215 protein-coding genes, 6 tRNA genes, 3 rRNA genes and 1 riboswitch (2 of these 225 running past the window's edge) are annotated in these 230,686 nt (G+C 41.5%); of the genes, 198 read left to right on the top strand and 26 right to left on the bottom strand.

Going from position 1 to position 230,686, the window contains the following annotated elements; all coding sequences use genetic code 11:
- A protein-coding gene (gene metF, locus M0R36_07395; GenBank protein ID MCK9555622.1) for a methylenetetrahydrofolate reductase [NAD(P)H] crosses the window boundary here: on the bottom strand, positions 1-516 show its 5' portion. The gene continues 351 nt to the left of window position 1, outside the view; 516 of the gene's 867 nt are visible here — the first part of the coding sequence; the start codon lies at positions 514-516; its stop codon lies off the left edge, out of view.
- A gap of 153 nt (positions 517-669) precedes the next feature.
- Between metF and M0R36_07400 the strand changes: the two genes are divergently transcribed.
- From M0R36_07400 to M0R36_07440, 9 genes are all read left to right on the top strand, one after another.
- A complete protein-coding gene (locus M0R36_07400; GenBank protein MCK9555623.1) occupies positions 670-1,812 on the top strand; it encodes a Na/Pi symporter in 1,143 nt (380 codons plus the stop codon).
- Between the two features lie 26 nt (positions 1,813-1,838).
- Positions 1,839-2,531 (top strand): hypothetical protein, encoded by a 693-nt coding sequence (locus M0R36_07405; GenBank protein ID MCK9555624.1) that lies wholly within the window; start codon positions 1,839-1,841, stop codon positions 2,529-2,531.
- Positions 2,532-2,539: 8 nt separating this feature from the next.
- A complete protein-coding gene (locus tag M0R36_07410; protein ID MCK9555625.1) occupies positions 2,540-3,172 on the top strand; it encodes a phosphatidylserine decarboxylase in 633 nt (210 codons plus the stop codon).
- Positions 3,169-3,933 (top strand): CDP-diacylglycerol--serine O-phosphatidyltransferase, encoded by a 765-nt coding sequence (pssA, locus tag M0R36_07415; GenBank protein MCK9555626.1) that lies wholly within the window; start codon positions 3,169-3,171, stop codon positions 3,931-3,933. The genes M0R36_07410 and pssA overlap by 4 nt, the downstream gene beginning before the upstream one ends.
- Positions 3,926-4,192, top strand: coding sequence for a hypothetical protein (locus tag M0R36_07420; GenBank protein ID MCK9555627.1), 267 nt, complete (start codon positions 3,926-3,928; stop codon positions 4,190-4,192). The genes pssA and M0R36_07420 overlap by 8 nt, the downstream gene beginning before the upstream one ends.
- Positions 4,193-5,005, top strand: a complete 813-nt coding sequence (locus M0R36_07425) for a serine/threonine protein kinase (GenBank protein MCK9555628.1) — start codon at positions 4,193-4,195, stop codon at positions 5,003-5,005.
- 76 nt (positions 5,006-5,081) lie between these two features.
- On the top strand, positions 5,082-6,191 hold the full coding sequence (locus M0R36_07430) for a L,D-transpeptidase family protein (protein ID MCK9555629.1): 1,110 nt from the start codon (positions 5,082-5,084) through the stop codon (positions 6,189-6,191).
- Between the two features lie 19 nt (positions 6,192-6,210).
- Positions 6,211-7,206 (top strand): acetyl-CoA carboxylase carboxyltransferase subunit alpha, encoded by a 996-nt coding sequence (locus M0R36_07435; protein MCK9555630.1) that lies wholly within the window; start codon positions 6,211-6,213, stop codon positions 7,204-7,206.
- Positions 7,172-7,630, top strand: a complete 459-nt coding sequence (locus M0R36_07440) for an N-acetyltransferase (protein MCK9555631.1) — start codon at positions 7,172-7,174, stop codon at positions 7,628-7,630. Before M0R36_07435 ends, M0R36_07440 begins: the two co-directional genes overlap by 35 nt.
- Here the strand turns inward: M0R36_07440 and M0R36_07445 are convergent.
- Positions 7,625-8,155: an NUDIX hydrolase gene (locus M0R36_07445; GenBank protein MCK9555632.1), complete on the bottom strand. Its 531-nt coding sequence runs from the start codon at positions 8,153-8,155 to the stop codon at positions 7,625-7,627. The two genes, M0R36_07440 and M0R36_07445, sit on opposite strands and share 6 nt — an antisense overlap.
- Positions 8,156-8,273: 118 nt before the next feature.
- On the opposite strand from M0R36_07445, the gene leuC reads away from it, so the two are divergent.
- The 5 genes from leuC to truA all read left to right on the top strand — a co-directional run bounded on the left by leuC (position 8,274) and on the right by truA (position 13,081).
- Complete coding sequence (gene leuC, locus M0R36_07450) at positions 8,274-9,539, top strand: 3-isopropylmalate dehydratase large subunit (protein ID MCK9555633.1); 1,266 nt, start codon at positions 8,274-8,276, stop codon at positions 9,537-9,539.
- Between the two features lie 14 nt (positions 9,540-9,553).
- Positions 9,554-10,069 (top strand): 3-isopropylmalate dehydratase small subunit, encoded by a 516-nt coding sequence (locus tag M0R36_07455; protein MCK9555634.1) that lies wholly within the window; start codon positions 9,554-9,556, stop codon positions 10,067-10,069.
- A complete protein-coding gene (locus tag M0R36_07460; GenBank protein ID MCK9555635.1) occupies positions 10,069-11,127 on the top strand; it encodes a 3-isopropylmalate dehydrogenase in 1,059 nt (352 codons plus the stop codon). Before M0R36_07455 ends, M0R36_07460 begins: the two co-directional genes overlap by 1 nt.
- 29 nt (positions 11,128-11,156) lie before the next feature.
- Positions 11,157-12,170, top strand: a complete 1,014-nt coding sequence (locus M0R36_07465; GenBank protein ID MCK9555636.1) for an aspartate-semialdehyde dehydrogenase — start codon at positions 11,157-11,159, stop codon at positions 12,168-12,170.
- A 119-nt stretch (positions 12,171-12,289) separates the two neighbouring features.
- Positions 12,290-13,081, top strand: coding sequence for a tRNA pseudouridine(38-40) synthase TruA (gene truA / locus M0R36_07470; protein MCK9555637.1), 792 nt, complete (start codon positions 12,290-12,292; stop codon positions 13,079-13,081).
- A gap of 8 nt (positions 13,082-13,089) precedes the next feature.
- On the opposite strand, the gene M0R36_07475 is transcribed toward truA, so the two are convergent.
- The 5 genes from M0R36_07475 to M0R36_07495 form a co-directional block, all read right to left on the bottom strand.
- On the bottom strand, positions 13,090-15,051 hold the full coding sequence (locus tag M0R36_07475) for a hypothetical protein (protein ID MCK9555638.1): 1,962 nt from the start codon (positions 15,049-15,051) through the stop codon (positions 13,090-13,092).
- A gap of 1 nt (position 15,052) precedes the next feature.
- Positions 15,053-16,387, bottom strand: coding sequence for a hypothetical protein (locus tag M0R36_07480; GenBank protein ID MCK9555639.1), 1,335 nt, complete (start codon positions 16,385-16,387; stop codon positions 15,053-15,055).
- Between the two features lie 56 nt (positions 16,388-16,443).
- Positions 16,444-17,019 (bottom strand): hypothetical protein, encoded by a 576-nt coding sequence (locus M0R36_07485; protein MCK9555640.1) that lies wholly within the window; start codon positions 17,017-17,019, stop codon positions 16,444-16,446.
- 67 nt (positions 17,020-17,086) lie between these two features.
- On the bottom strand, positions 17,087-18,973 hold the full coding sequence (locus M0R36_07490; GenBank protein ID MCK9555641.1) for a hypothetical protein: 1,887 nt from the start codon (positions 18,971-18,973) through the stop codon (positions 17,087-17,089).
- Positions 18,970-20,043 carry a GntR family transcriptional regulator gene (locus tag M0R36_07495; protein MCK9555642.1) on the bottom strand — a complete coding sequence of 358 codons (1,074 nt, stop codon included), beginning with the start codon at positions 20,041-20,043 and terminating at the stop codon, positions 18,970-18,972. The genes M0R36_07490 and M0R36_07495 overlap by 4 nt, the downstream gene beginning before the upstream one ends.
- Positions 20,044-20,493: 450 nt before the next feature.
- Here M0R36_07495 and trxA point away from each other — a divergent pair, with 450 nt between their 5' ends.
- The 12 genes from trxA (at position 20,494) to M0R36_07555 (ending at position 33,633) form a co-directional block, all read left to right on the top strand.
- Complete coding sequence (gene trxA / locus M0R36_07500; protein ID MCK9555643.1) at positions 20,494-20,811, top strand: thioredoxin; 318 nt, start codon at positions 20,494-20,496, stop codon at positions 20,809-20,811.
- Positions 20,812-20,844: 33 nt separating this feature from the next.
- Positions 20,845-22,650 (top strand): histone-lysine N-methyltransferase, encoded by a 1,806-nt coding sequence (locus M0R36_07505; GenBank protein ID MCK9555644.1) that lies wholly within the window; start codon positions 20,845-20,847, stop codon positions 22,648-22,650.
- Positions 22,651-22,652: 2 nt separating this feature from the next.
- Positions 22,653-23,906, top strand: coding sequence for a 3-isopropylmalate dehydratase large subunit (locus tag M0R36_07510; GenBank protein MCK9555645.1), 1,254 nt, complete (start codon positions 22,653-22,655; stop codon positions 23,904-23,906).
- Positions 23,907-24,017: 111 nt separating this feature from the next.
- Positions 24,018-24,515 carry a 3-isopropylmalate dehydratase small subunit gene (locus tag M0R36_07515; GenBank protein ID MCK9555646.1) on the top strand — a complete coding sequence of 166 codons (498 nt, stop codon included), beginning with the start codon at positions 24,018-24,020 and terminating at the stop codon, positions 24,513-24,515.
- A 205-nt stretch (positions 24,516-24,720) separates the two neighbouring features.
- The gene (icd, locus tag M0R36_07520; GenBank protein MCK9555647.1) at positions 24,721-25,950 is read left to right on the top strand and encodes an isocitrate dehydrogenase (NADP(+)); all 1,230 of its coding nucleotides are present in this window, start codon (positions 24,721-24,723) and stop codon (positions 25,948-25,950) included.
- 52 nt (positions 25,951-26,002) lie between these two features.
- Positions 26,003-26,842, top strand: coding sequence for a fumarate hydratase (locus tag M0R36_07525; protein ID MCK9555648.1), 840 nt, complete (start codon positions 26,003-26,005; stop codon positions 26,840-26,842).
- 1 nt (position 26,843) lies between these two features.
- The gene (locus tag M0R36_07530) at positions 26,844-27,374 is read left to right on the top strand and encodes a FumA C-terminus/TtdB family hydratase beta subunit (GenBank protein MCK9555649.1); all 531 of its coding nucleotides are present in this window, start codon (positions 26,844-26,846) and stop codon (positions 27,372-27,374) included.
- Between the two features lie 23 nt (positions 27,375-27,397).
- On the top strand, positions 27,398-28,234 hold the full coding sequence (locus tag M0R36_07535; GenBank protein MCK9555650.1) for a sulfide/dihydroorotate dehydrogenase-like FAD/NAD-binding protein: 837 nt from the start codon (positions 27,398-27,400) through the stop codon (positions 28,232-28,234).
- Positions 28,234-29,628: an NADPH-dependent glutamate synthase gene (gene gltA, locus M0R36_07540; GenBank protein MCK9555651.1), complete on the top strand. Its 1,395-nt coding sequence runs from the start codon at positions 28,234-28,236 to the stop codon at positions 29,626-29,628. The genes M0R36_07535 and gltA overlap by 1 nt, the downstream gene beginning before the upstream one ends.
- Complete coding sequence (locus M0R36_07545; GenBank protein ID MCK9555652.1) at positions 29,625-30,146, top strand: hypothetical protein; 522 nt, start codon at positions 29,625-29,627, stop codon at positions 30,144-30,146. The genes gltA and M0R36_07545 overlap by 4 nt, the downstream gene beginning before the upstream one ends.
- A 28-nt stretch (positions 30,147-30,174) precedes the next feature.
- Positions 30,175-31,518: a phosphomannomutase/phosphoglucomutase gene (locus M0R36_07550; protein MCK9555653.1), complete on the top strand. Its 1,344-nt coding sequence runs from the start codon at positions 30,175-30,177 to the stop codon at positions 31,516-31,518.
- Positions 31,519-31,590: 72 nt separating this feature from the next.
- Positions 31,591-33,633 (top strand): HEAT repeat domain-containing protein, encoded by a 2,043-nt coding sequence (locus tag M0R36_07555; GenBank protein ID MCK9555654.1) that lies wholly within the window; start codon positions 31,591-31,593, stop codon positions 33,631-33,633.
- A 28-nt stretch (positions 33,634-33,661) separates the two neighbouring features.
- Here the strand turns inward: M0R36_07555 and M0R36_07560 are convergent, their stop codons facing one another.
- The gene (locus M0R36_07560; protein MCK9555655.1) at positions 33,662-34,477 is read right to left on the bottom strand and encodes a hypothetical protein; all 816 of its coding nucleotides are present in this window, start codon (positions 34,475-34,477) and stop codon (positions 33,662-33,664) included.
- Positions 34,478-34,591: 114 nt separating this feature from the next.
- On the opposite strand from M0R36_07560, the gene M0R36_07565 reads away from it, so the two are divergent.
- From M0R36_07565 to M0R36_07635, 15 genes are all read left to right on the top strand, one after another.
- On the top strand, positions 34,592-34,840 hold the full coding sequence (locus M0R36_07565; GenBank protein ID MCK9555656.1) for a hypothetical protein: 249 nt from the start codon (positions 34,592-34,594) through the stop codon (positions 34,838-34,840).
- A gap of 53 nt (positions 34,841-34,893) precedes the next feature.
- Positions 34,894-36,405 carry a DUF1846 domain-containing protein gene (locus M0R36_07570; GenBank protein MCK9555657.1) on the top strand — a complete coding sequence of 504 codons (1,512 nt, stop codon included), beginning with the start codon at positions 34,894-34,896 and terminating at the stop codon, positions 36,403-36,405.
- 114 nt (positions 36,406-36,519) lie between these two features.
- Positions 36,520-38,133, top strand: a complete 1,614-nt coding sequence (locus tag M0R36_07575) for a CTP synthase (protein MCK9555658.1) — start codon at positions 36,520-36,522, stop codon at positions 38,131-38,133.
- On the top strand, positions 38,133-39,236 hold the full coding sequence (gene carA, locus M0R36_07580; GenBank protein ID MCK9555659.1) for a glutamine-hydrolyzing carbamoyl-phosphate synthase small subunit: 1,104 nt from the start codon (positions 38,133-38,135) through the stop codon (positions 39,234-39,236). Before M0R36_07575 ends, carA begins: the two co-directional genes overlap by 1 nt.
- Positions 39,220-42,441, top strand: coding sequence for a carbamoyl-phosphate synthase large subunit (gene carB / locus M0R36_07585; GenBank protein MCK9555660.1), 3,222 nt, complete (start codon positions 39,220-39,222; stop codon positions 42,439-42,441). Before carA ends, carB (M0R36_07585) begins: the two co-directional genes overlap by 17 nt.
- On the top strand, positions 42,438-43,817 hold the full coding sequence (gene purF / locus M0R36_07590) for an amidophosphoribosyltransferase (GenBank protein ID MCK9555661.1): 1,380 nt from the start codon (positions 42,438-42,440) through the stop codon (positions 43,815-43,817). Before carB (M0R36_07585) ends, purF begins: the two co-directional genes overlap by 4 nt.
- 94 nt (positions 43,818-43,911) lie before the next feature.
- Positions 43,912-44,493, top strand: coding sequence for a hypothetical protein (locus tag M0R36_07595; GenBank protein MCK9555662.1), 582 nt, complete (start codon positions 43,912-43,914; stop codon positions 44,491-44,493).
- Positions 44,494-44,538: 45 nt separating this feature from the next.
- On the top strand, positions 44,539-44,739 hold the full coding sequence (locus M0R36_07600; GenBank protein MCK9555663.1) for a hypothetical protein: 201 nt from the start codon (positions 44,539-44,541) through the stop codon (positions 44,737-44,739).
- 52 nt (positions 44,740-44,791) lie between these two features.
- Positions 44,792-46,711, top strand: a complete 1,920-nt coding sequence (locus M0R36_07605; protein ID MCK9555664.1) for a tetratricopeptide repeat protein — start codon at positions 44,792-44,794, stop codon at positions 46,709-46,711.
- Positions 46,712-46,767: 56 nt separating this feature from the next.
- On the top strand, positions 46,768-48,810 hold the full coding sequence (gene lptD / locus M0R36_07610) for an LPS assembly protein LptD (protein ID MCK9555665.1): 2,043 nt from the start codon (positions 46,768-46,770) through the stop codon (positions 48,808-48,810).
- A gap of 230 nt (positions 48,811-49,040) precedes the next feature.
- A complete protein-coding gene (locus M0R36_07615; protein ID MCK9555666.1) occupies positions 49,041-50,333 on the top strand; it encodes a UDP-glucose/GDP-mannose dehydrogenase family protein in 1,293 nt (430 codons plus the stop codon).
- 16 nt (positions 50,334-50,349) lie between these two features.
- Positions 50,350-51,654, top strand: a complete 1,305-nt coding sequence (locus M0R36_07620; protein MCK9555667.1) for a nucleotide sugar dehydrogenase — start codon at positions 50,350-50,352, stop codon at positions 51,652-51,654.
- 11 nt (positions 51,655-51,665) lie between these two features.
- Entirely contained in the window at positions 51,666-52,607 is a 942-nt protein-coding gene (locus tag M0R36_07625) for an SDR family oxidoreductase (GenBank protein ID MCK9555668.1), read from the top strand.
- 8 nt (positions 52,608-52,615) lie between these two features.
- A complete protein-coding gene (locus tag M0R36_07630; protein ID MCK9555669.1) occupies positions 52,616-53,722 on the top strand; it encodes a DegT/DnrJ/EryC1/StrS family aminotransferase in 1,107 nt (368 codons plus the stop codon).
- Between the two features lie 2 nt (positions 53,723-53,724).
- Positions 53,725-54,456 (top strand): uracil-DNA glycosylase, encoded by a 732-nt coding sequence (locus M0R36_07635; GenBank protein ID MCK9555670.1) that lies wholly within the window; start codon positions 53,725-53,727, stop codon positions 54,454-54,456.
- A 7-nt stretch (positions 54,457-54,463) separates the two neighbouring features.
- Here the strand turns inward: M0R36_07635 and M0R36_07640 are convergent, their stop codons facing one another.
- Positions 54,464-56,116: a PilZ domain-containing protein gene (locus tag M0R36_07640; GenBank protein MCK9555671.1), complete on the bottom strand. Its 1,653-nt coding sequence runs from the start codon at positions 56,114-56,116 to the stop codon at positions 54,464-54,466.
- A gap of 13 nt (positions 56,117-56,129) precedes the next feature.
- Positions 56,130-56,504: a RidA family protein gene (locus tag M0R36_07645; GenBank protein ID MCK9555672.1), complete on the bottom strand. Its 375-nt coding sequence runs from the start codon at positions 56,502-56,504 to the stop codon at positions 56,130-56,132.
- Positions 56,505-56,577: 73 nt separating this feature from the next.
- Here M0R36_07645 and M0R36_07650 point away from each other — a divergent pair, with 73 nt between their 5' ends.
- Positions 56,578-57,594, top strand: coding sequence for a hypothetical protein (locus M0R36_07650; GenBank protein ID MCK9555673.1), 1,017 nt, complete (start codon positions 56,578-56,580; stop codon positions 57,592-57,594).
- A gap of 2 nt (positions 57,595-57,596) precedes the next feature.
- On the opposite strand, the gene priA is transcribed toward M0R36_07650, so the two are convergent.
- Positions 57,597-59,807: a primosomal protein N' gene (gene priA / locus M0R36_07655; GenBank protein MCK9555674.1), complete on the bottom strand. Its 2,211-nt coding sequence runs from the start codon at positions 59,805-59,807 to the stop codon at positions 57,597-57,599.
- 84 nt (positions 59,808-59,891) lie between these two features.
- Here priA and thyX point away from each other — a divergent pair, with 84 nt between their 5' ends.
- Positions 59,892-60,647 carry an FAD-dependent thymidylate synthase gene (gene thyX, locus M0R36_07660; GenBank protein MCK9555675.1) on the top strand — a complete coding sequence of 252 codons (756 nt, stop codon included), beginning with the start codon at positions 59,892-59,894 and terminating at the stop codon, positions 60,645-60,647.
- Here thyX and M0R36_07665 read toward each other — a convergent pair whose 3' ends face one another.
- From M0R36_07665 to M0R36_07680, 4 genes are all read right to left on the bottom strand, one after another.
- On the bottom strand, positions 60,648-61,010 hold the full coding sequence (locus M0R36_07665; protein MCK9555676.1) for a hypothetical protein: 363 nt from the start codon (positions 61,008-61,010) through the stop codon (positions 60,648-60,650).
- Between the two features lie 22 nt (positions 61,011-61,032).
- Positions 61,033-61,905 carry an aldose 1-epimerase family protein gene (locus tag M0R36_07670; protein MCK9555677.1) on the bottom strand — a complete coding sequence of 291 codons (873 nt, stop codon included), beginning with the start codon at positions 61,903-61,905 and terminating at the stop codon, positions 61,033-61,035.
- The gene (gene carB, locus M0R36_07675; protein ID MCK9555678.1) at positions 61,906-65,109 is read right to left on the bottom strand and encodes a carbamoyl-phosphate synthase large subunit; all 3,204 of its coding nucleotides are present in this window, start codon (positions 65,107-65,109) and stop codon (positions 61,906-61,908) included.
- 140 nt (positions 65,110-65,249) lie between these two features.
- Positions 65,250-65,909: a PEP-CTERM sorting domain-containing protein gene (locus M0R36_07680; GenBank protein ID MCK9555679.1), complete on the bottom strand. Its 660-nt coding sequence runs from the start codon at positions 65,907-65,909 to the stop codon at positions 65,250-65,252.
- A 304-nt stretch (positions 65,910-66,213) separates the two neighbouring features.
- Here M0R36_07680 and M0R36_07685 point away from each other — a divergent pair, with 304 nt between their 5' ends.
- The 23 genes from M0R36_07685 (at position 66,214) to M0R36_07795 (ending at position 90,689) form a co-directional block, all read left to right on the top strand.
- Complete coding sequence (locus M0R36_07685; protein MCK9555680.1) at positions 66,214-67,923, top strand: secretin and TonB N-terminal domain-containing protein; 1,710 nt, start codon at positions 66,214-66,216, stop codon at positions 67,921-67,923.
- Complete coding sequence (locus M0R36_07690; protein ID MCK9555681.1) at positions 67,924-69,558, top strand: hypothetical protein; 1,635 nt, start codon at positions 67,924-67,926, stop codon at positions 69,556-69,558.
- 16 nt (positions 69,559-69,574) lie between these two features.
- Positions 69,575-70,408 (top strand): CpsD/CapB family tyrosine-protein kinase, encoded by an 834-nt coding sequence (locus M0R36_07695; GenBank protein MCK9555682.1) that lies wholly within the window; start codon positions 69,575-69,577, stop codon positions 70,406-70,408.
- Between the two features lie 35 nt (positions 70,409-70,443).
- Complete coding sequence (locus M0R36_07700; protein MCK9555683.1) at positions 70,444-71,916, top strand: lipopolysaccharide biosynthesis protein; 1,473 nt, start codon at positions 70,444-70,446, stop codon at positions 71,914-71,916.
- A gap of 12 nt (positions 71,917-71,928) precedes the next feature.
- On the top strand, positions 71,929-73,314 hold the full coding sequence (locus M0R36_07705; protein MCK9555684.1) for an O-antigen ligase family protein: 1,386 nt from the start codon (positions 71,929-71,931) through the stop codon (positions 73,312-73,314).
- A 5-nt stretch (positions 73,315-73,319) separates the two neighbouring features.
- Complete coding sequence (locus M0R36_07710) at positions 73,320-74,474, top strand: glycosyltransferase family 4 protein (GenBank protein ID MCK9555685.1); 1,155 nt, start codon at positions 73,320-73,322, stop codon at positions 74,472-74,474.
- Positions 74,471-75,583 (top strand): glycosyltransferase family 9 protein, encoded by a 1,113-nt coding sequence (locus M0R36_07715; protein ID MCK9555686.1) that lies wholly within the window; start codon positions 74,471-74,473, stop codon positions 75,581-75,583. Before M0R36_07710 ends, M0R36_07715 begins: the two co-directional genes overlap by 4 nt.
- Positions 75,576-77,282: a hypothetical protein gene (locus M0R36_07720; GenBank protein ID MCK9555687.1), complete on the top strand. Its 1,707-nt coding sequence runs from the start codon at positions 75,576-75,578 to the stop codon at positions 77,280-77,282. The genes M0R36_07715 and M0R36_07720 overlap by 8 nt, the downstream gene beginning before the upstream one ends.
- A 40-nt stretch (positions 77,283-77,322) precedes the next feature.
- Complete coding sequence (gene gmd / locus M0R36_07725; GenBank protein MCK9555688.1) at positions 77,323-78,366, top strand: GDP-mannose 4,6-dehydratase; 1,044 nt, start codon at positions 77,323-77,325, stop codon at positions 78,364-78,366.
- Between the two features lies 1 nt (position 78,367).
- Positions 78,368-79,309: a GDP-L-fucose synthase gene (locus M0R36_07730; protein ID MCK9555689.1), complete on the top strand. Its 942-nt coding sequence runs from the start codon at positions 78,368-78,370 to the stop codon at positions 79,307-79,309.
- Between the two features lie 10 nt (positions 79,310-79,319).
- On the top strand, positions 79,320-79,952 hold the full coding sequence (locus M0R36_07735; protein ID MCK9555690.1) for a hypothetical protein: 633 nt from the start codon (positions 79,320-79,322) through the stop codon (positions 79,950-79,952).
- Positions 79,953-79,961: 9 nt separating this feature from the next.
- Positions 79,962-80,759 (top strand): hypothetical protein, encoded by a 798-nt coding sequence (locus M0R36_07740; protein MCK9555691.1) that lies wholly within the window; start codon positions 79,962-79,964, stop codon positions 80,757-80,759.
- Positions 80,760-80,790: 31 nt separating this feature from the next.
- Positions 80,791-81,933 (top strand): glycosyltransferase family 2 protein, encoded by a 1,143-nt coding sequence (locus M0R36_07745; GenBank protein MCK9555692.1) that lies wholly within the window; start codon positions 80,791-80,793, stop codon positions 81,931-81,933.
- Positions 81,934-82,025: 92 nt separating this feature from the next.
- Positions 82,026-82,982 carry an undecaprenyl/decaprenyl-phosphate alpha-N-acetylglucosaminyl 1-phosphate transferase gene (locus tag M0R36_07750; GenBank protein MCK9555693.1) on the top strand — a complete coding sequence of 319 codons (957 nt, stop codon included), beginning with the start codon at positions 82,026-82,028 and terminating at the stop codon, positions 82,980-82,982.
- Positions 82,983-83,287: 305 nt separating this feature from the next.
- On the top strand, positions 83,288-84,148 hold the full coding sequence (locus tag M0R36_07755) for a hypothetical protein (GenBank protein ID MCK9555694.1): 861 nt from the start codon (positions 83,288-83,290) through the stop codon (positions 84,146-84,148).
- Positions 84,149-84,195: 47 nt separating this feature from the next.
- Positions 84,196-84,558 carry a four helix bundle protein gene (locus M0R36_07760; GenBank protein MCK9555695.1) on the top strand — a complete coding sequence of 121 codons (363 nt, stop codon included), beginning with the start codon at positions 84,196-84,198 and terminating at the stop codon, positions 84,556-84,558.
- A 77-nt stretch (positions 84,559-84,635) separates the two neighbouring features.
- On the top strand, positions 84,636-85,508 hold the full coding sequence (locus tag M0R36_07765) for a tetratricopeptide repeat protein (protein ID MCK9555696.1): 873 nt from the start codon (positions 84,636-84,638) through the stop codon (positions 85,506-85,508).
- An 85-nt stretch (positions 85,509-85,593) separates the two neighbouring features.
- Positions 85,594-86,334, top strand: coding sequence for an exosortase/archaeosortase family protein (locus M0R36_07770; protein MCK9555697.1), 741 nt, complete (start codon positions 85,594-85,596; stop codon positions 86,332-86,334).
- Positions 86,322-86,954 (top strand): EpsI family protein, encoded by a 633-nt coding sequence (locus M0R36_07775; protein ID MCK9555698.1) that lies wholly within the window; start codon positions 86,322-86,324, stop codon positions 86,952-86,954. Before M0R36_07770 ends, M0R36_07775 begins: the two co-directional genes overlap by 13 nt.
- A 101-nt stretch (positions 86,955-87,055) precedes the next feature.
- Positions 87,056-87,682, top strand: coding sequence for a PEP-CTERM sorting domain-containing protein (locus M0R36_07780; GenBank protein MCK9555699.1), 627 nt, complete (start codon positions 87,056-87,058; stop codon positions 87,680-87,682).
- Positions 87,683-87,967: 285 nt separating this feature from the next.
- Positions 87,968-88,579 carry a PEP-CTERM sorting domain-containing protein gene (locus tag M0R36_07785; GenBank protein MCK9555700.1) on the top strand — a complete coding sequence of 204 codons (612 nt, stop codon included), beginning with the start codon at positions 87,968-87,970 and terminating at the stop codon, positions 88,577-88,579.
- 213 nt (positions 88,580-88,792) lie between these two features.
- The gene (locus M0R36_07790; GenBank protein MCK9555701.1) at positions 88,793-89,830 is read left to right on the top strand and encodes a LacI family transcriptional regulator; all 1,038 of its coding nucleotides are present in this window, start codon (positions 88,793-88,795) and stop codon (positions 89,828-89,830) included.
- 244 nt (positions 89,831-90,074) lie between these two features.
- A complete protein-coding gene (locus M0R36_07795) occupies positions 90,075-90,689 on the top strand; it encodes a PEP-CTERM sorting domain-containing protein (protein MCK9555702.1) in 615 nt (204 codons plus the stop codon).
- Positions 90,690-90,755: 66 nt separating this feature from the next.
- On the opposite strand, the gene M0R36_07800 is transcribed toward M0R36_07795, so the two are convergent.
- A complete protein-coding gene (locus M0R36_07800) occupies positions 90,756-91,427 on the bottom strand; it encodes a PEP-CTERM sorting domain-containing protein (protein MCK9555703.1) in 672 nt (223 codons plus the stop codon).
- 250 nt (positions 91,428-91,677) lie between these two features.
- Here M0R36_07800 and M0R36_07805 point away from each other — a divergent pair, with 250 nt between their 5' ends.
- The 28 genes from M0R36_07805 (at position 91,678) to M0R36_07940 (ending at position 115,012) form a co-directional block, all read left to right on the top strand.
- On the top strand, positions 91,678-92,310 hold the full coding sequence (locus tag M0R36_07805) for a PEP-CTERM sorting domain-containing protein (protein ID MCK9555704.1): 633 nt from the start codon (positions 91,678-91,680) through the stop codon (positions 92,308-92,310).
- A 165-nt stretch (positions 92,311-92,475) separates the two neighbouring features.
- Complete coding sequence (locus M0R36_07810) at positions 92,476-92,874, top strand: hypothetical protein (GenBank protein ID MCK9555705.1); 399 nt, start codon at positions 92,476-92,478, stop codon at positions 92,872-92,874.
- A gap of 86 nt (positions 92,875-92,960) precedes the next feature.
- A complete protein-coding gene (locus M0R36_07815; GenBank protein ID MCK9555706.1) occupies positions 92,961-93,749 on the top strand; it encodes an SAM-dependent chlorinase/fluorinase in 789 nt (262 codons plus the stop codon).
- Positions 93,750-93,770: 21 nt separating this feature from the next.
- Positions 93,771-95,159 carry a glucose-6-phosphate isomerase gene (locus M0R36_07820; GenBank protein ID MCK9555707.1) on the top strand — a complete coding sequence of 463 codons (1,389 nt, stop codon included), beginning with the start codon at positions 93,771-93,773 and terminating at the stop codon, positions 95,157-95,159.
- 138 nt (positions 95,160-95,297) lie between these two features.
- Positions 95,298-95,702, top strand: coding sequence for a hypothetical protein (locus M0R36_07825; GenBank protein ID MCK9555708.1), 405 nt, complete (start codon positions 95,298-95,300; stop codon positions 95,700-95,702).
- Positions 95,703-95,818: 116 nt separating this feature from the next.
- Complete coding sequence (locus M0R36_07830) at positions 95,819-96,361, top strand: RnfABCDGE type electron transport complex subunit G (GenBank protein ID MCK9555709.1); 543 nt, start codon at positions 95,819-95,821, stop codon at positions 96,359-96,361.
- The gene (locus M0R36_07835) at positions 96,362-98,125 is read left to right on the top strand and encodes a TIGR03960 family B12-binding radical SAM protein (protein ID MCK9555710.1); all 1,764 of its coding nucleotides are present in this window, start codon (positions 96,362-96,364) and stop codon (positions 98,123-98,125) included.
- 48 nt (positions 98,126-98,173) lie between these two features.
- A complete protein-coding gene (locus M0R36_07840) occupies positions 98,174-98,374 on the top strand; it encodes a hypothetical protein (protein ID MCK9555711.1) in 201 nt (66 codons plus the stop codon).
- A 78-nt stretch (positions 98,375-98,452) separates the two neighbouring features.
- Positions 98,453-99,127: a TIGR03936 family radical SAM-associated protein gene (locus M0R36_07845; protein ID MCK9555712.1), complete on the top strand. Its 675-nt coding sequence runs from the start codon at positions 98,453-98,455 to the stop codon at positions 99,125-99,127.
- Positions 99,102-100,622 (top strand): Rne/Rng family ribonuclease, encoded by a 1,521-nt coding sequence (locus tag M0R36_07850; protein MCK9555713.1) that lies wholly within the window; start codon positions 99,102-99,104, stop codon positions 100,620-100,622. Before M0R36_07845 ends, M0R36_07850 begins: the two co-directional genes overlap by 26 nt.
- Before the next feature lie 183 nt (positions 100,623-100,805).
- Positions 100,806-101,417, top strand: coding sequence for a PEP-CTERM sorting domain-containing protein (locus tag M0R36_07855; GenBank protein ID MCK9555714.1), 612 nt, complete (start codon positions 100,806-100,808; stop codon positions 101,415-101,417).
- A 259-nt stretch (positions 101,418-101,676) separates the two neighbouring features.
- Positions 101,677-101,991: a 50S ribosomal protein L21 gene (rplU, locus tag M0R36_07860; GenBank protein ID MCK9555715.1), complete on the top strand. Its 315-nt coding sequence runs from the start codon at positions 101,677-101,679 to the stop codon at positions 101,989-101,991.
- Between the two features lie 18 nt (positions 101,992-102,009).
- On the top strand, positions 102,010-102,258 hold the full coding sequence (gene rpmA / locus M0R36_07865) for a 50S ribosomal protein L27 (GenBank protein MCK9555716.1): 249 nt from the start codon (positions 102,010-102,012) through the stop codon (positions 102,256-102,258).
- 83 nt (positions 102,259-102,341) lie between these two features.
- Positions 102,342-103,361 carry a GTPase ObgE gene (gene obgE / locus M0R36_07870; protein ID MCK9555717.1) on the top strand — a complete coding sequence of 340 codons (1,020 nt, stop codon included), beginning with the start codon at positions 102,342-102,344 and terminating at the stop codon, positions 103,359-103,361.
- Positions 103,358-104,494: a glutamate 5-kinase gene (proB, locus tag M0R36_07875; GenBank protein MCK9555718.1), complete on the top strand. Its 1,137-nt coding sequence runs from the start codon at positions 103,358-103,360 to the stop codon at positions 104,492-104,494. The genes obgE and proB overlap by 4 nt, the downstream gene beginning before the upstream one ends.
- 1 nt (position 104,495) lies before the next feature.
- Positions 104,496-105,764 (top strand): glutamate-5-semialdehyde dehydrogenase, encoded by a 1,269-nt coding sequence (locus M0R36_07880; protein ID MCK9555719.1) that lies wholly within the window; start codon positions 104,496-104,498, stop codon positions 105,762-105,764.
- A gap of 5 nt (positions 105,765-105,769) precedes the next feature.
- Positions 105,770-106,390 (top strand): nicotinate-nucleotide adenylyltransferase, encoded by a 621-nt coding sequence (gene nadD / locus M0R36_07885; protein ID MCK9555720.1) that lies wholly within the window; start codon positions 105,770-105,772, stop codon positions 106,388-106,390.
- Positions 106,359-106,733 carry a ribosome silencing factor gene (gene rsfS, locus M0R36_07890; protein ID MCK9555721.1) on the top strand — a complete coding sequence of 125 codons (375 nt, stop codon included), beginning with the start codon at positions 106,359-106,361 and terminating at the stop codon, positions 106,731-106,733. The genes nadD and rsfS overlap by 32 nt, the downstream gene beginning before the upstream one ends.
- Complete coding sequence (argS, locus tag M0R36_07895) at positions 106,730-108,427, top strand: arginine--tRNA ligase (protein MCK9555722.1); 1,698 nt, start codon at positions 106,730-106,732, stop codon at positions 108,425-108,427. Before rsfS ends, argS begins: the two co-directional genes overlap by 4 nt.
- A 9-nt stretch (positions 108,428-108,436) precedes the next feature.
- Positions 108,437-109,078 (top strand): lipoyl(octanoyl) transferase LipB, encoded by a 642-nt coding sequence (gene lipB, locus M0R36_07900; protein MCK9555723.1) that lies wholly within the window; start codon positions 108,437-108,439, stop codon positions 109,076-109,078.
- Positions 109,032-109,919 carry a lipoyl synthase gene (lipA, locus tag M0R36_07905; protein MCK9555724.1) on the top strand — a complete coding sequence of 296 codons (888 nt, stop codon included), beginning with the start codon at positions 109,032-109,034 and terminating at the stop codon, positions 109,917-109,919. The genes lipB and lipA overlap by 47 nt, the downstream gene beginning before the upstream one ends.
- Before the next feature lie 4 nt (positions 109,920-109,923).
- Positions 109,924-110,211, top strand: a complete 288-nt coding sequence (locus tag M0R36_07910; GenBank protein MCK9555725.1) for a biotin/lipoyl-binding protein — start codon at positions 109,924-109,926, stop codon at positions 110,209-110,211.
- A 2-nt stretch (positions 110,212-110,213) separates the two neighbouring features.
- Positions 110,214-110,978, top strand: a complete 765-nt coding sequence (gene lpxA, locus M0R36_07915; GenBank protein ID MCK9555726.1) for an acyl-ACP--UDP-N-acetylglucosamine O-acyltransferase — start codon at positions 110,214-110,216, stop codon at positions 110,976-110,978.
- Positions 110,979-111,074: 96 nt separating this feature from the next.
- Positions 111,075-112,190: a glycosyltransferase gene (locus tag M0R36_07920; GenBank protein MCK9555727.1), complete on the top strand. Its 1,116-nt coding sequence runs from the start codon at positions 111,075-111,077 to the stop codon at positions 112,188-112,190.
- Positions 112,178-113,047 (top strand): lysophospholipid acyltransferase family protein, encoded by an 870-nt coding sequence (locus M0R36_07925; GenBank protein ID MCK9555728.1) that lies wholly within the window; start codon positions 112,178-112,180, stop codon positions 113,045-113,047. Before M0R36_07920 ends, M0R36_07925 begins: the two co-directional genes overlap by 13 nt.
- Before the next feature lie 6 nt (positions 113,048-113,053).
- Complete coding sequence (locus tag M0R36_07930; GenBank protein MCK9555729.1) at positions 113,054-113,740, top strand: glycosyltransferase family 2 protein; 687 nt, start codon at positions 113,054-113,056, stop codon at positions 113,738-113,740.
- Positions 113,718-114,377 (top strand): protein-L-isoaspartate(D-aspartate) O-methyltransferase, encoded by a 660-nt coding sequence (locus tag M0R36_07935; protein MCK9555730.1) that lies wholly within the window; start codon positions 113,718-113,720, stop codon positions 114,375-114,377. The genes M0R36_07930 and M0R36_07935 overlap by 23 nt, the downstream gene beginning before the upstream one ends.
- Positions 114,365-115,012 (top strand): small multi-drug export protein, encoded by a 648-nt coding sequence (locus M0R36_07940; GenBank protein MCK9555731.1) that lies wholly within the window; start codon positions 114,365-114,367, stop codon positions 115,010-115,012. The genes M0R36_07935 and M0R36_07940 overlap by 13 nt, the downstream gene beginning before the upstream one ends.
- Before the next feature lie 10 nt (positions 115,013-115,022).
- Here the strand turns inward: M0R36_07940 and M0R36_07945 are convergent.
- A tRNA-Pro gene (locus tag M0R36_07945) sits at positions 115,023-115,100 on the bottom strand.
- A gap of 95 nt (positions 115,101-115,195) precedes the next feature.
- Between M0R36_07945 and M0R36_07950 the strand changes: the two genes are divergently transcribed.
- The 36 genes from M0R36_07950 (at position 115,196) to M0R36_08125 (ending at position 153,207) form a co-directional block, all read left to right on the top strand.
- A complete protein-coding gene (locus M0R36_07950) occupies positions 115,196-115,696 on the top strand; it encodes an NAD(P)H-dependent oxidoreductase (protein MCK9555732.1) in 501 nt (166 codons plus the stop codon).
- Positions 115,693-117,213 carry a 4-alpha-glucanotransferase gene (gene malQ, locus M0R36_07955; GenBank protein ID MCK9555733.1) on the top strand — a complete coding sequence of 507 codons (1,521 nt, stop codon included), beginning with the start codon at positions 115,693-115,695 and terminating at the stop codon, positions 117,211-117,213. The genes M0R36_07950 and malQ overlap by 4 nt, the downstream gene beginning before the upstream one ends.
- A gap of 39 nt (positions 117,214-117,252) precedes the next feature.
- Positions 117,253-117,531, top strand: a complete 279-nt coding sequence (locus tag M0R36_07960) for an acylphosphatase (GenBank protein ID MCK9555734.1) — start codon at positions 117,253-117,255, stop codon at positions 117,529-117,531.
- A gap of 9 nt (positions 117,532-117,540) precedes the next feature.
- The gene (locus M0R36_07965) at positions 117,541-118,356 is read left to right on the top strand and encodes a hypothetical protein (GenBank protein ID MCK9555735.1); all 816 of its coding nucleotides are present in this window, start codon (positions 117,541-117,543) and stop codon (positions 118,354-118,356) included.
- 1 nt (position 118,357) lies between these two features.
- Positions 118,358-119,215 (top strand): ABC transporter ATP-binding protein, encoded by an 858-nt coding sequence (locus M0R36_07970; protein MCK9555736.1) that lies wholly within the window; start codon positions 118,358-118,360, stop codon positions 119,213-119,215.
- Entirely contained in the window at positions 119,212-120,153 is a 942-nt protein-coding gene (locus M0R36_07975) for an ABC transporter permease (protein ID MCK9555737.1), read from the top strand. Before M0R36_07970 ends, M0R36_07975 begins: the two co-directional genes overlap by 4 nt.
- Positions 120,150-120,890, top strand: a complete 741-nt coding sequence (locus M0R36_07980; protein MCK9555738.1) for a hypothetical protein — start codon at positions 120,150-120,152, stop codon at positions 120,888-120,890. The genes M0R36_07975 and M0R36_07980 overlap by 4 nt, the downstream gene beginning before the upstream one ends.
- A 3-nt stretch (positions 120,891-120,893) precedes the next feature.
- Positions 120,894-121,619, top strand: a complete 726-nt coding sequence (locus M0R36_07985) for a metallophosphatase family protein (protein ID MCK9555739.1) — start codon at positions 120,894-120,896, stop codon at positions 121,617-121,619.
- On the top strand, positions 121,616-122,005 hold the full coding sequence (locus M0R36_07990) for a VanZ family protein (protein ID MCK9555740.1): 390 nt from the start codon (positions 121,616-121,618) through the stop codon (positions 122,003-122,005). Before M0R36_07985 ends, M0R36_07990 begins: the two co-directional genes overlap by 4 nt.
- Entirely contained in the window at positions 121,998-124,061 is a 2,064-nt protein-coding gene (gene ligA, locus M0R36_07995) for an NAD-dependent DNA ligase LigA (GenBank protein MCK9555741.1), read from the top strand. Before M0R36_07990 ends, ligA begins: the two co-directional genes overlap by 8 nt.
- A gap of 17 nt (positions 124,062-124,078) precedes the next feature.
- Positions 124,079-124,702, top strand: a complete 624-nt coding sequence (locus tag M0R36_08000; protein ID MCK9555742.1) for an MBL fold metallo-hydrolase — start codon at positions 124,079-124,081, stop codon at positions 124,700-124,702.
- A 2-nt stretch (positions 124,703-124,704) separates the two neighbouring features.
- Positions 124,705-125,658, top strand: coding sequence for a site-specific tyrosine recombinase XerD (gene xerD / locus M0R36_08005; protein ID MCK9555743.1), 954 nt, complete (start codon positions 124,705-124,707; stop codon positions 125,656-125,658).
- Between the two features lie 2 nt (positions 125,659-125,660).
- Positions 125,661-128,279, top strand: a complete 2,619-nt coding sequence (locus M0R36_08010; protein MCK9555744.1) for a CBS domain-containing protein — start codon at positions 125,661-125,663, stop codon at positions 128,277-128,279.
- Between the two features lie 140 nt (positions 128,280-128,419).
- Entirely contained in the window at positions 128,420-129,088 is a 669-nt protein-coding gene (locus M0R36_08015; protein MCK9555745.1) for a site-2 protease family protein, read from the top strand.
- A gap of 18 nt (positions 129,089-129,106) precedes the next feature.
- Complete coding sequence (trpS, locus tag M0R36_08020; GenBank protein ID MCK9555746.1) at positions 129,107-130,093, top strand: tryptophan--tRNA ligase; 987 nt, start codon at positions 129,107-129,109, stop codon at positions 130,091-130,093.
- A gap of 20 nt (positions 130,094-130,113) precedes the next feature.
- Positions 130,114-130,836, top strand: a complete 723-nt coding sequence (locus M0R36_08025) for a segregation/condensation protein A (protein MCK9555747.1) — start codon at positions 130,114-130,116, stop codon at positions 130,834-130,836.
- A gap of 19 nt (positions 130,837-130,855) precedes the next feature.
- The gene (gene scpB / locus M0R36_08030) at positions 130,856-131,410 is read left to right on the top strand and encodes an SMC-Scp complex subunit ScpB (protein ID MCK9555748.1); all 555 of its coding nucleotides are present in this window, start codon (positions 130,856-130,858) and stop codon (positions 131,408-131,410) included.
- Positions 131,411-131,421: 11 nt separating this feature from the next.
- Positions 131,422-132,486 (top strand): prephenate dehydratase, encoded by a 1,065-nt coding sequence (gene pheA / locus M0R36_08035; GenBank protein MCK9555749.1) that lies wholly within the window; start codon positions 131,422-131,424, stop codon positions 132,484-132,486.
- An 18-nt stretch (positions 132,487-132,504) separates the two neighbouring features.
- Positions 132,505-133,611, top strand: a complete 1,107-nt coding sequence (hisC, locus tag M0R36_08040) for a histidinol-phosphate transaminase (GenBank protein MCK9555750.1) — start codon at positions 132,505-132,507, stop codon at positions 133,609-133,611.
- Complete coding sequence (gene aroF / locus M0R36_08045; GenBank protein MCK9555751.1) at positions 133,608-134,621, top strand: 3-deoxy-7-phosphoheptulonate synthase; 1,014 nt, start codon at positions 133,608-133,610, stop codon at positions 134,619-134,621. Before hisC ends, aroF begins: the two co-directional genes overlap by 4 nt.
- Before the next feature lie 192 nt (positions 134,622-134,813).
- Positions 134,814-135,683: a prephenate dehydrogenase gene (locus M0R36_08050; GenBank protein ID MCK9555752.1), complete on the top strand. Its 870-nt coding sequence runs from the start codon at positions 134,814-134,816 to the stop codon at positions 135,681-135,683.
- The gene (aroA, locus tag M0R36_08055; GenBank protein MCK9555753.1) at positions 135,680-136,981 is read left to right on the top strand and encodes a 3-phosphoshikimate 1-carboxyvinyltransferase; all 1,302 of its coding nucleotides are present in this window, start codon (positions 135,680-135,682) and stop codon (positions 136,979-136,981) included. The genes M0R36_08050 and aroA overlap by 4 nt, the downstream gene beginning before the upstream one ends.
- A gap of 143 nt (positions 136,982-137,124) precedes the next feature.
- A complete protein-coding gene (gene cmk / locus M0R36_08060; protein ID MCK9555754.1) occupies positions 137,125-137,808 on the top strand; it encodes a (d)CMP kinase in 684 nt (227 codons plus the stop codon).
- Entirely contained in the window at positions 137,805-138,416 is a 612-nt protein-coding gene (locus M0R36_08065; GenBank protein ID MCK9555755.1) for a 1-acyl-sn-glycerol-3-phosphate acyltransferase, read from the top strand. The genes cmk and M0R36_08065 overlap by 4 nt, the downstream gene beginning before the upstream one ends.
- A 40-nt stretch (positions 138,417-138,456) precedes the next feature.
- A complete protein-coding gene (locus tag M0R36_08070) occupies positions 138,457-139,056 on the top strand; it encodes a LemA family protein (GenBank protein ID MCK9555756.1) in 600 nt (199 codons plus the stop codon).
- Positions 139,053-141,368: a DUF1266 domain-containing protein gene (locus M0R36_08075; protein MCK9555757.1), complete on the top strand. Its 2,316-nt coding sequence runs from the start codon at positions 139,053-139,055 to the stop codon at positions 141,366-141,368. Before M0R36_08070 ends, M0R36_08075 begins: the two co-directional genes overlap by 4 nt.
- Positions 141,332-141,517 (top strand): hypothetical protein, encoded by a 186-nt coding sequence (locus M0R36_08080; GenBank protein MCK9555758.1) that lies wholly within the window; start codon positions 141,332-141,334, stop codon positions 141,515-141,517. Before M0R36_08075 ends, M0R36_08080 begins: the two co-directional genes overlap by 37 nt.
- Positions 141,518-141,600: 83 nt before the next feature.
- Positions 141,601-141,921: an ArsR family transcriptional regulator gene (locus tag M0R36_08085; GenBank protein ID MCK9555759.1), complete on the top strand. Its 321-nt coding sequence runs from the start codon at positions 141,601-141,603 to the stop codon at positions 141,919-141,921.
- Between the two features lie 150 nt (positions 141,922-142,071).
- Positions 142,072-143,793, top strand: coding sequence for a 30S ribosomal protein S1 (locus tag M0R36_08090; GenBank protein ID MCK9555760.1), 1,722 nt, complete (start codon positions 142,072-142,074; stop codon positions 143,791-143,793).
- Between the two features lie 64 nt (positions 143,794-143,857).
- Positions 143,858-145,078 carry a tyrosine--tRNA ligase gene (tyrS, locus tag M0R36_08095; protein MCK9555761.1) on the top strand — a complete coding sequence of 407 codons (1,221 nt, stop codon included), beginning with the start codon at positions 143,858-143,860 and terminating at the stop codon, positions 145,076-145,078.
- Positions 145,079-145,426: 348 nt separating this feature from the next.
- Positions 145,427-146,988, top strand: a 16S ribosomal RNA gene (locus tag M0R36_08100).
- Between the two features lie 210 nt (positions 146,989-147,198).
- A tRNA-Ile gene (locus tag M0R36_08105) sits at positions 147,199-147,275 on the top strand.
- A gap of 195 nt (positions 147,276-147,470) precedes the next feature.
- Positions 147,471-147,546 (top strand) — tRNA-Ala (locus M0R36_08110).
- Positions 147,547-147,746: 200 nt separating this feature from the next.
- Positions 147,747-151,514: ribosomal RNA gene (locus M0R36_08115) — 23S ribosomal RNA — on the top strand.
- Positions 151,515-151,627: 113 nt separating this feature from the next.
- Positions 151,628-151,744 (top strand): 5S ribosomal RNA (rrf, locus tag M0R36_08120).
- The 16S, 23S and 5S rRNA genes sit together here with 2 tRNA genes alongside, the layout of an rRNA operon.
- 80 nt (positions 151,745-151,824) lie before the next feature.
- Positions 151,825-153,207 (top strand): family 16 glycosylhydrolase, encoded by a 1,383-nt coding sequence (locus M0R36_08125; GenBank protein ID MCK9555762.1) that lies wholly within the window; start codon positions 151,825-151,827, stop codon positions 153,205-153,207.
- Positions 153,208-153,212: 5 nt separating this feature from the next.
- Here M0R36_08125 and M0R36_08130 read toward each other — a convergent pair whose 3' ends face one another.
- Genes M0R36_08130 through M0R36_08140 form a run of 3 tightly spaced genes read right to left on the bottom strand, consistent with a single transcriptional unit; the run spans position 153,213 to position 156,242 of the window.
- Positions 153,213-153,827 carry a thioredoxin domain-containing protein gene (locus M0R36_08130; GenBank protein MCK9555763.1) on the bottom strand — a complete coding sequence of 205 codons (615 nt, stop codon included), beginning with the start codon at positions 153,825-153,827 and terminating at the stop codon, positions 153,213-153,215.
- Positions 153,828-153,842: 15 nt separating this feature from the next.
- Positions 153,843-155,750 carry a PQQ-like beta-propeller repeat protein gene (locus M0R36_08135; GenBank protein MCK9555764.1) on the bottom strand — a complete coding sequence of 636 codons (1,908 nt, stop codon included), beginning with the start codon at positions 155,748-155,750 and terminating at the stop codon, positions 153,843-153,845.
- Complete coding sequence (locus tag M0R36_08140) at positions 155,751-156,242, bottom strand: hypothetical protein (GenBank protein ID MCK9555765.1); 492 nt, start codon at positions 156,240-156,242, stop codon at positions 155,751-155,753.
- A 126-nt stretch (positions 156,243-156,368) separates the two neighbouring features.
- Positions 156,369-156,473: riboswitch (TPP riboswitch) on the top strand.
- 143 nt (positions 156,474-156,616) lie between these two features.
- On the opposite strand from M0R36_08140, the gene M0R36_08145 reads away from it, so the two are divergent.
- From M0R36_08145 to M0R36_08200, 12 genes are all read left to right on the top strand, one after another.
- Complete coding sequence (locus tag M0R36_08145) at positions 156,617-157,399, top strand: sulfide-dependent adenosine diphosphate thiazole synthase (protein ID MCK9555766.1); 783 nt, start codon at positions 156,617-156,619, stop codon at positions 157,397-157,399.
- A gap of 38 nt (positions 157,400-157,437) precedes the next feature.
- Positions 157,438-157,608, top strand: a complete 171-nt coding sequence (locus M0R36_08150) for a hypothetical protein (GenBank protein ID MCK9555767.1) — start codon at positions 157,438-157,440, stop codon at positions 157,606-157,608.
- The gene (locus tag M0R36_08155; protein MCK9555768.1) at positions 157,556-158,011 is read left to right on the top strand and encodes a nucleotidyltransferase family protein; all 456 of its coding nucleotides are present in this window, start codon (positions 157,556-157,558) and stop codon (positions 158,009-158,011) included. The genes M0R36_08150 and M0R36_08155 overlap by 53 nt, the downstream gene beginning before the upstream one ends.
- A 123-nt stretch (positions 158,012-158,134) precedes the next feature.
- Positions 158,135-159,109 carry an alpha/beta hydrolase gene (locus M0R36_08160; GenBank protein ID MCK9555769.1) on the top strand — a complete coding sequence of 325 codons (975 nt, stop codon included), beginning with the start codon at positions 158,135-158,137 and terminating at the stop codon, positions 159,107-159,109.
- 147 nt (positions 159,110-159,256) lie between these two features.
- On the top strand, positions 159,257-159,991 hold the full coding sequence (locus M0R36_08165) for a class I SAM-dependent methyltransferase (protein ID MCK9555770.1): 735 nt from the start codon (positions 159,257-159,259) through the stop codon (positions 159,989-159,991).
- Positions 159,992-160,117: 126 nt separating this feature from the next.
- The gene (locus M0R36_08170) at positions 160,118-160,423 is read left to right on the top strand and encodes a rubrerythrin (protein MCK9555771.1); all 306 of its coding nucleotides are present in this window, start codon (positions 160,118-160,120) and stop codon (positions 160,421-160,423) included.
- A 43-nt stretch (positions 160,424-160,466) separates the two neighbouring features.
- Positions 160,467-160,724: a hypothetical protein gene (locus M0R36_08175; GenBank protein ID MCK9555772.1), complete on the top strand. Its 258-nt coding sequence runs from the start codon at positions 160,467-160,469 to the stop codon at positions 160,722-160,724.
- A gap of 31 nt (positions 160,725-160,755) precedes the next feature.
- Positions 160,756-161,442, top strand: a complete 687-nt coding sequence (locus M0R36_08180) for a hypothetical protein (protein ID MCK9555773.1) — start codon at positions 160,756-160,758, stop codon at positions 161,440-161,442.
- A 20-nt stretch (positions 161,443-161,462) separates the two neighbouring features.
- Positions 161,463-162,737, top strand: coding sequence for a 50S ribosome-binding GTPase (locus M0R36_08185; protein MCK9555774.1), 1,275 nt, complete (start codon positions 161,463-161,465; stop codon positions 162,735-162,737).
- Between the two features lie 195 nt (positions 162,738-162,932).
- Positions 162,933-164,042, top strand: a complete 1,110-nt coding sequence (locus tag M0R36_08190) for a nitronate monooxygenase family protein (protein MCK9555775.1) — start codon at positions 162,933-162,935, stop codon at positions 164,040-164,042.
- A gap of 85 nt (positions 164,043-164,127) precedes the next feature.
- On the top strand, positions 164,128-165,219 hold the full coding sequence (locus tag M0R36_08195) for a GntR family transcriptional regulator (GenBank protein MCK9555776.1): 1,092 nt from the start codon (positions 164,128-164,130) through the stop codon (positions 165,217-165,219).
- Positions 165,220-165,233: 14 nt separating this feature from the next.
- Positions 165,234-165,809, top strand: coding sequence for a hypothetical protein (locus M0R36_08200; protein ID MCK9555777.1), 576 nt, complete (start codon positions 165,234-165,236; stop codon positions 165,807-165,809).
- 40 nt (positions 165,810-165,849) lie between these two features.
- On the opposite strand, the gene M0R36_08205 is transcribed toward M0R36_08200, so the two are convergent.
- On the bottom strand, positions 165,850-167,511 hold the full coding sequence (locus tag M0R36_08205; GenBank protein ID MCK9555778.1) for a nucleoside kinase: 1,662 nt from the start codon (positions 167,509-167,511) through the stop codon (positions 165,850-165,852).
- A gap of 129 nt (positions 167,512-167,640) precedes the next feature.
- Between M0R36_08205 and M0R36_08210 the strand changes: the two genes are divergently transcribed.
- The 3 genes from M0R36_08210 to M0R36_08220 all read left to right on the top strand — a co-directional run bounded on the left by M0R36_08210 (position 167,641) and on the right by M0R36_08220 (position 170,103).
- Complete coding sequence (locus tag M0R36_08210; GenBank protein ID MCK9555779.1) at positions 167,641-168,534, top strand: PD-(D/E)XK nuclease family protein; 894 nt, start codon at positions 167,641-167,643, stop codon at positions 168,532-168,534.
- A gap of 202 nt (positions 168,535-168,736) precedes the next feature.
- Positions 168,737-169,768 (top strand): aldo/keto reductase, encoded by a 1,032-nt coding sequence (locus M0R36_08215; protein MCK9555780.1) that lies wholly within the window; start codon positions 168,737-168,739, stop codon positions 169,766-169,768.
- On the top strand, positions 169,768-170,103 hold the full coding sequence (locus M0R36_08220) for a hypothetical protein (protein MCK9555781.1): 336 nt from the start codon (positions 169,768-169,770) through the stop codon (positions 170,101-170,103). The genes M0R36_08215 and M0R36_08220 overlap by 1 nt, the downstream gene beginning before the upstream one ends.
- A 3-nt stretch (positions 170,104-170,106) precedes the next feature.
- Here the strand turns inward: M0R36_08220 and M0R36_08225 are convergent, their stop codons facing one another.
- On the bottom strand, positions 170,107-170,469 hold the full coding sequence (locus M0R36_08225) for a BON domain-containing protein (GenBank protein MCK9555782.1): 363 nt from the start codon (positions 170,467-170,469) through the stop codon (positions 170,107-170,109).
- Between the two features lie 100 nt (positions 170,470-170,569).
- Here M0R36_08225 and M0R36_08230 point away from each other — a divergent pair, with 100 nt between their 5' ends.
- A complete protein-coding gene (locus tag M0R36_08230) occupies positions 170,570-172,000 on the top strand; it encodes a hypothetical protein (GenBank protein MCK9555783.1) in 1,431 nt (476 codons plus the stop codon).
- Positions 171,997-172,926, top strand: coding sequence for a tetratricopeptide repeat protein (locus M0R36_08235; GenBank protein MCK9555784.1), 930 nt, complete (start codon positions 171,997-171,999; stop codon positions 172,924-172,926). Before M0R36_08230 ends, M0R36_08235 begins: the two co-directional genes overlap by 4 nt.
- Here the strand turns inward: M0R36_08235 and M0R36_08240 are convergent.
- Positions 172,921-173,799, bottom strand: coding sequence for a DUF72 domain-containing protein (locus M0R36_08240; GenBank protein ID MCK9555785.1), 879 nt, complete (start codon positions 173,797-173,799; stop codon positions 172,921-172,923). The genes M0R36_08235 and M0R36_08240 overlap by 6 nt on opposite strands.
- A gap of 80 nt (positions 173,800-173,879) precedes the next feature.
- On the opposite strand from M0R36_08240, the gene M0R36_08245 reads away from it, so the two are divergent.
- The 5 genes from M0R36_08245 (at position 173,880) to metW (ending at position 178,577) form a co-directional block, all read left to right on the top strand.
- Entirely contained in the window at positions 173,880-174,578 is a 699-nt protein-coding gene (locus tag M0R36_08245; protein ID MCK9555786.1) for a hypothetical protein, read from the top strand.
- On the top strand, positions 174,575-175,114 hold the full coding sequence (locus M0R36_08250) for a hypothetical protein (GenBank protein MCK9555787.1): 540 nt from the start codon (positions 174,575-174,577) through the stop codon (positions 175,112-175,114). The genes M0R36_08245 and M0R36_08250 overlap by 4 nt, the downstream gene beginning before the upstream one ends.
- Positions 175,111-176,646: a long-chain fatty acid--CoA ligase gene (locus M0R36_08255; protein ID MCK9555788.1), complete on the top strand. Its 1,536-nt coding sequence runs from the start codon at positions 175,111-175,113 to the stop codon at positions 176,644-176,646. The genes M0R36_08250 and M0R36_08255 overlap by 4 nt, the downstream gene beginning before the upstream one ends.
- Positions 176,647-176,796: 150 nt before the next feature.
- Positions 176,797-177,984 (top strand): homoserine O-acetyltransferase, encoded by a 1,188-nt coding sequence (locus tag M0R36_08260; GenBank protein MCK9555789.1) that lies wholly within the window; start codon positions 176,797-176,799, stop codon positions 177,982-177,984.
- Positions 177,984-178,577 carry a methionine biosynthesis protein MetW gene (metW, locus tag M0R36_08265; protein MCK9555790.1) on the top strand — a complete coding sequence of 198 codons (594 nt, stop codon included), beginning with the start codon at positions 177,984-177,986 and terminating at the stop codon, positions 178,575-178,577. Before M0R36_08260 ends, metW begins: the two co-directional genes overlap by 1 nt.
- Positions 178,578-178,757: 180 nt before the next feature.
- On the opposite strand, the gene M0R36_08270 is transcribed toward metW, so the two are convergent.
- Positions 178,758-179,351 carry a hypothetical protein gene (locus M0R36_08270; protein MCK9555791.1) on the bottom strand — a complete coding sequence of 198 codons (594 nt, stop codon included), beginning with the start codon at positions 179,349-179,351 and terminating at the stop codon, positions 178,758-178,760.
- Between the two features lie 386 nt (positions 179,352-179,737).
- Here M0R36_08270 and M0R36_08275 point away from each other — a divergent pair, with 386 nt between their 5' ends.
- The 3 genes from M0R36_08275 to M0R36_08285 all read left to right on the top strand — a co-directional run bounded on the left by M0R36_08275 (position 179,738) and on the right by M0R36_08285 (position 182,151).
- Positions 179,738-180,370: an SH3 domain-containing protein gene (locus M0R36_08275; GenBank protein ID MCK9555792.1), complete on the top strand. Its 633-nt coding sequence runs from the start codon at positions 179,738-179,740 to the stop codon at positions 180,368-180,370.
- A gap of 61 nt (positions 180,371-180,431) precedes the next feature.
- Entirely contained in the window at positions 180,432-181,853 is a 1,422-nt protein-coding gene (locus tag M0R36_08280; GenBank protein MCK9555793.1) for a hypothetical protein, read from the top strand.
- A 222-nt stretch (positions 181,854-182,075) separates the two neighbouring features.
- A tRNA-Lys gene (locus tag M0R36_08285) sits at positions 182,076-182,151 on the top strand.
- A gap of 175 nt (positions 182,152-182,326) precedes the next feature.
- Here the strand turns inward: M0R36_08285 and rlmD are convergent.
- On the bottom strand, positions 182,327-183,652 hold the full coding sequence (gene rlmD / locus M0R36_08290) for a 23S rRNA (uracil(1939)-C(5))-methyltransferase RlmD (protein ID MCK9555794.1): 1,326 nt from the start codon (positions 183,650-183,652) through the stop codon (positions 182,327-182,329).
- A gap of 57 nt (positions 183,653-183,709) precedes the next feature.
- On the opposite strand from rlmD, the gene M0R36_08295 reads away from it, so the two are divergent.
- Genes M0R36_08295 through M0R36_08305 form a run of 3 tightly spaced genes read left to right on the top strand, consistent with a single transcriptional unit; the run spans position 183,710 to position 184,768 of the window.
- Positions 183,710-184,123: a peptide chain release factor-like protein gene (locus tag M0R36_08295; protein ID MCK9555795.1), complete on the top strand. Its 414-nt coding sequence runs from the start codon at positions 183,710-183,712 to the stop codon at positions 184,121-184,123.
- Positions 184,116-184,505, top strand: a complete 390-nt coding sequence (locus M0R36_08300; GenBank protein MCK9555796.1) for a hypothetical protein — start codon at positions 184,116-184,118, stop codon at positions 184,503-184,505. The genes M0R36_08295 and M0R36_08300 overlap by 8 nt, the downstream gene beginning before the upstream one ends.
- A gap of 17 nt (positions 184,506-184,522) precedes the next feature.
- A complete protein-coding gene (locus tag M0R36_08305; protein MCK9555797.1) occupies positions 184,523-184,768 on the top strand; it encodes a hypothetical protein in 246 nt (81 codons plus the stop codon).
- 179 nt (positions 184,769-184,947) lie between these two features.
- On the opposite strand, the gene M0R36_08310 is transcribed toward M0R36_08305, so the two are convergent.
- Positions 184,948-185,032 (bottom strand) — tRNA-Leu (locus M0R36_08310).
- Positions 185,033-185,148: 116 nt separating this feature from the next.
- Between M0R36_08310 and M0R36_08315 the strand changes: the two genes are divergently transcribed.
- The 40 genes from M0R36_08315 to M0R36_08510 all read left to right on the top strand — a co-directional run.
- The gene (locus M0R36_08315) at positions 185,149-186,414 is read left to right on the top strand and encodes a glycosyltransferase family 4 protein (GenBank protein ID MCK9555798.1); all 1,266 of its coding nucleotides are present in this window, start codon (positions 185,149-185,151) and stop codon (positions 186,412-186,414) included.
- A gap of 374 nt (positions 186,415-186,788) precedes the next feature.
- Positions 186,789-186,864, top strand: a tRNA-Gly gene (locus M0R36_08320).
- Between the two features lie 202 nt (positions 186,865-187,066).
- Positions 187,067-188,368 (top strand): trigger factor, encoded by a 1,302-nt coding sequence (gene tig / locus M0R36_08325; GenBank protein ID MCK9555799.1) that lies wholly within the window; start codon positions 187,067-187,069, stop codon positions 188,366-188,368.
- A gap of 9 nt (positions 188,369-188,377) precedes the next feature.
- The gene (locus M0R36_08330; protein ID MCK9555800.1) at positions 188,378-188,989 is read left to right on the top strand and encodes an ATP-dependent Clp protease proteolytic subunit; all 612 of its coding nucleotides are present in this window, start codon (positions 188,378-188,380) and stop codon (positions 188,987-188,989) included.
- 4 nt (positions 188,990-188,993) lie between these two features.
- On the top strand, positions 188,994-190,253 hold the full coding sequence (clpX, locus tag M0R36_08335) for an ATP-dependent Clp protease ATP-binding subunit ClpX (protein MCK9555801.1): 1,260 nt from the start codon (positions 188,994-188,996) through the stop codon (positions 190,251-190,253).
- 5 nt (positions 190,254-190,258) lie between these two features.
- Complete coding sequence (gene lon, locus M0R36_08340; GenBank protein ID MCK9555802.1) at positions 190,259-192,625, top strand: endopeptidase La; 2,367 nt, start codon at positions 190,259-190,261, stop codon at positions 192,623-192,625.
- Between the two features lie 28 nt (positions 192,626-192,653).
- Positions 192,654-193,799, top strand: a complete 1,146-nt coding sequence (locus M0R36_08345) for an alanine--glyoxylate aminotransferase family protein (protein MCK9555803.1) — start codon at positions 192,654-192,656, stop codon at positions 193,797-193,799.
- Position 193,800: 1 nt separating this feature from the next.
- The gene (serA, locus tag M0R36_08350; GenBank protein MCK9555804.1) at positions 193,801-195,378 is read left to right on the top strand and encodes a phosphoglycerate dehydrogenase; all 1,578 of its coding nucleotides are present in this window, start codon (positions 193,801-193,803) and stop codon (positions 195,376-195,378) included.
- A 202-nt stretch (positions 195,379-195,580) separates the two neighbouring features.
- Positions 195,581-196,858, top strand: coding sequence for an adenylosuccinate synthase (locus tag M0R36_08355; GenBank protein ID MCK9555805.1), 1,278 nt, complete (start codon positions 195,581-195,583; stop codon positions 196,856-196,858).
- 95 nt (positions 196,859-196,953) lie between these two features.
- Positions 196,954-197,802 (top strand): hypothetical protein, encoded by an 849-nt coding sequence (locus M0R36_08360; protein MCK9555806.1) that lies wholly within the window; start codon positions 196,954-196,956, stop codon positions 197,800-197,802.
- Positions 197,803-197,961: 159 nt separating this feature from the next.
- A complete protein-coding gene (locus M0R36_08365; GenBank protein ID MCK9555807.1) occupies positions 197,962-199,020 on the top strand; it encodes a substrate-binding domain-containing protein in 1,059 nt (352 codons plus the stop codon).
- A gap of 18 nt (positions 199,021-199,038) precedes the next feature.
- Positions 199,039-199,872 (top strand): type II secretion system GspH family protein, encoded by an 834-nt coding sequence (locus M0R36_08370; GenBank protein ID MCK9555808.1) that lies wholly within the window; start codon positions 199,039-199,041, stop codon positions 199,870-199,872.
- A complete protein-coding gene (locus M0R36_08375) occupies positions 199,857-201,422 on the top strand; it encodes a discoidin domain-containing protein (GenBank protein MCK9555809.1) in 1,566 nt (521 codons plus the stop codon). Before M0R36_08370 ends, M0R36_08375 begins: the two co-directional genes overlap by 16 nt.
- Before the next feature lie 13 nt (positions 201,423-201,435).
- On the top strand, positions 201,436-202,029 hold the full coding sequence (locus tag M0R36_08380) for a glycan-binding surface protein (GenBank protein ID MCK9555810.1): 594 nt from the start codon (positions 201,436-201,438) through the stop codon (positions 202,027-202,029).
- A 13-nt stretch (positions 202,030-202,042) separates the two neighbouring features.
- Positions 202,043-203,110 carry a hypothetical protein gene (locus M0R36_08385; protein ID MCK9555811.1) on the top strand — a complete coding sequence of 356 codons (1,068 nt, stop codon included), beginning with the start codon at positions 202,043-202,045 and terminating at the stop codon, positions 203,108-203,110.
- Between the two features lie 35 nt (positions 203,111-203,145).
- Positions 203,146-204,429, top strand: coding sequence for a sugar ABC transporter substrate-binding protein (locus M0R36_08390; GenBank protein ID MCK9555812.1), 1,284 nt, complete (start codon positions 203,146-203,148; stop codon positions 204,427-204,429).
- Positions 204,426-205,361 (top strand): glycoside hydrolase family 130 protein, encoded by a 936-nt coding sequence (locus M0R36_08395; GenBank protein ID MCK9555813.1) that lies wholly within the window; start codon positions 204,426-204,428, stop codon positions 205,359-205,361. Before M0R36_08390 ends, M0R36_08395 begins: the two co-directional genes overlap by 4 nt.
- Before the next feature lie 295 nt (positions 205,362-205,656).
- Complete coding sequence (locus M0R36_08400; protein ID MCK9555814.1) at positions 205,657-206,577, top strand: glycoside hydrolase family 130 protein; 921 nt, start codon at positions 205,657-205,659, stop codon at positions 206,575-206,577.
- A gap of 118 nt (positions 206,578-206,695) precedes the next feature.
- A complete protein-coding gene (locus M0R36_08405) occupies positions 206,696-207,898 on the top strand; it encodes a sugar ABC transporter substrate-binding protein (GenBank protein MCK9555815.1) in 1,203 nt (400 codons plus the stop codon).
- Positions 207,899-208,040: 142 nt separating this feature from the next.
- The gene (locus M0R36_08410; GenBank protein ID MCK9555816.1) at positions 208,041-208,754 is read left to right on the top strand and encodes an isoprenyl transferase; all 714 of its coding nucleotides are present in this window, start codon (positions 208,041-208,043) and stop codon (positions 208,752-208,754) included.
- Between the two features lie 5 nt (positions 208,755-208,759).
- Entirely contained in the window at positions 208,760-209,593 is an 834-nt protein-coding gene (locus M0R36_08415) for a phosphatidate cytidylyltransferase (protein ID MCK9555817.1), read from the top strand.
- Between the two features lie 275 nt (positions 209,594-209,868).
- On the top strand, positions 209,869-211,032 hold the full coding sequence (locus M0R36_08420) for a 1-deoxy-D-xylulose-5-phosphate reductoisomerase (protein ID MCK9555818.1): 1,164 nt from the start codon (positions 209,869-209,871) through the stop codon (positions 211,030-211,032).
- Positions 211,032-212,609, top strand: coding sequence for an RIP metalloprotease RseP (rseP, locus tag M0R36_08425; protein MCK9555819.1), 1,578 nt, complete (start codon positions 211,032-211,034; stop codon positions 212,607-212,609). Before M0R36_08420 ends, rseP begins: the two co-directional genes overlap by 1 nt.
- On the top strand, positions 212,606-213,658 hold the full coding sequence (gene ispG, locus M0R36_08430; GenBank protein MCK9555820.1) for a flavodoxin-dependent (E)-4-hydroxy-3-methylbut-2-enyl-diphosphate synthase: 1,053 nt from the start codon (positions 212,606-212,608) through the stop codon (positions 213,656-213,658). The genes rseP and ispG overlap by 4 nt, the downstream gene beginning before the upstream one ends.
- 273 nt (positions 213,659-213,931) lie before the next feature.
- Positions 213,932-215,653, top strand: a complete 1,722-nt coding sequence (locus tag M0R36_08435) for a proline--tRNA ligase (GenBank protein MCK9555821.1) — start codon at positions 213,932-213,934, stop codon at positions 215,651-215,653.
- 158 nt (positions 215,654-215,811) lie between these two features.
- A complete protein-coding gene (gene nusA / locus M0R36_08440; GenBank protein MCK9555822.1) occupies positions 215,812-217,059 on the top strand; it encodes a transcription termination factor NusA in 1,248 nt (415 codons plus the stop codon).
- Positions 217,056-219,167, top strand: coding sequence for a translation initiation factor IF-2 (infB, locus tag M0R36_08445; GenBank protein MCK9555823.1), 2,112 nt, complete (start codon positions 217,056-217,058; stop codon positions 219,165-219,167). Before nusA ends, infB begins: the two co-directional genes overlap by 4 nt.
- Before the next feature lie 38 nt (positions 219,168-219,205).
- Positions 219,206-219,487 (top strand): DUF503 domain-containing protein, encoded by a 282-nt coding sequence (locus tag M0R36_08450; GenBank protein MCK9555824.1) that lies wholly within the window; start codon positions 219,206-219,208, stop codon positions 219,485-219,487.
- 17 nt (positions 219,488-219,504) lie between these two features.
- Positions 219,505-219,852: a 30S ribosome-binding factor RbfA gene (gene rbfA / locus M0R36_08455; GenBank protein MCK9555825.1), complete on the top strand. Its 348-nt coding sequence runs from the start codon at positions 219,505-219,507 to the stop codon at positions 219,850-219,852.
- Positions 219,852-220,841: a bifunctional oligoribonuclease/PAP phosphatase NrnA gene (locus tag M0R36_08460; GenBank protein MCK9555826.1), complete on the top strand. Its 990-nt coding sequence runs from the start codon at positions 219,852-219,854 to the stop codon at positions 220,839-220,841. Before rbfA ends, M0R36_08460 begins: the two co-directional genes overlap by 1 nt.
- On the top strand, positions 220,842-221,558 hold the full coding sequence (gene truB, locus M0R36_08465; GenBank protein ID MCK9555827.1) for a tRNA pseudouridine(55) synthase TruB: 717 nt from the start codon (positions 220,842-220,844) through the stop codon (positions 221,556-221,558). It begins immediately after the preceding gene.
- Complete coding sequence (locus M0R36_08470) at positions 221,527-222,456, top strand: bifunctional riboflavin kinase/FAD synthetase (GenBank protein ID MCK9555828.1); 930 nt, start codon at positions 221,527-221,529, stop codon at positions 222,454-222,456. The genes truB and M0R36_08470 overlap by 32 nt, the downstream gene beginning before the upstream one ends.
- A 149-nt stretch (positions 222,457-222,605) precedes the next feature.
- Entirely contained in the window at positions 222,606-222,875 is a 270-nt protein-coding gene (rpsO, locus tag M0R36_08475; GenBank protein ID MCK9555829.1) for a 30S ribosomal protein S15, read from the top strand.
- Between the two features lie 22 nt (positions 222,876-222,897).
- The gene (pnp, locus tag M0R36_08480) at positions 222,898-224,997 is read left to right on the top strand and encodes a polyribonucleotide nucleotidyltransferase (protein MCK9555830.1); all 2,100 of its coding nucleotides are present in this window, start codon (positions 222,898-222,900) and stop codon (positions 224,995-224,997) included.
- A 20-nt stretch (positions 224,998-225,017) separates the two neighbouring features.
- The gene (dut, locus tag M0R36_08485; GenBank protein MCK9555831.1) at positions 225,018-225,467 is read left to right on the top strand and encodes a dUTP diphosphatase; all 450 of its coding nucleotides are present in this window, start codon (positions 225,018-225,020) and stop codon (positions 225,465-225,467) included.
- Between the two features lie 41 nt (positions 225,468-225,508).
- Positions 225,509-227,911, top strand: a complete 2,403-nt coding sequence (locus tag M0R36_08490) for a DNA translocase FtsK (protein MCK9555832.1) — start codon at positions 225,509-225,511, stop codon at positions 227,909-227,911.
- Complete coding sequence (locus M0R36_08495; protein ID MCK9555833.1) at positions 227,912-228,667, top strand: DUF4115 domain-containing protein; 756 nt, start codon at positions 227,912-227,914, stop codon at positions 228,665-228,667.
- Between the two features lie 30 nt (positions 228,668-228,697).
- Positions 228,698-230,023 carry a 30S ribosomal protein S12 methylthiotransferase RimO gene (rimO, locus tag M0R36_08500; protein MCK9555834.1) on the top strand — a complete coding sequence of 442 codons (1,326 nt, stop codon included), beginning with the start codon at positions 228,698-228,700 and terminating at the stop codon, positions 230,021-230,023.
- Entirely contained in the window at positions 230,020-230,604 is a 585-nt protein-coding gene (pgsA, locus tag M0R36_08505; protein MCK9555835.1) for a CDP-diacylglycerol--glycerol-3-phosphate 3-phosphatidyltransferase, read from the top strand. Before rimO ends, pgsA begins: the two co-directional genes overlap by 4 nt.
- Positions 230,597-230,686, top strand: the 5' end (the start) of a protein-coding gene (locus M0R36_08510) for a phosphatidylglycerophosphatase A (GenBank protein MCK9555836.1). 411 nt of this gene lie beyond the right edge of the window; 90 of the gene's 501 nt are visible here — the first part of the coding sequence; its start codon is at positions 230,597-230,599; the stop codon falls past the right edge of the window. Before pgsA ends, M0R36_08510 begins: the two co-directional genes overlap by 8 nt.

Below are 230,686 nucleotides of genomic sequence, written 5' to 3' on the forward strand. Positions count from 1 at the left end.
CGCCCCGGCATTGATTTTTTCTTTAAGATGGTTGATGTCAGTATCTATGTCCCGGCAATCTTTATGGCATTCCGGATAACCGGCTACTCCGATACAGAAGCCGTCAAGCTTCTTTATAAAGCTTACAAGGTCGGCGGCATACAGGAAATCATTTTTTACTTTGCTCATTTCGGGATAATCTTCCGGGATATCGCCCCGCAGAGCCAGAATATTTGAAATATTGAGTTTTTTCAGTTTTGACACGATTGAAGAAATCTCTTCGGCGCCGGAACCTATGCATGTCAGGTGGGCCATTATTTCGCATTTCAGGCTTTTCTTGATTTTTTCTATCAATTCAAGGGTCTTTTTTCTTGTGCTTCCCATTGCGCCGTAGGTTATGGAGATAAAAGCCGGGCCGATTTTTTCAAGCTCGGATATTGTCTTGTAAAGAGATATCAATCCCTCCCCGGTTTTGGGCGGGAAGAATTCAAAGGAAAATGATGGGTTCGTCTTTTTTAATATTTCCGTGATTTTCATAGCGTGCCTTATACAGCTTTAAGTTTCATATATATTATTAAAGTGTATAAAATTTTACAAAGCAAAATATGAAAAAATTATAGCATTGAAAACTTTTGTGATAGTATGATATAAATTCGGCAATTTAAACCGGAAATCGAAAGGGATTAAAGGATGAACCGCATCATCGGGAAATTATTCAGATCTGAATCAAACGCGCATAGTTTTATTAAAGCCGTAATCGCTGTTTTTCTGGTTTACTTGTTTCTGGTCAGTATAAAAATGATGGGTTCGTCATTTAAAATGTTCGGCAGAAATTTTGCCGAAATGCTGATAAATTCGACATCCAACAGGTTTATAGGCCTTTTTATAGGTATACTTGCAACCAGTATCATACAGTCTTCCTCTACCGTTACGTCTATTGTGGTGGGCCTGGTCGGAGGAGGGATGCTTACCGTCACAAATGCAATACCGATAGTGATGGGAGCCAATATAGGGACAAGCGTTACAAACACACTCGTCTCGCTAGGGCATATTACAAGGAAAGAGGAATTTGAAAGGGCATTCCACGGGGCAATCCTGCACGATCATTTCAATGTCCTTACCGTGATGATACTTTTTCCCCTTGAGATGGCTACGGGTTTCCTGCAGAAATCGGCAGGTTTCTGCGCGAAGTATGTTATGGACATAAAATTCATAAGCGGAGAAGGCTTGTTTTCGAAGGTAATAGGAGCGCCCGTAAATATCCTGAAGGAATATATTACGAACGGCTTGTGCGTTAGTGATGTGGCGGCGGGCATAATAATGATTTCGATATCGTTTGTTATTTTATTTATTTCTTTGACTCTTATAGTGAAAGTAATGAGATCCATGATGCTTTCCAGAGTGGAAGCTTTTTTCGACAGGTATGTTTTCCGGCACGGGATGTTAAGCTTGCTTCTGGGGCTGGTCCTTACATCTTTTGTTCAGAGCAGTTCAGTTACCACGTCGCTTGTAGTGCCTATAATGGGCGCGGGTATACTGACGCCTGCGCAGGTATTCCCGTATATGATGGGGGCTAATATAGGGACGACGGTAACGGCTATGCTTGCCGCTTTGGCAACTGCAAGCCAGCCGGCCATTGTCGTCGCGTTTGTCCATCTGATGTTCAACTCATTTGGCGTGATGATATGGTATCCTCTTAAAAAAGTCCCTTTGAAGATTTCTGATTGGGTATCGACATATTGTATAACCAAAAGAAGGAATGCGGTAATTTACATTTTAACGGTGTTTTTTGTCCTGCCCGCGCTTCTTATATTTTTAAGCAGGCTTTTTTGATATAATAAGAGAAAGGAGCTGGAAGAATGTTTAAAAGGATAATAAATATATGGAGGAATAAAAGGCCTCTTCAAAGTATGATGTCTGAATTTGAATCTATGCTTGTAGATGCGGAATGGATGTTTGTCAACGCGAAAGACGTATTTACCGCGAGATTACAGCCCGAAATAATCAGGGATGAATTGTATATGAGGGATATAAAGATTAACAAAAATGAGCGTTTGATAAGAAGGCAGATAGTAACGCACCTGTCGGTTAACCCCGAAATGGATATTCCTTCCTGCCTTGTGCTTATGAGTATAGTAAAGGATGCCGAGAGGATAGGCGACTATTGCAAAAACATATTCCAGGTTGCCGAAAAATTTAAATTCGGTAAACAGGTTTTTAAGGATAAATACTTTGAAGAGATTAATGCCATAGGAGAAGAGATTAAGGTCAATTTCCAAAGGACGAAAGAGGCCTTTGCCGAGGAAAATGAAGAAAAAGCGCTTAAATCCATAGGCGCTTCGATTCAGATAGGCAAGAAATGCGATGCTATAATAAATTCTATTCTGGATGACAGGCTAAATTGCAATAAAGGGGTGGTATATGCTCTGATAGCGAGGTATTTCAAAAGAGTGGACGGGCATTTATCCAATATTTCGACTTCCGTTGTAAGCCCGATCGAGAACCTTGATTTTTCGAGGAAAATCCAGAATAAGATATCAGAAGAGAATTAATTCATAAAATGAAAATTCCTTTGGCTAGAGAAGGCTATTTCCATATTTTAATTTCACTGTTCGCTTTTGTATTATTCGTAACCCTGCGGTATTATACGGCGGGTTTTATCCTTCTTTTTGCTTCTTTGTTTCTGGTATGTTTTTTCAGGCAGCCCCAAAGGCGGATTGTTTATAAGAGAGGAATGGTGCTATCTCCCGCCGACGGCAGGGTTGTTCAGATAAAACGTGTTGTCCCCGGCGCGTTCTTTGATAAGGAAGTTACAAGAGTCAGTATTTTTATGTCGGTGTTTAATGTGCATGTGAACCTTGCCCCCATAGGAGGCAAAATCGTTTTTATGGAGCATTCGAAAGGGAAGTATTTAAATGCCGTTAACCCGAAAGCCTCGGAACTGAATGAAGCATGCGCCATAGGCTTTGAGTCTGAAGGAGAGCGTGTTTTAATTAAGCAGCTGGCCGGTTTGATAGCAAGACGCATAAAAAATCGCGTAAAAGTTTCCGAAATTGTGAATGCCGGTGATAAAATAGGAATAATAATGTTCGGTTCAAGAGTTGATGTTTTTATGGATGAGAGTTTCAGTTTGAAAGTCGATCTGGGCCAGAAGGTTAAGGCAGGGCTGACGCTGATAGGGGAGAAAACTTGAAAAGGATTTATATATTACCCAACCTGGTTACAACCGCCAATTTCCTGTGCGGCATTATAGCTCTCATGTGTATTTACAACGGGAATCTCAAACAGGCCGCTATGCTTGTTTTTCTTGCTATGGTATTTGATTTTTTTGACGGTTCCATTGCCAGAATCCAGGGATCCTACAGTAACTTCGGCATGGAATACGATTCGCTCGCCGATCTTGTATCATTCGGGATAGCGCCTGTATTCATAGTCTATGCGATGGCCTTGTCTAGAATGGGAAGGACGGGTATGGGCATATCCTTCCTTTATTGTACTTGCGCCGCGCTGCGTCTTGCCCGTTTTAACACTCAGATTTCATCAAGCCTTTCCGAGAAAAAGTCGTTTCGCGGTCTGCCTACACCGGCCGCCGCGGGCCTTATAGCAATGATGTTTATAACGGTTGAAAAGTATAGAATCCCATATGATTCATGGATGGTCATTTTTACTTTTCCCCCGGTTCTGGTTCTTCTTTCTTACCTGATGGTGAGCAATATCAGGTATCCCACCCTTTATGATTTTAACGTTTTCAGGCAGAAAAACTTTCTATATCTCGTCCTGATAGTAATCTGTATCGGGGTTGTATTATTGAATATAGAAATTTCTCTTCTGTTCCTGTTCATGTTTTATGCGCTGGCCGGGCCTTTGAGCAATGCGAAACCGGCGCGCAAATGGTTTTATGGTGTTAAAGATAAGAATTTACCTGCCGGTAAGGAAAGGGTAAAAGATGATTGATAAAAAATGGGTTCGGGAACTGGATGGCATGGTTGCGAGAATACGCGGACATGCGCATAACATCAATAACCTGATGACAGTTGTATTCGGAAGAGTTGAATTGCTTCTTTACAGAAGCGACCTGGAAAAAAAGGCAAGGGATGATTTGAAGTCCGTGCAGGAAAACGCGCAGAAGGCTATGCAGATGCTGAAGGAGATATCAAGAGAGTCGAAAGACATGCAGTTAAAATTGAAAAGTGATTCGGAAGACACCAAATAAATGGAATTCAGGAAATACCATATAGTAAAAAAAATCGGACACGGAACATTTTCTGAAGTTTATGAGGTTAAAGAGCGTGAAACGGGGGAACATTTTGCGTTAAAGCTGTTCAGCCCGATGTCGAATTCAGGCGCTAATGCAAAGAACAAATTTCTTTACGGGGCGAAAGTAGCGCAAAAGATTAAAGGCGAAAATATTGTCAAAGTCCTTGATATATGCTCAGAGGGCGATTCTGTTTTTTATGTCATGGAACTTATTGACGGCGGCCGGTTAAGAGATGCTATTGCGGACAAGTCTTTAAAAAATATTAAATTGCTGCTGGATATCATGGTGTCCGTCGCCTATGGTGTTAATGCGATTCACAAAGCTGGTTTTATTCACCGGGATATGAAACCGGAGAATATCCTTCTGACACAGGAAAAGAAGGTGAAGATAATTGATTTCGGGTTGGCTGTTCCCAAAAAGAATTTTTTTTGGAATAATTTCAATGTATCAGGCAGCCCGTCTTACATTTCTCCCGACCAGATCCTGAACAAAAGAGTTGATGAGAGGTGTGACATATATTCTATCGGCATTATTTTTTATGAAATGGTTGCGGGTAATGTGCCTTTTACGGGCAGTTCAAAGGAAGAAGTTTACAGGCTTCACCTTAATCCCAGGTCTTTGCCTAAACCATTATCCCGGCCAAACGGCAGGAATATTGATAAGCTTGAAAATATAATTTTAAAATGTCTTGATAAAGATAAAAGTAAAAGGTATCCCAGCGCGGGGTTTGTGATAAGGGATTTGAACTACGTTAAAAGTTTGTATTAAGGGTCTAAAACAGGATGAGCTGTTTTAAGCTGGTAAATTGGTTATCTGATAATTTATTATATGCGGAGGAATTAAAATGAAAGCCAAACATTTCTTAATGCTTATTCTTATAGGTTTATTGATAGCGGGTGTTGTAATTGCGCATAAAGCTGTTTCCATGAAGATGGCAAACACCTCTTTTGAAGCAGGCCGGGAAATGTATTCGGCCGGTGATTATATCGCTGCTTCGGAGAAATTCCAGAGGGCCTACTCATCGCAGAAGGAAACCAATTTAGGCCGTGACAGCCTTATATATTATGCAAGGTGCCTGACAAAACTTAATAAACCCGAAGCCTTTGACGCATGGGAAAAAGTGGGACAATTAGGAAATATAGAGGACAGGAAAGCCGAAGTTCTTTATAACCTCGGTCTTTTTGCGTTTGAGAGCGGGGACCTTAATGCGGCGGAAAATTATTTTTCCGAAGTTCTGCGGAAATACAGTTCGGATGTTTTTGCCGGGTCAAGCAGTTATTTTATGGGGCTTATAGAACTCAAACAGGGCTATCCTGCCGCCGCGAAGGAAAGATTTGTCGATGTTGTAAGAAATTACCCGAATTCGGATTTTGCCGAAAGCGCCCAGGAAAAATTCGGGGATGCCAATATACTGATTCTCTTTTCCGAAAAGGAGAATCCTTTCGCTGAAAATTATATTGTCGAGAATGGCGATTCCCTTTCCAGGATAGCGAACAGGTATAATACAACGATTGATTTGATAAAGAATATTAACAAACTGGACACCGGACTTATAAGGGCAGGACAAAGCTTAAAGGTCCCCAAAGTTACATTTTCAATTTCGATTGATAAATCCCAGAACAAGCTTATGTTGTTGGCGGACAGCAAAATGTTTAAGATTTATACGGTAGGTACAGGCGTGGAAAATTCGACTCCGACGGGCAAGTTTAATATAATCAATAAAATTGAAAATCCGCCGTGGAAAGGCATCCCTCCCGAAGACCCGAGAAATATTTTGGGGAGCAGGTGGATGGGGTTTAATGAACCTTATAAAAGTTACGGGATACACGGGACAACAGAACCCGAGACCATAGGATATCAGAGCAGCGCGGGTTGTGTCAGGATGTATAATCACGATGTTGAAGAGATATTTAAAATAATACCTGTAGGGACAGAAGTAACGATTGTCGATTAAATGGACCAGTGGAGATACTATGAACGGCGGCGGGTTAGATTTTGAAAAACCGATATTGGAATTGGAAAGAAAAATTTCGGATTTGAGAAAATTCTCTGCCGAAGAGGGGATAGATGTTTCGGAAGAGATTAAAGGTCTTCAGGTCAAGCTGAAGAAGATAAAAGATGAAGTCTTTTCCGGGCTTTCGGCGTCACAGCGAGTGCAGATAGCCCGCCATCCGAAGAGACCTTATTTCCTTGATTACGCTGAAAGGATATTCAGCTCATTCCTTGAATTGCGCGGGGACAGGAGATTTTCGGATGACAGGGCTTTAATCGGGGGGCTTGCGGAAATAGATGACATTAAAATAATGGCGATAGGACATCAGAAAGGACGAGATACAAAAGAAAACCTGATGAGGAATTTTGGCTGCGCTCACCCCGAAGGATACAGAAAAGCGCTTCGCCTGATGAAAATCGCGGAAAAAACAGGAATCCCGGTGGTCTCTTTTATCGATACTCCCGGGGCTTATCCCGGAATAGGGGCGGAAGAAAGAGGGCAAGCCGAAGCGATAGCTGTAAATTTGAGAGAGATGTCTTTAATAAAAGTTCCTATAATATGCGTAATAATAGGAGAAGGCGGTTCCGGCGGAGCTCTTGGGATAGGAGTCGGCGACAGGATATTAATATTGCAGAATGCATATTATTCTGTTATCTCACCGGAAGGCTGCGCCGCGATATTATGGAAAGACAGGTCAAAAGCGAAAGTCGCCGCCGACGCGTTAAAACTCACGGCCGATGACCTGATAAAACTCGGAATAGTTGATGAGATTGTTAAGGAACCTTCGGGCGGGGCGCACAGGGATTCCGATGAAGTCGCCGGCAGTTTGAAAAAAGTTTTAGTAAGAAACTTAAAAGAACTGCAGAAAGTTCCTGTTTCAGAACTTACGCAAAGCAGGTATAATAAATTCAGGAAAATGGGTGTCTACGAAGGGAAGAAAAATGGAAGTAAAAATAAGAAAAGCAAAAATCAGTGACGCAAAACAAATCCACAGCTTGATCAAGTTTTACGCGGAAAAAGGAGACATGCTTGCCAGGCCTTTAAGCCTGATATATGAGAATATACGGGATTTCTGGGTGGCTACTGAGGAAGGGCTTCCTATCGGATGTTGCGCCCTTCATGTTGTATGGGGGGATCTGGCCGAAATAAAATCTCTGGCGGTCCATGAATCTTTTATGAGGCAGGGGATAGGCACAAAATTGGTGCAGTCGTGTTTGAAAGAAGCGGTTGAAATGGAAATGAAAAAGGTTTTTGCTTTGACGTATAAACCCCATTATTTCGAGAAACTCGGATTTGAAAAGGTATCAAAAGAAATTTTACCGCATAAAGTCTGGAGCGAATGCATAAACTGCCCGAAATTTCCGGATTGCGATGAAGTAGCGGTTTTGATGAATTTATAACTTTATGAGGGTTTTTAAAGCGAGAATGGCTATTATCGTTTTGCTGTCTTTTATTTTACCTTTTCGCACCATTTCCAGCGCTTTCGGGAGTTTTACCCTGCTGATTCTGATATTTTCATCGGATTCGGGCCTTGGTTTCCCTCTTTTTCCCGTTTCGGCTTTGTAAATGTGAATTACCTCATCACTGTAGCCGACACAGGGGTATAAATCCAAAAGTTTGGTTATGTTCTTTAATTTATATCCTGTTTCTTCCGCCATTTCACGCTTTATACAATCCAGTGGGGACTCATTTTTATCAATCCTGCCAGCCGGTATTTCGAAAAGGGTTTTTCCGACAGGATATCTGAATTGCCTGATAAGGATAATGCTATCCGGCTTTTCTACGGCTATTACGGCTGACGCTCCATTGTGCCTTATGACTTCGCGCTCGGCTTTTTCTCCATTAACAAGCTTGACAAGAGCCTTTTCAAGGTCTAATATCTTGCCTTTATAAATTATTTTTTTGGAAAGAGTTTTTTCTTTCATAACCGGATTAAATATTAAAAAATTACGTAAAATTGGGTTGCACTGAATTTGGTAAGATTATATAATTATCACTCTTAAATCGCAAAATATAAATATTGGGAAATTATAGGTTTATTATATGGGAATGACTATAACTGAAAAAATTTTAGCCGCTCATGCGCTTAGGGATAAAGTGTATCCCGGGGAATTGATTATTGCCGATGTGGATATTGCATTAGGTAATGATGTTACTGCTCCGATAGCAATAAGAGAATTCGAAAAAACGGGAGTAAAAAATGTATTCGATAAGGACAAGATTGTGCTTGTGCCGGACCATTTTACCCCGAATAAAGATATTGCCAGCGCGGAACACTGTAAAATTCTAAGGGATTTTGCGAAGAAATACGGGATAACCCATTATTTTGAAATAGGAGAAGTCGGGATAGAACATGTGCTTCTTCCCGAGCAGGGCATAGTTTTACCCGGGGAGATTGTAATAGGAGCTGACAGCCATACCTGCACTTACGGCGCTCTCGGAGCTTTTTCAACCGGTGTTGGAAGCACTGATCTGGCTGCGGCCATGGTTGAAGGCAAGGCATGGTTTAAGGTTCCGGAAACAATCAAGTTTGTGTATACCGGGAAGCTTAAAAAGTGGGTTTCCGGCAAAGACCTTATACTTTATACAATAGGCAGGATAGGAGTTGACGGCGCATTGTATAAGGCGATGGAATTTACGGGGCCTGCCTTGAAATATGTGGATATGGCGGGTCGTTTTTCGATGGCCAATATGGCGATTGAAGCCGGGGCTAAAAACGGTATTTTCATACCGGACAGCATAACTGAAGAATATGTGAGCCGGAGAGCGAAAAAGAAATACACTTTCTACGATAGCGATCCCGATGCTTCGTATTCGGATGTTATTAAAATAAATACGGACAGTATCGAGTTGCAGGTCGCATGTCCGAATCTTCCGGAAAATGTGAAGCCTGTTTCGGACCTCAGAGATGTTGAACTGGACCAGGTCGTTATAGGTTCCTGTACCAACGGAAGAATTGAAGATTTAAGAATAGCCGCCCGGATAATGAAAGGTCAGAAGGTTGCAAAATATTTGAGATGCATTATAATACCCGGTTCGCAGAAAGTCTATCTTGAAGCTTTGAACGAAGGGCTGATTGAAATATTTATCAAAGCCGGAGCGGTGGTTTCCACTCCCACGTGCGGGCCGTGTCTCGGGGGGCATATGGGAATACTTGCCGCCGGGGAAAAAGCTCTTGCCACGACAAACAGGAATTTTGTAGGCAGGATGGGACATCCGAAAAGCAAGGTTTATCTTTCGGGGCCGGCCGTGGCTGCCGCGTCTGCCGTAAAGGGCAAAATAGTTTCACCTGAAGAGATATTGAAGTAGTATGTCAGGAGCATATGATTATGTTTAAAGGCAAAGCGTGGAAATTCGGAAATGATATAAATACTGACGAGATAATTCCGGCCAGGTACCTTAACAGCTCTGACCCGGCTGAGTTGGCGAAGCATTGCATGGAAGACGCCGACCCTGATTTCATCAGAAAAATCTCGAAAGGGGATATCATAATAGGCGGTAAAAATTTCGGCTGCGGTTCTTCGAGAGAACATGCGCCTATATCCATAAAAGCGGCGGGAATCAGCTGTATTATAGCTGTTTCATTCGCGAGGATATTTTTTCGCAATGCTTTTAACATGGGGCTTCCGATTTTTAATTGTCCGGAAGCCGCTGAAAACATAAAAGAGGGGGATGAAATTCAGGTTAGCCCCGAAACCGGATTGATAAAGGATCTGACTACCGGGAAGGAATACGAAGCCAACCCCATACCGGAATTTATGAGAAATTTGATTAAATCCGGCGGGTTGATGAAATATGTTACGGCTCAAAGTGAAAAAAAATCTGAAAGGAATAAGTAATGAAAAAATCATATAAAATCGCGGTAATTCCGGGCGATGGGACAGGCCCCGAAGTAATAAATGAGGGTATTAAGGTTTTAAAGGCTGTTTCCCAGAAATTCGGGTTCAAACTTGATTTTGAAAATTATGATTTTGGAGGGGAACGTTATAAAAAAACAGGAGAAACCCTTCCTGAATCGGCCGTGAAAGAGCTCAGGAAAGTCGACGCGATTTATCTTGGCGCCATAGGGCATCCTGACGTAAAACCGGGAGTCCTTGAGAAAGGCATATTGCTGAATCTCCGTTTTTCTCTTGACCAGTATATTAATTTGAGGCCTGTCAAACTCTATCCGGGTGTTTGGACGCCCATCAAGGACAAGGAACCGGAGGATATAGATTTTGTGGTTGTGAGAGAAAATACGGAAGGCCTGTATGTGGGAACAGGCGGTTATCTGAAAAAAGGCACAAAAGATGAAGTGGCGGTTCAGGAATCCATTAATACGAGAAAAGGCGTTGAAAGATGCCTGAGATACGCGTTTGAAGTTACAAGAAAGAGGAATAAAACCAAAAAACTTACACTTTGCGGTAAAACCAACGTTTTAACATACGCTTTTGATTTGTGGGAGAGGGCATTCCATGAAATCGGCGAAAAAGATTATAAAGATATACAACGGGATTATGCCCATGTTGACGCAACATGTATGTGGATGGTTAAGAATCCCGAGTGGTTTGATGTTATCGTAACGGATAACATGTTCGGCGATATCATTACGGACCTTGGAGCGATGATCCAGGGCGGTATGGGTATAGCCGCAGGCGGAAATATCAACCCGGAAGGTGTTTCGATGTTTGAGCCTATAGGAGGTTCTGCTCCTAAGTATACGGGTAAAAATGTCATTAATCCTCTGGCTGCCATCTGCGCCGGGGGTATGATGCTGGAGGTTATAGGAGAGGAAAATGCCGGAAAAACGATAGAAAAAACCGTTATGGGCATAACACCTAAATTAAAGAGCCTTTCAGCCGGCAAGATGGGTTACAGCACGACTCAAGTAGGAGACCTTGTAGTCAGCGCTTTATAAAAAGAGGAATTAATTCAAAACGGAGAAATATGAAAAAGTATAATATTGCCATAGCCGGAATAACGGGCGCTGTAGGACAGGAAATTATTTCTATCCTGCAGGAAAAGAAATTCCCCGTGAATAACATTAAAGGGCTTGCGTCTGAACGGTCCGGGGGAAAGGAATTTGTATTTGGAGCTTCCTCAAAAAAGATAGAAATCCTTTCAGAAGATTCGTTTAAAAATATTGATATTGCTTTTTTCAGCGCAGGCGGGTCTGTCAGCAAAAGATTTGTTCCCTCCGCGGTAAAAGCGGGCGCTGTCGTTATAGATAATACAAGCGCTTTCCGGATGGAACCTGATATTCCCCTTGTTGTGCCGGAAATCAATGCCCATGAAGTGAAAAATTACAGAAAAAAGGGTATAATTGCAAACCCGAACTGCACTACCGCCGTAGCCCTGATGGGCATTGCGCCGATTCATAAGTTTTCACGTGTCAAAAGAATTGTTGCCTCGAGTTACCAGTCTGTTTCGGGGGCGGGCGCTAAGGCCATAAAAGAGCTTGAAGACCAGATATTGGATTGGGCAAACAAAAAAGAACTGAAAAGCGCTATTTTCCCTTATCAGATAGCATTTAATGTCATACCCCATATTGATGCTTTTGCCGGGAACGGTTTTACCAATGAAGAAATGAAACTTCATAATGAATCCAGGAAAATTCTGGGGGATAATAAACTGGTTGCGGTTTGCACTACTGTGAGGGTTCCTGTTTTCAGGGCGCATTCGGTTGCCGTAAATATTGAAACCGAGTCAAAAGTGACCGTTGAAAAAGCAAGGGAACTCATAAAAGGTTTTCCGGGTGTGCAGTTATATGATGACACTTCCCGAAATGTATATCCTATGCCTCTTTACTGGAGCGGCAAAGATGATTGCGCCGTGGGCAGGCTGCGCGAGGATTACAGCGTGCCCAACGGTTTGTCATTTTTTGTAGTAGGTGACCAGATCAGGAAAGGCGCCGCTCTTAATGCGGTGCAGATCGCGGAAGAACTGCTGAAGTATTTATAACGGCCCTGTATTTGTATAAGCCTGAAAAAATGAAATACAGGGTTGTGCTCTTATGTTAACCACTCCGTTTAGTGCCGTCTGAAGGATGCGGGTATCGGGAAGGATATCCCGGGTGCCGAATGAAACTGCCGCCGGCGGGAAAAATAATGGCTGCTGAAAGCGAAACTAAATTATCCCGAAACATAATACTGGTAATTGAGTATGACGGTTTGCTTTTCAGCGGCTGGCAAACCCAGAATAACGCTCCGACCGTACAGCATGCAATCGAGAAAACACTTGAAAAGATATTGTCCCATAGAGTCCGGGTTTCCGGTTCCGGCAGGACTGATGCCGGTGTTCATGCCAAAGCGCAAACAGCAAATTTTTTTACCGACAACGGTCTATCATGCCGGAAAATGCAGAAAGCTTTGAATGCATGGCTTCCCGAAGGAATATCCGTAAAAAAAGTGTCGGAAACGAATATTAATTTTCATTCCAGATATTCGGCAAAACTTAAACATTACAGATATATTATTTTCAACGGCAGAACACCGCCGGCACTTGAAAGAAACAGGGTCTGGTTTATCCCGTACCGTCTGGAAACAGGAAAAATGAAAAAGGCGGCTAAGCATCTTTTGGGCAGACATGACTTTTCTTCTTTTGGAGTTAACACTAAAGGGAAAACGGGTAACCCCGTAAAAACGATTTACAGTATAGATATAAAAAAGACCGGATCAAAAATACAGATTGATATTACAGGCGACGGTTTTCTCTATAAAATGGTGAGGAGTATTGTGGGAACGCTTGTGGATGCGGGCAGGGGAAAAAAGAAAACGGAGGAGATTAAAAAAATCTTGTCCAGCAGGAGCAGGTCAGGCGCCTCGCCGATAGCCCCGCCGCAGGGTTTGTATTTATACAGGGTTGTTTATTAGGATTAAACCTATTTCAGTTCAGGGTATATATCAAGATATTCGGTCTGCGCCGCGCTTGCGGGCGGCCAGAACCAGCCGTTTGGATCCCATGTTTGCGCAAGATAAAACTTTTCGACCAATGTTTTGAAGCACAGTAAAGACTCTTTGTATTTGCGCTGGTCAAAGTAGATTTTTCCCAGTATAAAAAGCGCGGTTCCCACATCATTCAATTTGTCGTATTTGAATATTTTTGCTTTTGATTTGTAATCCCCTTCTTCCCAGTAGATTAAATCCTTCTCGTTTTTCAGTTTTTCCTCCTGCTGTTTTACTGCTTCGGCTTTATATTTATCCGCGACTATGAGTGAGTATTCCTCCGCTAACAGGATATTGCCGTTGTTCAAATTGTCAAAAGCGCCTTTTAAAAGCCCTGACGAATTAAGGGCGGGAGGGAGCGACATGATATCGAAATCAAAATCTGCGCTGGGTATATCAATGGTTTTTATTTTCGGTAGTTTTGTCCTGCCGAACCTGCCCAGCGGTTTAAACGGGTTTATATAGGCGCAGATTATTCTCCAGCTTGTGGCGCTCGCGGCAGTCGGGTCGGTATTTGTGCTTTTTTCATGAGGAGTCAGCCAGCCGTCGGCAAAGGTGTAAATATAGGGTCTGGAGGAGTAAGGGATACCGGCTGTTTCGACTGTTTCTGCTTCGGATATTTTTTTAGCGAGATTATCCATGAGTTTGGCATAGTGTTCGGCCCTGCCTTTGCTGAAAAGATTGCCTTTATTCGCTTTTTGAGAATGGTAAGAACAGAGAAAATCCAGGACTTCAAGTGTTTGAGTGACTGAAGGGTCAATTAGATATTTTTTTTCTTCCACTTTCAGTTTGTCCATTTCGCCGAGGAAAAAAGTCGCGTTGTAAACGTAATAATCGGCTTTTTCAGCCATTTTAGCCGCGGCTTTCGGATATGTATCTTTTAGTTCCTTGAATTTTTCGATGTTATACTCGTGGAGAGCCATATATGTGTTGACCATCTGTCCGGTGCCTTCAAGCCATATGACCCTGTTCCTTCCGGTCTTTTCGGTGTTTGTTTTGTCGGTAAAATCGAACCCCTCAATCCCTTTGTCTTTGATCATAAATTCTTTTTCCGCGAATTCGACAAGAAAATCGGGGGCTATGCCGAAATTTTCATTTGTGAATTCCGGTGATAATGCGGTTATCATCCATGATATTGTGTCAAGCGCGAGTGTCCGGTCTAATCCGTTATCGTTAAAACCCCTGTAAACAACACCTGTTTGCTGGTCAAAAACTACGTTTTTAAGCCAGTCGGCGACGCCCCTTTTTTCTTTATGGAAAAAAGCCTTTTCGATTTCAGAATCCGCATTTTCTTCCAGGATTTTTGTAAGGGCATAATAATCTATATTGTTTTCGGTCGAGTAAACCTCTCTCCATGGCACCGTATCATTAAGGTAACTCATGGCTATGCCTCCGTCTTTATGCGGCATAGTGTCTCCCACCCACCTTACGATTTTTCTTGCGAGAGGTGAGTATCTTTCTGTGTTGGTGAATTTGTCATATTGCAGGGCGAGCAGGGCAATCCAGAGATTGGGGCCCGTGTGGATACGCGTTTCAATCCCGAAGTCTCCGGTTATGGTATTATAAAAATTTATGTAGCCCCTGTCATTCCAGCGGTTGTCGAAAAAAAGCAGTATTTTATCTGCGGATTCATAATCACCCATAAGGAGGAAGCATATTCCTGCTACAGCCTGATCATATGTGGATGCCTGCGCGGAAAGCTCGACATCTCCTGTTTCACTGAAGCTTTCCACAAGCCCAGTGGTTTGAGATTGTTGTAGTTTCAGCCAGAAATAGATTTTTTGCAGGTATTCGGCCGAAAACGATGAAATTTCAGCGCTTTCGGAACCGCAAAAAGAAACGGGTAAACCGGCAAAACAGATAATAAGCAGACAAAAAACAAATCTCTTAACAGGCATTTTATTCCTGAAGATTCTCTTCTTTTACATTTTTAGGAAGTAAATCCTGAGTGTAGAGCGCCTTAAGTTCATAATATGTTTTTCTCGGTATGCGTTTTTCAACGCCGAGTTCATTTTTGTCGGACAGGGAATTGATGCCCCACCATTCTTCATTCATGTTCATGTTACCGGGAGCTTCTATGTCTTTATAATATTCCCCTTTGGACCAGCTGCCTGTTTCATCCTGTGTGTCGTAACCGCCGTCATTGTATTTCCACCATTCGTCGTTCCATTCAAAAACACATCCTCCGAGACAGTTCCCAATACCTGTTCCGTAATAACTGTTTTCGATGAGGTCTTTTACCTGGGAAGAGATGAATACTGCCTGTGTGTCCTGGTCTTCCCTTGCTTTATGGGCATCATAGGCGTCACAGCCGAATTCGACAACAGCAACCGGTTTGCCGTATTTGCGCTGGACCTGCCTGAAGAAGTTTCCGAATGTTTTGCCCCTGTATACGTTGGATGCGACAAGATCTATATCAGGTGTAACTTCTTTTGCTATCTCCAGAAAAGTCGCGTCGGAATTTCCTAAAGCTACCGGATGGTTCGGATCTATTTCCTTTATTGCTTTTGCGATATCGTTGACAAAGGAATAAAATAATTTTGCTTTCGCGATTCTTCTTTCATAAGGATTTTTGATTTCATCTATTTCAGGCGTTGACCACGGGTTTATTTCTTCGTATCCGAAACTTATGTTTGTTTCATTTCCGAGCAGCCAGAAAAGTATTCCGGGCTCATCCTTGTATTCTTTTACCATGGCTATGACATCTGTTTTTATGGCGTCAGTGAATTCCTTATCGCCGTAATTCGGGGAATTCCAGAGCCCGAGGTAGTGCCCCATAATGGACATAATGCCGTGTTTCTTGTAAAAATACCTTATAACCTGTTTTGTGGCTTCGGGGAACGGACTGGGTTTGTATAGCCTGATTGTATTGACACCCATATTTTCCATCATAGGACCGTCTATGGTCCATGGCCTGTTCGGGTCTCTGTAAAAATCATAAGAGCCGTCCTGTCCGACCGAAATAGGGGAATAGCATACTCCTTTTATAAAAAAGGGATTGTTGTTTACCACCATTTGGGATTTTTCGTTTTCCGTTTCTATGAATACGTTTTGAGGAACGGCGTTGATCTCATCGAAAAAATAATTAGCCTTGGATAGCATGTATGACGCCAGAGATATTTTTTTGGGCGTTACGCCGAAATCTTCCTTGAAAGGGGAAACCCTGATGGAAAAAAGCAATACCAGGATAATTATCGAAAGGGAACAGATAATATAAAAAAACCGTTTTTTCATGAGATCTCCTTAAAGGCGCCGGAAAAGCATGTCCGCTTTTCCGGCGCTGTGAGAATTTACTGCACGTATTGAATGTCGTCTAAATAAAATACGGCTCCGTCCGGATTGTCAAGTTGCGAAGCCGCGAAGCAGAATCCGCCGCTGATATAGCTGAGGTCGGCGCCTGAAAGATCTATTGAATATTTTTTCCATTCGTTTGTAAGGGTTGTAGGGCCGCCGGAAACTGTATCGGTATCGGAAAATTCCCCGGTGATTCCTCCCATTTTAAATTCTACGGTTTCTCCGCCTTTTTCGCCGCGAGCCCAGAATTCAAGAGCTTTTGCGCCGGTAAGGTTATAACCGCCTTTGGAACTTCCCCAGTTGTTGGCAGGGTTTTGCCAGTATATTCCTATCCAACCCTGGCTATTTGTTGTTTTTCCCGTATAAGTTATTTTTATACATGTTTTTCCGGTGTAAGGGGTTTCTGTGCAGTTTTGATTTGCCTGAATTGCGCCTACGTCTCCCATCCAGCCCGAAGGCACGTAATGGTTTCCTTTTGCCATATTATCTGTGTAGACATTGAAAGGAAAATCAACGCCTACCGCAAAGCTTGTGACAAGAATGGCGAAAGTAAATAATATACATTTCTTCATCGTTCATTCCTCCTTATGATAGCTCATTTTTCAGATTTTAAAAGATTAACAGACAGAAATTTTGTAGTCAATCCTTATTCCAGACTTCTTTATAATAAAAATAGGCCGGCCTCAAACGCCTGTAGAAGGGGCTGTTTTTGCCGTCACCCTGTGATGTTATTCCCAGCCATTCCTCATGACTCCATCCGTCGGGCATAGGCGCTCCGAAACTGGGAATGGTATCCTGTACGGCGGCATCCGTCAGGTCCATCCTTTTCCACCATTCATCAGCCCACTCATAGACAACACCGCCTATCGCGTTACCCTCGCCGCTCTCTCCCGCCGCGTTAAAAGCTATATCTTCCCAGTTGCCTTTATGATAAAGCATCTGTTTTTCTTCTCCGTATTCAAGGCTCTGGTTGTTAAAGTAAGCGGAGCACCCGTATTCCGTTATCAGGACCGGCCTGTCATAAATATTTTTTATATCCGACCACAGGTGGTTTCCGAATCCGAAGGTGCCTCTGTAACAGTTAGAACCATACACATCTATATCCGGCGCGAATTCGGCGCATTTGTCGATAAGAAATACATCGCCGTTGCAGATTGCGACGGGCCTTTTCATCGGGTCTAATTCGTGAATTAATTTTGCCGCCTCATTTGCGAAGGAATAGTAAGCGTCCGGATGAGACTGGGAATTATTTGCGTTTCCGTAATTATTCTCATTGCCGAGCACCCACATTATTATGAAGTCTTCATCTTTCAGGTCTTCGACCATGTCGCGTACGCTTTTAAGCATGTTTTTTTTCTGTTCCGAGTTTGTGTAATCAGTCCCTTCCAGCCATGTAGCTCCGGAATCAACAGCATAAACGCCTATATAATTACCGACTATTGCGTAAATGCCGTAATCCTCTTTCAATTTTCTGAAAAGTTCCTTATTATATATTCCGTGATAACATCTTATTACATTGCAGCCCATTTCCCTGAGCAGGGTTCCGTCTCCGACAACAGGTTCATCGGCGTCCTGGATGTTGTTTGCGTTTTTATCAATCCATGAATCAAAAAAACCGTCAATTCTGCCATTTTTGTTCAGATCGTCAAACTGCCAGTCTTTATGCACGGTAAGGGTGCCGAATTCCGGGCTTCTGCCTACAACGTTGGGGGAATATGCCATTGCTTTCATGATGAAGGGTTTTCCGTCGACAAACATCTGCCAGTGGCCGTTTTCATATTTTACGAGTTTTACATAGTCTCCCCCTCTTGTTTCGATTGATTCCATTTTTGAAAGATCCGGCCTGGGGGGAATTACTTCATCCGGATCGCATTCCACGATATAACCGGGATCTATTAAGAACTTGTCGTTTTTAAGATCATTGTCAAATCCGTTGATTATGTCGACTTTTGTGTTTTTCATTTTCATACCCAGTTCGGGGTGTTTTCTTAAAAGCATGTCTATTCTGTCGTAGGCGAGTTTTGACATATATAAAGGTGTGTGCCAGTATGTCCATCCGACAGCTCTGGGAAACATTACGATAACCGCATAATAAGCTTTTAACGCGTGTTCATATTCTCCCGCTTTTTCCAGGGCAAGAGCGGTATAATACAGTTTTACCCCCGGGTCTTCATTTATAGTCGCCCATTTGTAAAAGTTTGTCATATGATCGTCGGTATTTATGAAATCCCATTGCTTTCCCTCGAGTTTACGTGTTCTCAGAGCTTTCAGATATTCGGGGTCTTTAAAAACAGATGTTGTATCAGGGAATATGCCTTCGCCGATTGCCGCCGCCAGGCCGGGCTGGTCCATTATTTTATATTTGTACTTTAATGTGCCGGGGTTTTCAAAACGCCCGTATTTTTCATATTCGACTATTTTTTCTGAGCCCGGATTGCTTAATTTTGGTGATGCCGGTAAAACGGTATGTAAATTAAGGAACAAAATGGAAAAGCATATTGTTATTAAAAAATGATTATTTTTCACTTCACACCTTCTTTTGGTAAGCCGGCTTTCGCGGGCGCTGTTGATTCTCTTACAATCAGCTCTGTCGGCATGCTGATTGTAGGAGCGCATGTGTTATTGTCCCTTTCAATCATATTCATCATCAGCTCTACGCTATAGAAAGCGAGTTCCGGTCTGAATATCCTGACGGTTGTAAGAGGAGGGATGGAATGTCTTGACCATCCGATATCATCGAATCCGATAATAGAAATATCCTTTGGCACGGAAATCCCTTTATGAGACATCACTTTTAATGCGCCTATGGCGGTTTCATCGTTAACCGAAAAGATTGCAGTTATGTCGGGGGCGTCTTTCAGGATCTTTTCCGTCGCCCTGACGCCTCCTTCAACCTGCATGTCGCCTACGGCTGTGATGTTTTTGTCTATAGGTATGCCGGATTCCTTCAAAGCATCAATATAACCCCTGAACCTTTCATTTGCCACAAAAGATTCTATGTCGGAATGGATATAAGCTATCCGTTTGTGGCCTAAGTCAACAAGATGCTTGACGGCTTCCTTGGCGCCCATGTAATTTTCAGAAATGACCGAAGGCATTTTATTGCATGGTTTGCTGTCTATAAAAACACAGGGTAATTCACTGCCGTAACATTTTTCTATTATATTATCCGGCAATTCTCCTATGAGAAAATATCCCGACCAATGGTCGGAATACTGTAGCTCTGCGTTTTTGGATATATCCTGAAAGACAAGATGGTTGTTGTTGCTTGAAAGTTCAGATTGAATAGCGGTAAGGAGATCCATGTGATAAGGCCCTAAAACCGATAATCCGTAAGCCTTTATTATCCAGCAGAAAGTAAGATTTTTGTTTTCGGCCGAAATCGCAGTGGTTACTTTTTCCGGTTCTGAAACAAAAGTCCCTGTAGCCGGAACAGCATATAAAAGGTCTCCCTTAATTAATTCGGCGATGGCTTTTCTCACAGTTGCGCGGTTTACCTGATAAAGTTTGCTGAGTTTTTCTTCGGATGGAATCATTTCGCCCGGCTTATAGGTATGGTCTCTTATCTTGTTGCGCAGGACTTCTGTTAATTGCATATACAGGAAAACGGGTCTATTTCTGTCTAGCGAGTGGTTTGTCACGTTTTTATTAACCCCTATGTTTAATGGTTGTGCAAGACCATACTAGTATACCCCCGGTGTTTGTATCTGTCAAGTCACTAAATATGAAAAGTTATCATATGAACGGTAACCTCAAAAATATCAGTATATATCAAGTATGCAACCTGTATGCTATAAAAAAGGATTACCGCAACCTATTTCTAATGGGTTAAATGAGCTGTAAAGCAGGTATAATAAATCAATATTTATGTTTTTATGCCGGGATATTTTAATTTTATTTTTTATGGTTAATGATGATTAATTATGTTTAAATTTCAATCCTTTGGAAGTTATCAGACGGGTTAAATTTTTGTTGCATTTGAAAGTTTTTAAATGGTAACATTGTCACTCAATTTTAGTTTTTAACATAGTAAAAGGAGGTTAAAAATGGCGATAGTTCATGTTTCCGATGCTGATTTTGAAGAAAAAGTTATCAACAACCAGAAATCGGTTCTTGTAGATTTTTCCGCCGAATGGTGTATGCCCTGTAAAATGCTGGCTCCCGTATTTGAAGCTGTTTCCGATAGTATTAATAATGTCGTTTTTGCCAAGGCGGATGTAGATAATTGCCCCGGTATTTCCTCAAAATACAGTATATTGAGCGTGCCTACGCTTATACTTTTTGAGAAAGGCAAAGTAAAAAACCAGATATCGGGCGCTATGCAGAAAGCGGACCTGGAAAAATGGATTAAAGATAATAGCTGATAAAAAAACAGAAAGAGCGTAAGAGTTTATCATATGAGCGAGAAAATAAAATTGTTTGGCAAACCCGCGAAGAAATTTATACTGAAAAACAGGGAAGAGCCGGAATTGTTCAGGGATTATTTCCCTTATTCTGACGTGCCGAAGATTGTTTTTGATAAAAAAGCGCCGAAGCTGAACATTCCGGAGAATATCTTTATTACCGACACCACTTTCCGCGACGGGCAGCAGGCCAGGCCCCCTTATTCTGTGAATCAGATTGTCGATATTTTCAGTTTGTTGAGCCGTTTAAGCGGACCCAACGGCATAATACGGGCTTCCGAGTTTTTTCTGTACAGCAGCAAAGACAGGGAAGCGGTTGAAAAATGTATGGGAAAAAGGTTTAAGTATCCGGAAGTGACAGGTTGGATAAGAGCGGTAAAAGACGATTTCAAACTTGTAAAGAAAACCGGTTTAAGAGAAACAGGAATTTTAACTTCTGTTTCGGATTACCATATTTACCTCAAGTTGAAACTCGACAGAAAGGCCGCGTTTCACAAATATATCGATATCGTTGAAACAGCTGTTTCAGAGGGGATAAGGGTAAGGTGTCATTTCGAGGATATTACCAGGGCTGATATTTACGGTTTTGCTCTTCCTCTTGCGCAGAAACTTATGTCTATCAGCGAGAAGTCGGGGATTCCGATTAAAATCAGGCTTTGTGATACCATGGGTTACGGACTTCCTTATCCTGAAGCTTCGCTTCCTCGGGGAGTCCCCAAACTTATAGAGACATTTCATAAAGAAGGCGGAGTTCCGGGTGAATTGCTTGAATGGCACGGGCATAATGATTTTCATAAGGTGCTTATTAATTCTGTTGCCGCATGGCTGTACGGTTGTTCTTTTATAAACGGCAGCCTGCTGGGGTACGGGGAAAGAACCGGAAATTGCCCTGTTGAGGCGGCCGTTATCGAGTATATGCAGTTAAAAGGAACGAATGATGGTATGGATACTGCCGCTATCACCGATATCGGAAATTATTTCAGGGATGTAATAAATGCCGATGTCCCGTCTAATTACCCGTTTGTCGGGAAAACATTCAATACAACGAGCGCCGGTATTCATGCCGACGGGGTGTTAAAGAACGAGGAGATATACAATATATTTGATACCACCAAGATATTGAACCGACCGATTGAGATAGTCATTACGGATAAATCCGGAGTGGCCGGAATTGTTCACTGGTTCAATACTTATATCCGGCTGAAAGAGAATATGAAGATAGATAAACGCCACCCCGGGGTTAAGAAGATATTTGATTGGGTAATGAAACAGTATGAAGAAGGGAGAATTACATCTGTATCGCCCGAAGAATTGTTATCAAAAGGGAAGAAATATCTTCCTGAGTATTTTCAATCCGATTTTGACAGTTTAAAATTAAGAGCCGGGAAAATTGCTCTTCACCTTGTTGAGGAATACGCCGAAAAACCCGGGATAAAGAGCATGAATTCGGTGAAAATCGAGCCTGTGCTGGAAACGCTTGTGGAAGAAGACCCGTTTATTCAGTTCGCGTATGTGGTTGATAAGGCCGGCCGGAAAGTTACAAGGAATATTTCAAGCATAGTGGATAAGGCAAAATACGAAACAATGCTGCATGACAGCAATTTTTCCGACAGGGAATGGTTTGTAAAGCCTATGAGCAGCGGAAAATCCTGTGTTACGGATTTTTATACTTCTAAAATTACCGGCAGGCTTTGCATAACTGTTTCCGCTCCTGTTACGGATACCGGCGATAAAATAATAGGCATATTGGGATTTGATATCAAATTCGAGGATCTTGTAAAATTTGAAGAAACGGTTTGATAATGGGGAAAACTCTTTCCGAAAAAATTATTGGGGAACATGCCGGAAAAAAAGTAAAAGCCGGTGATATCGCTGTCGTAAATGTGGATGTCTGCCTCACGCAGGACGGTACAGGGCCTTTGGCCGTTAATCAACTGAAAAAAATGGGACTGGTGAAATCCGCGAACCCCCAAAAAACAGTTTTATTCATCGACCACGCAGCTCCAAGCCCCAGAAAAGAACTTTCCAATGACCACAATATACTAAGGGAATTTGCCGATCAAACAGGGTCTTGTTTGTCTGATGCGGGAGAGGGTGTTTGCCATCAGATAATTAATGAGAAGTTTGTTAAACCCGGGGACATTCTGATCGGCGCCGATTCCCATACGTGTACCGGCGGCGCGTTATGCGCTTTCTCTACAGGTATGGGTTCAACCGATGTAGCGGTGGGAATTGCCCTGGGCAAGACATGGCTCAGGGTTCCCGAAACTTTTAAGGTTATTTGCGGCGGGGAGTTCGGGTCCGGTGTTTCCGCAAAAGACATGATCCTGTACTTTATAGGAGTTATAGGAGCCGACGGCGCTACTTATAAAGCATTGGAATTTACCGGTTCAGCGGTAAAAAATATGGATATGAGCGACAGGTTTACGGTTGCCAATATGGCCGTTGAAGCAGGCGCGAAAACAGGTCTGATAGAATCAGATGATGTAACAAGGCTTTTTCTGAAAGCAATGAAGAGAGAGAAAGATTTCAAAAAAATAAACGCCGACCCCGATGCCGTATATGAAAAGGAATTCAGGATAAATGTTTCCGAACTGGAACCTATGGTCTCTCTTCCGCATACGGTCGATAATACCGTGAAAGTGTCCGAAACCGGTGATATAAAAGTTCATCAGGTACACATAGGCACATGCACAAACGGAAGGTTAAAAGACCTTGAGATAGCTTATCGCTTATTGAAAGGCAGAAAAGTAAAGAAGGGAACGCGTTTGCTTGTAACCCCGGCATCTAAAAATATCTATCTTCAGGCAATGGAGAAGGGGTATATAGCGGAACTTGTAAAAGCGGGCGCTTTAATAAATCCTCCCGGCTGCGGTCCCTGTGTCGGCGTGCATCAGGGAATACTTGCCGACGGTGAAAATTGCCTGTCTTCCCAGAACAGGAATTTCAGGGGAAGGATGGGCAATGTGGAAGGCAATATTTATCTTGCTTCGCCTTACACCTGCGCGGCGAGCGCCTTGACCGGTAAAATTACCGATCCAAGAGAGTTTTTATAAAAAACGCAAATAAAAAAGTATATCAACCGGAGAGATAAAAACAGTTCAATAGTTTTCTTTTTTTACTGCTAAACTGCTCGACTGTTTAACTGTATTCGGTTTGGAGGTTGTGTGAAATTAAAAGGTAAAGCATGGATTTTCGGAGATGATATAAGCACCGATTTGATAGCTCCGGGACGGCTTTTTCATCTTCGGTCGAATTTACCGGAGCTTGCCAGGCATGTTCTTGAAGATGCAAGGCCTGAATTCGCTGCGTCTGTCAAAAAGGGTGATTTTGTCGTCGGAGGAAATAATTTTGGGCTGGGTTCAAGCAGGGAGCATGCTCCTGCAATATTAAAAATCGCGGGTGTCAGCGCCGTGCTGGCAAAGTCTTTTGCCAGGATTTTTTTTAGGAATGCCATAAATGTCGGGCTGCCTGTGATTATCTGTAATACAGATAATATTAAAGAAGGGGATATGCTGGAAGCAGACCTTGAATCCGGAAAAGTTGTTAACCTTGCTTCCGGAGATGAAATTGTTTTTTCGCCTTTGCCGCCGGCCATGAGGAAAATATTGCAGGATGGCGGTCTGGTTGAGCATATAAAAAAACACGGGGATATAGAAGTTTAATAAATAATTTAAAAATAAAAAAGCAGGAGAATTTGAACCACAGATGATATATGTATATACAGATAGGGAAAAAGATAAAAGAGATATAAGAATTGTATAATAAAGATTTTATCTCCGCCTGCCGGCAGGCAAGTCTTCTATCTGTGGTTTGAAAAGTATAAAGCGCAAATTAGCGAGTCTTAATTTTAACTATGGAGAATTAAAATTGGCTGAAAAAATTACGGTTAAAGGAAATAAACTTGTGGTCCCGGACAATCCCTGCATCGCTTTTATGGAGGGGGACGGAATAGGCCCGGATATCTGGAAAGCTACACGTTATGTTGTCGATGAGACTGTGGCAAAATTATATTCCGGAGGCAGGAAAATTGAATGGGTTGAAGTTTTAGCGGGAGAAAAAGCATATAAAAAGACAGGTAATTGGCTTCCCGAAGAAACGCTCAGAAAAATAAAAGAATATATTGTGGCTATAAAAGGGCCCTTGACTACCCCGGTCGGCGGAGGGATAAGAAGTCTTAATGTCTCTTTACGCCGGCAACTGGACCTATTTGCATGTGTTCGTCCTGTCAGGCATTATAAAGGAGTTCCCAGCCCCGTCAAAGAACCTGATAAAATCAATATGGTTATTTTCAGGGAAAATACCGAAGATGTATATGCGGGAATAGAATGGCAGGAAGGTTCACAGGAAGCAAGGAAGATAATCGATTTTCTCAAGGCTCAGTTTGCCGCCGATATAAGAGAAGATTCGGGAATCGGGATTAAACCCATGAGCAAATTCGGTTCTAAGAGAATAATAAGGAAGGCGATAAAACACGCTCTTAAGAATGGTTTTAAAAGCGTGACCATGATGCATAAAGGCAACATCCAGAAATTTACAGAAGGGGCGTTTAGAAAATGGGGTTATGAACTTGCTAAAGAAGAATTTCCGGATAATGTAATAAGCGAAGATGAATTATGGGAAAAGCATGGAGGAAAACAGCCCGAAGGGAAAATTACGCTGAAAGACCGCATTGCGGATATTATGTTTCAGCTTGTTCTGTTGCGGCCTTTGGAATTTGGCGTGATAGTAACTCCTAATTTGAACGGTGATTACCTTTCCGATGCGGTCGCGGCTCAGGTAGGGGGTATAGGAATGGCTCCCGGAGCCAACATAGGCGATTTTACCGCAATTTTTGAGGCCACCCATGGTACAGCTCCGAAATATGCAAATCAGGATAAAGTAAACCCGGGGTCTCTGCTCCTGTCGGCGTGTATGATGCTTGAATACATTGGGTGGTCTGAAGCTTCCGAATCTATAAAAAAGGCTATGGAAAAGACCATATCGTCGGGTAAAGTTACTTATGATCTTGCAAGGCAGTTGAAAAATTCCGTTGAGTTGAAAACGACACAGTTCGCGGAAGAAATCGTAAAAAACCTGAACGGTGTTTATAATATTTAGATTTTCCTTTTTCATGTTGGTTAATCCCCTGTGAAGGTAATAATTTTGGATTATGAAAAGAAATATCAAAGCTGAATTAATAGAGAAGAAAATTAGCGACGGTTTTAAAAGAATCAATTTTTCTCTGCCATCCGATTTGAAAAAAGCGATTGAAGGAGCATTAAAAAAAGAAAGCGTTTTTCTTGCCAGATTTACGTTGGAAAACATTCTTAAGAATAATCGAATCGCCGGCAAAAGCCGCCTGCCCCTGTGCCAGGACTGCGGGCTTGCCGTAATATATGTTGAAATAGGGGAAGACATAAATATAAAAGGTTCGTTGACAGCCGCTATAAACAGAGGGGTTGAAGAAGCATATTCTTCCGCTTTCCTGAGAAAGTCTGTGTGCGGACCGCTTACAAGAAAAAATACGGGAAACAATCTTCCTCCCGTAATTCATTACAATTTTGCGAAGGGCGATTCGTTAAAAATACATATTATGAGCAAGGGTGGCGGGAGCGACAATAAAAGCCGTCTGAAAATGCTTAATCCTTCCGACGGACTTGAAGGGATTATGGATTTCGTATGTGAAACGGTGAAAAAAGCCGGTTCAAGCGCCTGTCCGCCGTATATTGTCGGGATAGGCATAGGCGGTTCTTTTGATACGGTTTCATTCCTGGCTAAGAAAGCGCTTTTCAGAAAAATAGGCACGGGAAACCGTGATAAAAATCTTAATAAAACAGAGAGATATATTCTTGAAAGAATAAACAGGTTGAATATTGGCGCCGGAGGTTTTGGCGGCGTGACGACAGCTTTGGCGGTTCATATAAATTCAGAACCCTGCCATATAGCGAGTTTGCCTGTCGCTGTTAACATCAATTGCCATTCGGCAAGGTCATTATTGTTGAAATTTTAATATGAAAATTCATTACCTGAAAACTCCTGTAAAAGATAATGTTCTCGAAAGATTAAAAGCGGGGGATATAGTATATCTTTCCGGGGATATTTTTACCGCGAGAGATACGGCGCATAAATTGACATGTAAGCTGATAAAGAGCGGAAAGAAAGTACCGTTCAATATAAAAGGGGAAATAGTTTATTATTGCGGCCCGGCTCCCGGCATAAAAAAAGGTTCGGTCGGATCATGCGGGCCTACTACAAGTTCCAGAATGGACAGGCACACGCCTCTTTTGCTTAAAAAGGGAATAAAAGCAATGATAGGGAAGGGCGTCCGTTCCGATAAGGTGATTAAAAGTATTGTCAAAAATAAAGCGGTTTATTTTGCTGCTCCGGCAGGGTTGGGCGCGCTCCTGTCAAAATGCATAAGGAAGTCCGAGGTGTTGGCATTTGGGGAACTGGGGCCGGAAGCGGTTTACCGTTTTCATATTGAAGATATGCCTTTGATTGTAGCGGTTGATTCGAAAGGCAAATGTATTTATAAGGCTTAAATTAATCGGGATGGGGTTTATCGATGCATAGAATAATATCAAAAAAGAAAATAGCGGAAGATATATTTAAAATTGTATTGGAGGCGCCTGTTGTTGCGGCAAAGAGAAAAGCCGGGCAATTTGTGGTTTTGAGACCCGAAGAAACAAGCGAAAGGATCCCCCTTACAATATTTGATTCCGACGCAGGAAAAGGGACTATAACCATTATTGTCCAGGTGGTGGGAAAAACGACGAGAAAAATAGCTTCGCTCGGGGAAGGTGAAAACCTGCTGGATGTTGCCGGACCTCTCGGCAACCCGACGCATGTTGAAAGAAAAGGAAATATAGCCGTGGTCGGAGGCGGTGTCGGAACGGCAGTTGCTTATCCTGTGGCAAAGGCTTTTAAAGAAGAGGGCAACAATGTTATGGGAATAATCGGCGCCAGGACGAAAGACCTGATTATACTTGAGGATGAAATGAGCGCCATAACTTCTGAATTGTTCATTACCACAGATGACGGAAGTTACGGCAGAAAGGGATTTGTGACCGATGCTTTAAAAGATATTATCGAAAAAAATCCGGTAGCCGAAGTTTTGGCAGTGGGCCCGGTGCCTATGATGAAAGCGGTATGTGATCTGACAAAACAATATAATGTAAAAACTATGGTGAGTTTAAATCCGATTATGGTGGATGGCACAGGGATGTGTGGCGCATGCAGGGTTACCGTAGCGGGAAAAACAAGATTTACCTGTGTTGACGGGCCGGAGTTCAACGGCCATGAAGTGGACTTCGACGAGCTTAGCAAAAGACTGAAGGGCTATTCTGATATGGAAAAACATTATATCGGACATAAAGGGTGTAATCTGGAGAATAAAGTCTGATGAAGGATAAACATGACAGGCAAAAAATGCCGGAACAAAAGCCTTCGGAGAGAATAAAGAATTTCAAAGAGGTCCCGTTTGGTTATACGGAAGAGCTTGCATTGAATGAAGCTTCCCGGTGCCTTGAATGTAAAAAACCGATGTGCGTTAAGGGTTGTCCTGTTAATGTTCCCATCCCGGATTTTATAAAACTCGTAAAACAGGGAAAATTTGCCGAGGCTGCGAGAAAAATTAAGGAAGCGAACTCACTGCCTGCCATCTGCGGGAGAGTCTGTCCTCAGGAGGATCAGTGCGAAAAATTATGTGTTATAGGGAAAATGAGCAAGCCTGTGGCTATCGGCGCGCTGGAGAGGTTTGTCTCCGATTATGAGAGAGAAAAAAGGAATGTCGCAATTCCGAAAGTATCCGAAAAAACAGGCAAGAAAGTGGCTGTTGTGGGTTCGGGACCTGCCGGATTGACGGTTGCCGGTGAGCTTGCCAAAAAAGGGCATGAAGTCACTATTTTTGAAGCTCTTCACAAGCCGGGCGGAGTTTTGGTTTACGGTATCCCTGAATTCCGGCTGCCTAAGAAAATTGTAGAGTCCGAAATAGATTATGTCAAACAACTCGGGGTTAAGATAGTAACCAATGCTGTCATCGGAAAATCTGCTACTGTGGCTGAACTGCTTGAAGGTGAATTTAATGCCGTTTTTATCGGCAGTGGCGCGGGAGCTCCCAAATTCATGAATATTCCCGGCGAGAATTGTGTCGGGGTTTTTTCGGCAAATGAATATCTTACCCGCTCAAATCTTATGAAAGCGTATATGTTTCCCGAGTATGACACCCCCATACCCAGAGGAGGGATTGTTGCCGTTGTTGGAGGAGGTAACGTTGCTATGGATTCGGCAAGGACCGCCCTTCGGCTCGGAGCCGAAAAAGTTATAGTTCTTTATAGAAGATCCAGAGAAGAGATGCCGGCGCGAATAGACGAAATCCATCATGCGGAAGAAGAAGGTATAGAATTCCATTTTCTGGTGAACCCCATAAAATTTATTTGTGATGAACACGGAAAAGTGAAGGAAATCGAGTGTATTAAGATGAAGTTGGGAGAACCGGACGATTCGGGGAGGAAACGGCCTGTAAAAATTGATAATTCTGAATTTTCCGTTAAAATCGATACAGTTGTCATAGCCATAGGGAATGACCCTAATCCATTGATTCAGAAAACTACGCCGGGGCTTGAGGTGAACAAATGGGGAAATATAATAAGCGGAAAAGAATCCGGCAAAACAAGCATTGAAGGGGTGTACGCCGGCGGTGATATCGTGACGGGGTCAGCGACTGTGATAGAAGCCATGGGCGCGGGGAAAATTGCGGCCGGGGCCATTCATAAATTTTTAATGGGCGAAAAATGACATCGGACAAACACCAGCGTATTCTATTTGCGGGTAATATAGTTGTCTTACTGGTAATCCTTGTCCTTTTCGGATATCTGGCATGGGGCAAGTTTTATTCGGAGGAGGCGCTTTTTAAAAACCGCGTAACAGGGATAAAAAAAGCTCTTGAATCAAAAAATATCGGGTTTGTAGAAAAGATGTTATCCGATGAATACCGGGATGACCTTGAATTTGATAAGACCATGGCTGTAAATTATATATCTTCCATATTCAAGGATGCCGCCGATGTCAGGATATTTATAGGGGACATAAAGTGTATTTTCGAAGGAGAGAAGGCCTTTGCCGAGATTAAAGCAGAGTACAGGATTAAGACCAAAGATTATCTGTTTACAAATGTGCTGTCTGCGAACCCCGGCAAGAATACATTAAAAGTGGTTTTTAATGATGAAGATGGTTTATGGCTTGTATCAGAGGTTAAAAATTTCCGCGAATTTTTTGGTATTGAAAAAGCCCAGGTAAGAAACTATTTCAGGTAATGCCGGCCATATAAAACGAGGAGGAGAAATGGAAATAAAAGAGTCTATATTTAAAGCTTACGATATCAGAGGTGTTTTTCCCGAAGAAATAAATGAGGATACAGCGTATCGTATCGGGCGGGCATTTGTCTCTTTTTTAAAAGTAAAGAATATTGCGGTGGGGAGGGATATGAGGGTTTCGTCCCCTTCCATGGCTAAATCATTTATTAAGGGAGCGGTAGATCAGGGGTGTAATGTGACAGATTTCGGTATGGTGGGGACGGATATGCTTTATGTCGGTGTGGCAATGTACGGATATGAAGGCGGCGTAATAATAACAGCTTCACATAATCCCAAAGAATATAACGGAATGAAATTGGTGAAAGAAAGGGCCATCCCGCTCAGCGGAGAAACGGGTATCCAGGATATCAAAAAAATGGTTATGAAAAATAATTTTACGGAACCGGGGAAAAAGGGAAACCTATATAACAAGGATATCTGGGAGGACTACGTGAAGCATACATTAAGCTTTATTGTCCCTTCGAAAATAAAACCTTTTAAGATTGTAATGGATGCAGGCAACGGTATGGCGGGGAAAATGGTTCCTCCCGTTTTCGAAAAACTGCCCGTTACAGTTATTCCCATGTATTTTGATGTGGACGGCACATTCCCCAATCACGAGGCAAACCCGCTTATCGAAGAGAACAGGATTGAAATTATGAAGAGAGTCGTTGAAGAAAATGCGGACTTGGGAATTGCTTTTGACGGAGATGTCGACAGGTGCTTTTTTATAGATGATAAAGGAGAGTTTGTATCGGGTGATTTTGTAACAGCGCTTTTAGCGGAAGCTATTCTCAGAAAGCATCACGGGGAATCTATCCTGTATGATCTCAGGGCCAGTTGGGCTGTCCGGGATAAGGTCATGGAAAACGGCGGCAAGCCGTTTATGAACAGGGTCGGACATGCGTTTTTCAAGCAAAGAATGAGAAAAGAAAAAGCTATTTTCGGCGGTGAGGTTACCGGACACTATTATTTCAGAGATAATTATAATGCCGATAGCGGGATCATACCGGCGCTTCTGATGCTAGAATTGATGAGCGAAAAGGATGTGAACCTCAGTCAGCTGATAAAACCGCTCAGGGAAAAATATTTCATCAGCGGTGAAATCAATTCCAAGGTGAGCGATACCCGGGAAAAAATAAAGGAACTGGCGGAAAAATACAGTGATGCGCATATATCATACCTTGACGGGATATCAGTTGATTATGATAATTGGCATTTTAATGTCCGCCCATCCAACACGGAACCTTTATTGAGGTTGAACCTGGAAGCTAATACAAAAAAGATGATGGAAGAAAAGAGAGATGAGGTCCTTGCTATCATTAAAGGCTGACCGATTAATTTTTAGTGATTTTTAATGGGCTATTATGGTAAGGTTGCAATTCGATAACAAAGGAGATTGAATATGAAAGTTTTAAGATGCTTGCTTCTGATAATTTTTTGTGCGTCATTGTTTATCCCGCAGGCTTATTCCGGACAGGGCAGAAGAACAAAAAAATCATCTGCAATATCTGAAGACAAAGCGGTAGAGAAAGAAGTCGGAGAAGAAACGGAAGAAATGATAGAAGTACAACAGCTAACCGACCAGGAAGTCGAAATCATACAACTTTTTAAAATGGTAAATTCCGGAAACAGCAGGACAAGGCGGCTTGCATATAAGAGACTGAGAGAAATGGGTGAATCCGGTGTTCCTGTCTATATAAAGATTCTTCTGGACGGCAGGAGAAGTGACAGGGAATTTGCGGCGAAAATACTGGGTGAATACCCGACTGAAGAAGGTGTTTTGGCCCTTAGAAAAGCTTTATTGAACGATAATATGGCAAGAGTAAGGCTTGCTTGCGCTGATTCTCTCTCTCTTATTGCGGACAGGTCTTCACTTGATGATCTGGTAAAGGCGCTGCAGGACAGCAACAAAGAGGTAAGAGAAAAAGTAATTTATGCTATAGGGAAAATGGGAGATAAAGAGGTTGTCCCTGCTTTGATAGAGCTTCTTAGCGATGAAAATTCCGATACGAGAAAAATGGTAGTCTATTCTATGGGGGAACTGCGCGATGAAAAATGTACCCCGTATCTTATAAAGGCCACAATAGACCCTGATAGCGGTGTCAGGGCCGCTTCTGCAATCGCGCTGGCAAAAATGGGCAATAAATCCGCTACACCTGAAATTATAGGAATGTTGAATGATGAATCTCCCGATGTGAGGTTATCCGCTGTTATGGCGCTCAATATTCTTGATGATAACAGAGCGGTACAACCGCTGGTAAACCTGTTGTCCGATATAAACGGCGATGTAAGGAGAATAACATTTGACACATTGAAGAAGATGGATCAGGCGGCGCTGACGGCGGGTCTGATGGAAGCGATGTCTTCTCAGGATGAAGCTACCAGGATAGATTCGAGCGCATGGTTAGCTGAAGTAGCGGATGTTAAAGCTGTGCCGGTTCTTATAAAAGGGACGAAGGATAAAGTGTGGCAGGTGAGATATTATTCCGCCGTTGCGTTAGGTAAAATAGGTGATAAAAGCGCTGAAAAAGCGCTGAAAAAATTGTTATCTGATGAAAGAACCGATATAAGAGTAGAAGCGCTTAAATCGCTGGGGAAACTCGGTGACAGCACCGCAGAACCCATGCTTACGGACATCGTTATTAATGCCAGGGATAAAAATGAGGTTGTTGAAGCCATAAAGGCCTTGGGTGTTATAAAATCACCGGGTTCGGTAGGGGTTCTTGTCGAAAGATGCCAGTCTGCCGATCCTGAAATATCAAGGGCCGCTTCCGAAGCTCTTCTCGGTTATGGCGATAAACTGTATGAATGTATGCAAAGCGCAAGTCCGGATGTGAGAAAAGATGCTGTTGTGGCATTGGGCCTGATGAAGAAAAAAGAATCTACGGCCTTTATTATAAAAGGGCTTGATGACAGTAGCTCTGTTGTCAGGGCCGCATGCCTGCGGTCGCTTGAAAAAATAGGAGACAAAACTGTTATTAAAAAAACAGTGAAAATGCTTGATGACCCTGATTCCAATGTAAAAGTCGCGGCAATTTCATATCTTACTTTCTGCGGCAACATAAACGCGGTAAGCCAGATCGCGGCTAAACTTAAAGACAGGGATTCAACGGTCAGAGCGGCTGCTATATATTCTATAAGTGAATTCGGAGAGAAGGAATATGACGAGGACATAATTAAAATACTCGAGAACGACCATTCTTATGTGAGGGTTTGCGCGGCCGAAGCTTTAGGCAAAATAGGCACAGACGACAGGAAAACATTGACCGCTTTATTTAAAGCGCTGTCTTCCGACGAAGAACTTGATGTCAGGTTAAAGGCAGCTTCTTCGTTGAGGGATCTTACCGGAAAAGACTTTGGATATAGCGAAAATTCGACACCGGATAAGAAGTACAGCGCGGTACAGGAATGGAAAGCTTATTTGTCCGAACGCGATGAAGAATAATTTGCCGGTTTTAAAAAGGGGCTGTGATTTAATTTACAGCCCCTTTTTCTTGTTTGTCCTTCAGATATAATTCTTTATCATTATTTGCTAAATCCTCGTGTAAGGCCTTATACAATATTTTTACCGCCGGCTGGTTTTCGTCGATTTGCAGTGATTTTTCAAAAACGGCGCAAGCCTGTTCTTTGTTATTGAGTTTGAGTAATAGGATGCCTTCAGAGAAAAGAACCAGCGTGTTGGAAGGAAATTTGTTGTGTAGTTTCTCCAACTCGCCGATAGTGTATTGTAATAATGTGCTGCTGTCGGATTGGAAAGAGGGGAAAACATATTTTGAGAATACATAATATACGTTTGCCGTTTCATCGTCAGGTTTGATTCGGAGCGCAGTTTCGAGATACGACCTGTCGTCATCAACGAAAAAAAGGGCGATATATCCTTCTATATTGCCGGGATCAAGTTCAATTGATTTATCAGCGTCTTCTATGCATTGTTTTCTCAAAGAGTTTCTTTTCCCGGGGACCAGCGAGGACAGCACCGCGTAAGCCATTGACCTTGATGAGTAAAATTTGCTTATGTCAGGGTAGTACTCTATCAGCTTATCGAGGGTATCTACTGCTTCCCTGGCGTTTCCGGCGGCCTTATCCCGGAAAACGGTGTTTCTTTTGTTGGCGCTGGTTAGCGCCTGGGCTATGCTTTCCTGGAATATAGAGCTCAGGGTTTTTGAATTGGTTAATGCTTCAGCTTTTTTGAATTCGGCAAGATGCGTCTTGTAATCGGCAGTCTCTGCGAAGACAATACCCGTAAAGACAATAATCAGAATCATGTATAAAACAGGCAAAATTCTCATAAGAGTATATATTATCAGAAAATTTTATATTGACATCAATTTTTTTTTATATAGGATAAAACTTTAGTTTTGATATACTGGGATTCAGATGAGTGATTAAGAAAGGGTTTGATTGTGGCGGATAAAATTAATAAGTCTTTTTTGCTTGGACTTGGTTTTGATAGTAAGGATGGGCATCTCAGGGTTACAAGGGGAGATAATTTCCGCCTTTACGGGGGTTCGGAGGAAACCCATGAAGCTATGCAGGAAAAGGCTATAAAATTTAATGAACAGCTTAATAAAAAAGGCAAGACTCTTGATGAGATAGGCAAGAATGAATTTTTTGAGATTGCGGATAAAGTGGGACTGAAACGATTTAAATAGTTTTTTTAATCAGAGCTTTTTCAGATATCGGCTGGAAGAAAGGTGATGTATTTTTGAACAGAAGTGGTTTTGATAATGAGAAGTATCTGAAAGAGCAGACAGCTTCCATCCTCGACAGAGTAAAGCGCTTTAACAATAAACTTTACCTCGAATTCGGAGGTAAAATTATTTATGATTATCATGCCGCGCGTGTCCTGCCCGGTTTTGACCCTAACGTTAAAATGCGTTTGCTGCAGCAATTGAAAGATGATGCCGATATTATCCTGTGCATATATGCCGGCGATATCGAGAGAAGAAAAATCAGGGCTGATTTTGGTATTACATACGATGTTGATTCCTTGAAACTTATTGATGACCTCAGGGAATGGGGCATTAATGTGGCTGCGGTGGTTATTACACGTTTTGACGGTCAGCCGTCGGCAAAAATTTTTAAAAACAAGCTTGAACGAAGGAATATCCGTGTGTGTACCCATAAATTTACAAAAGGGTATCCTTATGATATTGAACTGATTGTCAGTGAACAGGGATATGGAGCCAATCAGTATATACGGACAAAAAAGCCCCTCGTAATCGTAACTGGACCCGGGCCCGGAAGCGGGAAATTATCCACCTGTCTGTCACAGTTGTATCATGACCATAAAAACGGTATTTGTTCCGGTTACGCGAAGTTTGAAACTTTCCCTATATGGAATATTCCTCTCAAACATCCGGTTAATGTTGCATATGAAGCAGCTACCGCGGATATAAAGGATTATAATCTGATAGACCCTTTTCACAAAGAAGCCTACGGAGAAGAAACCGTTAATTACAATCGGGATGTGGAAGTATTTCCCGTATTGAAGAGGATCTTTGACAGGATAATGGGCGAATCAATTTATAAGTCTCCCACGGATATGGGAGTTAACAGGGCCGGATTTGGCATTGTAGACGATAAGTTGGTGAGGGAAGCGGCACAGCAGGAAATTATAAGAAGGTATTTCAGGTATGCATGTGAATATGCTATGGGGCTTGCTGATAAGGAAACGGTCGAAAGAGCTGAGAATATCATGAAAGAAACCGGGCTTAAGCCGGAAGACAGAAAGGTAGTCAAGCCCGCCAGAAAAGCGGCAGAAAAGGCTATGAAAGAGAAAAAAGGGAATGAAGGCATTTATTGCGGCGCGGCTATCCAGTTAAAGGATGAGTCTCTGATAATCGGGAAAAATTCGAACCTTATGCATGCTTCTTCAAGTGTTATTCTGAATGCGGTTAAAACTCTTGCGGGTATTCCCGATAAGATTCATTTGCTTTCTCCTAATATAATTGAGTCAATAGGAAAATTGAAAATACGCGTTGCCGGAAATAAAAATATAAGTATGAATCTTGAGGAAATGCTTATTGCTCTCAGTATAAGCGCCGCGACGAATACCACTTCACAGGCAGCGCTGGAAAAGTTGAACGAATTGCACAATTGTGAAATGCATATAACTCATATCCCCACTCCCGGTGATGAAGCCGGCCTCAGAAAATTAGGGGTAAACATCACAAGTGATCCCGATTTTTCCACCAAATCACTTTTCGTTTCTTAATTTAACTTGACAGCAATATATATTCTGGTATATTTCTACCAATTGGACAAAGGCGTCCTTCCTTCAGGAAGGGCGCCTTCTCTTTAATAGCGGTTTCCGAACAGGGTAACTTAAATGAGCAAATATATTTTTATAACGGGCGGTGTTGTATCCAGTCTGGGTAAAGGTATCCTTTCGGCTTCAATAGGTAAGTTACTTGAATCGAGGGGGTTAAAAGTCTCTATTATTAAGTGTGATCCGTATATTAATGTAGACCCCGGTACTATGAATCCGTATCAGCATGGCGAGGTGTATGTTACGGAAGACGGGGCTGAAACTGATCTTGACCTCGGTCATTATGAAAGGTTTACATCCGCTAAAATATCCAGGGAAAACAATATTACCACGGGTATGGTTTATAATTCCGTGATAAAAAAGGAACGCGAAGGGATTTACCTTGGAGATACGGTACAGGTTATACCTCACATTACCGATGAAATAAAAAGCAGGATAAAGAAGGTTTCCTCAAACCGCAAACTTGATGTGGTTATTGTGGAAATCGGGGGGACCGTCGGTGATATAGAAAGCCTGCCTTTTCTGGAAGCCATCAGACAGTTTAAGCAGGACGCCGGATTTAAAAATGCTATAAACATTCATCTGACATTAGTCCCTTATTTGAAGTCTTCCGAGGAAATAAAAACAAAACCCACACAGCACAGCGTCGGAAAACTCCGGGAAATAGGGATTCAGCCCGAAATAATTGTCTGCAGGTCTGAAAAACCGATTACAGCGGAAAGCAGGCAGAAAATATCCCTGTTTTGCAATGTAGAAAAGGAAGCTGTGATACAGGCGGCGGATGTCGATTGTATTTATGAAGTTCCTCTGAAACTCAAAGAACAATGGCTGGATGAACTTATTGTCAGAAAACTTGATATTCCCGCGTTTGACAGGGATCTGGCCATATGGAAAAATAATGTCGTAGAGCGCGCAAAAAACCTGAAAAATACAGTTACAATTGCCGTCGTCGGGAAGTATATATCTTTAAAAGACGCGTATAAATCTATTTATGAGGCGCTTGCTCATGCGGGTATTAAAAACAATCTTTTGGTCCGCGCTGTTAAAATGGAGTCGGAGGGGATAACAAAAGCCAATATCGATGATATCCTGAAAGGAGCCGACGGTATTTTAATTCCCGGCGGATTCGGTATCAGGGGGGCTGAGGGCAAAATTTCGGCGGTGAAATATGCGCGGGAGAAAAAGGTGCCTTTTCTGGGTTTATGCCTCGGTATGCAGATGGCTGTCATTGAATATGCGAGGAATGTCTGTGGATTTGAGAAAGCGAATTCCACCGAGTTTTCATCTAAAACCTCATATCCTGTTATAAGCCTGATGGAACAGCAGAGAAAGACAAAGCAGAAAGGAGCTACCATGAGGCTGGGGGCTTATCCCTGCAATATTAAAAAGAACACTAACAGCTCCCGGGCATACAGGAGAAAAAGAATATATGAGCGGCACAGGCATAGGTATGAATTCAACAACAAATACAGGAAGGCAATGGAGAAAAAAGGTATGGTTTTTGCCGGCACTTCGCCGGACGGGCGCCTGGTTGAGATAATAGAAATAAAAAAACATCCGTGGTTTGTTGCCGTGCAGTATCATCCCGAGTTTAAGTCAAAACCCGATTTGCCGCATCCTTTGTTCAGGGATTTTATCGCGAGCGCGTGGAAGTATAAGAGGAACAAATCATAATGAATCTTAAGAAAAAAGCTAAAATTGCTTTTGAATCCGGCAGGGTTTTTAACGGTTTTGCTTTTGGCGTTGAGGGAGAGAGGGCCGGCGAACTTGTTTTCAATACAAGTATGACGGGTTATCAGGAAATCATTACGGATCCGTCTTATAAAGGTCAGATAGTCCTTATGACATACCCTCTGATAGGGAATTACGGCCTTAACGAAGATGATGTAGAATCCGGGAAACCTTTTCTTGAAGGATTTGTCTGCAGGGAATTCAGCCGTATAGACAGTAACTGGCGTTCCTGTATCGGGATTGAAAAATATATGAAGAAAAATAATATTGTCGGTATAGAGGGAATAGACACGCGCGCCGTTACAAAACATGTCAGGATTGCGGGAGCAATGAAGGCGGTTATTTCAACCCTGGACCTTGATGATGACAGCCTTATAAACAAGGCAAGAGCTTCAAAAGGGCTTGTTGGAATTGATCTGGTTAAGGATGTTACCGTTGAAAAACCCTATGAGTGGAATAAATCCGGGAAATACAATGTTGTTGTTGTTGACTGCGGCGTAAAATTCAACATATTAAGAATACTTCAAAAAAAAGGATGCAGGGTAACATGTGTTCCCGCCAGCTCTTCTTTTGAAAACATAAAAGCTTTAAACCCCGACGGTATATTGTTATCCAATGGTCCCGGCGACCCGGAAGCCGTAACATATGTTATTGACACCGTAAAGAAATTATTGGGGAAATTTCCGGTGTTTGGAATATGTTTAGGCCACCAGATTCTCGGGCTGGCCCTTGGCGGAAAAACGTATAAATTGAAATTCGGCCATCATGGGGCGAATCATCCCGTCAAAGATGTCCTGACCGGGAAAATTTCCATTACATCCCAGAACCATGGTTTTAATGTTGAGATCGAATCTCTCAATATGGATGATATCGCTGTTACACATTTAAATCTTAATGATAATACGATTGAAGGCATGAGGCTCAGGAAAGTTCCGGCTTTTTCAGTTCAGTTTCATCCGGAGGCATCCCCCGGTCCGCATGAGGCAGCATCGCTTTTTGATAGTTTTATAGAAGATATGGAGAAGCACCGTGCCAAGAAGAAATGATATAAACAAGATACTTATTATCGGTTCCGGTCCCATAGTTATAGGACAGGCATGTGAATTTGACTATTCCGGAACACAGGCATGCAAGGCTCTGAAGGAAGATGGCTATGAAGTAATTCTGGTTAATTCAAACCCGGCGACTATAATGACTGACCCTTCAATGGCTTCAAAGACTTTTATCGAGCCTATTACACCAGAAATAGTGGCGAAAATCATTGAAAGTGAGCGTCCCGACGCGATTCTTCCGACTCTCGGCGGGCAAACCGCCCTGAATGTAACAATTAAGTTATATGAATCGGGAGTTCTCGACAAATTTAATGTTAAGATGATCGGGGCGGATTACAAAGCCATAAAAAAGGCCGAAGACAGGCAGGATTTTAAGGAAGCTATGAGGCGCATCGGACTTGACCTTCCAAAAAGCGGGATTGCATATAATATGCAGGAGGCTGTTTCTATAACCGAAGAGATCGGTTATCCCCTTATAATAAGGCCGAGTTTTACACTCGGCGGCACGGGAGGCGGTATTGTTTTCAATGAAGAAGAATTTATCGCTATAGCCGGCAACGGACTTAAAAACAGCATGATAAGCGAGATTCTTATAGAGGAATCTGTTTTGGGCTGGAAAGAATATGAATTGGAAGTAATGAGGGACAGCAGAGATAATGTAATAATAATCTGTTCTATAGAGAACCTGGATCCAATGGGTGTTCATACGGGAGATAGCATAACTGTTGCCCCGGCGCAGACACTTTCGGATGTTGAATATCAGAAAATGAGAGATGCTTCGATAGATATAATACGGGAAATCGGAGTTGATACCGGGGGATCCAATATCCAATTTGCGGTTAATCCCAAAGACGGCAGGATGGTGGTTATTGAAATGAACCCGCGTGTTTCAAGGTCATCGGCTCTTGCATCCAAGGCGACCGGGTTCCCGATCGCCAAAATAGCGGCAAAACTGGCTGTCGGTTACAGCCTTGATGAGCTGAGGAATGATATTACGAAAGAAACACCCGCTTCCTTTGAGCCCGCGCTTGATTACTGTGTCGTAAAAGTTCCGCGTTTTAATTTTGAAAAATTTCCCGAAGCCGATTCCAGGCTCGGAGTTTCTATGAAATCTGTCGGCGAGACGATGGCTATAGGTCGGAATTTCAAGGAAGCGCTCCAAAAAGCGTTAAGAGGGCTTGAAATAGGCGTTAGCGGGCTCTGCCTTAAAAAAGCGAAAAAATGTTCCGAGGATGCGTTAATTGACAGGCTTAAGACACCTAATCACGAACGTATCTTTTTTATTAAGGAAGCTTTGGAAAGAGGGTTTTCTCCGGATAAAGTCAATGAACTTACGGATATTGACCCGTGGTTTATTGAGAATATCAGGCAGATTACGGAATGTGAAAAGCTGATAAAGGGAAGCAGCATCGAATCCGTAGACGCGGATTTGCTGAGGTATGTTAAACAGATGGGGTTCAGTGATTCCCAGATAGCGGAGCTTACCGGAAGTGATGAAGTTACCGTTCGTACCGTGCGAAAGATAAGAGGCGTCAGAGCTGTGTTTAAGCTTGTGGACACATGCGCCGCCGAATTTGAAGCATATACCCCGTATTATTATTCGACATATGATGAAGAAGATGAGGTAAGGGTATCGGAGAAGAAAAAAATAATGATACTCGGCGGAGGGCCTAACCGTATCGGACAGGGCATAGAATTTGACTATTGCTGTTGCCAGGCCGCGTTTGCCTTAAAAGAGATCGGTTATGAGACTATTATGGTCAATTCCAATCCTGAAACTGTATCCACGGATTTTGACACTTCCGATAAATTGTATTTTGAGCCTTTAACTTTTGAAGATGTGATGAATGTTATCGATTCCGAAAAGCCTGACGGTGTAATTGTGCAGTTCGGCGGGCAGACACCGCTTAATCTGGCCAGAAAACTTCAAAAAGCGGGCGCTCACATTATCGGAACAAGCGTGGAATCAATAGACAGGGCTGAAGACAGAGACCAGTTCTCGGAGATGATAGAAAAATTAAAAATCAATCAGGCTCCGAACGGGATCGCCGAATCCCCGGAAGATGCTGTTCGCCAGGCTGGGAAAATAGGGTATCCCGTGCTGGTCAGGCCTTCATATGTGCTTGGCGGCAGGGCGATGAAAATAGTTTACAGCGACGGGGACATGGAAACTTTTATGGAAGAAGCCGTATCGGCTTCTCCTGAAAAATCTGTGTTGATCGATAAATTCATTGAAGATGCCATCGAGGTGGATGTGGATGCTGTTTCAGACGGGGAAAATACTTATATCGGAGGCATAATGGAACACATTGAATATGCCGGTATCCATTCCGGTGATTCCGCATGCGCGCTTCCTCCTCATACTATCAGTGATTTTGTCATAAAAAAAATTGAAGAAAATACAGTGGCTATTGCCGGTGAGCTGCAGGTTATAGGATTGCTTAATATCCAGTATGCCGTGAAAAAAAAATCGGTGTTTGTTCTTGAAGTAAACCCCAGGGCTTCAAGGACGGTTCCCTTTGTCAGCAAGGCAACCGGTGTTCCCCTTGCGAAGATTGCGGCAAAAATTATGGCGGGGGAGAAAATTCCCGCCGAACTGTTGTCCGAAAAAAGGGTTATGGAACATTTTGCCGTAAAAGAATCAGTTTTGCCTTTTTCCAGGTTTTCAGGTGTTGACATTGTTCTCGGACCCGAGATGAAATCGACCGGAGAGGTTATGGGTATAGACAATGATTTCAGCATGGCATTTGCTAAATCACAGCTTGCGGCGGGAGTGGGACTACCTTTATCAGGGAAGATTTTTATAAGCGTTGCCGATGAAGACAAGAGGCAGATAATATTTATCGCAAAAAAACTTTTTGACATGGGTTTTGAGATATTCGCCACATCAGGAACGGCAAAAGTTTTAAAGACAAACGGCATTAAGACAATTAATGTCCACAAGATAGGTTCATCGGGGGAAAATGTCCTTCATATAATCAATGCGGGGAATATAAAGTTGGTTATAAACACGCCTTCGGGGAAAAAAAGCCAGTCGGATATAAAGCCGATACGAAGCGCCGCGGCGATGCAGGGTATCCCCTGTATTACGACTATTCAGGGCGCTCAGGCGGCCGTAAACGCTATTGAAGCCATGAAAATGGGGAATTTATCCGTAATGGCTATACAGGATTACTTATGGAGATTTTCTAAAAAATGAAAGAATACTGCGGTGTAGTCGGTGTTTATGGACATAAAGACGCTTCTCATTTGGCGTATCTTTCTCTTTACGCTTTGCAGCATCGGGGGGAAGAATCCTGCGGTATAGCAAGTTACGACGGGAAAAGAATCCACTCCTATAAATCAATGGGTTTGGTGGGGGATGTATTCAATGAACCTATAATAAAAAAACTCAAAGGCAGCCTGGCGGTCGGACATGTCAGGTATTCAACTACAGGCTCAAGTGATATCAAAAATGCGCAGCCATTTACTATAAACTATAAAAAGGGGCATATATCTTTGGCTCATAACGGTAACATTACCAATTCAGATGAGTTAAGGATGTCCCTTGAGGATAACGGCTCGATATTCCAGACCACGATGGACAGTGAAATAATCGTACACCTGCTTGTGCAGGAACCCGGGTTGCCGATTGAAGAAAGATTCAGCGGCGCAATGTGTAAACTTGAGGGAGCTTTTTCTCTCGTGGTCATGGCTGATGACAGCATTTACGGGATAAGGGATCCTTTTGGCTTCAGGCCGTTATGCATAGGGAAATTGGGGGATGCTTATATAATAGTAAGCGAGACCTGCGCTCTGGACATAACCGGAGCTGAGTATTTGAGGGATATAGAACCGGGGGAAATTGTAAGAATCGATAAAAAAGGAATAACATCAATACAGTATTCGACCGTTATGCCGAAAGCGTTCTGTATTTTTGAGAATATATATTTTTCCCGGCCTGACAGCAGGATTTTCGGGTCAAGTGTGTATCAAGCGAGGAAAAACATGGGAAGCCAGCTGGCAAAGGAACATCCTGTGGATGCGGACTTTGTTATGCCGGTTCCCGATTCGGGAAATGTTGCCGCCATAGGTTATGCCGAAGAGTCGGGATTACCGCTGGAAATGGGTTTTGTAAGAAATCATTATATCGGCAGGACTTTTATACAGCCTTCGCAGGTGTCGCGTGATTTTAAGGTCAAAGTCAAGCTTAACCCCGTAACGGAACTCGTTAAAGGAAAAAAAATAGTTGTTGTCGAAGATTCTATTGTCAGGGGAACCACATCAAAGGGGAGAGTCAGGGCTCTGCGGAAATCCGGAGCGAAAGAGATACATATGAGGGTTAGCTGCCCGCCGCTGATTTCACCATGTTATTACGGAATAGATTTCCCGACAAAAAAAGAGCTTATCGCTTCAACCCATTCCGAAAAGAAAATTGCTGATTTTATAGGCGTTGATTCCCTGAAATATCTAAGCCTTAACGGTATGCTGGACGCAATGGAAACGGATAAAAACAATTTTTGCGCCGCATGTTTTACCGGAAAGTACCCTTTTTCCTTCAAAAAGAAGCCCCGTAAAGATGCTTTTGAAAAGTAGCCTTCGCGGCGGCCGTAAATTTTAATTTGCAATAATTTTCCGAATAAGTTAGATTTAATCAGTGATGTTTGGCAAAAAGTAAAAGGAGAATATCTTGAAAAAGATAGCGCTTTTTTTACATCTTATTTTATCCCTTTTTTCTTTTCTCCCGATTTCTTTCTGTGAGGTTGTCCATTTTAAAAACGGCCGTTCTATAGAAGGAAAAATATTAGATAAAGACAATGAGTTTATAAAGATAAAGATAAAGACTGGCGGAGAAATGATTGTGCCTGTCAGCATTGTTGCAAAGATCGAAGGTTATGATAAGAAGTTTGAGGCGGGGAAGAGCGAGGTCCCGGAGAAAAAGGCTGAAGATAAATCCTATCCGGAAATGAACAGGGATTATCTGAAAATAGTGGACAGGATAATGAAAGAGGACGAAAAGAAGCAATATTCGGGTGAAGAACCTGATATTGCGCGGGCAAAATACGATGAAGGCGAAATTTTCAGGGAAATAGTTATGATGGAGGGAATGCTTGAAGAAGAAGCGAAACAGATGTACCCTGACGACAAAACCCGAAGACAGGAATATGTAAGTTCTAAAATCAGCGAGGTCAATCAGAAAATTATGGAAAAATATAATATAACGGAAGAAAAACTTGCGGAAATTAAAATTGCCGGTTTGGGTATGGAATAATCAGCAGGCCGGATAAGCGATAAATATAAATCCTAAAGGTGAAAAATGAAGAAGCTCAAATTGTTAGTCTGCGGATCGGCCGTGATCGTGTTCCTGATTTGCCTCTATGTTTTCCTGCTGGGCAATGAAGTGTTTAAAGGCAATTTCAGCAATGACGGTTTTTCCTGGTATTTTCTTGCTAAGGGTATTTTTTGTTCTCTCACATTGTATCTTCTTTATTTAGTTCTTGAGAAGCTTGCGAAATAATATGATCCAAAGCCTGCGACTTAATTTACTGCATTACCCGCTTATATTGTTTGTGTTATGCCTTTTGGTGTATTGTAATGCCTTGTTGTGCCCTTTCATATGGGATGATAATGTCCTGATTATTGAGAATAAGCACAAAGATATATCTGAGGCAAAGGCTTTTTTCGGATCCGAGTTTTTTGATACGGATATAAGCCGGGATTATCAGGGGCAGGAAGGTTATTACAGGCCTTTCGTGCTGATATCCGTATCATTGGATTATTTCTTTTACGGACTGTCCCCATGGGGATATCATCTTACAAATATTGTTGTTCATTCTTTTAATTCCATTCTTATTTTTTTTATATTGTTTTTACTTGCCGGACGGTTGGATATATCAATTTTTGTATCTTTTTTGTTTGCCGTTCATCCCATAAATGCGGATGTAGTTTCTTATATAAGCGGCAGGACGGATTCCCTGTGCCTTTTCTTTATGCTTTTATCCCTGTTGTTTTATATAGGATATTCCCGGCTTAAAAATCCTTATTACAGGATACTGCTGTTTGCGGGCAGTGTAGTCTTATTTTTTGTAAGTTTATGTTCGAAGGAAAACGGGGTGATGCTGCCTCTTATATTAATTGCCTATGAATTTTGCTTTCTGAAGAAAAAGAAAAGCAGGTTAAGCGTCTTTCTGCCCGAACTCTTCGCCAGGATTATTCCTTATATCATTGTATTCCTTATTTATGCCTATCTCAGGGCCTCTGCTTTGAATTCGAAAGTGGAATATTTTACTGTCTGGTCAGACATGATTTTTTGGCGCGTGTATTCTATGACACCGGTTCTGGCGCGCTGGTTTCTGCTGATTATATTTCCGTATAACCTGTATTTTGAAGATTTCACACAGCCCATTGCCTACCTGATGTCCTTTAAGCATATTCTTTCAACCGCGCTGGTTTTTCTTGTTTCAGCGTGGCTGTTAATTAAGGGGAAAAAAGACAAATTTCTGCTGTTTTCGGTATTGTGGATTGCTATAACATTATTTCCGGTCAGCCATATAATCCCTGTGAGCCAATATAACATGCTGTTTACCTCCCAGCATTCCATGTATATTCCCTTAACAGGCATTTTAACCGTGCTGGGTATTTTCCTGTTAAAACTTTACAGGGCATCGGTAAAAAAACGTATTTATACAATTATTTTTCTTGTTATTCTGATAGTTTTTTCCATCAGGACTTTTATAAGGACCGAAGACTGGAGGGACCCTGTAGGATTCTATGAGAAAGAAAAGAAGATAGCGCCATTCAGCAGGCGTGTGATTAATAATTTGGGAAATACGTATTTCTATATGCGCGAATATGATAAAGCTTATGAGCAGTTTAAACTGCTTGATGATTTAAGCGGAGGGGAAAGCGTTAAGGCCCGGTGGATGTTAGGACAGATATTTGAGGAAAAAGGGCAGACAGATAAAGCAGAAAAGATATTTTTGGATATTCTGGAAAGCGACAGTAAATATGCAAAGGCGTATAACAGCCTGGGATTACTCTATGATAATAAAGGAGACAAAGAGAAAGCGTTGAGATATTACAGTTTGTCAATAGATGCCGATCCGGCTTATCACCTGCCGTATTTTAATATAGGAAGAGTGTTCCATGAACGGGGTAGTTACAATGAAGCCCTTAAATATTATTCCCGTTGTCTTGCGGAAAACCCTTATTATATTCAGGCTGCCGTAAATTCAGGTAATATTTACCTTTCTGCGGGTAATTATACGAGCGCCGCTTCAATGTTTAAATATGCTGAAAATATTGATGGTTCGGACCCGTACCTGTTAGTAAATATGGCTATATATTACGCCAGGACAAAGGATTATAACAGGTCTCTTGAGATATTGAAAAAAGCTAAAGAAATATGCGGTAAAACCAAGCCGGAACTGGTTCCCCAGATAGAAAAAATAGAGAGGGAATTACCGGCCCGTCAGTCTAATAAATATTGAAACACTGTTTATCACTGTGATATAGTCTTTTCTCGAATATCATTAATAGGGTATATATGAAAAAAATATTGCTGTTTTGTTTCAATATAGTATTTTTTGCCGTCTGTACTAATGTTATGTCTGATTCGTCTGTTGATGGGCCGGTCACGGTTGACGGCGACAATGTATCTTATGACCGCAATTCACAGTCTCTGTCCGCTTCGGGTAATGTTGTTGTTGAGTATATGGATATGAAGCTTACCGCGGATACGATAAAATTGCAGGTCGAAAAAAAGGAAGTCAGCGCTTCAGGCAATGTTAAGCTGTACAGGGCGGGCAATATTTATCAGGCTGACACTGTTGTGTATAACTTTGAAACCGGCGCCGCTGATATTATGCATTGTAAATACAGTATGCATCCCATGTACGGAGGTGTCGAAAGGGTCGAAAAACTGGATGACAAGATTTTTGTCGCGACCAGGGCAAATGCAACGACAAGTGATTTTGACGAGCCGGAATACCGGGTGGAAGGCAAGCACATTAAAATATATCTCGGGGATAAGATAGTAATCAAAGACGCGATTGTTTATATAGGGAAAGTGCCTGTTTTTTACTGGCCGTATTATTCAAGGTCATTGGATGACGATAAACCCAAATTTTTCGTGATTCCCGGACATGATTCCGAATGGGGGGCGTTTGTGTTAACGGGAATGAACTGGAAAATTGATGAAAATATCAAGGGGACATTACATGTTGATTACCGTTCAAAGCGCGGTATCGCATACGGCAGTGATATCATATATAAGCAGGCCCATATCCAGGGAGAAGTGAATACTTATCATGTATGGGACAGAAGCAGGCAATTGGATGACGGGACTCACATTCATGATAACAACAGGTATCGCGTTAAATGGAAACACAGGCAGATTCTCAGAGATGACATCACTTTTTTCGCCGAGTTCAGCAAGCAAAGCGACGAGGATATCATAAAAGATTTTTTCAGAAAGGAATATTCCAGGGAAATTCAACCCAGAACCCATGCTGATATAACAAAATACGGAGATAATTTCAAAGTCAGCGTTTCAACAAGAAAAAGGCTTAATACATTTTATAATGTGGTTGAAAGGTTGCCGCAGGTCAATATTGACCTGATAAACCAGAAGTTATGGAATACTCCCTTCTACTACGAAAGTTCCAATTCGGCGGCTTATCTTAATTACGATAAAGATTTTTTTAAGCATAGGGAATACAGTTCCGGCAGGATTGATACGTTTCACAGGTTCTGCCTGCCGATAAATTATTTCAATTTTTTATCTGTAAATCCTTATGCGGAATACAGGGGTACATTTTATACCAATGCTGTTGACGACCGTAATGATATTATGAGAAACATTTTAACTGCCGGTGTTGAGACCTCAACGAAGTTCTACAAGGTATTTAATGTGGAAAACAGTTTTTTTGATATACATGATATAAGGCATGTCTTCCAGCCTCAGGTTGTTTATACATATACTTATAAACCGGATAAAAGGCCTGACGAACTCTATAAGTTCGACTGGATTGATTCGATAGACAGGAGAGATTCCCTTAGATACGGTTTCCGCAATACATTCCAGACCAAAAGACAGGATGTGTCCACGGATTTACTGGATATTTACGTATATATAGATATGTTCCTTAAAAAGGACAGGGATAATAACGGCGATAGGTTTTCAAATCTCTTTTCAGAGTTGGAATTTCGGCCTTTCAACTGGTTATATGTTGACCTGGATTCAAGCTTTAATTCCTACAGCGGGCAATTTGATGAAGTTAATTCTGTTATAGGGCTGACTCCCTTGAAGAATCTTAAGATATCTGTTGGACAGAGATATCTTAAGGATTACAGTAACTTATGGACCACGTCTCTCAGTATCCGGTTTCTTGAAAAATGGAGGTTTGATACATATCTTCGTTTTGAAACAAGCGACGGGAAGCTGCAGGAACAGGAATACAAGATAACCAGGAATTTTCACTGCTGGGAAACCTCTTTTTCTTATGCCAAAAGAGGGGATGAAAATATGTTTTATGTCGCTTTCTGGCTGACCGCATTTCCTGAGTCGCAGGCGGAAGTTGGATATTAAGAAAGGCGCAAATACGAAATTTAAAGAATACAAAGAATGCAACCATAGATGCACACAGATAAAAAAAGCAAAAACATATAGCTATCTTAAAAATAATTACGATATTTATCTGTGGTTAAAAAAGTTTTTTGCAAATTTAAAAATCAGCGGTGTTTAATGAATTTAATAGCGGAACTTCCCCCCTGTGTTGGTTTCAGGCGGGGGCAGTGTTGTGAATAGAAGGGGGTTTAATGAAAACGGCTGTTATTGGTGCGGGATATGTCGGTTTGGTTACGGGAGCTTGTCTTGCCGAGCTTGGTCATAAAGTGGTTTGTATCGACAGCAATAAAGCGAAAATCGCGGCTTTGAAAGCCGGTAAAATTCCTATTTATGAACCCGGCTTGGACAAACTTATCGTTAAAAACAGAGCGCGCCGCAGGTTAACTTTTGCCACATCCATTAAATCTGCGGTTGAAAATTCAGAGATAATATTTATTGCTGTGAATACTCCCCCGAGGCTTGACGGAAGCGCAGACTTAAGTTATGTTGCCGGAGTAGCGCATGAAATAGCCGTATTGATGAAAGATTATAAAATAATAGTTGATAAATCCACTGTCCCCGTCAGAACCGGTGAAAAAGTTGCGGAAACAATAAAAAGATACAGCAAAAAGAATATGGATTTTGACGTGGTTTCCAACCCCGAGTTTTTAAGGGAAGGGTCTGCAATCCATGATGCCATGAATCCCGACCGCATAGTCATAGGCGTTACGAGCAGCAAGTCCGCTGAAAAGATGAAGGAACTTTATAAAAAATTAAAGGCTCCTGTAATAATTACGGATATAAAAAGCGCGGAACTTATTAAGCATGCGTCAAATGCTTTTCTGGCTTTGAAAATTTCTTTTGTAAATGCCATCGCAAACATTTGCGAAAAAAGCGGGGCAAATGTGGAGGAAGTGGCTTCGGGAATGGGCCTGGACAGGAGGATCGGCAGGACTTTCCTGAATGCCGGGATAGGTTACGGAGGGTCATGTTTTCCGAAGGATGTCTCTGCTTTCATTAAGATAGCCGAGGATCTCGGCTATCATTTTTCGCTGTTGAAAGAAGTCGAGGAAATCAATAACCGGCAGAAGGTTTTTTTCGTTAAAAAGATAATAGATGCTTTGTGGGTTGTAAAAAATAAAACTATAGCCGTGATGGGCCTTTCTTTTAAACCGGATACGGATGATATGAGAAATGCGCCTTCAATTGATATAATCAATATGCTTAAGAAAGAGGGGGCTAAAATACGTGTTTATGATCCCCGGGCGATGAAAACGGCGAGGAATATGCTGAAGGGAGTTACTTTCTGTAAAAACCCTTATCACGCGGCGCAGGGATGCGACGCGATTGTAATACTTACAGAATGGGATGAATTTAAAAATCTGAATTTGAAAAAAATAAAGAAACTGCTTTCCCATCCTATAATAATCGACGGGAGGAACATCTTCGATCCGCTGAAAATGATTGAGGAAGGTTTTATTTATAAAAGTGTCGGGCGCGAATAATATTTTAGGAGGATAAATGGATATAAAGAAAAAAATATCTGAAAAAAAATGCCGGGTCGGCATTATAGGGCTGGGGTATGTTGGGCTGCCTTTAGCGGTTGAATTCGGCCACTCAGGATTTCATGTTACCGGATTTGATGTCAACATCGATAAAGTGGATTCCGTAAACAGGGGCGTTTCTTATGTGGAAGATGTGAGTTCGGGCGAATTGAAGAAGATAGTAAATAAGGGGTTATTCAGGGCGACGGCCGATTTTTCGGGTTTAAAAAATATAGATGCTGTTATAATCTGCGTCCCTACCCCGCTCAGGAAAACCAGAGACCCCGACCTGTCGTATATAATTGAATCTACGGAGAGAATTGCCGAGCATCTGCATAAAGGCCAGTTAGTCGTACTGGAGAGCACGACTTATCCCGGCACTTGCGAAGAAGTCATAATGCCGATACTCGAAAATAAAGGGTTTAAAACGGGAAAAGATTTTTATATGGCGTTTTCCCCTGAGAGAGTTGATCCGGGAAATAAGCATTTCAGAACGAGAGATATACCGAAGGTTATCGGGGGATATACTGAAAAATGCACCGAAGTCGCAACACTGCTGTACAAACATGTGATAATTGAGATTATACCTGTTTCATCTATAAAAGTCGCGGAGATGGTAAAGCTTTTGGAAAATACTTACAGGGCGGTTAATATAGGGCTGGTGAACGAAATCGCGATGATGTGCGACCGCATGGGTATAAACGTGTGGGAAGTAATTGACGGCGCCGCCTCCAAACCGTTTGGTTTCACTCCGTTTTTCCCGGGACCCGGTTTAGGCGGGCACTGTCTGCCTATAGACCCTTTATATCTTTCCTGGAAGGCGAAGAGTTATAATTTCGAAGCGAGGTTTATTGAACTTGCGTCCCAGATTAATTCATTTATGCCCCATCATGTCATAAATAAGTTGCTTGAGATATTGAATATGAAGGGGAAATGCCTGAAAAATTCCAGAATACTGGTGCTTGGTGTCGCGTATAAGAAGAATGTAGGGGATACCAGGGAGTCCCCGGCGCTGGATATTCTGGAAAAGCTTGTTAGTGCGGGGGGCAAAGTGAATTATTGCGACCCGTATGTTCCTATAATTGCGAATGAGAAAATTAAGCTTTCAAACAGCAAACTTTCAAAAAAGCTGGTTTCATCTTCCGATTGCATCCTTATATTAACCGACCATGACTATTTTGACCTTAATTTAATCCTGAAACATTCAAAGCTGATATTCGATACGAGAAATGCATTAAAGGTTGTTCCGCGGAGATACAGGAAAAAAGTTGTTAAATTATGATTGGAGAGAAAATGGCGCTGTATTTGGTAACGGGAGGGGCGGGTTTTATCGGTTCAAATATTGCTGAAAAGCTCGTCGAAACGGGTAATAAGGTAAGGGTGTTCGATAGCCTCCTTACCGGGAAAAAAGAAAATATCTCGCATTTTTCCGATAAAATAGATTTTATCGAGGGGGACATAAGAGATAAATCTGCGACAGATCTTGCGACTAAAGGCGTTGATTATATTTTGCATGAAGCGGCCCTTCCTTCCGTCCAGAGGTCTGTGGAAGATCCTGTAACGACAAACGATATTAATATATCCGGCACGTTGAATCTTCTGATTTCCGCAAGAAACAACGGCGTAAAACGATTTGTTTTTGCGTCTTCATCATCTGTCTACGGCGATTCCGAACATCTCCCCAAAAGGGAGGATATGGTCCCTAATCCGCTGTCGGCATACGCCCTTTCCAAGTTAACAGGGGAGTATTATTGCAAAATTTTTTATGACCTGTATGGCCTTGAAACCATTTGTCTCCGTTATTTCAATGTCTTTGGCCCCAGGCAGGATCCGCAAAGTGATTATGCGGCTGTTATTCCCATGTTTATCAACGCTATTATATCAGCCGGGAAACCTGTAATTTACGGAGACGGGAAGCAGTCCAGGGATTTTACTTTTGTCCATAATGTTGTGGAGGCTAACCTTATTGCCTGCAGCGCTCCCAGAAAAGCTGTCGGTAAGGTATATAATGTTGCGTGCGGAGACAGGTATTCCCTGCTGTGTTTGTTGGATAACTTGAGAAAAATATCCGGTGTTAATGTGGATCCCGTTTTTGAAAAGGCGCGGCTCGGAGATGTGAAACACAGCCAGGCAGACATAGAAAAAGCAAAAAAGTATCTTGGTTTAAAACCTCATATTGGATTTACCGATGGTTTGAAAAAAACGTTTGAATGGTATAAAGAAAATAATGCTTAGGCGGTAAAATGAATATCCCGATTATTGATTTGGGTAAACTGTATAAAGAGATTAAGCCTGAAATTGATGCAGCGGTATCAAAAGTTATTGCTGATGCGAAATTTATTTTAGGGCCTGAAGTATCTGAAATAGAAAAGAAGATTGCCGGATACTGCGGATCAAAATACGCTGTCGGTTGCGCGTCGGGAACAGATGCCATACTGTTATCGCTGATGTCGCTGGGGGTAGAACCCGGAGATGAAATTATTACGACTCCATTTACTTTTTTTGCTACAGCAGGGTCTATTTCTCGGGCCGGCGCGATACCCGTTTTTGTGGATATAGAACCGGGAACTTTTAATTTGAACCCGGAGCTGGTTGAGACAAAAATAACCAAGAGAACAAAAGGAATTTTGCCTGTGCATCTTTTTGGGCAGATAGTTGATATGGATCCGCTTATAAATCTGAAAAAGAGATACAACCTTTTTATTGTTGAAGACGCATGCCAAGCCATAGGCGCAAAATATAAAAATAAGATCGCGGGTTCAATAGGAGACGCGGGTTGTTTCAGTTTTTTTCCTACGAAAAATCTTGGCGGTTTCGGTGACGGAGGGATGCTGGTAACGGATGATTCCGATGTCTATGAAAAAGCAAAATCTCTCAGGGTGCATGGAAGCAGGGACAGGTATTACCATGATTATATCGGTATAAACAGCCGGCTTGATACCATTCAGGCGGCAATTCTTCTCGCGGAAATAAAATATCTGGATAAATGGACGGAAAAAAGAAGAAAAAACGCTTCTCTGTATAATAGTTTGTTCCGCGGAATAAACAGTGTACAGCTTCCTGTGGAGAAAAAGTATCTTTACCATGTGTATAATCAATATACTTTGCGCGTAAAAAACAGGGCCGGTCTTATTAATGCTCTTGAAAAAGAGGAGATAGGATACGGTATTTACTATCCTCTTCCGTTACACATGCAAGATTGCTATAAGCACCTTGGTTATAAGAAAGGTGATTTTCCCGAGTCGGAAAAAGCTTCTGAAGAGGTTATTTCCATACCTGTCCATCCGTTTTTGAGCAAAGAGTTAATAAATAAAATCGCGGATACGGTGCGTAATTTTTACGGAGTATAATTTTGGATAATAAAATAAAAAATGATTTGGCGGATCTTGTAGATTCCACAATAGGTTATCTGAAGGGAAAAAAGAAAAAAGGGATAAATTTTGTTGCTTCTTCCGCCCCGGCCGTTCAAAAAGGTGTTTCCCGAAGGCCGGATTTATTTGAATCGGGTATATCCGATACCGAAATAAGCGCGGTTGGCAGTTTGGAAACATTAAAGGCGATGGTCGGCAAATGCAGAAAATGCCCCCTGGGAAATTTACGAAAAAATGCGGTATTCGGAGAGGGGAATCCTGCTGCCGGCCTTATGTTTATTGGTGAAGCGCCGGGTTCCGAAGAAGACCTGCAGGGAAAGCCTTTTGTCGGGAGAGCCGGACAATTACTGACCGATATCATTACAAAAGGCATGAAACTGCGCAGAGAGGATGTTTTTATAGCGAACATTTTAAAATGCCGCCCTCCCGAAAATAGAAATCCTTTACCCGAAGAAATCAATTGCTGTGAACCCTACTTATTAAAACAGATAGAGTTTATAAAACCGAAGGTCATTTGCACGTTAGGGAACTTTGCCGCTCAGACATTGCTCAAGACGCGCGAGGGAATCACTAAAATAAGAGGAAGATTTTTTGATTACAGGGGAATTAAATTGATGCCGACCTTTCACCCTGCCTACCTTCTCAGGAATTATTCGCGGAAAAACAGAGAATATGTATGGGAAGACGTTAAAAAGATACTGGACGAGATCTGATTTTCTCTTATCTGTGCTGTTCCACGTAATCTATTATCTTTTCTTTAGATAGTTGTGATATGTCCGTGAAGTTTATTGCGAATCCTACACTGTCATTTATTCCCGAATAGGATGTGAGAAAGCGCACTACGGGTCCTTTGATATGGACAGGATCCCGGCTGCCTGGTAAATACAGTTCTACTTCAGTCATTGAGCCGAGTAATACGGGTTCTTTTTTGTGCAATGGAATTTCTATTACAGCTCCGCTTGCGCTGATGTTCGAAATTTTGGACGATATGCGTTCGGGTATTAAATTTAAATATTTTAATTCATTCCTTATGATTTTTGTGGTTGCATTGAGATTTGTGTTGGCCCGGGGACATTTTCTCCTGTGTCTCTTCTTATCCATCGTTTCCAGCGGAGAATGGCTGTCATCAACTGGATCTGCGGATATGGTTCCGATTTCTTTTAATATCATCTGAGCCTTGAAATTGTTGGCGTTCTGTTCAATCAGATCCTGACAGATAGCTTTTGCCTTATCTTTTTCTCCTTTTTTAACATATGATTCCGCAATGGATTCCGAACATTTTATAATTTTCCGGTTTATATCTGGGAAGTCGGGTTTTTCATTTGAGATTGAATTAAAATAACCGAATGCTGTTTCATATTCGCCTTCGGAAAGGAAAGCCGTTCCCAGCCAATACCTTGCTTTTGTATTTTCATTGTCGACTTCAAGCGCTTTCAGGTAGAAATCTTTTGAGGCCTCAAGGTTCTGCGGTCCTTCCATTTTTCTGTAAACATCTCCAAGCCTGTTGTATAGGCTTGCGCATTTTTTATTTAATTTCAAAGCTTCCTGATAATAAAAAATCCCGTCCTTTATAAACTCTCCTTTTTTTACAAAACAGCAGATATCACCGAGGGCGACATACGCCGGGAAATGGTAGTCCATTTTTGGGGGTTTTAGAAGATACTTGGCTTTTTCCGCCCTTATGATGGAAAGGAGTATTTTTTCTGCGATATCATACCGGTCCACCCTTATGCATACAATGCCGGCCCTGTAAAGCAGATCGGTAAATGAAGAGCCCAATTCCCTGCATATTTCGTAAACTTCGATTTTATCTTCTTCGGATACGATATAACATCTTCCTAACTCCTCGAGTATAAAACTGTCTCTCAGCCCAAATTTTTTAAACGCTCTTTCACACCATGATTTATACTCTGCCGACCGGTATTTCTGGTAAGGAGACCATTGAGTGTCAATATGCCGTATAAGCAGCGACAATACCTGGGGAGTATCCTTCTCCATCTGGATAAGGCTTTTTATCATCTGGACATGTGTATCATTCAAAGAAGATATTTTTGGAATTAACTTGTCAAGAAAAGGCATATTCTCCTCTGGATTAAAGTCATAGCCGATGGCTTCCAGCAAAGAAGAAAAGGCTGATTCATAATTACATTTTGAAAGTTCTATTTTTGATCTGAAGAAAAACAGTTCGGAAATGAATTCACGCGGGATAAAGCTTTTTTCCTTTAGTGTTGAGATTAGCTTGTTGCATTCCGACTCGGCAAGGGAAAACTCGTTATCCTGAATTAATTTTTCCAGTCCATGTAATTTTTTCTTTTCAGACCAATTTATCATAACCACTCTGATTATACCATAAATGCTATCAATACGCTTCAAATGTGTCAACTTATTAAAGGGCGGCTATTACCGAAATTTCTACAGAGGCTCCTTTGGGCAGAGAAGATATCACTACTGTTGTCCTTGCGGGATACGGTTCTGAGAAAAAAGAGCCGTATGCCTCGTTAACTTCTGCAAAACAGTCCATTCTGGTTAGGAAAATTTCCGTTTTGATTATGTTCTTATATGTACAACCGGCTTTCTTCAGTATCTCACCTACATTCTTTAAAATAGTTTTTGTCTGAAGGGCCGGGCTTCCGGTAACCGGTTTGCCGGTTGACGGGTCTATCGGTATCTGGCCCGAAACAAACAGCAGATTATTCGATAATATTGCCTGGGAATAGGGACCTATTGCCTTGGGAGCCGAATTTGTGGTAATCTGTTTCATATATCACTCCTTCTTGTTTTTATTGCCGCTTAATGTAAATTTAACAATATATTTTAAACAGGGGAACTGAAAAATGAAAACATTTTTTAAAAAATCAATTTTGCTTGTGATTATCATGGGGTTGGCCTTTTCCAGTGATGTGTTTTCCGAAAATGCCGAAAATTCTGAAGAAAACATGCAGAATATGCATGCCACCGGTTTGTTTATGCTTTCTAAAGGGAAAATGGGCTCTGCCGGCCAAAAATTTACCGAGGCGGGGGAGATAGCCGTCTTACTGCAATCATGGCAGGGATGTATGGAGTCAGGTTACGGCCTTCTGGCGTGTAATAAACCCGATGAAAGCATTAAGTATTTCGGAGAAGCTTTTATAATTGCCCAAAATAATTCCGATTGGAGGGGATGCCTGGCAGCAAGTGTTGCGCTGTTGAATATGCCTTTGGAGTTTAAAGTGAAAGCTAAAGGGCAAGCTGCCATAGATTCTTCATATAAAATCGCATTGTCTGCAAGGAACCTTTACGGGCTTGTCGAAATTGCTAAAGTAGCGTTGGAAATGAAGAATATTGACATGTCTATGAAATGCCTTGAGGAAGCAAGGCTTCTTGCTGAGGAGGGGCAGAGCGCCAATGGAATGAACCGGATAGCCGCAGTTTATAAAATGATGGGCAGAAAAGATGATGCGGGGGAATGTTACCTTATGGCTAAAAAGTTCAGAAAAGGCGATAAGGAGATAGTCCCTCCGCCTCCGGGTTGGAACCCTGCCGGGGAAACGGTGGCCGGACCGAAAGAAATTCCTGTAGAAACCCAGAAAGCTTTGAGGGCCTCCGCCGATTCTCAAATAGACAGGAATGCCGCGGAAGAAAAAGAGGCGAAAAGGCTGAAACTTGAGAAAGAGAAGATTGAGTCGGAAAAATATCAATATGCCGTTGCGTATACACCCTATTATTCTTATCCTTTCGTATCTTATAATACATGGAGGCCTTTCGGCTATAGATATGTAAATTCATGGGCAACCGACAGGCTTGGGTTTTATTATAGAAGCGGCGACAGGTATTTCAGATTTGACTACTACGACAGGCACCACCGGCATTAATTTTACAATAAAGACAGGGGATCAACATCAGCGGATATTTTTATTCCTTTTATCGAAGATGATTTGTTTAACAACTCCTTTGCCGTTTCGTGCAGTTTTCGGATATTCTGGCTTTTTAGCAATATCTGCCATCTGAAGTTGGATTTTGTTTTTTGAATCGCTGCCGGAGCGGGGCCTAAGATATCGATGCCGTCAGGTTTATTTTTAAGAACGGTTCCGTGCAGGAACTCGGCTTTATTTTGGACATGCGCCTCATTTTTTCCGGAGATGGTAAAGTTTATGATATGGGTAAAGGGAGGATATTTGAGTTCCTTGCGGAACTGTAGCTCTTTATTGATGAAGTCCATATAAGAATGTTTAGCGGAAGAAGTTACAGAGTAATGACCGGGCAAACATGTCTGTATTATAACCTTACCCGGCACAGCGCCTCTTCCTGATCTTCCCGAGACCTGTGTGAGCAGTTGATAGGTGACTTCGGCGGAACGGAAGTCAGGCAGAGAAAGAGATAAATCGGCAAATATTATTCCTACTAAGGTAACATCGGGAAAGTCCAGACCTTTTGCCACCATTTGAGTCCCTATCAGGATATCGTATTTTTTATTTGCGAAATCTGTTAATAGTTTTCTGTGGGCATTCCTGAAAGAAGTTGTGTCAGAGTCCATCCTGAGCAGTTTTGCGTGAGGGAATAGTTTCTGAATATGATATTCAACTTTTTCTGTGCCAAGTCCGAGCTGTGTTAGTTTTGGATTTGAACACGTCGGACATACAGATGAAAGCCTTCTGTGATAACCGCACAAATGGCAAAAAAGCGATTTTTTTGATTTATGATATGTCATTGATATACTGCAATTTTTGCATTTTATTGTTTCGCCGCAGGACGGACATATTATAGATGATGAGAAGCCCCTCCTGTTAATGAACAGAATGGTTTGTTCTTTTCTTGAGATTCTTGACTCTATTTCTCCGGCCAATTCTTCAGAACATGATAGTTTTATATTTTGCCTGTCCGAACGCATGTCAATGACTTCCACTGAAGGAAGTGTTTTTCCGTCTACTCTGTTCGGTAGTGAGAGTAATTTGTATTTTCCCGCGGTTGTGTTATAGTATGATTCCAACGACGGTGTAGCAGAGCCTAGAACCACCACGGCATTTTCCAGCTTGCCCCTCATTACCGCGACATCTCTCGCATTGTACCTGGGGCTGTCTTCCTGTTTATAACTTCTTTCATGTTCTTCGTCCACGATTATTAGGCCCAAATCCTTAACAGGGGCGAAAATGGCCGATCTGGCGCCGATTACTATCTTTGCGAGTCCTTTGGAAATTTTTTCCCACTGTTCTGAACGCTGTCCGTCAGACAGGCCGCTGTGAATAATTGCCAGAGGCTCGCTTATTCTCCTCCGGAATCTGTCAATTGTTTGAGGGGTAAGTGATATTTCCGGAACCAGGACTATAGCTCCTTTTGAATGTTGGAGCGCGTGATTTATTGAATTGATATAAATTTCTGTTTTCCCGCTTCCCGTTACGCCATGGAGCAGATAGGAGCAGAATTCATTTTTTTGTATCGATCCGGTTATTTTTTTTAAGGAACTTTCCTGTTCCTTCGTTAACTTGATTTCATGTACAAGAGGATAGGGGAAAGATATTTCGTCTTTTTCGGAAGCGCAAACCGGCCTCAGAGAAAGAACCCCTTTTTCAACCAGGGAAATTATCGCCTGTTTTGAGCATTTTGCGGCGGATACAAGTTTTGGCATATCGAATTCTTTTTTTTCCGTATGAGAACAGATAAACCGCAGGACAGAGGACTGCTTTGGCGATTTTTTACGCATTTTTTCCGCTATATCCGAAAGACGGTCTAAGGGTAAAGAAGAAATGACCCTGTAATCCTTTCTTCCTTTTATGTTTTTTCTTACACCTGGAGGGAGAAAAGACCTGTAAACTATGCCGAGAGGACACAAATAATATTCCGATAACCACGACGCAAGTTTTATCAGATTTTGGGAAAGCGCCGGTTTTTCATTTATGACACTGATGATTTCTTTCAATTTAGGCCGGGTTGAAGTATGGGATATATTTATAATATACCCGCGCAGAATTTTATTCCTGAAAGGGACTTTTACCATTGTGCCGGGGGAAATGGCCGAAAGCAGGTTTTCCGGAATAATGTAATCAAATTCCATGAATACGGGAATTTCCAATACAACTTTTGCGATCATAATGAAGAATGTTATCACAATGCTTAAGATCAAGAAATCTAAATTAATTATTGCTTGATAAACGGTATGATATGGTTTAATTTTATGAAAGAATTATGGAGGTATGGTATAAATATGGGCAGCATGAAAGTAAAATTGCTGGAATCGACAAAAGATGCGGTGAATTTAATATATTCCGCCTGCCGGCAGTGTTATTCCGCCCGTTTTGCGGCGGAGATATTCCGCGATAAGAAGATATCGAAAAAGGAAAAAGCCCTTTTTATCAGGAAAATAGTGTCTTCGGGCCATGAGAGCCCGCTTGAACATGCCAAATTTACCTTTGCGGTCGAAGGAGTTTCCAGGGCTCTGACACACCAGCTTGTCAGGCACCGCATAGCTTCTTACTCGCAGCAGAGTCAGAGATATGTCAAAGATGAAAGTTTTAGTTACGTTACTCCTCCCGTTTTTAAGTCAGACACGCTCCTGATGAAAGAATATGAATCGTGCATGAAAATGATAAGCGGCTGTTACGGCAGATTGATTAGTATACTCGAAAGAAAGGGCATAAAGGGGGAGTCCGCCAACCAGGATGCAAGGTTTATCCTGCCCCAGGGCGCGGAGACTAAAATAGTTATTACCATGAACTGCAGGGAACTCATTCATTTTTTCAAGCAGCGTTGCTGCGCGAGGGCCCAGTGGGAAATAAGGCAGCTTGCGTGGAATATGTTGAAGATATGCGCTAAAAAGATGCCGGAAATTTTTTCCGGGATAGGGCCGAAATGTGAAACACTGAAATATTGTCCTGAAGGCAGGGATTTTTCATGCGGGAGGTATCCGGTTAAGCAGAATTTTGATAGATAATTATTTTCCCGTGCCCTGTTGTCTGAAGATAAGCCACAAGAGGTAAACGAAGGCTGAACTGTAGCAGAATGTGACGAAAGGCATGATAACCGTTATAAGCCACGAATCTTTTATTTTACTCAATATGCTTATCAGCAGTTTGAATAGTCCGCAATATAAAGCAAACGCAATTGAATAAATAGTGACTAAAACGCTGAGCAGGGTAGCGGTAAGAAATCCTGAAATGGAATATTCGTTCAGATGAAGGAATATGAAATAAATAGCATAAATATTTATTGCGGTCCCGGCATAAGAGCTGATCAGCGAAAAAGTCAAAGCCTTTTCGAGTTTCGGATTATGTTTTAATGAGGTTGTATTTTCCATATTAAGAATAACAAGCCTGCCACTATTCTATAATAATCTTATAGAAACATTCAAATGATTTAGCCGGCTCGAGAGAGAGGATTCCCTCTTTATCCTGCAACCGTCCTGAGCAGTTATATTTGTCGGCAAGCCCGAACCAGGGTTCAATGCATATGAACAGAGGGAATTCGGGCTTCATCCACAATCCCAGATATGGAAATCTTTCAAGACTCACGGTTATTTTATGCGGAGAAGTAATGGATTTTAATGATAAAGATTTTGATTTTAAATCTTTCAGGATGATTGCGTCATCCTGGAAAATAACAGGGTCTAACTGTAGTATTTTCGTATTATCAAGAAGAAGTTCTTTTTTGCCCGATAGCAGTCCGTTTTCAAGAAAATATCTGTCAGCGTGCTCTTTTTTTTCGAATTCGATATAATAATCCGTAAATTTTTCATGATGGGAAAACGGACACCTTAAACCGGGATGGGCGCCTATGGAAAACCACATGGTTTTTGAATCGAGATTCAACACTTTATAAGTAACGGTCAGTTTGCTTCCTTCAAGAAGGTATGTTATCTCAAGTTTAAATCTGAAAGGGAACACATTTAAGGTATCGTCATTATATTGCAGTTCGTATGAGATAAGATTTTTCTCTTTTCCGGAAATTTTAAACCTTGAATCCCTTGCGAAACCGTGTTGATTTAAGTTGTAAGAATTCCCGTTGAAGTTATAAAGGCCGTCTTTTAATTTGCCCACAACAGGGAAAAGCAGGGGAGAATGCCTTCCCCAGATTTTTTCATCCGCGCCCCATATAAATTCTATATTACAGGATAATAATTTGAAACTGATTAGTTCCGCGCCTGAATCATCAACTGTGACTTCGGCATATTTATTGGAAATAGTTGAAAGCATTTATTTAATGTCTCTGTGATATTCCTGGAGAGATTTAACTTTGAATTTTCCCTTTTCTGATTCTGCTATGCCTTTTACGGCCGCCAGAGCGGCAGGTACGGTTGTTATATACGGAATTTTATATTTTATTGCCGCTTTCCTGATATAAGAGTCGTCGTGTTTGCTGATATGGCCTATGGGAGTGTTGATTATCAGATGAATTTCCTTGTTTTTTATGGCGTCAACTATGTTAGGCCTTCCTTCATGCAATTTTTTTATTTGCTCTGTTTCTATTCCGTTATCTTGCAGATACGTGTGTGTTCCTGATGTCGCAAATATTTTAAATCCAAGTTTCTTAAACTGTCTGGCTATTTCCAATGCGCCTTTGCGCTCTTTGTCGGATAGCGTTATGAGAACAGTTCCTTCTACAGGAAGCTCGGGTTTTGCGGCTTCCTGGGCTTTAAAATATGCTAAACCGAAAGAATCTGCCATTCCGAGCACTTCACCGGTTGAACGCATTTCCGGACCGAGCACAGGATCCACTTCCTGGAACATAGAGAAGGGAAGCACGGCTTCCTTTACGCCGAAATGAGGGATTTTCCTGTTTTTCAGGTTAAGCTCCGAAAGTTTCTTACCGAGCATTAACTGAGTCGCGATTCTTGCCATTGAAATATTGCAAACCTTTGAAACAAGCGGGACAGTCCTTGAAGCTCTCGGATTAGCCTCCAGGACATATACTATATCATTTGCGATTGCGTATTGCATGTTCATCAGGCCGACTACCTTCAATTCTTTGGCTATTTTTTTCGTGTATTCACATATCGTTTTCAGGCTTTTTTCCGATATGCTGACCGGAGGAATGACACATGCCGAGTCTCCGGAATGTATTCCGGCCTGTTCGATATGTTCCATAACGGCGGGAATAAATGTATCGGCGCCGTCTGAGATCGCGTCCGCTTCGGCCTCTACGGCGTTTTCCAGGAATTTATCAATAAGTATCGGCCTTTCGGGTGTCACATCTACAGCCGCAGTGACATATTCTTTCAGCATTTGTTCATCATGGACTATTTCCATTCCGCGTCCGCCCAGTACATATGAGGGCCTGACCATAAGAGGGTATCCGATTCGTTTGGCGACGGCAAATGCTTCTTCCATTGTGCTTGCCATTCCGGATTCGGGCATAGGAATATTAAGCTTGGCCATCATTTTTCCAAAGCGGTCGCGGTCTTCGGCGAGGTCTATGGTTTCAGGCGTTGTTCCCAGTATCTTAACACCTGCTTTTTCCAGTTCATCTGCTAAATTCAGGGGAGTTTGCCCTCCGAATTGGACAATTGCCCCAACCGGGTTTTCCTTCTTGTAAATACTCAGGACATCTTCAACCGTAAGTGGTTCGAAATATAGCTTGTCTGATGTGTCGTAATCGGTGGAAACTGTTTCCGGATTACAGTTAACCATGATAGTTTCATAGCCTTCGTCTTTTAATGTGAAAGCGGCATGAACACAGCAGTAATCGAATTCTATTCCCTGTCCGATGCGGTTTGGCCCGCCGCCGAGAACCATAACTTTTTTATTGGATGTTGTTTGAACTTTATCGGTTTTATTGTTATATGTTGAGAAGTAGTAGGCGGCGTTTTCCACACCGCTTACGGGGACAGGTTCCCATGTTTCGGTAATATTCAATGACAGGCGCTGATTTCTGATTTTTTCCTCCGGAACGGATAATATTTTTGAAAGGTACCTGTCGGCAAACCCGTCTTTTTTTGCCTTTATTAACAATTCATCGGGCAGTTCGTTGTTCCTGTATTTAAGGATTTCCCCCTCAAGCTCCACAAGTTCTTTCATCTGTCTTAAAAACCATGGTTTAATATGGGTTTTACTGAATAATTCATTGACATCAGCCCCTTTCCTCAGCGCTTCGTACATGATAAACTGACGTTCGCTGGAAGGTTCTTTGAGAAGAGCCATTAAATCATCCAGGCTCTTTTTATTGAAATCTTTCGCGAAACCCAGACCGTACCTGTTAATTTCAAGAGAGCGTATCGATTTCTGGAAGGCTTCCTTGTAATTTTTGCCTATGCTCATAACTTCTCCGACTGCTTTCATCTGGGTTCCGAGTCTGTCCTGTGCATTTTTGAATTTTTCAAAAGCCCAGCGCGCAAACTTGACTACAACATATTCGCCGGAAGGCTTATATTTATCGAGGGTTCCTTCTTTCCAGTAGGGTATTTCATCCAGGGTCATGCCCGCCGCGAGCATTGAAGATATTAATGCGATGGGGAAGCCGGTTGCTTTGGATGCAAGAGCCGATGACCTGGAAGTTCTCGGGTTTATCTCTATTACAACAATCCGCCCTGTTTGTGGGTCGTGCGCGAATTGGATATTTGTTCCTCCTATAACCTGGATTGCCTCAACAATATCATAAGAGTATTTTTGAAGTTTCTGCTGAAGTTCCTGTGATATCGTAAGCATCGGGGCTGTGCAGTACGAATCTCCGGTATGAACGCCCATGGCATCTACGTTTTCGATAAAGCAAACGGTTATCATCTGGTTTTTTGAATCTCTCACGACTTCAAGTTCCAGTTCTTCCCAGCCTAAGACGGATTCTTCGATGAGAACCTGTCCCACCAAACTGGCGGAAATCCCTCTGCTGGCTACGGCCTGAAGTTCTTCAAGGTTATATACAAGTCCGCCTCCGGTGCCTCCAAGAGTGTAAGCGGGCCTTACCACCACAGGATATCCGAGTTCGGAGGCCGCTTTTTCCGCTTCCTCGACGCTGTAAACAGCCTGGCTTTTCGGCATGTCTATGCCTAATTTGTTCATCGTTTCTTTAAAAGCCGTCCTGTCTTCGCCTTTCTTTATCGCGTCTACGTTAACACCTATGACTTTTACACCGTATTTTTCTAGTATTCCCATTGACGCAAGTTCAGAGCTCAGGTTCAGCCCTGACTGGCCTCCGAGGTTGGGAAGCAGGGCGTCAGGACGTTCTTTCTCTATAATCTTCTCCATAGTTTTCGCGTCAAGTGGTTCTATATATGTAGCATCAGCAAGACCGGGATCTGTCATTATCGTAGCGGGGTTGGAATTAACCAGTACAACATCATAACCGAGCTTTTTTAATGCTTTGCATGCCTGTGTCCCTGAATAATCGAATTCGCAGGCCTGTCCGATAATAATAGGGCCTGAACCGATTATCATAATTTTTTTTATGTCTTTTCGCGCCGGCATAGGAACTCCCTTCAATTTGAAAATATTTTTAGTTTGAAATGATAAATTGTTTTGGAATTTAAATCAATGAATTAATGTTAAAGAATGAAAAAAGCCGCTATTTTGGTTAGAAATAGCGGCTTTTGGGGGAAAGAGCGCGGTTATCTCTTTCTGCGTGTTATCGAAATTACTCCAACAAGTCCCAACCCTAAAAGGACTATGCTTGTCGGTTCAGGCACAACATCAAAAGAGGCGTCGTCAACCCATATATCATTTGGATCCCCTGCCCCTGTTTTGCTGAATACGATTTCATATTTTGCGCCTACGGTATCTGTCGGAGCTGTGAATACGTCTGAAAGAGAATGCCATAAGCCGGCTGTGTAAGTGTTATTGAAGAGTGAAGCCCCTTCATCTGTTTTTATTACCCCGCCGCCGGCATTAAGCCATTCAATTTTAAACAAGGCTCCACCCGGGGTAATATCCGACTGCCTGTTGAAAAATGCCGAAGCCGCGTATTGTGTCCCGGGATTAATCCCGCTTTCTATCGTTTGCGCAATCATTGAATATGCCCAGTTGCTGCCATACAGGAAAAGTGTGGCAGAGTGGGGAGCGCTTTTGGAATTGCTGTCTGTAACCCATGAGCCGCCGCCTGATGCAGTGCCGCCGCCGCCACCGCCCCACCAGGGGGTTGTATCCCATTTAATTTCCTGTACGGCCATTGAATCAAAGCCCGAGTCGGCTAACAAATTAGCTGAAGCGGGAGTGTTTGCGGTCAATACCAGAAGTAATACCGCAACCAGGCTTAAATACGTGTGTTTCATCGAAACACCTCCTTTATTTTGTCTAAGGAAAACGTTTTCCTGAAGATTAAAAAAAAATAATACGCTGTTTTAATGTATTTAGGGCAATCGTTTTCCTTAAGGCTGTGCTGTAATATACATTACATGTTCAAATTTGTCAAGGGATGGATATATTATAGTAAAAGGGATGATCATAAAAAGTTTTTTTACAAAAAAACTGTTTTCTGTGCTATAATAATCGACTATAATTAAGTGATATGTATTCCATTATATGAAAATAGATTAGAGTAAATGTAAGCAAAAAATACATAGAGAAAATGTTTTTATGAAAAATGAAAGGTTTCTGATGAAAAGAACTATATCAGTTTTAATATTGATAACGTTAACTATCGGGTGTCTGCTCTCCACAGATATTTTTTCGGAAGAGAACCTGATAAACCTGGATGTCGTCAATCAGGATATTCAGACTGTGCTTAAGATGCTGGCGCAGCAGCAGAATTATAACATAGTCATCAGCAGGAATGTTACGGGGGTGATTACTGTTAAACTTGAAAACGTTACGATTGAACAGGCGCTTGATTCTATCCTTAAACTTAACAACTATAATTATAGTATTGAAGACGGAATAATCAATGTCATGTCATATCAGGACCTGCAGCATGAAGAAAGATTCGCGAAAAAACAGACCAAAGTATTTACCCTTCAAAATGCGGATGTGATGGATTTAAAAAGAGTTATTCTCTCGATGAAAAGCGCGAGAGGTAAAATCGAATTAAATCCGAAAAACAACCAGATAATTATTAACGACACTCCCGATAAAGTCGCTGAAATCGGAGAGGCGATAATCGCGTTAGACCAGCCTGTTGAAGTAAGAAGATATAATATCCTTTATGCTGACGTTGACGATATCCAGACAAAGTTGCTGCAGGTGATTCCAAAAGAAAAAGGTGAGATCTTTATAGATGAGAAAAACAACGCTATTGTTATCAAAGCCACGCCTGTTGTCTTAAAACATGTGGATGAATTAGTCAGAGGCTGGGATTTTCAGCCTAAGCAGGTGCTTATCGAATCGCAAATGGTTAAAATCCAGCTGGATGACAATATGGCTTTGGGTATGGATTGGGAGATAAAAACCGGCGGCAAGGAGGGTAATAAGTTTGTTGACCTTGCCACTAAATTAACAGTTGCGGCTACTACCGGCGGAGCCGGGGGGATATTTACATTGGGTTCGCTAACCGCCGGGGAATATACCGCTACGATTGAGGCTTTAAAAACAACCAAGTTCGCCGATGTCCTTTCAGCTCCGAGAGTGGTTGTGCTGGATGGGGAAGAAGCTAAAATTCTTGTAGGAAGCAGTGAGCCTTACAAGGTTGCTGTAACCGATCCTGTGACAAAACTGCTTGTTGAAGAGATAAAATATGTTGATGTGGGTATAAAACTGGAAGTTACCCCCAGAATAGGGGAAGACGATTATATAACAATGAAAATCCATCCGGAAGTCAGCAAAGGTCAGAGAGTATTAAACGATTCTGCGGTACAGGTGATTCTTACGGAAGCTGATACGACTATGATGGTTAAAGACGGTGAAACCGCTATACTTGGAGGACTGATCGACTCCGAATCCTCGACAGAAATCGACAAAGTCCCGTTGTTAGGGGATATACCCCTGTTAGGGCTCCTGTTCAGGAAAAATGTTGAAACTGAAAAGAAAAGCGAACTGATTATCTTTATTACCCCCCATATCCTGAATGATAATAAGAGAACTAAGATTTCGAAGCAGAGCTGGGATAATTTTAATGAAAGAGGTGAGGAATTCGATAAAAAGGTTGAATTCGAGCGCCTGATGAAAATAAAAATGGGAAAATCTCCTTATGAGGAAGAAGACCTGATTCCTGACGCAAAGAGCAGAATTTTACTCGAGCAGTATAACGAAACTGATTTTTCCGAGCCGGGCACAGAGAGCGGCAAAGTGGAAAATAATTCAATAAAAGCAGATGCTGATTTGTCCTTGGAGCCTGAGCCGTCTGGAGAGTAAATGATGTCCGGTCTGAACGAAACGCTAAATAAAGAGAAAAACATTGTTTCTTTACGGGACTATCTTCAGATAATATTCCGGAGAAAGAATTTTTTTCTGATGCCTTTCCTTATAGTGTTTCTCACTTCGATGATAGGCAGTTTTTTCCTTCCCCGGTATTATGAATCAATCGTTATCATGCTTGCCGAAGAGGAAAATATTGTAAACCCATTATCAGATGAATCAAAATTGATGCGGGTGCAAAAGGAAGAAGAATCGCTACCAGAGCAAATAAAAACAATAACATTTAAAGTTTTGAGTTATCAAAATTTATTTAAGCTTATTGGTGAATTAGGATTGGATAAAGAAATCAAAAGCCAAAAACAACTCGAGAAGACAATAAAACAAATTCAAAAACATACAGATGTAAAAATTCTTGCCCCGGAGGTATTCCAGATATCTTATGAAGATAAAGATCCCTGGATGTCGCAGAAATTGATAAATACTTTACTGAAAATTTTTGTTGAAGAGACAGCGAGGAGAAAAAGGGAACGGGCTGAAGAAGGCGTAGGATTTGCCCAGGCAGAGGCGGAAGAGTATAGAAAGAAATTAGCGCAGGTAGAGCAGGAATTATATGAATACAAGGAAAAATATCCCCTCCAGCTTCCCGGCGAACAGGAAGATTATAACATTAAAATGCTTATCAATTACCAGACCCAGCTTACACAGCTTGAAATGGCTGTGCGTGAAGCGGAAATGGATAGACAGCTCCTTGATGACCAGATAATGGGAAGGGAACCTGTTATTATAACAACCGAGCTGCTGGGGCTGAACCCCATAGTTAAAAGCCTGAATGAGAGGTTGCAGGAATTACAGTTACAGTTGGATTATCTGAACACGGAAGAACCTGATTCGGAGGATATACTTAATATACAGATCGAAATAGAAAATGTAAGCGAGAAGCTCAGGATTGAAACAGAGAAAATGGTTGACGGGGAAACAGCTGTAAACGCGCCGCTCTTCTATCAGGGACTGGAGCAGAAACTCAAAGATGCGAAAAAAGACCTGGATAAACTGGAAAAAAGAGAAAAAGATGTCAGGTCGCTTGTCGGGGAATATGAGAATAAAATCAGAAACCTTAATGAGCAGCAGTTGCAATATGTAAAACTCATAAGGGATTTTGAGGTTAATAAGAAAATCTATGAAATGCTGCGTGTTAAAGCGGAAGAGAATAAGCTTACCTCCCAGGAAGTCCAAAAAAAGGGAACAAGATATGAAATAATCGAAAAGGCGAGACTGCCCCTTGAACCGTCCAAACCGCAAAAACTCCTGATTTCCATTGTTGCGTTTATCATAGGTTCTCTGTCGGGGTTCGGGTGTGTTTTTCTTGTAGAATTTGCAGACCATACTTTTCTCGGTGTTGAAGATTTGAAGAAGTACACCGATCTTCCTGTGCTGGGTTCTATTTCAAATATAAAAAGCAGGAAAGAAACAGATTTGAAAATTGCAAAAAGAAGGAAATTCATAGTTGTATTTGTCATGCTTATATTTTTGTTGTTAATGACGGGTATTATAAATTCCTGCATACAGGATGAGAAGATGAATGAGATGATAAGAAAAGCTACTCTTGAGAAAGAAACCGGGCCGGAATTATAAAAGTGAGTATAGAATAATGGATAATATTGGGGACGCATTAAAAAAAGCCGCAGAAAAAAAGAAGGACACCTTTGGGAAAGGAATAATCCCTTTGAAATCCGATTCTCCTGTTCCCGTTGAATATAAGAAATCTATAGAAACTTCTGGCATAGATAAAACCAACCTAAAAAGAGGAAAGCAGGTTGATCCCAGAATAGTTGCTTATTATGAGGACAACGGCAAGATACTTGAAGACTACAGGGCTTTGTTGATGCAGATATTGTCAATTCAGGAAGAGCCCGGCAAGCAACTCAAAACGATTGCTTTAACAAGTTCAAGAGAAGGAGAGGGAAAGTCGATAACAGCCCTTAATATGAGCATAATTCTTGCAAAGAACTACAAGAAAAAAACATTGATAATGGATTGCAATATCAGAAACCCGGGCATTAATACTTTATTGGGAATAAATATTAAAAAGGGTTTAAGCGATATATTAAGAGAGGATGTTCCGTTCAATGTGGAGATTCTTGAGACTGGAGTGGATAATTTAGGCATGATACCTGCCGGAGAAATTTACTCCAATCCCGCACAGGTATTCGCGTCGGAGAGAATGAAAAACCTTCTTGAAGAGGTTAAGAAACAATTTGATATTATAATTTTAGATACCCCCGCGGTCATACCTTACGCAGACCCGAGAATACTGGCGCCCCTTGTTGATGGAATCATACTGTTAGTTCAAAGCGGCAGAGTGAGACGCGAAGTACTTCAGAGGACCGAATCTATTCTTCAGGAAGTCGGCGCAAATATCTTAGGATGTCTTTTGACCGGAGTGGAATATTATATCCCCGAATATATACACCAGCATTTGTAAATTGAAAAGATGGTTAAAATTTTCGTAAGGAGTAAATGAAGATCATTTCAGGTTTATTCAGTAACGATGGGACCTTATCTCAAAAAACAGTAAGAGGTGGGGTGTGGATTTTTGGTTCTCTAATTTTGAGCAGGATATTATTTTTTGTTAGGACAATTATATTAGCTAAGCTTCTTATGCCTAACGACTTTGGTTTGATGGGAATAGCTGTTCTTACAATAACGGGATTACAGCTATTCAGTGAAACTGGAATCACATATGCAATAGTACAGAAAAAAAATATTTCAGAGGATGTTCTCAATACTGCTTGGGTTATGTCAATATTACGCGGAACAGTTCTCTTTATTGTGCTTTTCTCCTTATCTCATATTATTGCAACCTTTTATAATAATCTAAAATTAGAAGCTATGCTTAGAGTCCTCTCTTTTTCTTTTTTATTTATAGGTTTTCAAAATGTGGGCATTGTGCTTTTTCAAAAAGATTTGAATTTTAAAAAAAGAGCTTTGTTTATTACTGCAACAGATTTTGTAAATATAGTTTTAACTGTTGTTTTTGCTTTTGTTTTTAAAAGTGTTTGGGCTATGGTTATAGGACATCTTGTGGGTAACTTAACAGGATTAATTGTTTCATATATGATTCATCCTTTTAAGCCCTCATTTAAGTTTAATCCTAATATTGCAAAAGAGCTGTTCAATTTTGGTAAACATGTGTTCGGATCATCTATCATGATTTTTTTTGTTACACAAGGTGATGATGCATTGGTGGGAAAAATACTGGGCTTAGACGCTCTTGGCTTTTATGTATTAGCTTATAGTTTATCTAATTCGCCAGCTACTGCGATTACCCATGTTATTTCACAAGTAAGTTTTCCTGCTTATTCGAAAGTACAGGATGATCTCATGAAACTCAGTAAAGGATATTTAGAAATATTGAAAATCACTTCATTGTTGGCTTTTTGTTTGGCGGGAGGACTTTTTATCCTTGCTCCGGAGTTTATAAGAATAGTTTATGGCGATAAATGGCTGCCTATGTTACCTGCAGTATTGGTACTATGTTTTTTAGGGATTTTTCGTTCAATTGGAGCAACTATGGGACCAATTTTTTTCGCCGTTGGCAAACCCTACATACAGAATAAAATAAAACTCTTCGAATTAATAGTCATGGTTATCATTATATATCCACTAGTAAAATTTCTAGGGATTGTCGGTGCTGCATTAGCAGGAACAATTGTTTATTTGTTAAGCCTAATATTTCATTATTATAATCTTGTAAATATTTGTGAGAATCTAAAGGTAAAAATTTTAAAAGTTGTAATGAAACCATTTTTAGCCACATTGTTGATGATTTGGTTTTTATATTTACTGAAGAATTATATTTTTACATGTATAAACCTGCCCAATCTAATAATTATTATTGGCTTAGGGATAAGTTTTTATATGACATTTAATTTTCTGTTTGATAAAAGCTTGTTTAAACTATTGAAAACAGTAATTAGTGCTATAACCTAGGCAAAACATAAAATGAAATATAGTTCGGAAGAACATCCGATAATTGAGTTCCCTGCTTTACTAAAAATCTTTCTAGTATTTATTATGTTTTGTTTTGGAATTAGCCTTTTATTTTTACCTTGTTACATAGTTTTAGCATTATTTTTTGTTTTTTGTATAACTATTGGGATAGTTTTTAATCCCTTTATTGGGGTTATTCTTTTTTTAACAACTATTTATCTCCATGTTATGGCCTTTGCACCTGTGGAACTTGTTCTAATACATCCTGCTATAATTGCTGGAGGTATTGTGTTTTTTTCTTGGCTTTTTCATATTATTATTTTTAAAGATTTTAGTTTTCCAAATTCATCTCAGTTTTATTGTGTTGTGGGATTTAGTTTTATTGCTTTTCTCTCTATAATTTATCATTATAACGATTATAGTAACTTTTTTTTGGTTTTTAACCTTATTAAAATGTTGATTTTGTATTTTCTCATAGTAAATATGATTAAGACCAAAAGACAATTTTATATATCATTAAGTTTAATCTTAGTATTGACTTTTAGCACCGCTTTTTATGGTATTTTGCAATATTTGCAAAGTGGGGGTAGCGGGGATATGAGTAGGGTTGTTGGTTTTGAGGGTAATCCAAATGCTCTTTCTATGAATTCGGTTTTGATTGTTCCCTGTCTTTTAGGTTTTATTTATTATCAATTTTCTCTTAAGTTAAAGTTGCTGTTTCTTGTTATATTTCTTGTAATTTTATTAGGTATTATTTTTACATTTTCTCGTGCCGGTTTTGTCACTTTAGCAGCAGTCTTTTCAATGAGTTTATTTGTGTTTAGTAAGGGGCGTGCTAGATTCATTATGGCAACAATCCTGTTTTTGCTTTTTATGGTTTTATTGCCTTTTTTGCCAGAACAATATTGGGAACGTATTCAGTCAATAACTGATTTAAAAGAGGCAAGTATTGTGGCCAGGTTAGATAGCTATCGGGTTGGTTTGCAAATGATAAAGGATAATCTGTTGATAGGTATTGGTCCAGGGAGATGGCATGCTGAATATGTTCCACATGCTGTTAAATTATTAGGTATTACAGCATATACAAAGTATCCTCACAACGTATTTATTGAAGTTGCAGCAGAAATAGGTGTTATTGCATTGATATTATATGGATTTTTGCTTTTTTTTAGCTTTAAAGAATTGAATGAAGCGCGTAAAATTTTTAAAGAGAAGAAAGAATTTTTGTTGTCAATAATTTCCCAATCATTCTTAATAAGTTTAATAGGTTTTTTAGTTAACACCACCTTTGAAGCTGGTATTGGGTTAAAAATATTTTGGTTAATCGCTGGACTTGCTGTTGTATTGAAAAAAATAGCAATAAATATAGAACCTAAACCACAGATAAAAAATTCCTGAAAGAAGTGAATAAGATAAATATAGCACATTTAACATCTCCTCGTAGGGATCAATTATCCGGTTCAGACAAAATAGTTCTGTCTATAATATCGAGATCAGACAACAGAAGATTTAAACACATTGTATTTTGTGTGGGGGATCCTAATTGTAAAGACTGCTTATTAACAACAGAAGTAACTAAATTAGGAGGAAGAGTAGAAGTGATAAATTTTCGGTGGTGTCTTGATATAAAATCTGTTCTTCTTTTAAGAAGGTTACTAAAGAAATATTCAATTAATATTTTGCAAACCTATGAATATAAAAGTAATTTTATGGGGTGGCTTGCCACAGTTTTTACCAATGTAAAAAAAATTGCCCGTATTGGTGGGTGGTTGGGTTTTGGGTTGACATTCAAAAATAGCAAATTAGATCGGAAGGCATTTGTTTATGAAAAAATAGATTCTTTTGTAAGGCAGAAATTTGACAAAGTCATTGTTATATCAACTAATATTAGGGATAAACTTATTGCTCAAAAATGTCCCCTTGAGAAAATAGCATTAATTTATAATGGTATTGATTCCGCTGAATTTTGCTCAGTTGATTCTGCCAAAACCAGGAGAAGTTTGAATATTAAACCTGGTATGAAAATTATAGGAACAGTGGGTCGTTTGACTTCTGAAAAAGGACATAAATATTTATTACAAGCTTTTACTAATATAATAAAAAAGTATCCCAAGACTAAAATTATTATTGTTGGTGAAGGTAATCTTAAACAAAAACTAATTAACTATTCGGAAAAATTAGGTATTAAAGATAGAGTGCTTTTTACTGGATTTGTGCTAGAAGTTGCCAAATACTTATCGATTATGGATGTTTTTGTTTTTCCCTCATTATGGGAGGGTTTTGGAATAGCTTTGATTGAAGCAATGGCAATGGGTATTCCTATAGTGGCCACTAGAACCGGGGGTATCCCTGATATAATAGAGAATAATATAACTGGTATTCTAGTAGAACCAGGAAATATATTAGAGATGCAGGAAGGAATTGGCAAGCTCTTAACCGAAAGAGATGCATCGAGATTAATGGCGGAAAATGCCAAAATAGTGTTTCATAAGAAATTTTTAGTTGATGAAATGGTGAAGAAATATGAGGAAGTTTATTTGGAACTAATGAATCTATGAGTCGAATAAATAAAATACTAGTGATCTGCTTGCAAGGCATCGGGGATTTGTTGTTGCTTACCCCAGCATTATCTTTGTTGCGGAAAGGATATCCTAAAGCAGAAATTTCTATTTTAATTTCTAATAAAGCAAAAGATGTAGTTCTGGGTAATCCCAATATTGATGAACTAATAGTTTTTAAGCATGAAAATAAAAATATTTTTAGAATATTTAAATTATTGAGATATTTATCGAGGAAACATTACGATTTATCTATTTGTTCTTATCCAACAGGGTTGCGTTCTGCACTTGCAGGGTATATATCTGGAGCAAAAATAAGAATTGGACAGGATGTATGGCCTTTAAGAAAATTTCCTTTTCTGTTTACAAATAAAATTAAGGTATCTGAAGTTAAACATGCAGTTGAAATGAATTTGGATCTTCTAAAACCGTTGAAATTGAACCCCGATATAAGTAACAGAAAATTGTTTTTCCCATTAGAAGGTAAACATAAAGAGTTTGTAAAAGAATTAAGGAAAATAAATCATATAGCAGATAGAGATTTTACCGTGTGTATTCATCCTACAGCATGCGCAGAATCGAGAAGATGGCCTATAGATAGATTTATAGAACTTGCTAATAATTTAGTTGAGATGTTTAATGCAACAATAATACTTCTTGTCGCAGCGAATGAAAAAAATATTGCAAATGAAATTGAAAAGGGAGTAAAAAAACCTTTATTGGCAATGGTTGGTGCTCCGTTAAAAACAGTAGCTGCTATGATAGAAAGTGCTTCTTTATTTATTGGTAATAATTCTGGTCTTATGCATATCGCAACTTCAGTAGAAACTCCTACAATAGGGCTTTTTGGAGATACCGACCCTCGGATACATTCTCCATATGGTAGAAAATATATAATTGTAAGATCAAATTTGGATTGCAGCCCTTGTTACTATCCGCATCTTCATGGAACTCTAGAATGTGCGAAATTAGGGCGTGGTGTAGTAAGGCGCAAATTTAAGTGTATGCGAAATAATTACGAATGCATGAAATTAATTTCTGTTGGAGATGTACTAAAGGCTGTGGAATATCTTATTTCTGGAGAAAATGAGGAATTAAAGAATGAATAAAAAAATAAAAGTAGCATCTATAATCTTTCAATTTTTTACTATTCTTATAAGTACATTCTTTTATTGCGATATGATTGAGGCGAAAGAAAAAATTCTTATTGTGCCTACGCCTTTTTCTGTAGAATTAAAAGATTTTGATGTAGTTTTAGATGAGAATTGGAGCATAGTTGTAGACACTTCTAATGAAAATAATTTATTTTGCGCTAAATATTTAAGCGAAAAATTATCCCCCAAAAATCTCCACGCTATATCCATTGAAGGTAGCTTAAACCCGCTTTTTGGAAAAAATATTTTTCTCGGATTAACAAATGAGGATTTTATTAAGCAGCTTGTTAAAGAAAGAAATATAATAATTCCTCCTGAAATCGGGGATGAAGGTTACCTATTAGATATTTCTTCTGATTCTGTTGTTGTTATTGCTAATAAATCCAGAGGGCTTTTTTATGGAGTTACAAGTTTTCTTCAGTTGATTGCTTTTGAGAATGAACATTTGAAAGTTCCCGGTCTTAAGATTATAGATTATCCCAAACTCAAGTTAAGAGGAGTTCATATCCTGAACATAGATTATAATAAGATAGAAGATCAAATTGATATGATGGCATCCATGAAAATTAATACTGTAATATTTAGTGATAAAAATTATTTTAATTTAGAACAGGTAAGTTTTAGAAAACAAATTAAAGAAATTTTTAATTATGCCCGGGAGAGATTTATTGAGCCTGTTCCGGAAGTGGCCGCTCTTGGATCTGCATATCCTATGTTAGCTCTAAATCCCCATCTTGCTGAAGGAGTGTGGATTACTGATGAACATTATAAATTTGTAAATGATAAAGCCATCCCAATAAAAGCAACAGGGCATAATCTCGTTAATGTTATAAGGACAAAGGAAACAGATATAGAAATTACGAATTTAGAAAAGAGTAAAATATATAAAAAAGATATAGACTATAGAATAATTGATGGTGTTATATCATATCCATACGATATGACCAATCAGCCGACTGAAATAGCAAAAATTTCAAATGGAGATATTAAAAACGGTGATGAAGTCTTGATAAGTTATGATTACGTTGAAAATAAATGTGCTTCGTATGCACCTTGGAATATTCCATATTGTCTGTCTTCTGAAGAAGCTCGGCAAGTTATGTTTTCTGCCATTAAAAATACGATTGAATTATTAAATCCTAAATATATTGACTTGGGATATAGCGAAATTGGAGGAATGAATAAGGATAGTCGTTGCAAAAGGAGAAATTTAACAAACGCAGAATTATTAGCTGATGATATAAATAATATGTATGGATTTATTAAGGGGATAAATCCAGAGATAAAATTGATGATATGGGATGATATGATTAATCCATGGCATAATGGTGGAGATGAGAATTATCAGGTGAAATATGGTGGTATTCCAGGGAAAACAGCTCCGACTATAAATATGATTCCCAAAGACATAATTATTATAGTATGGTGGTATAAATCCAATGATGGTTTAGGAAAAATGAAGCAAAGCCCTGCTTATTTTGAGAAAAAAGGGTTTCAATATTTGGTTTCATCTTGGAAAGACAAAGAAAACATTGAAAGCTGGGTCGAAATTGCAAATAAGAAAAAAGGATGCTTGGGGATGATTGCAACATCTTGGAATGGACTGGATAAAAATTTCAGCAATATAAAATATGCCGCAAGCTTAATGTGGTAAGCAGAGATTATAAATAGATAGTTTTATGGAGGTGTGCAAGGTGAAAAAAGCGTTAATTACGGGTGTAACCGGTCAAGATGGCTCGTATCTGGCTGAATTCCTTTTGAGTAAAGGTTATGAAGTTCATGGGATTATTCGTAGGGCAAGCACCTTTAATACAGGGAGGATAGATCATATATATAAAGATGCTCATAATCCTAAAGTAAAAATGTTTCTTTATTATGGAGACCTGTCAAATGGAGAGCAAATTTCAAATATTATTTATAATATAGAACCTGACGAAGTATATCATCTGGCAGCTCAAAGCCACGTCCGTGTTAGTTTCGATTTGGCGGAATATACTGGAGATGTAACTGCGTTGGGCACAACGAGAATCCTGGAAGCAATAAGAAGAAGTAAAAAAAACATTAAATTTTATCAAGCTTCTAGTAGTGAAATGTTTGGGGCAGCTAAATCACCACAAAGTGAAACAACTCCATTTAAACCTCAAAGTCCTTATGCCTGCGCAAAACTTTACGCATATTGGACAGCGAAAAATTATTGTGATGGATATAATGTTTTTGCTTCTAATGGGATCTTATTTAATCATGAATCTCCTCGTCGGGGTGAAACCTTTGTTACCCGCAAGATATCAAGAGCCGTTGCGGCAATTCTAGCAAAGAAGCAGGACTATCTATATTTGGGAAATCTTGATGCCAAACGGGATTGGGGATATGCTCCTGAATATGTGGAAGCAATGTATAATATACTTCAGCTTGAAAACCCGGACGATTTTGTTATAGGGTGTGGGGAAGCTCATTCAGTGAAAGAATTTGTGCAAGAAGCATTTTCCTATGTTGGTTTAGATTGGGAAAAATATGTAAGAATTGATTCAAGGTATTTTCGTCCAACAGAAGTTATAGAGCTTATTGCTGACGCAAGTAAAGCTAAGGAAAAGATAAAGTGGAATCCTAAAATTACATTTAAAGATTTGGTCAAAATAATGCTTGATTCAGATATGCGGAGAAAGAGACTTAGGCCAATTGGAGAAGGAGAGCAAATATTAAAAGTTAAATTACCTGATAGGTGGTGGAAGGCAGATTAAAATGAATTTTTGGATAAATAAAAAAGTTTTGGTAACAGGTGGTTCTGGTTTTCTTGGTGGTTACGTTGTAGATAAATTGATAGAAAGAGGCGTAAATCGGGAAAATATAGAGATTCCGAAAATGAAAGATTGTGATTTAAGAGAAAAAGAAAATTGTGCAAAGGTTGTAATAGGGAAAGACATTGTAATACATTTAGCTGCTGTTGTTGGAGGAATTGGGGCTAATAGTAAAAATCCGGCAAAATTCTTTTATGATAACGCGATTATGGGTATTCAATTAATTCATGAAAGCTGGAGAGCTGGTGTCAAAAAATTTGTTGCGCTTGGAACAATATGTTCTTATCCTAAATACACCCCCGTGCCGTTTAGAGAAGAGAATTTATGGGATGGTTATCCTGAAGAAACCAATGCCCCTTATGGATTGGCAAAGAAAATACAATTAGTACAAACGCAAGCTTATTGTCGGCAATATGGTTTCAACGCAATCTATTTATTGCCGGTTAATTTGTATGGTCCTAGGGACAATTTTAGTCCTGAAATATCTCATGTAATTCCCGCCTTAATAAAAAAGTGTTTTGATGCGATTAGACAGGAGAAGAAAGAAATAATTGTTTGGGGAACAGGAAAGGCGAGCAGAGAGTTTTTATATGTTGAAGACTGCGCAGAAGCAATTCTTATGGCAGCTGAAAAATATAACAAGCCCGATCCCGTTAATATTGGCGCAGGTTTTGAGATTTCGATCAAAGAACTAGTCAATTTAATTGCAGAGCTTACTGGGTTTAGAGGCAAGATTATATGGGATGTTAAAAAGCCTGATGGACAACCAAGAAGAATGCTTGACACTTCGAGTGCTTTTCGTGAGTTTGGATTTAAATCTAATACAAATTTAAGAGAAGGTTTAAAAAAAACAATAGATTGGTATTTTTCTAATCGAAATAATTAGAAGATAAAACATGAAAAATGAAATAAAAAAATATCTTATAGAAATACCGTTTTTTTATTTTATCAGGAGAAGTTGTGAAATAATCTCTCTTGTTGGATGGGTATTGAAAGGCAAGCCTATTCCACCTCCACATTTAGTAAAACAAAGAACACTTAGAAAATATGCGAATAAATTTACGGTAGATACATTAGTTGAGACTGGCACATATCTGGGCGATATGATATTTGCTATGAGACGCTTATTTAAAACTATTTATTCTATAGAAATGGATGAGCATTTATACAAAAAGGCAAAGAGCAGATTTTTGAAATACTCAAACATTTCTATTTTTCATGGTGATACTTCTGATATTCTTCCCCAAATACTAAAAACATTGTATAAGCCGATATTATTTTGGCTTGATGCTCATTATTCTGGGGGAATTACAACAAAAGGTTCTTTGGAATATCCTATAATAAAAGAGCTGCAATATATTTTCGGTCATTCAATACGGAATCATGTGATATTGATAGATGATGCTCGAATGTTTGATGGGTGTGATGGACGACCCCAAATTAAACACATTATGGAACTTGCTTACAAAAATTATCCAAATTGTATTTTTGAAGTTGAAAACGATATTATCAGTATTTGCCCCAAATAAGGCACTTAAATGAATGATATTGAAAGAACATTTGCTGTACTTGTTGTGTCTTGTGATAAGTATGCTGATTTATGGAAACCCTTTTTTCAGTTATTCTGGCAATTCTGGCCCGATTGCCCTACCAATGTTTATCTGCTTACTAATGAGATTTGTACAAGCTTCCCTCGAGTTAAAAATTTGCTGATTGGGAAAGATATATCCTGGTCAGATAATCTGCGCAAAGCCATACTTGAATTAGATGAAAAATATATATTTTTGTTTATAGATGATCTTTTTTTATATGATTTTGTCAATGCAAGTAAGGTATTGGAAATTTTCAAGTGGATTTTAAAATCGAATCCCAATTATATAAGAATGAATCCCACACAAAAGCCCGATAGCCCTTATAATGAATTAGTAGGCAGTGTTTCTAAAGGTACAATTTATAGGACCTCTACAGTTTTGTCTGTTTGGAAGAAAAACGTTTTATTGGATTTGTTGAAACAAGGTGAGAGCGCATGGGATTTCGAAGTTTATGGGTCTGTCAGATCTGATGTATATGAGGGGTTTTACTCTACATGGAGTCATTATTTCCCTGTTATCAATTGTGTGGTTAAGGCTAAATGGCAGAGATCTGCAATTAGGAAATTTAAAAGATTAGGAATTAACATTGATTTAACCAAAAGAGAAAAAATGAATTGCCCCGAAACAATATTGTCTTACTTTAAATATTTACGATCAGGTTTATTGAATATGTTTCCTGCCAGATATAGAAGAAGAATAAAAGACATCGTATTAAATGGAAAGTATGACTATAAAATAAAGTGAATAATATCAAGCTCACATTAAAAGGGAAAAAATGCAAATAGCTTTTTTGATTCTTCTTGCTTTAATTATTTTTATTTACTTTGGGTATCCTGTTGTTTTAAGTGTTTTAGTTTTTTTGAAAAAGGAGATAATAAAAACAGGAAATATTAGCCCTTCTGTAACTCTTATAATACCAGCTTATAATGAACAGGCGGTAATACGTCAGAAGATTGAAAATAGTTTTTTTCTTGAATATCCAAAAGAAAAACTTGAAATCATTCTAGCGTTAGATGGATGTACTGATAAAAGCAAGGATATTGCTTTAAACTATATAAATAAAGGGTTGAAGATTATCGAACGGGAAGAGAGAGGAGGTAAAATAGCAGCTTTAAACAAGGCTGTTTCGCAATCAAAGAATGAAATATTGATTTTTAGCGATGCCAATTCTATATATGAAGAGAATGCGATCATAAATTTAGTAAGAAATTTTGCAGATAAAAAAGTAGGATGTGTGTGCGGTGAACTTAAATATACACTTAAAGATCTTACTTCTGTTGAGGCGGGAGAAAATTTATATTGGAAATATGAAAAGTTTTTAAAAGAAAAAGAGAGTAAACTTGGTTCGCTGCTGGTTACCAACGGCTCAATCTATGCGATAAAGAGAGAGCTTTATTCGCAGATTGATGAAGATTTAGCCGATGATTTTGTTAATCCTATGAGGGTGTATAAACAGGGATTCAAAGTAGTTTACGAGCCGGATGCAATTGCTTATGAAAAGGTAAGTTCCAGATTTAAAGACCAGTTTGATCAAAAAGTGCGTATTATTTCACAGGGATGGAAGGCAACTTTTAGATTGTGGGACATTATTTTGTCATCGGGCCCCTTGCGTATATTTGAGTTTTTATTCCATAAATTTCTACGGTGGATAATTCCTTTTTTCCTTATAGCTATGTTTATATCTAACTTATTTCTTGCTAACATTAAGTTTTATCAGATATTGCTACTTTCCCAGGTGATATTTTATGTATTTGCCTTTATTGGCTATTTCTCTCAAAAATGGGGAAGTAGGATAAAACTATTCTATATCCCATTTTACTTCTGCATGGTTAATGCAACAGCTCTGTTGGCGTTATTCAGATATTTAAAGGGAGGGGAAACAAAAGTCTGGGAAAAAGCCCAAACATCAAGGAGTTAAAATTGCTTAGCGAGTTACCTATATTTGTATACGTATTTCTGTCCTCAATTTTGGTCTCATTATTGCTGTGTCCATTAGTGATAAAGTTTGCAGTGAAATATCATTTATTTGATAAGCCCGGACACAGAAAGGTGCACCAGAAAAATATGCCCACAATGGGCGGCATAGCCATGGTGTTTGGTTTTTTTGCCGCCTTGGCGGTCTGTGAGGTATATTTTCCAAACGCCATCGAAAATTTCTATAGTAAGTTTTGGGGAATGATAATCGCGTCTTTTGTGTTGGTTGCCCTTGGCATTATCGACGACTTTAAAGGATTAAAGGCAAAGTTTAAAATTTATGTCCAGATACTTGTTGCGATAATACTTATCATTTCGGGTTTCTGCATAGAGGAAATAACAAATCCGTTCGGAGATAAAATATCCCTTGGTATTTTCGGTTACATTATTACTGTTTTATGGATAGTGGGAATGATTAATGCCATAAATTTTCTTGACGGTTTGGACGGCCTGGCGTGCGGTGTCAGCGGAATTATAGCTTTTTTTCTTTTTTTGTCTTCTTTAAAACAGGGGAATATAACAGCTGCAGTGATATCCCTTGCGCTTTGCGGCGCTTGTATCGGTTTTTTGCCGTTTAATTTTAACCCGGCGAAAATATTTATGGGCAATACGGGTAGTATGTTTCTAGGCCTTATCCTTGCGGTAATTGCTATTGCCGGATACAGCAAAACCCAAACCCTGATAACGCTTATAATTCCCGTGATAGCGCTGGGGCTTCCTATTATAGATACAGGTCTTGCTATACTCAGGAGAATAGCCCGTGGCAGGCATATTTTTCACGCCGATAAAGAACATATCCATCACCATATGCTTACCGAAAGGAAATCACAGAGAAAAGTCGTCTTATCCATGTATTTCCTGTCATGCTGTTTCGGGATGATTTCCCTCAGCTTTACCGGCTTTAAAGGGATATTTGCCGTTATTGCCTTGATACTTGTTGTTGCTGTTACTGTTGACTGGATAAGAAAATCAGGATTCCTGAATTTTAGATAATTTGTAAAAGTGTAAAATCCGAAAAACGAATAGTGAGGTAAAAAGAAAAAAAATAAAGGAAAGTTGTAACCACAGATAACACAAATTGACACAGATGGCGAGAAGGAAAAAGTATACTTGAAAACAAAGTCTAAGAAGTCTTTTCCTTGCCTACCTCAAGCAAGCGAGTTATCTATTTTCTAAAATTGATTATATTATGGTATTATATAAAGCTATAAAAGTATGAGATTATTGATTTGCTTAATAACTTAGTAATCTTGCCCGCCTATGGCGGGTTAATAACTAACCCCCAGGGGAGATAAATTATGTCAATTAAAGAAGCTTTTAATATCTCAAAATCTGTTTGGTCTATGTCCGTAAAAATGGCCCGTAAATACCCGGTAATATTACTGCCTTTCTTTATCACGGCGATTTGTAATGCGTTGGCCCTTGCGGTGTTATACTATTTTCCCAGGAAACCGTGGTCATTGTTTTTCGCTTCGCCCATAAGAAATTTTAAGGGTGAGAAGTTCCTTCATTATCCTTCGAATTTTCTTGTCCTGCCCGAACTTTTTTATTATTTCCAGATTCTTATTATGGCTACGGTAGGCATAATTATGTTCGGAATGGCTGTCAATCTTATTTACCAGGCGAATTCCGGTAATGTTCTGCCGAGGCCTGCCGGAAGTTTCAATAAATCCGTCAGGCGTTACCTGACGCTTATAGGCATATGGGCTACGCTTTTTGTGTTGAGTTTTATAATCTTGAAGGTTCCCGCTATTATGCTTGTTAAGTTCCTTGGAGCCAAACCGATAACATTGATATTGCTCAGGATATTCTTTTATTCCGGATTTATTTTGGTAATAATAATTGAAGCCCTGCTTGTTTATGCTTATCCTGCGGCAATAATAGATAAAAAGAAATATTTTGCGTCTCTGAAAAACAGTTTTGGTTTATCTAAACGGGTTTTTATCGCGTCGCTTATTTTAGTCGCGGCGCCGCGCTTACTGGAGGTAGGCTATATTCTTGCAAGGGGTTATATGATTCCTTTTTTTGTTAAACATGTTCCTGAGTTAAGTGTAGGGGTAATAGCATTTGGGATTGTTTTGGTGATGTTTACCGATTTTTTTGTAATATGCGCTATCACGAATCTTTATATACTTGCAAAAGAAACAAATGGAGAATAATACAGATAAATTCTAAATTCTAAGCACGAAATACTAAACAAACTAAAATGATTAAAACTCAAAATTCAAAACAATATGACTTGGAAGAAAGAACATTGGAATTTGCAAGAGAAGTTAGAAATTTTGTTAGGGAATTGCCGCAGACTTTAGCTAATATGGAAGATGGAAAGCAGTTGATAAGATCTTCAGGTTCTGTAGGGGCAAACTACATTGAATCTAATGAATCTTTAAGTAAAAAAGATTTTGCAATGAGAATAAAAATATCCCGTAAAGAAGCAAAGGAAAGTTGTTATTGGTTAAAGCTTATTAGAGCTAATACTGACAATTTAGAAAAGGAGAGAAAAAGATTAGTTCAGGAAGCACTGGAACTTACCAAAATATTTGGTTCAATAGTAGAGAAAACAAAATAATGTTTAGGATATTTGAGTTTAGAATTTATTTAGAATTTTGATATTAGGATTTTGAATTTATAATAGGATGGGGGTTTATGAAAACAGATAATAAGAAAAGGTATTACGGGAAAATATTATACGGGTTGTTTATAGTGTCCGTGTTGTTTGTGATTGGCTGCGGCGGCGGAGATTACGAGGCGGAAAAACTTTATTGGAAAGCCAATAAAATGTATGTCCAGCTGCTTAAAGACCCGCAAAACACAAAGCCGCAGGACTATGAAAATATTATAGTCGCTTATCAGAAAATTGTTTTTAAATTTCCCCGCTGGGCCTTTGCGCCGAGAGCGCAGTTGACGATAGGGCAGCTTTACGCTATGCAGAATGATTCCGTGAAGGCAAAGACGGAATACGAAAAAGTTTTGAAACATTTCCCCAATGACCAGAATTCGTGCGCCGGCGCGTTATTCGCTATCGGAAAAATATATGAGTTTGATAACAAGTGGGATAAGGCCCTTGAAAATTACAACAAAATAGTTTCCGATTATCCCAATACGTATGCGGCATTCCAGGTTCCTCTTTATATAGCGCAGTATTATAAAACCAAGGGATTGGAACAGAAAGCTCAAAATGCTTATAAAGATGCCATAAGCCGTTATTCAAAGATAATAGAAGAACATCCCAACACTTTTGCGGCTCTTACGGCGCAGAATTTCACAGTTGCCGCCCTGATTGAACAGCAGAAATGGAATGAGGTTCTCGAAAATCTGAGAAAGCTTGCCTCTTCATATCCCGGCACTCCTGTTGCCGCCGAGTCATTGAACACAATGGCCGGCATTTATGTTAATCAGTTGAATGAACCTGAAAAAGGCGCTGAAATCCTGAAAGAACTGCTTGAAAAATTTCCTCAGATAGGAGCCAGGGAATTAATAGAAGAAAAAATTACAACTCTTACATCGGGTAAGAATTGAGGGTGTTTTAGTGAAAAAATTTCCAATATTTTTATGTGTAATAGGTCTTTTATTTTGTATAATTTATTGGCCCACATTTGTCTGGATGAAAGCAAGGTTTGTTGCTACAGGCACGTATTATTCTCACGGATTCCTTGTTCCATTTGTTGTAATTTTTCTCGTGTGGAGGAAAAAAAATATATTCAAGGAATCATATGAGTCTAATAAAGTGGGAATTGTAATAATTTTGGGAAGCCTTCTTATTCATCTTCTTTCATATACATGGAAGATTTTTTTTATATCAGGATTTTCAATGATTTTTACTTTGATAGGTCTCATACTTTACGTATTTGGAAATAGAATTTTAAAAGAACTTTGGTTTCCCTTATGTTTTTTGGTTTTTATGATACCTTTACCTATATTGGTTATTGATAACATAAGTTTTAAGTTAAAGATATTCGTTGCGCAGATAGCTACTTGTATAATAAATATATTAGGAATTCATGCGGAAAGAGAAGGCAGTGAGGTAATACTACAGAATACATCGCTTATGATAGGAAGTCCGTGCAGCGGCTTAAGAAGCCTGATTTCTCTCACAGCGCTTGGTTCTTTGTATGCTTATATTGTTGACCTGTCTAATACGAGAAAAATAATCTTATTTGTTTCTTCTATTCCTCTTGCACTTTTATCGAATATAATACGTGTGGTTTTATTGCTTTGGGTTGCCAGGGGATGGGGTTCCGAAACGGCGACCGGCTGGTTTCATGATTTTTCCGGGTTTCTTGTTTTTATTTTTGCGTTTTTAGGATTAAAGATTGTGGAAAATATGCTTTCATGGAAAAGTTAGGAAAGAAACAAATAATTCTTATAGTAATTTTATCGTTGTTTGCAGTCGCGATAATGATTCTTTATTTACGAAAAACTCTGCCTCCTACAGAGGGAAAAATAATGGATTTTCCTCTGAAAGTCAAGGACTGGCAAGGCGCTAAAGAAGATGTCGATCAAATGGTTGTAGATATACTTGAAACCGATAAAGTGCTTTTGACCGTTTTTACAAGCCAACAAAATAAAAAAGTTTGGTTTTCGATTGTATATGGAGAGGACAACAGGTTAAGCTTTCATCCCCCCGAAAATTGTTATCTTGGCAGTGGACAAACGGAATTGTTATCAAAAGATGAAATTACTTTGGATTTAAACGGAAGAAAACTCGAGGTTAATAAGAGGATTTTTAACACTAAAAACACTAAACAATTAGTTTTATATTGGTATATGGCAGGGGATAGGGAAATGGCGAGTTACTACAAACAACAATTCTATCTTGTATTAGATCAGATAAAGTATAGAAAAAGCAAAGGAGCTCTTATAAGGGTTTCTTCGGTCATTGTAAATGATAATGAAGAGGAAACGTATAAAATCCTCTACGATTTTCTTATAGATATCTTACCGGTTTTAAGAGATTACTATTAAGCTACTTGACAAATCACAAAAAATAAGGTAAGTATTGACAAATCTTTTTTTTATTCAATAAGTTGATAGTCAACCATACAAGTATAGAAAAGGAGGAATTCATGTTAAAGAAGCTCTTGTTAGTAGTAACAAGCTTGTTGATTGCCACAAGCGTCAGCGCTTTCAGCTTTGATTCCGGAACAGAAGGTTGGACGCATGACAGCGGATGGGGAACAGGTATTACGGCTGATCCCGCCTGGTCCGGCTCTATGGATCACACAGGTAATGGCGGTGGAGTTATTACAAGCGCGGTAGCATTGCAGGCAGATGGCAGCGGCGGCGCGTTGAATTTAATGTATGCAACGCCTCAGGATTTAAGCTCTTATTCATTAATTAAGGGTTATGTCCAGGTTGATACAAACCCTATTCATAATGTGGGCGGTCCGGGTTATGGTATCGGCGCCAGATTGCATATCAAGACAGGTGCCGGGTGGACAACCTCTATGGGTGACTGGATTAATCTTGAAACAGCGAATACATGGCATGAACTAACGTTGAATTTAGCCGGTATTCCCAACCTAAGTGATGTCAGGGCAATCGGAGTTCATATCGGTGATGGCGGAGCATCAACATGGTCGGGCAATTTATTTGTTGATGATATAAATGTTGTTCCTGAACCCGGCAGTTTGATTATGCTTGGGGCAGGGCTTCTCGGTTTAATCGGTTTTGCGGCAAGAAAAAGAAAATAATGTAATATAGTTCACCTCCTATGAAATTGGGCTGAAGCGCATAACGTGCTTTGGCCCAATTTGTTATGAGATAAAAATCATTCCGGTGTCGCAAATTCATACATCAAAGCATACCAGATACATACGAGATACAACGACACGTGACGATATATACAATATATTATTTCAAAATAATTTGTCGTCTACAAAACAACAATTACACTTGACATAATAGTTATAATATGGTAAAAAGATACTTAAATAAATCGAAACGTTTCGATTTAGTAGAATAAAGGGGGTGAACGGATGAAACAAATAGCAATTATAATTGCTGTGCTTGCTTTTTCATTGAGTTCTTATGCAAGCGCGAACCTGCTTGTTAACGGTGATTTTGAGCTTACCGGTGAAGATGGTCATCTGACGGGCTGGACAATTGACTACAATCAGAATATCGCAGAAGCTCAGGATAATCCTGAATCAGGCGCCTGGCACGCAAGAAACTATAACGATGGGGGTATGTATCAGGATGTTTCAATTACCGGTGGAATGACTTATGATATTACTGGATATGCTTATATTCCTTCCGGGACAGGCGGCAGCCCTTGGGGAACATATATAGGGGTCAAGTTTTTGAGAGCTAATGGAACCACAGCAACGGGTGGTAGTTTTCAAGTTGATATGCAGGGTTTACCAAGGGATGTATACAATTTAGCTGATACTGGTTGGGTTGTAGCTCCTTCTGATGCAGTAACCGCGAGAGTAAGGTTTGGAACATGGTCGAATGCTCCGTATGAACCTGTTGCTCCGACAGATTTTGATAATTTCTCTTTAGTGGCGGTTCCTGAACCGACTAGTTTAATGTTGTTAGGATTAGGCTTATTCGGAATCATAGGTTTCGCGGCAAAGAAGAAGAAATAAGGTTGTTTTAACATAAGAAGGGCTGACTGGTATCAGGCAGCCCTTCTTTTTTCTAAAGTATATAAACACTTTTCTCTGCTTCCCACTCTTAAAAAATAATTTTTCCTGTTAAATTACCTGTTGGATTGATATGGTTTATTCCCGTTTATTTTTATTTAACATATTCGTGAATAGTGATATATTATTGCAAAACATTTTTAGCAGGGCTCTGTTATGGATATAAAAAAGAAAAACATTACGATAAAAGATATAGCCGCAGAAGCTGGAGTCGCTCATTCTACGGTATCCCTGGTAATGAATAATAAGGGGTATGTGAGCGAGGAGCTTCGGACGCGCATCCTTAAATCCGCAAAGAAACTGGGCTATGAGCCCAATCTTATCGCCCGCGGTCTGATAAGCAGGAAATTTCCTGTTCTTGCCGCTGTTTTCCCTGAAGATCCGCATTTTTTCGCGGTAGCGTACTTTCTTGGTATTTTGGCCGGTATCCAGGATATATGCCGTAAGAATGAAAAAGCCCTGATGTTGTTCAATACTGATCAGGCGCAGAAGGATTCTTACTATCAGATTACCCGCAAATGGCTTAGCAGCCTTATGATTATTGTTAATATCGATTACACGAAGAATATTGAGAATAATCTCCGCACACTGGCAAAAAACGACATTCCGTTTGTTCTTATAAATAAGTATCTGGGGGAAGAAGATGTGAATTATGTCTGCGTGGACAATTATGACGGAGTCTACCAGGCCATCGAACATCTTGTGGATCTGGGGCATAAGGAAATCGGCATGATAAAGGGGAATATGAATACCCCGGACGGCCTTGAGAGGTTTGAAGTTTTTAAGGAAGTTTTGGAAAGGTTTCATTTGAAATATAACCCCGAATGGGTTTTTGACGGGGATTTTACCGTAGAAAGCGGTGAAAAAGCGGGAGATGAGTTTTTAAAGCTTAAGCAGCGCCCTTCAGCGGTTTTTGCGTCCAACGATGATATGGCAATCGGCATAATGAAAAAATTGCAGTCCCGGGGCTTATCTGTTCCCAGAGATGTTTCGCTTATTGGGTTTGATGACAATTTGCAGGCCGGTTTTCTGATTCCGGGATTGACTACGATTAAGCAACCGTTATTTGAAATGGGGCAGGAAGCGGCAAAATTAGTAGTGAACTATAATGAAGAAGAAAATCACAAGACTCATCATATTATCTTGAAGCCTAAACTGGTTATACGCGAATCCACAGCTTCTTATTCTAAGTAGGTCTTTTTCCCATCTCTCATTTAAAATTGTCTACATCGGTATGCCTTTTTAATATTATTATGTACCTATACATCGTAACGTATATATATCAACACGTATTGATTAATTATTAAAAACGTTATACTAAATCTTACCGTCGGTAATAAAAAAATATTCTTGACAACATAAACCCTATATGCTAATAATTTGAATTAATAACTCGAAACGTGACGAGCAAACAATAACCAAACAAGGGGGTGAATGGATGAAGAAGTTAGTAGGATTAGTGGTGCTGGCCCTGTTTTTACCTACGTTTGCGAGCGCGAATCTGCTTAGCAATGGAGGGTTTGAAACCGGTGATTTAAGCGGTTGGGACACATGGAACGAGGGAAATACACAGAGTTATGACTGGGGACATAACGGCAGCAGCCACGCTGTAGGCGGCTGGTGGGCATTTTCCGGGTGGCAGCATATTGACGGTATTAATCCGGATGCTACATATACAGTCGGAGGTTATCTCTATGATGATGTAGCGGGCGGGGAAAGTATGCGCAATGGGGTTTATGCGAATCTGGAAGCCCAGTTTAAGAAGGCTGATGATTCGATAGTGGGAACATGGTCATCGGGAAATATCACGGGCGCCGATATGGTGGATGACGCGTGGAATGAATTTATTGCGCAGATTAAACCTTCCGATTACGGAACCGGTATTACAAGGGTTACATTTAAATGGGAAATGAATAACAACGGTTCGGGAGACGGAAGAGGCGTATTTGATGACCTTACGGTTGAAGCTGTTCCTGAACCCGGCAGTATTGTCCTTTTAGGTATTGGGCTTGCTGGAATAATCAGTTTTTACGCTGGGAAAAGGGAAAAATAGGTTTAGTAACAGAAAAAAGCCGCTGAAAACCAGCGGCTTTTTTCATTTTTAGGGGGAAGGTAAATACTACCTTCTTCTTTTGGAAATCAGTAAAAGTCCGGCAATACCCGCTCCGAAAAGAGCTATTGTGCCTGGTTCGGGAACGACACTTGTGGCGCCTATATTGTCTAATCCCCAGCTCACGCTTCCGCCTGCGGGAGCGGAAATAATAAAGTTAGCTGACGCGAAATCGCCTGTCCAGATATTATTTCCGATGCCGGAATTGTCATCCACGAAGGCTGAAAATGGGATTATGACTTCCTGCCATCCTGTCCAGTTTATCGGCAGCCAAATACTTTCATCTTCAGTCCATTCCCCGTATTTGAACATATCTCCATCTTTTTCCTTTAACTCTATCTTCAGGCTTCCCCAGGATGAATCACCTTTCACCAGCAGTCGCAGGGAATCATAAGCGCCGAGATCCATCTCTTTGTAATGTCCGGCTCCGCCGGTATAGTAGTTATAGTTATTGTCAGCGGCTTGAATATCAAGATAGTTGCTGCCCTGAGGGGCTCCGCTTGAAGATAGGGTTGGTGTAAATATGTCTCCGGTATCCGAATATTTCCACCAGTAGTTGGGAGCGCTGCTATTTACCCAGTCGATTCCGCTTTCAAAGTCATCAAAGATGACATCGGCAGTTGCCGCTTGTGCTGCAACAGCGAATATCACAGCAAAGCATGTGAAAAACAGTTTCTGCATAAAACACCTCCTTTATATATAACAGGTTTACAACCGGTATACTATACTAACACCGCATATTGATTTTGTCAATAGGGTAATGTAAAATTTTTTGTCGTCGATAAAGATAAATTCATCTTGACAGATGGTAAAATTTCATTAGAATTTAAGTATGAATGTAACCGATTACATTAAGTGTTTTGCCAGCTTTGTTTTTTATGTCTTAAATATGTAACCGTTTACATTTTTAAATGTGGGGAAAGGGGGAAACATGAGGAAAGTTTTATTTTCGGTTCTCGTAGGTGTTCTGTTTGTCCTTCCTGCATCAGCCCAGGCTAATATGCTTGATAACCCCGGGTTTGAATCGTGGGTCGATTATCAGGGAACAAATGTACCTGATAATTGGTGGCATATGTTTGGGGATGCTGATGTGGCAGGAACACAGAGCAGCAATGCAAAGTCGGGTTCTTCATCCGGGCAAATAACTATTACAGGTTCAGGATGGGGAGGCTGGGGCCAGTGGGTAAGCGAGACTGTGACAGCTGGACAAACTTTTTATGCTTACCAGCCTATTAATATTCCCACGGCGCTGGTAAATGCCGAAGCTGTTCTGGAGTTAAAATTCCAGGATAACGGCGGCGGAACAGTGGGAAGCGCGCTTCTTACTAACAGAACTACGGCAACAAACGGATGGGAAGCGCTTTCTTTAAGCGGAATAGCTCCTACAGGGGCAACAAAGCTTTCTTACACGGTTTTGGTGAGGGATACTGCGTCGAGTCCGAACGGGACGGTTTATTTTGACGATGCCTATGCAGATACACAGCCAGTTCCTGAGCCGGCAAGCTTATTGCTTCTCGGGTTGGGCCTTGCGGGTATTTTGGTATTTAAGAGAAACAGGGCGTAATTCAGAGATTCTTTACATTAGTATGGGGAAGGGGAAATGCCCTTCCCCATTTTTTATGTCTTGATGCAGATATAACATCATAGTATAATATTAATTACAAATGAGATGAAACTATTTCTGAAAACGTTAGCCGTTATTTTTTTTGTATTATATGTTTCTACCTGTATGGCTGCTTTCGAATATTTATATACAAGTGATATATCAGGGAACCCAAAATCGGAATTTGGAATTGAAGAAACTCCTTATATTCATCTTAGTCTTCCCAGAGATGGTTCAGCCTTTCTTGCCTCCTGGTGGTTAAGCCCCGGTATCGTGTCACACTTTGACGGAGGAAGGGTATCCGCTCAAAGAGAATTAATAATTAGTGTCAGCGGCTGGAGTGATATAGTGGAAACAGGAAGGTGGAATATCAATGCCCTTTATTTTTTCCCGAATAACGGCGACACAGGTTCAGGTACCGTTTTTTTTGATGTAGTCCCCGAAATCAGCACAATCATTTCATTTCTTGCTTGTCTTTTTCTTCCGGTTCTTAAAAATTTTCCCCGCAGTAATATTTTGCTGTAATATTACTTGCCTGATAAAACCATTCTGGTAAAATGAGCTGGTTATGGCCTTGTCCGATGTAAATAAGATAAGGATTGAGTTCAAAGATGAAAAGAACCGGAATAATTACGCTTTTAACTGATTTCGGCAGTAAAGATTTTTATGTTGCTGCCATGAAAGGTTCGATATTAAGCATAAGCGATGAAGTGCGTATTGTGGACATCACTCACAATATGGAACCGGGGAATATAGAAGAAGGCGCGTATACCTTGTTTAATGTATATTCGGATTTTCCCGCCGGTACTATCCATGTAGCGGTAGTAGATCCATCGGTAGGCGGAAAAAGAAGACAGTTAATTATCCAAACGAACAACTATTTTTTTATCGGGCCGGATAACGGTTTATTATACCCTTCGGCCGCCAAAGACACTGTTAAAAGAGCGGTTGAAATCAGTAATACTGAATATATGCGCTTGCCTGTTTCAGATACTTTTCACGGGAGAGATATCTTTGCGCCCGCGTCTGCGTGGCTCAGCAACGGGGTTGATATATCCGAGTTCGGTCCGGAAATTATGGATATACGTATATTAGAATTCAAAAAACCGGAATACAGGGATGACAAACTGTATTTAAAGGCAGTGAATATAGATGTTTTTGGCAATATAACTACCAATCTCGGTAAAGATTTCATTATGTCTTTGAATAAAAATTTGCCCGCGAAAGTTAAAATACAATCCATGGATATTTTTTGCGGAAAAATATACTCCGATGTCAAAAAAGGGGAATTGGTTTGCTATTGGAACAGCAACGCGATGCTTGAAATAGCCGCTAATTGCGGAAACGCCGCGGAAATGTTATCTTTGAAAAAAAATGATAATATAATAATTCAATTATAGTTGATATATACGGGAGGAAGCATGGTAAAAGACATATTGTTTGATTTTAACAATTCGCTTGCGGATATTGTCGGTCGGGATGATGGATTCGGCAGAGAAGATATTGAATCAATGGATGGAAAAATATCAGGAGCGATTTCAAGGATAGAGACTATCCGGAAAGAGGGGAATCCCGGTTTTGTAAGACTTCCTTTCAGCCGCGATGTCGCTTCTGAAATAAGCGCGTTTGCCGAATCCATAAGGGATAACTATGAAAACTTTGTTGTTTTGGGTATAGGAGGGTCGGCGCTTGGAAACATAGCTTTAAACACGGCGTTAACGGATCCCTATAAACGCAAAAAAGGGTTTCCGAAACTTTTTGTGATGGATAATATTGATCCTGAGATATTCAGTTCTTTGCTTGAAGGGATCGATTTAAAGAAAACGGTATTTAATGTAATAACAAAATCCGGAGGCACATCCGAGACAATGTCCCAGTTTCTTATTGTTAAGTCGATGCTGGAAAAAATGTACGGGTCAAAATACAAAGAACACATTATAGCGACAACAGATCCTGAAAAAGGGGATTTAAAGACTATTGCAGAAGAAGAAGGATATAAAACTTTTTATATTCCGCAAAATGTCGGAGGAAGGTTTTCAGTGCTTTCTCCTGTGGGGCTTTTGTCAGCTGCGATAACCGGTATTGATATTCATGAGCTTCTTGCCGGAGCAGAGAAAATGGAAACACGCTGCGGGGAACGGGATTATTTTCTGAACCCGGCCTATATGTATGCCATACTGCACTATATTCTCGATGTTAAAAAGAATAAAAAGATTTCGGTTATGATGCCTTATTCAACAAAATTGAGAGATATTGCCGATTGGTACAGGCAGCTTTGGGCCGAGAGCCTGGGCAAAACAAGGATTGTGGAAGGGAATTCGCTTTTTGTCGGGCAAACTCCCGTCAAAGCGCTTGGGGCGACTGACCAGCATTCGCAGGTCCAACTGTATGTGGAAGGCCCTAACGATAAATATTTCGTATTTGTCGGAGTAAAAAAATTCGCCAAAGACATTAAAATCCCCGCCGGTTTTGAAAGCAAAAAAAGTATAAATTACTTATCCGGGCATACTATGGGCGAACTTTTCCATGCTGAACAGAAAGCGACAACGCTTGCTTTAACAAAAGCAAAACGCCCTAATTCGACAATATGGCTTCCTGAAATATCTGAAAATTCAATCGGGCAGTTGTTATATATGCTTGAGCTTGCCACCGCCTTTGCGGGCTATCTTCTTGAAATAGATCCTTTTAATCAGCCCGGTGTTGAGGAAGGGAAGAAATTGACATATGCGTTGATGGGGCGCCCAGGTTTTGAGGAAAAGAAAGCGGAAATAGAGAAAATAGGGAAACCGGATCCAAGGTATATTATATAAAAAGGGGGGAGTTGCTGAGTTACTAAGTATATTATTGTAGAAATCAAAACTTAATAACTTAATAACAAATAACTCAATAACTAAATAATAACCTGTTTTTCAAGTCTTGACTGTCAGAAAACAGGATTATAGTATTAGATGAAAATCATGGAGGTGAATAAGGTGACAAAAGGCCAAAAGATAGAATTTAAATGTGTCAGCAAAGATTGCGAGGGTTCAATTGCTTTTCTTGTCCCCCAGATAAAGAAAAACAGCGTCCTGAAATGTGATAAGTGCGGAAATGAATATAAATTCGACCGGGACCTTATTTCCAAACTGGAGATGTTTGACCATCTGGTTAGGGCTGTAAGCGATGCAAAATCGATTCTCGGAGATACTAATGTTGCGATAGATTTTGAAGGCCATAATCTTAAGGTTCCCTACAGGCTTCTGCTGACCAGATTAAGCACTTCTTTGAAATTGGATATTGGCGGGCAGACGGTGGATTTTTCTTTCAGGGTGGAACCGTTGAAAGATGAAGACCTGAAAAAATGGAGCAGCTGATAGAAAGTTAAACGGTTAAGATAGTTGAACAGTTCAGTAGTTAAAAGAATAAAAATAAAAATAAAATTAAAAACTATTCAACTGCTAAACCATTAAACTAGTGAACTATATTAATTATGAAAAACGGTATTAAAATCACATTAACTCTTTCAATTATATGCCTTATTGCGGGTTTATGCCTTGGCGTTGTTTATAAACAGTCAAGGCCATCCATTGAAGCCCGGCAGAAAGCAGATGAAGAGAAAAGGCTAAGGGAAATATTTCCTGAAGCGGACGATTTTGAGGAAAAAACCGGCAATTTGCCCAAAATAGTTGAAAAATATTTTCTTGTTAGAGAAAAAGGGAAACTTCTGGGATATGTTTTTATCTGCTCTGATTACGGTTACTCCAGCGATATTGAACTTATGATAGGTGTGGATGGCAAAGGCGATGTTGCCGGAGTTAAAGTTTTATCTCAATCTGAAACCCCGGGGTTGGGAACAAGGATAGGAAACCCGGATTTTATCAACCAGTTTGAAGGCTGGAATTATGACTCATATCAATCAGGTAAAGCGAAGTTCGATTCCATTACCGGCTGTACTATTTCTTCAAAAGCCGTTCTGAACGAGATTATTGCAGCTATGGAGTTATGGAGAAAACTTGGGGAAAAGCAAAAATAAATGCCATTTTCAGATTTTTATTTAGTCGAAAAGGAAATCCTTCCTTTTGTAGAGAAACCCGCCAGATATATCGGCGGTGAGATTAATTCCTCCGAAAAACCGTTTGATACCGAAAACATAAACCTGTGCCTCGCGTTTCCGGATATTTACGAAATAGGCATGAGTAATTTAGGCAACAGGATTTTATACAGTATCGTCAATAACAGGGAAGGTTTTTCCGCCGAACGAGTTTATTGCCCGTGGAAAGATATGCAGTCTGAAATGGAAAAAAGAGATATTAGACTTTTTTCCCTGGAAAATAAGGTTCCGGTTAAGGATTTTGATATTGTCGGGTTTTCATTGCAGTATGAGCTTTGTATTACGAATGTGCTTTGTATGCTGAATCATGCGGGAATCCCCCTGTTTTCTAAAGACAGGGTTGAGGGCGCGCCTATAATAATTGCCGGGGGATCTTGTGTGTCTCAACCGGAGCCTTACGCGGATATATTTGATGTTATGATTCCCGGAGACGGGGAAACGGCCATATTGGGGTTTCTGGAGTGGTTTAAAAAGAACAGGGATCTAATATTATCCGATAGGAAAAGAGCTTTAAAAAGATTATCGGAAGAGAATAGTTATGCTTATGTTCCTCAGTTTAAGATTGAAGGCAGGAAGATCAGGAAGAATGTAGAGAACAAAGTTTTTACGGATAATTTGTCCGGAATTATTATACCGAATATACGGACTGTCCATGACAGGGTGGTTGTTGAAATAATGAGAGGATGCGCCAGAGGGTGCAGGTTTTGCCAGCCCGGAATGATTAACAGGCCGTTAAGGGAAAAGAATATTGCTGAAATAGCTGAAGAGGCGGAAAAAAAAATTAATGACAGCGGCTATGAAGAAATATCCCTTCTTTCGCTGTCTTCGGGGGATTACAGAAACATTAAAGAACTTTGTGAGAGCCTTAACCGGATATTTTCCCGAAAGAATGTGTCTGTAAGCCTTCCTTCGCTGAGATGTGATTCATTTTGCGTAGATCTTGCCGACCAGGTCAGCAGGACAAGAAAAAGCGGTTTGACTTTTGCCCCCGAAGCGGGAACGGAGCGCCTGAGAAAAATATTAAATAAAGATTTATCGGATGAAGAAATAGTCAATTCCTGCCTGTATGCTTTTGAAAAAGGATGGAAACTGGTTAAGCTTTATTTTATGGTGGGGCTTCCTTTTGAAACAGATGACGATATTGATGCGATAGGTTTACTTGCGGAGAGGATACTTTCCTGCGCCGGGAAGGCCGGGCACAGGGGAATAAAACTTAATATCGCCGTCTCAAACTTTGTTCCCAAAGCCCACACTCCGTTCCAGTGGGAGGAAATGAACAGCGTTGAAGTTCTCAGGATTAAGCACCGCAGGGTTAGAAATGCGGTGAAAAGCAAAAAAATAAAGCTCAGTTTTCATAATCCCGAAATGAGTTTTCTGGAATCTTTATTTGCGCGCGGCGACAGAAAGCTGCTGCGGGTTGCTGTCAGAGCGGTGGAAATGGGCGCGGGTTTTGACCAATGGACTGACCGTTTTGATTATAGTATATGGAAAAAGGCTTTTTCTGAATGTAAAATTGAAATGAAGACAGCTGTGATGCCCGGGGATATTCTTCCATGGAGCCACATGGATTATGGCGTAAATGAGCAATATCTGTTATCCGAGAGGGTAAAAGCCGGCACGGGACAGTTGACGCCTGATTGCAGAGCGACCGGTATTTGCGGCAATTGCGGGGTGGCCTGTCCATAATTAATTGACAATAAGGCGGTTTTGTAGTTTAATAAAATATCATTTTAAATGGAAAGGTATCTGTTGGGTGCCTTAAAGGATAAAGGTTTATATATTATGATAGAGCACAATAAATTAATATTAAATGAAAATTGTGCCGGAAAATTTTTTCTAAATGACTTTATTTATGTTGATTTTAATTTTGTTTTGTCTGGAAAATACCGTTGCCGGTTGGAAAAACGGGTTGCGTCTGATTCAAAATTTGCTTGAACAGCAATAATACGTCATTTCTGAAAATTATCCTTCATAAAGCCTTTATTCCCGCACAAACAGATCGTATATCGTAAGATGAATAATACTTGCTATGCCTACAGGGCGTTATATGAAAAAAAGGGTTTAATCCGTTTTGTTTCTCATCTTGATGTCGCCAGGATGGTTATGAGAGCGCTCAGACTGGGAGTGGATGAATTGAACTTCAGCAGGGGGTTTAATCCGCATCCGAAAGTATCATTCTGCCAGGCCTTGTCCCTTGGGTTTGAAAGCGATTCTGAATATTTTGATTTTGAAGCTCTTAGCCGGCTGGATATGGGATTATTACCCGGCAAAATCAATAAGAACCTGCCCGGAGGATTGAAGATAGTCCGGGTTAACGGATTGGAGCGTGAAAACAGCGTTGGCGAACCTGTTTCGTGCAGTTATGCGGTGGAACTTGAAAGGGATCCTGAATATATTGCCGAATGCCTGGATAAATTCAATTCCGGTGAAACATGGGTTTTCCGGAAGGAAAACGGGCGGGAGATAAACCTCAGGGAAACGGTGGAAGAAATTAAGTTGTTTGACAAAGAGGATAACAGGGCCGGATTGTTTTTAAAGATAAGCCTTGAAAACAAGAAGTATGTTAATCCCAGGGCTATTATTTGTGAATTGTTCAATTATACTGAAAAAGATGTATTAAAATTTGTGTTTTGCAGAAAACATTTTGATTGGAGACGGAAAGATGCAGAAAATACTAATAAATGTTGAAGGCGGAGAAAAAAGGATTGCTGTTTTGAAAAACAACACGCTTGAGGATTTTTCCCTGGAGCGGTTGGATAACAGAAAAATTGTAGGGAACGTATATAAGGGAAAAGTTGATAATGTTATGCCCGGTATGCAGGCGGCATTTGTGAATATCGGATTGGAAAAAAACGCATTTCTGCATAGTTCGGATGTGCTGGATTCCGAGGTATCATGTCAGGAACTTCTGGATGAGGAAATCGAACATTTTCCCCAGGACGGGAATAAGATGTCCGGGAAAATAGAGAATCTTATTAAGAAAGACAGGGATATATTGGTTCAGGTTGTAAAGGATCAAATCGGATCAAAAGGCGCCAGAATTACCACAAATATAAGCCTTCCCGGACGCTATCTTGTTCTTATGCCGAATTCGGCAAAATCCGGAATATCCAGAAAAATCAGCAACAGGGAGGAAAGAACAAGGCTGCGGAAAGTCCTTTCCGAACTTAAAATTCCAAAGGGAATGGGAATTATCATAAGGACGGTGGGCGGCGGCGAGGAGACAAAAAAGTTCAAAAGAGACCTTAACTACCTGCTGGGGGAATGGAAAAGAATAAGGAGAAGAAATATAATCAGCCGGACCCCTTCCTGCCTGCATAAGGAACTGGATATAGTCCTTAAGACATTAAGAGATGTAATGGCGGATGATATAGATGAAATCCTTGTTGATGACAAGAGGGAGTTCAGGGTCGTTAAAAGATTTGTAAGTATTATTTATCCGGAAGCCAGGTCCAAGGTTAAGTTCTATGATGGACGGGAGCCGATGTTTGACAGGTTTGGAATTGAATCTGAAATTAATAAAGCCTTAAGCAGAAAGGTATGGCTGAAGTGCGGAGGTTCGATTGTAATAGACCGTACGGAGGCATTGACGACAATAGATGTTAATACTTCGAAACACATCGGAAGCAAAAGCCTTGAAGATACTGTTCACAGGACTAATATGGAAGCCGCCGAGGAAGTTGCTTTACAGCTTAAACTGAGAAATATCGGCGGAATCATTATAATTGATTTCATTGATATGAAGAGCAGGAGGAACCAGAAAGCTGTTTTAAGGAAGCTTGAAGAGTTTCTGAAAAAGGACAGAGCCAAAACATCTATATCGGCGATTTCACCTCTCGGCCTTGTGGAGATGACAAGGCAGAGGGTGAAAGAAAGCTGGATAGAGGATATGTATGAAACATGCAAATGCTGCTCCGGCAAGGGTGTTATAAAAAATTCCATAACCATAAGCCTTGAAATACTGAGGAATACGCGCAGGATATTGGGGAAATCCAAAAACCAGAAATTAAAGATTTTATGCAACCCTGAAATTGCAAAAAAACTTGAGCATTATCGCGACCTGAAGGTGCTTGAGAGAAAGTTCAGTGTCAAAATCGAGATAACAGGGGATTATAATAAAAATTTTGAGGAAGTAATTTACTATGATCCCAACGGCAAAGAAATAGATTTAAAGCGCCTGTAAAAATTTTTTAAAGATAGCCCCTTGACAAATTTTGATTAAGGGGCTATAGTTTAGACCATAAATAGTATACACAGATATATTCAATATCGTTCTTAAATAATCGATTGTTTTAAACTTGTATAGTAAATTTACAATAACAGAGTATACTCGGGTATATTTACATACAAATTAAGGGAGGTAAAAATGAAGAGAGTTGTTTTGCTTTCAATAAGCATCTTTTGTTTATTGCTTTCTTCCCAAACCGTAGTTGAAGCGGCAACAGGTGTATATTACGGTTTTGAAAGCGATACGGAGGGTTGGGCAGCAGAACCATGGGGTTACGGAGTACCTGCTTTGGTATGGAATGCAGATCAGAATCTTCGGCTGGACACCGGTACTGTGGATGTGGATGCAAGTGACTGGGCTAAAATTCATATCAGGAGAGACCAGGATGAAGCATTGGATCTGGCCGGCAATGCGGCATATTCGATGAATATATTCATTCCTTCCAACGCGTATTATGTAAAAGCGAAATTAACTGTAAGGTCCGGTAATAACTGGGATTTCTGGGCAGGACAGGAGTTTGAACTTGAAAATAATAATACATGGCAGACAATAAACTGGGACCTGAGCGGAGCGTCAAACCTGAGCGATATCAGGCAGATAGGTCTTGAAGTTCAGGGGTTTTTAGGCGAAGACCCTTCTTTCTATATAGATGATGTAACAGCGGGAACAGTTCCTGAACCGTCCAGCATAGCGTTGCTTGCGGGAGGAATCCTGGGGCTGTTTTTTGTTGCGAGAAAAAATAAAGTTTAATGTAAACCCGGCTGGCTTTTTTAGTTATTACCCCCCCATTTAAAGTCAGCCGGGTTTTTTATGTGAAGATGCCGCGGATTATATGTAGCTGTATAATTAAACATGATCCCCTGTTGGAGAGCGGTTAATGCGCCCTTTGTTTTTACGGTGTAAAATTCGCCGGAATAAGTAAATTTTTGGCTTGACACAAGTTATGTTAAGAATATATACTTTCCAACCTGTATTCTATTATATAAAGAGTTATTCGGAGGTTCATAAAATGTACGCGGTAATTGAGACTGGAAGCAAGCAGTATAAAGTTGAAGAAGGCGACATCATTGATATCGAGCTTATCGGGAAGAAAGCAGGGGAAAAAGTTGATTTTGAAAAGATTCTTCTTGTTGCTGATAAAAATGATGTGAAAGTCGGGACGCCTCTGGTAAAGGATGCTAAAGTTACCGGTGAAATTTTAGCTGAGAAAAAAGGCCGAAAACTGATTGCTTTTTTCTACCGGAGAAGGAAAGATTCAAAAAGAAAAGTGGGACACAGGCAAAAGTGCCTTAGTGTTAAAATTTCTGAGATTTCCGCGAAATAGTAACGGAGGATTTTTCATATGGCGCATAAAAAGGGAATGGGAAGCACCAGGAACGGGCGCGACAGCATATCTAAGCGTCTGGGCGTAAAAATGTATGGCGGGCAACAGATAAAGTGCGGGAATATTATCCTGCGCCAAAGAGGGACAAAATTCAAGCCCGGAGTCAATGTTGGACGCGGAAGCGACGATACATTATTTGCCAGGGTTGACGGTGTAGTGCATTTTAACAAAAGAATTGTGAGTGTATTACCTTCGAGCAGTAAATAATTTTTAAAATGAAAAACTTTGAATAACACGGGTGACCGGCAATATAGTTCATCCGTGTTATTTTTATTTTCAGGGATGTATTTATGGTAAAACCAAAATCATTTATTGACAGGATTGAAATAGTTGCCTGCGGGGGTGACGGCGGAAACGGGTGTATGAGTTTTCGCAGGGAAAAATATGTCCCCAGGGGCGGTCCTAACGGCGGTGACGGCGGAAACGGCGGCAATGTTGTTTTAATTGCGGATAAGAATCCTTACACGCTTCTGGATTTTTATTATAACCCCCAATTGAAAGCTAAGGGGGGAGAAAACGGCAAAGGCAAAATGATGACGGGTGAAGACGGAAAAAATATTATAAGCAGGGTTCCAATAGGGACAGTTGTCAAAGATCCTGAAACAGGGATCATACTTTGCGATTTGGTTAATGACGGCCAGGCTTATATTGCCGCTAAGGGCGGCCGGGGCGGCCGGGGAAATGCCTGTTTTAAGACAGCCACAGAGCAGGCGCCGAGATATGCCGAAAAGGGCAAACCCGGTGAGAATATCAAATTATTACTTGAGCTTAAGATAGTTGCTGATATAGGGCTTGTGGGTTTTCCTAATGCGGGGAAATCGACGCTGATAGCGGCAATTTCGTCGGCAAGGCCTAAAATTGCGGATTATCCTTTTACTACACTTGTGCCGAATTTAGGTGTTGTTTATGTGAATAATGATAAAAGTTTTACGGTAGCGGATATTCCGGGTCTTATTCAGGGAGCTCACAAAAATGCCGGACTCGGACATGATTTTTTAAGACATATTGAAAGAACCAGAGCAATACTGTATGTTATTAATCTGAAGCCGTTTGAAGACAGAAAACCGTCGGATGAATATACGATTTTATATGAAGAGTTGAAATACCATAAAAAAGAACTGATTCAAAAACCGTTTTTGATAGTTCTAAACAAAGTGGATCTGATCGAAAATGAAAAGGAAATCGATGAATTTATAAAAGCGGCGGGAGTTAAGAAAGAATCGGTTATCTCCGTTTCCGCGAAACAAAGGATTAACCTGGAAAAACTTGTTGAACAAGTCGGTGATTTAATAGAAAATAAAAACATATGAGAAAGTATCTGGAAAACGTTAAAAATGTGACGCTTAAAATCGGGACCAATGTCCTGACGGATTCATGCGGCAGGATACAGAAGAACATTATATCTTCGATTGCGCGCCAGGTTTGCGCAATAAGAGAAAAAGGCGTCAATGTCATGATTATAAGCTCGGGCGCCATAGCGGCGGGAAGATGGAAATTAGAATTTGGCAGTAAGGAGTTGACACTCAGACAGAAACAGGCGGCGGCCGCGGTGGGCCAGACACAGTTAATGAGATATTATGAAGATGCTTTTGCCGAAAAAGGGATTGTTGCGGCGCAGGTATTATTGACCGATGACGGTTTATCCGACAGAAAACGCCAGTTGAACGCAAAAAACACTTTATTAACGCTTATCGAAAAAAAAGCGGTGCCTATCATCAACGAGAATGATACGGTTTCCGTTGAGGAAATCAAGTTCGGCGATAATGACAGGCTTTCTGCGCTGGTTGCCCAGATGACGGGAAGTGAATTGCTTATATTATTGACAGATACCGACGGCTTGATGGATAAAGACCCCAAAGTGGAAAAGAACGCAAAGTGTATCAGTATTGTAAACAGCATAGACGCGGGGATAGAGAGGATTTGCGGCAAAAAAGGGTCATCCCTTTCAACCGGGGGGATGTATTCAAAGATTCAGGCCGCCAGGATGGTTGTGACTGCGGGAGAGTTTGCGGTTATAGCTAATGGAAAAAGAGAAAATATTATTTCAGATATCCTTTCCGGTAAAGATGCAGGAACTCTATTTCTGCCGTTGCGGCACAAAATGAAGGGGAAGAAACGCTGGATAGCTCATTTTAAACGTTCGTCCGGGTTCCTGGTTATAGATGCCGGCGCGGTTCTCGCATTAAGGGAGAAGGGAAAGAGCCTTCTTGCCTCCGGTATTATATCAGCGAAGGGTGATTTTTCGGCCGGGGATATTATAATTTTAAGGGATGAGAAGGGAAATGATATAGGAAAAGGGCAGATAAATTATTCTTCCGGCAATATAAAAAAGATAACCGGGTTAAAAACATCCCAAATCAAAGCTGTTTTAAGCGGAAAAGTGCTTGATGAGGTAGTCCACCGGAATAATATGGTTATATACGGCGAAACACGGGGAAAATAAAATGCAGGGTTCCGGAAAAATAAAGGAATATGTGAAACAGCTGGCTGAACAGGCAAAAGATTCTTCAAGAAAACTTGCCTTAATGAGCGCGGACCATAAAAATAACCTGTTGAAGAACATTGCTGTTTCCATAAGAAAAAACAAAGAGATTATATCGGAAGCCAATAAAAAAGACATTAAAGAAGCGGAAAAAGAAGGTTTATCGGGAGCATTGATCGACAGGCTCCTGCTGGATGGGAAAAGAATAGAGCAGATGGCGGGCGGATTAGAGGAAGTCGCGGCGTTGGATGATCCGGTGGGAAGAGTATTAAATAAAAAAACGAGGCCGAACGGGATGCAGATTTTTAAAATCAGTGTTCCAATAGGTGTTATCGCTATTATATATGAATCCCGTCCCAATGTTACCTCTGATTCGGCCGGCCTGTGCATTAAAGCCGGGAATGCGGTAATATTAAAAGGCGGCAGGGAAGCTTTTCAGTCCAATAAATCCATCGCTGCCTGCATGAGAAAGGCTATAGCCGGTTGCGGAGGCCCTGAGAATATTATTCAATTTGTGGAAACAACGGAAAGAAGCGCTGTCGCTGAAATGCTGAAATTAAATTCACTGATCGATCTGGTTATTCCGAGAGGCGGGGAAAGCCTGATAAAAGCGGTAACTGAAATGTCAACAATACCGATTATCAAACATTATAAAGGCGTTTGCCATGTGTTTGTCGATAAAGACGCGGATTTAGATAAAGCCCTGAAGATTATCAGGAACGCGAAATGCCAGAGACCCGGTGTTTGCAATGCCATGGAAACACTGCTTGTTGATAATGCCATATCGGAGAAATTCCTTCCTTTGGCGGCGGATATGCTGAAGAAAGAAAAAGTAGAACTCAGGGGTTGTCCCCGGACAGTGAAAATATTGAAAGGGATTAAACAGGCCGCTGAAGATGACTGGTATGAGGAATACCTGGATTTGATTTTGTCAGTTAAAATCGTGGACGGAGTTGATGAAGCCGTAGAACATATCAACAAATACGGCTCCATGCATTCAGATGCCATTATTACCGAGAATCAGGCGTCCGCTTTGAAATTCTTGAACATGGTGGATTCTGCCGCTGTATATTTGAATGCGTCTACAAGGTTTACGGACGGAGGACAGTTTGGGATGGGCGCTGAAATAGGTATCAGCACCGACAAGATTCACGCCAGGGGTCCCATGGGTCTTGAAGAACTCAATACTTACAAATATGTGATTAAAGGTGATGGCCAGATTCGAGATTAGTGTTTATGAAAACAGGTATTTTCGGCGGTTCTTTCGACCCCGTTCATAACGGACATATTGAAATTGCAAGGAAAGCTAAGAGCCTGTTTTCGCTTGACAGGATTTATTTTGTTCCGTGTTATATCCAGCCTATAAAAGGCCAGCCGGCTTCCGATGCGGAAGATAGGGTTGCCATGCTTGATATCGCCGTCAAAAATATAAAAGGTTTCAGTGTGTGTATGCGCGAAATAGAAAAAAAAGATGTGTCTTACACGATTGATACATTAAGATATATTAAAGCCGAAAACACAAATGAAAAACTGTTTTTTATTTTAGGCGCTGATTCATTGAGCGGTATTATGTCGTGGAGAGAACCCGGGAGCTTTTCGGACCTGTGTGAATTTATCGTATATCCCAGGAAGGGGTCGGATTCAGGGAAGATCGGGGATGCGCTGGTTAAAATTCCGGGACTCAGAGTCAATTTTATGGATGGAGGCGAAATAAACATATCGTCGTCTGTTATCCGCAGGCGGATTTCCGAAGGGAAAATCGATGAGATATCATGCCTGGATGAAGATGTAAAAAAGTATATTAAGGAAAGGAGACTTTACAGCATTGAAAAAAACGGCTTTAAAGGGAACTGTTAGAAAGAGAAAGGCCAGTTCGCGTGAACTGGCTAATCTATGCGTGAAAATGGCGGAAGAAAGGAAAGCTTTTGATATAACGGTGATGAAAGTAAAGAATATCTCATCAATTGCGGATTATTTTGTTATCTGCTCCGGCAGGTCCGAGAAACACGTTGACGCAATAGGAGATTTCATAGAAAAAGAGCTTAAAGACAGGAATATCATCTGCCTAAGAAGCGAAGGCATAGGCAGTTCAAGATGGGTCGTAAAAGATTATGGTGATGTTATAGTCCATATTTTCTACCATGAAATAAGACAGCGCTACAGCCTGGAGCGTTTGTGGGGAGATGCTGAGTTTTTATGAAAATTGAATTGAAAGAAATAATAGCCGGGGCTATCCTCTCCTGTTACAGGGATCTTATCGGGAATGAGGAATGCCGGATACCGGAGAATATATCGGTTGATTTCGATGTCCCCAAAAACAGGGACCATGGCGATTTGACCACCAACTTTGCGATGAAATACGCGTCTTCCGCGAAAAAGCGTCCGATTGAACTGTCCAGGATGATTTGTGATCGTGTTTCTTCCTCGGGCATTGAAGGGTTGAAAAAGATTGAACCGGCCGGGCCCGGTTTTATTAATGTTTTTTTGGAACATGAAGTTTTTTACAATGTCGTCCTGGAAGTGCTGGATAAGCGCGAGAAATATGCCGTTTCTGACACGGGCAGGGGAAGGAAAGTAATAATCGAGTTTGTCAGCGCTAATCCTACGGGCCCCCTTACGGTTGCCCACGGCAGACAGGCTGCGGTAGGCGACGCTCTGGCAAGATTGCTTGCTAATTCGGGCTGCGAGGTTTTCAGGGAATACTATCTCAATGACAGAGGCAGGCAGATAGAGATTCTCGGGAAATCATTGTATTCGAAGTATATGAAACTTTGCGGACGGGAATATCCTTTCCCCGATGACGGGTATAAAGGCTCTTATATAGATGATCTGGCAAAAAAACTTTATTCCGAAAAAGGGCCGGAGTTTTCCGGGATATCCGAAAAAACGATTGAATTCATGTGCGATTACGCTAAAAATAACATCCTGGAATGGATTAAAAAAGATCTTGCGGATTTCAGTGTTGAATTTAATTCTTATTTCAGTGAAAAGAAGTTTTCAGAAACAGGAAAAGTCGAAAAAGCGATAAAATTACTTGAAAAAAAAGGACTCGTTTATGAAAAAGACGAGGCTATCTGGTTTAATTCGCGGAAATACGGTGATGACAAAGACAGGGTTATGGTTAAGAGCAGCGGCGAATGGACATATATAACACCCGATATCGCGTATCATAAGGATAAACTGGATAGAGGCTTCAACCTTTTGATAGATTTATGGGGTCCTGATCACCACGGTTATATTCCGCGTATGAAAGCGGCGGTCCAGGCAATGGGATTTGATGCCGACTGCCTTAAAGTGGTAATAATCCAGCTGGCCACACTTTACCAGGGAAAAAATAAACTTTCAATGTCTACGAGGCAGGGTGAGTTTATTTCTCTCAGAGAAGTAATGGATGAGGTTGGAATTGATGCCGCAAGATATTTCTTCCTGATGCTGAACACGGACAGCCATCTCGATTTTGACCTTGAACTGGCGAAAAAGAAATCGGCGGAAAATCCTGTGTATTATATCCAATACACGCATGCCAGAATTTGCAGTATGCTGGAAAAATATAATGAGAAATTCGGCCACGACTATATTCCTGTTGTACGGCCCGAAATTCTTGAAGAGCTTACCAACCGGGAAGAAAAAGACCTGATTAAAAAGATTTCCGTATTCCCTTCTGCCGCCGAGTTAGCGGCTTCTTTGCTTGAACCCCATAGGATTCATGTGTATCTGACAGAGTTGGCATCCCTGTTCCACAGCTATTATCATAAAGATTCAAAAAAATTCAGAGTTATCGGAGAAAAGGAAGATAATATTACTCTGGCCAGGATGGCATTGGTCTCGGCCGTAAAAATTATTATAGCTTCGGGACTTGGTCTTCTCGGTATTACTGCTCCGGAGAAAATGTAGGATATTTTTATGAAGGTTAAGGATTTTTATGATATTGATTATGAGGAGATGCGCGATATACAGAGAAAGGAAGTCTCTGAAGTTATAAGCGGAGGCGAAAACAGAGTCCTTTTCCCTGGCTTTCATCATATAATGACAACGGGAAGGGATTTTAAAAAATCCGACCTTCTTGTGACGGATAATATTTTAAATTCGTTGGGGATTAAGGTTTTTGCGGCTGACAGAGGGGGGAATATAACCTATCACGGACCGGGTCAGATTGTCTGTTATCCTGTCATCAATCTGAAATACTGGAAAAAAGATGTAAACTTGTTTATCCGCGTTATAGAAAATGTAATTATAGCGGTGTTGGCTAAGACAGGAATTGCCGCAGTTAAAAAAAAACAGTTGACAGGCGTCTGGGTTAAAGATAAAAAAATAGCATCGATTGGGATAGGTTTTTCGAAGTGGGTGTCGTATCATGGTTTTTCATTGAACGTTGAACCCGGGCTGTATTATTTCTCAATTATAAATCCGTGCGGAATCAGGGATGCGGAATATACGTCAATAAATAAGGAAACGGGGAAGAACTTCAGCATTGAATTATTAAAGGGTTATATTATCGATGAGCTCGAATGCTGTTTCAACAAGGCTGCCGCCCTGGCTTATTAAGAAAATATACCGGAATGAAATATCTCTTGAGACCAAAGAGATATTAAGGTCGCTTAAATTAAACACTGTCTGTGAAAGCGCGCGCTGTCCGAACATGTGGGAATGTTTTTCAAAGCGCCGCGCTACCTTTATGATCCTTGGGGATATTTGCACCAGAAACTGCGCTTTCTGTTCAGTAAAAAAAGGATTGCCCGACCTCCCCGAAAAATCAGAACCCGCGAATATAGCCGAAGCGGTGGGCAGGTTGGATTTAAAACATGTGGTCATAACATCTGTTACCAGAGATGATCTGGAAGATGGCGGGGCAGATCACTTTGCCCGGACGGTTTCTATGATTAAAAAGATGCATTCCGATGTTGTGGTCGAAGTTTTGACGCCGGATTTTCAAGGTGACGTAGACTGCATAAGGCAGGTTGCCGAATCCGGGCCGGACATATTCAACCATAATATTGAAACAATAAGCAGGTTATATAAACAGGTAAGGCCTCAGGCTGATTACTCCAGGTCATTAAATCTCCTGAAGTTCATCAAGGATAATTATCCCGGTATATACACAAAATCGGGTTTGATGGCAGGCCTTGGAGAAAACAGGTATGAACTTGAGGCAACTTTCGATGACCTTATAGCGCATAGTTGCGATATCCTTACGATAGGGCAATATCTTTCTCCTTCCAGGAACAATATTCCCGTTGCCGAATATATCCATCCTGACGAATTTAAGTATCTGGAAAAGGTTGCTTTTGAAAAAGGTTTTTTGTATGTTATGTCCGGTCCGTTTGTGCGCAGTTCTTACAACGCGGATCAGGTATTCAGTAAAAATAACGGTAAAAAGGAGGTATAATCTTATGTTTGAAGTCGTTGTCCCGGATCTGGGCGCTGATGTTGAGAAAGCAAAGATATCGTTCTGGCATTATGATGAGGGTGATAAGGTGGAAAAGAACGATGACGTTGTGGAATTAGCCACAGATAAAGCCACATTTAACGTTCCGGCCCCCGAATCGGGTATAATAGCAGAGTTATGTGTTAAAGAAGGAGATGAAGTGGAGGTGGGGGAAGTTATAGCTTTTATAGATGAAGAAGCCGAGGAACTTGAACTTGTTGAAGAGGATGAAGAAGAAGATACAAAATTCTGATTATGAAAATTCATTCAACTGCAATAATCGGTAAAAATGTTAAATTGGCGGATGATGTGGAAATCGGCCCCTACTCGGTTATCGATGGAGATATTAATATCGGCCGTAAAAACAGGATACATCCATTTGTCCATATTAAAGGAAAAGGAACGATAGGAGAAGGTAATGAAATCCACACCGGCGCTGTCATAGGCGATATTCCTCAAGACCCTAATTACGAAGGGAAAAAATCTTCATTTAAGATAGGCAACAACAATAAGATCCGCGAAATGGTTACCATCCATATAGGTTCTTCAGAAAAGTCGCCGACCGTCATCGGAAACAATAATTTCATTATGGCGTGCGCCCACGTCGCGCATGACTGTGTGCTCGGTAATAATATCATAATGGCCAATGCCGCGCTGCTGGCGGGACATGTCGTTATTTTTGACCAGGTTTTCATATCGGGAGGGGTCGCAATACATCAATTTTGCAGGATAGGCAAATGCAGTATGATGAGCGGCAACAGCAGGATTTCAAAGGATGTCCCGCCTTTTATAATGGTTGCGGAAAGAAATGAGGTTTACGGAATCAATGCTATCGGCATGAAAAGGAACTCATATCCCAGAGAAACAATAAATGAAATAAAGGAGATCTATAAAATATATTATAAAAAGGGAATAAATAAACATAATGCCATGGATAAGATAAAATCAATCGGTTTTAAAACACCTGAAGCAGGTGAATTTATAGAATTTATTATCAGCTCAAAAAGAGGGGTCTGCTGATTATATTCAAAATATTCAAAAAAGGGCTGGAAATACCCAGCTCTTTTTTTTATGCTGTTTATGGTATTTAATGTTATTAAAATAGAGTAAAAATATATGAACAGACTTCTTTTGTGTTATATCTCCCGGAGGTCAGGGCATCATAAAGCGGCTCTTGTCCTGGAAAATGCGCTGAAAACGGCAAACCGGGACCTTAAATTGAAAGTTATTAATCCTTTTCATTACACCAATCCGCTGCTTTCCAAGATGACTTTAAAAACATATATGGGTTTGATACGGAGAACACCCGAAATATGGGATTATTTGTATGATAACAGAAATGTAAAAGCCAGGACAGTTAAGATCAGGAATTTTTTCCAGAAAATAAGCATGGCCAGGATAGATAAACTGCTGAATGAATTTTACCCCGATATTGTGGTTTGCACACAGGCTTTGCCGTGCTGTCTGTTCTCTCAATACAAGAAAGTAAAAGATAAAAACATAAAGGTCGCCGCTGTAATCACGGATTATGTAGTGCATTCTTATTGGATAAATGATGAGGTTGATATGTATTTTGTGCCGTCCCGGGAAGCCGCAGACCGCCTTATTGAGGAAGGTATCGCTGCTGACCGCGTATATGTATCCGGCATACCGATAGATTTAAGGTTCAGCGATAATACAGATAAGCCAAGGGCAAAGATAAAACTTGGATTGCCGGCGTCAAAATCACTGGTTACCATTATGGGAGGAGGGTACGGCTTAGGGTCTCTTGAAGATGTAATAACTGAACTATTGAATATTTCCGGTGAAACATTTTTGCTTGTTATAGCCGGAGGTAATAATAAGCTGTATGAAGCGCTTAACAGGGATTATGGCAGCAGAGAGAATATCAGAATAACAGGATATACCGATGAAATAAATATTATAATGGATGCTACTGATATATTGATATCCAAACCCGGGGGCATAACTTCGGCGGAAACCATGGCAAAAGGAGTCCCGATGATTATAAATTCTCCGTTACCGGGACAGGAGAAGTCAAATGCCAGATACTTAAGCGATAAAAACGCCGCGTTGTTATCAAGGAACGCGAAGGATGCCGGTGATTTGACAAAAAAACTGCTTACAGGCGAGATCGACAAGAAAAATTTAGTTGAAAATGCTTTAAAAATCGGGAATTTAAAAAGCGCCGGGATAATATCACAAAAAATAAATGAATTATGGTTAAGATAATATATTTTTCTTTACTGCATTTTCTGGCTTTGCATCTGCCCAGGAGGATAAGCTATGCGATAGCATGGTTTATTGCGAATTTGAATTTTTTTCTTAACAGAGCGAGCAGGAGAGGCGTTATCGCAAATTTATCCGTAATAATGGAGTTTAAAGGCAGAGACATCAGGGATAATTCAACAAAGAGGGAAATAAAAGGAATAGCCAGAAGGACTTTTATTAATTTCGGGAAATATCTTGTTGATTTTTTCGGGGCCGGGAATTTAACCAGGGATTTTATCAACAGAAAAATTGAGATAAACGGTTTAGAAGCGCTGGACAAAACGATTAAAAATAACAAAGGCGGTATTTTTGTTTCAGTTCATCTGGGTAATTGGGAGTTGGGCGCCATAGTTCTTGCGCTGCTGGAATATCCTATAAATGTTGTGGTATTGCCGCATAAAAATAAAAAAGTGGATGGATTATTTGTTGAAAAAAGGACAAGTAAACATGTAAAAGTTATCCCCATAGGGTATGCTCTCAGAAGATGTTTTGAAGCGTTAAGAAAAAATGAGATTGTGGCCGTATTAGGCGACAGGGATACTACTTTAAACGGGGAAGTGCATAAATTTTTCGGAAAAAGATGTATTTTGCCCAAAGGCTCTGTAGACATCGCGTTGCGGACAGGTTGTAATATAGTATTTGGGTTTTTTGTCAGGAAATCATATGATAAATACCTATTTGAGATTAACGGCCCGATAGAGGCTGATAAGAATAATATATCGAGAGATGAATTGTGGGACAAGATAATCGTGAAAATGGAAGAAATGATTTTAAAATATCCTGACCAGTGGTTTGTTTTTTATCCTTTATGGAGTTGATGGCAGATGGAAATAATCGCTTTAATCAGCGCGTTTAATGAAGGAAGATATGTTGCGGGCGTAGTCGGGAAAGCGAAAAAGTACTGTAAAGAGATAATTGTTGTGGACGACTGCTCAGAGGATAATACATCCGATGAAGCAAAATCGGCGGGGGCGGCTGTTTTAAGGCATGATATCAATAAAGGCAAAGGCGCGGCGATAGGAACGGGGCTTAGTTACCTGGCGGGGAGAAATTTTGATGCGGTCGTGCTGATGGATGGTGACGCCCAGCATGACCCGGATGACATTCCGGTGTTAGCCGAATGTATGGAAAGGACCGCTGCCGATATTGTAATAGGTTCCAGGATGCATAATCCGGAAGATATGCCGTTGATAAGATTGCTTACCAATAAGTTTATGAGCTGGATTCTCAGAAAGTATACGAAAATCAGTTTAAGCGATACGCAATGCGGGTTCCGTCTCATCAAGAAACATGTAATAGATAATTTAAGCTTAAATTCCGATAAGTTTGAAATTGAATCAGAACTTATCATTAAAGCGGCGGCAAAGAAGTTTAAAGTGTCTGAAGCTCCTGTAAAGACAATTTACGGTTCTGAAAAGAGCAAGATAAGACCTTTCAGAGATACTTTGAGATTTATAAAATTTATGCTGTCTGTTAAAAAAGGGCAAAATGCGGAATTTACAGGAAAATGATTTTTCCGAACAAAGAAGGGAAATGGTACATGGCCAGCTCATGGCCAGGGATATATATTCTGAAAAGGTAATAAAAGCTTTTTTGTCCGTCAGGAGAGAATTATTTGTGCCTGAAGAATCCCGTGAGCACGCGTACAGGGATTTTCCTCTGGGAATAGGATTCGGACAGACTATTTCTCAGCCGTATATAGTAGCTTTAATGACACAGGCGGCAGATGTTTTTGAAGGGTCAAAAATATTGGAAATCGGGTCAGGCTCCGGGTATCAGGCCGCAATACTGGCTTATATGGGAGCGGAAGTTTACTCTGTTGAGAGAATACAGGGCTTGAAAGAACTGGCTGAGCGAAACTGCGGGAAAGCCGGTTTCCCTGCAGTCAAATTTAAAATCGGAGATGGGAGTCTCGGTTGGCCCGAATACGCTCCTTACGATATAGTCATCGTTACCGCGGCTTCTCCCCATATTCCGGGAGAACTTGTTAATCAGCTTAAGGAGAATGGCAGGATGGTTATTCCTGTGGGCGGGTCGGCGGTTCAGGATTTATTATTGGCCCGAAAAAAAGATAATAATATTATTAAGCAAAAATTATGCGGCTGCAGGTTTGTTCCTCTTATAGGAGAAGATGCTTGGAAAGATTGAATTTTTACGTTACTCTTGTTTTATTAGTTGTTTTTTGCGGGTTATCCTATGCTCAGGAAGACAGTATAGGATACAGGATAGCGGATGACCTTCAAAAAAGGGGAATTTCGCAGGAATCCGCCGTATTGATAATCGCCGCCCTGCCGATTGTCGAACTCAGAGGTTCCATCCCGGTGGCTCACCTTATGGGAATGGAACCGTTTAAAGCGTATCTCATTTCCATAGCGGGTAATATGATACCCGTGATTCCGATAATACTCCTTCTCGGGCCTTTAACCGAGTGGCTGTCTAAATTTCCCTTCTGGAGAAAATTTTTTGACTGGTTTTTCAAAAGGACGAAAGCAAAAGCTTCCCTGGTTGAGAAGTATAAAGCCGTAGGACTCGCGTTATTTGTCGCCATACCTCTCCCTGTTACGGGCGCATGGACAGGGTGCGCGGCGGCATTTCTTTTTAAGGTGAAACCGGTTTATGCGTTTATTTCAATTCTGGCGGGGGTTTTGATAGCGGGTGTAATTATGAGTGTCATTGCGATTCTGGGATGGATAGGTTTTGCAATCGCCGTAATTGTGCTTGGATGTTTGTTTATGAAAGTGGTTTTTAATATTTTAAGAATAAAACGGAAAAGCGTTGTATGAGGTTGAAACATGGTCGGAGCGGGGGGATTCGAACCCCCGACCTCAGCGTCCCGAACGCTGCGCGCTAGCCAAGCTGCGCTACGCTCCGACAGGTTTGGTTTTCAAACGACAAATTATATAGATTTATTTTTTTAATTTCAACTTTCTTTTACGGGCGCCTTTTTTAGAAAGGAGATTTTTCGTATGCAGGTCTTAATAATGTATTTTTCAAAAACAGGGAACACTAAATTACTGGCTGAACAGATAGCTAAAGGCGTTGAATCGCGGAAAGGCGTGAAATGCATAGTGAAGCCGGCCGGAGAGGTTACAAAAGAGGATTTTCTGGGTTCTGGCGCGATTGTCGCCGGTTCCCCGGTGTATTTTGGTTCTATGGCGGCGGAATTGAAAGAAGTTTTTGACAGGTTTGTGGGTCTGAGAAAGAAGATGGAAAATAAAATCGGAGCCGCGTTTGCGACTTCGGGAGACGGGTCCGGAGGCAAGGAAACGACGGTTTTTTCCATAATTCAGGCAATGCTTATATACGGTATGATAATTGTCGGAGACCCGATGGATGCTACGGGGCATTACGGCGTGACCTGTGTGGGAGCTCCGGATGCGGAAACGGAAAAAAACGCGTTCAAATTCGGCGGGAGAATAGCCGAACTGGCGGCGAAACTTGGGGTTTGGGAGAAAACAAATATATGAATATGGGAAGGAAAAGCGGCATATTGCTCCATCCTACTTCAATTTGCGGAAAATACGGGATAGGGGACTTGGGACCCGAAGCGTATCATTTTATCGATTTCCTTTATAATTCGGGGCAGAAGCTTTGGCAGGTCCTGCCTTTGAATCCACCGGGTTACGGCGAGTCTCCATACCAGTGTTATTCCGCTTTTGCGGGTAATATCATGTTAATAAGCCCCGATCTTCTTTTTGAAAACGGTCTTTTGGAAAAAAAGGATATCGCGGACATCCCCGATTTTGCGCCTGACAGGGTTGAATTCGAAAAAGTAAAAAAAATTAAAATGAATTTACTGAAAAAAGCATATGATAGTTTTAAAAAAACGGAAAATCATGGATTGTCCGGTGATTTTGCCTCGTTTTGCAGGGACAAAGCATGGTGGCTTGAAGATTATGCGCTCTTTATGTCATTCAAAAACCTGTTCGGAGGAGCGGACTGGAATGAATGGGAAAAAGATATTGCCCGGAGAGAAGGAACTGCAATGGAGAAAAAAGCCGTTTCAATCCGCGACGAGGTGGAATCTCAGAAATTCTGGCAGTACCTTTTTTTCAGGCAATGGTTAAAATTGAAGGGGTATTGCCGTGAAAAAGGCATAAGTATTATAGGGGATATCCCGATTTTTGTATCTCACGACAGCGCGGATGTGTGGTCCCATCCCGAACTTTTCAGGCTTGACGCCGATGGCTGCCCAACGGTGGTCGCGGGAGTTCCGCCGGATTATTTCAGCGCTACAGGCCAATTATGGGGAAACCCTATATATGATTGGGAAAAAATGAAAGCCGGCAATTATCAGTGGTGGATAGACAGGTTTAAAAATCTGTTTGAGCTGGTTGATATAGTGAGGCTGGATCATTTTCGCGGATTTGAGGCTTATTGGGAAGTTTCCGCTGATGAAGAAACAGCTGTTAACGGCAGGTGGGTTAAAGGTCCCGGAGAGGATCTTTTCAATGTTCTTCAAACGGCGCTGGGAGAAATGCCCATTATAGCCGAAGATCTGGGGTTTATTACGCCGGAAGTCGAAGCGTTGCGCGATAAATTCGGGTTTCCCGGAATGGCTATATTGCAATTTGCGTTCGGAAAAGATTCTCATGAGTCAACTTTCAGGCCCCATATGTTTAAGAAGAATTTAGTGGCTTATACGGGAACCCACGATAATAACACGGTTGTGGGTTGGTGGAAAGGCGGAAAGCATGACAGCACGAGAAGCGCGGCAGACATCAGGGAGGAAAGGAAAAACGCCGGGGCTTATCTCAACACGGACGGAACGGATGTTAACTGGGCTTTTATAAGGGCTCTTATGGTCTCGGTTGCAAACTTCGTTATTTTTCCCCTTCAGGATATTATGGGGCTCGGCAGTGAGGCGCGCATGAACATTCCGGCTACGTCGGAAGGGAATTGGGCATGGAGATACTCCGGAGATATGCTGAAAGACAAATACGGGAAAAAGCTAAAAGATTTTTGCGTGATTTATAGAAGATGATATCTTGAAACGCTTCTTTTAAATATATATAATCTTATTATGCCGGAAAGAAGAGCGCATATTTTTTATTCAGGTTCTGTCCAGGGAGTAGGTTTCAGGTTTACGGTTTCAAGACTGGCAAGCCGCTATAACCTTTCAGGCTATGTAAAAAATCTTTCCGATGGAAGAGTTGAGATGATGCTGCAGGGAGAAGAAAAAAACATATCCCTTGTGATTAATGATATAAAAGACAATCGTTTTTCAGGGTATATAAGGGACACGGAAGTACAATGGCTGGAACCGTCAAAAGAATTTACCCGGTTTGAGATATTATTTTAAAGAATCCATATGAACAGCGTTATAGTTACAATTGCTAAAAATACATTTGTGGAAGCCTTCCGAAAAAGGATCTTTCAGGTTATTTTTATTTTTTCAATCCTGATAATTCTTTCCACACAGTTTTTTACTTTTTTTACCTTTGGGGAAGAGGTTAAGATACTGAAAGATATCGGGATGGCGGGAATTACATTTTTCTCGCTGATAATTTCGCTTGTCATAGGAAGCTCGTGCATACAGACGGATATGGAAAAGAAAACCATATATACGGTTCTCTCCTATCCCGTTTCAAGGAAAGAATATATTTATGGCAGGGCGGCAGGTGTTTTCTGCTATATTATTTTTGCTGTATTTATCCTGTCAATGGTTTTCTATACGGCATTGAGCGTAAAAACATATTTTATAGGGCAGAAATTCGGGGAAGACGCCAGATTCAATTTTGTAACTTTTTCCCATAATATTGAGTTGTTAAAGGGTGTCTGGCTGATAATTGTAAAGTGTTTTATTATTATTTCCATAGCGCTGCTGTCAAGCATGTTTTTCCAGCAGACATTCACGATTATAGTGTGTTTTCTGGCGTATATACTGGGGCATTTAACCGGTTTTATCGCTAATATGGCAGCGTCGACAGGCAAAATATTCGGGTATCTGATGACCGGTTTTTATTATATCTTCCCCAACCTGGAATTTTTTAATGTTTCTGATTACATAAGCGTGGGCAAACATATATCCGCATCGTATATTCTGCTGGTTACTATATACGGGATTATCTATTCCTTAATGTTAGTTTTGATTACGGCAAAAGTGTTTGAAAAAAAGGATATGTAAAATGGAAAATGTAATAGAGATAAGATCTCTTAAAAAGGTTTACCGTGATTTCTGGAACCGCCCGAAAGTCGTAGCGGTAGACGGGCTGGATTTATCGGTCAGAAGAGGCGAAATATTCGGAATACTCGGCCCCAACGGCTCGGGCAAGACAACGACTTTGAAATTATTACTGGGGCTTATATTCCCTTCTTCCGGCTCAATCAAAATTATGGGAGTATCGCCGGAAAATATGGAATGTAAAAAAAATATCGGTTATATGCCGGAAGAATCTTATCTGTACGGGTTTCTTAATGCCGATGAAATACTGGACTTCTACGGAAAACTTAACGCTATGCCCGAAAAACTGAGGAAGAAGAGAATAGATGAAGTCCTGGATCTTGTAGGGCTTACAGAAGCGAGGAAAAGGCGGGTTGAGGACTATTCAAAAGGCATGTCGAGAAGAATAGGACTTGCGCAGGTCCTTTTGAAGGACCCGGAGTTAGTCCTGCTGGATGAACCTACAATCGGGTTGGATCCCATTGGTTCCAGGGAAATCAAGGATATCATTAAAGGCCTTAAAGACCGCGGTAAAACCGTGCTGTTATCTTCGCATCTTCTTGCCGAAGTCCAGACGATATGCGACAGGATAGCGATATTGTACAGGGGAAAACTTGTGGAGGAAGGAAAGGTGGAAGACCTGTTGACAGTAAGCAATGAAACGGAGATCATCACCTCCGGCCTGAAGACGGTAGAGGTCGAGAAGATTAAGGAACTTGTAAATAAACTGGGAGGAAATCTGATATCCGTCGGACATCCTAAAGAAACATTGGAAAGCCTTTTTATTAAACTTATCAGAGAAAAATCGGGGAAGGACAGTTGAGAAAGATAAAATTTCCGGCGATATATATTATTATAGTGATCTTTATGCTTTTGATTACTTGTATCCTGCAGTCTAAACCGGGACTTATGCCGGAGCTGTATTGGACATATTTTAGGGCGGCGGCTTTATTTGTGCTTGTTTTTCTTGTGCCTCTTTTTAACCGGAAAATCAGGGCAATCGCGCAGTCGGTCTTAAAAGAGGAAATAAGGAAAAAAACTCTTTATGTTATCCTGTTTTTTATGGTTCTGCTGGTCGGCATCATACATATTTTCGGTAAAATCGCGCCGGGAAACCAGCACCTATTCATTTCGGAATTAGGCCTTTCAGGGATGACTATGTTCGGGCTGCTCTTCGGTATTTTTATGGCGTCAACCGCCATATATAAGGAAATGGAGAAAAAGACGGTTTACGTGATGCTTTCCTATCCTGTCAGCAGGCAGGAGATAGTAATGGGTAAGTTTATAGGCAATGTCATATCGGTTACCCTGTTTTCATGTGTTCTTTCAGTTGTATTTATCCTGTCGCTTTTGCTCAGGTTTGGATTTGAGAAGTTTGAACTTATGCTCCTTTATTCATGCGTCGGCTTGATGATAGAATTTATGCTTATAGTCGCGATAGCCATAACCACTTCAACACTGCTTTCTACCATTTCAAATTTTATTTTTGTTTTTATTGTTTTTATACTTGGGCATATGACAGAACAGATTACCCATATTACGGGCAGGGTGGAGGCCGATTCGATTAAAAGCGCGGGAAATATGCTTTTGAAAATCCTACCGGACTTCAGTAGATTTGAATTTAAGGATATGCTTAATCTCGGAGAGGTAGTTGATGTAAATACCCTGATATCTTCGTTTGGTTATGCTTTATTATATTCCGCGGTAATGGTATCGATGGGAATGCTTATTTTCAGAAAAAGGGAAGTGGACCGCCTGTGAAACCCGGAAAAGTAATATTTATTTCCTTTATTATTTTTATGCTGGTGCTGCTGTATTATATCCAGTTGAAAATAATAAATGTGAGAGAAGAGGAAAAACTTTACAGCCGTATTTATCTGCATCCGGGAGAACAGGTTACCGGTATTTTGCTCGGCGGGTTCAGGGGCGTCGCTGCCGATATGCTGTGGATTCAGATAGATGAATACTGGCATCATGGGCAATGGTATAAATGCCTTCCTCTTTATAAAGCGGTTGCTTATCTTCAGCCCAATTTTCTGGATGTGTGGTCCGTTGGCGCATGGCACATGGCCTATAATATCTGCCATGAGGCGAGCGTAAGCCCTTACAGGACTGTCGAGGAAAGAATGAAAGACCAGTATTTCTGGGTTCGGGAGGGGCTTGATTTCCTGAAATTGGGAATAGAGAATAACCCCGATGTGTTCAATGTTTATTTTGAATTGGGATGGACATATTTCAATAAAGTAAAAGATTATCGGAATGCCGCGCGTTATTTTAAAGATGCAATGCGGTACGATTGCCCGTTATATGTCAATAGGCTCTATGCGCATGCCTTATATGAAGCGGGTGATATCGAGGGGGCTAAAAAGGCATGGAAAGAAATCATAGATGAAATGAAGGACAAAGAGAAGGAAGCTCCTTTAAATACGCAGGAAAATTTCCATAGAAATATTGCCGAAAGGTTTTATAACAAGATTAAGAATGAACCGGTCAAATAAATCATGAGAGTATGTTTGATAGGAGATATACACAGTAACCTCGAAGCTTTGAACAAAAGTCTCGAAATAATCAAATCGGAAAAGCCGGATAAAGTATTTTTTGTCGGGGACCTTGTCGGGTACGGGGCAAATCCTTCTGAATGCATAAAACTTGCCCGCGAAAGATTTGATGTATTAATTGCGGGAAATCACGATTATGTGGCTTCGGGAACTCAAAGATGTGAAAATTTCAATCCCCAGGCGACTCATGCGGTGAACTGGACTTCCGAGATGCTGAGCTTCGAGGAAAAAAGTTTTTTGTCATCTCTGCCGCTGATTTATGATAAGAATGATATATGCCTTGTGCACGCATCGTTGCCCAGGCCTGAAGAGTGGCGTTATATGTTCGATCTTACTGAAGTCGAGAAAACCGCGAAGTATGCTTCCGGGAGGTTGATTTTTGTAGGGCATTCCCATGTCCCCATGATTCTTGAGATATCCGATGAGATAATTAAGCGTAAGGTAAATCCCGAACAAAAACTGAAAAAAAACGTCAGATATATAATAAATGTGGGATCTGTAGGCCAGCCAAGAGACGGCGATCCGAGGATTTGCATGGTTTTTTATGATGAAGAGAGTAATACACTGGAGTTTCAGCGCCACGAATACAGCATAAAAACCGCCCAGAATAAGATACTCGATGCCGGCCTGCCTGAAATGCTGGCATTAAGGCTTGGTTTTGGTAAATGAAAAAATTCTTATTCTTCTGGGTTCCTGTATTGGTGTGGGCTGTTATTATATTACTCATATCCTCCATACCTTCATCCAGGCTGCCTGAGATAAAATTGTTTTTTTTGGATAAAATCGTGCATTTTTCCGAATACTTTGTGTTTTCCGCGCTTATGGCAAGGGCATTTTCAGGCGCATCTAAATTGAACTACAAAAGATATTTTGTGATTTCGTTGAGTTTTGCGGCTGTTTTCGCTCTCCTGGATGAAATACATCAGATTTTTCTGCCAACCAGGTCATTTGATTTATTGGATCTTTTTTTTGATCTCCTGGGCGCTTTTGCCGGGTTGATAGTTTATGAAAAATTGAAAGCGCTCTTAAAGGAAGAGGTCAGTATCAGTGAATAATAAAAGCGATAAATACCGGGAATTTTTGTATGACATTGATATCCACGGAGATCCCGTGAAAATAAAAAAGGACATTGAACGGCTCAGGGATATTATCAATTATCATAATAAGAAATATTATGAAGAGAATGCTCCGGTTATATCAGACGGCGAATATGACAGACTTTACTCCAGGCTTAAAAAGCTTGAAGAAACATATCCCCGGTTTAAGACAAAAGATTCGCCTACGCTAAAAATAGGCGAAAAAGTTTCCGGACTTTTCGAAAAAGTAAAACACGAAGTGCCTATGCTGAGCATAGAAAATACATATTCCGAGGAAGAGGTTGGTGCTTTTGATAAAAGGGTCAGAAAAATTTTAAACATTGATAAAGTTGAATATGAAGTTGAAGTAAAAATTGACGGCATATCGGCTTCTTTGCGCTATGAGCGGGGAAGCCTTATAAGGTGCCTTTCCAGAGGAGACGGAACCACAGGAGAAAATATCACCCGGAATATGAAAAATGTCGCAGGTGTTCCCGAAAATCTGAAGGGAATGAATGAAGTGGATGTCTTTGAAGTCCGCGGCGAAGTTTATATGGAGAAAAAAGCCTTTAAAAAGTTAAATGACAGTTTATCGGAGGCGGGAGAAAAATTTGCCAATCCGAGAAATGCGGCGGCAGGTTCATTAAAACTGAAAGACAGTAATATGGTCAAAGAAAGGCGTTTAAAATTTATAGCCCATGGAGTCGGGTCTGTTTCGGGATTTGATAAGGACAACCAGTATGACACGATCAGGACATTATCCGCAACCGGGTTTAAAGTCAGCCCGTGCTGTCGAAAAGCGGAATCGGCTCGGGAAATAATGGATGTTTGCAGGGAATGGGAAAAAAAGAGAGAGGAGCTGCCGTTTGAAATAGACGGCATGGTAATTAAGGTAAATGATTTCTCTATGAGAAAAAAGCTTGGTTCCACGGCGAAATCCCCGAGATGGTGTTTTGCGTTTAAATTTGCCGCGCAAAGAGCGAAAACAAAAATCCTGGACATCGAGTCAAGCGTGGGCAGGACCGGAAGGATAACTCCTGTGGCAATTTTGGCTCCCGTTCAGCTTTCAGGCACTACCGTGAGCAGAGCCAGTCTTTATAATCAGGATGAAATAGACAGGCTTGATATCCGGGTGGGAGATACGGTTATAATTGAAAAAGGCGGCGAAATAATACCGAAAGTTATAGATGTATTGAAGGATGAAACACCCGGCCGCGATAAAAACACAAAAAAATTTAAAATTGATGATATCTGTCCCGTCTGCAAAGGACCGGTTGCAAGGATAGGGGGAGAAGCCGGTTATTTTTGCGAAAATGTAAAATGCAAAGCGCAGTTAAAAAGGAGAATCGAACATTTTGCTTCAAGGAATGCCATGAATATCGAGGGATTGGGAGAGGCTCTTATCGGTATTATGGTTGATAAAGATATTATTAAAGATTTCGGGGATATTTATAACCTGGAAAAGAAAGATATCTCGTCTCTTGAGAGAATGGGCGACAAGTCGGCTGAGAACCTGGTTAACGCTGTAAATGAGAGCAAAAAAAAACCTTTCAGGAAAGTCCTTTTTGCCGTCGGTATACGGCATATAGGCGAAAAAGCAGCGGAACAGTTGGCTTCTTTTTTCTCTAACATTGATAATTTGGCCGCGGCAGACAAAGAGAAATTGATGGAGGTTGAGGACATCGGGGATGTTATGGCCGAAAGCATACAGGATTATTTTAAAATAGGTGAAAATCTACGGGTATTGGAAAAGCTGAAAAAAGCCGGGCTGAATTTTGAAGAACAGAAGGAAACAATGCATTATAAAAAAGAATTTGATGGAAAAACATTTGTTCTTACGGGAACGCTGGCTTCTTATTCGAGAACCGAGGCTGAAGAACAGATAAAGATGAGGGGAGGTAAAACTTCTTCCGCCGTGGGCAAAAATACGGACTATGTGATTGCTGGGGAAGGGCCAGGCTCAAAAGCCGGAAAGGCGCGCTCGCTCGGGGTGAAAATATTAACGGAAAAAGATTTTACTGATATGCTTCGGTGATTTTGCGCGGATTTATTATGATAAAAATCATTAAGATTGTAAATGGCCCGCTCGAAACTAATTGTTATCTGATATTTTGCGCGGATACCCGGCGGACGGTAATACTGGATCCGTTTGACTATATGTATGTCGAGGAAATTATCGCTAAAAACGGGTTGGAGCCGGAGATTATCGTGAATACGCACTTTCATGCGGATCACACTGCCGGCAACGGGGCATTGAAACGGCGTTTCAATATCCCCATAGCGATTCATGAGGATGACGCCGAGCTGCTTGTTTCCGGTTATAAAATCCTGGAAATTTACGGCATTAAAACCGAAGCGTCGCCTCCGGCCGATATTCTTTTATCCGAAGGAAAAAAAATCGTATTCGGAGGCGAAAGTATGGATGTCATACATACGCCGGGACATTCGCCGGGAAGCATATGTTTGTATTACCCGGAAAAAATACTTTTTTCAGGTGATACATTATTCGCGTCGGGAGTGGGCAGGACAGACCTTCCCGGAGGGGATACGGAAAGCCTGAGCTTGTCGGTAAAAACAAAGATATTCGCTTTACCCGGAAGTGTGACAGTCTATCCCGGGCACGGCGGCGACACTTCGATAAAAACCGAAAAAAAATACGGAACGGATATTTTGTAACCGTGGCTGACAATAAAATAAAAATTCCGGTTGATACAGTAAGCGAAAAATCACATTCCCTCGTTATACTGGTGAATGAGTTCATAAATTATCTTCTGGTTGAAAGATCTCTTGCCATAAACAGCATTGAAGCTTATAAAGGCGATCTGAAAAGATTTATTATTTTCCTTGAAAAGAAAAAGATTGCCGATTTTTCTTCATGCGAGCGCGAAATAATCGTCGATTTTCTGTTAAATGAGAAAAACAGGGGATCTTCGACATTATCTGTTTCCCGGGCGCTGGTATCAATAAAAATGCTGTTCAGGTTTTTGGTGATGGACAGGTATTTAAAGGAAGATGTTTCGGAAATTATCGAGTCTCCGAGAATCTGGAAATCCCTTCCGTCAGTAATGAGCGAAAAGGAAGTCACTAAACTGCTGAATTCTGCCAAAGGCGAAGACCCCAATGATTTAAGAGACAGGGCGATTCTTGAAGTGATGTATGCTACCGGCCTTCGTATAAGCGAAGTGGCTAACCTTAAAACTTGCGATATAAATTTTGAAATAGGCATTCTGAAGTGTAAAGGGAAAGGCAATAAAGAACGCATCGATCCGATAGGGAAAAGGGCGATAAGCTCCGTTAAAAAGTATATTGAAAAATCCCGCCCTCAGATAGCATTGTCTTCCTCAAAACTTCCGCCGCCCGAACTTTTCATAACAAGGTTCGGAACAAAATTCACAAGACAGGGTCTTTGGAAGATAATCAAATCCTATGCGAAAAAAGCGGGCATAAAGAAAAACATAACACCCCATACTTTGAGGCATTCCTTTGCTTCACACCTTCTTGCCAACGGAGCGGATCTGAGGGTTGTCCAGGAGATGTTGGGCCATGCCGATATATCAACTACTCAGAACTATATTCATGTTGACAGGGAAAGGCTTAAGAATATCCATAAGAAATTTCATCCGAGAGGTTAGCATTGAAATTAATCACAACCCATTTGAATGCCGATTTTGATGCGTTTGCTTCTTTGATCGCGGCTTTCAAATTATATCCTGACGCGGAAATACTGCTGCCGTCTTCTCTTGACCCGAATGTTGAAGCATTTCTGAACGCTTGTTCTGACAGCCTGAATATTCCGCTTGAGCCTGAAGTAAATGTCGAGGATATCAAACAGGTTATACTGGTGGATTCCGCTCCCGGAAGACGGATAGGAGATGTCTATAACTGGATAATATCGGGTAAAATACCGGTTATTGTTTATGACCACCATAAAATAAAGAAAAAGGAGTGTAATGCAAAATACCATTATTTTCCCTTTGGCGCCACTGTTACGGGGTTATGCCTTGAAATCATGAGAAAAAAGATAAAATTAAGTGTGACAGAAGCCACAGCGATGCTTCTTGGCATTTATGAGGATACAGGACATTTCAGTTACCTTTCCACAACACCTGAGGATTTTCGGGTTGCGGCTTTTCTCGTTTCAAGCGGAGCCGATATATCCATGGTGCATTCTTTTCTGGGTTCCGAGCTTGATTCGGCCCAGACAATGCTTTTAAAGGAACTTATAAGCGGTTCCGAAGAATTTACATTGGGTAATTTCCATATCAATATCGCGTCCGCTTCAATAAATGAACATGTCGCGAATTTAGGCCTTGTTGTCCACAGGCTTCGTGATATAGAGAATATAAATGTGATATTCGCCTTAATAGAAATGGATAACAGGATACATATAGTCGCCAGGAGCAACGTATCAGTGGTAAACGTTGCCGGAATACTGGAAAAATTAGGGGGAGGAGGTCACCCCACAGCGGCTTCTGTTACTTTAAAGAAAGTTATGCTGGTGGAAGCCAAGGAAAAACTTAAAAAAGCGGTTGCGGGAGAATTATCTCTGCCTGTAAAAGCGGGGGATATCATGCAGAGATATATAAAAAAGGTAAGCCCTCAATCCAGCGTCGAAAAAGCAAAAGAATTAATGGTGAGAAACTCAATGGATGAGATACCTGTTGTCCGGAGAGGAAGATTTATCGGTTTTCTTTCAAGACATGATGCCGATAAAGTAATTTTACATGGCTTAAAGAACAGCAGTGTTGCCGATTATATGACACCTGAAAACCGCGCCGTTGCTGAAAATGCCACCGTTACCGAGATGAAAGATTATATGTTTAAAAACAGACATTCGGTTATTCCCGTTGCCGACAACAGGTCCAGGCTTGCGGGATTAATACTGAAAAACGATTTGTTGAAAATATTGCATGAAGAAGATTCGGGTTATTGTCTGCCTGTTGAAGCCGGGATAACACCGTCTTTAAGCGATATCAGGGACAGGATTGAAAATATCCCGGCCGCCGATATTAAAAAGATACTGCGTGAAGCGGGCCGCATTGCGGATGAAATGAAGTGCAATGCCTATATTGTGGGGGGCATTGTCAGGGATATCCTTTTGAAAGTCCCGAATTATGATGTGGACATTGTCATTGAGGATAAAGGGATAGAATTCGCGTCCCGGCTGGCGAAAAAACTGGGAGGATACTCTGTCCCTCATAAAAAATTTCTGACATCCATAGTTGCGCTTCCTTCCGGAATGAAGATAGATGTAGCGACCGCGAGAACTGAATATTATGAAAAACCGGGCGCTTTGCCGAAAATTGAATACAGTTCCATAAAAAGCGACCTGTACAGGCGCGATTTTACCATTAATGCGATGGCGGTGAAAATCAATGAAAACGGTTTTGGCCGGCTGATAGATTTTTTCGGCGGAAGAAAAGACCTCAGGGATAAAGTGATAAGGGTAATGCATAATTTAAGTTTTGTGGATGATCCCACAAGGATATTCAGGGCAGTGAGGTTTGAACAGAGGCTGGGGTTCGGGATAGATAAACATACACAGAACCTTATAAGAAACGCGGTTGATATGAAGATGTTTGATAAAGTCGCGTATGACAGGGTAAAAAACGAAATTATTTTGATGCTTAATGAGCCAAAGCCTCTTAACGCGATAAAAAAAATGGCGGCGTTCAATGAATTGAGGTTTATTCATCCGTCCATAAAATTCGACAGGAGAGCCGTAAATCTTTTTAGTAAAACGGAAGAAGCGCTGGCATGGTTTTCTTTTTCTCTCAATAAAAAAGAACCTTTTGCGCGGTGGCTCATCTATTTTATGGGTTTGATAGACACCTTAAGCGTTTCCGAGACAACAGCTGTTTGCGACAGGTTTAAACTGTCTAAAAAATCGAAGGATAAAATATTAAGGTTTAAGAAAGAAGGAGGTGCAAGAATAAGATATCTGTCGCAGAAAAAAAGCCTGCTGAACAGCGAAATATATTTCAACCTGGCGGTTTATTCGATTGAATTTCTGCTTTTTCTGCTGGCAAAATCCGATACGGACACGGCAAAGCAGAGAATCATCAATTTTATCGAAAAACTCAGGAATGTAAAGCTGAGCATTACGGGAAAGACTCTGATAAAAATGAACATTTCCCCGTCTCCTTATTTTAAAGAGGTTTTGGGGAAAATCCTGGAAGCTAAGCTTGATGGTAAACTCAGAACAAAAGAGGAAGAACTTCAATACGCACTGAAACTCCTTAAGGAACGCTGAGAGAAGTAAATTTGTATTTCGAATCTCGTGTTTCGTATTTAAAGTTTGTTCTGTTATAGTCATTGACAAATATTTTTACGGTTGATATTCTGTAATCCGTTTAACTACAATATTATGTATATATAAAACAGGGAGGATGGATGTTTATTGTAATCGGTTTGCCGATAATACTGATGTCGATAATATTTCACGAAGTTGCCCATGGCTGGGCGGCCTATAAATGCGGAGATCCGACGGCTAAAAATGCGGGAAGGCTGACTTTGAACCCGCTTGCCCACATAGACCTGCAGGGAACAATCATCATTCCGGGTATATTGATAGCTATGAATTTTCTTACGAAAGCCACTGTTCCGGTTATAGGATGGGCTAAACCGGTTCCTATAAATCCGGCCTATTTCCGCGACTGGAAAAAGGGAATGGGTATTACAGGGATTGCCGGGCCTCTGACAAATATTGTTATCGCTCTTATCCTTTCTTTTATGCTGAGGATTTTGTTGATTTCCGGATTTATTTTTAAGGATATGCCCGTGCTTAGTGTTGTGATAGAACAGTTGTCCAAAGCTATCGCTTTTGCGGGGCTGATAAATATTGTTCTTGCGGTGTTTAATATGATTCCCATCCCCCCTCTCGACGGTTCGAGAGTAGTGGTGTCTTTCCTGCGGCCGGACCAGATTCAGGGTTATCTGCGTATTGAACCTTATGGGATAATGATAGTATTCGGGCTTATTATTCTCGGAGGATTCAGGATATTGTGGCCTGTCGTTACGCTGCTGTTTTCGGTTATTTTCGGTGTTCCGATTTCATTTTAAAATGAGGAGTATTTAAAAATGGTTTCGAAAAAAAGGGTTTTAAGCGGTATTCAACCCTCGGGTCGCTTCCATCTGGGTAATTATTTTGCGATGATAAAAAAGATGGTGGAATATCAGAATAACAGCGAACTGTTTTGCTTTATTGTGGATTTGCACGCTTTAACTACGGTAAGTGACGGGAATCAACTTTCGGAATACACCAATGAAGCCGCGGTTTCGCTGCTTTCTTTGGGAATTGACCCCCGCATATCCCATCTGTGGGTGCAATCCGACATTCCTGAAGTTACGGAACTGGCATGGATATTATCCAATATAACGCCTCTCGGACTGATGGAACGCTGTCATTCTTATAAGGATAAGGTCGCAAAAGGGATAAAGCCGAACGCGGGGCTTTTTATTTATCCGATACTTATGGCGGCGGACATATTGCTTTTCCGGTCGAATCTTGTTCCCGTAGGAAAAGACCAGAAACAGCATCTTGAGGTCGCGAGGGATATCGCTTTGAAATTCAATTCTGTTTACGGCGATATCTTTACGGTCCCCGAACCCCTGATTGACAAAAATGTCGCCGTGGTGCCGGGAATTGACGGACAGAAGATGTCGAAATCCTATGGGAATACGATTGAAATATTTGCTTCGAAAGATGATTTGAGAAAGAAAGTTATGGGCATAGTGACGGATTCTCAGCCTGTCGAGGCAAGCAAGGACCCCGATAAATGCAATTTGTATAATATTTATAAACTTTTTGTTTCAGGCGAGGAAAATAAAAAACTCCGGAAAAGGTATACGGACGGCGGATTAAAGTACGGAGATGTGAAAAGAGAACTGTCGGAGATAATATGGGATTATTTTAAAGAGGCCAGGGAAAAAAGGGAAACCCTTTTACAAGATAAAGGTTATATCGATAAAATACTTAAAGAAGGCGCAAGCAGGACACGGGAAGTAGCGGTTGAAACATTGAAAAGCGTTAAGAATGCGGCAGGTTTAAGCGTAAGAATGCTTTAATTTCAAAAAGGTGTTTTTCTATGGGAGAAGATTACAAGGTCCGGCTCGAGGTTTTTGAAGGCCCTCTTGATTTACTGCTTTACCTGATAAAGAAGGATGAGGTGGATATTTATGATATTCCGGTAGAGAAAATAACAAGACAATATCTGGAATATCTTGGATTGATGAAAATGCTTGATTTAACCATTGCCGGCGAATTTCTTGTGATGGCATCCACTCTTATGTATATAAAGTCTATGATGCTGCTTCCTCCGGAAGAAAGGGTTATAGATGAAGAAGAAGATTCCGTTGACCCCAGGGCAGATCTTGTTAAACAGCTGCTTGAGTATAAGCAGTTTAAGGAATTAGCGGATCATCTTGAGGAAAGAGAAAAGGAAAGAGTAAATATTTTTTCCAGAGCGGCTTCTGTTTCCGTCGAATCTGAAGGAGTAGAACTGTCAAATGTAAGTATATTTGACCTTATCAGCGCGTTTTCTGATATTCTGAAGGGAGCCGGACAGGAGGATCTGCGTGAAATTTTTGAAGATAAATTTACCGTTTCAGACAAAATATCCCATATAACCGGGGTTTTGAAAAATAATAAGAACGTTAAGTTTTCCGAGCTGTTTGAGAAGACGGCCAATAAAGGCGAGATTGTAGTTACTTTTCTGGCTGTTTTGGAGCTCATAAGATTAAAAGCCGTCAAAGCCGTTCAGAAAAAACATTTCAGTGATATTTTTATAGAAATGGTGCCAGCTGCTTAAAAAGCGGAGAAGGGACGATATGGAGCAGGTAAACACAAAAGAAAATCTTAAGAATATAGTGGAGGCTGTTTTGTTCGCTTCCGCGGAACCATTGACGATTAGCGACATATTAAAAGCCTTTGAAAGCGAAGATAATCTGGGGAAAAAGGAAGTGAAAGAAGTGATAGACGCCATCAACGATGAATACAGGAATTCAGGCAAACCTTTCCTGTTTGAAGAAGTGGCAGGCGGTTTCAGGATGATTACAAGGCCTGAATACGCGGAGTATATAAAAAGGATATACCAGGCCCAGCCGTCCAGGTTGTCAAAGCCTGCCCTTGAAACGCTGGCCATTATCGCTTACAGGCAGCCGATTATCAAAGCCGATATAGAATCCATAAGAGGGGTTAATGTGGACGGCGTCATAAAAAGCCTTCTTGATAAGAATCTTATCAGGATATCGGGCAGAAAAGATGTTGTGGGACGCCCATTTGAATTTTCTACAACCGAGAAATTCCTTGAATACTTTGGCCTTACTAATATCAAAGAGTTGCCCAGGATAGAAGAGTTGAAGCAGTTTTCTTCTTTAAAATAACGGAGGGTGTGATGAAGGAATTAAAAAATCTAAGGCAGAGGATTAATTCCGTTGATAAAAAAATAATTCAGCTGCTGAATGAGCGCGCCGGAGTTGTGCATGAAGTCGCTAAAATAAAAAAACAACATAAAGTGGAATATTATTCGGCTTCGAGAGAAGAAGAGGTCTACAGCAATATTTCCAGGATTAACAAAGGCCTTCTTGACAAAAATTCGCTTAAAAATATCTACAGGGAGATAATGTCCGCTTCTCTCGCGCTGGAAAAAGATATAACTGTCACTTTTTTAGGGCCTGAGGCTTCATTCACACAGATGGCTGCTTCCAAAAAGTTCGGTTCTTCCGTAAAATACCTGCCTGCGGTTTCCATTTCGGATGTTTTCAGCCTTGTTGAAAAAGGAAGCGCCGATTACGGTGTCGTGCCGATAGAGAACTCGATAGAAGGGGGAGTGACGCATACGCTGGATATGTTTATTGATTCGGACCTTAAAATATGCGCTGAAATTTATCTGGAGATAACGCATTATCTTATAGGCAATTGCGCTTTGGGTTCAATAAAGAAAATATACTCCAAGCCGGAAGTATTCGGACAATGCAGGTTATGGCTTGAAGCCAACCTTCCGGGTTTGGAATATATTCCCTCGTCCAGCACTACGGCCGCCGCCATAAGGGCCGCGAAAGAAAAACACGCCGCGGCTATTGCCAGCAGCCTTGCCGCGGAAAAATATAATATGAAAATTCTGGCAGGTTCCATTCAGGATACGGCGCATAACGAGACCAGGTTTTTGATTGTTGGAAGAAATTACAGCAAAAAAAGCAAAAAAAACAAGACTTCGGTCCTTCTTATGATAAAAGATAAAGTCGGGGCTCTTTATGAATTACTGCAGCCGTTTAAGAAGATGAAAATAAATCTTACAAAAATCGAGTCAAGGCCTTCAAGGAAAAGGGCGTGGGAATATTATTTCTTCGTTGATTTTGACGGATATGTGGAAGATGAAAAAATTAAAAAATGTGTCAGGGATATTTCCAGACACTGCAAATATGTCAAGATATTGGGATCTTATCCCAGAGTATTTTAAATTTAAAATAAATGTTTTATGATACCTCTGCCCAAAAAACATATTATTTCGCTGAATCCCTACTCACCCGGCAAGCCGATTGAGGAGGTTAAACGTGAATTGGGTTTAAAAAAAGTAATTAAAATGGCTTCCAATGAAAACCCGCTGGGGCCCTCGCCTTTTGCTTTAAAGGCCGCTTACCGCGCTTTGAAAAAAGTCCACCTGTATCCTGAGTCCGGTTCATATTACCTGTGCCAGAAGCTTTCCGCCGCTCTTAATGTAAAATCAGAGAACATCTGCATGGGCAACGGGTCTAACGAATTGATTCTTCTTGCCATACATTCGTATGCGTCATCTCCGGAAGACAATATAGCATATGGTTTCCCTTCTTTTATTATTTACCGGATTATAGCGCATAGTTACGGTATTAAAACGATAGAAACAGGATTGAAAAATCACAGGATAGATCTGGAAAAACTGGCGGATTCTTTGACAGAGCATACAAAAATCGTTTTCCTGTGTAATCCCAATAATCCTATGGGAACAATGAACCGCAGGGATGAGGTTGAAGCGTTTATAGAAAAGGTGTCGTCAAAAGTTCTTATTGTAATGGATGAAGCCTATTATGAGTATGCCGATAAAAAGACTTTTCCCGACCTGGTAAAAACCTCCACGGAGAGAAAAAATCTCATTATATTAAGGACATTTTCAAAAATGTATGGCCTGGCGGGGCTCAGAGTGGGTTACGCGGTCGGGCATAAGTCAGTAATCGAGACATTGAATAAAGCAAGGCAGCCCTTTAATGTCAATTCTGTTGCCCAATCTGCCGCTTTGGCCGCGTTAGACGACCGCGGGCATGTAGAAAGGACACTGGAGATTAATGAGGAAGGAATCGATTATATAGTTTCGAATCTGCGCGAAATGGGACTGGAATTTGTTCCGACTTCCACTAATTTCATTCTGATTAAAACAGGCGACTCAAAAAAGTTTTTTGATATGCTGCTTGAAAAGGGTATTATTGTTAGGCCGATGGGAGCTTACGGATTGAATGAATATATCAGGGTTACCGTGGGGTTGCCCGCGGAAAACAGGGAGTTCATCAAAAATTTGAAAATTGCTATGAGCCAAACCGGAGGAAATAAATGATTATTGTTTTAAAACCCGGAATCACAAAAGAACAGAAAGACCATATTATATCAAAAATAAAAGAGTTAAAACTTACTCCGATGGTTTCCGAGGGGGAGGAAAGGACTATTATCGGCGTAATCGGCGATGAGGATGTTATCAGAAACACTCCTCTCGAGGCTTTTTCGGGCGTTGAAAAAGTTATGCCGATTTTAAAGCCGTATAAACTGGTAAGCAAGGAATTCAAACCCGATAGGACCGTAATAAATGTTAACGGTGTTGAAATCGGGGGAAATCTGGAAGTGATAATGGCGGGGCCGTGCGCCATTGAAAATGAAAAGATGATAATCAATACGGCTGAGCATATAAAGAAAGCCGGCGCGCATATACTTAGAGGCGGAGCGTTCAAACCGAGAACGTCTCCTTACAGTTTTCAGGGACTCGGGGATAAAGGCCTGAAATTTATGGCTAAAGCCGGAAAAATAGCCGGTTTGCCGATTGTTACGGAAGTTATGGACACACGCGATGTTCGGCTTGTGGAAGAATACAGTGATATCATACAGATAGGCGCGCGTAATATGCAGAATTTTCACCTTTTAAAGGAGGTGGGCCTTTGCAAAAAACCCGTTCTTCTTAAAAGAGGTTTGAGTTCTACAATAAAGGAATTCCTGATGTCCGCGGAATATATTCTTGCCGGCGGGAATAAGGATGTCATGCTGTGTGAGCGCGGCATAAGGACATTTGAAGATATGACAAGGAATACGCTTGACTTGAGCGCCGTTCCGTTGATTAAGGAATTGAGCCATCTGCCGGTGATAGTTGACCCGAGTCACGCTACCGGAAAGAGAAGCCTTGTTCTTCCGATGAGTAAAGCCGCTATCGCGGCGGGAGCGGACGGGCTTATGATAGAAGTGCACCCCGACCCTGAAAGGGCTGTATCGGACGGGGCTCAGTCGCTTAACTTTGCAGATTTCGGCAAATTGGTTGAAGACATAAAACCGTTTGTAAAAGCCGCAGGAAGAAAATTATAATTAGGTGAATATAAAATAAACGTTGAAATTCGAAATATGAAACACGAATCTCGAAACAAAAAAATTAAAATTTCAATTTCAAAAATCTAAACATTAGTTTGAATATTGGGATTTTGGTTATTAGGATTTGTTTAGAATTTCGGATTTTTGATTTTTATATTTAAAGTGTTTATAAAGGGTGGTAATTATAAAATGAAGCTCAAAAAAGTTGTTATCGTAGGCCCGGGCCTTATAGGCGGCTCAATCGGGAAAACTCTGCTGACAAATAAACTTTCCGAAAAAATCGTAGCGGTTGTAAGAAGAGAGAGCGCCGTGGATGAAGTTGTTAAAGCGGGCGCCGCCACCTCTGCCACACTGGATCTTGACCTGGCCCTAACAGGGGCGGAAGCTGTTGTTTTGTGCACTCCCGTGGGCGCGATAGCGGATAAAGCCGAATCCATAGCAAACCTTATTTCAAAAGAATGTCTTGTAACCGATGTGGGCAGCACGAAAAAAAGCATAGTCCTGAAACTCGAGAAGATTTTTGAGAATAAAGCGCTTTTTATCGGATCTCATCCTATTGCGGGCACGGAAAAACGGGGTGTTTCTGCGGCTACTGACAGGCTTTTCCATAACGCGGTGTGTGTTCTTACGCCGACCGATAAAACGCCTCACGCCGCTGTTGCCAGGGCTCATTCTTTTTGGAAGATGCTCGGAGCCAGGTGCATTGAAATGTCTCCTGAAAAACATGATAAAATTTTAGCCAAAATAAGCCATCTTCCCCATCTCGCGGCATATGCGCTTGTCCGCGCTATAGCCGCAAATGCCGATATCGATATGGATGCAAAATTGGTCGGCGGCGGATTTTTAGACGCGACAAGAATAGCTTCATCACCTGCGGATTTATGGGTTGACATATTTATGGATAATAAAAAAGAAATCCTCTTTTCAGCGAAAGAATTTGTGAAAGAAATAAACAGGATTATCGATGCTTTGGAAAAAGAAGATAAGGGTACACTTCAGAAACTCTTGGAAGAGTCGAAAACAAAACGGGATAAAATCGTCGAACATTTAAAGAAATGAGCAATCTTCATATCACCCCTGTTTCTAAAGTCGCCGGTGAAGTGGACTTACCGGGTGATAAATCTATTTCCCACAGGGCTGTGATACTTGCCTCTATAGCGGAAGGGAATTCTGAGATCAGGGGTTTTCTGAGAAGTGACGATTGCCTGAATACTGTATCGGTTTTTCGTAATCTCGGGGTTGACATAGAAGATGACGGCAAGCTTATAAAAATAAAAGGCGCGGGGAAAAAAGGATTAAAAACCCCCGGCAAAGATTTATATTTCGGAAATTCCGGAACGGGAATAAGGCTTACGGCCGGAGCAGTTGCCGGATATCCTATAAATGCCGTGCTTACGGGCGATGAATCTCTTTCCGCAAGGCCGATGTCCAGGATAATTACGCCGCTTTCTATGATGGGGTGTAACGTATCCGGTGCGCCGGGAAAAAATAAAAATGATGTTACGGCGCCTCTCAAAATAAAGGGCGGAATGCTTGAAGGGATCTTCTATGATATGCCTGTTTCGAGCGCGCAGGTTAAATCCTGCATATTGATTGCCGGTTTGAACGCCGATGGCACAACCATAGTAAATTCGCTTTTGCCCTGCAGGGACCATACCGAAAAACTGCTTGAGTTTATGGGCGGCAAGATTCTTGTAACGGAGAAATCGGTGGCTGTTAATCCGGAAGCGAAACTGCATGGCGTAAGCATAATTGTGCCGGGTGATTTTTCGAGCGCGGCGTTTTTAATCGCGGCGGCTCTGGTAACAAAAAAATCCGAGCTGCTGATAAAAAATGTCGGGTTAAACCCTACAAGAACCGGTTTTTTGAAAATCATCCAGAAAATGGGAGCGAAGGTAGAGATTAGTTATGATAATACAGGGTGTTACAGCGAACAGGCCGGCGATATTTTTGTCAGGAGTTCTTCTCTGAGAGCGGTTGAGGTTTCGGGAAAAATAATCCCCAATAGCATCGATGAAATCCCTGTTATTGCGCTTCTCGCGACATTTGCGGAAGGCACAACTGTAATCAGGAACGCCGGGGAATTAAGGCATAAAGAATCCGACAGGATCTCTAATATTGTAAGTAATTTAAAATCCGCCGGAGCGGATATTCAAGAAACAGACGACGGAATGATTATAAACGGCCCTTCTGAATTCAAAGCGGGTGTTTTTGACAGCAAGGGAGACCACCGGATAGCGATGGCTATGGCGATAGGCGCGTTAACAGCGGATAAGGACTCTTCGATTGAAGGGTCTGAGTTTATCAATACGTCATTCCCCGGTTTTGAAAAAATACTGAAGAAAATTGCCAGGTAACTTCTTGTGTTTTGAATTTGTTTTATATTTTATGCTTTGAATTTTGTGTTTGTTTAGTATTTAGAATTTAGGACTTAGGATTTACTTCGTATTTCGAGTTTCGTGCTTAGAATTTTGAATTTTATCTATTGAGGGGATCATAAATGCCCGACAGGAAGAACCCCATTATTGCCATAGACGGACCCGCAGGCTCGGGAAAAAGCACTATCTCAAAACTTTTAGCCGAGAAACTGAATTATTCTTATATAAATACCGGCGCAATGTACAGGGCAGTCGCGCTCAAGGTTATGTCTTCAGGCTTCCCGCTTGAAGACACTGCTTCGATAACTAAAACCGCGCGGGAAATAAAAATAGAGTTTAAAAACATCGACGGCAAGACAAAAATCTTTATTGACGGAGCTGAATCTAACCGGCTTGTTTTCAAGCCGGGAGTGGATAAGGTAGCTTCAACAGTGTCAAAAATTCCGGATGTCAGAAAGGCAATGGTCGCGCTGCAGCGTAAAATGGGCGAAAAAGGCGGTGTTGTGCTTGAAGGAAGGGATATCGGGACGGTGGTATTTCCGGATGCCGAATTTAAGTTTTATCTCGATGCCGGTATCGAAGAAAGGGCGAAGAGGCGATATAACCAGTTAAAAGAGAAGGGCGAGGAAAGGAATTTGGATACTCTTGCGCGGGAAATTGAAAAAAGAGACAATCAGGATTCGACCAGAAAGACCAGCCCGCTGAGAAAAGCCGAGGATGCCGTTTATGTTGATACAACCGGCATGACGATAGGTCAGGTAATAGACAGGATATCATCGCATATAAGGGGAAAAACAGGGAAATGACGTATTTGATAAGCAGGTTTATTATAAAAGTTTTCGCTAAATTGTTCTGGTCTTTTAAAACATATAACATGGACCGGGTACCGGCAAAAGGAGCTGTTATTATCGCCGGCAACCATGCCAGTTATATGGACCCACCGCTTGTAGGCTGTTGCGTGAAAAGGAAACTGTGGTTTGTGGCGCGGAAGACTCTTTTCAGAAATAAGTTTATGGGAAGGTATCTTAAAATGATACAGGCGATGCCTATTGATAACAAAGCGGCTGATGTCGGAGCACTGAAGATGATCTTAAAAAAATTGAAAGAGGGCGAAGGTGTTGTTATATTTCCGGAAGGGACACGGTCAACGGATGGGGAACTGCAGGATCCGAAACTCGGCATCGGCGCCATCGTCCTTAAAACAGGTGTTCCTGTCGTCCCTGCCTACATCCGGAATTCCTATAATGCCTGGCCGCGCGACTCCAAGACGCCCAAATTCGGGGTGAAAGTCAAAGTCTATTACGGCAAGCTCCTGCAATTCAACAAGATAGCAAAACCTTCCAAAGAAGAAATCAAAGAAGCCTCCGAGCGCATTATGAGGGAGGTGGAGGCTTTGAAAGAGGGGGCTGTTTAAAAGCATCAGACTAATTAGATGATTTTTAAAGGAGGTTTTTATGAAGTTCAGAACCACCGTGATTGTCTTAATCGTGATATTGATACTTTGTGTTTTGGGTTTAATTATCAACTATAACGGTTTTGTGAAATCGGAAAAGGAAGTTGAAGAAGCAAAAGCGCAGATAGAGGTTGCTTATCAAAGAAAAATAGACCTTATTCCTAATCTGGTCGAAGTTGTGAAGGGCTATGCAAAACACGAGAGAGAAACGTTTGTCGCCGTTTCAGAAGCCCGAAGCAGCGCAAAAGAAGCATTGGACAGTGTCGCCGGTAAAAAAGATTTTACCAAGGAAGACCTAAAAATGCTGAATGATTCCCAGTCAAAGCTCAATGTCTCTTTAATGCCTTTGTTTGCTGTAGTCGAAAGATACCCTGATTTAAAATCACAGGCGAGTTTCCTGTCTTTGCAGGATCAGCTTGAGGGCACGGAAAACAGGATTGCGGTTGCCAGGAACAGATACAACCATGATGTTAAAATCTACAACATAAAGATATCTGCGTTTCCCGGAAACATTCTGGCTTGCCTGTTTGGTTTTAGCAAGAAAGACAGTTTTGAATCCTCTGCGGCGACGACCGGTGAAACCGTGAAGGTGGAATTTTGATAAAGGTAATAAGAAATTTATGCGCGGCGTTATGTGTTTTTATAATCCTGGGGTTTTTATCAGGCGGCTGCGGCCATAAAGATGAAAAATTTGACCTTTCTAAAATAATAAAATCCCGCCCGAAAAAAAACTTTTCTGTTTATGATTACGCCAAAATACTCAGTTTTCCCGATGAGTATCTCATGAAACGAACTGGGAGTTTTAAAAAAGAATACAATATGGAAGTTGTGGTTGTGATAATACCTTCTTTGGACGGAAAAGATGTGGTAGAGGTATCTTCCGATCTGTTTTCAAATTGGAACATTGGTAAAGACAACAATGGCAGAGGCATTTTGTTTCTTGTATCACAGGATGAGAATCTTGTTAAAGTTGAAGTAGGGTATGCGCTGGAAAATACGCTGACTGATTTTTTCTGCGGCTATATAGAACGCAATACAATGGCTCCTTTTTTCGAAAACAACCAGATAGACGAGGGATTCAGTTATTCCCTTTGGAGAATTGAAGATAGGATAGAGGGAAAATTGACTGACGGGAAAATAGAAAATCTCAAAAAAGCGGGTGATGAATATTTATCCGGCGGAGGAGGGGTGAAAGCAAAAAGTCCCATAGGAAAATTTCCTGTTTATCAGGAACTGCCGGATGTTGAAAAGGAATATTATTCCGCCCAGCCGACACCTGAACTTCTGTGGGAAAGGTACCTTGAGGCCATTAAAAATAATGTGACAGACCCTTCTTTGGGGATTTACGCTGAAAGCAAAAATGCCATGTTGAAACGTTATCAGGAATTCTCGACGGGATATAACTGGGATTGTTATCAGAAATATTCGTCTTGTCCATATGAAATAAAAGAGAAGGGCGATTATGCCGTTCTTATCAGCGACCCCAGAGTTTTCTTTATGAAGAAAAACGAAAAGGGGTGGCAGATAGATTTCGTGAACATGAGAAAATGGTCGCGGGGAACTGAAGGCTGGATTATATGCGGAAGCAAGCATCCGTACATATTTCCTTTTAAGGAGGAAAAATATGCGTCCAGACTCAAAGATGGGCGGTATTTTTACGAGTATTCCAATGTTTCGGGTGTCTCCGATAATTTTGAAGAGTATCTGACTAAATATGAACGTTTACTTGAGGAAGACCCGGATAATGTCGACTATATGATAAAATTGGCGGAAGGTTATATGGACCTTACTTTGCCACACCTAGCGGTTCCTCTCTTTAAAAAAGCCATTCTGATTGAACCGGATAATCCTCTGCCCTATAAATATCTGGGGCTTATGTACAGAGATTTGCTGCACTGTTACAAAGAGGCAGAGAAGTTCATTGACAAATATATAAAATTGCGTCCTTATGATCCCAAAGGGTATGAGTATGCGGGTAATTTATATATCAGGTTGGAAAGGACTAAAGAGAACTGTGAGAAAGCCGCAAAATACTGGCTTGGATATGCCGAATGTTCTGAAAACAATAAGAATTATGGCTACAACAATGCTGGATATTTTTATTTTAAATGTCAAAATTATGATAAAGCTGAGGAATGTTTTTATAAGGCGTTGAAACTTAATCCCAGGGATAAATATCCGATAGAGTGGCTTAAGAAAATGCACTCTCCTATCCCTGCATTGCCTCAGGAAGAAAGTTCTCATACGGAAGTGGTTTTCGAGCAAAAACCTGTCAGCGGAGCCAAAGCATGGGCATTAGCAGCTTCAGCTGTTTTGACGGAGGTGAATGGGCGTAGTCATGTTTTACTAGGCACCAGGAAAGCAACAGAAAAAAACATTGAAAAACAGCGAAAAGCTATAGATGAATGGTGGGACATAAAGACTAAAAAAGATTTGATAGGATCATTAAGATGGATTAAAGAAGGAGGTCACCGCAAAGGTTTTGAAAAAATGGGGGCATATATCTCGTCATTAAATTTTGCCCAGTATAACCAGCTTCTGGCACAAGAGGGAACTAACCCTGAGAGTAAGAATAAAATAAATATTGTTTCCAAATATTATAAGAAGCTTGGAGATAAGAGCCTGTTGGGGTGGGACTATTCCAGGTATATATCGCTTTGCAGATGGGGATACCTGACGGGGTTGTTATCTGAAGAAGAAACATGGCAGTTGATTATGCCTGTGGTCCGTATGCTTCAGAAAAGATTTGATTCGTGGAAAGACCTTGGGGAGAATTACCTGATTGGGAGGCAATACTGGTCCTACAGCCAGACTCAAAAAAATGGGGATGAGTACGAAGAAGCATATCAAAAGCTGCTTAATGACCCCCGAAGCCCATGGAATACCCTGCCGTGGGATATGAACCTGAATTAGCGCAAGATAACAAAGATATTGTTGCATTTATCTACTACGGCAAGCTCCTGCAATTCAACAAGATAGCAAAACCTTCCAAAGAAGAAATCAAAGAAGCCTCCGAGCGCATTATGAGGGAGGTGGAGGCTTTGAAAGAGGGGGCTTCCTGAAAGGCCTCTTTATTTGTTGCAAGGAATATGGATGTATGTTAGAATGATTTATCTGTTATAAATAATTCCATCCGGGGGTCTTGATGGAGCCGTCTTTTGGCATTCGTTTATTGAACCTTTTTAAAGAAAGCGTAGAGCTGTCTTCAACCGAGATAGCCGCAGTCCTTGACATCAATCTTTCATCAGTTGAAAAGGGCCTGTTCGATTTTATGCAGAACGGATGGGTCCAGGCGAGAGTTTCCGGCGAGACATTATTTTATTCTCTGGTGAAAGAGCGCCTTCGGGAGATAAATTATTTTATTAATATGTACAGCCGCTCAAGGATGGAGAAAGATATTTCCCGCCTGGAAAACATACTTAAAGCCAGATTCTCAACCGAGGAACCGGCCAACTTTTCAAGTTAGTTTCGCATTCGTTTATATAATTCTTTCCGAGATGTGGCGTTAGCGTTATTTCTCTTGACAATTCTTGCGGCTATTTAATATCATACACACTCACTTTTTATCTGATTCATTTTAGATAGAAAGAATATATTAAAAGGAGGAAATAGCAAGGTGATAGCAAAAGAACTGAAAACCAAACAAACACTCGAAGAGCTTGATGAGTCAAGCGAAAATTCTGCTGGAAAGGAGGGCATGCTTTCCGATGACGAGCTCAGCAAGTTATATGAGCAGAGCTTCAAAGTTCTCGAAGAAGGGAAAATAGTTGACGGAACCATTATCAGCAAGGATGAAAAAGGCGTGATTGTTGATGTTGGTTATAAATCAGAAGGTTTTGTTGCCAAAGAGGAATTCCGCGATTACGACAAAGTCAAAGTCGGCGATAAAATAAATGTGATGATAGAAGAAAAAGAAAACGAGGACGGTATAATAGTACTTTCGAAACTGAAAGCCGACCGGTCGCTTAACTGGGAAAAAACAATTTCTTCCTGCGAAGAAGGAAAAGTCCTTAAAGGAAGGATATTCAGGAAGGTCAAAGGCGGGCTTATGGTTGATATCGGGATGGAAGCGTTCCTGCCGGCTTCCCAGATAGACGTTAAACACATTTTCAATATGGATGATTATATCGGCAAAGAGTATGATTTTAAAATAATCAAGATTAATCCCCAGAGAAAGAACATAGTCGTTTCAAGGAGAGAACTGCTTGAAGAAGAACGGCAGAGAAGTAAATCGAAACTCATCCAAAACGTGGAAGAAGGACAGATCAGGAAAGGGTTTGTAAAAAATATCACTGATTTCGGCGCGTTTATTGACCTTGGCGGAATAGACGGACTTCTTCATATTACCGATATGACGTGGGGAAGAATATCTCATCCGTCCGAACTGCTTGCTGTCGGCGACCACGTTGAAGTGATGATACTTGAATTTGACAGGGAAAAAGAAAGGATTTCCCTGGGGTTGAAACAGAAAACGGCTAACCCATGGGAAGACATTGAAGAAAAATACCCGGTCGGCTCGAAAATCAAGGGTAAAGTGGTAAGTATTATGCCTTACGGCGCTTTTGTAGAGGTGGAAAAAGGCATAGAAGGCTTAATCCATATTTCAGAGTTGTCCTGGACGAAAAGGATTAACCATCCGTCCGAGATGCTTGCTGTCGGGGACAGTGTTGAAGCGATGGTCCTTAATCTCGACAAATCCAACCAGAAAATTTCGCTTGGATTAAAACAAACTGAACATAATCCCTGGGAAAAAATAGAGGAAAAATATCCTGCAGGCACCAAGATACGCGGGAAAGTCAGGAATCTTACCAACTACGGGGCTTTTGTTGAGTTGGAGGATGGTATTGACGGATTAATACATATATCCGATATGTCATGGACAAGAAAGATCAACACCCCTTCGGAAATCCTTAAGAAAGGTGATCTGGTAGAGGCTCAGATAATTTCCATAGACAAGGATAATAAAAAGATTGCGCTGGGAATGAAGCAGTTACAGCCCGATCCGTGGGACCAGGTCAAGGATTCTTTTAAAATAGGCGATGTAGTTAAGGGAAAAGTTAACAAGATAACGAAGTTCGGAGCTTTCGTGGAAATCGGCGAAGGAGTGGAAGGGCTTATCCATATTTCTCAATTGTCGGATAAACCCGTTGAGAAGGTAACTGATATATTGAAAGAGGGTCAGGAAGTTGAAGCAATGGTCATTAAAGTGGAAAAAGAAGAGAGGAAGATAGCTTTAAGCCTTAAGGATGCATCGGGACCGGAAACAGGCAAGTCAGAGGATGAAGAAACAGCGGAAGAAAACTCCGGTGAGCATGATGAAGAACCGGAATCGAAATAAATCTTAATAAAAAGGGACTTGGTCAAACAAGTCCCTTTTTTCGCGCCTTTTTCAGGAGATAGTCGTGAATATTACGGAACAGTTAAAAATCTTATGCGGCGGGGTTGAAGAAATAATACCCGAAGCGGAATTCAAAAACAAACTTGAAAAGTCCGCTTCCACAGGTAAACCGCTGAGGATAAAATGCGGAATTGACCCCACGAAACCCGATGTGCATATCGGACACCTTGTCCCTTACAGAAAGATGAGGCAGTTTCAGGATTTAGGGCATACAGGTGTTGTGATAATAGGTGATTACACCGCTTCGATCGGGGATCCTACCGGAAAATCCGAAGAGAGACCTCATCTTACACCGGAAGAAGCTAAAAGAAACGCTGAAAAATATCTCGAACAGTTATATAAAATTCTGGATCCGGAAAAAACAAAAGTTCATTTTAACGGCGAATGGTTTTCAAAATTTTCCTTTAAAGATGTACTGGGCCTTGCGAGTAAAGTTACATTTGCGCAGATAATGGCCCATGAAACTTTCAGGACGAGATATGAAAAGGGAGAGCCGCTCTCTATGCATGAACTTATGTATCCCCTTCTCCAGGGATATGATTCCGTTGAAATAAACGCGGATGTTGAATTAGGCGCTACTGAACAGAAATTCAATATTCTTATGGGTCGGGAATTACAGAGAGCTTTCGGAAAAGAACCTCAGGTCGCGATGCTGTTTCCTATTCTTACAGGCATAGACGGAATAAATAAAATGTCAAAATCCTTGGGTAATTACATCGGTTTGAATGACAAGCCGGATGATATTTTCGGCAAAGTCATGAGCATACCCGACAGCGCAATCATAAATTTTGTTGTTTACGGAACATCCACAGGACAGGATTTTGCCGATAAAGCAAAAAACCATCTTAAATCCGGTAAAAATCCGAGAGATTTGAAACTTGAACTTGCGGAAATAATCGTGAAAGAACTATCTTCCGGGGATGATGCCGTTAAAGCGCGTGAAAATTTTCTTAATACTTTCAGCAGGAAAACAGGCCCGGCGGAAGAGCTTATTCAGACAATCAGCATAAAACCGGGAAAATACTGGGCAGTGAAACTGCTCGTCGATAACGGCTGCGCTAAAAGCAACGGAGAAGCCCGGAGACTAATTGAGCAAGGCGGGTTTGCAATCGGAGATGTAAAGATAGACGATGTTGATTTGGAAGTGAATGTGCCGGAAGACACAGACGGTAAATTGCTGAAAATAGGGAAAAAGAAATTCGCGCGCATTGTTGCCAAAAAATAATTTATATTTTTTGTAGAAAAAAGTTGACATAGCTTTTCAGTTTTAATATTATGGTCGCCGTGCTCTTTATAATGTAAATAGAAAAATAGCGGTTTTTATCGTGTAAAATAAATATTTGTAAAAGGTATTGACAAATAGAGATTTCAGAGTATATTTGTTAAAGGCAAGAGCAAGCTAATATCTTTTATTAAAATTTTGTTATTTGATAAAGTGACAGCTTTCAGGTTGTCACTTTTTTCTGCGGTTTTTCTGCTCTTTGAAATTTGAATAGTATGATGTGAATTGTGCAAGGTGCTTCTGTTTATTTAAGAAATACCTGATACTTTTAAGTGTCAGGTTCAAGCTTTTTTTATGGAGAGTTTGATCCTGGCTCAGAACGAACGCTGGCGGCGTGGATTAGGCATGCAAGTCGTACGGTGTTGATCCGGATAGCAATATTTGGATTAACATAGTGGCGGAAGGGTGAGGAACACGTGAGTAACATGCCTCAAAGAGTGGGATAACTCCGAGAAATCGGAGCTAATACCGTATATGTCGGGAATTAGGCATCTTTTTCCCGGTAAAGATGGGGACCGTAAGGCCTATCACTTTGAGAGTGGCTCGCGTCCTATTAGCTAGTTGGTAGGGTAACGGCCTACCAAGGCAAAGATGGGTAGCTGGTCTGAGAGGATGGTCGGCCACACTGGGACTGAGACACTGCCCAGACTCCTACGGGAGGCTGCAGTCGAGAATCTTTCGCAATGGGGGAAACCCTGACGAAGCGACGCCGCGTGTGGGATGAAGGTCTTCGGATTGTAAACCACTGTCAGCAGAGACGAAACATGTTAAGGTGAACAATCTTAATGTTTGACGGTATCTGCAGAGGAAGCCCCGGCTAACTTCGTGCCAGCAGCCGCGGTAATACGAAGGGGGCAAGCGTTGTTCGGATTTACTGGGCGTAAAGGGCGTCTAGGTGGCTGAATAAGTCGAATGTGAAATCTCCCCGCTCAACGGGGAAATTGCATTTGAAACTGTTTGGCTTGAGTACAGAGGAAGAGAGCGGAATTCCTGGTGTAGCGGTGAAATGCGTAGATATCAGGAAGAACACCGGTGGCGAAAGCGGCTCTCTACTCTGATACTGACACTAAAGCGCGAAAGTCAGGGGAGCAAACGGGATTAGATACCCCGGTAGTCCTGACCGTAAACGATGTACACTTGGTGTAAGAGGTATCGACCCCTCTTGTGCCGCAGCTAACGCGTTAAGTGTACCGCCTGGGGAGTACGGCCGCAAGGCTAAAACTCAAAGGAATTGACGGGGGCCCGCACAAGCGGTGGAGCATGTGGTTTAATACGACGCAACGCGTGGAACCTTACCCAGGCTTGACATGTAACTGCAAGTCCTGTGAAAGCAGGATTCCTTCGAGGGTGTTACACAGGTGTTGCATGGCTGTCGTCAGCTCGTGTCGTGAGATGTTGGGTTAAGTCCCGCAACGAGCGCAACCCTTATTCTTAGTTGCTAATCCGAAAGGGTGCACTCTAGGAAGACTGCCCGTGTTAAACGGGAGGAAGGTGAGGATGACGTCAAGTCAGTACGGCCCTTACGCCTGGGGCTACACACGTGCTACAATGGCCGGTACAGAGGGTTGCCAAATCGCGAGATGGAGCCAATCCCAAAAAGCCGGTCTCAGTTCAGATTGAAGTCTGCAATTCGATTTCATGAAGCTGGAATCGCTAGTAATGGCGCATCAGCCACGGCGCCGTGAATACGTTCCCGGGCCTTGTACACACCGCCCGTCACGTCATGGAAGTTGGTAACACCTGAAGTCCATGTAATAACCGTAAGGAATTAGTGGCCCAGGGTGGTGCTGATGACTGGGACGAAGTCGTAACAAGGTAGCCTTACCGGAAGGTGAGGCTGGATCACCTCCTTTCTAAGGAGTAACCGCCTGCAATGGATTTATTCATTATAGGTAATGATTTTCGACCTGTAAAAAGGCGAAAATCTGGTAGGTCGGTAGCACTTGCACAAACATCATACTATTCAGGTTTTAAAGAGCTTGTTCTTTTAAGATTTTTTAAAATGGTTGGTTCACGAAAGGACAACGGACCTTGCAGTTGGCCAATTCGCGACCTTAATTGGAGGGCCTATAGCTCAGTTGGTTAGAGCGCAGCCCTGATAAGGCTGAGGTCGGTAGTTCGACTCTACCTGGGCCCACCACCAACAAAAATTTTGTTTAAAAATTCGAAATACAAATATCGAAACGAAAAGTAAAGTATTGAATTTGAATATTGTTTTGGATTTCGAAATTATAATTTAGGATTTTATTTTTTTTGATCTTTTTGATTTTTTATAAAGCACTGGAAGGGTATTTGCCCTTACTTTCCGGCTTCCTTAATAAAGGAAGATAATTGTGGGGTAGTAGCTCATCTGGTAGAGCGCCGCCCTTGCAAGGCGGAGGTAAGGGGTTCGAGTCCCCTCTACTCCACCAGTGAACCGTCGCTCCGAAAGAAGGTTCAGGTTAAGGTTGAGGGAAATAGGTTTTAATATTAAGTTAAGATTGAGAATGAATCTCGGTTTTAACTTAATATTAAAAGCTGAAAAAACAGAGCTTTTATTTGTTCTTTGACAACTGAATATCAGTAACAATAGAGAACTGCTGCAACAATTGAGCAATATAGGATTCTTTAAGGTCAAGCTATTAAGGGTATGCAGTGGATGCCTTGGCATCGTTAGGCGATGAAGGACGTGGTAAGCTGCGAAAAGCTTCGGGGAGGCGCAAACTGCCGTTAATCCGGAGATGTCCGAATGGGGAAACCTATTTCAGGTAATACTGAAATACCTTGTGCTGAATACATAGGCACAAGGAGCGAAACTGGGAAAACTGAAACATCTAAGTAACCCAAGGAAAAGAAAACGATAGTGATTTCCTGAGTAGTGGCGAGCGAAACGGAAAAAATTTGCCTAAACCTGATAAGTGTCAAGCCGGCAGGCGTTGCTTATCGGGTGTCGCGGGATCCAATGATTTCAATCTGCCGATTGGAAGAGAAGTTACAAATCTGTTTTTTAGCGGAATAGTCTGGAAAGTCTTCCCATAGAAGGTGAAAGGCCTGTACGCGAAAAGAAGCAGACTTCTTATTTGGATTCCCGAGTACTGTCAGACACGTGGAACCTGGCAGGAATTTGCCCCGACCACGGGGTAAGGCTAAATACTAAACGATGACCGATAGTGAACTAGTACCGTGAGGGAAAGGTGAAAAGAACCCCTGTTAGGGGAGTGAAATAGTACCTGAAACTGTATACTTACAAACCGTCGGAGGCCTATGCTTCGGTTATCCGAAGAACGGCTGACGGCGTGCCTTTTGCATAATGATCCGGCGAGTTTATTCTATGCGGCAAGGTTAATCCTTTAAGGGAGAAGCCGTAGCGAAAGCGAGTGCTAAACGCGCGATTAGTCGCATGGATAAGACCCGAAGCCAAGTGATCTATCCATGGCCAGGTTGAAGCCTCGGTAACTCGAGGTGGAGGACCGAACTAGTGAGTGTTGAAAAACTCTTGGATGAGCTGTGGATAGGGGTGAAAGGCTAATCAAACTTGGAGATAGCTGGTTCTCCCCGAAATATATTGAGGTATAGCCTCGTGTAATAGTTACTGGGGGTAGAGCACTGGATGGGCTAGGGGTCTTACCGGACTTCCAAAACCAACCAACCTCCGAATACCAGTAACCGTATCACGGGAGGCAGACTGCGGGTGATAAGGTCCGTGGTCGAGAGGGAAAGAGCCCAGATCGCAGGTTAAGGTCCCTAAATTTACGCTAAGTGAGAAAGGAAGTGAAATCTCTAGAACAGCTGGGATGTTGGCTTAGAGGCAGCCATCATTTAAAAAGTGCGTAACAGCTTACCAGTCGAGAGGTTTTGCGCCGAAAATAATCGGGGCTAAGCGTAATACCGAAGCCGCGGATTTATCCCGCCCTCGGGCGGGGTAAGTGGTAGGGGAGCGTTCTATACGGATTGAAGGCATACCGGAAGGAGTGCTGGACTGTATAGAAGTGATTATGCCGGAATGAGTAGCGATAAGGTGTGTGAGAATCACACCCGCCGTAAACCCAAGGTTTCCTGGGGAAGGTTCGTCCGCCCAGGGTTAGTCAGGACCTAAGGCGAGGCCGAAAGGCGTAGTCGATGGACAACAGGTTAATATTCCTGTACTGTCTTGGTGAGTGATGGAGTGACGCAGTAGGCTAAGTGGGCCTTGTGCTGGATATCAAGGTCTAAGCGAGTAGGGGGATTGATAGGCAAATCCGTCAATCATTACCCTGAGAAGCGACGGGACACGGAGTCTTCGGACGAAGTGGATTCACTGACGCCACACTGACAAGAAAAACTTCTAAACTTATTGCCAGGATACCTGTACCGTAAACCGACTCAGGTGGGTGAGGAGAGAATCCTAAGGCGTGCGAGAGAACTCTCGTTAAGGAACTCGGCAAATTAACCCCGTAACTTAGGGAAAAGGGGTGCCTTAACCCGTGATGTAATTAACTTGCAAAAGCGGGATAAGGTCGCAGTGAAATGGCCCAGGCGACTGTTTATCAAAAACACACGACTCTGCTAAAGCGCAAGCTGATGTATAGGGTCTGACACCTGCCCGGTGCTGAAAGGTTAAGGGAAAGAGTTATGTCCGACTTGTCGGACAGAAGCTTAGAACCGAAGCCCCAGTAAACGGCGGCCGTAACTATAACGGTCCTAAGGTAGCGAAATTCCTTGTCGGGTAAATTCCGACCTGCACGAATGGTGTAACGATCTGGGCACTGTCTCAACGAGGGACTCGGCGAAATTGTAGTGGCGGTGAAGATGCCGCTTGCCCGCGGCTAGACGGGAAGACCCCGTGAACCTTTACTGTACCCTGATATTGGATTTTGGTATGACTTGTGTAGCATAGGTGGGAGGCTTTGAAGTCCCGGCGTCAGCCGGGATGGAGCCGTCAGTGAAATACCACTCTGGTTATGTTGAAATTCTAACTGTATGCCGTGAATCCGGCTGCAGGACATTGTCAGGCGGGCAGTTTGACTGGGGCGGTTTCCTCCCGAAGCGTAACGGAGGAGCACGAAGGTTACCTCAGCACGGTTGGCAATCGTGCGACGAGTGTAAAGGCATAAGGTAGCTTAACTGCGAGACAGACAAGTCGAGCAGATACGAAAGTAGGTCTTAGTGATCCGGCGGTAGAATGTGGAATTGCCGTCGCTCATCGGACAAAAGGTACTCCGGGGATAACAGGCTTATCGCTCCCGATAGTTCATATAGACGGAGCGGTTTGGCACCTCGATGTCGGCTCATCGCATCCTGGGGCTGAAGAAGGTCCCAAGGGTTTAGTTGTTCACTAATTAAAGCGGTACGTGAGCTGGGTTCAGAACGTCGTGAGACAGTAAGGATCTTGCTGTCTATAAACTTGACTGTATGCTGGAAAAGCCGGCGTATTTAAAACTACCGTGATATCCTTTATTATGGTAAAAATGTTTTAATGCGGCTAACCAGCAGGAAACATAGGGCGGGCAAAGTATGGATAACAATTACATCTCAGGGTTTGTTGATGGAGAAGGAACGTTTCATATCTGCTTTCAACGTAGATCTGATTTGAAATATAATTGGCAGGTAGTTCCCGAATTTCATATTAACCAAAACGGGACGAGCAAAAATGTGCTCGAGAAAATAAGGAATATTCTTGATTGTGGTTATATAAAAAGAAATGACGGGAAAAGCGAAAAAGACAAAACCCTGGTGTATGTGGTTAGAAGAAAAAAGGATCTTCTTGAAAAAGTTATTCCATTCTTTGAGAAATATCCATTGTGGACCGAAAAACGCAATGATTTTCTGAAATTTAAAGAAGTTCTAAAGATGATGGATAAAGACCAACATCTTGTTGATAAAGGTTTCAGAAAAATTGTAGACATTGCTTTTTCAATGAACGCAGAGGGTATTTACCGCAGGATAAAAAAAGAACAGATTTTATCCACTTATGGATCCTCAGAGACTATACGTCAGGCAACCTGAAAATTCAGGTTAAAGATATAGTCCGAACTGCATAGCGATATGCAGAGGTAATTTGAAAAGATTACCCGCCTTTTCGGGAGTTTATGGAAGAGGTTAGTATCCCGTTAGTTCGGGAGAAAGTAACAGAATGTCGGTCCCTATCTACCGTGGGCGTAGGAAGTTTGAGGGTGACCAGTCCTTAGTACGAGAGGACCGGGATTGACGTACCAATGGTGTTCCGGTTGTTCCGCCAGGAGCATAGCCGGGTAGCTAAGTACGGAATGGATAAGCGCTGAAAGCATCTAAGCGCCAAGCCATCCCCAAGATAAGACTTCCCAATCAGGCTCCTTGTAGACTACAAGGTTGATAGGCCAGGTGTGTAAGTCCAGTAATGGATTTAGCTAACTGGTACTAATAAGCTGATCGGCTTGACCATTTACAAACTATATTGGTTGATATTGTTTGCTGCAGTCCTCATAAAAGATATTCAGTGTTTTTGTGAGGAGTGTTGCGGGTTTACCCGCAACCTCCTCATAGTCAATAATTTTTCCCGGTGACAAAATAGAGAGGTGGCAACACCCGATCCCATTCCGAACTCGGCCGTTAAGCACCTCATCGCCGATGGTACTGCGATCACACACGTGGGAGAGTAGGTCGTTGCCGGGGTAAATATTCTAAAAGAGGGGTTAATTTAACCCCTCTTTTTTTGTTGCAAAAAACCCGCGGATATGTGAAATTATCTAAATATGAAACGTGTTTATATAAATATATTATTTTTTATCTGTTCTGCCTGCCTGTCTCAGTTGTCTTACTCGGCCGCAAAAAAACCGTTTGACCTGCCCGGATGGGTATTAATCTGGAATGATGAATTCGAAGAATCCGAACTGAATTTGTCAAAATGGCGTGTTTCCGATACTGCTCCGGTAAAGAATAAAGAGCTTGAGTATTATACACCCGATGATGTTTATCTTGAAAACGGGTGCCTGATATTGAGAAGCCAGAAACGGGATATGGGAGGAAGAGAATACACTTCAGGGCATGTCGATACAAAACTGAAATTTGCCACAACATACGGCAGGATAGAAACACGCGCTAAATTGCCGGGCGGACAGGGGATATGGCCCGCGCACTGGATGCTTCCCGTAAAAGGGGGATGGCCTCCCGAGATTGATATCATGGAGTTGCTCGGACACGCTCCCGACAGGGTTTATATGACGCTTCACTGGGGTCATTGGCCTAACAATCAGCATGCGGGAAAATCTTTCAAAGGCCCTGATTTCACAAATGGTTTCCACACTTTCGCTGTGGAATGGGAACCGGATGAAATAAGGTGGTATGTAGATGATGTGCTGAAATATACAGCCGTAAAAAATATTCCCCGGGAACCTTTTTATATAATTTTGAATACCGCCGTCGGAGGCGACTGGCCGGGTAATCCAAACAGCAAAACCAGATTTCCCCAGCACCATTATATTGATTATGTAAGAGTGTATATCAAAGATATAAAGGGGACCTCTTATCTTTATATTACCGCTGAAAACGGGAAAATCGAGTGCACGCCCTATAAAGAGAGGTATAAAACAGGGGAAACAGTGAACCTGTTTGCAAAACCGGATCTTTGTTATAGGTTCAGCCGATGGGAAGGGGATGCTTCCGGGAAAAATAATCCTCTGCGGTTAAAAATGGACAGCCATAAGAAAATACAGGCTGTATTTGAACCGGACCCTGAAGGACCTAAAGTCATATCCAAAGGTAAAAAAACAAAATCTTCTTCGCTGGAATCGCCCGCGCTGGATGACAGATACGCGGTTGACGGAGATAAGGAAACAAGATGGTCATCAGCATGGTCAGACCCTCAGTGGATAAAAATAGACCTTGGTGATATCTGTAAAATTATCGGAGTGAAACTTTATTGGGAAACCGCATATGCCAGGGCGTATGATGTGCAGGTGTCCATTGACGGAGTGGAATGGAAAACGGTTTATTCACAGAAATCTTCGGGGGGCGATATCGAAAGCATAGGAGATATAAATATAGAAGCCAGATATATCAGAGTTTTCGGTAAAAAGAGGGCAACCGATTACGGATATTCTCTCTGGGAAATAGAAGTGTTCGGAGAGAAAAAGTAGGTTTGCTACCTTGCTTTTTCCACATACTTCTCAACTGTGTTGATGTCGTGGGTCGGACTTCCTGTTTTTTTTCCCTTTTTATCGAAAACCCATATGTTGGGGACACTTCTTATATTATACTGTTTTACCACTTCGCTTTCCCAGTTCACAATATCGATTTTCCTTAATATCACGTCATCGTATTTATTAATAATTTTTTCAAGCCGGGGCGCTATGCTTTTGCATGGCCCGCACCAGTCAGCATAAAAGTCGAATATCACTACATAACCATCTACGAGATAATCTTCTATAGCGACTTTTTTGCCGGAAGATATTTTCTGTTCTTTTTTTGGTTTTTTTAAGGCGGTTGTTTTTGCGACAGGATTATTTTTGGATGGATTAACATGGGATTTCTTAAGCAATTTCAGGTTCTCTATGTCCGACTGTTTTTCAATGGATTCGACTTTGTCCATTGAGAATTTCATTTCGCCCCCTTCAAGCCGGATTTTTACATAATCATCTGTTTGCTTTGTTATAACGCCTTTCATTTGATATCCTGTTGTCAGTGTTATAATATCGGCAAATGATATATTTGCGCGCAGCATAACAAGCAATAGAGTAGCGGTTATAAATAGTTTCAAAATGTTGCTCCTTTGTTATTTTTTAAGAAAGAAAAGTTTTATATCATATTTTCTTAGCGATTTTCCCGTGAAGTCGGTGTTGTATGTCTGGGCTAAAACACCTTTATCGGTTACATGGAGTATGTTTCCCATATTAAGAGTGGGATATCTCCAGAGCTTTTTTCCTTCGATATTGAAAAGATAGAATGTAACGTCAAAATCAAGCGCGTTGAAACCCGATACCGCATCCATGACATTAAAGTTAAATTCGCTTTTAATTGTCGCTATAAGTTTTTCATTTATCTTTGTCTCGCTGCCTTCAATATTTACGTTTTTTTCCACCACGCCATCGGGAAGTTTTATAAATGACAGGACAGCGCTTTTTATCCGGGGAATGTCCTTTCCGTTTTCTTTCATCTGCTCCGCGATTTTTGCGGCCATCTCCGATGCCGAACTGGCTTTGATATCTTTTTTGCCGTCGAGCATATCTTCAAAATCATTGAAAATCGAGGTTAAATCCGGCGTGCCCGCCTGAACGGCTTTCAGATTGGGCTTATCCGATGGCGGCGGAGTTTCAAATGCTAATTTTTCCACCACCAGGTAATTGTTGGTGATTTGTACGGGCTTTAAACCGGCGGAGCTCTCACTCCATATAAGGTGAAAAGTCTTTGAGTCTAAAAGTGAAAGGCTGTTTGTAGTATTAAGAAGGATATATTTATCATTTATCATGCTCAGAAAATACATTTCCCTTTCACTTTTCCACAGGGTTTTCCCTTCAAGGCTGAGGATTTCAGTTCCTGAAGCGCTTACTAAAAGGACGGTATTATTCAGAGAATAAAGCAATCCCATTGCTTCTTTTGACCACTTTTCCGAGCCGTCTTTTATTGAAAAACATTTAACGGTTTCTTCTTTGTTGAACTTATTGTCTTCAAATGAAGTTTTCAGTGTGGATGCGAATACAAAATTGTTTGCTATCGCGCATGAAACTACCTGTGAATCCACTGTGATTTTCCGGATTTCTTTTCCGGTTTCTATGTCATAAAGAGTGATAGACGTTGAGCCTGATGACGGCATAATGAAGGAATCAATAGACGCGTCGTTAACTATGCCGGAGATATCCAGGGTAGCGATATATTTGCTGTCCTGCGCGATTTTCCCTGCGCTCGCGTTTTTTACCCAGAGAGTTTTGTGTTCTTGTCTTGAATATCTGGCGAAGTAAGAATGTGAATTAATCAGTATATCGCCGTTTTTGGCTAAAGTCATGGTTGTCGGCAGAAAGTCGGACAAAAAGGAAAAGATAAAATTTTGCTGGTTTATATCAATTGATTTGCCTATGGGGTTTTCCTGGGTGATACTGCCGTTTGAAGTATCCAATTCCAGAATTACATCTTTTTCCGTCAGCAGGTATGCGATTCCGCTTTCCGCGATCGAAGCTTTTATTGCCCCTTTGTCATCAATATTAAGGGACCATGATTCGCTCGCTTTATATTTGAAGAAAATTTCATATATGGCTGCTCCTGCGACTATAAGAAGAACCAGAAGGATGGTCTTTTTAATAAGCGAGGAAATTTTTGACACCCTTTCCTCTCTGGCGCCTATTTCCCTGGCGCTTTTTTGAGCAAGTTTTTCTGTTAAAGATGAAACTTTGGTTTTGCATTCTTCCGAGCAGAAATATCCATATTTGTTTCTCATTTCAGCGGTTATCTCTTTACCGCATGTATTGCATTTGCCTATGACTTTTTGCTCTATGCCCGGCGGCGGATTAGATGGTGTCCGCTTTATTTTAAGCTTGGAATGATTGTTTTCCGGAGCTGTCGCGGAAGTATGGGTCCCTGATGAAGAAATTTGGACCTGCTTTCCGCAGGCCGGGCATGTTGTTTCATCTAGGACATAATCCGGCGGAATTATGATTATATGGCCGCATTCGCACTTAACTTCTCTCATTTAATTTATCTCCAGGATTTTTGCGCATTTCTCCAGTTCGCTTTCCGATATTTTCTTCAGCTGAAAGGCATCAAGATCCGACTTCTTTATCCTTAACTGTATTGTGGGAAAGCAATATTGGGGATTATGGATTCTGTTCGGGTCGGTTATGTGCAGAACCAGCAAATCTTCATTTTTGAGGCCTCTGATAGTAGGAAAATAGGTTATCATAATACGCCATGCTTCCTTCTTTATGTCATCTATGGATATCTCATTTCTTCTGTAAATCTGGCATATGAACACGAGCCCGTAATCTTCGAGGTAGACTCCCTGAGGCATATTCGCCTGGAAAGCTTTTTGCAGTATGCCCTCAACGATTGATATATCTTTTTGCATATCTGACAAGCTGGCGCTGTTGCCAACAGGCATAATGCGCGAACAGGCGACTTCGGAAAAAGCATTTGATGAATACAAAAAAACAAAAACAGATAACAGGAAAAATAATTTTTTCATGGTGAGGCCTCCTTTTTACTCTTAGACTTTATTATACTACAAAGTGTTCAAATTATATCAGGGATAAATCCTGCGGTGTCATAAAATATTTGCTTTACAATGAAAGAATTTTGATTTAAATTGATTTAATGAATAAGGGGGAGCGTTAGCTGAGATCTTTCCTTTCAGGAAAGGAACCCCATGAACCTGGTCAGGGTAATGCCTGCGGAGGGAAATGGTTGAACAGAGACCTACCCGTATGCGGGTGGGTTTTTTTATGATATGTAAAAACAAGAGTTATTGAGTTAATGGGTTACCGGGTTACTAAGTATTGAACAATTAAATTAATATTATTAAATAACTAAATAACTGCTTTTAAGAAAAGGAGATAAAAAATGAAATTGGATGAAGTTACTGTAACAAGAGCGATTCTAGACTCTTATTTCGGCAAATTAAAAGACTATTCGGATACGGATGTTGTAATAGCGGGAGGCGGACCTGCGGGTATCTGCGCCGGATATTATCTCGCTAAAAAAGGCATTAAAGTTGCTTTATTTGAGAGGAAGCTTTCCGTTGGCGGCGGGATGTGGGGCGGCGGAATGATGTTTAACAGCATTGTCGTCCAGCAGGAGGGGAAGGAAATCTTAGATGCATTTTCAATAGGTTCCGATGAATATGAAAGCGGTTATTATACCTCCGATTCAATCGAAGCCGTGACAGCGCTGACTTATAAAGCGGTAAAGGCGGGGCTTAAGATATTTAACTGTATGAGCGTTGAAGATGTGATGATAGATGAAAAAGAGAACATAACGGGAGTTGTCATAAACTGGTCGCCTGTTGAAATCGCAAATCTCCATGTTGACCCTCTTTGTATAAGGTCCAAATATATCATTGAAGCGACAGGGCATCCCTGTGAAGTGGCGAAAGTCATAGTAAGAAAAGTCGGGAAAAAACTTTTCACGAAAACAGGCGATTTGATGGGCGAAGGCTCGATGAACGCGGAAGCGGGCGAGAAAGCAATCCTTGAGAACACAAAAGAGTTTTATAAAAACGCGTATGTTGCGGGAATGTCCTGCAACGCGGTTTTCGGCGCTCCCAGGATGGGCCCTGTGTTCGGCGGGATGCTCCTTTCCGGAAAAAAAGTCGCCGAAATAATAGCGTCTAAACTGGGGAAATAAATGAGGATTTTACACAGGGAATCTGGTATAATAATCCTATGAAAAAGATTATAAAAAAAATGAGGTTAGAAGACAAAAAAGACGACCTTGCTTACTGGTTATCCAAGACCCCGGAAGAACGTATTGAAGCAGTAGAAATACTGAGAAAGCAGTTTAATGGAAGCGCAGCAAGATTACAAAGAACTGTTAGAGTTATTAAACAAGCATAAAGCCGATTATGTCATTGTTGGAGCTTATGCTTTGGCATTTCACGGGTACCCGAGGTATACCGGGGATTTAGATATTCTGGTTAAAACCGATAAACCCAACGCAGAAAAGATACTTTCCGCAATCAGAGAGTTCGGTTTTGAGTCGCTGGATATTTCGCTAAACGATTTTTCTTCGCCGGGAAAAGTCGTCCAGTTGGGTGTTCCCCCTGTGCGAATAGATGTTATTACATCAATAACAGGTGTTGGCTGGGAGCGTATTTCCCCTAACAGGATTAAAGGCGAATACGGCGGTGTTCCGGTGTATTTCATCGGCAAAAGTGAATTTATCGCCAATAAAAAAGTTATCGGCAGGCATAAAGATCTGGCTGATGTTGAAGCCATTGAGAAGGAAAACAATACCTGATTCCTGCCGTTATTATTTAACTTTCTCGTAAAGCGTATCAAGAGGGCTTTTAGGCGCTTTAGACATATTTCTTCCGTGTCCTAAGTGAAACTTCGGACACAAATGAATAAAAAGGAGAAAAACATGAGTGAAACAGCCGGTAGCGCGAATGAACTGAGCATGCTTTCCAAAGATGAAATCAGCGCGCTGGAGGAAACAGTTCAATTCCACAAGACCCGGCAGGGAACAAGACTCGCATTCCATGAGTATGGAGATTTAAAGGGCCATCCGATTTTTTTCTACCACGGTACAGGTTCGCATGTGCACGGCATGCTTCTTCATAAGCCTGCTCTCAGATACGGTTTTAGGATTATCGCGCCGGATAGACCCGGTGTTGCCCAGTCGGATTTTCGTCCGGGCTGGACTATCCTTGAATACGCGCGGGATATGGCCGACCTGGCCAACAGACTTGGAATCGGCTCTTTCGGAGCCATTGGAATTTCAGGTGCCGGACCCACCCTGATGGCCAGCGCTTTTGCCATTCCCGAACGCCTGCACTGCGTGGTTGATTTAGCCTGCGCCATGCCGGTTTATGCTGACCCGGAAATGACAAAGCATCTTGGCACAGCGGACCGGTTCTATGCCAAACTCGGCACCGGGTTGCCGCTTTCTTTATTCAGATTACCGTTTTCTTTACTTGGAGTGATGCAGAGGGTAATGAAAAGCCCGAAATCGTTTGCGAAAATGTTCGACTCCAGTTTATGTCCCGCCGACAAAGAAATTTTCAAAATGGCTGATTTTCAATACCTGCTTATGCGGGATTTCCAGGAACTTTTCCGGCACGGCTCGAAAGGCCCCGCCTATGATGCGCAGACAGTTTATAAGCAATGGGGATTCAATCTTTCAGATATAGGAATCCACATTGAGGTGTTCCAAGGGTCATCGGATAAATTTGTCCCCGCGATGTTCAGCGAATATCTGGCAAAAACCGCAAAAGATGTCAGGCTTAACATCCTCGAAGGTCAGGGGCATTTCTGTCATCTTGCCTACGGTTACCGAATGCTGAAAAAGGTAAAAGAAATTTTCTATGGGGGAAAAGATCTTCGCGCGCAAAGTTAACCATGGAATAACACTTCCTGCAAACAGATAATTCCTTTGATTAAAAGCCCGATATTCTGGTAAATTCATTCTGTTCATAATTTGAGAAAGATAATTAAGCGCACATTTATACAGCCTTTGAATCAGGGATTACACGGAATGTGAATTATGTCTAAAGGTATATATAAGATATTTATTAAATTGTCCAAGATTTTGTCACGTAAAGGCATATATGAATTTCTCGATAAAGAATACGCGGCGATAAAAAAAGGAAACAGGGTTTTATCTGTGGGGGCGGGCGGGGATATTAACTTTCTTTTAATGAAATATGCGAAAAATAATGAGTTTGAAGTTATAACTATTGATATAAATAAAGACAGGAACCCGGATATTATCGGAGATGTTTGCGTATATGACTTTGGCGATATGGTTTTCGATATAGTTGTTATGGGCGAGGTTTTAGAACATTTGCACTCTCCTCATGCGGCAATTGAAAATATATACAGATCAATGAAAACGGACGGGCGGCTCATAATGACCGCTCCATTCATATTTCCTATACATGAGCGTCCCTGTGACTATTTCAGGTATACACGCTACGGCCTGGAATATTTGCTCGGAAGTTTTGAAGAAGTGAATATCAATGAGCGAAACGGATGGGGTGAGGCGGTTAACGTCCTTTTTGTAAGACATGTAATGGAAAAAAATATTTCATCACGTTTAATCGCGCCTCTGTTTATCCTTCTTGCTTTCATATGTCTTCCATTTACGGTTCTTTTAGGCAAGCTTATCAGAACGGATTTTATTACAAGCGGATATCTGGTTTCTGCTAAGAAACCGTCCGGCAGAGCGCCGGCTCAAATAAGCAAAAACGCTCAATTGCGCAATTATTCTCAAAGGTAAAAATTTAACCCCGGTTTTTTTTATTCATAACAGTTATGAAATAAACAAAAATTGAATTATTTTTGCGCAGGCATTATAATCTAACGGTTATCGATACTTTAATCTTAAAACAAGGAGGGAATTAATATGCCGGAATTCGGGAACCCGTTCTCGGGTTTAAAGAAAGACAGGAAAGTGACAAAGGAGGAATTAATCCGCGCAATCCGTTTTATGATAGCCGCGGAATATGAAGCGGTGCAGTTGTATATGCAGTTGGCTGAATCCACCGATAACAAGCTTGCGCAGGATGTTTTGAAAGATATTGCCGATGAAGAAAGGGTGCACGCGGGGGAATTCTTAAGGCTTCTCAAGGAACTTGCTCCGGATGAAGAAGGGTTCTATGCAAAAGGCGCTGAAGAAGTGGAAGAAGAAATTGAGAAAATGGGGAAATAACCGGTTTTCCGCCGGCAGGTTACTTTCTTAGAGGAGGCTTAACATGGCGTACAAATGTCCCAGATGCGGGAAAACGGTTCAAAGAGGATATAGCGGCGGTGCTCAGGCGACCGCAGGTCTGGTCGGGGCTCTTTTCTATGCCGCTTTCGGAGCTTTTGAATGCAAAAGCTGCGGCAAAATCGCCGGGAAGGAATTTCCCTCCGCAGACAGGAAAAAAATGCTGTTCGGTTCGGTATTGCTGGTTATTGCCGGTATTGCGGTTATCATAGGGCTGATTGCTCTTTTGGCTAATATGAAATAGCGTCATTAATAAATAACAACGGAGTTTTTAGATGAATAAGATTTTTATATTGATTACAGTATGTTTTTGCTTTTCGGCAGTTTGTTTTGCGGCAGGGGAAGATGTTGCCGAAGTAAAAGTCGGTGGCGTATCTATAAATGTGCCTCCGCCTGCAGATGGTTTCAAAGAAGTAGGTTATGACAAAAGAGAATTTTTGGAAATTGCCGTTCCTCCCAACAACCGCCTGCTCAGCGCTTTTCTGACCGAAGAAGACCTTAAAAAATTCGGGACCGAACAACTGGAATATCTTTCGCGTTATATGATGCTGCAGGTAGCCCGCGGCGCCGAATACATGTCCTGCGGACCGGAAGATTTCAAAATTGTTATTGAAAGTATGTCGGAAGCGATGAGCCAGGGCATGAAGGATACAATAGATGAAGCCAATGCCGAAATATCAAGACGCTTGAAAGCGCTTAATGTTGATGAGGTAAAGCTTGATAAACCTGAAATGCTCGGGCAAATATTTTCGATTACGGACGCGGCAGCTTTCGCAATGGTGATGTCCGTCAAAGAAGGGGCAAGAACGACAAAAATGATTTGCGGCCTTTGTACTATCAGGGTAAAAAGCAAACTACTTTTTGCGTATGTTTATTCCGAGTACAAAGATGAAGCTTCGGTAGACTGGGTCTGTAAAACCACCGAAAACTGGGCTAAGGCGCTGTTAAACGCCAACCAGTAGAAGAAACATCAGGGAAATACATGGCGATACTGGTTGAGAGAGACAATATAGGTATTTTCGGCAAGATGAATTCCGGAAAAAGCAGCGTGATGAACCTTATTACGCAGCAGGAAACATCCATTGTCGATTCTACGCCCGGGACCACTTCCGATACCAAGAATTCTTTGTTTGAGATACACGGGGTAGGGCCGGTGAAACTTTTTGATACAGCCGGCGCAGATGAAAATTCGGCTCTCGGAAGCAAGAAAAGAAAAAAAGTGTTTACCGACCTGAAGGAATGCGACCTGGTATTGCTCATCATAGACCCGTCGGCGGAAGATTTCCGCACAGAACATACTCTTATAGAAGAAGCCAGAGCCCAGGACAAACAGGTTCTCGTGCTTTATAATATATTCCGTCCGGCAGATGAAAAGAGAATCGATAAAATCGAAAAAGAACTGCCTTCTCTCAAATTCTATAGAAAATTAAAGGTTATCGCCGTTGACAGGGCATACAGGCAGAAACTTCTGGATTTCATAATAAAAAATTTCGACTCCCGGAATAAAAAGGTTCCTTTGCTTCCTTTTCTCGAAAAAGATGAATATTATGTGCTTATAATACCGATGGATGAAGAAACTCCCCCCGGAAGGTATCTCAGGCCTCAGGCTATGGTCGAAGAATACATTACCCGCAACTGGGCTTATCCTGTTTCTTTCAGGATGGATTTAGGGAAAGCAAGGGATAAGAACAGGGAAATATCTGAAAAAGAATATGAACGCTTTATGTCTGTAATAAACGGTTTGGCCAAACGGCCCAAAGCCATTATTACCGATTCCCAGGCAATGGACATAATGAATGGCTGGTGCCCCGATGATATCCGCCTTACGACATTTTCAATCACTATGATTAACTATATGAGCAGAGGCCGGCTGGACAACTTTGTTAAAGGTCTTGATGTTATGGATAAACTGGAAAAAGGGGATAGTATCCTTATAGCTGAAGCTTGTAACCATTCGCGCATAGGCGAAGATATCGGAACAGTCCAGATACCTGAGTATTTGAAAAAAGCCATTCCCGGTATTGTTATCGAACATGCTTTCGGCAGGGAGCTCCGGGAAGAGAAAACCTTGTTAAATTACAGGCTTGTTATACACTGCGGAGGATGTATGATAAGCCCTCAGCAAGTGGCGTCGAGAATAAGAGATCTTGAAAATATAGGAGTTCCGTTTACCAATTACGGGCTTTTTCTTGCTTATATGCAGGGCAGAAAAGCTCTATCAAGAGTTATTGAACCCTGGGGCCTGAAAATTCACTGATTTCCGTCTGTGAAAATCGTTTACAATAACATTTTATGTTGACTTACTGTCCGGCATGGGTATATACTATTGCTTAAATATTAAATATATAAAGTAGTATTTGAAAGAAAAGAGGTTTTAAAACCGCAAGGCGTTAGAACGTTCGCTTTGTGGGTTTTTTGTATTCACCGAAGATTATAACGGAGAAAATAAATAATGACAAACTGTTTAAAACCACTGATATTGGGCGACCTGAAAATAGATATTCCTTTGGTTCAGGGGGGGATGGGCGTGAGGGTTTCCACTGCTCCTTTAGCCGGCGCGGTCGCGAATTGCGGAGCAGTCGGCACTATAGCCGGTGTGGGACTTGCGGATGAAGAAGATTGCATCGGCAGAGATAATTTTTTCAGGTCCTCCAGACAGGCGCTTGTCGATGAGATACATAAAACAAGAGATTTGACCAAAGGTGTTATCGGCGTCAATCTTATGGTGGCTCTTACAAATTATGAAGATCTGGCGAGAGCTGCTGCCCGGGAAGATATAAATTTTATTGTTTCCGGGGCGGGTTTGCCGCTGAAACTGCCTGAGTTTACTCTCGGAACAGATGTAAAGCTTATACCCATAGTTTCATCCGGAAGAGTCGCGGAATTAATAATAAGAACATGGAAAAAAAGATATAACCGCGTTCCTGACGCGATAGTTATTGAAGGCCCTCTTGCCGGCGGCCACCTGGGATATAAATTTGAAGAACTTGAATCTGATAAGGCCGATAATCTGGACCATATACTGGTTGAAGTCCTTAAAATAACCGGTGACTCGTCCTTAAAAATACCAATTATTGTGGGAGGCGGTATTTTTGACGGTAATGATATTGCCCGGGTTCTGAATCTTGGGGCGAGCGGAGTCCAGATGGGCACAAGGTTTGTTACTACTAATGAATGTTCTGTTTCAAATGAGTTTAAGCAGGCTTATCTCAATGCCAGTGAAAAAGATACTACAATAATTAAAAGCCCCGTAGGGTTACCCGGAAGGTCGATAAAAACTAAATTTATTGATGATTTGCTGAAAGGCATTAAAGCGCCGTTTGAATGCAAGTTTAAGTGTCTTAAAACATGTGACCCGAAAACCGCCCCTTATTGTATTGCCAAGGCGATGGTGAACGCGTTTAAAGGCAAGATAGACGACTCAGTCGTATTTGCCGGCAGCAGTGTTTTTAAGATAAAAAAGATTATTTCAGTTAAAGAATTAATCAATGAATTGATTTCCGAAACGTGCGCCGCTTTAGCTCCAAAAAATGCAGTGACTGCCCAAGTTTTTTCTTCCTAAAAACAGATCCTGTATTGACAGAATAGCCCAACGGGTGTATAGTAGTATATCTGAGTATACTCTATTATAAGTTAAGGAGGCTATTTTGATAGACAAAACTTCACATGTTCCTTTTTACCAGCAAGTTAAGAAATCTATTGAGGGAAGAGTAAAATCCGGCAGGCTTAAACCCGGAGATAGCATAGAATCTGAAAAAAGTCTTTGTAAGATATACAATGTCAGCCAGATAACCATAAGGAAAGCAATTTCTGATCTTGTAAATATGGGTATTCTTTACAGGGTGCCCGGAAAAGGAACATTTCTTGCGTCTTTGAGTGAAAAAAGCAAGAGCCCGTTTTTGCTTAAAACGAATAATATCGGTTTTGTTATCTCCAGGGAACACCATCCGGCTTTTTCCAATCCATTTTACTCGTTTGTATTCAGAGGTGTTGAATCGGAAGCGAGAGCGCACGGATATAACCTTTTTTATCAGCTTTTGGACCAGAACATAATTGCCGACATATCGAATTTTAAACTGGCAAGTGAAAATAAAGTGGATGGACTGCTTCTTGTGGGAGAAATACCTCATAATTTTATTATGGACATTAAAGATAAAGGAATACCTCTGGTGCTTGTCGACCATTATATAAATGATGCGGGGCTGGATTCAGTTGTGACCGAAAATGAAAAAGGCGCGTATCAGGTAGTCAAATATTTAATAGACCTGGGACACAGAAAAATAGGTTTTTGGGGAGCTTCGCTCGACCATGGCACTTTTATGGAGAGGTTTAAAGGCTATAAGAAAGCTTTATCTGATTATGGCATCAAGTTCTCGGAAGATCTTATAGAAACAGTGTTGTTGATTGAAAATGACATTATTGTGGATAAGATGTTTAAATCGGAGAATATGCCGACTGCTGTTTTCGCATGTAATGACCTTGTCGCGATTAAAGTGATGTCCGCGTTGCAGGATCAGGGTCTGAAGGTGCCGGGTGATATAAGCATTGCCGGTTTTGATGATATCGAATTGAGTTCGCAGATCAGGCCTCCATTAACTACGGTTCGTGTCCAGAGAGAGCAGATGGGGGTTCTGGCGGTAAAAAAATTAATTAAAAACATAGAAAAAAAGAATAATAAGAGCGAGAAAACTGTTTTGACCACAGAGCTTATGGTGAGACAGTCATGCAGAGCTATTTAACAAAGGAGGATTTAATGAAGCGGTTTTTCGGTTGGATTGCGGTTATGTTTATTGTTACAGCTTTCGCAGGCGCTTTATCGGCGGAAGAATATATCTGGGAAGGATTTGAAGGCGGTGTTATATGGGTGCCTGTGGAATGGGAGAATACCGGCGGCGCAGAGCTTTCAAAAAGTTCCGATCAGGTTAGCGAAGGTAAAAATGCTTTGAAGGTTGATATTATCGAGGAATCGGAAGACTGGAGAGAGAAAGTAGGTTTTTCGCGCGAAGATTATTTGAATCTTGAAGGGACAAAGATAATAATGGATATCTACTGCCCGTATCCTTTCGGGTACTCCGTCTCTCTGGGGTTTGATGCAGGGCCTGAGTGGACATATTATGAAACACCGCGTATCGCTCTTTCGCAGGGCTGGAACAAAAACATTACTTTTGATATGACTAAAGATGATTTCAAATGTAAAGCCAGCGACTGGCAATATAACCAAAAGCTTGAAGACAAAAATTCAGTAAAGAAAATACATGTATTGATTTACAGGCCCGCTAAACTTGAGCCTCAGGTTGTTTATGTCGATAACATAAGGCTGGCGAAATAGTTTGTATTGAATAAAGGTAAAAAAGGGCAGAAGATAAAAGTTAATAATCGAAGGCGCTTCCTCCGATGAATTCTCTTAAGATCGACGCGGGCGGAGTCTGATTCGGGGATATGGCTACAAATAAATTCAGAAAATCCAGAAGCCTGGTGGCTTCAACGTATTCCCTGCGGTCGGCGCGGACTTCAAGGAGAAATCTTTCAGCGAATATCTTCAGAACGGCATATTCATAAACCAGGGCGGAATTGAAAATTATATCCGCGCCGTCCTGATATGGGAAAATGTATTGTTCTTCGCCTTTTCGCACCGAGTACCATCTTGATAATGTGTCTGCGGCGCTGTAACCTCTGAACATGCAATCTCTTATTAAGCGTCGCAGCAGCCTTGTATCGGATGTAAATATCCGGTTGTGATCATCAATGCACAGTTGAGTCAACGCGCTTAAATATATTTTTAATTTTTTCTCTTTGCCTATATCAGGCAGGATACCCGGATTAATAGCGTGCAGGCCTTCGATTATTATTACAAAATCTTTATCTTTGGGGATACGGCAGGAAGTTCCCGCCACCTGTTTTCCCTCGCTGAAACTGAATTTATTAAGTATTGTTTTTTTGCCCGCAAGAAGGTTGGCGATATCTTTATTAAATGATTTGATATTAAGAGCGCCTGGGGTTTCAAAGTCATATTCTCCATACTCATCAAGAGGCGATTTTTCCCTGTCCAGAAAATAATCATCAAGTGAAATGGGGATGGAGTGTATGTTGTTTACCGCAAGCTGTACGGAAAGGCGCTTTATGCTGGTTGTTTTCCCTGAAGCGGAAGGGCCTGCCACAAGTATAACTTTTATTTTTCTGTTATTTTTGATTTTGTCGCATATCTGTATTATCTTTTTTTCGTGAAGAGCTTCAGCCACTTTTATTGCCTCGGAGATATTTCCGTTTATACATATATTATTGAGGTCGCTTACCGTTCTCACTCCTATAATCTTGTTCCATTCTTTTGTTTCCATATAAGTCTTAAACAGGGAAGGGTTGGGGGGGATTTTTGGTGTCAGGTCCGGTTTTTCAGGATCGGGAAATACAAGTATAAAGCCTTTATTATATAACTGGAGATCGAATATCCGGGCAAACCCGGTATGAGGAAGCATAGGCCCGTAGGATATATCTGAAAATCCCGCGCAGGTTACGATTCTTGTGTCAGGGCCTTTAAGGGTTTCCAGAAGTTTTACTTTCTGCGGATACCCCAGTTTTATAAAAAGCTTTATGGCTGATTGTTTGGGATAAAGCTCGTGGATAAAAGGAATTCTTTGCTTTATTATTTCGCGCATCCTGTTTTTGATTTTTTTAAGCGCGGAATCCGTCATTTTTATTTTTGGGTCTCCGAAGTCATAGTAATAACCGTTTGATATGGATTGTCCTATTTCCAGCCGGCTTTCCGGAAAAAGGGCTTTTACCGAAGCATGAAGTATGAATGAAAGGCTGCGCCTGTAAACCGAAGCGCCCACTCTGTCCTTATAACTGATAAGTTCGACAACAGAGTCTGTTTTAAGCTTGTAATCAAGGTCGAAAAGGCAGTTGTCTATTATGGCGGCGATAGGCGGGGGAGACAGCCTTATGCCTTTTTCCTCAAGAATCCTGAAAATAGGTTTTTTTGATTTTACCTGAATACTTTTTTTAAAGTTGCTGCCTGTAAAAGTAATTTTCATTGTCCGCATTCCTGTTTTTCTATTATATCAGTTTATACTAAAACATTAAAAAGTTCCAATCAAGAAAACATGTTTGTCTTTGGGTACTCAATGTGTTATATCTATTCCATTAAAGGCGGGATATATTTTATGCCAGAAAAAAGCAAATATAAGTTCACTCCGGTTTTAGGATGGTCCGTAAGCAGATACGACACGTTTAAAAAGTGTAAACGGCAGTATTATTATCAGTATTACGGCAAATACGATAAAGAGGTAAGCCAATCGAAGATAAATTCCCTGAAATATCTTACGAGCATTCCTTTGGAAATAGGGAATGTCGTCCATGATGTGATTGCGGTCCTTCTTAACCGGCTGAAAAAAACGCAGGAGCAGCTTAATGTTGAAAAATTTATAGATTTTTCGAGCCGCGAATCTGAAAAGCAGATCAAAAAGAAAAATTTTTTTGAAACATATTACGGCATAAAAGAGAAAATTCTGATTTCCGATTTGTATCCAAAGGTCGAAACCTGTCTTGAATCTTTTTTAAACAGCAATTGGAAAAATTGGGTTTTTTCTGAAGGGATAAAAAACAGCGATAAGTGGATTGTAGAGCCGGGAGATTTTGGCGAGACCAGGGTTAACGGCCTTAAAGCTTATCTTAAAGTAGATTTTTTATTTCCGAAAGACGGGAAATTTGTTGTTCTTGACTGGAAAACCGGGAAAAAAGATGCAGACAAACATGAAAACCAGCTTATAGGGTATGTTTATTATGCAATGATGAAGTTCGGATTTTATCCTCACGCGGATAAAGTCGACGCATATATTATTTATCTGGGAGAAGATTATGATGAATTAAAAGCGGTTATAAATGAGTATGACATCTCCCGCTTTGAGGACAAGACTAAGGAAGAAACGGAAAATATGTATAAGTATTGCTGTGACGTTGCAAATAATATTCCTGTCGGAAAAGAGGAGTTTAAGATGACGGACAACCTGAATATTTGCAGGTTTTGCAATTATAAGGAGTTATGCGGAAGAGCCTGAGAAGAGAATTTAAAATAGAAAAATTGTAACCACAGATGACGCACCTGCCTACGGCAGGCAGGGATTTACACACTTGCCCGCCTCTGGCGGGGATGGAAAAAAATAAAAGAAAAAATAACTTATATAATAAAAATTAAAATAGTTTTATCTGTGATTATCTGTGCTATCTGTGGTTGTAAAAAAAGTTTTTTGAGGTATTCTCATGAAAACAAGAAAACTGGGCGGTTCAAATCTTAATTTGAGCGTTATCGGCCTCGGAGCGTGGGCGATTGGAGGTTCGGGATGGGCTTACGGCTGGGGAGACCAGTCCGATAAAAATTCAGTTGAAGCCATTAAAAGAAGCATGGATTTGGGAGTGAACTGGATAGATACGGCTCCTGTTTACGGTTTGGGGCATTCCGAAGAAATAGTGGGAAAAGCAATTAAAGGCTTAAGGGATAAGTTTTATATAGCTACAAAGTGCGGGCTCATATGGGATGCAAAAGGCAAGTTAGGGTATGATTTATCCGCCGAAAGCGTGAGAAAAGAAGCGGAAAACAGCCTTGCGAGATTAAAAATCAGCTATATAGATCTTTATCAGATTCACTGGCCTTTTCCCGACGAAAAAATTGAAGAGGCATGGGAAGAGATAATGCGGCTTAAGGATGAAGGCAAAATAAGATATGGGGGAGTGTCTAACTTTAATGTGCCGCAGATTCAGAGAATCCTGAAAATAGGGCCTGTTGTATCGCTGCAGCCGCCTTATAATATGTTAAACAGGGCAATTGAGAAGGATATAATCAATTTTTGCGCGGATAATAATATCGGAATTGTCGCATATAGCCCGATGTCATGCGGGCTGTTGACCGGTAAATATGACAGGGCCAAAATAAGTTCTCTCCCTGAAGATGACTGGAGGAAAAAAGAAAACGGTGAGTTCAGGGAACCTAACCTGGAAGTCAATCTGTGGCTGATAGAAGAATTGAAAAAAGTTGCTGATGAACTTGATACTACCGTTGCCCGGTTATCGCTTGCCTGGGTTATTAACAGGGAGTCTGTTACAGCGGCGATTGCGGGAACGCGCAATAAAAAGCAGATAGAGGAAACCGCTCCGGCATCCGGCATAATTCTTAGCGTGGATATAATGGACAGAATCGGGAAACTTCTCAAAATCAGGGATGAAAAACTGGGAATCATACATGAACTCAGGAAAAGTTTGCCGGGAAAATATAAAGGGAATAAGGAGAAAAAATAATGACAGGTAAATTTGTTGTTTTATCGGGTATTTTACTGCTGTTTTTTTGCATGCCGGGCGCTTTTTGCGATGATGATAATGTAGTTTCGGAATCAGTAAAAAGTGTCGGCAATCTTGTTGTGGAAACCACCAAAGCCGTCGGCAATGTCCTTGAGACTACGGCCAAAACATTTGACCCGGACGAAAATCCTACCGGAGGAAACAAAGGTTATATAATCAGCGATTCCGATATCGATGAGCGCTCGAAAGAGATAACACAGGCTGTTTCCGAAGATAAATTCTCCGGACAGAAATACCGCGGCAAGCTCACGACCGGCACGTATAACGGGAAATAGCTTTTATTTCCTTATTTTTAAATTGCTTTTGTATCCCCTGACACCCGGCACAGACATTATCGCCTGCTGGATTTTGTCTTTTTGTTCCAGGGAATCGACGTTTCCGCTGACAGTCACAATGCTGTCTTTTACCAATATTTCTAATTCTTCAACAGGGACTATGTCGGCTTTTTTTAAGGTATCCGTAACCTTATCCTGTATATCTTTGTTGGAGATAACATTTATTTTACTGCTGCCGAAATTGGTTCCCGTAGAGACTTTTTCCTGGAGAGACGCCTCTTTTTCTCTCTTTGCCCTGGATTTGTCCGCGCAATAAGCGGATGAAAAGGTAAACATTAAAACCAGCAAGAAAATAATGTATTTCATAATGCCCTCCTGTGATGGATGAGATAGTATATAGCTTTTTATGTATAATTGCAAGTTAGTTGATGACTATAAAATTACGATTTGATATCATTTATAAACTATGAAACAGGTTTTTCTTCAATTTGGAGACAGCAATTTTATAAGGGCTTTTTTTGACCCTATTGTCCACGAGCTTAACAAAAAGGAGCCGACAGGTTCCGTGATAGTCATACAGCCGCACCGCTCGGGAAGGGTCAAGGAACTGCAGAACCAGAGCAACCTGTATACCCTGGTGCTCCGGGGAAATCCCAAAACGGGCCGTATCGACAGGAAAGAAATAATTAACTGCATATCCGAATCAATAAATCCCTACGTTGATTATAAGAGTTTTTCAGAGCTTTATAAGAGAGACGATCTGCGTTTCATAATCTCGGACGATAAATCGGATAAATGCCATGCCGAACCCAACGAGCAGATTACTGCGAAACCGCCGGAAAATATTGCCGGTAAAATAGCGTTATTCCTTTTTAAGAGGTTTAAGCATTTTAAAGGGAATAGCGATAAGGGAATGATATTGCTTCCATGCGAAAATACCTGCGACAACGGGGAATTGTTGAAAAACGCGGTCATTAAAACGGCAAAATACTGGTGTCTTGGCGAAGGGTTCCTTAAATGGCTGAATACAAGTTGTTTTTTTCTTTCTACGGTGTGTGACAGGATAGTGACGGGTTTCCCTTTCGGGGAAGCAGAGCGTATTGAAAAGGAAATGGGGTATTCCGACCGTTTAATACTTGAGGCCGAACCTTTTTACAGGTGGGTAATCAAAGGGCCCAAGAAGCTCGCCAGAGAAATACCCTTTATTAAGCCCTATCTGAATGTTCTTTATACGGATGACATTTCTTATTATTATGATATAAGAGAGAAAGTTTATAAGGAAACTTTGACTTTTGTCTATCTGTTGAAGACCCTGATTAACGCGAAAAATTTTTCGGAAATATGCAATAACAGGATTTATTCGAAATTTATTAAAAATATGGTTTTTCATGAGATTCTGCCCTCCGTAAAAGAAGTGGGGGAAAAACACATCAAAGATTCCGAAAATATTATCGAGAGGCTGAACAACCCTTATATAGGCGATGGAAAATCATTTGTTCTGATAAACGGGAGCATAAGCCCGGCGCGCGATTTCCTGGAAACAGTAAGGCAGTATATGGCGAATACGGGAAAAGCGCCCGTCCATCTGATTTTCTCTTTTGCTTTGAGGGTATATTTCTGCAGCAAAGACAAATATGTCAAAGACCTGGCGGCAAAAGATGTTTTTGTGAGATTTTTGAATAAAATATGGAAAGTGGCGGGTAAATCCACAAAAGGCATTCAGTTAATGAGCAGAAAGATAATTGATTCCAAATTGGTATGGGAGCACGAGGATACGAAAGACATAAAGGCTATCAGAAGGTTATTACAGCTTTTTATTATTAATCTTACGAGGTTTGGCCCCGGAAAATCCATTGAGAGGATTATATTAAGAAAAAAAGGGAAAGGAATAAAATGACAAAGCCGCACAGCATTTTGAAGGACGGTAAATATTTATTGTTGATTTTTATGGTTTTTGCGTGCCATAAGGATTGCCTTTCAAAGCAGGCATACACCGAAAAGGAAAAAAGGGAAATTATAATTGAATGTTATGAGACAGGCATCAGCGAATATCAATCCGGTAATTACAGCGCGGCGAAATCTGAGTTTGATAAAATATTAAAGTTCGATCCGGATAACAAAAAAGCTCAAAGATACGCGCTTAAGTGCAAGGAGAAACTCAAACCTGAAAACGTTGATGAGCAGGATGAAACGCTAAACTCCGGCGAATCCGGCGAAGTGATTACCGAACCCGATGCCATAGAGGAGATTGCGGAGGGAAAAGCTCCGGAGGATATATCAATTAGTGAAGGGGATGATAGCGCAGCGCCGGGGGAAACTTCCGAAGAAGTCATGCTTTCGGTTCAAACGGCTAAACTTATGGATGAAGGGGTAAACTGTTACAGAAACGGTGAGCATGAGAAAGCGAAAGAGATTTTTGAACAAGTCCTTTCTTCAGACAGTTCGAATAAAAAGGCGAAGAGATACATTAAAAGGTGCGATGACAGGATAGCGAAAAAAGAGAAGGTGAGGGAAAAAGAGCTTGCGCGGGAGGAAAAGGAAAAACAAAAGGGAAAAGCGCTGGAAGAGAAAATTGCGTTAGAGAAGAAAAACAAGCAGTTACCGCCTCCGGTTGCTGTAAAGGAAGAACCCGAAAAAGCGGCTGACTCAACCGCAGTTGTCTCGGATAATGAAGATGCCGGAGCTCTTTATAAAGCAGCTTTGCTTGAATACAGGAAGCAGAATTACAAAAAAGCCGTTGAAATGTTCAGGGCGGTATTGGAAAAAGATCCCGGTAATGAAAAAGCCGGAATGTATATTAAAGCCGCTGAACGCAAGTTATAAAAGTCTTTTCTGCACGGGAGTATCCGCGTAGCAGTAATGCCCGAGCGTCTCATAATTTTCAAGTATAACGGGAGGGCATTTGATTTTCGATTTAAGAACCATCGATTTCAGTTGCAGGATATTGGCAAGGGCTTTTCCCTCATAATGGTTGTTTCCTACCGCGTACCCGCGCGATATATCCGGATGCGATAATCCGTCAGCGAACGGACGCAACTCTGATTCTGAATATAAATAATCGTACCTTTCATCTCTGCCGGATTTTTCGCTGAACCAGTTTTCTTTATTCCTTCCATGCAGCCGAAGGTAAAGGATCATGCTTCCGCCATGGAACCGGGGTTTAATGTTTAATGATTTTTCGGGCTGGTCTATAGTCGCTATGCCTGCGCTGTTTTCACAGAGGAACGATTCCGCGTCCCCGCAGTCCCATGAATTATGCCTTATTTCCATTACAACATCATAATCATGGAAAGTTTTAGTTATTTTTTCGGCTTTAAGCCTGTTTTCTTTTGTGAAGTGGAAAGAATACGGGAATTGCGCGAGCAGGCAGGCGAATTTCCCATTGTTTTTCAGGGCGTCCAAAAATTTTTTCACTGCGGATATGCTGCCTTCAGCGGGAAAATTTATGTTATGGGTGAAATCCTTATGCAGTTTTGCGGAGAACAGAAACCCGCTTTTATCTTTTACGGAGTTACTCCAGTTGTTTGCGTTCATTACGGACGGGTAACTGTAAAAAGAGCTGTTGATTTCAATGAAATCCACGAAATTTGAAAGATATCTTAACCTGTCGAAATTACCGGGTATCTGCGGAGGATAAACCTTTCCTTTCCAATCAGGATATGACCATCCGGCGGTTCCGAAAAACATTTTTTTCATTTGTTTATTATCATATATTAAAAAACAGGATATAAAAAACTATTTTTTCTAAATAGGTTATTATAAAATATCTGCTTAAAATGACATGGTTTAAGAATATCTGTATTTCTTTCATAAAAATACTGATTGCAGTGGCGTTGACACCGCTTGCCTGCGGCCTTTCAGTAGCCTTATATAAGTCTGTATCCACGTATTTCGACGTTTACAGCCTGATGCCGTTCGTTTTCGGGTTTTTTTCATACCTGCTGATATACGCTGTTTTACAACAGCCCATAAGGACTTATGTTTTTACTCATGAATTAGTCCATGTTATATGGGTTTTTCTGTTCGGGGGAAAAGTAAAGGGCTTTAAGCTGCATAAGAACGGCGGAAGCGTAAAAGTCACAAAAAGCAATTTTGTCATAGAATTGGCCCCGTATTTTTTTCCCCTTTATTGTGTGCTTGTCATATTCCTGTATTTGTTTCTGGATATCTTCTTTGAAATGAAACCTTATTGGAAGTTGATGTCTTTTCTTGTGGGTTTCATGTGGGCTTTCCATTTTACTATCACGCTTTATGTCCTTACAAAAGAACAGACGGATTTTCAGGGCCCGGGAGTTGTCCTGTCGCTTGTTATAGTATATATATCCAATGTAGTGATATTATCTCTTATGTTATGTTTTCTGTCCAAATCAACTTCATTTGGAAGTTTTTTCCGGGATTCGATGGAGTACAGCGTTAAAAGTTACGGCCAATTTATAAATGCATGCAGCCAATTATTTGAAAGGACAAAATTATGAGACGCCGGACATGGTTGATTATTATATTTTTACTGGTTTTTCTGGCTTCGGGCCGGAACGCGTATTCAGAGAAGAAAGTTATTACCCTCGATGATTTAAAAAACCGTTTCGGCAATAAAGAGGCCGAAGCTAAAAACAGCGGCAATGAGCCGATCACGGTAAGCAGTGTTTTGAAAAAAGTGGACCCGGGGGAGTCAAACCGGATATATGTAAAATTCAGGATAAGGGCAAAGGGATGGCATGAGGTCAAACTGAGAGCGGCTACGCTTGATGCCGATATGAAAGTGCTGGAGGTGCTGGATAACGGGTCTGCCGACGACAAGGTTGTTTCTGACAGCTGGATAAACGGCAACCAGCTTAAAGGCGGACATACATACGCTTTTGAATTCCCTTATACCAGGAATTACAAGTATGCCGTTGTTGAGGTAACATTTGGCGAAAGGGAAGAGAAGAAAGTCATCAAAAAGGCTTCAACCTCCAAGGTTAATGTGGAGGAAATAACAATTCCGGAAGCCGGAGGAGGGACCGGAGAGTGAACGCCGAAATAGAGACGATTATTGATATTCCCTGCAGGAATGCCGGCGGGTTGTTCTCCGGGACCGCGTACAGGTTCGGGAAAAGGAAGTACACTTATAAAAAACTCGACCGCTTATCGGATAAATTTGCTTCGGGCCTGGCTGCTAAAGTAGGCCTTTCGAAGGGGGATAGGGTGGCGCTGATTGCCGGTAACTGCCCGGAATATGTTGTAAGTTTTTTCGGCATTCTCAAGACGGCCTCCTGTATCGTGCCTATCAACAATTTCCTTGTCGCCGACGAAATAAAATATATCCTTTCGGATTCCAAAGCCAGAGCGGTCATTACGGGCGTTAAATATTACGATGTTGTCAGGAAAGCCGTCATGCAGATGGAAAACAGGCCTGCGGTTATTGTCATAGGGAACTGCGTCAAAGAAGACAGGGACATAGATTACAGATCGCTTTTCAAAAGCGGGCGCTTCAGGGAAACAAAGGTTATGCCCGATGATGCGGCCGTCATAATATATACCTCCGGCACTACAGGTTTTCCAAAAGGCGCTATCCTGAGCCATTATAACCTGGTTTCCAATGTTAAAGACTGCCTGGATGTGCTTCACGTCGGGAAAAAGGACAGGATTGTCGTTGTCCTTCCTCTTTTTCATTCATTCACCATAACCGTCTGTATGTTGACCCCTCTGTTTGCGGGGGCTTCATTTATTCTTCTCGAATCAGTCAGGCCTTTCCACAGGGTTATAAGGGCTATTATACTGGGCAGGGTGACCGGGTTTGTGGGCATACCTCAGATATTTCATCTGCTGTCGGATAAAAAAATTCCGTGGCTTGTAAGAAAGATATTAAAGATAAGGTTTTGTATTTCAGGTTCGGCCCCGCTGTCCGAGGAAGTGCTTAAGAATTTCGAAAAAAATACAGGCCTGCCTCTGATGGAAGGCTACGGCCTGTCGGAAGCTTCCCCCGTGGTTTCCGTTAATCCTTTGCGCGGAGAAAGGAAAGTAGGTTCTGTGGGCCTGCCGTTAAAAAATGTCAGCATAAAGATTGTCGACGATGATGAAAAAGAACTGCCTCCCGGCGAGATAGGGGAAATTATCGTTAAGGGGCCTAACGTGATGAAAGGTTATCTGAACCTTGAAGAAGAGACTGCAAAAGCCATAAGAGGCGGCTGGCTGTTCACGGGCGATATAGGCAAGGTGGATAAAGACGGCTATATTTATATAATAGACAGGAAAAAGGATATGATCCTTTCCCACGGCTTGAATGTTTATCCGAGAGAAGTAGAGCAGGTGTTATATCAGCACCCTTCCGTAAGAGATGCGGCCGTTGTGGGTGTGAAAGATAAGCACAGGGGTGAGAAAGCGGTGGCCTTTGTCACTTTGAGGGACGGCTTCCGCGCCGGGCCCGGGGAACTTGTAAAATTCTGCAAGGGGAAATTAGCTCCTTACAAGATCCCTCATACGATCAGGATAGAAAAAGAGCTTCCGCGGACGCCCACGGGTAAGATATTGAAAAAAGATATCAAGGCGCTGATGGAAAAATAATGTTTTTATTGACAAAAACTGTATAGCATTATATTCTGCAGAAAGTGGTGATTTAAGCTACAACTTGCGACCACATAAAATAAGCGCTAAAGCGTAGGTTTAACGGTTTTTTAGACCTGGTGCTTTACGCATCAGGTTTTTTTATGTAAAATGTTGAAAGGCGTGAACGAGATGGAAGCAAACGGCGGAAAACAATCAGTGGGCCTGGTAAAGCCCGAAACAGTTACATTCGATTCGCTTGAATTGGAATGCGGCAGAAAACTGTCTCCTGTCGATGTCTGCTATGAAACATACGGCAAACTTAATTCCCGTAAAGATAATGCTGTGCTGGTTGCGCATGCCCTTTCGGGAGACGCTCATGCCGCCGGCTTGCATTCCGCGGACGATAAAAAGCCCGGCTGGTGGGATATCTTTATCGGGCCCGGAAAAGCGATAGATACGGATAAATATTTTGTTATTTGTTCGAATATTATAGGCGGGTGCAAAGGCTCGTCAGGGCCGGGTTCAATAAATAAAAAAAATAACAAACCGTACGGCACAACTTTCCCGCCTATTACCGTAAGGGATATGGTTAATGTCCAGAAGCGCTTAATCGACCATCTGGGCATAAAGAATATTCTGGCCGTTATAGGAGGTTCCCTCGGCGGAATGCAGGTCCTTCAATGGGCTGTAGATTATCCTGCAGTGGTCAAATCCGCGATTGTCATAGCTTCGACCGCCAAGCTCAGCGCCCAGGGCATCGCCTTTAACGCGGTGGGAAGAGAAGCTATTACTTCGGACCCCAACTGGTTTAAAGGCGATTATTATGATAAAGGCAAAAATCCCGAGAAGGGATTGGCCATAGCGAGGATGATAGGCCATATTACCTATTTAAGCGAGGATGCGATAGAACAGAAATTCGGCCGGAAGACAAAAGCTGATAAAGACGCTGTTAACGGGGATTCTCCCGCCATGGTTGATTTTACCCAGGATGAGTATGAGATTGAAAGTTATCTCTCATACCAGGGAGATTCTTTCGTTAAACGGTTTGACGCCAATTCATATCTTTATATATCTAAAGCAATGGACGCGTTTGACCTGTATCGGGACTACGGCAGCCTTGAAAATGCGTTTAAGGATGTTAAATCCGGGTTTCTAATAGTTTCTTATACGTCGGATTGGCTTTTTCCTACATGGCAGTCAAAAGAGATAGTTAAAGCTTTAAAAGCCAATAACATTTCTGTGACTTATTACAATATCAAATCCGAAAGCGGGCACGACTCCTTTCTTGTTGAAAAAGAGATAGGCGAACTGGAAGAAGTTGTTTCTCCGTTTCTGGATAATATCAGGGGCAGATAATGGAAACTTTAAGAAAAGACCATCAGATAATCGCTTCGTTGATTGATAAGGGGAGCAAAGTCCTTGACCTTGGCTGCGGGGACGGGTCTCTGCTAAAAAAACTTTCCGAGTTGAAAAACGCGAGCATCCAGGGCGTGGAAATCGACCCCGACAAGATAAAGGAATGTTCCAAGGCCGGTGTTCCCGTAATCCATACCGATATCGATGAAGGGCTTTCCGATTATCCCGATAAATCGTATGATTTTGTCATATGTTCCCAGACTCTCCAGGCTGTGCATAAGCCCAAAAAAGTCCTTGATGAAATATTGAGAGTCGGCAAAAAGGGTATAGTCATTTTCCCCAATTTCGGCCATTGGAAAATACGCAGAATGCTGTTTTTCGGCGGGATAATGCCCCGGTCGAACGAACTGCCTTACAACTGGTATGATTCTCCCAATATCCATCATCTGACTATCAAGGATTTTAAGAAATTCTGCGGGAACGAAGGTATTGCCATAGAAAGAGAATATTGTTTCAGGTCTCTGAATCAGGAAAGGTCAGGCCTTTTTCCGAACCTTCTTTGCAGGTTTGGGATGTTTGTGATATCCAGATAGGAAATGGCACTTTTTCGCAATCTTTTCGTCAGCCTTCAAAAATCCTTGTGCGTTCCGCCGTTGGCGGGACTCCAATGCAGTCCTGAAAGAAATATTCGCCTTCCTTGACCTTGCAGAAAAATTACTCATTTTCGGGAGTGGTGGTAGGGTATCGGTGATAAAAGATTCGTTTAATTCCTATTATTTTATAAATGGAAAAAGTTTTATTTCTTCGTTATCAACGTTTCTAAGTCTGATTGCTAATTCTTCTCCATCTTTCATTTTTCCTAAGAAAACTACACCATTTAAAAGTCCATTTGGGGGGATTCTTTCATCTTTAATTTCTTTATACATATAATCATCTTCCATCCGCTGATTTGCCTTTGAAGATCCAACACCATCAACTACAGCAGGAATTAAGAAAGGCCATATGAATACGCCAGCAACACCATAGGCAGTTGCTCTGCCGGCAGTGCTGAAACCACATTCATTTGCAACTTCCTCGGCAGGAACGGTATCTTTATTTAACATTCTTTTTTTAAATTCATATGTATTGGCCGTTCTGTTATCAATGAGGATGTATACAGGTTGATAAACTCTGTATAATTTTTTGACACCAAAAACCTGTTTTGATTCTTTTGCATCAAAAAATTTTGCAGCTACCTTTAATCCATCTTGATCTTGGGCAGTGCTATAAGAAGCAATATCTGAAGTAGGCAATCTTCCTGCACGATAACTTGCACAGCCGCTGATAATAGAACATAATAATAAAAGCAAAAACGAATGCTTCCTCATAATCCCCCCTCTTTAAAACTAAAATGAGTATTGCATAAAGATGGTAATCTTCCATTAATGGAATGTCAATGAAATTTAAAATAGTAATTTCTTGGTATGCAGATAGTTATGTAATATAAATTTGTTAAAACAAATAAAAAGATTAAAAAAATGTGATAGAAATAAGCAAAGCTTTCCAAACTGGAACCTTATCTGAGAAGAAAAACTTAAAATTTTTCTGAATCTGAAATAAAGAGGTTGGTTAATTCATTTGAGGTTTAGAGTGCCGGTGATTAGGGTTGTATTATTGGGGGGATCAAACTATAATAAATCAACTAACTGAAAGAAAAAAGTATCCAGAGTTTTTCCTATCCATAAAAAAGGGTAAAAGATATTTTTGGGTGATAATGAATCTGAAATGCAAGATATTAAAACACCTCTTTTTTGTCTTAGTTATTTTTTATCCATATCTTCCTAATCTACAAGCAGAAACACATCAATTCGTGATAATAAGTTCCGAAGCTCCTGCAACTATAAGAGAATTGCCAAACGGAAGAGATTCTTTAGGGAAAATACCCCCAGGTAAAAAAGTAGAAATCTTCGAAGAAAAAACTGTAAGAAGCGGGCCTTTACTTGTTATTTGGTATAAAGTAAAAGCTAAAGGGAAATATGGATGGATTAGTCAATATGTGACTGAAGGGAATAAAATAATTGAAGATACTGATAAGGTTGCAAGTGAGATAAAACGAATCCCTGGCGCGGATAAAGTGAGAGAAGGGCCATTTGGTGAAGAAGCCAAAAATAATTTTAAAGACTGGCTTTTAAATACTGGCGATGTAAAGTGGGTAAGATTAAAAAATGATTATAAAATCTATGTAAGACTTGATTCTTCTAAATATACATCAATTCATAATGTCAAAAATATTGCCGCATATATAGCAAATGCTTACAGGAAACAAACCAATTACCAAAAGCCTATAGAGGTAATAGTTTTGGGGTCTAATAACGCAAAGATTTGGGCGGAATATAGATTGCCTTGAAAAATAGACTTAATTTTTTGACATTTGATATTAAAACAAGCATACGAATATTTTTAGAGAAATGAGAATTACAGAATTTACCAATCCGATAGAGTTCCAACGTTTTTGTTCACTGCTATTTTCGGCAGAAGATCATAATTTTCAAAGCATAGATGATAGCGGTGGTGATTTGGGGATAGATGGATATATTGCTGATAGTAGAATATTTATGATTTATTGTCCTGAAAAACCGCAGAAAAATAATGACTCAAAAAATAAATCAAAAATTTCAAGTGATATTAAAAAAGCAGTCAAAACCATAAAATCTAAGAACTTGTCGGTTAATACACTAGTTTTTGTTACACCGATGAATTTGAGAACAGAAGTCATTTTGTATCTTGAAAAAGAAGCGTCGAACTATGGTTTTAAAAGCGTTTCTTATGGAGAGGATAAATTAACCGAATTAGCTGCCAAACATCCACACATTGTAAAACAATTTCCATTGATGATTTTTCCAGATATAGAAGCAAAGATAGATAAGGTAAGGGAAAAAATGGATATTCGTTTTGATTGTTTAGAGAGATTAATCAATCCAGCGTTCCATGATAAAAAGGGAGAAAAAAGTGTTTTTGTCATTGAGCCTCGTTTAGAAAAAGCTCTAAAAAGTTATGAAGATGGCGATGTTGATAAAGCCGTAACAATATCACGGGAAGTATATTATGAAACTTCCAATGACAGAGTTAAATTGCAAGCCATTATAAATATTGTAACAGGCCATTATGGATTGCGGGAGAATGTATCCGAGTTAATTCCAATGTGCGATGAGGGTATTAAGATAGCTGAAAAAGTTAAAAATCAATTAGCTAGATTGTCATTAATGGCACAAAAAGCTTTGCTGCTCTCTGATGAAAGAGATTTCTTATTATTAGATCGATACTTTATAGAACAAGTAGCTTATAAAACTGGCATTTTTAATGAAGCAGAGTATGAACATATAAATAAAAAAATTGGGAAAAATCAAGAAGATATTGAAAGTATATTACGAACTGTGATTGAAGATTCTCGTGCAAAAAAAATGTATAAGGCTTTAGCTAATATGTATTTAATTAGTGGCTTAATGAATGCTAATAGTTATATTATTCTGGCGAAAACATATCCTGAAGTTGCAGGTTTTTGTGATAATAGATGTAAGACTGCTTTTAGTGAATCAAAAAAAATTTATGCTGCTCTAGGGGATGAAGAAGGAGTTGTTAATGTTACACATAATTTATCTAATCACTTGCGTTCAACGGGTGAGATAGAATTAAGCAAGAAATATGCTAGAGAAGTTATTGCAAAAGCTAAAAGCAAAGGATATTTTTTGTTGGAACTTAAGGCATCGGAGTTATTATATGCATTGGAACATACTACACCCGACTATTATAATATCCCACCGTCTCAATTCTTAGACAAGCTTAAGAAAAGAAGAGAGATGATATTAAAAAGTTTGAAAAATAAAAAGTAATCCTTAATAGTTAATACGAATTTTTGCTTGTTTTTTTGATTGTCATTATGTAAAATTCACTTCCTTAAGTTCCTGTTCTTTATAGACACAAATACGTATGTAGTAAAAATTGTAGTAAAAGTTTGGCAAAACAGGGAATTTTGGGGAAGTGTTGGGAAATTGTAGAAGCCTTTAAAATTTGCTGTTTTACCGTCAATAAAATATAGTTCACGTCGTATCAATGCCCCAATAGCTCAGTCGGCAGAGCAACTGACTCTTAATCAGTGGGTCCTAGGTTCGAGTCCTAGTTGGGGCACCACTGAACCACACAGGGTTCAGTGCAAGCGCGAAACCACATAAAGTTTAGTGCAAGCGTTAGAAAAGGTTTCAAGGCATGTGTTTTTTTAATCCCCGCCTAAGGCGGGTAAATGTGTAAATCTGAGTTATCCCTGCCCGCCGAGGCTTTGTGGCGGGTGTGGTCAAAAATTAAAAGTTTACACAGTGTTTTTCTTCTCTAAAATAACCATTGTTTCCATATGCGGGGTCTGGGGGAAGAAATCGTACGCGAAAATATTTTTCAGCTTATACGCGGACAGTAATATTTTTAAGTCTCTCGTGAGCGTTGCCGGGTTGCACGATATATAGGCTATGGTTTTGGGCGGTTTCATCAGGATGTGCCTGCAGATATTCTTATCCAAACCCTTCCGCGGCGGATCAATAATCAAAATGCCGGGCGATGATTTCAACACAGAGCTTATCAATTTTCCGCAGTCGCCTTTACCGATATGAAAATTTGTAATATTGTTGAGTTCAAGATTTTTCTTCAGAAAATGTATATTTTCTTTCGAGGACTCCACGGCAATAACCCCTGACACTCTTTTTGCCAGCAGGATACCGAATGTTCCGACGCCGCAGTAAAGATCGGCGACAGTTGTATTTTTGTCCAGTGTAATGGATTTTATCAGGTCTTCCATCAGGATATTTAACATTCCGATATTTGTCTGAAAAAAAGATTCGGACCCTATAAGAAAGCGGGTTTGGCCGGCATATTCTTCGATAAAATAATTTCCCGCCAGGACAAGCCTGTGATTTTTCTTTTTGCAGATATATACGGCGCCGGCAAGGGGAGATTGGGCTGTTAATTCACTGAAGCTGTCGGAAAAATCTTTCAGTTCTTTCGGCTCAACGCCGTAAAGGGTTAAAAGCAGGCTTTTGTTATGCGAACTTTCCTTCACTACTACTTTATTTATAAAATCCAGTCCGCTGTCTTTTATTATCTGTAACAGCCGTTTTAACAGCAGGCTTATATTGCCGGATACCAGAAAACACTGTTCTATTTTTTCGAACTGTGTCCGGGAATCAGGCAGATTGTATGCGAGATGAGGGGCTTTATTTTCCCATATTATATTGAGGCTTATCTTGTTCCTGTAATTCCATATCCTGGGTGATGGACGGAAGATGATATCCGGCGATTCTATTTTCAGCTGGTGGGCGAAAAAATCTTCTTTTAATTGCGCGTGTTTGATTTTTATCTGCGTATCATAGTCCATATATTGGTAGGGGGAGCATATTTTGTAATGTGCGCACCGCGGTTTTATCCTCTTGGCCGAAGGGGAAAGTATACTGACGGTTTTTGCTTCAATGAAATTGCTTTTTTCTTTTATGGGTTCGACTTCCACCAGTTCCCCTCTCAGGCCTTCATCGGTAAAGATTATTTTTCCGCCGGTTTGGGAAAGGCTTTTTCCGGGATATACTATTTTTTCTATTTTAATTTGCATGGCGTCAATTATATCATACCGGTAAAATACTGAAATAATCACATGGTAATTTATATAATTAACTGTTATAAAATATATATGGTGATAGGGGATTGATTTATGCCTGATTTTGGCGTCAGTTTAGAGAAGCAGAAAGCGCTTGATAAGAAAATGTCCGAGCTTGGCGTGAAAGACGAGGATGTAACGGAGAAGTTTATCCGCTCGGGCGGCGCGGGCGGGCAGAATGTCAATAAAGTATCCACCTGCGTATATTTAAAGCACCTTCCCACGGGCATAGAAGTCAAGTGCCAGAAAGAACGTTCCCAGGCATTGAACCGCTATGTTGCGCGGAAACTTCTTCTTCAGAAGATAGAAACAGCTATTCTCGGGGAATTGTCGGAGGAACGGAGAAGAATAGAAAAAATACGCCGGCAGAAGCGCAAAAGGTCGAAACGGGCCAAAGAAAAAATGCTTGAGCGGAAACGCAAGCGCTCGGAAATAAAAAAACTCCGGCAAAAGGTCGATAATGAATGAACTTATAGGAACAGTGATTAAAGGAAGGGGGGCGGCCGCAGACAGGTTTAAAGAATGCCGTTCCGTCCTTGAAAAATACGGGCTGAGATTCCCCCCGCTGCGTTTCGGAACGGTAAATGTAAAAATCGATAAAAAATATAAAACACCGTATTACGGGGTGATAATCCCGTATCATCTTCTCGATGATATTTCCCGCATGAATAAGGAATACTGGCAGTTTATCCCGATAGAAAGCATTAACGGGAAAAAAGCAGAAGGCTATATCCTGAGAACCAGCATAAATATACACGGGGAAGAAGTTATCGAGCTGTTGGCCGAAGATATCGGCGATGAAGCGAGGCAGGGAAACAAAATAGTTGTTGAATTGGGTAAAACTTTATAAATAAAAGGAGGGGTCAGATGACAGTTGATACATTGCGCGCAGTTTTAGGGTGGTGTTCTTTAATAAACATCGCGTTTCTTCTGTGGTGGTCATTGTTCTTTATTTTTGGACATAACTGGATATATAAGATGCACAGCAGGTGGTTTAAGCTGACTCCGGAAAAGTTTGATGCAATCCATTATTCCGGAATGGCTTTCTACAAGATATGCATATTCATCTTCAATGTCGCGCCCTATTTCGCGCTTGTTATTGCGGGGAAATGAAATTACGGGGGACGCAAGACGTTCGCTTTGCTGGGACGATGGACGTGCTGGGTTTTAAATCATCCTGCGAATTTGCCTATGCGCCGAAGCCTCTAAAACCTGAACAATAGACCGCAATTGAGTTTTTTCTAGGTTCTATTATCTATTGTTCAATTGCTCTGTCCCGCCTTTGGCGGGACTGGTGCGGGCGGAGGGAGTTGAACCCCCAAGGGTTTCCCCACTAGATCCTAAGTCTAGCGTGTCTGCCAGTTCCACCACGCCCGCTTTGAAGAATCGGAATATTATATATTGCAGGATATAATAAAAACAAGGCTCAAAAAAATATTTTTTTCATTTGTCCCCATATTCTGGTATAAATAGATTAAAGGACGGAGAGGATTATGGAACCTTTATGTAATGTTTGGAAGAATATAGGTTTTATTTCTACCAGGTTTGCGGGAACTGACGGCGTTTCCCTCGAAACCGAGAAATGGGCGGAAGTGCTGGAGAAAAAATGCTTCAACTGTTTTTATTTCGCGGGCGAACTGGACAGGCCCGAAGAGAGAAGCATGCTTGTCGAAGAAGCCCACTTTATGCATCCCGATATTCAAAAACTGACCTCCGAATGTTTCGGAAAAATGAAAAGGAAGCCTTCCGTTACGGATAAAATCCTCAAATTGAAGGACCACTTAAAGGCCAAAATCTATAAATTTGTCAAAAAATACGATATCGATATCCTGATTCTCGAAAACGCGCTCGCGATACCCGTTAATATCCCGCTGGGATTGGCAATCACCGAATTCATATCAGAAACCGGTATGCCGGCAATAGCCCATCACCATGATTTTTTCTGGGAAAGAAAAAGGTTTTTGGTGAACTGTGTTTGGGATTATCTCAATATGGCGTTTCCGCCGCATCTGCCTTCAATAAAGCACGTCACGATAAATTCATCGGCAGACAACCAGATAAGTTTCAGGACAGGCGTTTCAAGCGTTGTAATCCCGAACGTGATGGACTTTGCGAATCCGCCGAAAATAGAATCGGACCGCGATGAGGTGAGAAAAGCTCTCGGGGTGCAGGACGGGGAAACCCTTATCCTTCAGCCGACAAGGGTTATCCAGCGCAAAGGCATTGAGCACGCTATCGAGCTTGTCAACAAGCTGGACAGGAAGGCGAAACTTGTAATATCTCACGCGTCCGGCGACGAAGGGCTTACATATGAAAAAAGGGTGTCTCAGTATTCAAAAATGCTGAACGTGAGGACAAAATTCGTTTCAAAAATAATATCCGACAAACGCGGTGTCACCGAAGACGGCAGAAAAATATACAGGATAGAAGATGTTTATCCCCATGTTGACCTTGTTACATATCCTTCGACGTTTGAAGGTTTCGGGAACGCGTTTCTGGAATCTATATACTTTAAAAAACCTATCGTCGTAAACCAGTATTCGATTTACGCCATTGACATTAAACCGAAAGGGTTTAAGACCATAGAAATAGACGATTTTGTTTCCGACGCTACCGTAAGAAAAACAAAAGAAATCCTGGATAACCCTGAGCTGGCTGCTTCGATGACGGAACACAATTACCGCCTCGGCAATACTTATTATTCATATAATGTCCTGGAAAAGAAGCTGGATGCGATTATAGTCAGCTTTGCCTTCTAAGTTTTCAAAAATGGGTCTTTTGCGTAATCTCAGCGTCAAACTTCAGTAATTGCTTGTGCGGCGTACAATGATTACGCCTCCGCGCAATTCTTCGCTTTCCTTGACATTCCGCAAAACTCCTCATTTTTGATTCAGGGGATAGAGTGTGACAAATTTATAATGGTTCTTTTGCGAAATCTCAGCGTCAAGTTTCAGTAATTGAAGCGAATTAAGGATAAGGTTAAGGTTGAGGCTGAGAAAAGATTTTGAAATTTTTATTTTTTAAGTTTTCCTTAACCTTAACCTTAACCTTAACCTTAACCTTAACCTTAGCCTAACTGCCTTTTTCCTGTTGACAAACGGAATAAAAAACGTTTAAATAACGGCTTATTTACGCGAGCGTAGCTCAGTTGGTAGAGCACCACGTTGCCAACGTGGATGTCGCCGGTTCGAACCCGGTCGCTCGCTCCAGATATTTCAGCCCCGAAGAATTCGGGGCTTTTTTTCAGAAAAGGCCCGGTTTTTTGAAAAATGCGCCTGTTTCTGATGTTTTTTAAACGGCTTTCACAAAACAAGCGCCGGTAAATCTCTGATTAGATTTGACAAAATAAGTCAGCTGGGTTACGATATATTTTCTCAAAATACTTCTACTATTTATAAAAAGGGGAATTCGATGGAAAATGGCGTTCAGGTGAAACTTGATAAGAATGAAGGCTGCCGCAGAGTGGCCCATGTAAAAGTGCCTGCGGAGAAAATGGCTGTTAAATATGAGGAAATGAAAAAGGAAATTTCAAAAACCGCAAAAGTCGCCGGTTTCAGGCCGGGAAAAGTGCCGGAAAACATAATTGATAAAGTTTACGGCCCGGCTATAAAAGATGAAACAATGAGAAGAATGATCGCCGATGCTTATTCTGAATCGCTGGATAAGCTGAATGCAAAACCCATAAGCGAACCTGTCATTTCGAACGTCAGTTACGACAGAGGAAAAGAATTGGCCTTTACCGCCGAATTTGATGTTATGCCTGAATTCAAGCTCCCGGAACTTGCCGGGTTGAAAATAAACAGGAAGAACTACAGCGTTACCGAAACAGATGTTGACCGCGCCATAAATGAGATTCTTGAAAAAAACGCGACATTTTCGGATATTGCGGACAGGGGAGCCGGGGAAAAAGATATTATTGTAATAAATTATGCGGTCAGCGCGGGTTCAAAGGTTATAGATAAAAGAGATAACATATGGTTGACCCTTGACGAAAAAAGCCTTCTGCCCGGCATGTATGAAAATGTCAGTGGAATGAAGCCCGGAGAGGAAAAAGAGATAGAAATCAAGCTTCCCGAAGATTATTTTAAGAAAGAATTTGCGGGAGCGCAGGCCGGCATAAAAGTAAACCTGGTCTCCATAAAATCCAAAAACATCCCGTCTCTGGACGACAATTTTATTAAGAAAATGGGAGCTTTTGAAAGTGTCCGGAAGTTCAGGGAAGCCGTGAGGGAAGATATAGAATCTTTTAAAAAGAAAGAGCGGGAAGATGATGTCAAATCCCAGATAATGGATTATCTTATAAAAAACACTGATATAATCCTTCCCCAGACGATATTCCAGAAAATGAGGGGAAAGAATCTCGATAATTCAATCAATATGCTGAAATACAGGGGGTTGAAGGAAGAGGATATAAACAAGGAGAAATCCAAGATAGAAGAAGCTTCGGCGAAAGATACGGAAAAAAACATGAAAATTGCGTATATTTTCCATAAAATCGTGAAAGATTTTGATCTTGAAGCTAAAAATGAAGATATAAACGATATGATAAAAGAAATGTCAAAAGACAACCCCCAGAAAGAAGAAGAGATAAGAAAGTATTATTCTTCCGAAGAAATGAAGGAACACCTGAGGAATAAAATAGAAGAAGAAAAGGTTATAGACTTTATTCTTAAGAAAGCTAAAATAAAAGAGATTGAGGAAAGCAAAAAATAGGAGGTTTATATGTCTTCGCTCGTTCCCATAGTTGTTGAACAGACAGGAAGGACAGAGAGAGCTTATGATATCTTCTCAAGGCTTCTTAAGGACAGGATAATATTTCTGGGGACACCGATAGATGATAACATCGCGAACCTTGTCATCGCGCAGATGCTTTTTCTGCAGACCGAAAGCCCGGAAAAAGATATTAATTTATATATTAATTCCCCCGGCGGTTCGGCTACGGCAGGTTTGGCGATATATGACACCATGCAATTTTTGAAGTGTGATGTGACCACCTATTGTGTGGGACAGGCGGCGAGCGCCGCCGCGGTTCTGCTGGCCGCGGGCGCGGACGGGAAAAGATTTGCTTTGCCGAATGCCAGGATAATGCTGCATCAACCGTGGGGAGGGGCGGAGGGTTCCGCTTCCGATATTAACATCAGGGCGAAGGAAATAGACAGGTTGAAGGGTCTTATAAACGATATCCTTGTCAGGCATACGAAACAGACAAAGAAAAAGATTGAGGCAGATACGGACAGGGATTTTTTCCTTTCGGCCGAAGAAGCAAAAAAATACGGTGTTGTGGATGAAGTTGTCTTTCCCATGAGAAAAATGAAAACACAGGGAAAAAAATAGAACAATGAAAAAAAATGATAACCTGAATAATTACCACAAATGTTCCTTTTGCGGAAGGACAAGCGGCAATGTCCGGATAATAATTTCCGGGTCCGGTCCCAATATTTGCGAAGAGTGCATAAAAGTCTGCAATAAGATCCTGCATGGCGATGAGAGCAGGAATGACCAGAAAAAGAGAGCTCCTTTACCTAAGCTCGAGGTTCCGAAACCGGCATTCATAAAGAATAAACTTGATGAGTACGTTATAGGCCAGGAGCAGGCAAAGAGAACAATTTCAGTCGCGGTCCATAACCATTATAAAAGGATTGTCACGGGTAATTATAAGGAAAGTGATGTAGAGCTGGAAAAAAGCAATATCCTGATGATAGGCCCGACGGGCAGCGGTAAAACATTGATGGCGCGGACACTGGCAAAAATACTTGATGTCCCTTTTGCCATAGCAGATGCCACATCGTTGACGGAGGCCGGTTATGTCGGAGAGGATGTAGAAAACATCATATTAAAATTGCTGCAGGCTTCGGATTTCAATAAAGAGCGCGCAGAACTGGGAATTGTATATATTGATGAGATAGATAAGATAGGCAGGACAACCGGAAATGTTTCTATTACAAGGGATGTTTCAGGGGAGGGAGTCCAGCAGGCCCTGCTTAAAATCCTTGAAGGCACTGTTGCGAATGTGCCCCCGCAGGGAGGCAGAAAACATCCTCATCAGGAATATATACAGGTTGATACGACAAAGATATTGTTTATTTGCGGCGGAACTTTTGGGAACCTGGAAAAAATAATAGGCCGGAGAATGGGGAAAAAGGTAATCGGGTTTGACCGGGGGAACGACGCCGCGCAGGTAAAGAAACACAGTAATATATTTGATTTTCTTGAACCCGAGGACCTTGTGGAATATGGTCTGATACCCGAGTTTGTAGGCAGGCTCCCGGTTGCGGTGAATTTTGCCGGACTGACGGAGAGCGATCTTATCCGTATTCTGACAGAACCCCGCAATGCCCTGATAAAACAGTATCAAAGACTGCTTGAAATGGAGAATGTAGAGTTAAGGTTTGATGAACAGGCTGTAATGGCTGTCGCGAAAAAAGCAATTTCGAAAAAAACGGGAGCAAGGGGCCTGCGTAATATACTTGAAACAGTGATGATGAATGTCATGTATGAGATACCTTCAATGGAGAACATTTCCCAGGTGATAGTGACAAAGGATGTAATAGAACAAAATAAGGATCCCAGGTTAATCAAGGGAAGAAAAATAGCTTAATTAAAATGGCAAAACTTCAGGATAACAGGGAAAAAGATAAAAACAGGGATTTAACGGAGGAATACGGCAATAAGTTTCCTCTGCTGCCGTTGCGCGACCTTGTTATTTTCCCGTATATGGTTGTGCCTCTGCTTGTGGGCAGAGACAGGTCCCTCGCCGCTGTAGAATCAGCCATGCTGGCTAATAAGATGGTTGTCCTGGCTACTCAGAAAGACAGCGAACTGGACGACCCGAAGCCGGCAGACCTTTATAAAGTGGGAACAGTATCGAAAATATTGCAGATGTTGAAACTGCCCGACGGTTCCGCAAAAGTCCTGGTGGAAGGATTCAAAAGAGTTTCTATCCTGAAATACGTTTCGGAAGATAAGATTTATGAGGTTAAAGTTCAGGAGATAAAGCCCGGAATTGAAAAAACCGCGGAAATAGAAGCGTTAATGAGATCCATATCGGGCCTGTTCGAAAAATATGTCGGGTTGAATCCGCGAATACCGAATGAGATATCAAGTTCCGTTTATGAAATATCAGAGCCTGACAGGCTTGCTGATTTTATCGCGTCCCACACAATGATAAAATTGAATGACAAGGAAAATATACTTGAGATTTTTGACCCTGTCGAGAGGCTTAAAAAGTTAGGCGAGCTGATTAACGCGGAAATAGAGATCCTTCAGATAGAGAAAAAGATAACGGGGCAGGTCAGGCGTCAGATAGAACAGAGCCAGAAGAACTATTACCTTCACGAGCAGATGAAAGCCATTGAGAGGGAACTTGGCAAAGAAGGCGAGTATTCGGGGGAATTGAAGGAAATAAAAGACAAGATTGAAACTGCGGGGATGCCGAAGGAAGTTAAAAAAGTCGCATTGAAAGAAATGGCGAAACTTGAAAAGACGATGCCCGTTTCTCCGGAAGCCACGGTTATAAGAAATTACCTGGACTGGCTGGTGGAATTACCGTGGTCAAAAGCCACAAAAGATAATCTGAACCTTGAAAACGCCGAAAAAATACTTGATGAAGACCATTACGGGCTTAAAAAACCGAAAGAGAGGATATTGGAATATCTGGCGGTCAAAAAGCTGACCAGCGGGAATAAAGGCCAGATACTCTGTTTTGCCGGGCCTCCCGGCGTCGGAAAAACATCTTTAGCCAAATCTATTGCCCGCGCGCTGGGTAAAAAAATCGTCAGGATATCTCTTGGCGGCGTCAGGGACGAAGCTGAAATACGCGGACACAGAAGAACATATATAGGGGCTCTTCCGGGCAGGATAATCCAGTCTTTGAAAAAAGCGGGGACTAAAAACCCCCTGTTTCTGCTGGATGAGATAGATAAATTATCTAAGGATTTTCACGGGGACCCTTCATCTGCTTTACTGGAGGTGCTTGACCCCGAACAGAACAATGCTTTTAATGACCATTATCTCGAAGTGGATTTTGACCTTTCTCAGGTTATGTTTATTACGACCGCGAATATCCAGGATATGATACATCCCACCCTTAAAGACAGGATGGAAGTGATAGAACTTCCGGGATATACACTGTGGGAAAAAGAACATATTGCCGAAGATTTTCTTGTGAAAAAACAGTTAAAGGAACATGGTCTTGATAAATCTAAGATTGTATTTTCAAAAGAAGCGATAGCCTCGATAATCAATCATTATACGAGAGAAGCCGGCGTAAGGGAGCTGGAGCGGTCAATAGCCGCGATATGCAGAAAAATGGCAAAAGAATACCTTGAAGATCAGCAAAAAAAGAGAAAAATCATTACTAAAAAAACGGTCATGAAAGCTTTGGGGCCGGTGAAATATATGTATGAGAAAAAAGAAAACAAGAGCGAGATAGGGGTAGCGACAGGGCTTGCCTGGACGCAAAGCGGAGGGGATATAATCAAAATTGAAGCCGTGTTGATGCCGGGTAAAGGCGAGTTGATGTTAACTGGACAGTTAGGCGATGTTATGCAGGAGTCGGCGCGGGCCGCATTGAGTTACGTCAGAACAAAATTAAAAAAACTTACGTTACCCAAAGATTTTCATAAAAACAGAGACATTCACATACATGTTCCGGAAGGCGCTATTCCCAAAGACGGGCCTTCGGCCGGTATTACTATTGCGACAGCTCTTTATTCCGTTATCGCGCAGGCGCCTGTTATGGATGATGTGGCCATGACAGGGGAAATAACTTTGCGCGGCAAAGTGCTGCCTGTGGGAGGCATAAAAGAAAAAGTGCTTGCCGCTCACCGGGCTAAAGTAAAAAAGGTGATACTGCCAAAGGAAAACGCTAAAGATCTGAAAGATATCCCTAATAAAATCAAACGGGATTTGAAATTTTTTGTAGTCGAAGAGATGGAAGAAGTATTAAAATACGCGTGCAGAGAAAAATAAAAAAGCAGGAAGGGAGAAACAAGGTATTATGAAAAAAGAGTTCTTACTTGCCCCGGGGCCTTCTCAGGTTCCGCCCGAAACATTGCTGGAAATGGCTAAACCCGTATTCCACCACAGGACGAAAAGGTTTCAGAATATTTTTGCTGAAGTGCAGGAAGGGTTAAAGTATGTTTTTCAGACAAAAAACCCTGTTCTTGTCTTTGCTTCCTCGGGTACAGGCGCGATGGAAGGCGCTGTTTCAAGCGTGCTTTCTCCGGGCGACAAGGCTATATCTGTAGTCGGCGGTAAGTTCGGCGAAAGGTGGAGTAAACTCTGTAAGGCGTTTGGGGTTCAGTCCATAGATATAAATGTCGAATGGGGAAAGACAGTTGACCCCGCCATCCTGAAAAAAGAACTGGAAAACAATGCGGACGTCAAAGCCGTATATGTGACGCTTGTAGAAACATCAACCGGCACCCTGGCGGATATAAAGAAAATAGGAGAAGTCGTTGACAAGACAGACGCCGTTCTTGTTGTTGATGCTATCAGCGGGCTTGGCGCCGATATGCTTATGACGGATGAATGGAATGTTGACATAACGATTTCAGGTTCACAGAAAGCATTGATGCTTCCTCCCGGCCTGGCGTTTGCTTCGGTCAGCGAAAAGGCAATGAAACTGATAAATGAAGCGAAAAACTCAAGTTTTTATTTCAGCTTTAAAAAAGCAAAGGCTTCGCTTGATAAAAATGATACTGCCTATACTCCTGCGGTAACCCTGATAATAGGGCTTAAGAAATCGCTGGATATGATAAAAGAAGAAACAATAGAGAAAGTCTGGAAACGCCATGAAGATAACGCCGCCGCCATGAGACAGGCCGTAAAAGCAATAGGGTTAAAATTATATTCCCGGAACCCAGCGAATGCCGTTACGGCGGTATGGATACCCGAAGATGTTGACGGTTCGGCTTTTGTGAAGAAAATAAGGGACGAATACGGTGTTACAATGGCGGGCGGGCAGGGAGATCTTAAAGGCAGGATATTCAGAGTCGCGCAGATGGGTTATGCTAATCAGTTTGATACTGTGGTGGCCGCATCCTCGGTTGAAATGGTGCTTTCGGAGTTAGGATATAAGTTTGAACACGGAGCCGCGACTAAGGCCGCGGTTGCCGAATTAATAAAGAGAGGAGTTAAATAAGATGAAGGTGCTTGTAAGCGACCCTCTTTCTAAAAACGGATTGGAATTACTCAAAAAAAATAAATTTGAAGTAACGGAAATAGAGCCCGCTCAGTTGAAGGAAGAAATAAAAAAAGGTTATGACGCCCTGATTGTAAGAAGCGGCTCTAAAGTAACCGAAGAGGTTATCAACAATTCAAAAGGGCTCAAGGTCATAGGCAGGGCGGGTGTCGGCGTAGATAATGTTGATGTGGAAGCAGCCACAAAAAAGGGTATTGTAGTTATGAATACCCCCGGCGGCAATACATTATCCACAGCCGAACATACTATGGCGCTTATATTGTCTCTGGCGAGAAACATTCCGCAAGCCTATAAAAGCATGATCGAAGGCAGGTGGGACAGGAAAAAGTTCAAAGGCATTGAACTTTCACGGAAAACACTTGGCATAATCGGGTTAGGCAGAATCGGGACTGAAGTGGCTAAGAGAGCGAAATCTTTTGAGATGAGGGTTTTGGTTTACGATCCTTTCCTGTCGGACCAGCACGCGGCGAAACTTGATGTGGAAGTTTCATCGCTTGATGCGATTTTCTCCGAATCGGATATAATTACCGTGCACACACCCATAAATGATGAAACAAGGAATTTGATAAATAAAGACACGATATCGAAAATGAAAGAAGGCGTAAGGATTATTAACTGCGCGCGGGGAGGCATAATAGATGAAGATGCCCTTTATGATGCGCTTAAGAAAGGGAAAGTCGCCGGGGCGGCTATTGATGTTTATGCCAGCGGGGAACCGCCTACGGATAAAAAACTTTTTGAGCTGGACAACGTGGTGTTGACGCCTCACCTTGGCGCTTCTACGGCGGAAGCTCAGGAAAATGTCGCTTTAGGCATCGCAGAGCAGATTGTGGAATATTTTGTAAACAACAAGATTGTAAATGCCGTAAACGCGCCCTCGATAGACCCCGAAGTTTTCAAACTGCTTAAACCGTATATTCTGCTCGGGGAAAAGATCGGCAAACTGCTTTCTTCGCTTGTCGCTTTCGGAATAGAAAACATAAAGATAACTTATTCGGGAGATGTCGCTGACTTGAATACCGCGCCGGTGACCTCTTCTGTTTTAAAAGGTCTGTTTGAAAAAGTTCAGCAGGAACCTGTCAATGAGGTAAATGCCCCCGGCATCGCAAAAGAAAGGGGTATAAAGGTCGTCGAATCAAAAACAACGAGGCATGAGGATTTTGCGACTTTAATTGATGTATCCATAGAAGGAAAAGGGACAAAGGTTTCCGCGGCGGGTTCGCTCTTTGCCCATAATGCGGATCCCCGCATTGTTAAAATAAATGATTTCAGGATGGATATGGTCCCCTTCGGGAATGTTCTTATTGTCCATAACAGCGATATCCCGGGGATGATAGGGTTTTTAGGGACCGTTTTGGGAGAAAATAAAGTTAATATTGCCGGTATGAGCGTCGGCAGGCATAATAAAGGAAAGACTGCGATGACGGTAATAAATGTTGATAACGCCGTATCCGAAAAAGCCATCAGCGGAATTAAGAAAAACAAGAATATCATAGACGTTAAACTGGTTAAATTTTAGCAAAAATCCGAAATTCGAATATCAAAACTCGAAACAATATTAAAATTATAATTTTCTAAATTCGAAATAGTTTGGAATTTAAAGTGTTTGAAATTTGTTATTTATTTCGTATTTCGTGCTTTGTATTTAGGATTTTGAACTTAGCATTTATCACTTCAGACTGAAGAAGATATAAAGGGATAGTAAAAGGGGAGCAAGATTTATGTCGGTTACTGTTCTGGTCGGTACACAATGGGGCGATGAGGGAAAAGGCAAGATAATCGATGTCCTTACCGAGAACGCTGATATTGTAGTGAGATATCAGGGCGGGAATAATGCGGGACATACAGTTGAAATAGGCGATGACAAACATATATTGCATCTTATCCCTTCGGGGATTTTACGGGATAATGTTGTTTGTATAATAGGCAACGGTGTTGTCGTTGATCCCGCGGTTCTGCTTGATGAAATCAAAAACCTGGAAAAAAATAATATTAAAGTGAGAAACAGGCTTTTTATCAGCGATACCGCCCATGTTATCTTTCCATACCACAAACTGCTCGATAAACTTGAAGAAGGCTCGAAAGGCAGGAAAAAAATCGGGACAACCGGCCGCGGAATAGGGCCTTGTTATGTGGATAAATACGCAAGAAAAGGGATAAGGACGGCTGATTTGCTTTATCCGGATATCCTTAAGGATAAAGTGGAAGAGAGAGTCGCAGAAGTAAACGAAGTGCTTGTCTCCAGATATTCGGAAAACAAAATAGATGCCGCAGAGATTATTAGCGAATACATAAAGTACGGGAATATACTCAGGGATATGCTGAAGCCCGCCTACATCATTATTAACAAAGCAATATCTGAGGGCAAAAAAATTCTTTGCGAAGGCGCGCAGGGCACGCTTCTCGATGTCGACCACGGCACTTATCCGTATGTGACGTCATCGAATGCCACCGCCGGCGGAGCATGTACGGGAACAGGTATCGGGCCCTCAAAGATAAAAAGTGTTGTCGGTGTAATGAAAGCGTACATTACAAGAGTCGGCGAAGGCCCTTTTCCCACGGAACTTGACAAGCGGATGGGCGAAGTCATACGTAAAAAAGGCGGTGAATTCGGCGCCACCACGGGGCGGCCCAGAAGATGCGGATGGTTTGATGCCGTGATAGGAAAATACGCCGTGACGCTTAATGCTATCGATAAAATAGCGTTTACTAAACTTGATGTGCTGGACGAACTTGATGAGATTAAAATATGCACTGCATATAAATATAAAGGTAACACGCTGACTGAATTCCCTTCCATTCCGGAAGTGCTTGAAGAATGTAAACCTGTTTATGAAATCTTCAGGGGATGGAAAATAAAAACATCCGGCTGCAGAGAGTTCAGGGATTTGCCCGAACAGGCGAAAAAGTATGTAAAAAAACTGGCTGAACTGGTCGGCAGCAGGGCATGGATTGTTTCGGTCGGGCCGAAGAGATCGCAGACGTTTTACATGGAATAAATTTGACATAAAAGGTCTTGTAAAATTTCGGCCTTGTGATAATATCATTTCATCTTGTAAATAATCAGAAAAAAATAATGTGAAAGGAGCGCAGAATGAGGAAGATTTTATTTTTTGCGGTTGTGCTGGCTGTGGCTTTTGCGTCTTACACTTTTGCCGGTCCTGCCGGAAACCCGTCTGACCCGACAATACCCCACGGGCCGGGGCTTATGGGTATGAGCCCTGATAAAATCGGGGTTCTGAAACTATCTTACGAAAATGACATCATCTTCGAAAGAGAATTGGATGGCCACCTGGAAGATAGGCTCGGTGATGCAAGCGTAAGAATGAGTCTCAGAGACACAAAATTCAAAGGGCAATATTATTACGGGAAAATTTCTTACGCCGCGTTTGACAGGGTGGAGGGTTTTGTTATCCTTGGCGCGTGCAACGGAGTTAAAATTGACGGAAAAACTAAAATTGCCAACGATGATTTTACACTGAAATATAAAACAGATTTTATTTGGGGAGTGGGCGGAAAAGTTTTAGTTTACGAATGGGCGGATTTGGGCATTAAAATACTGGCAACAGGGCAGTACCGCCAGACGGAACCCAAGCTTGATGAATTCAAGATTAACGGGGTCAATGTTACCCCCGACCTTTCTAAAAAAGGCAAACTTGAGATAAAAGACTGGGATGCGGGCGGCGCAATCAGCAAAGAATTCCAGATGGGCGAGAAAATAGTTGCCGTTCCTTATGTCGGGCTTAAGTATGCCGATTCGGATATTAAGTACAACGCTACCGCGACAACAGGGGAAAGAGTTGATTTGGATGCGGACAGCAGGTACAAAGTTATGCCTTATGTAGGGCTTGACCTGATAGTAAACGATTTTCTTTCTTTGAATGTTGAAGGAAGATTTGTTTCTGATTACGCATTGTCCGCAGGCTTGACATTGAGGTTCTAACCAGCGGATTTGTTTCGGATTTTAAAGGGGTGAGCATGTGTTTTTGCTCGCCCCTTTTTTTATGTTTTTGTCCTGCAAGAAGGCCTATTGACAAACATTTATATATGTGTTAAATATAAACTAACTTGATAGTCAACCATACATAAAAGGGTAAAATTTATGAAAATATCCATTAAAACAAAATGTGATCAGGTTAAGACTTTTATATTGAACCTGATAAAAGACTATCCTCCGAATTCAAGAATAATGAGCGAACCTGAATTATCACAACAGCTTGGTGTAAGCCGTGTTACAGTTGCAAAGGCTTTATCCGAGCTGGTTGCGGAAGGAATTGTTTACAGGGAGCAGGGCCGCGGCACATTTACAGCTTCCCCTTCATCTATACCTAAAACCAACCAGATAGGTTGTCTGGTCAGCAGTTATCCATATCCCATTATGGGAAACCCCTTCTACTCAAAGATTTATAATGCAATAGAAGAAGAAGCCAGAGAAGTGGGGCTTGACGTGATTCTTCAATCTGTGCATGAAAGAAGCGGAGTGGATTTTATTATGCCTTCTTTAATAGACAGGAAACAGATTGACGGAATACTTCTTGTCGGCGAGATAAGCAAGGATATTGTCCGGAAAATAGATAATTTGAAGTTAAAATGCGTAATAATCGACAATTATTATGATGATATTGCGCTGAAGTACGTTAAAACAGAAAATATCGAAGGAGCAAAGTCCGCTGTTGATTATCTTTTGAAACTCGGCCACAGGAAGATAGCTTTTATCGGGGGGCCGCTTGAAAGGAACAGTTTCAGCGACAGGTATGTCGGCTATAAAAATGCTTTGAAGCAGGCCGGCGTAAAAAGGCAGAAAGATTTCGAAATCATAGGCGATGTTAATTGCGGATACAATGAAGCCCTTATAGTCACAAAATTGAAGGAAAAGCCCACGGCGATATTTGCCGCGAACGATGCGATAGCTTTAAATGTAATAAAGGCTTTAAAAGACGAAAATTTTGCGGTTCCGCATGATATCAGTGTCATAGGTTTTGATGATATAGAGCCTTCATCGGAAACGGATCCCGCATTGACGACGCTGGCTGTTGATAAAGAGAAAATGGGAAAGATTTCGGTAGATATACTCAAGAACCTTATTAATGACGATAGAGACATAGAAAGTTGCGAGCTTGGCGTGCGTCTTATAGAGAGAAAAAGCTGTAAAGAAGTTTAATGAAAGGTCGGGGAAAACATGAACTTTTTTGGCGCTGGCGGATTTATCCTGTCAGAGAACTGCCTGCAGGCGGGAGAAACTCCCTCCGGCAGCGGCAAAGACAGAAGCCTTTGTAAAACAGATGCCGTTTCAAAGGACGGGATAAGAAAAAAATCTCTAACGGGGTTTACCCTTATTGAATTGCTGGTGGTTATTGCGATAATATCTATTTTAGCCGGGTTTTTATTGCCCGCATTGAATGAAGCAAGGCACAGAGGCAGAATGGCTGTGTGTGTAAACAATCTCAGGCAAATCGGAAACGCATTATACATGTACACTCTTGAATTTAATGAAGTCCTTCCCCCCTGCCTTGACTATGTCCCGTGGAGAGGGAACCAGTTTTGCGATAATAATGATGATATACAGTATGTTTTGGCCGGCTACATAAGTACCGGAAGGAACGGGGCTGATTCCAGTGTGTGGGTATGCCCCGAAGGCGCGAGGTATGGTTATCCGCATGCTCCTGGTATGAATCTCGGTAAATTCGATATGCCTGACAGCTGGGGGTATACACATGACATTACTTACCGTTATAACACGTGGAGAACCAGAAGCGGTTCGGCCGACCAGAATCCCAATGAGCCAAAAATTAATTTTCCGGCTAAAATAGCTTCTTTGAAACATCCCGAAGAAGCGGCTATCATGTGGGACCTTCCGGATAATGCCAGCTCAGGAATGTTATGCCATAAAAACGGAATAAATTGCCTTTTTCTCGACGGGCATGTGGATTTTATCAGAGTCGTTGACGGAGCGTCCGTTCCGGGAACGCTGTGGTGGTATACGGACAGCGCCGGAGGATGGACAACAAATTAAAAAGGTATGATGTGAACAGAATTTATAAATATTTTATTTCCGCGCTTATAATCTTTTTTATATGTCCGGTTTGTTGTTTTTCGGATGGTGTATATCTTGTGCCGTCTGATGCAGAGGTGTCGTCATTTGACCGGACGCCCGGCTGGGCTCCCGAAGCGGATGCAGGGGCGTTAATTGACGCAAATCTTTCCACACGGTGGGCATCCGACGCCGAAGAGGATAATTCATGGGTGGTTGTCGACCTCGGAGGGGATAAATACATTAATTCCGTGGTTATCAACTGGGAAAGGGCGTTCGCCTCGAAATACAAAATATATCTTTCACGGGACGGGAGTGACTGGGAAGAGGCGGGACAGAAAGAAGGAAGTTCGGGCGGGCGCGAAAAAATCGGGTTTGAACCGCGCAAATCAAGATTTGTAAAAATAGAGTCTCTTGAAAAAATAAATGAAAACTGGGGTGTTTCCATATGGGAAGTGGAAATATACGGCGACCCGGAAAGCAATCCGGGGGAAAAACCTCTCGCCGCGATATATCCTGAATTTGAAAAAGCGATTCATATGAGCGAGCACCTTGAAAAAGAACAACCGGTCTCTTCCCCGCGGGCATTGACTGCGGCTGATTTTCAAAAAGGTGTTGCCTATACTTCCTATCATAATGTCGAGTTGCTTGGCGCTGATTCCGATAAAATTATCGAATATCTGGGGAGCATGGGGGTTACGGATATATCCCTGGTAATAACGTGGTATCAGGATGAGCAGGATTCAACCGATATAAGACCCCTGTATGTCGGGGGAAACAGCGCCAGGGATGAGGCTGTAGTTCATGCTATCAATCAAATTCATAAAAACGGCATGAGGGTAATGCTTAAACCTCATGTTGATTGTGTTAACGGCACGTTCAGAGGCGATATAATACCGGGCGACAGATGGTTTGAAAGTTATTCCAGGTTTATTCTTCATTTTGCGGCGCTTGCCCGGGAGTACGATGTGGAATGCTTCTGTATCGGAACGGAACTGGAAGCCACTACATATGAGGAATATGATGAACATTGGAATAATCTGATAAAAGAAGTGAGAAAAATATTTAAGGGTAAGGTCACATATGCGGCCAACTGGTCGGAATATAAAGGCGTCCTTTTCTGGGATAAATTGGACTTTATGGGTATAGACGCGTATTTTCCGCTGACGGATAAAAATGACCCCTCACAGGAAGATTTGGATAACGCATGGGAAACTGTGAAAACCGAAATCAAAGAATACAGGGATGAAAATAACATAAGCGTTCCCCTTATCTTTACCGAGGTGGGATACCAGAGCGCCGACGGCACAAACAAGACCCCGTGGTACACGTCATCTGAAAAAGAAGACCAGGAAGAACAGGCTATGTGTTTTAAGTCTATGCTGAACGCCATGCTTAAGGAACAATGGTTTAAAGGTTTCTACTGGTGGAATTATTTTCCTGTTAAAGTTTCCAGGCCTTTGGACTTTACTATAGATGGAAAAGTTACAGAAGAAATATTGAAACGTTTAAATACGGAAAATGGGCGATAACAAGGAGGAGTATATGAAGAAAATGTTATTTGTGGGTTTGATTCTGGCGGTTTTCTGTGGATTTCCGAGTATTGCCAGATCGGCGGATGAGGAAATAATCGCTGATTTTGAGATGGATGAGGACGGCTGGGAGATTCCGGACTGGGCTTATGAAAAGGATGACCATGTGGCAAGCGAAATATGCGCTTCCAAAGAGGTATCTTCAAAAGGGAAAGGGTCCCTTAAGATTGAGGCTGATTTTCCTGGAAAAATGTGGTCTGCGGCGATTGTTGAAGTCGCGGAGTATTACGACCTGTCGGATTATGAAAACATAGCGGTTGATATTTATGTCCCGAAAGAAGCCCCCGAAGGACTAAAAGGCAAACTGATACTTACACAGGGCGAGGAATGGAAATGGGTGGAACAGTCGAGGTCGTTTAACATTAATCCCGGAGAATGGACTACCGTTACGGCAAACATAGCGCCGGGAAGCAAAGACTGGAAAAGAACGACGGTTGACGAGGAATTCAGCGCCGATATAAGAAAAATTGATGTCAGGGTGGAATCTAATATGAAGCCTGTTTATAAAGGGCCTATTTATATTGATAATATCAGAGCGTATAAGTAAGGAGTAGTTTGATATGAAACGTCGTGCCGATAAGAAAAAAAAGGTTTTTGTGCGGGTTGGTGTGCTTGTCGTAATAATCATTATTCTGCTTTTCCTGATTAATTTCCCGAAAGAGGAAGCTTTCCAGAAAGGGATGTGCTTTGTCAGCTGGGAGAGCAACTATATTTCGGAGAGAGCCATGGAATCCCTGGATTACCTGAAGCGGTTAAATGCGGAATGGATATCCATTTCGCCCACGTGGTATCAGGATACGCCGGATTCCGTAGAGATAAAAAGGACGAGAAAAACTTTGCCTGACGAAGACCTTGCCGAGTTTATAAAAATTGCGCATCAAAAGGGATTTAAAATAATGCTGAAACCGCACATCGACATCTTGAACCATCAAAGCGGTTCAAGAGTGGATATCGCATTTTACAATGACAAGGACTGGGAAGAGTGGTTCGATAATTACACCGATATGATAACGGGATATGCGGAAACAGCGCAAAAGTATGGAATCGAGATTTTATGTATCGGCGTTGAGCTTTCCGGCACGACGGTTGATAAAGGCGATCTATGGAAAAGCAAAGTAATTAAAAGTGTGAGAGAAGCATACTCGGGTAAAATAACATATGCGGCCAACTGGTATGAAGAGTATGTTAATATCGAATTCTGGAATGAACTTGATTATGCCGGATTAGACCCTTATTTTCCCCTGACTGAAAAAAATATCCCCGGTTATGAAGAAATTCTGGAAGGCTGGAAACCTCATCTCAACGAGATAGAAGAGTGGGCTGATTATATCAAAAAGCCTGTAATATTCACTGAGATAGGGTACCACAGCGCTGATGGCGCGGCCAGACTGCCTTTTGAATGGGTTTTAAAAACCCCTGTTAATTTAAAACTGCAGAATGACTGCTACAAAGCGTTAATAGATACATTTAAGGATAAAGAATGGTTCCATGGTATTTACTGGTGGTACTGGTATGTTAACTTATCGAAAGGCGGGGAAAGAGACAGGTCTTTTGTGATTCACAAAAAACCCGCAGAAGAAACTGTTAAAGAGTGGTATTCAAAGGATATAATAAGAACGCTGCAATAAGTTTTACAGGGTGTCGCTTATTTAAGGAGATTTTTATGAGACATAAAAGATTTTTAAATGTTTTTGCCGCCGTGCTTCTGGTTTTCGGAGTATCATCCTGCGCCCGGTTACAGGAAGACGGACAGAAAAGCAGGGTATTGTTTTTAACGAGAGCGACGCCCGAACAGCTTGAAGTATGGAGAAAAGCGGTTAATGCTTTTATGGCGGAAAATCCGGACGTAGATGTTAAAATCAACAATCTGGATTATAACAGTTATTGGTCGAAATTACAGACTATGATAGCCGGGGGAACGCCTCCGGATGTCGTGTTCCTGGAATCATACAGGCTGCCCGCGTATGCCCTGAAGGGTTCTCTGGTTGACCTGTCGGGATATCTCGAGAATTCTTCGAATATCAGGCAGGGCGATTTTTTTGAAAAAGCTTACGACCTGTACAAATACGGGGATAAGGTATACGGCATACCTAACGACATCGCCGTTTTCTGCATGTTCTATAACAGGGAAATTTTTGATACATATGAAGTTGATTATCCGAAAGATGACTGGACATGGGATGATTTTCTGGATATATCGCAGAAGCTTACCGTAGATACGAACGGAGACGGCGCGACCGATATATACGGGTTCATTTACGGGTATCCTTTCCTCTGGATATGGCAGAACGACGCGTATTTGACCGACAATCCTTATAATCCCGAGAAAATAACGATTACATCCGATAATTTTATCGAGGCTTTGGAATTCCTGGCGGACCTGCGTTTTAAATACAGGGTTGTCCCGAGCGAGGCGGCCGTACAGGCTTTTAATACAGGCCAGTTCTTTACCAACGGAAAAGTTGCTATGTGCGTTGACGGGCACTGGATGGTCCCTTATTTCAAGAATAATGTTAAGTTTGACTGGGATGTGGCAATGCTTCCAAGAGGGAAACAGAGGGCCACCCTGGGGGAAGGGTCGTGTTTTTCCATATGCAAAGGGTCTAAGAACCCAGATGCGGCATGGAGATTGATAGAATTCCTGGCGGGGCCGAAAGGGCAGCAGATAATCGTGAAAGAAGGGTTTTCGACGCCGGCCCTTAAGGAGATAACGAAGACGGATGTATTTTTGAATCCTCCGCCGAAAAACAAGGAAGCGTTTATTAAATCAATACCTTTCGGAATGTACCAGCCCAGGATACAGGGCTTGTCGGAGCTTGAGAATATATTCTACAGGCTGCATGAACAGGTTGTAATAGACGAAAAAGCGGATATAAGGGCTTTATGCGAAAAATATTCAAAAGAGATGCAGGAAGTTCTCAAAAACGAAAGAGAGGGACAGCGATGATGAAATTCGTGTGTAAAAAATATGAGGGGAATCCTATTCTGACAAAAGAAGATATCCCTTTTCCTGCTGAGGCTGTTTATAATTCCGGGGCTGCCAGATATAAAGACAAGTATATCCTTCTGTTAAGGATACTCCAGTTGAATACGATATCCTGTTTTGGTGTCGCGGAAAGCAAAGACGGGTTCGATTTCAAAGTGAGAAAGGAACCCGTTATGAAAAAAGCCGAATCGGGGCCCTATGCTTTATATGAAGACAGGGGGATAGAAGACCCGAGGATAACGAAGATCGGCGATACATATTACATTACTTACAGTTGTTATTCTAACATCGGTTTCAGGACGGGCTTGGCCAGGACGGAGGATTTTGAGAAGTTCGAAAGGGTCGGGATAATAACCGATATTGATTACCGTAATACCGTTTTATTCCCGAAAAAAATCGGCGGCAGGTATGCGCGTTTTACAAGGCCTAATTACGGCGGCAAAGTCGGGACGTGGATATCCTACTCTCCGGATTTAATTTATTGGGGAGATTCAAAGGCTCTTATGATGCCCAGTTCGATAAATATCTGGGAGAACAACAAAGTCGGCCCCGGCGGTCCTCCGATTGAAACAAAAGACGGGTGGTTGTGCATTTATCATGCTACTACGTGCACTATGGACGGACAGATATACCGTTTGGGATGCGCTTTGCTTGACCTTGAAAACCCGGAAAAGGTTATAGGGATAGCGGATCAATTTATTTTAAGCCCCGATGCTGTTCATGAACGGGTAGGCTATGTCCATAATGTCGTATTCACATGCGGACAGATACCCGAACCTGACGGGACCCTTAAAATTTATTACGGCGGCGCTGACCAGTGTATGAATGTCGCGACGGCAAAAATGGCCGACCTTATAGAAATCTGCAAAAAAGGCAAACGGCCGCCGTTGTAAACTAGTTAAACAGTTGAGCAAATAAGTAGTTGAGTGGTTCAGTAGTTTAGTAGTAAAAAAATAAAAAGATAAAAAAGCATTGGAACCACACCCGCCAGAAAACATAGGAGGGCAGGGGTGACTCAGATGCTAAAAAAAGCGATAGTAACCACAGAACACACAGATAAAGATTAATAGATGCAAAATAAAAATTTAATAATTTTAGTTTTCTTGTTTTTTTAATCTGTGTAAATCTGTGTTATCTGTGGTTAAATAAAGAAGTTTAGTATTTAAGTACAATCTGGAGGAACATCTTATGGCTAATGAAAGTGTTTTCAAAAGATACAAAAATAACCCTATTATCACCGCCGCGGCGGTTAAAAGGGCCAACAGTATTCATAACAGCGCCGTGGTGCCGTTTAATGACGGATATGCCGGGGTATTCAGGGTTGATGAACAGGATTTCAGGTTTACGCTGCATGCGGGAAGGAGCAAAGACGGCATTCAGTGGAAAATTGAGGATGAAGAAATCAAAATGAAGTGCTCCAACCCCGATATTCCTGAAAGCAAAAGAAATTATGACCCGAGGATTACCATGCTTGACGGTATCTATTATATAACGTGGTGTGTGGATTCTTCCCAGGGGCCTTGCATAGGGCTGGCAAAAACCAGAGACTTTGAAAACTTCGAGAGGATGGACAATCCGTTCCCGCCGGCAAACAGGAACTGTGTGATTTTCCCGAGAAAAATCAACGGTAAGTATGCGGTGCTGCACCGTCCCAGTGACAGGGGGCATACGCCGTTCGGTGATATTTTTTATTCCGCGAGTCCCGATCTTGTCCACTGGGGCACCCACAGGTTTGTCTTCGGCCCGCTGCGGGGATGGCAATCGACTAAAGTCGGCCCGGGCCCGGCTCCTATTGAGATGGAAGATGGGTGGTTGCTTATCTATCACGGGGTCTGGACCAGCTGCAACGGTTATCTGTATTATGCCGGAGGCGCTATCCTTGATAAGGAAAAACCATGGAAAGTCCTGTACAGGACCAGGGATTACCTGTTAGCCCCCACCGAGATTTATGAAAGGGTCGGGGATGTGCCCAATGTGGTCTTTCCAAGTTCAGCGGTTGTAATAGGTAAGACTTTGAGATTATATTATGGCTGCGCCGACACCTGTATTTCTGTGGCCGAAGCCGATATCGACGAAATCGCCGGGTTTATAAAAACCCACAGTTTTTAGATTTCAATTTAACGGGGGAAACAGGGTGTTAGAAGACGCTATGACGCGGATTTTAAAAAGGTTTTTTCTGTGCGGTCTTTGTTTTATTATATGCGCCTTTTTAAGTTCGTGTTCCGGGGTGAAAAAAGAGCCCGGGATAAAAAAAATAGTTTTTTTGCTGAGGGCCACTCCCGAACAGTTAAGCATATGGAAAACAGTTGTAGATGTTTTTAAGCGTAAAAACCCCGGAATCGGAGTAGAGCTGCAAAATGTTGAAGACCGCTATTACTGGTCTAAATTGCGCACCATGATAGCCGGCGGCACGCCCCCCGATGTCATATTTATGGAGTCGTACAGGATACAGGCTTATGTCCTGCAGGATTCACTCGAGGACCTTTCCCCTTACATCCGCAGGTCGAAAAACATAAAAGCTTCGGATTTTTATGAAGAATCCTTTAACCTGTATAAATTCGGGAATAAGGTTTACGGACTGCCGAATGATATCGCCGTGTACTGTATGTTTTATAACAAGGATATTTTCGACGCTTATGGGGTTGATTATCCGAAAGATGACTGGACATGGGATGATTTTCTGGAGAAAGCTGAAAAGCTGACCCTGGATCTCGACAATAACGGCCTCAAGGAAGTTTACGGATATGTGTACGGACATCCGTTTTCTTCTTTTTTATGGATATGGCAGAATGATGCTTATTTGACGGATGATTATTTGAATCCCGGAAGAATAACTGTGACTTCGGATAATTTTGTCCAGGCGTTGAAATTCATATCCGATATGAGGTTTAAATACGGCATTGTCCCCGGCCTTACGGAGCTGGAAGTGCTGAATACAAGCCTTTTCTTTGTGCAGGGCAGGGTCGCGATGGTAGTCGACGGGCACTGGATGGTGCCTTATTATAAGAACTATGCGAACTTCAAGTGGGATGTTGTCGTTCTGCCGAAGGGAAAGCAAAGGGCTACTTTAGGCGAAGGTTCATGCTTTTCCATAAGCAAAACATCGAAGAACAAAGATGCCGCATGGAAGCTTATTGAATTCCTGGCAGGGGAGCACGGACAGAAACTGATAGTCAAGATGGGGTTTTCCACTCCGGCGTTAAAAAAGATAGCTGAATCGGAACAGTATTTTTCTTCCGAGTCATACAGCGAGAGCGCATTCATAAAATCTATTCCTTTCGGGAAATGTTTTCCGCGGACGGAGCATCTGGCGGAATTACAGGATGCATTTTACCGTCTTCATGAGATTGTTGTAATGGATAACAACGCTGATATCAGACTGTTATGCGAAAAATACGGCAAAGAAATGCAGGAGATTCTCAGCCAGTAAGCTTACCGACAGGCCTTTCCGGCCTTTCCGGCCGAGTTGAGCGAGTCCCTTCACGTTCTATAATCTATTGACACTGTATGTGTAAAAAAATATAATCACTTACTTAAGTTTTAAACCGTCAATAATCTATAAGTGTTCGGGTATGCAGAAATTGAAAGTTCCGGATCATATTGCAATAATTATGGATGGAAACGGCAGATGGGCGAAGAAGAAAGGTCTGCCGAGAATAAAAGGCCATTACGAGGGCGCAAAATCTGTCCGCCGCATTGTGGAAGCATGTGTGGAATTAAAGCTCAAATACCTGACATTATATGCTTTTTCAACTGAAAATTGGAAAAGAGGCAAGAGCGAAGTACATGCGCTGATGAGACTTTTGAACAGGTTCCTGCGCTTTGAACTTAAGAATATGATGAAAAACAGGATAAAGTTCAGAGTTATCGGAGATATAAGCTTATTTCCGCCGGATTTAAAAAAGAATATAATTTCCGCCGAAGATCAGACTAAAGCCAATGAGGGGTTAACGCTTGTCCTGGCTTTGAACTATGGTTCCAGGGCGGAAATATTAAAAGCGGTCCGCGAGATAGCGGTTAAATGCCGGAAAGGCGATATCCAGCCGCAGGCGATAGATGAGGCTGTATTTCAAAGGCATCTTTACACTGACGGTATCCCGGATCCCGATTTATTGATAAGAACCAGCGGAGAAGTCAGATTGAGCAATTTTCTGTTATGGCAGTGTTCTTATACGGAATTCTGTTTTACCGGGGTCCTTTGGCCTGATTTCGGCAAACAGGAACTTCTGGAAGCTGTTAAGGAGTATTACAACCGCGAGAGAAGATACGGGAAAGAAAGAGCTTGAAATTTATGGATAGCCTCGGAAAAAGATTGTTCAGTTCGGCGATATTAATACTTCTTTTGTTGCTGTTGATTTTCTTCGATAATACATATTTGATTATCGGCGGCGCTGTCGCTTTTGTCTTCTGGAGTTCCGTAGAGTTTTACGACCTTGTGCAGCAAAAGGGGATTAAGGCGTCAAAATGGTATGGAACCATTGCCAATATAGTTATTATTATAGTTGTCGGTGTTTTGTGCGGGTTGAACGAAAGGGCATTGTCCCTGCTTACATGGGTCTTTTTATTCGCCGCCTGCGGCGCCTTTGTAAGGCAGCTGTTTGTGGCTTCTACAAATAATGCCATATTCGGGATATCAACCACGATACTCGGTATATTTTATGTCGGTTATCTCTTCAGTTTTCTGGTTTTACTGAGGTTTTTCCAGTCAATTTCCATAGGAAAATACTATCTGTTTTCGGCGGTTATGATGATCAAGTTTTCTGACGCATTTGCTTTTTTCATAGGTTCTGTTTTCGGAAAACACAGGCTTAGCGCCCGCTTAAGCCCGAAGAAATCGATTGAAGGCCTGATAGGCGGAATTATAGGTTCGGTGGCGGGCGGGTTAATCACATATTTTTTTATTAAGGAAGTCGGTTTTTCCATACTTGACGCGGTCGTACTGGGATGTATTATCGGGGTTGTGGCGGAGATAGGCGATCTTTCGGAATCTCTCCTGAAGAGAGACGCTGAAATAAAAGATTCAAAGCAGCTCTTTCCCGGACTCGGGGGAATGCTCGATATTCTTGACAGCCCCCTTCTGTGCGCCCCGGTTTTTTATTTTTATGTCAGCTATATTTTGAAATAAGTTAAATGGTCGAGTAGAAAAGGATGAGGTTAAGGTTGAGTCTTAGGAAAAACAGCAGGCTAATATTGGTTAGGGAGTAAGTTTTGCAGGGCCTCTTTTTTGTGAGCGGCCACGCCTTGCCTGCCGGCAGGCAGGGTGCCCGAAGGGCGAGCGAGTAAAAAAGTGGAGCACAGTAAGCCTCGGTGGGGCTTACAAACGTCCCTGAAAAATTTGCTTCCTAAACAAAATATCATCATAAGGCCAAAACTCCGTTTTTAATATATACAATGCAAAAAATGAAAAAAATATCCATACTGGGCTCTACAGGTTCCATAGGTGAAAGCTGTCTGGACATAATAAGGAATAATCCGGACAGGTTTAAGGTTTTTGCTTTGACTGCCGGAAAAAACGAAAAACTTTTAGCGAAGCAGGTTAACGAGTTTCGTCCCGGGTACGCGGTTATTGCCGATGACACAAAATATCCGGGTATAAAAGGAAAAATACCAAAGGGAACAAAGTTAATTTCAGGAAGCGAGGGGCTTAAATATGTCGCGTCTCTTAAAGATGCGGATATATGTGTTTCCGCATTGGTGGGTTCTGCCGGGCTGATGCCTACTTTTGAAGCGGCCCGCAGCGGCAAACGGCTTGCCATCGCAAATAAAGAATCGCTTGTTATGGCGGGTGAGCTGATGCTGAAAAACGCGGAGAGATTCTCAACGGAAATACTGCCTGTTGACAGTGAACACAGCGCGATATTTCAGTGCCTTGCCGGCAATGACAAGTCCGGTTTTAAAAGTATAATTCTTACAGCTTCAGGCGGTCCCTTCCTGAATTGCAGCAAGAGCCGCATGAGCAGGATGAAACCGGAGAACGCCTTAAAACATCCTTGCTGGAAAATGGGCGCGAAAGTTACGGTGGATTCTGCGACATTGATGAATAAAGCCCTGGAAATCATTGAAGCAAAATGGCTTTTTGGCGCCGATCCCGGAAAAATAAAGGTTGTGATTCATCGCGAATCCGTCATTCACTCAATGGTCCAATTTAAAGATAATTCGGTTATAGCGCAGTTAAGCGTTCCGGATATGAGGATTCCCATCCAGTATGCGTTGACATATCCGGACAGGATTGAATCGCCGGTAAAGGCGCTGAATCTGGCTGACATAAAAAGCCTGACCTTTGCCGAACCCGATGAAAAAAAATTTCCTTTTCTGAAACTGGCATATCAGGTTTTGGAAAAAGGGGGTGTATATCCGGCGGTTATGAGCTCGTCGAATGAAGTTGCGGTGGGCGGTTTTTTGAAAAAACAGCTGAATATTACTCAGATATATGAAATTGTCGTAGACACTCTTTCATCCGTAAGGAATAGAAAGATGAAAACAATTGAAGATGTGAAAGACGCCGATCGCTGGGCAAGGGAATACGCGTCGGAATTGCTAAAAAAGAAAAGGGGAAGCCGCTGATGGAACTGATTTTTAATATTCTTATTTTTGCGATATTTCTGGGGGTGCTTGTTTTTGTCCATGAACTGGGGCATTTCTTGACCGCTAAATTTTTGAACATTTATGTATTTGAATTTATGATCGGGTTTCCTCCGAAACTTTTTAAAGTAAAAAGAAAAGAGACTGAGTACGGTATAGGGGCGATACCGATAGGGGGATATGTGAAGATGGCCGGGCAGGAAGATTTCCCCGGACATGAAGAAGACGAGATAAAAAATATCGGCATAAAGGTTCCCGAAGACCGGAAGTTTAACAGGAAAAGTGTCTGGCAGAGGATGTCCGTTATCGTTGCCGGCCCGTTTATGAATTTCTTCTTCGGGGTATTTGTCTTTATAATGCTTTTCCTTCTGGGGCATCAGGTCTTGCTGGGGATGAAGGAGAATTATATCGGCGGCGTGCTGCCGGATTCGCCTGCCGAGAAAATCGGTTTGCGCGCCGGAGACAGGATTGCAGGCGTAAACGGAGTCGAAACCCCGACCTTTGAAGATATACGATGGCAGATTATTTCAAAAGCCGGGGATGAACTGAAATTAAGCGTGAACAGAAACGGCTTGCTCCATGATTTTACCGTTGTTCCGGAAAAACCCAAAGGCCGTAATCCCGGCGGGATAGGTATAAGCCCTTTTGATTTCACTGAAGTTTATGAGGTCCAGAGCGATACTCCCGCTGAAAAGGCGGGCTTGCTCCCGAAAGATATTATACTTAAGCTCGATGATAAGTATGTCCAGCTTTCTGACTTCAGTATGTTTACGGCCGACAGGCTGGGTAAAAAAATGGAGTTGACCATTTTAAGAGAAGGAGAAGAAGAGCGTGTATCTTTAGTCCCTATGCCGTTAAAATGCCTGAGCGGGATGTTCGTAACAGAGGACAACATTGTCATTGTTTATAATGAGAAAAAGGCGGGAAGCGTAATCCGGACAGGGGACAGAATCGAAAAATTCAATGATATTGATATAGAAAAAAAGAATCAGGTGAATGACCTTGTGGCCGGACAGGCAAAAAGTTCGAAGGTTAAAATAACGGTTTCAAGGCGGACAAAAAAAGGATTTTTCGGGTCATCTGAGAACCGGCTTGAAATTACTTCAAAAATAGATTTCAGGGGTATTATAGGAGTAAGGACGGGGCCTGCGATGATATATGAGAAATATCCTTTCGGAAAAGCGGTCCAAAAAGGGATAAGCCAATCGTTATCGACTTTGAAAATGGTTGTCGGTTCTCTGGCGCTCTTATTTTCGGGCAGGGTCGGTTTTGACCAGCTGCAGGGCCCGGTCGGGATATTCAAAGTAACATCGGCAGTAGCAAGTTTCGGTATTTCCAGTCTGATGAAATGGATGGGTATTTTGAGCATGTACCTGGCTTTCTTCAATATTCTTCCCCTGCCCATGCTTGACGGGGGGCATATCCTTTTGCTGTTAATAGAAAAAATAAAGGGCAGGCCGATTAATGAAAAATATGTCCTTATATGGCAGAAAATCGGGTTAATACTTATTATGTTACTTCTGGTTTTTGTTACGTTTAATGATATAAGGTTAAGATGAAAAGACGTAAAACGATTAAAATAAAAGTCGGAAATGTATTTGTGGGCGGAAACGCGCCCATATCCGTGCAATCGATGACTAAAACCGATACGAAAGATACAGATGCGACATTGCGGCAGATAAGCCGGTTGATAAATGAAGGCTGCGAAATCGTTAGAGTAGCCGTGAAAAATTCTACCGATATAAAGCCGTTTGAAAAAATCGCGGGGCGCGCAAAAATACCTGTGATAGCCGATATACATTTTGATTACCGCCTGGCAGCCAAAGCGGCGGAAGCGGGAGCTTCCTGTGTGAGAATTAATCCGGGTAACATCGGTTCATCCGAAAAAGTAAAATTTGTCGTTGACTGCCTGAAAAAGCACAGGGTTCCCATGCGGATAGGAGTTAATTCAGGCTCCCTTGAACCTGAATTATTGAAAAAATATAAAAAACCTGTTCCAGAAGCGCTTGTCGAAAGCGCCCTGAAGAACATAAGGTTGGTGGAGAAATTCGGTTTTTATGACCTGAAAGTTTCTATCAAATCCACCAGCGTAAGGGATACGTGCGATGCGTACAGGCTTTTGGCGTCAAAGACGAAGTATCCTTTTCATATAGGTATTACCGAAGCGGGGACAGTATTTTCAGGTACTATCAAATCCGCGATCGGCATCGGGTCCCTGCTCCTCGAAGGAATCGGCGATACCGTAAGGGTTTCCCTTACCGCTGATCCTGTCCGGGAAGTCAGGGTCGCCAAAGAGATATTGAAATCCCTGGGCTTGAGGAAGTTCGGCCCGGAGATAATATCCTGCCCGACCTGCGGAAGGAAAGAGATCGATGTAGAAAAAATCGCGCTCGAAGTCGAAAAACTCGCCGCCGGCATAAAAACGCCCATGACTATCGCGGTAATGGGTTGTTCCGTGAACGGGCCGGGAGAGGCGAGGGAAGCCGATATAGGTATAGCCGGCGGAAAAAACATTGGAATTATTTTTAAAAACGGTAGAATTATAAAGAAAGTTAAATCTGAAAAATTATTAAGCGAATTCAGGAAAATCATTGAGAAAAGTTATTAAGTGAAAAAGGCTAAGGTTAAGGCTGAGGCTTAGAAAAACAGCAGGGAAGGTTGGTTAGGAAGTAAGTTTTGCAGGGCCTCTTTTTTGTGAGCGGCCACGGTGCCCGAAGGGCGAGCAAGCAAAAAAGTGGAGTGCAGGAAGACTCGGCGGGACTTACAAACGTCCCTGAAAAATTTGCTTCCTGAACAATGCATGATTGTAAGGCAAGGGAAATAGTTGAGTAGGTCCGGGTACATGCCTCGGACACGCTCACTTCGTGAGCAGGGAGAGCATATGCGGTGGAGTAAAGCGTTAATTCCTACATTGAAAGAGTCCCCTTCGGATGCGGAGGTCATAAGCCATAAGTTGATGGTGCGTTCCGGGATGATAAGGAAAGTATCTCCCGGTATTTATAATTATCTCCCCCTTTGCTTTCGTGTGATCGAGAAGGTGAAGAAGATAATAAAGGATGAGATGAATAAGGCCGGAGCCCAGGAATTACTTATGCCGGTCCTTTCTCCCGCTGAACTGTGGAAAGAGACTCTCAGGTGGGATGTTTACGGCAAAGAACTAATGCGGGTTGAAGACAGGCATAAAAAACAATATGCATTAGGCCCTACACACGAAGAGGTTATAACTGATATTGCAAGAAAAGAATTAAAGTCATACAAACAGCTTCCTGCATGCTTATATCAGATTCAGACAAAGTTCAGGGATGAAATCAGGCCAAGATTCGGGGTAATGAGAAGCCGTGAATTCATTATGAAAGACGCTTACAGTTTTCACAGGACGGGGGAAGACCTTGATTCCTATTACAGCGTGATGTTTGAGGTCTATTCCAATATCTTTAAAAGATGCGGATTGAAATTCAGGGCGGTTATGGCTGATTCCGGAGCCATAGGGGGAGATGTAACCCATGAGTTCATGGTGCTTGCTTCTTCAGGAGAATCTCTTGTCTTGAGCTGCCCTGACGATAAATGCGGATACGCGGCAACCAGCGATACGGCGGAATCCATAATACAGGGCCTTGATGAAAAATCAAAACTGTCCGGAAATTTTACCGAAAAGCATACGCCCGGCAAAAAGACAGTGGAAGAAGTTTCGGGTTTCCTGAAAATAAAACCGTTTAATTTAATAAAGACTTTGATATATAAGACATCGAAAAAACCGGTTGCCGTGCTTATAAGAGGGGACAGGGAAGTAAATACGGCCAAACTGAAGAAGTTTCTCAGGGATGAATTCACGGAACTTGCGGATGACGCATTGACAGAAAAAATAACAGGGGCCGAGGTCGGGTTTGCGGGCCCGAAAAACTTGAAGGAAAATATAAAAATATTTGCGGATTTAAGCATTAAAAATACGGGCCCGGCTGTGATAGGAGCGAATAAAAAGGATACCCATTATTTAAATGCATTACCGGATCGGGATTACAGCGTTGACAAGTTTGTCAAAGTATCGATAGCCATGGCCGGGGATAAGTGCGTCAATTGCGGAAATCAGCTCAACGAGTTCAGGGGGATAGAGGTCGGACAGATATTCAAGCTCGGCAAAAAATACAGCGATTCCATGAAGGCAAAGTATATTGAGGAAAACGGCAAAGAAAACACATATTGGATGGGTTGTTACGGTATAGGTGTTACAAGGACCATAGCCGCGGCGATTGAGCAGAATAACGATGATAACGGCATCATATGGCCCATTCAGATAGCGCCCTATCAGGTTATTTTGACAGGTCTGAATATGAAGGACAAGAATACGGTTGAAGTATGTGAAGACCTTTATAATGGACTTGTAAAAGAAGGTATTGAAGTCCTGTACGATGACAGGGATCTGAGAGCGGGGTTTAAATTTAAGGATGCGGATTTAATAGGAATTCCGGTTAAAGCGGTTATAAGCGAGGCTAACCTTAAAAACGGCGATATAGAGATACAGGACAGGATGACATCAAAAAAAGAAATATTCCCCCTGGGCCGGGCGGTATCCGCGATAAAAGAAAAGATCGGGCAAACCCGCTGACACCAATCTGTTTTTCCTTGACATTTGCCATGCCGTAAAATATACTTTTCGAACACAATAAGTAAAGTCCTAAGTGGGAATACACCCACTTTTTTTATTGGGATAATACCGCCGGGAAGGGATGTTTTTCCGGTGTGGTTAAGAGGAGATATATTTCTATGAACGGAGATTTGCTGTCGGTGCTTGAATATTTAGAGCGCGAGAAAGGTATAAGCAGGGACACGCTTATTGCCGCTGTGGAAAGCTCTTTATTGTCAGCTGCCAGGAAAAGCAAAATTACCGAGAAAGAGCTTGAGATAAAAATCGACCCGCAAACTGGCGAAATCAGGGCATTTGCCCTGCTGGAAGTCGTTAGTAAGGCGAAGGACCCTGCAAGCGAAATTTCCCTGTCCGAAGCGAAAAAAATAATAAAGAAGGTAAAAGTCGGAGAAAAAGTAAAGAGAGAGGTCACACAGAAGGGTTTCGGCAGGATTGCGGCGCAAACAGCCAAACAGGTTATAATCCAGAAAATCAAGGAAGCCGAACGCGAAAATGTTTTTAATGAATATAAAGACCGCGTGGGCGATATTGTGACGGGTTCCGTCAGAAGGTTTGACAGGAAAGATATCATAGTTGATTTAATCAAAGCAGAGGCATTGCTTCCGTTCAAAGAGCAGTGCCATGGCGAAAGTTATAACATAGGCAACAGGATAAGGGCTTATATTTATGATGTAAGGATGAGCGCGAGAGGGCCTGAAATACTTCTTTCAAGAGCGCATCCCAATTTTGTGAAAAAGTTGTTTGAACTGGAAGTCCCTGAGATTTCCGACGGAACAGTGCAGATAAAAGGAATAGCGAGAGAGCCCGGCTACAGAACTAAAGTAGCTGTCTATTCCAAAGATGAAAAAATAGATTGTGTGGGAGCCTGTGTCGGCTTAAGAGGTTCGCGGGTTAAAAATATTGTTGCGGAACTCGGTAACGAAAAGATCGATATAGTCCGTTGGAATGAAGAGATATCCGGATATGTCAGGGAGGCGCTGAATCCCGCAAAATTGAAAAACGTTGAAATTAATGAAGGTCAGAAATTGATTACTGTGACAGTAGATGACGACCAGTTATCCCTTTCTATAGGGAAAAAGGGACAGAATGCCCGGCTTGCGGCAAAACTTCTGGGCTGGAAAATTGATATTAAGAAGTCATCCGATGTCAATGTTCAGGATAAGATAGAGCATGCATGGCATGAGCTGGCTAAAATTAACGGCATAGATGAATCTGTCGCGAGAGCGCTTGTGGAAGCGGGTTATACCGATATTGAAGGGCTTGCTCTGGCGACATATGATGATTTGATGAAGATACCCGGTGTCGGCGAGAAAACAGCTGAAAAGATTATTAACGGTATAAAAGATATAAAAAAGGATAAGAGTTGAGAGTACACGAACTTGCTAAAGAGTTAAATTTAAACAGTAAAGATGTTATAAAAATCCTGAAGGATAATAAAATTACTGTTAAAGGCCATATGTCTTCGGTTTCCGACGAAGGCATAAAACTGGTTAAAGATTCTGCCGCCAAAACATCTGCAGGGACATCTTCCGCCAAAGCGACGCCGCAGAAAAAGAAACAGGCGCATTCCGGTGAAATATCTAAAAAGCCGGAAAAAAAGAAAGTAAAGGAAGTAAAGGAAGATGTCATAAGCGTCGAACCCGTTAAGGCCGCCGGGGCTGAAGAAAAAGAAAAGAAACCGTCAAAGGTCATTGAACTGGACCTTCCTGTATCCGTGAAGAGCCTTGCCCAGAAAATTAATGCCAAACCGAATGAACTGATAGCAAAATTAATGACAATGAGCATATTCGCGTCCCTTAACCAGATGCTTGACGCGGAAACCGCGGAAATTGTAGCCCGCGAATACGGGTATGACCTGTTAAAAAGAGAGGCAAAGAAAGTCGAGCCGGTTGAAATAGAAGAAGAGAAGAAAAGCCTGTTTGAGGAAGAATTACTTGAAAAGATAGAAGATAAGCCCGAAGACCTGAAACCGCGGCCGCCCATTGTTACTTTTTTGGGGCATGTTGACCATGGTAAAACCACTCTCCTTGATTATATAAGGAAGACTAAGGTAGTCTCAAAGGAACACGGCGGGATAACACAGCATATAGGAGCATACAGAGTTAATTCATCCCATGGCTCTATCGCATTTTTAGACACTCCCGGACATGAAGCGTTCACCGCCATGAGGGCCAGAGGCGCTAATGTAACTGATATAGCAGTGCTGATTATTGCGGCGGATGACGGAATTATGCCCCAGACGATCGAGGCTATAAATCATTCCAAAGCCGCGGGGGTCGCTATTATGGTTGCAATTACTAAAGTTGATAAGCCTACCGCAAATGTTGAACGGGTGAAAAGGCAGCTCGCGGAATTGAATCTGGTTCCGGAAGATTGGGGCGGCGAAATCATATGTTGTGAAGTTTCCGGTATTACAGGACAGGGGGTGGATCATCTTCTCGAGATGATTTCTCTTCAGGCTGAGATCCTTGAACTTAAAGCGAATCCGAACCGCCCTGCGGAAGGGGCCGTTATTGAAGCTAAATTGACCCGTGACAGGGGACCCATAGTGGTAGGGCTGGTCAGAAAAGGGACTTTGAAAAAGGGAGATATTATTATCAGCGGTATGTATTTCGGCAAGGTAAAAGCCCTTATTGATGAATACGGTAAAAACCTTAACAGCGCGGGGCCTTCGGTTCCTGTTGAGATATTGGGATTGGCCGGAGTTCCTGAGGCAGGCTCCGAATTCCGTGTAGTTTCCGGCGAAAAAACAGCTAAGATTATCGCGGAGCACAGGCAGAGAAAATATAAAGACGAATTGCTGGATAAAAGACAGAAAGTTACCCTTGAAAACCTTTATGACCGTATTAAGGAGGGGAATTCACGGGAGCTTCGCATAGTGCTGAAATGTGATGTCCAGGGTTCAATAGAAGCTATTCTTAAATCCATACAGGGCATAGATTCTAAAGAGGTTAATCTTAATATAATCCACAGCGGACTCGGAGATATAAATGATTCTGATATAATGCTTGCCTCGGCTTCCAATGGTATAGTGATCGGTTTTCATGTGCGGATGTCGCCGGGCGTTAAAGACCTTGCCAAGACGCAGGGTGTGGAAATCCGGCATTACAAGATTATTTACGATTTGATAAATGAAATAAGGCTGGGGCTTGAGGGTTTATTGGAGCCCGAACAGAAAGAAGTAGTTACAGGACACGCTGAAGTAAGACAGGTTTTTAAAATTTCCAAGATCGGAAATATTGCGGGCTGTCATGTATTGGACGGTTATATAAACAGGAATTCCTTTGTCAGAGTCCAGCGCGGCGACGAAGCGATATTTGAGGGCAGGATTGATTCGCTTAAAAGATTTAAGGATGAGGTCAGGGAAGTTAAAACCGGTTTCGAATGCGGTATTTCTATCGGGGGTTTTAAAGATTTCTCGGAAGGTGATATTGTAGAATCTTATATAATTGAGAAAACAGTCAGGAAATTATAACGGTTTTCAGATCTGCTTGTGCCAGTCTCCAGCCTAAAATGAAAATTGGGTTACTTCAGATAAAAATTGAGATTCCCTGGGCGCTATCCCTGAAAGACAAGAGAAGCGCCGTTAAGAGCCTTAAAGACAGGATATCCGGCAGGTTTAATGTGGCGGTTTCCGAAACAGGCGACATGGATTATAAGAATTCGGCGGAGCTTAGTGTGGTTACGGTGTCAAACGCGGCGGTTATGAATGATAAGATACTTGCTTCCGTGGTTAATTATGTTGAAACGGATAAAAATGTTGAACTGGTTGATTACAGGACGGAACGGTTATAACGGCGGAATAACAGAAAATGTCAAATAGAATTCCCAGAGTCGCGCAGCAGATTAAACAGATAATATCAGAGATTGTTTTTAAACAGGTGAAAGATCCAAGGGTTGGTTTTGTGACCGTTTCGCGTGTTAAATTAAGCAATGATTTACGCGAGGCTCTTGTCTTTATAAGTGTGCTGGGTACGGAAAAGCAGAAACAGGATACAATGAAAGCATTGAAAAGGGCTACCGGGTTTATCCAGTATAATCTGGGCAGGGAAATGAGCCTGAAATTCACGCCGCATATTAAATTTAAGTATGACTCTTCATTGGATCATGCTTTTCATATCGACGAAGTGATAAAAGAGATAAAGAAGGGTGAAATCTAATGGAAATCAGCCATGAAATTTTAAAAGGCCTGAGAAGCATTATAAAGAAAAGCAAAAAAATTGCGGTGGTAACCCATATAAATCCGGACGGGGATGCCATAGGATCAGCCCTTGCGATGGTTATCAGTTTACAGAAAATGGGCAAGGAAGCCGCGGGTTTTATACAGGATGCGGTTCCCGAAAATTATGCGTTTCTTCCAAAATCGGGCGCTCTGAGGATTGTTGACTCCATACCCGGGGAATATGATGCGCTTATAAGCCTGGATGTCCCGGAACTGGACAGGCTTGGAAAGTTTGAAAAAGACGTTTCAAAGTTTAAAAGCATAATTAATATCGATCATCATATATGTAACGCCAATTACGGATCGGTCAATGTATCGATTACCGCCGCTGCCGCTACCGCGGAACTCGTGTATGAACTGATAAAAAGGCTTCAGATAGAGATCGATTATGATATTGCCCTTTGTGTTTACACGGGAATAGTTACCGATACAGGCTCTTTCCAGTACAGGAATACAACTCCCGAAACACATAAAATAGTCGCTGAATTAATGGAAAAAGGCATAAAGCCTGAAAATGTCACCGAGGAAGTATACGAGGCAAAAAGCCTGTCAAAAGTCAAATTGCTCGGATTGGCGCTTGAAACGATGAGTTTCAGCGCCGATGGGCAGATAGGCTGGTTATGGGTCACCATAAAGATGAAGGATGAGATTGGTTCAACTCCTGAAGATACTGAAGGTTTTGTGGATTATGCGAGGTCCGTAAAGGGGGTTAAAGTGGCGATCTTTTTCGAGGAGCTTGCCGGTAATAAAGTTAAAATCAGCCTCAGGTCAAAGATACAGCACGTTGACGTGAATAAAATCGCGCATAAATTCGGCGGCGGCGGCCATCCGTCAGCCGCGGGGACGGTTGTTTCGGGGACCCCCAACGAAGTTGAAGAAATGCTGCTGAAGGTGATTAAAATCGAATTTGAAAAAAGCGAGAATTAATTGAACGGAATTTTGATTATCAATAAGCCCGCCGGCCCGACATCCCATGATATTGTTTCCGCCGTACGGAAAAAACTGGATTTAAAGAAAGTGGGGCATGCGGGAACCCTGGACCCTATGGCGCGCGGCGTATTGATAGTATTGGTCGGCAAAGCGACAAAATTGTCTTCCGTGTTTCTTTCCTCGGATAAAACTTACATAGCTAAAATAAGGCTTGGGACGTTAACGGATACATTTGATCTGGCCGGAACAGTTAAATCTGTTTGCGATGTCCCCGATCTTACCGAAAAGCATATCGATGATGTCCTGGCCGGGTTTGAAGGAGAAATTTTTCAACTGCCGCCGATGTATTCGGCAAAGAAAGTAAAAGGCAGAAAACTGTATGAAATGGCGAGGAAAGGGATTGAAGTGGAAAGAAATCCCGAAAAGGTTAGAATTTATGAAATAAAGAGGCTGGATTATCTGAAACCCGACCTTACGATAAAGGTTTCTTGCTCAAAGGGGACATATATAAGGGCTTTAGCGTATGACATCGGCAGGGTTTTCGGCTGTAATGCGTGTATCGCGGATTTGCAGAGGGTGAAAAGCGGGAAATTTTCCATTAATGAGGCGATTCCATTTGAGAAATTCAAATTGATGGACAGGACAGAGATTGAAGGGTCAAAATATTTTTTGAGTAAGAATAATGAAAATTTTGAAAACATTAAAAAAAGTTAAATTCCATAAGGCCACAGCCCTGACACTGGGGTTTTTTGACGGTGTTCATAAAGGCCACAGGATGATTATATCCGGAACAGTCGAATACGCCAGAAAACACGGACTTGTTTCCGTGGTTTATACTTTCCTGCCGTCAAAAACATGGAAATGCCCTTTTGCCAGGAAAGGGCCTTTGCTTACCTCCGTTGACCACAGGCTTAAGCTTATAGAAGATATAGGCGTCGATTATTGTTATCTGCAGGATTTCACAAAGGTTTTTGCCTCTATAAGCGCTGCTGATTTTCTGGATAAAGTGTTATTCCCGAAATTCAGGCCGGAGTATATCTGTATCGGTTCAAATTTCCGTTTTGGAAAGAATCAGAAAGGCACCGCGATGATGATGCGGCAAACGGCCGCAAAGAAGGGAATCAGGTTAAAAATAGAGAAACCGCTCCGTTTAGACGGCAGAAATGTAAGCAGCAGCAGAATAAGAATTCTGGTTGAGTCCGGCAGGATAGAAGAAGCTTCAGAATATCTGGGGAGGCCTTATTCCGTCCTTGGGACAGTTATCAGCGGCAAAGGACTGGGCCGCAGGATTGGTTTTCCTACGGCTAACCTGGATCCTCACAATGAAGCGATTCCGCCTCTCGGCGTTTATGCGACCAGGACAAGAATAAACGGGAAAATATTTGATTCGGTTACTAATATAGGCAAATTTAAATATAACAGGATAATAGAAGCTCATATCTTTGATTTCAGGAAAAATATTACAGGAAAAGACATCGAAGTCCTGTTTTTTAAGAAGTTAAGGCCTGAAATGAGATTTTCATCATCGGATACGCTGTCGGCGCAGATCAGGAAGGATTGTTATAAAGCGCGTAACCTGTTGCGGTCGAAAGAATTATCTTATAAAAAATAAGAATTGGCATAAAATCCTTTACATTTGATATAATACTTTGGTATCGTTGTATCTTTTATGGAGTTTAATATAAAAAATAACCTGGATTTTGCCGGCTGTCTACCCATACCGCCGCGCAAGTTCTTTGGCGTTTAAAAAAGGAGGAATAGATGGGGAACAAAGTAGTGAAAAAGAAAAAAATAATAGCGGATTTCAGGAGAAGCGACAAAGATACAGGTTCTGCGGAAGTGCAGATTGCCCTTATCACGGAAAGGATCAATGAACTGACAGAACATTTAAGGATTCATAAGAAAGACCATAACAGCAGAAGAGGCTTGTTGAAATTAGTGGGGCAGAGAAGGAGTCTTCTTGATTATCTATTGTCAAAAAATCCTTCAAAATATAAAGATTTAATTTCTAAACTGAATCTGCGCAAATAAAATTCCGGAGGATTATTTATTTATGTTTAAACAGGTGAAACTTGAAGTGGGCGGAAAGACTTTAATTATAGAAACAGGTAAAATTGCCAAACAGGCTGACGGGGCCGTTACCGTGACCTGCGGCGATACGGTAGTTTTGGTGACGGCCGTATCAGGCACTTCGATAAGAGAGGGTATTGATTTCTTCCCTTTGACTGTCGATTACCGTGAAAATTCCTATGCCGCCGGAAAATTTCCGGGAGGATATATCAAGAGGGAAGGAAGGCCTACCGAAAAGGAAATCTTAACGGCAAGGTTTACAGACAGGTCCATAAGGCCTTTATTCCCGGAAGGTTACTTTTACGAAGTCCAGGTTGTAGGGGCTGTTTTATCGGCGGATTCCGAAAACAATCCTGATATCCTGACAGTCATCGGGGCTTCTGCGGCTTTAACGGTATCTGATATTCCTTTTGCCGGCCCGATTGGATGTGTCAGAGTATGCAGGCTGGGACAGGAATTTATTGTTAATCCCACATACAGCCAGGCTACGGACAGCGACATGGAACTTGTTGTAGCAGGCACATCGGAAGCGGTGATGATGGTTGAAGGCGGATCTCAGGAAGTCTCGGAGGAAGACCTGCTCAGAGCGATAAGCACAGGCCATGAGCAGATAAGAGCTATATGCAAGGTTCAGGAAGAGCTGGCAAAGGCGCTTAACGTCAAAAAAAGAGATGTTGAACTCCTTCAAATCAGCGAAGACATATATGACGGCATTAAAAAAAGTGTTTCGAAAAATATAAGGGAAGCTATCTTTATAAAATCGAAAAAAGACAGGGAAAAAGCTTTAAAGGCGCTTTTTACCGCGGCGGTGGAACCTCTCAGGGAAAAATATCCCGAAGCAAAAGAATTTGATTATACAATGGCGTTTAAAAAGATACAGAAGGAAGTAATGAGAGGGATCATTCTTGATGAAGGGCTGAGAGCCGACGGAAGAAAATTAAAAGATATCCGGCCGATAACATGTGAAACGGGCCTGATGCCCAGGACACACGGTTCAGCATTGTTTACGCGCGGAGAAACCCAATCCCTTGCGATAACTACTCTGGGCACGGCGGAAGATGTTCAGAAGTATGAGGGTTTTGAAGGCGATAAGGAAAAAACTTTTATGCTCCATTATAATTTCCCTCCTTTCAGCACAGGTGAATGCCGTCCTATGAGAGGGCCGGGAAGAAGAGAGATAGGGCATGGCCATCTTGCCGAAAGAGCCATAGCGAGCATTCTTCCCGAACAGTATCCGTATACGATAAGGGTTGTCTCGGATATACTTGAGTCCAACGGGTCTTCCTCAATGGCTACGGTTTGCGCAAGTTCCCTGTCTATGATGGCTGCGGGTGTTCCCGTAAAAGCATCCCTGGCGGGAATTGCGATGGGCCTGATAAAAGAAGGCGAAAAGGAAGCTATCCTCTCTGATATCCTCGGACTGGAAGATTTTCTCGGAGATATGGATTTTAAGGTTGCCGGCACGGAAAAAGGCATTACCGGTTTCCAGATGGATATTAAAGTAAAGGGAATTTCCGAAGACACCATGAAAGCCGCGTTAAGCCAGGCTCGCGAAGGAAGATTAAAGATTCTTTCCGAGATGAATAAATGCATTTCAGAACCCGAAAAAGATATTTCCGAGTATGCCCCCAGGATAGAGACTATAACCATAGACACTGATAAGATCGGGCTTGTTATCGGGCCCGGCGGGAAAATGATAAAGGAAATCATCAAAGAAACCGGGGCTGAAATAAATATCAATGACAGCGGGGTTGTGCAGATAGCTTCTTCCGACAAGCAGAGCATAGCAAAAGCCATGGATTGGATTGCGAAGATCACCGCCGATATTGAAATCGGTAAAATATATAAAGCTACGGTGAAAGACATCCGGGATTTCGGCTGTATAGTTGATATCCTTCCGGGTAAGGACGGACTGGTGCACATCTCTAGGCTTGCCGATTACAGGGTTAATAAGGTTTCCGACATATGCAAGGTTGGAGACGAAATGTATGTCAAGGTTATGGAAAAAGACGAAAAAGGCCGGTTTGTGCTCAGCAGGAAAGACGCTTTAAGGCAGTTAAAAGATAAAAAAGAAGCAGAATAATTTTCAACAGAGTTATATAATTGAAACATATCAGAATAAAGGTGAAAGCGTTAAAACACGCTGAAGGGCTTCAGTCGCCTGAATATATGAGCGCCGAAGCCAGCGGTATGGATTTATATGCCGCTGTAGACAGTGACAGGGAGTTAGAGCCCGGCGCCATCTTTCTTGTGCCCACAGGCATATGCGTATCAATACCCGTGGGTTATGAAGCGCAGGTGAGGCCCAGAAGCGGCTTGTCGCTTAAATATGGGATAAGCATTGTGAATTCCCCGGGTACCATAGACTCTGATTATCGCGGTGAAATAGGAATTATCTTAATAAACCTTGGAAAAGATACATTCCTGATAAAAAGAGGCATGAGAATCGCGCAATTGGTCCTTCAGGAAGTAATACGCGGCGACATTGAAATTGTTGAATCCCTTGACGAAACAAAGCGGAATTCCGGCGGTTTCGGCCACACAGGGCACTGATCCCCTATCCCGAGCGTACAGTGATTCAGGTGGAGTTATAGATGGCTGCAAGAAAACAAGATAACAAAACTGATCGGCTTGAGATTGCAGCGATAGTATTATCTGTGATAACCGTCTTTCTTCTTTTCTCTTTTTTGTCATACGATTATGAGGATATAAGCGCTAATGTTTCCAACCCGAATTCGCCCGCGGTCAACAAGGTGGGCATAATCGGCGCTTATACGGCCTATTCCATGATTTTTATTCTCGGTTTTTCATCTTATTTAATTCCCGTGATGACCGGAGCATGGGCCGTAGTCTTATTCAGAAAAAAGGAAATCGAATATCTCAAAATAGCTTATTGCGTCCTGATACTGATTCTGATGTCCGCAATATTTCATAACTCCTCAATCCTTCGTTCAGCTTCGGAAAAAGTGCTCGGGCAGGGGCTTCCCGGGGGCGTGCTCGGACAGGCATTTGCCGCAATAACAGTAAAATACCTGAGTTTTATAGGCGGAAATATACTGATAGTATCGATTTTGCTGATAACTTTATTCCTGCTTACAGAGGTACAGGCATACCCGATATTAAAGGGTGTATATAAAGGGATACAGGTTATATTGGATTTTCTTAAGTCAGTTTTCCTTGAGAGGCCTTCTGCCTCCAAAGAAACAGGGATATTAAAAGGTCCCGAGTCAAAAGAAGGAATATTCAAGTTCCCGCATAAGGATAAAGAAAAAAACGGCGCCGCAGAGAAGAAACCTGTTATTTCTCCGGAAAAGATAAAAATAAACCACACGACATTACCGGAAAAAATGCTTAACGGTAAAAAAACAGCGCCGGCCGCTGAAAACGGTAATCTGTTTAAAGGAACCGGTAAAACCGCTGTTTATGAAAACAAAGATAATAGAGAGGCCCTTCAGCAGAAAACAAAGCAGGGACCGGACTTGCCGATATTGTCTTCGACCGGAGAAAAAAAATACCAGCTTCCGGATATCCCTTTATTTGACGATCCCGTTCCTGTCGAATCGGGAACAAAAGATGAATTACAGAAAAATGCCGAGATATTAGTGCAAACATTATCTAACTTTGGAATCGAGGTGGGGGTGGAGGAAATAACCAGGGGCCCCGCTGTGACGCGATATGAAATAAAGCCGGCGCCGGGAGTGGGCGTCAGCAAAATAAAATCCAAAGAGCACGACATAGCTTTAGCCATGAGCGCATCCAGCATAAGGATAGTCGCTCCCATTCCGGGAAAAGCGGCCGTGGGAATTGAAGTGCCCAATAAAAACCGGGCCGTAGTAACAATGAAAGAGATAATATTGTCCGAAAATTACAAGTATTTTGAGGGCAATATACCTCTTGTAATAGGTAAAGATGTGGGAGGTTCTCCGGTTATCGGCGATCTTTCCCAGATGCCCCATATCCTTATTGCGGGAGCCACAGGTTCGGGTAAAACCATATGTATCAACGCGATAATAATGTCGATCCTTATGAGCAAAACGCCTGATGAAATTAAAATGCTTTTGATAGACCCTAAAATGGTGGAACTCAAAAAATATAACGGTATTCCGCATCTGGTTTCTCCGGTTGTTACCAGCGCGAAAAAATCAATTACCGGTTTAAACTGGGCTGTTAAAGAGATGGAAAAGAGGTTTGATTTATTTTCAAAAGTCGGAGTCAACGATATAGTCAGGTTTAACACGCGGGACCCTGATATGATTTCGGGGCATGAGGAACTGGCGGAAGAAGAAATTCCGCCGAGACTGCCTTACATTGTGATAATAATCGACGAGTTAGCGGATCTGATGATGACATCTTCAAGCGATGTCGAAGGTTCGATTGTAAGGCTTGCCCAGTTATCGAGGGCCGTGGGGATACACCTTGTCATAGCTACTCAAAGGCCTTCGGTTGATGTTATTACCGGCCTGATAAAAGCCAATTTCCCCGTGAGAATAGCATTTGCAGTCTCCAGTAAAGTTGATTCGAGAACAATCCTTGACGGGAATGGAGCTGAAACTCTTCTGGGAAAGGGAGACCTTCTTTATAATCCTCCCGGCAGTTCGAAATTAATACGCGCCCAGGGGACTATGGTCTCAGATTCCGAGATAAGGAATGTTATAAGCCACTGGAAAAAAAATTCCGCGGATGAAAAGGTCGAGGATATCATTTCGGCTGTTGAGACAACGGCGGGCGGCCCCATAGATTTTGAAGATGATCTGTATGATGAAGCCGTCAAATTGATTCTGGAACATGGCCAGGCGTCGGCTTCTGTGCTGCAAAGAAGGTTGAGAATAGGTTATGCGAGAGCTGCGAGGCTCGTAGATATCATGGAATCCAACGGTATTGTCGGCCCGCAGCGCGGGAGCAAGCCGCGTGAAATACTTGTTGATTCACCGAAAGACCTGAATATTATTGAAGGGACAAAAGATTCGGATGACAGCCAAAACCGGGACATGACATAAATGAGCATAGGAAAAATATTACAGGAAGCCAGGGGTAAAAAAGGTATTTCCGTCCAGCAGGCCAATGTTGCGACAAAAATAAAACGTGAATACATAGAAGCGCTGGAAAACGAACGCTTTGAACTTATCCCTTCAGCCACCTATGTAAAGGGTTTTTTAAAGATTTACGGTGAGTTTCTGTGTGTCGATTATAAAAAACTCATTTCGGAATACACCATAAGGTACGGGCAGGAAGAAAGTTCGGTGATTCATCCGGAAAAAAATATTGAACGTTTACAATCGGCTGATGATTCCGGAGTAAGATTGTCCAAACCTGGTATTTTTATAATTGCCTGCGCTGTTATCCTGGTAGTTGTGTTTATTATCAAAGTTATCTTTTTCAGCGGAAGGTCCGAGGATAAATATTTTAAAGATATTACTTCATCGATGCCGCCTCAGTATTTTGATGTTAATACCGATTCGGTTAAACTTCCGGTTGCGGTTGATACTTTGAACAAAAGCCAGCACGAGGTTGAGGTCTATGCCACCGAAAATGTCTGGATGTCTGTCTGGGTCGACGAGCAGGAATATCCTGCGGGGACATTGAGCGCGGGCCAGGGCGAAAAGTGGCATGGCAGGAAAATCCACCTCAAAATCGGAAATGCCGCCGGACTGAAGGTTAAGGTTGACGGTAAAGCATTGGCCGGATTAGGCGCAAAGGGAGAAGTAATCCACCTTTATATAGATGATACCGGCGTCAAAAAACAGTCAAAATGAATAACCGGATTTTTTCCTTTATTATATTCTATGAATGCTTTTATCCAATCTTTCGGCTGCCCTAAAAATCTTGTCGATACCGAGAGGATGATTTTTCTGTCGGAAAAAGAAGGCTTGAAGTTCGTTGAAAATCCGGCGGATGCGGACATAATCATAATCAACACCTGCGCTTTTATAAAGGCTGCCGTTGAAGAATCCATGAAGGCTGTGCTTGAAGCCACGATTCTTAAGGGGCAGACCCGCTGTAAGCGCATAATCGTAGCCGGGTGCCTTGTGACAAGGTATGGAAAGGAAGTTTTTGCCGGGGTTCCCGCGGTCGATTGTTTTATAGCGCCTTCATCAATTGAATCAATCGGCTCTATTGTCAGGAAATACAGGAATGGGAAGAGCGGCGGAAGGGAATTTATTTCCGGGGGATACAAAGCGGTTGATTTCCGGGAAAGAAAGATTACGGGGCCCGGCCATTATGCTTATTTAAAGTTGAGCGAAGGATGCAGCAACAATTGTTCCTTTTGCACAATACCGATGATAAGGGGCGGATTGAGAAGCCGGACCGGACGGGAGATTATAGAAGAGGCTGAAATCCTCGCCGGTAAAGGCGTCAAAGAACTCATAATCATCGGGCAGGACATTGCTTCGTATGGCGCTGATAAGGGCAAAAAAGCGCTGCCGGCCCTGCTGGATAAAATCAAAGATATTGAAGGTATCAACTGGATCAGGCTGATGTATATGCATCCGGCCCATATCACGGACGGTATCATTTCCGCAATTTCCGATTCGGAGAAGATTTGCAGGTACATGGATATCCCGCTGCAGCATATCAATGACGGTATTCTGCGCGCCATGAACAGGAAAATAACAGGAAAAGAAATCATTAAACTGATTGATACCCTCAGAAATAAAATCGTGGATTTGAAACTCAGGACGACTTTTATAGTCGGTTTCCCGGGTGAAACGAAAAAGATATATAATGAGTTGAAAGATTTTATAAAGGCGGCGGAATTCGACAGGATGGGATCTTTTATTTATTCGCCCGAGGAAGGGACCGGCGCCTGTGATTTAAGCGGCAGGGTTAAAATATCCGAAGCCGCGGAAAGATATAAAGAATTGATGGATATCCAGAAAAAAATATCTTTCGGAAGAAATAAAAAGTTAACAGGAAAACGAATCAGGGTTATAATTGATTCATATAACCGCAGAAATAATTGTTATATTGCGAGAAGCCAATGGGACGCTCCGGATATTGATTGTGTCGTAAACGTGTCGGGCGGTAAGTTGAATAAAGGGGATATGCCGTATGTTTCTGTTAAAAAAGGTTCTCATTTTGAATTATTCGCGGAGTTTGAACAGTTATGAATACGCCTAATAAGCTGACATTAACACGGGTATTCATCGCTTTCATATTTATGGCCGTTCTGGTTTCCGGGATGCCTCTAAAAGGCGTGTTGGCGACTTTATTGTTTGTTATAGGATGTATGACTGATTATCTGGACGGCAAGATAGCGAGAGATAGAAATATTGTAACGGATTTCGGAAAATTGATGGACCCTCTCGCGGATAAAATAATGATTTCCGCCGCGTTAATAACATTTGTGCAGTTGAAAGACACACATGTTCCCGCATGGATGGTAGTCATAATCATCGGAAGGGAATTTTTTGTTACGGGCCTCCGCTTACTGGCCGCATCGAAAGGACAGGTAATCCCCGCCGGAAGAGGGGGAAAACATAAAATCATATCCCAGATCGCCGCTATCTCCGTTATACTTCTTTTTCTTTCGGCGAAAGAAATCCTGACCTCATTTTTCAAGTGGGATGCAAGGGTAGATTATTATTTCGGTTTTATATCTTATATTATGATTTTTATTGCAATGGTTCTGTCAGTACTGTCGGGATTTTTTTATTTTAAGAAAAACAGAAATCTGTTCATACATGAATAAAAACAATATAGCCGGGCGGGCCAGTATAATAATATCAACGTTTTTCGGAGCGGGGTATTTTCCGAAAATTCCCGGGACTGTC

This window comes from bacterium, assembly GCA_023228325.1.
In the GTDB taxonomy this organism is placed as follows: Bacteria; Auribacterota; UBA6266; order UBA6266; family UBA6266; genus UBA6266.

Bases quoted from the DNA above. Each gene is read 5' to 3' on its own strand.
- lptD (MCK9555665.1), top strand. From the start codon at position 46,768: ATGAAAAAAATATTGCTGTTTTGTTTCAATATAGTATTTTTTGCCGTC.
- M0R36_07840 (MCK9555711.1), top strand. From the start codon at position 98,174: ATGGAAAGGTATCTGTTGGGTGCCTTAAAGGATAAAGGTTTATATATT.
- carA (MCK9555659.1), top strand. From the start codon at position 38,133: ATGAATCTTAAGAAAAAAGCTAAAATTGCTTTTGAATCCGGCAGGGTT.
- M0R36_07690 (MCK9555681.1), top strand. From the start codon at position 67,924: ATGATGTCCGGTCTGAACGAAACGCTAAATAAAGAGAAAAACATTGTT.
- M0R36_07965 (MCK9555735.1), top strand. From the start codon at position 117,541: ATGAACAGCGTTATAGTTACAATTGCTAAAAATACATTTGTGGAAGCC.
- rimO (MCK9555834.1), top strand. From the start codon at position 228,698: ATGAATGCTTTTATCCAATCTTTCGGCTGCCCTAAAAATCTTGTCGAT.
- M0R36_07855 (MCK9555714.1), top strand. From the start codon at position 100,806: ATGAAGAGAGTTGTTTTGCTTTCAATAAGCATCTTTTGTTTATTGCTT.
- serA (MCK9555804.1), top strand. From the start codon at position 193,801: ATGAAGGTGCTTGTAAGCGACCCTCTTTCTAAAAACGGATTGGAATTA.
- M0R36_08165 (MCK9555770.1), top strand. From the start codon at position 159,257: ATGTCTAAAGGTATATATAAGATATTTATTAAATTGTCCAAGATTTTG.
- M0R36_07535 (MCK9555650.1), top strand. From the start codon at position 27,398: ATGCATAGAATAATATCAAAAAAGAAAATAGCGGAAGATATATTTAAA.
- M0R36_08370 (MCK9555808.1), top strand. From the start codon at position 199,039: ATGAACTTTTTTGGCGCTGGCGGATTTATCCTGTCAGAGAACTGCCTG.
- M0R36_08250 (MCK9555787.1), top strand. From the start codon at position 174,575: ATGAGACGCCGGACATGGTTGATTATTATATTTTTACTGGTTTTTCTG.
- M0R36_07920 (MCK9555727.1), top strand. From the start codon at position 111,075: ATGAACAGACTTCTTTTGTGTTATATCTCCCGGAGGTCAGGGCATCAT.
- M0R36_07830 (MCK9555709.1), top strand. From the start codon at position 95,819: ATGAAAAACGGTATTAAAATCACATTAACTCTTTCAATTATATGCCTT.
- M0R36_07625 (MCK9555668.1), top strand. From the start codon at position 51,666: ATGGCGCTGTATTTGGTAACGGGAGGGGCGGGTTTTATCGGTTCAAAT.
- M0R36_08390 (MCK9555812.1), top strand. From the start codon at position 203,146: ATGAGACATAAAAGATTTTTAAATGTTTTTGCCGCCGTGCTTCTGGTT.
- proB (MCK9555718.1), top strand. From the start codon at position 103,358: ATGAGAAAGTATCTGGAAAACGTTAAAAATGTGACGCTTAAAATCGGG.
- metW (MCK9555790.1), top strand. From the start codon at position 177,984: ATGGAAACTTTAAGAAAAGACCATCAGATAATCGCTTCGTTGATTGAT.
- M0R36_08205 (MCK9555778.1), bottom strand. From the start codon at position 167,511: ATGAAAATTACTTTTACAGGCAGCAACTTTAAAAAAAGTATTCAGGTA.
- M0R36_07665 (MCK9555676.1), bottom strand. From the start codon at position 61,010: ATGGAAAATACAACCTCATTAAAACATAATCCGAAACTCGAAAAGGCT.
- M0R36_07790 (MCK9555701.1), top strand. From the start codon at position 88,793: ATGGATATAAAAAAGAAAAACATTACGATAAAAGATATAGCCGCAGAA.
- M0R36_08300 (MCK9555796.1), top strand. From the start codon at position 184,116: ATGAATGAACTTATAGGAACAGTGATTAAAGGAAGGGGGGCGGCCGCA.
- M0R36_07765 (MCK9555696.1), top strand. From the start codon at position 84,636: ATGAAAACAGATAATAAGAAAAGGTATTACGGGAAAATATTATACGGG.
- M0R36_08080 (MCK9555758.1), top strand. From the start codon at position 141,332: ATGGAATACCCTGCCGTGGGATATGAACCTGAATTAGCGCAAGATAAC.
- M0R36_08175 (MCK9555772.1), top strand. From the start codon at position 160,467: ATGGCGTACAAATGTCCCAGATGCGGGAAAACGGTTCAAAGAGGATAT.
- M0R36_07720 (MCK9555687.1), top strand. From the start codon at position 75,576: ATGAATAAAAAAATAAAAGTAGCATCTATAATCTTTCAATTTTTTACT.
- M0R36_07695 (MCK9555682.1), top strand. From the start codon at position 69,575: ATGGATAATATTGGGGACGCATTAAAAAAAGCCGCAGAAAAAAAGAAG.
- M0R36_07465 (MCK9555636.1), top strand. From the start codon at position 11,157: ATGAAAAAGTATAATATTGCCATAGCCGGAATAACGGGCGCTGTAGGA.
- M0R36_08190 (MCK9555775.1), top strand. From the start codon at position 162,933: ATGACAAACTGTTTAAAACCACTGATATTGGGCGACCTGAAAATAGAT.
- tig (MCK9555799.1), top strand. From the start codon at position 187,067: ATGGAAAATGGCGTTCAGGTGAAACTTGATAAGAATGAAGGCTGCCGC.
- M0R36_08270 (MCK9555791.1), bottom strand. From the start codon at position 179,351: ATGAGGAAGCATTCGTTTTTGCTTTTATTATTATGTTCTATTATCAGC.
- M0R36_07845 (MCK9555712.1), top strand. From the start codon at position 98,453: ATGAATAATACTTGCTATGCCTACAGGGCGTTATATGAAAAAAAGGGT.
- M0R36_07620 (MCK9555667.1), top strand. From the start codon at position 50,350: ATGGATATAAAGAAAAAAATATCTGAAAAAAAATGCCGGGTCGGCATT.
- M0R36_07475 (MCK9555638.1), bottom strand. From the start codon at position 15,051: ATGCCTGTTAAGAGATTTGTTTTTTGTCTGCTTATTATCTGTTTTGCC.
- M0R36_07755 (MCK9555694.1), top strand. From the start codon at position 83,288: ATGTCAATTAAAGAAGCTTTTAATATCTCAAAATCTGTTTGGTCTATG.
- M0R36_07650 (MCK9555673.1), top strand. From the start codon at position 56,578: ATGAAAACATTTTTTAAAAAATCAATTTTGCTTGTGATTATCATGGGG.
- clpX (MCK9555801.1), top strand. From the start codon at position 188,994: ATGAAAAAAAATGATAACCTGAATAATTACCACAAATGTTCCTTTTGC.
- lpxA (MCK9555726.1), top strand. From the start codon at position 110,214: ATGAAAATTCATTCAACTGCAATAATCGGTAAAAATGTTAAATTGGCG.
- M0R36_08140 (MCK9555765.1), bottom strand. From the start codon at position 156,242: ATGAAAAAATTATTTTTCCTGTTATCTGTTTTTGTTTTTTTGTATTCA.
- M0R36_07425 (MCK9555628.1), top strand. From the start codon at position 4,193: ATGGAATTCAGGAAATACCATATAGTAAAAAAAATCGGACACGGAACA.
- M0R36_07910 (MCK9555725.1), top strand. From the start codon at position 109,924: ATGTTTGAAGTCGTTGTCCCGGATCTGGGCGCTGATGTTGAGAAAGCA.
- hisC (MCK9555750.1), top strand. From the start codon at position 132,505: ATGATACCTCTGCCCAAAAAACATATTATTTCGCTGAATCCCTACTCA.
- M0R36_07505 (MCK9555644.1), top strand. From the start codon at position 20,845: ATGAGCGAGAAAATAAAATTGTTTGGCAAACCCGCGAAGAAATTTATA.
- M0R36_08410 (MCK9555816.1), top strand. From the start codon at position 208,041: ATGCAGAAATTGAAAGTTCCGGATCATATTGCAATAATTATGGATGGA.
- M0R36_07525 (MCK9555648.1), top strand. From the start codon at position 26,003: ATGAAAAGAAATATCAAAGCTGAATTAATAGAGAAGAAAATTAGCGAC.
- truA (MCK9555637.1), top strand. From the start codon at position 12,290: ATGAAACTGCCGCCGGCGGGAAAAATAATGGCTGCTGAAAGCGAAACT.
- pnp (MCK9555830.1), top strand. From the start codon at position 222,898: ATGTTTAAACAGGTGAAACTTGAAGTGGGCGGAAAGACTTTAATTATA.
- M0R36_07805 (MCK9555704.1), top strand. From the start codon at position 91,678: ATGAGGAAAGTTTTATTTTCGGTTCTCGTAGGTGTTCTGTTTGTCCTT.
- M0R36_07745 (MCK9555692.1), top strand. From the start codon at position 80,791: ATGCAAATAGCTTTTTTGATTCTTCTTGCTTTAATTATTTTTATTTAC.
- M0R36_07455 (MCK9555634.1), top strand. From the start codon at position 9,554: ATGATTATGTTTAAAGGCAAAGCGTGGAAATTCGGAAATGATATAAAT.
- scpB (MCK9555748.1), top strand. From the start codon at position 130,856: ATGGAGCAGGTAAACACAAAAGAAAATCTTAAGAATATAGTGGAGGCT.
- M0R36_07800 (MCK9555703.1), bottom strand. From the start codon at position 91,427: ATGCAGAAACTGTTTTTCACATGCTTTGCTGTGATATTCGCTGTTGCA.
- M0R36_08380 (MCK9555810.1), top strand. From the start codon at position 201,436: ATGAAGAAAATGTTATTTGTGGGTTTGATTCTGGCGGTTTTCTGTGGA.
- M0R36_08065 (MCK9555755.1), top strand. From the start codon at position 137,805: ATGACGTATTTGATAAGCAGGTTTATTATAAAAGTTTTCGCTAAATTG.
- M0R36_08225 (MCK9555782.1), bottom strand. From the start codon at position 170,469: ATGAAATACATTATTTTCTTGCTGGTTTTAATGTTTACCTTTTCATCC.
- M0R36_07445 (MCK9555632.1), bottom strand. From the start codon at position 8,155: ATGAAAGAAAAAACTCTTTCCAAAAAAATAATTTATAAAGGCAAGATA.
- M0R36_08315 (MCK9555798.1), top strand. From the start codon at position 185,149: ATGGAACCTTTATGTAATGTTTGGAAGAATATAGGTTTTATTTCTACC.
- M0R36_07730 (MCK9555689.1), top strand. From the start codon at position 78,368: ATGAATTTTTGGATAAATAAAAAAGTTTTGGTAACAGGTGGTTCTGGT.
- M0R36_08415 (MCK9555817.1), top strand. From the start codon at position 208,760: ATGGATAGCCTCGGAAAAAGATTGTTCAGTTCGGCGATATTAATACTT.
- M0R36_08395 (MCK9555813.1), top strand. From the start codon at position 204,426: ATGATGAAATTCGTGTGTAAAAAATATGAGGGGAATCCTATTCTGACA.
- M0R36_08070 (MCK9555756.1), top strand. From the start codon at position 138,457: ATGAAGTTCAGAACCACCGTGATTGTCTTAATCGTGATATTGATACTT.
- M0R36_07820 (MCK9555707.1), top strand. From the start codon at position 93,771: ATGGTAAAAGACATATTGTTTGATTTTAACAATTCGCTTGCGGATATT.
- M0R36_08180 (MCK9555773.1), top strand. From the start codon at position 160,756: ATGAATAAGATTTTTATATTGATTACAGTATGTTTTTGCTTTTCGGCA.
- M0R36_08355 (MCK9555805.1), top strand. From the start codon at position 195,581: ATGTCGGTTACTGTTCTGGTCGGTACACAATGGGGCGATGAGGGAAAA.
- rpsO (MCK9555829.1), top strand. From the start codon at position 222,606: ATGGGGAACAAAGTAGTGAAAAAGAAAAAAATAATAGCGGATTTCAGG.
- M0R36_07930 (MCK9555729.1), top strand. From the start codon at position 113,054: ATGGAAATAATCGCTTTAATCAGCGCGTTTAATGAAGGAAGATATGTT.
- M0R36_08345 (MCK9555803.1), top strand. From the start codon at position 192,654: ATGAAAAAAGAGTTCTTACTTGCCCCGGGGCCTTCTCAGGTTCCGCCC.
- M0R36_07985 (MCK9555739.1), top strand. From the start codon at position 120,894: ATGAGAGTATGTTTGATAGGAGATATACACAGTAACCTCGAAGCTTTG.
- M0R36_08495 (MCK9555833.1), top strand. From the start codon at position 227,912: ATGAGCATAGGAAAAATATTACAGGAAGCCAGGGGTAAAAAAGGTATT.
- carB (MCK9555678.1), bottom strand. From the start codon at position 65,109: ATGCCGGCGCGAAAAGACATAAAAAAAATTATGATAATCGGTTCAGGC.
- malQ (MCK9555733.1), top strand. From the start codon at position 115,693: ATGAATATGGGAAGGAAAAGCGGCATATTGCTCCATCCTACTTCAATT.
- M0R36_08085 (MCK9555759.1), top strand. From the start codon at position 141,601: ATGGAGCCGTCTTTTGGCATTCGTTTATTGAACCTTTTTAAAGAAAGC.
- M0R36_07760 (MCK9555695.1), top strand. From the start codon at position 84,196: ATGATTAAAACTCAAAATTCAAAACAATATGACTTGGAAGAAAGAACA.
- lipB (MCK9555723.1), top strand. From the start codon at position 108,437: ATGAAGGTTAAGGATTTTTATGATATTGATTATGAGGAGATGCGCGAT.
- M0R36_08295 (MCK9555795.1), top strand. From the start codon at position 183,710: ATGCCTGATTTTGGCGTCAGTTTAGAGAAGCAGAAAGCGCTTGATAAG.
- M0R36_07950 (MCK9555732.1), top strand. From the start codon at position 115,196: ATGCAGGTCTTAATAATGTATTTTTCAAAAACAGGGAACACTAAATTA.
- M0R36_07935 (MCK9555730.1), top strand. From the start codon at position 113,718: ATGCGGAATTTACAGGAAAATGATTTTTCCGAACAAAGAAGGGAAATG.
- M0R36_07555 (MCK9555654.1), top strand. From the start codon at position 31,591: ATGAAAGTTTTAAGATGCTTGCTTCTGATAATTTTTTGTGCGTCATTG.
- M0R36_08200 (MCK9555777.1), top strand. From the start codon at position 165,234: ATGAAGCGGTTTTTCGGTTGGATTGCGGTTATGTTTATTGTTACAGCT.
- priA (MCK9555674.1), bottom strand. From the start codon at position 59,807: ATGATCGCAAAAGTTGTATTGGAAATTCCCGTATTCATGGAATTTGAT.
- M0R36_07645 (MCK9555672.1), bottom strand. From the start codon at position 56,504: ATGAAACAGATTACCACAAATTCGGCTCCCAAGGCAATAGGTCCCTAT.
- M0R36_08275 (MCK9555792.1), top strand. From the start codon at position 179,738: ATGAATCTGAAATGCAAGATATTAAAACACCTCTTTTTTGTCTTAGTT.
- M0R36_08305 (MCK9555797.1), top strand. From the start codon at position 184,523: ATGACAGTTGATACATTGCGCGCAGTTTTAGGGTGGTGTTCTTTAATA.
- gltA (MCK9555651.1), top strand. From the start codon at position 28,234: ATGAAGGATAAACATGACAGGCAAAAAATGCCGGAACAAAAGCCTTCG.
- M0R36_08155 (MCK9555768.1), top strand. From the start codon at position 157,556: ATGGAAGCGCAGCAAGATTACAAAGAACTGTTAGAGTTATTAAACAAG.
- rbfA (MCK9555825.1), top strand. From the start codon at position 219,505: ATGTCAAATAGAATTCCCAGAGTCGCGCAGCAGATTAAACAGATAATA.
- aroF (MCK9555751.1), top strand. From the start codon at position 133,608: ATGATTATTGTTTTAAAACCCGGAATCACAAAAGAACAGAAAGACCAT.
- M0R36_07400 (MCK9555623.1), top strand. From the start codon at position 670: ATGAACCGCATCATCGGGAAATTATTCAGATCTGAATCAAACGCGCAT.
- M0R36_07785 (MCK9555700.1), top strand. From the start codon at position 87,968: ATGAAACAAATAGCAATTATAATTGCTGTGCTTGCTTTTTCATTGAGT.
- M0R36_07560 (MCK9555655.1), bottom strand. From the start codon at position 34,477: ATGAGAATTTTGCCTGTTTTATACATGATTCTGATTATTGTCTTTACG.
- M0R36_08025 (MCK9555747.1), top strand. From the start codon at position 130,114: ATGGGAGAAGATTACAAGGTCCGGCTCGAGGTTTTTGAAGGCCCTCTT.
- M0R36_07960 (MCK9555734.1), top strand. From the start codon at position 117,253: ATGCCGGAAAGAAGAGCGCATATTTTTTATTCAGGTTCTGTCCAGGGA.
- M0R36_07575 (MCK9555658.1), top strand. From the start codon at position 36,520: ATGAGCAAATATATTTTTATAACGGGCGGTGTTGTATCCAGTCTGGGT.
- M0R36_08260 (MCK9555789.1), top strand. From the start codon at position 176,797: ATGTTGAAAGGCGTGAACGAGATGGAAGCAAACGGCGGAAAACAATCA.
- M0R36_07705 (MCK9555684.1), top strand. From the start codon at position 71,929: ATGAAATATAGTTCGGAAGAACATCCGATAATTGAGTTCCCTGCTTTA.
- M0R36_07545 (MCK9555652.1), top strand. From the start codon at position 29,625: ATGACATCGGACAAACACCAGCGTATTCTATTTGCGGGTAATATAGTT.
- M0R36_07780 (MCK9555699.1), top strand. From the start codon at position 87,056: ATGTTAAAGAAGCTCTTGTTAGTAGTAACAAGCTTGTTGATTGCCACA.
- thyX (MCK9555675.1), top strand. From the start codon at position 59,892: ATGAAAGAATTATGGAGGTATGGTATAAATATGGGCAGCATGAAAGTA.
- M0R36_07480 (MCK9555639.1), bottom strand. From the start codon at position 16,387: ATGAAAAAACGGTTTTTTTATATTATCTGTTCCCTTTCGATAATTATC.
- purF (MCK9555661.1), top strand. From the start codon at position 42,438: ATGAAAGAATACTGCGGTGTAGTCGGTGTTTATGGACATAAAGACGCT.
- M0R36_08420 (MCK9555818.1), top strand. From the start codon at position 209,869: ATGAAAAAAATATCCATACTGGGCTCTACAGGTTCCATAGGTGAAAGC.
- argS (MCK9555722.1), top strand. From the start codon at position 106,730: ATGAAAATTGAATTGAAAGAAATAATAGCCGGGGCTATCCTCTCCTGT.
- M0R36_07460 (MCK9555635.1), top strand. From the start codon at position 10,069: ATGAAAAAATCATATAAAATCGCGGTAATTCCGGGCGATGGGACAGGC.
- M0R36_08170 (MCK9555771.1), top strand. From the start codon at position 160,118: ATGCCGGAATTCGGGAACCCGTTCTCGGGTTTAAAGAAAGACAGGAAA.
- M0R36_08230 (MCK9555783.1), top strand. From the start codon at position 170,570: ATGAAACAGGTTTTTCTTCAATTTGGAGACAGCAATTTTATAAGGGCT.
- M0R36_07510 (MCK9555645.1), top strand. From the start codon at position 22,653: ATGGGGAAAACTCTTTCCGAAAAAATTATTGGGGAACATGCCGGAAAA.
- M0R36_07430 (MCK9555629.1), top strand. From the start codon at position 5,082: ATGAAAGCCAAACATTTCTTAATGCTTATTCTTATAGGTTTATTGATA.
- trpS (MCK9555746.1), top strand. From the start codon at position 129,107: ATGGTTTCGAAAAAAAGGGTTTTAAGCGGTATTCAACCCTCGGGTCGC.
- M0R36_08330 (MCK9555800.1), top strand. From the start codon at position 188,378: ATGTCTTCGCTCGTTCCCATAGTTGTTGAACAGACAGGAAGGACAGAG.
- M0R36_07495 (MCK9555642.1), bottom strand. From the start codon at position 20,043: ATGCAATTAACAGAAGTCCTGCGCAACAAGATAAGAGACCATACCTAT.
- rpmA (MCK9555716.1), top strand. From the start codon at position 102,010: ATGGCGCATAAAAAGGGAATGGGAAGCACCAGGAACGGGCGCGACAGC.
- M0R36_08450 (MCK9555824.1), top strand. From the start codon at position 219,206: ATGAAAATTGGGTTACTTCAGATAAAAATTGAGATTCCCTGGGCGCTA.
- M0R36_08050 (MCK9555752.1), top strand. From the start codon at position 134,814: ATGAAGCTCAAAAAAGTTGTTATCGTAGGCCCGGGCCTTATAGGCGGC.
- M0R36_08470 (MCK9555828.1), top strand. From the start codon at position 221,527: ATGAAAATTTTGAAAACATTAAAAAAAGTTAAATTCCATAAGGCCACA.
- pheA (MCK9555749.1), top strand. From the start codon at position 131,422: ATGAAGGAATTAAAAAATCTAAGGCAGAGGATTAATTCCGTTGATAAA.
- M0R36_07735 (MCK9555690.1), top strand. From the start codon at position 79,320: ATGAAAAATGAAATAAAAAAATATCTTATAGAAATACCGTTTTTTTAT.
- M0R36_08125 (MCK9555762.1), top strand. From the start codon at position 151,825: ATGAAACGTGTTTATATAAATATATTATTTTTTATCTGTTCTGCCTGC.
- M0R36_07770 (MCK9555697.1), top strand. From the start codon at position 85,594: ATGAAAGCAAGGTTTGTTGCTACAGGCACGTATTATTCTCACGGATTC.
- M0R36_07815 (MCK9555706.1), top strand. From the start codon at position 92,961: ATGAAAAGAACCGGAATAATTACGCTTTTAACTGATTTCGGCAGTAAA.
- M0R36_07530 (MCK9555649.1), top strand. From the start codon at position 26,844: ATGAAAATTCATTACCTGAAAACTCCTGTAAAAGATAATGTTCTCGAA.
- rseP (MCK9555819.1), top strand. From the start codon at position 211,032: ATGGAACTGATTTTTAATATTCTTATTTTTGCGATATTTCTGGGGGTG.
- M0R36_08215 (MCK9555780.1), top strand. From the start codon at position 168,737: ATGAAAACAAGAAAACTGGGCGGTTCAAATCTTAATTTGAGCGTTATC.
- M0R36_08280 (MCK9555793.1), top strand. From the start codon at position 180,432: ATGAGAATTACAGAATTTACCAATCCGATAGAGTTCCAACGTTTTTGT.
- M0R36_07880 (MCK9555719.1), top strand. From the start codon at position 104,496: ATGCAGGGTTCCGGAAAAATAAAGGAATATGTGAAACAGCTGGCTGAA.
- M0R36_07835 (MCK9555710.1), top strand. From the start codon at position 96,362: ATGCCATTTTCAGATTTTTATTTAGTCGAAAAGGAAATCCTTCCTTTT.
- M0R36_08490 (MCK9555832.1), top strand. From the start codon at position 225,509: ATGGCTGCAAGAAAACAAGATAACAAAACTGATCGGCTTGAGATTGCA.
- M0R36_07685 (MCK9555680.1), top strand. From the start codon at position 66,214: ATGAAAAATGAAAGGTTTCTGATGAAAAGAACTATATCAGTTTTAATA.
- M0R36_07775 (MCK9555698.1), top strand. From the start codon at position 86,322: ATGGAAAAGTTAGGAAAGAAACAAATAATTCTTATAGTAATTTTATCG.
- M0R36_08360 (MCK9555806.1), top strand. From the start codon at position 196,954: ATGAGGAAGATTTTATTTTTTGCGGTTGTGCTGGCTGTGGCTTTTGCG.
- M0R36_08365 (MCK9555807.1), top strand. From the start codon at position 197,962: ATGAAAATATCCATTAAAACAAAATGTGATCAGGTTAAGACTTTTATA.
- M0R36_08245 (MCK9555786.1), top strand. From the start codon at position 173,880: ATGACATGGTTTAAGAATATCTGTATTTCTTTCATAAAAATACTGATT.
- M0R36_07600 (MCK9555663.1), top strand. From the start codon at position 44,539: ATGAAGAAGCTCAAATTGTTAGTCTGCGGATCGGCCGTGATCGTGTTC.
- M0R36_08435 (MCK9555821.1), top strand. From the start codon at position 213,932: ATGCGGTGGAGTAAAGCGTTAATTCCTACATTGAAAGAGTCCCCTTCG.
- M0R36_07715 (MCK9555686.1), top strand. From the start codon at position 74,471: ATGAGTCGAATAAATAAAATACTAGTGATCTGCTTGCAAGGCATCGGG.
- lipA (MCK9555724.1), top strand. From the start codon at position 109,032: ATGAGCTCGAATGCTGTTTCAACAAGGCTGCCGCCCTGGCTTATTAAG.
- M0R36_08185 (MCK9555774.1), top strand. From the start codon at position 161,463: ATGGCGATACTGGTTGAGAGAGACAATATAGGTATTTTCGGCAAGATG.
- M0R36_08400 (MCK9555814.1), top strand. From the start codon at position 205,657: ATGGCTAATGAAAGTGTTTTCAAAAGATACAAAAATAACCCTATTATC.
- M0R36_08210 (MCK9555779.1), top strand. From the start codon at position 167,641: ATGCCAGAAAAAAGCAAATATAAGTTCACTCCGGTTTTAGGATGGTCC.
- obgE (MCK9555717.1), top strand. From the start codon at position 102,342: ATGGTAAAACCAAAATCATTTATTGACAGGATTGAAATAGTTGCCTGC.
- lon (MCK9555802.1), top strand. From the start codon at position 190,259: ATGGCAAAACTTCAGGATAACAGGGAAAAAGATAAAAACAGGGATTTA.
- M0R36_07485 (MCK9555640.1), bottom strand. From the start codon at position 17,019: ATGAAGAAATGTATATTATTTACTTTCGCCATTCTTGTCACAAGCTTT.
- M0R36_07670 (MCK9555677.1), bottom strand. From the start codon at position 61,905: ATGCTTTCAACTATTTCCAATAAATATGCCGAAGTCACAGTTGATGAT.
- trxA (MCK9555643.1), top strand. From the start codon at position 20,494: ATGGCGATAGTTCATGTTTCCGATGCTGATTTTGAAGAAAAAGTTATC.
- M0R36_07850 (MCK9555713.1), top strand. From the start codon at position 99,102: ATGCAGAAAATACTAATAAATGTTGAAGGCGGAGAAAAAAGGATTGCT.
- M0R36_07410 (MCK9555625.1), top strand. From the start codon at position 2,540: ATGAAAATTCCTTTGGCTAGAGAAGGCTATTTCCATATTTTAATTTCA.
- M0R36_08145 (MCK9555766.1), top strand. From the start codon at position 156,617: ATGAAATTGGATGAAGTTACTGTAACAAGAGCGATTCTAGACTCTTAT.
- M0R36_07810 (MCK9555705.1), top strand. From the start codon at position 92,476: ATGGCTGCTTTCGAATATTTATATACAAGTGATATATCAGGGAACCCA.
- M0R36_08235 (MCK9555784.1), top strand. From the start codon at position 171,997: ATGACAAAGCCGCACAGCATTTTGAAGGACGGTAAATATTTATTGTTG.
- M0R36_07420 (MCK9555627.1), top strand. From the start codon at position 3,926: ATGATTGATAAAAAATGGGTTCGGGAACTGGATGGCATGGTTGCGAGA.
- M0R36_08240 (MCK9555785.1), bottom strand. From the start codon at position 173,799: ATGAAAAAAATGTTTTTCGGAACCGCCGGATGGTCATATCCTGATTGG.
- M0R36_07925 (MCK9555728.1), top strand. From the start codon at position 112,178: ATGGTTAAGATAATATATTTTTCTTTACTGCATTTTCTGGCTTTGCAT.
- nadD (MCK9555720.1), top strand. From the start codon at position 105,770: ATGAAAACAGGTATTTTCGGCGGTTCTTTCGACCCCGTTCATAACGGA.
- cmk (MCK9555754.1), top strand. From the start codon at position 137,125: ATGCCCGACAGGAAGAACCCCATTATTGCCATAGACGGACCCGCAGGC.
- pgsA (MCK9555835.1), top strand. From the start codon at position 230,020: ATGAATACGCCTAATAAGCTGACATTAACACGGGTATTCATCGCTTTC.
- M0R36_07795 (MCK9555702.1), top strand. From the start codon at position 90,075: ATGAAGAAGTTAGTAGGATTAGTGGTGCTGGCCCTGTTTTTACCTACG.
- rplU (MCK9555715.1), top strand. From the start codon at position 101,677: ATGTACGCGGTAATTGAGACTGGAAGCAAGCAGTATAAAGTTGAAGAA.
- M0R36_07680 (MCK9555679.1), bottom strand. From the start codon at position 65,909: ATGAAACACACGTATTTAAGCCTGGTTGCGGTATTACTTCTGGTATTG.
- nusA (MCK9555822.1), top strand. From the start codon at position 215,812: ATGAACGGAGATTTGCTGTCGGTGCTTGAATATTTAGAGCGCGAGAAA.
- M0R36_07740 (MCK9555691.1), top strand. From the start codon at position 79,962: ATGAATGATATTGAAAGAACATTTGCTGTACTTGTTGTGTCTTGTGAT.
- ispG (MCK9555820.1), top strand. From the start codon at position 212,606: ATGAAAAGACGTAAAACGATTAAAATAAAAGTCGGAAATGTATTTGTG.
- M0R36_08460 (MCK9555826.1), top strand. From the start codon at position 219,852: ATGGAAATCAGCCATGAAATTTTAAAAGGCCTGAGAAGCATTATAAAG.
- M0R36_08220 (MCK9555781.1), top strand. From the start codon at position 169,768: ATGACAGGTAAATTTGTTGTTTTATCGGGTATTTTACTGCTGTTTTTT.
- M0R36_08160 (MCK9555769.1), top strand. From the start codon at position 158,135: ATGAGTGAAACAGCCGGTAGCGCGAATGAACTGAGCATGCTTTCCAAA.
- leuC (MCK9555633.1), top strand. From the start codon at position 8,274: ATGGGAATGACTATAACTGAAAAAATTTTAGCCGCTCATGCGCTTAGG.
- M0R36_08135 (MCK9555764.1), bottom strand. From the start codon at position 155,750: ATGAGAGAAGTTAAGTGCGAATGCGGCCATATAATCATAATTCCGCCG.
- M0R36_07990 (MCK9555740.1), top strand. From the start codon at position 121,616: ATGAAAAAATTCTTATTCTTCTGGGTTCCTGTATTGGTGTGGGCTGTT.
- aroA (MCK9555753.1), top strand. From the start codon at position 135,680: ATGAGCAATCTTCATATCACCCCTGTTTCTAAAGTCGCCGGTGAAGTG.
- M0R36_07550 (MCK9555653.1), top strand. From the start codon at position 30,175: ATGGAAATAAAAGAGTCTATATTTAAAGCTTACGATATCAGAGGTGTT.
- M0R36_07700 (MCK9555683.1), top strand. From the start codon at position 70,444: ATGAAGATCATTTCAGGTTTATTCAGTAACGATGGGACCTTATCTCAA.
- M0R36_07825 (MCK9555708.1), top strand. From the start codon at position 95,298: ATGAAAATCATGGAGGTGAATAAGGTGACAAAAGGCCAAAAGATAGAA.
- M0R36_07440 (MCK9555631.1), top strand. From the start codon at position 7,172: ATGGAAGTAAAAATAAGAAAAGCAAAAATCAGTGACGCAAAACAAATC.
- M0R36_07630 (MCK9555669.1), top strand. From the start codon at position 52,616: ATGAATATCCCGATTATTGATTTGGGTAAACTGTATAAAGAGATTAAG.
- M0R36_07435 (MCK9555630.1), top strand. From the start codon at position 6,211: ATGAACGGCGGCGGGTTAGATTTTGAAAAACCGATATTGGAATTGGAA.
- M0R36_08015 (MCK9555745.1), top strand. From the start codon at position 128,420: ATGTTTATTGTAATCGGTTTGCCGATAATACTGATGTCGATAATATTT.
- M0R36_07970 (MCK9555736.1), top strand. From the start codon at position 118,358: ATGGAAAATGTAATAGAGATAAGATCTCTTAAAAAGGTTTACCGTGAT.
- M0R36_08150 (MCK9555767.1), top strand. From the start codon at position 157,438: ATGAAAAAGATTATAAAAAAAATGAGGTTAGAAGACAAAAAAGACGAC.
- M0R36_08000 (MCK9555742.1), top strand. From the start codon at position 124,079: ATGATAAAAATCATTAAGATTGTAAATGGCCCGCTCGAAACTAATTGT.
- M0R36_07405 (MCK9555624.1), top strand. From the start codon at position 1,839: ATGTTTAAAAGGATAATAAATATATGGAGGAATAAAAGGCCTCTTCAA.
- M0R36_07615 (MCK9555666.1), top strand. From the start codon at position 49,041: ATGAAAACGGCTGTTATTGGTGCGGGATATGTCGGTTTGGTTACGGGA.
- M0R36_08385 (MCK9555811.1), top strand. From the start codon at position 202,043: ATGAAACGTCGTGCCGATAAGAAAAAAAAGGTTTTTGTGCGGGTTGGT.
- M0R36_08375 (MCK9555809.1), top strand. From the start codon at position 199,857: ATGGACAACAAATTAAAAAGGTATGATGTGAACAGAATTTATAAATAT.